The sequence below is a fragment of the Streptomyces sp. SLBN-118 genome (assembly GCF_006715635.1).
Classification (GTDB): domain Bacteria; phylum Actinomycetota; class Actinomycetes; order Streptomycetales; family Streptomycetaceae; genus Streptomyces.
In genome coordinates this window covers 1,717,410-1,948,095 of record NZ_VFNP01000001.1, presented here as the reverse complement: position 1 = coordinate 1,948,095, position 230,686 = coordinate 1,717,410, and the positions used below count along the sequence as shown (strand labels likewise).

The window sequence follows — 230,686 nt, the reverse complement described above, 5'->3', positions numbered from 1 at the left end:
GGCGTCGAGGTGATCAAGGGCCTGCGCGGCTGGACGCGCGTCCCGATCCTGGTCCTCTCGGCCCGTCACACCTCCGACGAGAAGGTCGAGGCGCTGGACGCCGGGGCCGACGACTATGTCACCAAGCCGTTCGGCATGGACGAGCTGCTGGCCCGGCTGCGGGCCGCGGTCCGCAGGGCCGAGCCGGTCGGCGGCGGGGACGACGAGCTGGTGATCGTCGAGACGGACGGCTTCACCGTCGATCTCGCGGCGAAGAAGGTCCACCGGGACGGGCGCGATGTGCGGCTCACGCCGACCGAGTGGCATCTGTTGGAGGTCCTCGTACGCAACACCGGCCGACTGGTCAGCCAGAGGCAGCTGCTCCAGGAGGTCTGGGGCCCCTCCTACGGCACCGAGACGAACTATCTCCGGGTCTACATGGCGCAGCTGCGGCGCAAGCTGGAGAGGGACCCCTCGCACCCCGAACACTTCGTCACCGAGCCGGGCATGGGATACCGCTTCGAGCGCTGATTCGGTGTCGGGGCCGGCCGGTAGGCTTGATGCATGAGCGCCGTACCCCGTTCCGACAAGGCCGAGAAGCCGGCCGGCCGCTTCCGCCGCATGCTCGACCGGCTGTCCAGCTCTCAGCAGGACCTCGAGTCCGAGGAGCTTCAGGAGGATGCCCAGGCATCGGGGTGTACCCGTATCGCTGAGTGCCACGACCGCCAGATAGTCCGGGTGACTGGTACCTTGCGCACCGTCACCCTGCGTCCGCGGGCCGGCGTGCCCGCGCTGGAGGCGGAGCTCTTCGACGGTACGGCCCCGCTGGACGTCGTCTGGCTCGGCCGCAGGTCCATCGTGGGCATCGAACCGGGCCGCAGGCTCATCGCCTCGGGGCGGATCTCCATGAGCCACGGCCGCCGGGTGCTGTTCAATCCCAAATACGAACTCCGACCACTCGGACAGGAGTAGCCGGTGACGTCTCTCGACAAGCCGACCACCAAGACGAACGACCAGCAGCAGGACAGCGACGCCAAAGCAGTCACGGAGGCGGCGCTGTTCGAGGCCTTCGGCGGCGTGCGCGGCATGGTGGAGACGGTCCTGCCCGGACTGCTGTTCGTCACGATCTTCACGGTCAACAAGAACCTGCACGTCTCGGCGATCGCGGCACTCGCCCTCTCGCTGATGCTCGTCGTGGTCCGGCTGATCCGCAGGGACACCGTCAAGCACGCCTTCAGCGGCGTCTTCGGGGTGGCCTTCGGCGTCGTCTTCGCGATGATGACCGGCAATGCCAAGGACTTCTATCTGCCGGGCATGCTCTACACCCTGGGCCTGGCCGTCGCGTACATCGTCACGACCATCGCGGGCGTCCCGCTGATCGGTCTGATCCTGGGACCGGTCTTCAAGGAGAACCTCTCCTGGCGGACGCGTAACCCGGGCCGCAAGACGGCGTACGCCAAGGCGAGCTGGGCGTGGGGCCTGATCCTGCTGGCCAAGTGCGCGATTCTCTTCCCGCTGTACTGGTGGGCGGACACCGCCCAGCTCGGCTGGGTTCTGGTCGCCCTGAAGATTCCGCCGTTCCTGCTGGCCGTGTATCTGACCTGGGTCTTCCTGGCGAAGGCACCGCCGCCCATCGACGTCTTCGCGGAGATGGAGGCGGAGGAGCAGGCCGAGAAGGAGCGCAACCGCGCCGCGGCCTCGCCCGAGCTGTAGTCCGCGGGCCTCGAACGCAAACGCCGGACGGGCTCGGATTCCGAGCCCGTCCGGCGTCGTGACGACCGGGGTCCGGGGCGGTGCCCGCCCCGGAAAGGGTCACGAGGCGCGACGTACCGACAGCAGGTCCTCCAGCTGTTCCTCGCGCGCCTGCGCGGCCACGAACAGCAGCTCGTCGCCCGCCTCCAGCGTTTCCTCTGCACCCGGAGTGAGCACCCGCGAGCCGCGGATGATCGTGACCAGCGAGGTGTCCTCGGGCCAGGCCACATCGCTGACCTGCGTACCGGCCAGCGCCGACTCCGGCGGCAGCGTCAGTTCGACCAGGTTCGCGTCGCCGTGGCTGAAGCGCAGCAGCCGGACGAGGTCGCCGACGCTCACCGCTTCCTCCACCAGTGCCGACATCAGACGCGGCGTGGAGACCGCGACATCGACGCCCCAGGACTCGTTGAAGAGCCACTCGTTCTTGGGGTTGTTGACACGCGCGACCACCCTCGGCACGCCGTACTCCGTCTTCGCGAGCAGCGAGATGACCAGATTCACCTTGTCGTCGCCGGTCGCCGCGATCGCGACGTTGCACCGCTGCAGCGCCGCCTCGTCCAGCGACGTGATCTCGCAGGCGTCGGCCAGCAACCACTCCGCCTGGGGCACCCGCTCCACGGAGATGGCGGTCGGCGCCTTGTCGATCAGGAGCACTTCGTGCCCGTTCTCCAGCAGCTCACCGGCGATGGAACGGCCCACCGCTCCGGCGCCCGCAATAGCGACCCGCATCAGTGACCGCCCTCCTCAGGGCCCTCGGCGAACGCCGCCTCGACCTTCTCGACCTCGTCCGTACGCATCATCACGTGGACGAGATCGCCCTCCTGCAGAACCGTCTGCGCGGTCGGCAGGACCGCCTCGCCCAGCCGAGTGAGGAAGGCGACCCGTACCCCGGTCTCCTCCTGCAGTTTGCTGACCTTGTGGCCCACCCAGGAGGCCGACGTGTGCACCTCGGCGAGCTGCACTCCGCCGCTCGGGTCACGCCACAGCGGCTCCGCGCCCGACGGCAGCAGCCGCCGCAGCATCTGGTCGGCCGTCCAGCGGACCGTGGCGACCGTGGGGATGCCGAGCCGCTGGTAGACCTCGGCGCGCCGGGGGTCGTAGATACGGGCCGCGACGTTCTCGATGCCGAACATCTCGCGGGCGACCCGCGCGGCGATGATGTTGGAGTTGTCGCCGCTGCTGACGGCTGCGAAGGCGCCGGCTTCCTCGATACCCGCTTCACGCAGGGTGTCCTGGTCGAACCCGACTCCGGTGACGCGGCGGCCGCCGAACCCGGAGCCCAAGCGGCGGAAGGCCGTGGGGTCCTGGTCGACGATGGCGACCGTGTGCCCCCGCTGCTCCAGGGTCTGCGCGAGTGCGGCTCCCACTCGCCCGCATCCCATGATGACGATGTGCACGACCGTCCTTCCGGCTGTCAATGGGCCCAGCTGTTCTTGGCTCAGGCTTAACAGGGTCTCAGACCGCGGCTCAACCTACACACGCGCGGTCCGCCCAGGGTCCCTCTGTGAGATGGGAGGGGGAGATTCCGAGCAGAGGGAGACGCTGGGGGGGGTACTGGGTGGGCCTCGTTCATGCGGAAGCCATACGATCCTCTGCGTGTCCAAACTGACCGACCTCCCCAAACGGATCCTGATCGGAAGGGCGCTGCGCAGCGACAGGCTGGGAGAAACGCTCCTGCCCAAGCGCATCGCACTTCCCGTCTTCGCCTCCGACCCGCTGTCCTCGGTGGCGTACGCACCGGGAGAAGTCCTTCTGGTGCTCTCCATCGCGGGCGTGTCGGCGTATCACTTCAGCCCGTGGATCGCCGTGGCCGTCGTGGTCCTGATGTTCACGGTGGTGGCCTCCTACCGCCAGAACGTCCATGCGTATCCGAGTGGCGGCGGTGACTACGAGGTCGCCAACACCAACCTCGGCCCCAGGGCCGGGCTCACCGTCGCCAGCGCCCTGCTCGTCGACTACGTCCTCACCGTGGCCGTGTCGATCGCCTCCGGCGTGGAGAACCTCGGCTCCGCGATCCCCTTCGTGGTCGAGAACAAGGTCCTCTGCGCCATCGCGATCATCATCCTCCTCACGCTGATGAATCTGCGTGGCGTGAAGGAATCGGGCAAGCTCTTCGCCATCCCGACGTATGTCTTCGTCGCAGGCGTCTTCATCATGATCGCGTGGGGTGCCTTCAGGGGCTTCGTCCTCGACGACACCATGGAGGCCCCGACCGCAGGCTTCGAGATCAAGGCCGAGCACCAGGGCCTTGCCGGCTTCGCGCTGGTCTTCCTGCTGCTGCGGGCCTTCTCCTCCGGCTGTGCCGCGCTCACCGGCGTCGAAGCGATCAGCAATGGCGTCCCCGCCTTCCGCAAGCCGAAGAGCAAGAACGCCGCGACCACCCTGGCCCTCATGGGCGGCCTGGCCGTCACCATGTTCTGCGGCATCATCGGCCTGGCCATGGCCACCGACGTGAAGATGGCCGAGTCGCCCGCCGACGACCTGCTGCACAATGGCACGCCGGTCGGCAGCGACTATGTCCAGAACCCTGTGATCTCCCAGGTCGCGGCCGCCGTCTTCGGTGACGGCACCTTCTTCTTCGTGCTGCTCGCCGCAGCCACCGCGCTGGTTCTCTTCCTGGCCGCCAACACCGCGTACAACGGATTCCCGCTCCTCGGCTCGATCCTCGCGCAGGACCGCTATCTGCCACGCCAGCTGCACACGCGAGGCGACCGGCTCGCCTTCTCCAACGGCATCGTGCTGCTGGCAGGTGCGGCCATCCTGCTGGTCTGGATCTACGGGGCGGACTCGACGAAGCTGATCCAGCTCTACATCGTCGGCGTGTTCGTCTCCTTCACGCTCAGCCAGACGGGCATGGTGCGGCACTGGAACCGCCATCTGAGGACCGAGAAGGACCAGGCCAAACGCCGGCACATGATCCGCTCCAGGGCGATCAACACCTTCGGTGCCTTCTTCACGGGCCTGGTGCTGGTCGTCGTCCTCGCCACCAAGTTCACGCACGGCGCGTGGGTGGCGCTGCTCGGCATGGTGATCTTCTACGGGACCATGACCGCGATCCGCAGGCACTACGACGGGGTCTCCGAAGAGATCGCTGCCGAAGAAGAGCGTCCCGACGACTATGTGCGGCCCTCGCGCGTGCACTCCATCGTGCTGGTTTCCAAGATCCACAAGCCGACGCTGCGCGCCCTCGCATACGCCAAGCTGATGCGCTCCGACCGGCTCGAAGCGCTCAGTATCAGCGTCGACGCGGCCGAGACCAAGGCGCTCAAGGACGAGTGGGAGCGCCGTGGCATCAATGTGCCGCTGAAGATCCTCGACTCCCCGTACCGCGAGATCACCCGGCCGGTCATCGAGTACGTCAAGGGGCTGCGCCGCGAAAGCCCGCGGGACGTGGTCAGCGTCATCATCCCCGAGTACGTGGTGGGGCGCTGGTACGAGCATCTGCTGCACAACCAGAGCGCCCTGCGGCTCAAGGGACGGCTGCTGTTCACGCCCGGAGTGATGGTCACGTCGGTGCCCTACCAGCTGCAGTCCTCCGAGGCCGCGAAGCTCCGGGCGAGGAAGCGCCAGGAATGGAACGCGCCCGGCTCGGTGCGGCGCGGCCCCGTGGACGAGCGCCCCAGGGAGTCCTGAGGGGTCCATGCACCCACGTAGACTGGGGGGCTGTCGTCCGCACACGGACGGCGGCCCCCTCATATCCCTGGAGTCACCCCGTCATGCAGAACGCATCCGATTCGTCGCTGGTCGGGGAGGAGTACGAGGTCGAGGTGGGCCCCGTCGCACACGGCGGCCACTGCATCGCCCGCACCGAGGAGGGGCGGGTGCTGTTCGTACGGCACACGCTTCCCGGTGAGAAGGTCGTCGCCCGCATCACCGAAGGCGAAGAGGACTCCCGCTTCCTGCGCGCCGACGCCGTACGGATCATCGAGGCATCCAAGGACCGCGTCGAGGCCCCCTGCCCCTACTCGGGTCCGGGCAACTGCGGTGGCTGCGACTGGCAGCACGCCAAGCCGGGCGCGCAGCGGCGGTTCAAGGGCGAGGTGATCGCCGAGCAACTGCAGCGCCTCGCGGGTCTCACGCCCGAGGAGGTCGGCTGGGACGGCACGGTCATGCCGGCGCCGGGGGACAAGGTGCCCCCGGGCGAAGTGCCCGCGTGGCGCACGCGCGTGCAGTACGCGATCGACACGGAGGGCCGGGCGGGACTGCGCAAGCACCGCTCGCACGACGTCCAGCCGATCGACCACTGCATGATTGCCGCGCCCGGCGTCACCGAGCTCGGTATCGAGAAGCAGGACTGGCCACAGATGGCCACGGTCGAGGCGATCGCGGCGAGTGGGTCGAACGACCGCCAGGTCATCCTCACTCCACGCCCGGGCGGCCGGCTGCCGCTCGTCGAACTGGACAAGCCGGTATCGGTGTTGCGGGTCGACGAGCACGACGGCGGAGTGCACCGGGTGCACGGCCGAGCCTTCGTGAGGGAACGGGCCGACGACCGGACGTACCGAGTCGGCATGGGCGGCTTCTGGCAGGTCCACCCGCAGGCCGCGGACATCCTGGTCAAGGCCGTGATGCAGGGCCTGCTGCCGCGCAAGGGCGACATGGCGCTCGATCTGTACTGCGGCGTGGGCCTGTTCGCGGGCGCGATCGCCGACCGGGTGGGCGAGAAGGGCGCGGTACTGGGCATCGAGTCGACCAAGCGCGCCGTCGAGGACGCCCGCCACAACCTCCAGGACTTCGAGCGCGTACGCATCGAACACGGCAAGGTCGACCAGGTCCTCCCACGCACCAAGATCACCGAGGTGGACCTGATCGTGCTCGACCCGCCTCGCGCGGGGGCGGGCAAGCAGACGGTGCACCACCTGGCGGGCCTGGGCGCGCGGCGAATCGCGTACGTGGCGTGCGACCCGGCGGCACTGGCACGGGACTTGGCGTACTTCCGGGACACGGGCTACAAGCCGCGGACGCTGCGGGCGTTCGACCTGTTTCCGATGACGCACCACGTTGAGTGCGTGGCAATTCTGGAGCCTGCCAAGGAGGGTCGCTGACCTGCAGTTCTTCGAGGTGGCACCTCGTTCCACTTGTTTCCGAGTCATCGTGGGGTCGAGCGAGCTGTGCTCTCCTATGCCTGCTACTTGGAGTTGCTGATCTGTGGCTTTGCCAAGGGGTAACGCAAGCATGCGTCCGTTGTTTTGATTTCGGGCGAGGAGCTGGTCATTCGTGACACTTGTTCGACGCTGCTTCTGTGGGCCGTCAGGTGAGACTGCATCGGCACAGCGGTTGATTCATCACTCCCTGTATCGGTGCCGTGCGCGTTGAGAATCACGAGGCCATTTTGTCCTTGGCGCTGAGGCGATGGCTGCGCTCTGTGAGTTGCCGGGTCTGGTTGCAGCGCTTCGCTTGCCACCGGTCTGGCTAACTCGGCTTCCGCAGCGCTAGGTGTAGCCGGTCTGCCTGGACAGCGCCAGCCGACGGTGACCCATAATCCGATGCCCTCGCCTGCTCAGACCCGTGCCATGCGAGCGCCGTCTGACCTCGGCGCGGGGGTGTGTTCGGCGCGAGCCGCTGCCAACCACCGCAAAGTGACGAAAGTGCCCCCAGAGTGCCATGCGCAGACATATTCTGCGGGAATAACCGCACGCCAGGCTGGGCGGCCTGGAGTTGCGGCGGAGGTGCCATGGGTGGGGACACGTATGCGTCAGGAGCGGTCGGCGAACGACCGGAGGCGTCATCGGCGCGTAGCGACGGGACGGAGGTGCCTGACCCGTACGGAGACTTGGCTCTTCTGACCTCAGCCATGACACGGGGCTACGACGCCGTACCCGGCCAGGAACGGGATCGGCTGCTGCGTTATCTCGAAGCGGTGATCACGGCCCGCCCGGCGCCGGTGCACACCACCGTCGCCTTCAACGCTGTGTACTTCGGTTACGACCTTGGTGGCGACGGCTACGGCGGCAGCCCGCTGAGCCTCGACGACTTCCCCGTGATCACCTTCGGCGAGTGCGCCCCCGTGCTCCCGGTCGGTGCCATGGTATGCGTCGCCACCGGCTCGGACCCTCTCTACGCCGAGATCGTCTACCGCGAGGGTGCCCACCCGGAGGTGGGCGCCCTCGGTGACGTACCTGCATGGGTGTCGGGGGCGCCCGCGGGCGCCGAGGGGCCGGGCAGACCGGGGAACGGCGCCGCTCCACGGCGAAGGGAGCTACTGGTCCCCGACGTCTACGCCTTCGGCCCGGCCCTGTCACCGGCCCAGCTCCACCGCTTACGCACGCGCCGACGCTGGATCAACGAGGACGGCCATGTCGTCGTCGACGTTTGCTACCCGCCCCGGAAGCGGCACGGCGCGACGACCTGACGGCCTATGCGGACTATCTCCTTACGACAGCGCGGGAGCAGCTGCTCAGTCCCTTCGTTCCCGTTTCCCTCGCCGAACTGGTGGGCGGCACACGCGACGACGACCTGCGGGCGGGTCTGCTCGGACTCCTCGACACCGTGCGGGGGACCCTCAACTCTAGCGACACGCTGCGCACATGGGGTCACTACGCGATGACCCGGACCTCCCTCGCGGACGGCCGGCGCGACACCGGACCGCTTGGCGGCGACGACCTCAGGTCCCTCGCGGCAGCGGTGGAACACGCAGCCACCCCAGCGAGGCGGCGCTACGGCCTGACCTCTCCCGGCACCGCGTACACAGCGGTCGGCCCGCGGCTTCGCGGGTTCCCCGGGGCGACGGAACTACTCAAGGGAGTGGGATACGCCGCGGTGGTGTGCCGGGCGAATGTGGCGCTCGCCGACGTCGTCCGACGGGACAGCGACCAGGGCCTGTTCGAGAACGGCTCCCGGATCACGCTTGACGACGCCTTCGAGGGCGGAGGCGTCTGGCGATCCCACCATCCCGGTAACGCGGAAACCATCGGAGATCCTCTGGCCCCGTCCGGATGCGGCTGGACATCCATGATATGCGCACCGTCGGATCCGGGGCCGGAGCCGGAAAGCGAGGTGGAGCCGGTCGACCTGCCCCTCGCCGACGATGCCGCACTCGGCCCCAGCGAGCTTCTGGTGACCGACGCGAACGAGATCGTCTGGCGGGCGCGCCTGCGACTGGGCCCTTATCGGACCCTGCCACCTCGAACGACATGCCCGTGACGATGCCCGAAGACTCCCGGGCGGAGAAAATGACGCATCCGGAGGTGGTCTGCCAGCAGCTGGCGTCGGCCGTCGCGGAGGCCCGGCAAGCCGCAGAGAAGGTGACCGCTGCTGTCGTGGACGGCCGCCCTCCGCAGGACGAGGACCTGGCTCCGCTGACCGCACTGAGCGATGTCTTCGACAGCGCCGAACGTCCTCCTCCGCGAGGACGGGGCCGTACGGGCTCTGGGCGACCGGCCGCCAGAAGATCTCCTTGAGGATGTCGATTTCGCATTCCTGCCCGGTGGCCGGGTCGGTCACGGCGAATCGGGCGGACAGTGGGGCGGTCTCCAGCGCGTGCACCTTCCAGCCGCGGGCTTCCAGGCCGACGTGGAGCGTGGCGGCGATGTCGGCCATGGGCGCCGGGTTCTCGGTGGCGACATCGAGGTCCTGGCTGGGGCGGCTCACGAGGCGGTGTGCCCGCACGGCGTATCCACCGGTGAGAACCAGTGGATACGGGGAACCGAGCGCGATCACATCCGCCAGGAGCCGCGTGTGCAGCTCCGGCATGTATGTCACGCGGCTGCCCGGGTGCGGGAGGCGAGCTGAGGGAAAGCGTCTTCCCATACGGCGCGCACGGTGCGGCCGACGAGGGTGCGCAGCACCGGCCACAGCTGGAGGAGCAGGTCCTGGTTGAGGTAGCGGGGCAGGTCGTCGTGCAGGCCCTCGTGCAGGACGGTGCGGTACAGGCCCATACGCTGGCGCGGCTTGCCCAGGTCGTATGAGGTCATCCCGGACCAGGCCATGTGGAGCAGCAGCTCCACGACACCGTAGGTCGGCCCTTGCAGCTCGTCCAGCGATTCCGGTAGACGGCGGCGGAACTTTTCCCGGTACAGCGCGAAGTCCTCGGCGTAGGCGCCCGAGACGTCCCTCGGGGTGGATGCGGGGTGCTGTGGGCTGGAGGGCATGACTCCATTATGGCCGCCGGAGACGTTGCGAACGTCATGATGTGCGAGCTGGCGTCGGGAGCGAGCAGGGGCGGATCCCCGGGTTTGAAGCTCTGGGCGCCCGCACGCGGGGCAGCGAGCCGAGGAACTGTTCCTGACCTGGACTTTTCCGCGCCTGCTGAGGTCGACGCCCGCGCGCGGCCGACCGCGACGCCACCCCAGGCCGCTCTTCGCGGCCGCTGAACCCGACGTTCCGGGGCGCCCTTCACGCTTCGTGGGCGCCCTGGGCGTCAGTTCGCTTTCGTCGATCCCGCGGCGGCCTTCCGGCGCACGTCGTCCATGTCGACGGCGCGGATCTTCCCGATGAGTTCCTCCAGTGCCTGCGGTGGCAGTGCGCCGGGCTGCGAGTACAGGACAGTCCGGTCGCGGACGGCCATCAGGGTGGGGATGGAGGAGATCTGGAAGGCGCCGGCGAGTTCGGGCTGCGCCTCGGTGTCGACCTTGCCGAAGGCGATGTCCGGGTGACGCTCGGCGGCCTTCTCGTAGACGGGGCCGAACATGCGGCACGGTCCGCACCAGGCGGCCCAGAAGTCGATCAGCAGGATCTCGGAGCCGGTGACGGTCTGCTCGAAGTTGTCTTTGGTCAATTCCACGGTAGGCATGGGTTCCCTCTCCTCTGCTATACCCGGTGGGGTATTTTGCTGTCCGGTTCAACCGGCGCCGGGCCGGGTTTGTTCCAGGCAGACGGGCGGCAGCGGGAACCAGCGCATGCGCTCGAAGTCGGCCGGCAGTCCGGTGGGGCCGTCGTCGAATCGCTCGGGACGAGCGGCCAGTACCTCGCGGGCGCGGTCGAGTTGGCCGGTCAGTGCCTCCTCGCCAAGCCGGCGGTGGCGCACGGCCGGGGCGGTGATCCGTCCGTCGGCGGCAAAACGTACGTCGGTCAGCCGCAGCGGGGGATCGGCCGGGCCGGTGCGGTGGCGCCACAGGCCGGTGTGCGGGTCGAAGCGGTAGTCGGACAGGAGCCGGTGGCCGTACGCGGCGATCAGGCCGACGGCGTCGATGAGGTAGTCGCGGACGGTGTCGCTGATGAAGTAGTTGAAGTTGATGCGGATCCAGCCGGGTTTGATGCCGTCACAGCCGCGGGTGACCTCGTCGAGCAGGGCGTGGGAGGTGGCGGCGTCGATGGCGAGCAGTCGGTGCCCGTAGGGCCCGGCGCAGGAGCAGCCGCCGCGGGCCTGGATGCCGAAGAGGTCGTTGAGCAGGGCGACGACGTAGTTGTGGTGCAGGTAGGCGTGCTCGCCGTGGCGGATGCGGAAGGAGACGATGGACAGCCGCCGGGCGTGGTGGTTGCCGAGGATCTCGATGCCGGAGTCGCGGGCCCACCGGGCGAGCGCACGTTTCCAGTGCCGCTCCTCGGCGGCCTGGATGGTGCCGGTGCCGACGGCCTGCTTGAGGGCGAAGACCAGACCGGCGCGGATGGACTCGACGATCGCCGGGGTGCCGCCCTCCTCCCGGGCGACCGGGTCGTCGAGATAGCGGTGGCCGGTCGGGTCGACGAAGGCTACCGTGCCGCCGCCCGGAGCGGTCGGCACTCGGTTGCGGACCAGGTCGCGCCGTGCGACGAGCACGCCCGGGGTCTGTGGTCCGCCGACGAACTTGTGCGGGGACAGGAACAGCGCGTCCTTGTGGTCCCCGGCGCCCGGAGCGCTCTCGGTCATCCGGATCGGGATGTACGGGGCGGCGGCCGCGTAGTCCCAGAAGGACAGGGCGCCGTGCGCGTGCAGCAGCCGGGCGATGCGGTCGGTGTCGGTGAGGATGCCGGTGACGTTGGAGGCGGCGGAGAAGCTGCCGATCAGCAGCGGACGGTCGGCGTGCCGCCGTAGCCCCGCTTCGAGTGCGGCGAGATCGATGTGGCCGTCGGCGTCCTCGTCGACGACTACGACGTCGGCGATGGACTCGCGCCAGGGCAGCTCGTTGGAGTGGTGCTCGTAGGGGCCCACGAACACCAGGGGCCGTTCGTCCGGAGGCGGCGGGTCCGGGCGGCGCAGCTGAAGGATGCCGACCAGCTTGTTGACAGCGGCCGTGGCCCCGGAGCCGCAGAAGATCACCAGATCGTCCCCGGTGCCGCCGACCGCGTCCCGGATGATTCGGCGGGCGTCCTCGCGCAGTCGGGTCGTCTGCGCCCCGGTGCTGGAGCTCTCGGTGTGGGTGTTGCCGTAATGCGGGAGCACGTGTTCGCGGACGAAGTCCTCGACGAAGTCGAGGGAGCGGCCGGATGCGGTGTAGTCGGCGTAGACGATCCGCTTCGGGCCGTACGGCCCGTCCACTACCTCGTCGTCGCCGATGAGGCCGCTCCGGATGCTGTCCAGCAGTGCCGACACGGTCGGCGCCGTACTCATGGCTCCAGCTCGATGTCGATCTCAGGAGGCTGGTGGAGGGTGTTGTGGACCGGGCAGTGCGAGACCACCGCCAACAGGGCCGCCCGCCGCTCCTCGGGCAGCTCCGGCGGCGGGACGACCACGAGGCGCAGGGCGGTGACACGCGCCGGGCGGTCGGTGGCCATGGTGAACTCCGTGCGGACGCGCAGGCCGGCGCGGGGCAGGCCGTGCCGGTGCAGGTAGCGGCCCGCGTAGAACGCCACGCAGGTGGCCAGCGAGGCCGCGAACAGCTCGGTGGGGGTGGGCGCGGTGTCCGTGCCGCCCGCCTCCAGGGGCTGGTCGACCTGGAGGCGGTGTTCGCGGACGTCCACGTTGTAGGTGTCGCCGTCGACGTGGATGACCTCCAGACGATGCACGTCCACGGACTGGGTGCGGTTCGTGCCGAGGGTCTGCGGTGTGCTGCCGGTCATGGCCGAGCCCTTCTCGCCGTGTCGACTGTTCCGGATTCCAGTCGACAACTGAGTGCGGGGGCGGGGCGAGGGGCCGACGGGGTGCGCCGGGGACCGTTCGGCCCTCGTGCCTGATTTCGCCCCCGGTATACCCTGCTGGGTATTTTATCAGGGCGTTCGTGCCGGACGTGTGGGGTCCTGGGGCCGGTGGGCCCGGCCGAAGACATACCCGGGTGGGTACTCGGGTGGGGACCAGCGGCCCATGCCCCGCTCCCGTTTCCCGCACGACAGTGGGGACATGGGCAAACACATCGTGATTCTTGGCGGCGGCACCGCCGGCACCATGACGGCCAACCGCCTGTGCCGCACGTACGACCAACGTGAGTGCCGGATCACGGTCGTCGACCAGAACGACGACCACCTCTACCAGCCCGGCCTGCTGTTCGTGTCCTTCGGGCTCGCTCCGCCCGACCACCTCGTGCGCCCCCGCCCGCGGCAGCTGAACCCGGCGGTCGACTACAAGCAGGCACTGATCGAGCGGGTCGACCTGGACGCGCGGACCGTGCACCTCGGCGGCGGCATCCGCCTCGGCTACGACGTCCTCGTGGTCGCCACCGGGGCCAGGCTGCTGCCGGAGGAGACCGAGGGACTCACCGGCCCCGGCTGGGGCGAGAAGGTCTTCACCTTCTACGACCTGACCGGAGCCGTGGGTCTGCACGAAGCGCTGGAACGCTTCGACGGCGGCCGCCTGGTGGTCGACGTCGCCGACCTGCCCCTCAAGTGCCCCGTAGCGCCTTTGGAGTTCGCTTTTCTGGCCGACTGGTACTTCCGGAACCGAGGCATCCGCGACCGGGTCGAGCTGACGTACGCCACCCCGCTGGACGCGGCCTTCACCAAGCCGGTCGCGGCCAAGGCGCTCAGCGGGCTGCTGAAGGAGAAGGAGGTCGAGCTGGTCACGGAGTTCACGCTCGGCGAGGTCGACGGCGCGGGTGGCCGGCTGGTGTCGTACGACGAGCGGGAGGTGGCCTTCGACCTGGCGGTCGTGGTGCCCCTGCACGGCGGCGCCGAGTACGTGGAGCGTTCCGAGGGCCTGGGCGACGAACTGGGCTTCGTGCCGGTCGACCCGCACACCCTCCAACACCCGGATCGTACGGAGGTGTTCGCGATCGGGGATGCGGCCGGACTGCCCGCCTCCAGGGCCGGTTCGGTGGCTCACTTCGAAGGCGAGGTGCTGGTGCACAACATCGGCCGCTTCCTTGCCGGACAGCCGCTGGACGCCTCCTTCGACGGGCACGCCAACTGTTTCGTCGAGACCGGCTTCCACAAGGCGCTGCTGATCGACTTCAACTACGACACCGAACCGCTGCCCGGCCACTTCCCGGGTCCGGTCGGCCTGCCGCTGCTGAAGGAGTCGCACGCCGCCCATCTCGGCAAGCTCGCCTTCGAATGGCTGTACTGGCACAGCCTGCTGCCCGGCCGGGAGCTGCCCGGCATCGGCTCGGCGATGCCCGAGCACGGCAAGCACCGCGCATCCGACTGAGAACCGCGTGTCCGTCTGCGGCCACGTGGTCCAAGGGGAGAGGACCCCGTCATGCCCACTGCCACCTATGACAACACCGACATCCCCGTCGACGACGAGGGTTTCTTCACCGACCCCGCCCGCTGGACCGAGCAGATGGCCGAGCAGATCGCCAAGGAAGCCGGCATCGACACGCTGACCGACCGGCACTGGACCGTCATCCGCTTCATGCGCGAGCAGTACGCCGCCAAGGGCACTGGGCCGACCGTGCGCGTGCTCGGCAAGACCTCCGGAGTGAGCGTCAAGGAGCTGTACCAGCTCTTCCCCAAGGGCCCGGCGAAGACCGCGGCGAAGGTCGCCGGCATTCCCGCGCCGCGCGGCTGCATCTGAGAAGGGATCAGTGATGGCCGACACCACCACGATCGAGAAGGTCTCGATCATCGTTTCCAAGGGTTCCCTGGAAGGGATCTACCCAGCCTTGATCATGGCCAACGGCGCTCGCGCCGAAGGCATCGAGGCCGATCTGTTCTTCACCTTCTTCGGCCTGGACGCGATCACGAAGAAGCGCTGGGAGCACATCAAGCTGGCCACGGTCGGCAACCCCGGTCTGCACCTGCCGACCCTGCTGGGCGGTATGCCGGGAGTCCCCGACCTGGTCACCCGCTACATGGAACGCAAGATGGACAAGCTCGACATCCCGCCGATCCCCGAGTTCATCGAGATGATCGTCGACACCGGCGCGGGCATCTACGCCTGCAAGGCGTCGGTGGACCTTTTCGAACTCGACAAGGACGACCTCGTCGAGCAGGTGCAGGGCGTCATCACGGTCGGCGAGTTCTACGAGCACGCGGCCGGCGGTCAGATCATCTACACCTGAGATGACCGGCACAGGTGCCGGGCACGGCCTGCCGGACAGGATAGGGCGAGTGCCGGCGGTGGTCGCCCACCCCGAGACGAGTCGTTCGGTCTGGGCGGCCTGCTCGCCCTGCAGTCCGGCTCCGATGTGCCCACGGGCGTCCTCTGCTTCACCCATGGCGAGTCGTCCACCCTGCACGGCAGGCCCGGCGACCTGCACACCGTGCGGGCGGACGAACTCGCCTGCGCCGCACGGGAACTGGGCGTCGATCGCGTGGAGCTGACCGGACACCCGGACGGAGCTCTCGCCCCTGTCCCCGTGCCGCGGCTCGCCGCGGAGGTGACCCGCTTCATCGGCGAGCAGCGCCCCAGAGGAGCCCGCCTTCGCACCGTCGCGGTAGACGTCGTAGCCGGTCACACCAGTGTCGGCGGTCGAAGCCGTCCAGCTCAGGCTCACAGTCGTAGAGGTCTTCGCCGACACCTTCACATCCGACGGGACGCTCGGAGGCTGAGTGTCGTCCCCCGGACCCCGTCGCCGTAGAGATCGGCCAGGCTGATCCCGGTGGTGCTGGAGAAACCACCGAGCCTGACCTGGTGATCGAGGCTCACGAACTTTCCGCTCTCCTGCCACAGAGCGGGCTTGAGCAGGGTGTACTTGGCCTCGTCCCAGGTCTTCCAGTCGTTGTTGAGGAGGCCACCGGTGTCACCGGAGTTGGGGTTGATGCACCAGAACGTCTGGTGGATCTTGTTCTCCACGATGAGGTCCCGCAGGGCCGTCATCCACTTCTGGTTGGGGCCGTTGTCGAGCAGGCCGCCCCACTCACCGATCAGTAGCGGCGCCGTGTTCGACTTGTGCAGGTAGAGCCAGTTGGGGTCCCAGACGTCCCGCTCCAGCGTCGTGCGATTCCATTCGCCCTTGAACCAGGGCTGCTGGTAGACGAGGGGGCCGTAGTCGTGGGGGGAGTACACGAGCTGGTCCTGCTGGTTACCGAGGCCGACCGGGTGGTCCTTGGCGCCGCGGAGATTCCCGCCCCACCAGTCGAAGTGGTAGTCACCCTCCGTCGTGGAGGTCCAATTGGCCCCGTCCTTGGGGTAGATCTCAATGCCCTCGCACAGGACGAGGACGTTCGGGTTGATGGCGAGGATCCGCCGGCCCGCGGTCTGGCAGGCGTACTTGAAGTTGTCCTGGTCGGTGGAGTCGTCCCACTTCGCCCGTGGGATCTCGCTGTGCTTGCCGTGCGGCTCGTTCTTGATGTCCATCGCCACGATGGTGTCGTTGCTCTTGTAGCGGTCGGTGACCCATTCCCAGGCTGTGTGGAACTGCTCGGTGGTGATGGAGCCCTTCCACCAGACGGGGTAGAGGTGACCCGAGTTGTCCGCGTCGGCGCTGTGGACGTCGAGCATGACCTTGATGCCGTACGTCTCTGCCATGCCGAGGAAGGCGTCGAAGATCTGCAGGCTCGTCTTGTCCTTCAGTTCGGGGTTCTCGTAGTAGTTGACCCCGGGAACGGCGGCCTGGCCGTTCTTCCATTCCAGCAGCAGCTGCGTTGAGATCGGCACGCGCAGGGTGTTGATGCCGCGCTGGGACATCTCCTTGGTGACGGTCTCCATGTTCGCGGACCACAGGCCGTGGAAGACCCGCTCGCCGGTGTTGAAACCGAACCAGTTGGCGCCGGTCATCCAGACCTTGTTGCCGTTCTCGTCGACGATCTGGTTGCCCTGGGTGTGCAGCCAGTCCTTACCGGTGCCGGTAGCGACTTTCCCGGTCCGAGCGGTGATCTGTGAGGAGGCGTCGGAGACATTGCCCGCGGCGTCGAGTGCCTTGACCGTGTAGGCGTACTTTGTCGATGCCTTCAGCCCGCTGTCGGTGTACACCGTGCCGCTGATCGAGGCCGAGTTGACCTTGACGCCGTTACGGAAGACGTCGTATCCGGTCACGCCGACGTTGTCGGTGGCCGCGTTCCACGCGAGGGACACGCTGGTGGCGGTCTTGCCGGTGGATTTCAGATCTGCGGGCGCCGAGGGGGCCTCCCTGTCACCCGCTCCGGCCTCCCGGATTGCCGGGTAGGCGTTCTTCACCAGCATCTCGAACTGGTCATGGAACCAGTGACCCGCGAGAGGGGCGTCCGCGAGCGCGCCCGTCTTGTTGTTGCCGGCGTTCGGAGCCGTATACGCGGGATCGCACATCGGGTCCTGCTTCTTGCCCTCCTCGTTCGGGATGTCCTTGCTCGCTCCGTCGGACTCACCCGGCGGCTTCACCCACAGGTAGGCGTCCAGATGCGAGTCGGGGCTGCCCTCGGGACTCGGCTGGGGAGGCGCGCCGATACCCGCGCCGGCGACGTTGCACCACAGTCCGCGGTGGGCTCTCCTGTCGACCTTGGACTCACTCACCCAGGTGTCGAGCGTGGTGCTGGTGCTAGCGGCCGACGGGCGGCCGGATCCGCCCCATCCGTTGCGAGAGGTGTCGATGACCATGCCCGTCGAGGTGGGCCATCCCTGCGTCACCAGCTCCTTGTGAACGTCCTTCGTGAAGTCCGACTCGTCGAAGTTCGGGTTCCACTCGTAGTACTTGCTTCCCTTGACCTGCTGCCCGCCGACCGTCTTGTCCGGGTCCGTGATGAACGGCTCCGCCAGGGGCGTGTAGTTCGCGACGTTGGTGATCAATCCGTCCACACTGCTCAGACCCGCCGACGTACCCCTGGCGACGTCGGTGTAGAGCTGGACGGACTGCTTGAGGTTGTTGTCCCACCCGAGCCAGCCCGAGTGGGCGAAGTCCATGTAGGTGTAGACGTTCGGGATGGCGTGCAGCTTGTCCAGGGCGTGCTGGACCGCCTTGACCTGGATACCGCTGGACTTCGCCTGCTGGCATTCGGGGTCGCCGGCCACATTGGTCACCAGGTTCGGCAGACCGTCGGGTTCGATCACGGTGGTGATGCGGATGTCCGCGTACTTCGGGTCCTTGAAGACGTCCGAGATCGCGTCGATGTAGTCGCTCTTGTACCGGTCCAGGCCGGCCTGTGTCAGCGGCAGCTCGCCGTTGGAGGCAAGCGCGGCACAGTCACGGCCGGGTAAGTCGTAGACGACGAACGTGGCGGTGAGAGGCCGGCCGTCCTTCTTCTGTGCCAGGGCGAGGTCGAGGTGGTCCCGCAGACTCTTGCGGCCGGCGTTGGCCTCGCCGCCGTTGATCGCGGCGATCCGGTCCAGCCACACCGCGGTGGGATACGTCTTGACGGTCTCCATCTTCGCCTTGACGGATGCGTCGGCCGTCTTGCTGATCGAAGCAGCGACCAGGTCGGCATAGTCCGGGTTCACGTACGCCGAGGCTCCGGCGAACGGATTGTCCACATGGGCCTCGGCCGCGGCGGCTGGCGGTGCCGAGGGCACCGCCACTGAAGTCACCAGCAGCGCACCCGTGGCGGCTACGGCAGCGAGTGCTGCCGCAGGCGTGCTGCTATTTCTGATGAATGTCATGAATCTTCCCCTTCCGAGTCGAATGGGAGCGCTCCCATTGAGTGTTTTGTGCGCCTGACCTTTACTCTTCGAACGTGGGAGCGCTCCCATTTGCGCGCTGACATCGACCGGAAGCGGCGACTCGATGGACTCCGCGACGATGCTCACGGGTGCGGAGTGTTGCTCCGGCCGTCGACGTGCTGCCGTGACCAATGAAGCGCCAACCGGCCGTCGCGTCAATGGCCATGGCGAAGAAGTCTCGAAGACAGTTCGTAGCCGTGCGACGACCCTCAGCTGCTGCGTTGACGGGCCTCACCACGCTGATCCGACCCCCGGTCGGCAGGCGTCTCCTGGGTGCCGAACACGTCGCCGGGCGCAGGCGGGTGATCGTGCGTCAAACGCCGTTGTCAGTGCCTGCACATAGAGTTCAAGCATCACTTGGGGAGCCTCGGAGAAGGAGCAGAAACGTGTCCGCCAACAAGATCCAGCACAAGGTGAATCACGTCGCGCTGGTAGTGGACTGTTCGGGTTCCATGCGTCAGCACCAGAGTCAACTCATCCGCGTCGTGGACGAGTTCGTCGCGGGTCTGAAGGCCGAGTCGGACAGCCTCGGCCATGAGACCCGGATCAGCCTCTACTCCTTCGACCACAAGGTGGAGAACCTGGTCTGGGACATGGACGTGAAGCATCTGCCGTCCATGCGGGGTCTGTACAAGGTCAACAATGGCGCTACGGCCCTTATCGAGGCCTCTCTGAAGTCCCTGGACGACCTCGGTCATATCTGGGAGGAATACGGCGAGCACAGCTTTCTTCAGATCGTGGTGACGGACGGCGAGGAGAACGCCTCCGGTGGCGACAGGCGGCACGACGGCGACATGGCCATCCTCGGCCACTGGCTCGACAAAATCGCGGCGAAGATGGGCGGGCTTCCCGGCCACTGGACGTCTGCGATCCTCGTCCCGAACTCCCTGGCGAAGCGCACCGCCCAGAATTACGGCTTCCCGGCCGGAAACATCGCCATCTGGGACGCGGATTCCCGGGAGGGTGTCGAGGAGGCGATCGGCACCGTGCGCGCTGCCGCCACCAGTTTCCTCCGGGGCCGCGAGCAGGGCGTGCGCGGTACGAAGAACCTGTTCGCCGTCGGCCAGGACATATCGGTCGACGAGGTGCGGGCGAACCTCGAACCGATTGCGGCCGACAAGTATCGACTCCTGAAGGTCGACAAGGAGATCGAGATTCGACCCTTCGTCGATTCGCACCCGGGCGTTACGTACGAACGCGGTTCGTGTTACTACCAGTTGGGCTCCCGGGCTCAAGTTCAGCCCAACAAGGAAGTCATCGTGGTCGAGAAGGACACCGATCGCGCCTATACGGGCGACGCGGCACGCAGCCTTCTGTTCGGTACGGGTATCCGGGGGACCGTCTCCGTGAAGGCGGGGAACAATCCCAAGTTGGAGGTTTACGTGCAGAGTCGTTCGGTGAACAGGAAGCTCAAGCCGCAGACACGTCTTCTCATCATGCTCTGAAATCCAAGAAAAGAGTGAAGGGCGGTGGTCCAGGAACAGCCTCGACCCGTAGGCCAGTTGTGGACCTCACCATTTGTATTCGGCTCCGCGAGCGCGGTTGTGCGCGGCCCGGCCGCCGTCCTGACGGATATCAAGGCGATCGCCACCATCACTACGACCAGCAGGAGCAGCGACTGAATTCACCACAGTGCACAATCTTGGTCCAGGACGGCGTAGTCGGATGATGTCCGGCTCGTGGTCGGGCGAGGCCGCTCAGTCGGGTCCGGGGGGCAGGGGTCTCTACCTGCTGGTCCTCGAAGTCGGGTAGGTGAGCGTAAACCATGTATGGGTGAGTGTCGTTGTCGGAGCGTGAATCTGACGGAATGGGCGAAGACGCAGGGCGTGCATCCGCAGACCGCGTATCGCTGGTTCCGTGAGGGGACGTTGCCGGTACCGGCTCAGCGGGTCGGGCCACGCACGGTCCTGGTGAACATCGACGCGAACACCACGTCCGAGGCCATCGGCGGGCTGGGCCTGTATGCCCGTGTGTCCTCGCACGATCAGAAGACCGATCTGGAACGCCAGGTCGCTCGGCTCTGCGCGTGGGCAGCGAAGGCCGGTCACCGAGTTGTTCGTGTCGAGGCGGAGATCGCTTCCGGGATGAACGGCTGCCGTTCCAAGGCCCGGCGTCTGCTGGCCGACCCGCACGTGACCTGCGTGGTGGTGGAGCACAAGGACAGGCTCGGCCGGATGAACGTCGAGCTTGTCGAGGCCGCTTTGTCCGCGACGGGCCGTCGCCTGCTGGTCCTGGACGACGGCGAGGTCGAAGACGACCTGGTGCGGGACATGGTGGAGGTACTGACCTCGTTCTGCGCCCGCCTGTACGGGCGCAGGTCGGCGAAGAACCGCGCCCGCAAGGCACTGGAGGCCGCCAGGCGTGGCTGACCTCCGCCCGATCGCCGCGCCGTTCGTCGCTCTCGGCCCGTCCGGTGTGGCGGTACGTACCCGGCTGAAGGACCTCACGCCCGAGGATGAGAAGGTTCTGCGCTTGGTGGGGGTGCACCTGGGCTCGCTCGCCTCGAAGGACCTCAAAGCGCGTTGCATGGACGGCCCGGAGCACTCCACCGAGTCATGGGCGGCCCGTAAGAGGGACCTGACGGCCGAGTCGTCGTCCAGGTGGGCCGGGTCGATCACGAAGGCCACGCATGACCAGTGGGCGCTCGCCCTGCGCGGCCAGGCCGCACACGTGCAGTCCCTCGAAGCCGGTATCACGACGATCCGTCACCGGCTGTCGCTGCCGGTCGGACAGAAAGGCACCAAGCGGGCTCCGGGCGGCTACCGCTCCGCGCACGAGTGGTTCCACAAAACACGCCGCCTGCATGTACTGGAGGACCGCCTCGAACAGGTTCGGGCCGACCGGGAAGCGGGCCGGGTGCATGTCGTGCGTGGCGGTAAACGTCTGCTGGGAACCCGCCACAACCTCGACACGGCGCAGCTCACCGAGACCCAGTGGCGCCGGCGGTGGGAAGCCGAGCGCTGGTTCCTCCAGGCGGACGGCGAGTCGGGGAAAAGGTTCGGCAACGAGACGATCCGCATCACGCCCCACGGCGAAGTATCGATCAAGATCCCGGCCCCGCTCGCCGACCTGGCGAACGCCAAGCACGGCCGGTACGTACTCACTGCGCAGGTACGCTTCCCTCACCGGGGGCAGGAGTGGGCCGACCGCGTGGAGGCCAACCGGGCCGTGGCCTACCGCATCCACTACGACACGGGGCGCGGGCGCTGGTACATGGACGCCTCCTGGCAGATCCCACCCGCCAAGACCATCCCACTCCAAGCCGCCCTCGCCGATGGCGTGATCGGCGTGGACACCAACGCCGACCACCTCGCCGCATGGCGCTTGGACACTCACGGCAACCCGATGGGCCGGCCGCGCCGCTTCTCCTACGACCTGTCCGGCAACGCCCAGCACCGCGACGCCCAAGTACGGCACGCCCTCACCCGGCTGCTGAACTGGGCCAAGAGCTGCGGCGTCAAGGCCATCGCGGTCGAAGACCTCGACTTCCAGGCCGAGAAAACCAGAGAGAAGCACGGACGCAAGCGCCGATTCCGGCAGCTCATCTCCGGCATGCCGACCGGCAGGCTCCGCGCCCGGCTGACCTCCATGGCCGACGCCACAGGTATCGCGATCACCACCGTGGACCCCGCCTACACCAGCAAGTGGGGCGCCCAGCACTGGCAAAAGCCGATGGCCGGCCCCACCCGTAAGACCACCCGGCACGATGCGGCGAGCATCGCGATCGGACGACGCGCCCAGGGGCACCCGATCCGGCGACGGACGACACCGCCCCGTGCATACCAGAGCGATGTGCACGGGCATCGGACCGTCCAGGCCGACCGGCGTGCCCCCGGGCGTGAGGGACCCCGCCCCCGCATCCCCGGACCACGGACACGATCCGTGCTGCCGGACGCGGCGAGTACGCGGGCGAGCAGGACATCCAAAACCGTTCGGGATGGCCGCAGTGACCAGTCATGGGTCCAAGACTCACTCCTGCTCACTGATTAGGAACGGTGCGGACATCCCCTCCTCGGCGGAGCGGTGGGGCGCGGACCACTGGAGAGCTGCCCGGCCAGGCCGTCCGGCGGTGTGCAGCTCTGGGGGAGATCGCGGGCTACAACCCGTGCCGGTCGAGCAGCGCCATCAGCTTGCGCTTGCGTTTCTGGTCGGTGCGCAGGGCGGCCATGTAGGCAGCGAACGCGTCCTGTGTGCCCAGGGTGCGGTGGCAGGCGCGGGCACTGAGCAGAAGCTCGGTCAAGTGCTCGTACGCGGCGTCGCCGGTCTGCGTGAGCAGCGGGCCGATCCGGCGCAGGTACACGGCCAGGGCGTCGGCGGGGCGGCCGTCGCGGACGCGGTCGGCGAGGGTGAGCCACTGGTGGCCGTCGGCGTAACCTTCGGCCGCCGCCTCCCATGCCGCGTCGTGGTCGTCATCGTCCAGCAGGGCGTCGACCAAGGCCGAGCCCGAATGGACGAGGCTCTTTCGGCGGGCGTCGGCTCGCAGCGTGTCCAGGGCGCGGACCCGCTCGGTCTCGTCCCAGCAGTTGGCCGCGCGGGCCGCCGTACGCAGATCCTGGTACGCGGCGAGGGAACGGCGCCGCAGGAGTACGTCGCGGCGGACCGCGACCACTTCGGCCGGGCGGCCGGCCCGGGTGTAGCGCTCGCAGACGAAATCCACCAGGCGGCTGTCCGGGCCTTGGTCAAGATCGGCCTCTCGCAAACCGCGCTCCGCCCATTCCAGGGCATCGGCCCGGCGGTCAGCCCGCTCCAGTTCCTGGGCGATCAGCAGGTGCGTGGCGCCGGTCGGGGAGAGGTCGGCCGCGTGGACGGCGATCAGCGCGTCGACGCTGCCTTCTGCCGTCATCAGCTGCTCCATGAGGTACTTCTCCGCCCAGCCCTTCGGGTTGGCGCGCCAGGCTGCGACCACCAGTTCGTGCGCCCGAGTCATGCCCGCCTCGCCCAGTACCTCCTCGTAGTCCGACAGGGCGATGTCGGTGGCGTCGTTCAGGTCGCCCAGGAGGTGGTCCACCAGCCACTCGGCTGTCCGCGCCACGTCGGGGCGGGCCGCCCGGCAGGCGTCCAGGTGCACCTCGGCCAGTCCGGTCGCCACATCGCCGATGACGCCGTCCGAGTCGTCGATCTCGCCGTAGGTCCGGCCCAAGGCCGCGATGGCCTCCCGGGCCACCTCCACGGCCTCCGCCGCCCGGCCCGTCCCCATCCAGGTGCGCAGCGCGGCGACGGCCTCCGCGGCCTGGAGCCCGTACGCACGGGCGTCCGCATATTCGACGTAGCCGTACCGGGCGAAGGGCCGGGTGTCGAGCAGGCCCAGGACGCGCTCGCGTACCGCGCCGGGATCGCCCCCGGCGGTCGCCGCCCGCAGTTCGAGGCGGCGGCGCACGCAGCGGTCGCCTGCGAGGTGCTCCCGTACCAGGGAAAGGAGTTCGTCCCGGGTAAGCGATTCCAGCCAGGCGTCGAGCTGTCGACCGCGGGACGCGGCGGCAGCCCGTTGCCGGGGCACCGACTCCGCTTGTCGCAGGACGGTCAGGCCCACCGCCACGCAGTGCTTGCAGAAGTTGCCCTCCTGCCCGTATGGGCAGGAGCACCATCCGGTGAGGCCGTCCTCGTGCTCCGTCAGTTCGACCTCGTAAGCGTCGGTGCCGTCGACGGTCGCCGTGATTTCCGACTCTCCGATCTCCAGCGTGGACACGGAGGAAAGATAACCAAGACCCCGCTCGAACGACTTCGATCCCGCAAGTCGTCGCAGCTCGTCCTCGGCGAATCCAAGTGTGGTCCCCATGCGTCTCATTCAACTGGATCGGAAGCGCGGGCGGACACGCTTCGGCTGGCCGGTCGGTGCGGCGAGGTCGCTGTGCGCGACACGAGTCGTGGACGTAATGGGCGACGCCCTGACGTAAATTCGGCACACCTGACGCACGCCCTGATGGATCGTCATCTCACTTGACGCTGGCGGCGAGAGACCGTGGCGGCGCCATGGCGTGCAGGCGGGGGATCCTGGCGGACCGCTGTGCAGACGAGTGATCACTTCCGGTCAAGGTCCGTGCCCTTGGTGGTGGTGAGGTCCGCCGTGTCTCGTGAGTCGTAGCACTCGCCGCCAACCCGTACAGTGCGGCCGCACACGGAGTGCTGGGGGACGCGCTGACCCCGCTCGGCCGCTGCAAGGAGTCCTTCCAGGCCATCCTGGACATGGTGGATCTCCAGCCGTCCGCCGGTGAGTACGCCTTGACCTTCCAGCACACACCGGCCCACTGCTGGGCAGGCGGTGATCACGTGCGGGGGTGTGTCTCGTACATACGCACCGCGACGAGGAGGCCGGAGGCTGCGGTGAGAGCGGCGATGGCCCAGATCGCGGTGGTCAGGCCGTAAGCGTCGGCGAGAACTCCGGCGAGGAGGGCTCCGACGGCGAAACCTCCGTCGCGCCACAGGCGGTACACGCCGACGGCACGTGCGCGCCAGGCGGGGTGGGCGACGTCGCCGATGACGGCGAGCAGCGTGGGGTAGACCAGAGCGGTGCCGATGCCGAGGAGGACTTGGGCGGTGGCCCAGACGCCGAACGTTGTCCCGGCGGCCACGAGCCCGATGGCGGCGGCCTGCAGCAGCATCCCGGCGGTGATCAGGTGTTTGCGGCCGATGTGGTCGGACCACCAGCCGGTGAGCATCTGCCCCGCGCCCCACACGGCGGGATAGAGGGCGGCGAGGACACCGATCTGGGCGACGGACAGGCCGTTGGCGGCGAAGAGCAGGGGGAAGATGCCCCAGGCCAGGGCGTCGTTCAGGTTGTTGACCAGGCCGGCCTGGCTGGCGGCGGACAGCGCCTTGTCGCTGAGGCTCGTGAGGCGGGCGATCTGGCCCGTGGTCAGTTCCCCGTCGTGCTCGCTGCCGACAGGGGTGACGTGGCGGGCGGCTTCGAAGCGGGCATGGCCGCGGGTCTCGCGTACCACGAAGGCGGAAAGGCCCACTCCCAGGACGACGTAGGAGGCGCCGAGCAGGAACGGCTCCGGTCGCAGTCCTGCGTGTTCGGCGATGGCGCCGGTGGCCATGGCGGTTGCGGCGACGGCGCCATACCCGGCGGCTTCGTTGAGTCCCATGGCCAGGCCGCGTCGTTCCGGGCCGACGAGGTCGATCTTCATGATGACCGTGGTGGACCAGGTCAGGCCCTGACTGATGCCCAGCAGGATGTTGGCGGCGATGATCCAGCTCCAGGTTGGCCCCCAGGCGAGCATCGCGGGTATCGGCATGGCGATCAGCCACCCGGCGATCAGTACGGGCTTGCGGCCGTAGCGGTCGGACCAGGTGCCGGCGAAGAAGTTGGTGACGGCCTTGGTGGCGCCGAAGGCAAGGATGTAGGTCAGCGCGGAGGTGTAGGCGGACAGGTGGAAGACATCGTCGGCCAGCAGCGGCAGGACCGTGCGCTCCTGGCCGAGCATGCCGCCGACCAGGGCGTTGACCACGACGAGCAGGCTGAACTGGGCCAGATTGGCACGCAGTCCAAGACGTATGCCGTCGGTGGTGGTCCGGCTCGTCACGCGGTCTTCTCCAGCGGGCGTCCGGTGGCCTTGGACCAGTCGGCAGGACCGCCGTCGAGGACGGCGAGATCCTGGTGGCCGGCGCGCTGCAGCAGGCTGGCAGCGGTCATGGCGCGCTCGCCGTGCCCGCATGCCACGACAGCGCTCCGAGGCGCCTGGTCACTGAATTCCATCAGTCGGCCGAGTTCGATGTGGACTGAGCCCGCGATATGACCTGAGGTGTGTTCGGCCGTCTGCCGGACGTCCAGCACCGGCCGGTCCGCGATGCGGTCGGCGGTGACCAGTTCGATGCTTTCCTGCCGGCCGCCCTCGGCCGTCCAGGCAGCCATGCCGCCGTCGAGATGCCCGGCCAGGCGCTCGTATCCGATCTTGAGGGCCTGCCAGGCGATGTCGGCCAGGTTCTGCTCCGGCCCCGCGACGAAGACGAGTGGGGTGTCGTCGGGCAGGAGCCAGCCCAGCCAGGTGGCGAACTGAGCCCTCAGCGGGATGGAGATCGCGCCGGGGATGTGGCCGTCGGCGAAGTCCGCGGCGGGGCGCACGTCGATGAGTTGGGCGCCCTGGCCGAGCAGCGTGCGGACCTCGGCCACGGGGAGCGTCGCGAGCGTGGGGGAGCCGATGACCGTGGGCCCGCGACGGTTGATCTCGCCCAGGCGGTCGAAGTACGCCGGATAGGAGCCGAGACTTCCGAGCAGCTCCCGTACGAAATCGTCCTCGTCCGACGCGACGAGCAACGCGTTGGTTCGCTTCTGGGCGCCGATGGTGGTGGTGCGATCGGCACCGGGCGGGGCGGAGCAGAAGGAACCCGCACCATGAGTCGGCCACACCGCTGTCGCATCCGGCAGCTCGGCCAGGCGCTTGAGGGAGCGGTACTGCGCATGGGCCAGCTCCTCGGCACGGCCGGCGCCGAGCAGATCGGTGCGGGCGACCGAGCCGACGATCAGCGATCCGCCGGTGAACACACCCAACTCACGGGCACCGTCCAGCAGCAGGAAGGACAGATGCTCGTCGGTGTGCCCGGGCGTGGCCAGCGCCCGCAGTGTCAGGCCGCCCAGGTCGGTCTCGTCGCCGTCGGCGAGCGGAGTGTGCGGGAAGGCGCGACGGCCTGATGCGGAGGCCAGCACCCTCGCGCCGTCATCGGCGGCGAGCTGGAGCGCGCCGGTGAGGAAGTCGGCGTGCAGATGGGTGTCGGCGGCGTACGCGATCGTCAGGCCTCGCCGCTCGGCGGCCCGACGCAGGGCGCGCAGGTCCCGGCTCGCATCCACGGCCAGGGCCCGCCCGTCGCCCAGGTCGAGGAGATAGCTGCTGTTGCCCAGGCCTTCATCGACCAGGGGTGTCAGGTGGTCGTCGGCGAAAGCCATGAGGTCCTCCAGGTGTCGCGGCAGTGGCTGAGTGGTCACAGCACTCGCACACAGATACAATATTCCATGGATTTATGGAGGATGCCATGGGAGATGCCACCCGCAAGTCGGCGCTGTACGACGCCTTCGCTCACACCGGTAAGGCTCTGGCCAGCGGAAAGCGTCTGGAACTGCTCGATCTGCTGGCGCAGGGCGAGCGCACCGTCGACGCCCTGGCGAAGGCGGCCGGTCTGAACCTGACCACCGCGTCCGCGCATCTGCAGACCCTCAAGCAGGCCGGACTGGTCGCCACCCGCCGCGAAGGCGTACGCATCCACTACCGACTGGCCGGGGAGGACGTCGCCGCCCTCTGTGCCCTGCTGCGCCAGGTCGCCCACACCCATCAGGCGGGCGTCGAGACTGCCCGCGCCGCCTACCTCGGCACCGGCGAGGCAGAAGGGGTGGGACGCGAGGAACTGCTGGAGCGCGCCCGGGCGGGCGAGATCGTCGTCCTCGACGTCCGCCCGGCCGAGGAGTACGCGGCCGGCCACATTCCCGGCGCCCTCTCCATCCCGGTGGGAGAACTCGCCGACCGGATTGCGGAGTTGCCCACCGACATCGAGGTCGTCGCCTATTGCCGCGGCGAGTACTGCGTCCTTGCCCACGACGCCGTACGGATGCTCAGCGCCCGCGGCCGGCAAGCGGTACGGCTGGCTGACGGGATGCTCGAGTGGCGCCTGGCCCATCTGCCGGTGGCCATCGGCGCCGCCGTTTGAGCCATGCGCCGCCCGCACTCGACGACGGGCCGCCACGGTGGTACGCGGCGCGGCACATGCGGGATTCTGCTCGATCTCACAGTGCTGGCCCTGCGCGTGTGTGACGGGCGTTACCGTCCATGATCGGCCGAGGTCACACCGGCGTAATGGGCGTTTCGTACCGTCGGGGCACGATCCGATCCACAGAGAGGCCACCCGGTGACCACACAGGAGTCGCAGACCGGTTGCGCCCAGGTTCGGACGGTCTGCTCGTACTGCGGTGTGGGCTGCGGGATGGTTCTCGACATTGGGTCGGGCCCGGACGGCCGCCGCAAGGTGCTCAAGGCGTCGGGCGACAAGGCACACCCGGCCGGGTTCGGCCGGCTGTGCACCAAGGGCGCGACAACGGCCGACATGCTCGCTGCCCCCGGCCGGCTGACCACCGCACTCGTGCGCACCGAGCGCGGGGCCGAGCCGATACCCGCCGGTGTGGACGAGGCGATCACCAGCACGGCGCAGAGGCTGCGGACCATCATCGACGAGCACGGGCCCGACGCCTTCGCTCTTTATGTGTCCGGGCAGATGAGCCTGGAGGCCCAGTACCTGGCGAACAAGCTGGCCAAGGGCTTTGTCCGCACCAACCAGATCGAGTCCAACTCCCGACTGTGCATGGCCAGTGCCGGCAGCGGCTACAAGCTCTCCCTCGGCGCCGACGGCCCGCCCGGCTCCTATCAGGACTTCGAGCTTGCGGATGTCTTCTTCGTCATCGGCTCGAACATGGCCGACTGCCACCCGGTCCTCTTCCTGCGGCTGATGGAGCGGGTGAAGGCGGGAGCCAAGCTGATCGTCGTCGACCCCCGGCGCACCGCCACCGCCGACAAGGCGGACCTCTTCCTGCAGATCAAACCGGGAACCGACCTGGCTCTGCTCAACGGCCTCCTGCACCTCCTGCACGAGAACGGGCACACGGACGCCGGCTTCATCGCGGAGCGCACCGAAGGCTGGGAGGCGATGCCGGAATTCCTCGCCGACTACCCGCCCGCGACCGTCGCCGAGATCACCGGCATCCCAGAGGCCGACATCCGCTCGGCGGCGGAGTGGATCGGCACCGCGGGGGAGTGGACGAGCTGCTGGACCATGGGGCTCAACCAGTCCACCCATGGCACCTGGAACACCAACGCCCTGATCAATCTGCACCTGGCGACCGGCGCGATATGCCGCCCGGGCAGCGGCCCGTTCTCGCTCACCGGCCAGCCCAACGCCATGGGCGGTCGCGAGATGGGCTACATGGGCCCCGGGCTGCCCGGACAGCGGTCGGTGCTGGTCGACGAGGACCGTGCCTTCGTCGAGGAGCTGTGGAACATCGAGCCCGGCACGCTGCGCAAGGACGGATCCGGCAAGGGCACCGTCGAAATGTTCCAGCGAATGGCCGACGGCGACATCAGAGCCTGCTGGATCATCTGCACCAATCCCGTCGCCTCGGTCGCCAACCGCAGGACCGTCATCGAAGGGCTGGAGCGGGCCGAACTCGTCATCACTCAGGACGTGTTCGCCGAGACCGAGACCAACGCCTACGCCGACGTCGTGCTGCCCGGGGCTCTGTGGGCCGAGACCGAGGGCGTGCTGATCAACAGCGAACGCAACCTCACCCTTGCACAGCCGGCCCTGGACCCGCCGGGGGAGGCGATGGCGGACTGGCGGATCATCGCGCGTATCGCCTGCGCCATGGGTTACGAACGTGCCTTCTCCTACGACAGTGCCGAGGAGATCTTCGAGGAGATCAAGCGCGCCGCGAACCCGAAGACCGGGTACGACCTGCGGGGAGTGACCTACCAACGGCTGCGCACCACATCGGTGCAGTGGCCCGCCGCGAGTGCCGAAGGCCCCGACCGCAACCCCATCCGCTACCTGGCAAAGGACGGCGGTCCCGTGTTCCCGACGGCGAGCGGCCGCGCGGTCTTCTTCGCCCGCCCGCACATTCCGGCCGCCGAAATGCCCGACGACGACTACCCGTTCGTCCTCAACACCGGGCGGCTCCAGCACCAATGGCACACCCTCACCAAGACCGGAAAGGTCGCCAAGCTCAACAAGCTCAACCCGACGCCGTTCGTCGAGCTCCACCCCGAGGACGCCGGACGGCTGGGGATCGTGGAGGGCGACTCGGTCGAGATCGCGTCCCGGCGCGGCCGGGCCGTGCTGCCGGCCGTGGTGACCGACCGGGTGCGGCCGGGGTGCTGCTTCGCGCCGTTCCACTGGAATGACCTCTTCGGGGAGTACCTGAGTATCAATGCGGTGACCAGCGACGCCTTCGATCCGATCTCCTTCCAGCCCGAGTTCAAGGTGTGCGCGGTGACACTGGCGAAGGTGGCCGCACCGGCAGCCGTGACTCCGTCGACCCCCGACATCCCGGTCGCGGAGCCGGCGGTGATCGTGCCGACCACCGTCCAGCCCGGCGCGGCCTCGGTCTTCGGGCTTGAGAGCACGCCACCGCCTGTGCTCGCCGAGCACGAACGCCAGTACCTGGTCGGCTTCCTGGCCGGACTGGGATCAGGCGCGCCCGGCGTTCCCGTGCTGCCGGCCGGTTCGCCGTTCAGCAAGGAGCACGCGCGGTGGGTGAACGGCGTTCTCGCCGGCATGTACTCGCGTGCCCCGCAGACCGAAGAGCCGACGGGGCAAGCCACTTCCCAGGGCCGTGAGGTGATCGTGCTGTGGGCCTCGCAGACCGGCAATGCCGAGGAGTTCGCGGCGGCCACCGCCGACCGGCTGACCGCAACCGGACACCGTGCCGCGCTCATCGGCATGGACGACACGGACCCCGGGTCCCTCCCTCCCGCCGCCGACCTGCTGTTGATCACCAGCACCTTCGGTGACGGCGACGCACCCGACAACGGATCCGGGTTCTGGGACGCCCTGACAGCTGCCGACACACCGCGCATGGACGGCAGGCGGTACGCGATCCTGGCCTTCGGAGACTCCTCGTACGACGACTTCTGCGGTCACGGACGCCGCCTGGACCAGCGGCTGGACGAGCTGGGGGCCGTACGCCTGCTCCCGCGCACCGACTGCGAACCCGACTACGAGCCCTCGGCCCAGGCATGGCTCGACCGGATCCTCACCAACCTCACCGCACAGCCGGGGACCGGCCCCGCTGCCGCCCCGCCTGCCGCACCCGTCCGCAGCGCCAAGCCGGCCCCCGTCGCTGCCCGGCTGACCGGCAATCGGCTCCTCAGCCTCCCCGGAGCGGGCAAGGAGGTCCGCCGGTTCACCTTCGACATCTCGGAAAGCGGGACTCCGCTCGCCTACGAGGCCGGTGACGCTCTCGGCGTGCACCCCGTCAACTGCCCTGATCTCGTCACCGAATGGCTGGCCGTCACCGGTCTTGACCCTGCCGCCGCCGTCGACATCGCCGGTATCGGCGAAGTCTCCCTGACCGACGCCTTGCGCCGGCACCTGGACATCACCAAGCTCAGCCCCGCCCTGCTGGGCTTCGTCACCGAGCGCACCGGCGACCGTGAGCTGAAGAAGCTGCTGCGCCCCGACAACAGAGGCGAACTCGCCCAGTGGTCCTGGGGCCGCCAAGCCGTCGACGTCATCACCGAACACCCCGTCCGTGCCACCCCGCAGGAGTGGACCGGCGTCCTCACCCGCCTGCTACCCCGCCTGTATTCCATATCGTCCAGCCCGCTCACCGACCCCCACCAGGTGTCGCTGACCGTCTCCGTGGTCCGGTACGAGAGCCTGAACGGCCGCCCCCGCAAGGGCGTGTGCTCGCCGTTCCTCGCCGACGCCGCCGCTGACACCCCGGTGCCGGTCTTCGTCCAGCGCTCCCCGCACTTCCGGCCTCCCGCCGATGCCGACACCCCCACGGTGATGGTCGGCCCCGGGACCGGAGTGGCTCCCTTCATCGGCTTCCTCGAGGAACGCCGGGCCCGTGGCCACCGAGGCCCCAACTGGCTCTTCTTCGGCGAACAGCACCGCGCCACCGACTTCTACTACGAGGACGAGCTGACCGCCTTCCTCGCCGACGGCATACTCACCCGCCTCGACACCGCTTTCTCGCGCGATCAGCGCGCCAAGATCTACGTCCAGGACCGGATGCGCGAACACGGTCCGCAGCTCTGGTCATGGCTCCAGGGCGGCGCACACTTCTACGTCTGCGGCGATGCCGCGAGGATGGCCAAGGACGTCGACCAGGCGCTGCGCGACATCGCCGTCGCCCACGGTGGTCTCGATCCGGACGCGGCGGCTCTGTACGTCAAGCAGCTCGCCGCCGACAAGCGGTATGTCCGCGACGTGTACTGATCCGCGCCGGTCGAGCAGGAGCGGGCGCCGGTTCCCGCCGGGGCATCTGGCCGTCGTCCGCCCGGTTCGCGTGCGGCGTGATCGGCTCAGAGCGCCACGACGGTTGCTTCAGTCGCTTTGACGCTGGTCCAGACGGGCGTGCCCTCGGCGAGGCCGAGTTCGGCGGCGGCCTGCGGGGTGATCTCGGCGACGAGGTCCGGCGCCTGCTGCGACGTGATGAGGACACGTAGCCGGCTCCCGCTGGTGGTGATCTCCCGTACGGTGCCGGGCCACACGTTGCGAGGGCTGCCGCTGGGCTTGTCACGGTGCACCGCGACGGCTTCGGGAGCGATGATCGCGAGGGCGCCGATGCCGGCCGGGAGCGGGTCCGCCACGACGAGCGTGCCGCCGCCGGTGAGTTGGATGCCTTCGGCGGTTGCGGTGCCGGGCCAGGCGTTGCGGCCGAGCATGCGGGCGACCCAGGGGGAGCGGGGGTGGCGAGTGACCTCGGTGGGCGGTGCGTCCTGCAGGGCACGTCCGTCGTCGAGGACGAGGACCCGGTCGGCGAGCGCGACGGCTTCGACGGGGTCGTGGGTGACGATCAGGCAGACGCCGCCGAAACCGTCGAGATGACGGCGCAGGGTGTGCCGGACGTGGGCGCGCGTGGTCTGGTCGAGGGCGGCAAGCGGCTCGTCGAGCAGGAGGAGTCTGGGGCGTGCGGCCAGGGCCCGGGCGAGCGCGACACGCTGGGCCTGACCACCGGAGAGCTGAGCCGGCTTGCGATGGGCGAGATGGCCGACACCGAGCCGGTCGAGCCACTCCTGGGCGCTGCGACGTGCCTCGGCGCACGGGACGTCGTGAGCGCGCAGTCCGTAGGCGGTGTTGGCCAGCGCGCTCATGTGCGGGAACAGGGCACCGTCCTGCGGGACCCAGGCCACGCCCCTGCGGTGCGGGGGGAGTGCGGTGACGTCGGTGCCGCCGAGCCGGAGTTCGGCGTGGGCGCGTGGGGTGAGGCCGAGGAGGGCGCGCAGCAGGGTGGTCTTTCCGGCGCCGTTGGGGCCGACGACGGCGATGGTGGTGCCGGGTTCGGCGTCCAGGGTGAGCCGGTTGAAGCCGGTGACCTCGGTGTGCAGGGGCCAGAGTTCCTGCGGAGCCGCGCGCTGTTCGTCGGCGGGCTCGGGGACCGGGGCCACACCCGGTTCGGCTTCGTCCACCGGGGGTCCGGGTACGTGCCTGCGGGCGGCGGGCGTTCCGGCCCAGCGGCCGCGCAGCGCGACGAGTACGAGCATCGCGATGGCTAGCAGCAGCAGAGAGACCGATGTCGCTGCCTCCGGCTCGTCCTGGAGCAGCAGGTACACCTTCAGAGGCAACGTCTGCGTGGTGCCGGGGAGGTTGCCGGCGAAGGTGATGGTGGCGCCGAACTCGCCCAGCGCCCGAGCCCAGGTGAGGGCGGCTCCCGCGATGAGACCGGGGGCGACCATGGGCATCGTGACCGTGAAGAACACCCGCACCGGCGAGGCCCCGAGGGACGCGGCAGTCTCCTCGTACCTCGGACGCAGCCCGCCCAGTGCCCCTTCGAGGCTGATGACGAGGAACGGCATTGCCACGAACGTAGCGGCGACAACCGCGCCGGATGTGTGGAAGGGCAGGGTGATGCCGAAGGTGCTCTCCAGCCAGGGGCCGAGCAGTCCACGGCGGCCGAAGGCGAGCAGCAGGGCGACACCGCCGACCGTGGGCGGCAGCACCATGGGCAGCAGGACGAGGGACCGGACGAGCGACTTCCCCGGGAACGGCACACGTGCCAGCAGCCACGCCAGCGGCACGCCGAGGACCACGGACAGCCCGAGAGCCCAGAGGGAGACGAGCAGCGACAGCCGCAGCGCCTCGGTGGTGCCCGGAGTGGTGAGATGGTCCGCGAGTTCGCCCCACTGGGTGCGGACGAGGATCCCGATGAGGGGCAGCATCAGAAACGCGATGGCGAGCAGCGCGGGGATCGCCAGGGCGATCGGCGTGCCGGGGCCCGGTGCGCGACTGCGGATTCGTTTCATCGGGGATCCCTGGGCTTCGTGGTGATGGATGAGGGAAGGGGCTGTCCGTCTCCCCCGGAACGGACAGCCCCCTCACGCCAGTCGCCGAGACTACGGCTTCTGGAATCCCGCGTCCTGGAGGATCTTCTGCGCCTCGGGCGTGGACAGCCACGCAACGAACGCGGCGGCGGCCTCGGCGTTCTTGGACTGCTTCAGCGCGGCGGCCGGGTATTCGGCGATGGCGTTCTGCGCGTCGGGGATCTCGACGGCGTCGACCTTGTCGGGGGCCGCTTCGGCGTCCGTCTTGTAGACGAGACCCGCGTCGGCCTCGCCGAGCTCGACCTTGCTCAGTACCGCCCGGACGTTCGGCTCCTGCGAGACGGGCTTTACGGCGATCTTCTGGGCGTCGAGGACCTTCTTGCTGTACTTGCCGGCCGGCACCTCGGGGGCGGCGAGCACAACCTTCAGCTTCGAATCCGCGAGGTCCTTCAGTTCGTCGACCTTGTGCGGGTTGCCCTGGACGGTCGCGATGACGAGGCGGTTCCTGGCGATGACGGTCGAGGTGGCGGCGTCCGCCTTCACGCCGTTCATGCTCTTGGTGTCGGCGGTGACCAGGGCGTCGGCCGGGGCACCCTGCTTGACCTGGGCGACAAGTTCCTGGGAGCCGGCGAAGGCGAACGTGATCTTCGTGCCCGGGTTCTTCTTCTCGTACGCCGCGCCGGCCTTCTTGAACACGTCGGTCAGCGAAACTGCTGCCAGCACCGTCAAGTTGGCCTGGGGAGCACCGGTGGCCGCCCCGCTGGCCTTCGCGCTGCCGGTGTCCTTCTCGGAGTCGTCGTTGCCGCATGCCGAGAGCGGAACGAGGAGCGCAGCAGTCAGGACCGCAGCGGCGGCGCGGCGTCTGGTGAACGTGAGGGACATGGAGGGTGGAACTCCCTGGGGATGCGGTCGGCTGGTGCCGTCCGAGCGGATGGTGGTGAGCCGCGCCGGTGACGGGCGACGCCGCTTGGGTGCCCGAGGGTTCAGGTGCGGTCGATGTGCACGCTGGTCGACTTCACGCGGGCGGTGGCTTGCATGCCGACCTCCAGCCCCAGTTCCTCCACGGCCTCGCGGGTCAGGAGTGAGACGAGCCTGTGCGGGCCTGCCTGGATCTCGACCTGCGCGGCTACGTCGCCGAGCTTTACGGCGGTGACGATGCCGGGGAAGGCGTTGCGGGCGGAGGTGTAGCAGGAGTCCTCCTCGCCGATGCCGCCTTGGGCGACCTCGACGGAGAAGGCGGCCAGATCGCGGCCGTCGATGAGGCGGCGGCCGCCGTCGTCGCGGTGGGTCGCGATCCGGCCGGCATCCGCCCAGCGGCGCGCGGTGTCGGGACTGACGCCGAGCAGACGTGCCGCCTGTCCGATGGTGTAGGACTGCATGTGCAATACGGTATGGCGATTCTCCTCTCATTTGCAATAGATCAGTCGATTCTCCATGGCAGGTGCTGTGCCATTGGAGGAACGGGCAATTGCACCGCGCGGGGCGTCCTGCTGTGTGATCGGGCGGCAATCAGGTCTGCTCTGGTCTGCCGGGCCGGACACGGATGCGCCCCGACGCCTGCGATGTGTGGCTAGAACGGCTGCGACGGGTGTGGGCAGGGCAGAGACGGCCTTTTGCGGCGGCTGAGCGGACCGGTGCCCCACCCGCCTGTTGCGGATGGGGCACCGGGATCGCCTGTGTCAGTACTCGTTGCTGACCGTCACCACTGTTACCGCTTTCTTGGCAGCGTCGCAGTCGCCGGCGGCGCACTTGCTCAGCCAGCTTGCGAAGTCGGCGTCGTAGTTGGTGCCGATGGTGCTGGTGAGCAGGGTGCGGGCGGCGTTCCAGTCGCCGGTGCGGTAGTGGCCGAGCAGGGTGGTCACGTCCTGGGGGTGGGACTGGATCAGGTAGCGGATGGCCAGGTAGCCCCACTGGTAGATCCGGGTGGTGTCGGAGTTGTCGTACGTGGTGTCGACGAGCTGGCTGAGTTTGTAGGTGTTCTTGCCCGCCTCGGTGATCGCCTTGTCGTAGGTGACGTTTCGGTACGAGTAGGAGATGTACTCGGCGAAGCCCTCCACCCACACCACGGTCGGGGTGGTCGTCCCCGCTGCGAAGTCGCCGTACATGTCGAAGCGGCCGTCGAGGTAGTGGGTGTACTCGTGGTTGAGGTTCCAGATCTGGAAGTCGGGGCGCAGCCACTCCGCCTCGTAGGCGATGAAGCGCGGCTGGTTCCCGGCCTTGGCCGGGTCGCCCTCGAGGTACATGCCGCCGTTGTCCGTGGAGATGCCGTAGAGGACCCCGGCGTAGGTCTTGTAGTCGGTGCTGGAGTCGAAGGCGACCACTTCGAGGGTGGTGTTGTTGTCGTCCTTGACCGGCCCGTTGTCCTTGACGATGCCGTGGAAGTAGGCGTCCTGCTTGAGGAGGCTGTCGCAGCTGGCCGACAGCTCGGTGTCGGTCATCTGCTGGGCGAGGATCGTCAGGCTCGGACCGCAGGTGTGCTTGACCTTCAGGACGGCTTCGCGCACCCGGTCCTGCAGGTCGCAGGTGCCGTAGGACGAGCAGTTGGCCTTGTCGTACTCGTCCGTCATCTCGGCCACGCCGATCCAGAGCGGGGCGGTGCGCCCGGTGATCTCGCTGCGGTCGAGCAGTTGCCTGGCCAGCGGGCTGACGGTGGGCTGGAGCGCCGCGTGCTGCAGGAAGCGTCCCAGCTCACGCCCGGCGTTGCTGGTCAGGTAGGCCTTGTCGGTGCCGAGCAGGGCGTCGTGGGCGACGGCGAAGTCGCGCAGCACGGTGAGGATGGTCGGATCGGCCTGCACGGCGGACACGAAGTCCGGAAGCTGGTGGCCGCGGAACAGGATGGTGTAGGTGTTGTTGACCGCCGCGACCATCGACCAGGAGCTGTCGTACGAGGAGTCGTAGCCGGTGAGCAGGCGCTTGACCACGCTGAGGAAGCGGGCGTTCTCCCCGGAGCTGTCGACCAGGGTGACCGTCTCGGACAGGACGGCGCCGTTGCCGTCGTTGACGTCGAAGGCGCGGGGTGAGGCGTAGAAGGCATCCAGGCCGCCCTGGATGGCGCTCTTCAGCGCCGGGCCGTAGTCGCCGACGGTTTCCGGCTGATTCCACTGCACGTAGTACCCGGCACGCAGGTAGAGCACCACCTGGGCGGCCGAAGTGCTGTTGTTGCCAGGGTAGTTGGCCGCTGTATCGCGCAGCGCGTCCGCCACCGTGACCATCTGTTCCTCACGGAAGAGATCTTTGGCGTTCGAACCGGTCACGTTGAAGAACGTGTTGATGCAGGTGGTTTCCGCGTCCTTGATCTGCTCGATCAGGGCGCTGCCGGTCTTCGAGGTGAAGTCGCTGACCCGGCAGTCCGCCGCGGCCTTCGGTGCCTTCTTGGTGCGCCGGACAGCATCCTTGATACTGCGGAGCGGTGGACGGTCGGCCACGGGCATGGTCGGCTTCATCGCTCGCGCGGTGTCGGGGGCGAGCGCGGTGGCATCCGAGGTGGGGGTGGCCGGCTGCGGGGCGGGGGCCGACCTCGGTTTGAGGTCCTTGGCCCCGGCCGGGGTGGCCTGCCCGGTGGGGGTGAGCAGGGTGAGACCCAGGCAGGCGATCAGCGCGCCTATCAGTAGGCGAGCGAACTGTCGTGTTGTGGGGGAACTGCGCATGAGGGTGTGGCCTCCAGGCCGGTCGGCGGTGTGGGGGTCCGCGGACCGTGGTGACAGCGGGAGTTGGGCATTCCCATAGCTGTCATGCCCACGGAAACTGCGAAGGTACAATTTCACAGTTCACATGGCAATGGAAGCCTCGTGGGCGATATTAAAACTGACGTCTCGTCAGGGATGCTGTAGAGCAGGCCACTTGGGCTCGCCTGAGCCCTCTATGCGCTTGGCTTTCAGGGCGCCTTCACCTCGACTGCGCCAGGCGGTGGTGACTTTGCGGGGCTGGTGGTAGCGGGGCGGCCGTCAGGGGACGGCCATGCTCGCCCTGCGGAGCGGCCGGCTCGGCCCCTCCGTGCGCCCTGAACCGCACCGCTGAACACCTCGTCGACGATGTCCCAGGCGTTCATCGTGTACGCCGACGAGGCCAACTGTGTGTGCACGGCATGGGCTCGCCACATGTCGCTGGCCCGGATCCGGATCCGGCGTGGCCCGACCGGCCCCTCCATCCCGCCGGTGGCCGGCGAGGCTCGTGTTCACAGTGTGTGCTGGATTACCCACCCAAAATTACGTGTGATGTGATATTGCACACTCGATTATGTTGCCTCCATGCTGTGCCAACCTCCTGGCCAGCCCTGCCAGGAACTCCCCTCGCAGCGGAGGACCACAATGATCCCCAAGTTCAGACCCAGACGATGGGCCGTCGCTATCGGCGCGGCGGCCGTCCTCATATCCGGTGGGCTCGCGTCGACGGCGGCAGCCGTCCCTCAGGCCACGAGCCCGAAATGTACGCTTACCGTCCCGAGCAGCCCTCGGTCGGAGACCCCGTCCAGTTGTGTCGCGGTCGATGTGAAGCTGGACAAGCTCCCAGTCAAGGGTGAGACGGTGGCCCTCCGGGTCAGCCTCCGTTCCCAGGTCCACGTCGCACACGCCCGACTGACCGTCCGGGTGCCCGACACCCTCCAGCTCATCACCGAGGGTTCCCCTCTGAGCGCGCCCAAGCAGGTAGGCCCGTGGCTGGACGCCAAGGGCGTGGTGGCCCTCGACACCAACAAGCGCACCTTCACCCTGCATGTCCGCGCCACGGCGGAGGGGCCCGCCCAGATCGAGGCCAACCTCACCGACGCCGACTCGCCGTCGCCGGAGCGGGAAGCCCACGGTTCGGTGCTGCTCACCGTCGGCACGAACAAACCGGGCGAGGAGGTGTCCCGCTCAGGGGTGGACATCACCTCGCTCCCGGGGCGTTCGGGCGAGCGGCGCTCGACGGCGGCCTCGGTGAGCAAGAAGTTCGCGAAGGTTCCGCGGACCGGCGGAGGCACCGGCGTGGTTGCCCAGGTCGCCGGCCAGCAGGTCTGCGTGAGCGGCGGCTTCAACTTCACCAACCAGGCGGGGACGTGGCTGGGCGGCCGCAACCTCACCGTGAAGCTGTGGGGGAAGACCACCGCGAATGCCGCGCAGCAGGTCTACGCCAGTGGCCTGACCGACAACTCCGGCGCCTACAACCTCTGCTTCACCCTGCCGGTCGACTCGATGTACCTGCTCTTCGTGGAGTTCCGGTCGGAGAGTGCGCTCTGGCAGGTGACCAACGGCAGCGGGTCGGTGTACTCGACCACCACGCCTGCGGTCTACAACGTCACCACCAACCGGAATCTCGGCTGGACGGCGCCGACGGCAGCCCAGATGCGCGCCTGGCACACCTTCGACACCCTCAACCTGACCTGGTGGTGGCGCGGCTCCAACACCAGTTGCTGGACCTCCCACGAGACCAGCAACTGCAGCAAGATCACAGCCCAATGGTGGGCCGGCAACGCTGACGGCGGCTACTACTTCCCCGGGGCCAACGCAGCCGCCAGTTACATAAGACTGCGGGACAATGACCCCGACTCAGAGCACCTCGTGGTCCACGAATCCGCTCACGCTCTGATGCACCACCTGTACACCTGGTGGTGGCCCAACGCAAATTGCGCCGGTCACCTGATCTGGGGGGCTCTGAACACCTCGTGCGCCTGGACCGAGGGGTTCGCCAACGCTGCCGCCGGCAACGTCAAGGGCGACAACCAGTTCGTCTGGCCCAGCGGCTCCTCGGTCAACATGATGAACTCCACCTGGTTCGACTCCGGCCAGCCGGTCTCCATCACCAACTGGCAGAACGGCGACGCGGTGGAAGGCCGCGTGGCCGGCTCCCTGATCGACCTGTGGAACCAGGTCGACGGTGGAAAGGCGAGCACGATCAACCTGCTACTGAATCACAGGGAGTCGAGCTTCGGCGGGTACTTCAAGAACGACCGCCCCAGCGCCGGGCTGGACACGTCGAACAATACCCGCAACTGGGTCTACTGGCACACCATCGATTACCGGGCCAGCCTACTCAACTCCAGCTTCGAGGCCAACACGTCTGGCGGCCAGACCGGCACGGCCGGTTGGAACTGGACAGCCACGATGGGTGGGTCGTTCGTCGGCAACTGGTCGACGTACCCGGCCAACACCGGTTCCAACTACGCCTGGTTCGGCGGCTATGGAGCGACCGAAACGGAGACGATGTCCCAGCAGGTCACCATCCCGAGCAACGTGAACCAGGCGTGGTTGGGGTACTACAGCCGCATCGGCACCCTCGAGACCGACCAGGTGGCGTATGACACGCTCAAGGTGCAGGTCGTCGACGGCACCACCACCACCACGCTGGGAACCCTGTCCAACGTGAACGCCAACAGCAGCTACGTCTACCGCTCCTACGACCTCTCCGCCTACCGGGGACACACAGTGACGATCAAGCTGCTCTGCAACGAGGACGCCTCCCTGCGAACCGACTTCATCGTCGACGACGTCACGGTCAACACCGCCTGACAGGCAACGCGGGCGGCACCGCGGGGCGAGGTTCCGTCCCGCGGTGCCGACACGTTCCTGCCCAGGCCGTCGGGCCTCAGGCCGTGACCGGTTCCGTGCCGCTGTCGCGCGGACCGGTACCGCTGTCCTGCCGGGCGCGGTAGTCCGGGACGCCGTCTCGGGCGAGGCCGTCGTCGAGGCCGCCCGCGCGCTCGGCATGACGGGACCGCTGACCGCGAAGGACGTCTTCGAGGCGGCACGCCGCGACAACCCCGCGGTGGTCAAGGTGGTCCGTCAGGAGGGCGAACGGCTCGCCCACACCGTCGCCGCGGTGGCCGCGGTCCTCGATCCCGATCTCGTCGTGCTCGGCGGAGGTGTCGGCCACAGCGCGGACCTGCTGCTGCGGACCGTGCAGGACACTCTCAAGTCCCTTACGCCACTGCTCCGAAGGTCGCGCCGAGCACACTCGGGGAGGACGCGGTGCTGCTGGGGGCGGTGGCCACGGCGCTGGGTGCGGCGCGGGACCTGGACTTCGAACGCCGCGCGATTTAGGCAAGCCCCTACGACCTACAACTGCGCGCGGTCCGGCTGCCGTTCGCGCAGAACGGCCGCGATCCGCAGGCACCAGGTGCGGTTGTCCTCCTCGAAGGCCAGACCGCGCAGACAGGTCAGATACGGCCCGATCCGCTCGCCCCCGCGCAGGAATTCGTCCTCGTCCATGTCGCCCCGCATCTTGCGCAGAAGCTTGCCGAAGAGCTCGATCTTGGCGGCTGCGACGGACGCGCGCTCTTCGAGCTGTTCGATCACCGGCCCGGTCCCGATGCGGTCGGAGGCCTGGACCTTGACGAGGAGGTCGTCGCGGACGAAGGAGGGCTTGGACGCGGTCGCGGCGAACTTCTCCAGCTCGGCGAGACCCGCGTCGGTGACCTTGAACAGGCGCTTGTTGGGCCGCGTTTCCTGCACCACCTGCCGACCCGTGACCAGCCCGTCCTTCTCCAGCCGGGCCAGCTCGGCGTAGAGCTGCTGGGGCAGGGCGTGCCAGAAGTTCGCCACGCCGACATCGAACGCCTTGGCCAGCTGGTAGCCGCTGTGTTCGCCGTCCAGCAGCGCCGCCAGTACGGCATGTCGCAAAGCCATCGCGGCAGCCCCTTCCCTCGGTCTCTGTTCCCATGATACCCAAGAAAGTGACTAGTCAGATATTTGAGTAAGCAGGCCCCGCCGGAATCGGGGCAACAGGAGGAATCATGGAGACTGTCGGACGCTTCCGCGCCGCCGTGGAGAAGCGGGATCTCAGCGCATTGGAAGACCTGTTCACCGAGGACATCCGCTTCTACAGCCCGGTGAAATTCACCCCCTTCGAAGGGCGGCCGATGGTGCTCGGTCTCCTCGGTGTCCTGCTGCGTACCTTCGAGGACTTCCGCTACGTCGGGCAGCTCCAGGGCACGGCCCGGACCAGCACCGACGGCGACGAGACCCCCTCGGAGATCCTTGTCTTCCGGGCCGTGGTGAACGGCAAGGAGGTCCACGGCATCGATCTCCTGCAGTTCGACGAGGCGGGCCTGATCAAGGAGTTCACCGTGATGATCCGCCCCTTCTCCGCGGTCGAGGTCATGAGGGACGCGGTCTTCGCGGGCCTGATCGCCGCCGGCCTCGTCCCCGACCCCACCACGGGCTGACCGGACGTCCGCATGGACCGGACGGCGGGCCCCCGCGCATCGACCCATGGCCGACTCGCCCGTGTCGCTGTTGGGCCGAACGGGTGAGGAGCGCGAGGATGGGCGCATGAGTAGGTACGAGAGGTACGACGTCACCGACGAGCAGTGGGAGGGCCTGGCCCAGGTCGTCCCACTGCGCAGCCGTAACGAGTGGCCCTCGCGAGTCGACCACCGCACCGTCCCGCAGGATTATGCGGCGGCCGAGCAGCGGCGTTTCGTCGTGCTGCGGGTGCAGGTCTTCGCCGACGCGCGCGAGGTCGCCGAATACCTCGTCGCCCAGATCCCGGTGCTGCTCGACCTCACCGGCGCCGACACCGAAGTCGCCAAGCGCATCCTGGACTTCAGCAGCGGAGTCGTCTTCGGACTCGGCAGCGGGATGCACCGGGTCGACCGGAACGTCTTTCTGCTGGCCCCGATCGGCACGGAGGTCGAAGGGATCGCGGCGGCCGCGGTCCCCCGTTCGTAGGAAGGTCATCCAGAGGAACGGTTCCGCGCGAGGCGCGCTGCGTAGCGTCCCGATCATGAACGCCACCTCCCCCGCCGGGCCCCCGCTCACGCCCGAACGCACGCAGCCCACCGGCGCGAACAGCGCCCGCCCCACCGTCACCGAACTGCGGCTCTCCGCCTTCAGGGCCCACCGGGGCGCGAACTTCCCCCTCGGCCCGCTGACGCTCTTCGCGGGCGCCAGCGGCAGCGGCAAATCGAGTGCCCTGCAGGCGTACGAGGCACTGGCGCGACTCGGCGCGGGCGAGGAACTCGACAGCGTCTTCCCCGATCCCTCGGCATGCGTGCCGGAGCGGGCCGATGCCGACGGGCAGGGTCGGCGGGGATTCAGGATCGGCTGCACGGTCGACGGTCCGGCCGGTCCCGTACAGCTCGACCTCGCCGTGCAGGCCGAGCCCGAACTGCGCGTCGTCGGCGAACGGTTGGCGGGCGGCGGACGGATCCTGCTGACGAGCGCGCTGCGCGATCCCGCACGGTCCACGGTGCAGGCGGCATGGCATACGGCCGGTGCGGCGACGGTCACGCGCGCACCGCTTCCGGACGACCGGCTCGGCACCGCGCTGCTGCCGCTGCGCGTGGCCGGTAAGACCCAGGGCCAGTTGCAGGTGCTGGCGGCCGCCGAGCAGGTGGTCGTCGCGCTGAGGTCGGTCTTCGCCTGCGATCCGCAGCCGCACCGGATGCGCGAGCCGGTCGAGGTGGGGGAGGGGCGGCTGCGGCGCGACTGCGGCAACCTCGCCGCGGTGCTGCACCGGACGCGGAGCGAGTGCGCCATCCGGCACGCCCGGCTGGTCGCGGCGGCCCGGGTGGGCTGCGGGGGCACGGTGGAGGAGCTGGCCGTCGAGGAGTTGGGCGACGGGACGGTGCGGGCGCTGCTGGGCCGGGGCGGAGCGCGCGCCGGGACCCCCGTGGGGCGGCTCGGCGAGGGCGAGTTGCGATATCTGGCCCTCGCGCTGGTGCTGCTCACCGGGCCGGGAGTGCTGGCCATGGAACAGGCTGACGAGGTCCCGTCGGCATACCAGGCGCTCACGGTGCTCGCCGACGGACTCGACCGCTGCATGGATCCGCGGCAGGTCCGCCAACTGGTGGCGCTGGGTGCTGAGATGGCGACGAGGGGGCATGTCCGGCTGGTCGGAGCCGTGGCCGACGCGTCGTACGCGCGCGGAGTGGACGGTGTGACGGTGGTAGACCTGGTGCCGTGACGAGAGAAGACGACGGACTGGATGTGGCGGGGTTGCAGCGCCGGCTCGCGGAGTTCGCGGCGGCGCGGGGCTGGGAGCCGTACCACACCCCGAAGAATCTCGCGGTGGCGCTGAGCGTCGAGGCGTCCGAACTGGTCGAGATCTTCCAGTGGCTGACGCCCGAGCAGTCGGCCCGGGTGATGGACTCGGACGGCTCGGCGCACCGGGTGCGGGACGAGGTCGCCGATGTGCTCGCGTATCTGCTGCAGTTCTGCGAGGTCCTCGGCATCGACGTGCTGGCAGCGCTCTCCGACAAGATCGACCGGAACGAGATTCGCTTCCCGGCGGAGTGATTCTGCGCGGGTCCGATGCTTCGCCGATCAGGGCTTCGTCACTCTATGGAGTTAGCGAGTTATCCACATCGGCCTTGGTGTCCACAGATTTCCGAATTCCCCTGGCGTTCGGGCTCAATCGCCTTCACTCTGGGTAATGAACTGAGTGGGCAGTAAGTCGTACGAACGGGGGCGGCGTACACATGGACGCGGAGCGGCTCATCGGGCTCAGTCGGCACGCCTTGGCGCGGAGCCGTGAAGTGCCCGACATCGTGGCGGAGGCGTGGCAGGCACAGGCTCTCGCCCAGGCGATCGGAAGCAGACTGGCGGCGTACGGGCCGCCGGAGTTGAGAGGTGAGGCACGGGGACTCACAGAGATCGGTGGACGGGCGTGCGGGGTGCTCGACCATCCGATGGTGCGCAGCGGCGGGGTCAGAGCCGCGCAGCTTTCCGAAGTGGGGGATGCACGGGGGACGTTGATCGCCCTGGGCACCCTGTTGGCGGATGTGGGCATCGCCCTGGTCGCAGTCGCCTGTTCCACCGACGAGGAGGGGCTGTACTGGCAGTGCATCGAGGCGATAGACGCTGCCGACGAGTCGAGCGACCGGGTACGGGGGATGCTGCGGCGGCTCACGGTGCGGGAGGGCGACAGACCTCCCGAAGCGGTCCTGGGCAGAGCGGGTCCGGCGGCTGCGCCGGACGCGCGGGACGCTCCCGCCGTGTCGAAAGCGCCCAGAGCGTCCGGGGCGCGGGAGGCGTCCGGCCCGCCTGCCGTGTCCCGAGCGCCGGGGTCCTCCGGGCGGCGCTCCGGCCCGCCGGGCTCCGACGGAATTGCGGGTTCGTCCGGATCGGCGGACGGCGCGGACGCACCCGTGGATGCGGTGGACTCGACGGCGGGGTCGTCATGACGCCGGACACTGACCGGCTCGGGCCGGCGGCGTCGCCGGGCTGACGGCTCCGACCCGACCGGGCCGGTGCGTGCCTGGCCGGGACCGTGGGGCTGACGGCCATCGAAGGTGCAGGATGGATCCATGGATCTTCGAATCTTCACCGAGCCCCAGCAAGGGGCGAGCTACGACATCCTGCTGACCGTTGCCAAGGCCGCCGAGGACCTCGGATTCGACGCCTTCTTCCGCTCCGACCACTACCTCGCCATGGGGTCCGCCGACGGGCTGCCCGGACCGACCGACGCCTGGATCACCCTGGCCGGGCTGGCTCGGGAGACCAAGCGGATCCGCCTCGGCACGCTGATGACCGCGGGCACGTTCAGGCTGCCGGGCGTGCTGGCCATCCAGGTCGCCCAGGTCGACCAGATGTCGGGCGGCCGGATTGAGCTGGGCCTCGGCGCGGGCTGGTTCGAGGACGAGCACAAGGCGTACGGCATTCCGTTCCCCAAGGAGAAGTCCGCGCGCCTGGAGGAGCAGCTGGCGATTGTCACTGGGCTGTGGGGCACGGAGATCGGCGAGAAGTTCTCGCACGAGGGCAGGTACTACCAGCTCGCCGACTCGCCGGCGCTGCCCAAGCCGTTCCAGCGGAAGGTGCCGGTGCTGATCGGTGGGCACGGGGCGATCCGCACCCCGAGACTGGCCGCGCAGTACGCCGACGAGTTCAACATTCCGTTCGCCTCGATCGAGGCCAGCGAGCAGCAGTTCGGCCGGGTCCGGGCCGCCGCCGAGGCGGCCGGGCGTGGCGCGGACGACCTGGTGTATTCCAACGCCCTGGTCGTCTGCGTGGGCAAGGACGACGCAGAGGTGGCGCGCCGCGCCGCCGCCATCGGACGGGAGGTGGAGGAACTGAAGGCGAACGGCCTGGCCGGCTCGCCCGACGAAGTGGTCGACAAAATCGGGCGGTACGGCGCGATCGGTGCGTCCCGGATCTACCTCCAGCTCCTGGACCTGGACGACCTGGAGCACCTGGAGCTGATCTCGGCCCAGGTTCAGTCCCAGCTGAGCTGATCCCTGTGCGCCCCGCCCGCCCCCTTGCCGCCGCCCTGGCCGAGGGTGTCGTCGTCCTCGACGGTGGCCTCTCCAACCAGCTCGAGGCACAGGGCTGCGATCTGTCCGACGAGCTCTGGTCGGCACGGCTGCTCGCCGACGATCCCCGCGAGATCGAGGCGGCGCACACGGCCTATGTGCGGGCGGGCGCGCAGGTGCTCATCACCTCCAGCTACCAGGCCACCTTCGAGGGCTTCGCGCGGCGTGGAGTCGCAGAGGAGGAGGCGGCGGGGCTGCTCGCCCGCAGTGTTGAACTGGCCCGCGCTGCCAGCGAGTTGGCTGCGGGTGAGGTGTGGGTGGCGGCATCGGTCGGTCCGTATGGGGCGATGCTGGCGGACGGCAGCGAGTACCGGGGGCGGTACGGGCTGTCCGTGCGGGAGCTGGAGCGTTTCCACCGGCCGAGGATCGAGGCCCTCGTCGCGGCCGGACCCGATGTGCTCGCGCTGGAGACGGTGCCGGACATGGACGAGGCGGAGGCCCTGCTGAGGGCGGTGGACGCCTATCGGCTGCCGGTCTGGCTCTCGTACACGATCACCGGCGAGCGCACCCGGGCCGGGCAGGAACTGGCGGCGGCCTTCGCCCTGGCCGCAGGCCGCGACCAGGTGATCGCGGTCGGGGTGAACTGCTGCGAGCCGAGCGACGCGGAGCGCGCGGTGGAGCTGGCGGCCGCGGTCAGCTCCAAGCCGGTCGTCGTCTATCCCAACAGCGGGGAGCGGTGGGATGCCGGGGAACGGGGGTGGCGGGGCGGGGCGACGTACGACCCGGGCAGGGTCGGGGACTGGCTGGCGTCCGGGGCCCGGCTGGTGGGTGGTTGCTGCCGGGTGGGGCCACGGCAGATCGCGGAGCTTGTGAGTGCCGTCAGGCAGGCCGGCCGGTAGGGAAGGTGGGGCGCGGGACGTGTCGGACAGGGCGTCCCGGGGCCCGCACGCGGCGGGAATTCCCTGGTCGGGGACGGGTGAATCCGGCCATACTCGTACGCGTGTTCCTGACGATCAGTACGACCGGCACCCCAGAACGTTCCGCGACCGACCTCGGTTTTCTGTTGCACAAGCATCCCGACAAGGCGCAGACGTTCTCCACCTCGCACGGCGCGGCGCATGTCTTCTATCCCGAGGCATCCGCCGAGCGCTGTACGGCCGCGCTGCTGCTGGAGGTGGATCCGGTGGCACTGGTTCGGCGCGGCAAGGGGAAGGGCCGCGGCGGAGCACCCGATTCGGCGCTCGCGCAGTATGTGAACGACCGGCCCTACGCCGCGTCCTCGCTACTGGCAGTCGCGCTGAGCAGCGTGTTCAAGAGCGCCCTTCGGGGCGTGTGCGCCGCGCTGCCCGGACGGGCCGAGGCACCGCTGCCGCTGCGCGTCGAGGTGCCGGCGCTGCCCGCGCGCGGTGGAGCCGAGCTGGTCCGCAAGCTCTTCGGGCCGCTGGGCTGGACCTCGGTCGAGGTGGAGCCGGTCGCGCTGGACGAGCAGTTCCCGCAGTGGGGCGACTCGCGCTACGTACGGCTGGTGCTGGAGGGGGAGTTGCGGCTCGCCGACGCGCTGCGGCAGCTGTATGTCCTGCTGCCGGTCCTCGACGACGCCAAGCACTACTGGGTCGCGCCCGACGAGGTGGACAAGCTGCTGCGGGCGGGCGAGGGCTGGCTGGCCGAGCACCCCGAGCAGAAGCTGATCACCAGCCGCTACCTCTCCCGGCGCTGGGGGCTGACGCGTCAGGCGATGGAGCGTCTTGAGCTGGTACGGCTCGCCGAGGCCGACGACCTGGAGGTCGAGTCCGTCGACAATGCCGTGGACGAGACGACCGACACGGAAGACAAGCCCGTGCCGCTCGCCGAGCAGCGGCGGGACGCGATCCTCGAGGCGCTGCGCGGTGCCGGGGCGAGCCGGGTGCTCGACCTGGGCTGCGGACAGGGCCAGTTGGTGCAGGCGCTGCTCAAGGACGTTCGCTTCACCGAGATCGTCGGAGTGGACGTCTCGGTGCGGGCGCTCACCATCGCCGGGCGTCGGCTGAAGCTGGACCGGATGGGCGAGCGGCAGGCCGCACGGGTCAAGCTGCTCCAGGGCTCGCTCACCTACACCGACAAGCGGCTCGCGGGCTATGACGCGGCCGTACTGAGTGAGGTCATCGAGCACCTGGATCTGCCGCGGCTGCCCGCGCTGGAGTACGCGGTGTTCGGATCCGCGCGCCCGCAGACGGTGATCGTGACCACGCCGAACGTCGAGTACAACGTCCGCTGGGAGACGCTCCCCGCCGGGCATGTGCGCCATGGCGACCACCGCTTCGAGTGGACGCGTGCGGAGTTTCGCGCGTGGGCCGGTGAGGTGGCCGAACGCGACGGTTACGGCGTCGAGTTCGTAGCCGTGGGGCCGGACGACCCCGAGGTCGGGCCGCCCACTCAGATGGCTGTGTTCAGCAGAAAAGACACCACCGAGATCGAGAAGGAGGCGAAGGCCGCATGACCATGTCCACCACGACCACCGCGCCCGTGAAGCGTCGGCTCCCGGTGACCGACCTGTCCCTCGTCGTCCTTGTCGGCGCCACCGGGTCGGGCAAGTCCACCTTCGCCCGCAAGCACTTCAAGCCCACCGAGGTCATCTCCTCGGACTTCTGCCGCGGCCTCGTCGCCGACGACGAGAACGACCAGAGCGCGAGCGGCGACGCCTTCGACGTACTGCACTACATCGCGGGCAAGCGGCTCGCGGCCGGGCGGCTGACCGTCGTCGACGCCACCAACGTCCAGCCGGAGAGCCGCAAGCAGCTGGTGCGGCTGGCGCGCGAGTACGACGTGCTGCCGATCGCGATCGTCCTCGATCTGCCGGAGGAGGTCTGCGCCGAGCGCAATGCCTCCCGCCCCGACCGGGCCGGGATGCCGCGCCATGTCATCCAGCGCCACCGCCGCGAACTGCGCCGTTCACTGCGCGGCCTCGAACGCGAGGGCTTCCGCAAGGTGCACGTCCTGCGCAGGGTTGAGGAGGTCGAGGCCGCCGAGGTCGTCCTGGAACGCCGCTACAACGACCTCACCCACCTCACCGGCCCCTTCGACATCATCGGCGACATCCACGGCTGCAGCTCCGAGCTGGAGACGCTGCTCGCCAAGCTCGGCTATGTGGACGGAGCACACCCCGAAAGCCGTACGGCGGTGTTCGTGGGTGACCTGGTCGACCGGGGACCCGACAGCCCCGGCGTTCTGCGCCGCGTCATGGCCATGGTCGCCTCCGGCCACGCCCTGTGCGTGCCGGGCAACCACGAGAACAAGCTCGGACGCTGGCTCAAAGGGAGAAACGTCCAGCACACCCATGGACTGGCCGAGACCATCGAGCAGTTGGAGAAGGAGGACGGCGCCTTCCGCGAGCAGGTGCGGGAGTTCATCGACGGACTCGTCAGCCACTACGTCCTCGACGAGGGCAGGCTCGTCGTCTGTCACGCAGGACTGCCCGAGAAGTACCACGGGCGCACCTCGGGCCGGGTCCGCTCGCACGCGCTGTACGGCGACACCACCGGCGAGACGGACGAGTTCGGCCTGCCCGTGCGCTACCCGTGGGCGGAGGACTACCGGGGCCGGGCCGCCGTGGTCTATGGCCACACGCCGGTGCCCAGCACCTCATGGATCAACAACACCATCTGCCTGGACACCGGAGCGGTCTTCGGCGGCCGGATGACGGCGCTGCGCTGGCCCGAGCGCGAACTCGTCGACGTACCGGCCGAGAAGGTCTGGTACGAGCCGGTCAAGCCGCTCGGTACCGAGGCGCCGGGCGGCCGCGACGGCAGGCCGCTCGACCTCGCCGATGTGCAGGGGCGCCGGGTGGTGGAGACCCGGCACATGGCCCGCATCGGCGTGCGCGAGGAGAACGCCGCGGCGGCGCTCGAAGTCATGAGCCGTTTTGCGGTCGACCCGCGGCTGCTCACCTACCTGCCGCCGACGATGTCACCGACGGCGACCTCGAAGGAGGAGGGCTATCTGGAGCACCCGGCCGAGGCATTCGCCCAGTACCGGGCGGACGGCATCGGCACGGTCGTGTGCGAGGAGAAGCACATGGGCTCGCGGGCGGTGGCGCTGGTCTGCCGTGACGCCGCGGCCGCTCGCGAGAGGTTCGGGGTCGGGGGTAGCTCCCATGCCGCAGGCTCTGGGGGAGGCCCGACGGGAGCGCTGCACACGCGTACCGGACGGCCGTTCTTCGACGACCCCTCGGTCACCGAGGAGATTCTCGGCCGGCTGCGCATGGCCGTCACCGAGGCCGGGCTCTGGCAGGAACTGGACACTGACTGGCTGCTGTTGGACGCTGAGCTGATGCCCTGGTCGCTCAAGGCGTCCGGGCTGCTGCGCTCGCAGTACGCGGCGGTGGGAGCCGCCTCCCGCGCCGTCTTCCCGGGCGCCACGGCTGCCCTCGAAGCGGCCGTCGCGCGCGGCCTGGCGGTCGACGCGCTGCTCGCCGAGCAGCGCGACCGGGCCGCCGACGCCGCGGCCTTCACCGAGGCCTACCGGCGCTACTGCTGGACGACCGAGGGACTGGACGGGGTACGTCTCGCGCCGTTCCAGATTCTCGCCGTGCAGGGGCGTTCGCTCGCCTCCGTACCGCACGACGAGCAACTGGCCTGGCTGGACCGGCTGGTGGAGCACGACCCGACGGGTCTGCTCCAGGTCACCCGTCGGCTCCTCGTCGAGACAGCCGACGAGGCCTCGGTGTGCGCCGGTGTCGACTGGTGGCTCGAGATGACCGGCAGGGGCGGCGAAGGCATGGTCGTCAAGCCGCTCCAGGCCCTCGCGCGGAACGGCAAGGGCCGGCTCGTGCAGCCGGGCATCAAGGTCCGCGGCCGTGAGTACCTGCGGATCATCTACGGCCCCGAGTACACCCGCCCGGAGAACCTGGAGCGGCTGCGCAACCGGTTCCTGAACCACAAGCGCTCGCTGGCCCTGCGGGAGTACGCGCTGGGGCTCGAAGCCCTCGACCGGCTTGCGGACGGGGAGCCGCTGTGGCGGGTTCACGAAGCGGTGTTCGCGGTGCTGGCACTGGAGTCGGAGCCGGTCGACCCCCGGCTCTAGGCCGGTCGACCCCCGGCTCTAGGCCGGTCGCCCCCCGGCTCCAGCGGGTGTCCGGCGGATCAGGCCCGATCCGCCGGATCCCCTAATCGGACGCCTGATCGACGCCAAGAGGGGCGCATGGGTGCGGGGGAGGGGCGCACGCCGGTTTCGCGTTGACGCTCAAGTGCCGTGACACCTAGCGTTTTTTCACCCCGCCGTGTGACGTGACATCAACTCTGAGGCCGACGACGCCACTTGACGTGGGAGGAAGCACACACCGAGAGATGCCGTGGTCCCCCGGAAAAGGGCCAGATGGATCGTTGTGGGGGAGCGATGAGTCTGTTCGGCCAGGACCGCTCGTTCCTCGACGCACTCAGCGTCCAGGACCGCCGGGCGCTGCTTGCCGAGGGTGCGTCCCGCAACTACCAACCCGGCGACGTGATGATCCGCGAACGGGACACCACGACCTATGTGCTGGCCCTGCTCTCCGGTTGGGCCGTTGTTTCGGTCGAGACGGAGCGCAGCGCCCGGCTCATTCTCGCGCTGCGCGGCGCGGGCGAGGTCGTGGGTGATCAGGCTGCCGTCGACCAGGGGCCCCGCAGCGCCACCGTCACCGCACTCGGCCGGGTGGAGGCGGTGGCCGTGTCCGGCGTCCGCTTCCGGGGCTTCCTCGCCGCCCGGCCGCACGCCACATCACTGATCATGCGTCAGCTCAGCACCAGGCTGCGCAGCTCCGACATCGAGCGCCGCTCCCTGGCCTCCGGGACCGTCCTGCAGCGGCTGGCCGCCCGCCTCGTCGAACTCGCCGAGCGGGCCGGCCGCCGTGCCGACGAAGGCACCGTGCTCGAACTTCCCTTGCCGCAGCACGACCTGGCGGCAGCCATAGGAGCGACCCGGGAGGCGGTCGCCAAGGCACTACGCCTGCTCAGGGAGCAGGACGTCGTTCGTACAGCCAACCGCAGAGTGATCGTCACCGATCTTCAGGTGCTCCTGCTGCTGGCCCAGGGCCGGGTGCAGCCACCGGGGACACGGCCCTCGGAGAAATCTCCGCCGGCTGTGTAAACGGCTACATCGCCGGTCGCCGAGCGCGGCAAGAGTTGACCTGTCACCAAGCGCCACAGCACACGCAGGGAGTCCCAGTGAGCAGTGCGGGAGCCGTCCACAGACTGGTCGTTTTCGCAGACGCCTGTGGTTCGGGGGAGTTGGGCCTGGAAGCCAAGAAGCGCATGCGCGCCGCGATGTACGAGGCGTTCGCGGAGGCCTACGCATCCGTCGGCATGGAGCCGGGCCGGGTTCACCAGGAGGACAGGGGGGACGGCATACTCGCGGCCCTGCAGCCCGAGGTACCGCCGACCCTCATGGTCGGCCGGTGGGTCGACACCCTCTACGAGAGCCTGCGCGAGCTCAACGACGGCAGCGCCCAGCGCTTACGGTTACGCGTCGGCATGAACGCGGGCCTCGTCCTGAGCGACGGCAAGGGCCTTGTGGGACGCGCGGTGGACCTCGCCTGCCGGCTGTGCGACAGCGCCGCCGCGAAGCGGGTCATGGCCAACGCCCCCGACGCCGACCTTCTGATCGTGGTCTCCGACTGGCTGTACACCAATGTGGTCGCCGAGGGCGGGCGCTATGTCGAGCCGGGCCACTACCGCCAGGCGGCGGTCAGGAACAAGGAGACCGACGAGGCGGCATGGTTCCTCATTCCCCGCCGGCCGGAGCCGCCGCTCGACGGCCCGGCCGGGCATCGGACCGGCGGTGGGCCGAAGGGGGACGGCCCACCGCCTTTCTCCCCACCCGAGGAGCAGCGGACGTACGAGGAGCAGCGGACGTACAACGCCCAGGGGGACTTGCAGATCTTCAAGGGCAATGAGATCCACGGCGGATTCACCGGCATCCGCAAAGACGGCCCGGGCACGGGAGGCGATGCCGCATGAGCGACCAGGACGACGCTCCGCCCCAGGACGACAAGAGCGAGGAGCCGCAGCCGCAGTCCCCCGCCTCCGAGAACAGCGGCGGCGACTCGGGCGAGCAGCAGCAGACCGAGGCCAATCCCTTCGAGAAGGTCGGACGCAACTCCCTCGGCGGCGCGGGCGGCACCGGAGGCGCAGGCACCGCGCACGCGGCCCGGCGCACCTTCGCACCCGGCCGTGCCGAGCGCACGTACGACATCCGCGGCGACGGCCAGGTGTATGAGGGCAATCTCTTCATCGGCCAGTTCGGCCCCGACAGCCGGCCCGTCGTCCAGGGCAGGGTCCCGCAGGAGACGCTGAACCAGCTCGCCGACGTCTACTGCGAGGCCTCCGGCTACCACCGGATGAAGCAACTCCTTCGCACCGACGGCCTTCTGGTGCTGTGCGGCGAGCCCGGCAGCGGCCGCAAGGCCACCGCCCTCGCCCTGCTCTCCGAGCTGACGGGCAACCAGGTCACCCGTCTCGACCCGACGCACGCCGTGCACGAGATCAACGAGCAGATGATCGAGGCGGGAGCCGGACATCTGCTGGAGCTGCCGCAGGACGACGGGCGGCCGGAACCCGAGCGCCGCCGCGGCGAGCGCCGCCCGGAGACCCGCGGGCCCAGTCGGCTCTCCGAGCTCCACCTCGACGGCTTCGCCGAACTGCTGCGCACGTCGGACGCGTACGGAGTGGTGCTGATCGAGAGCGGAGACCTGGCCGACCGGGTGCTCCGCGGCCGCTACGGCATGTACTGCCCGCCCGCCCCCGCCGAGGAGGTGCTCCACCGCCATCTGCGGGTGCTGCTCAAGGGGGAGCCGGAAGGCGCACTGGAAAGCGCGCGGGCGCTGGCCGTTCGTGCCGATGTGACCGAGGCACTCGGCCTCGACGAGCTGCGGCCCCGGGAGGCTGCCCGGCTCGCCGATCATCTTGCCCGCCGTCAGAAGGGCGAGCTGACGGACGAGCAACTGCTCGACGACTGTGCCTCGTTCGTCCGGGCACAGGCACGCGCGTGGTTCGCTGGGGCCGACCGGCCGGGCACCCTTCCCGAGGCGCGGCCGACGCTGAGCGCGGCCGCCTTCCGTATCGCCGTGGCCGTGTTCAACGGCTCTCCCTACAGCCTCGCGGCGGAGGCCGCCGAACTGCTGGCGTGGGAGCTTGCGGTGACCCTCGATCCCGAAGAGCCCATGGGGCGCCGCCTCTTCGGCACCCATGCCGAGATTCGCCCGATGGTCGCCCGCTCCGTGCTGGAGGACGGCGAACTCGACCTCGGAGACGCCAAGGTCCCCATGCGCGCCATCCGCTTCCAGGGCGAGGCGCTGGCGACCGCGGTGCTCCGCGAGGTGTGGCACGGCTACCACAATGTGCGCGGCCCCATGGCCCGGTGGCTGCGGGTCCTGTGCGACGATCCGCGCCCCGAGGTGTGGGTGCGTGCCTCCATCGCGGCCGGTGTCCTGTGCTCCTGGGACTGGATCTACGGATTCGGTGAACTGGTGCGCCCCATGGCCACGCTGGACGGCGTCGTCCCGCAGATGGCCGCGGCCACGGCGCTCGCCGAGGCGGCGCGCGAGCCGAAGGTGCAGCCTGCCGTCAAGGCGCTGGTGAAGGAGTGGGGAAAGAGCGAGGACGACTCGCTGCGTGACACCGCCGTGCTCGCCCATGGCTATGTCCTGCCGGCCGGATCGGTCAGGTCCTCGCTCGATGCCCTGGCCGATGTGGTGCGCAGGCTCGGCGACGAGGACGCCGGCGTGATCGGCACGGCGTCGTTCAGCATCATGCGGCTCCTCGCCTCCGGCGAGCCCGAGACAGTCGTGGAACGGCTCTTCGACTGGCTGGAGGACGGGCGCAGGAAGCTCGCCGATCTCGTGCTGATCTCCATGATCGGGACGCTCACCATGCGGACCACCTACCTCTGGGGCCTTGACGAGGTCCCCGAACTCGAGCCGTACGACACCCAGCCGCTGATCGTCGCGCTGCTGGCGACCCGGCCCGATCTCGCGCCGGACCTCGCGGCCCTGGTGCGGCGCGCCGTCTCCACCGGCCGCGCCGGAGCGACGGCGCTCGACGAGCTGAGCAGCATGCTGCGCCGGGCCGCCCGCAATGAGGAAGCACTCGGGCTGGTCTGTGGCTTCCTGCCGCTGCTCGCAGCCACGCGCAGGGACCGCGACCGGCTGAGGAGCCTGCTGGCGGACCTCGTCAGGGACCGCGACCGGCCGCTGAACAAGGCGGCGGCGGGGCGGATGTGGGATGCCGTGGCTGAAGGAGCTGAGCGGTGACCGCGCGAGGGGCGGACGAGGAGCCGGGCGCCGCAAAGCAGAACCAGGGCTGGGAGTGGAAACAGAACCAGGGCCCGCAGCGCGAGCAGCGCCAGGGGCAGCCCGCGCCGCCGCCGGAACCGAACCGGGCGCAGAACCCTGAGCGGAACCGGGAACCGCGACCGTGGCAGCGCCCGGAGCAGGAAGGGAACAGGGACGGGAGCAGGGACACGGACATGGACCGGGACAAGGACCGGGAGCAGCACCGGGAGCGTCCCAAGGGACCTCTCGTACGCGAGTGCTCGCCGCCGTACCGGCGTCGCAGCGGCCAGATCGCGGCCGTCGTGCTGTACGGAAACGGCGGGCACAGTGTCGTGTGGCCGGGACGCCGCGAGAACCACCAGAGGACGTGGCTCCTCAGCCGCGCGTACACCGTGTTCGAAGTCCTTCTCGGCCGCAACGTCACCGAGTTCGACCTCCGGCTGCCCGCCTGTGGAGACGGGATCTTCTTCGACGCGTCGGCGAAGGTGCACTGGGAGGTCACGGACCCCTATGTGGTCGTCACCCAACGGGTCTGGGACGTCGCCGAGTTGCTGCACGACGAACTCCTCGACGGGCTGCGCGCCGTGTCCCGGCGGTTCGCACTCACCGACGCCCAGCGCGCGGACGAGGCGGTACGGGAGGAACTGCGGGCCGGTCGGCTGGCCCTGGGCCACGACCTCGGCCTGCGCACCTGGGTCCATGTCTTCATCGATCTCAACACGCTGGTCCAGCAGAACGTCCAGAAGCAGTACGAGGACGCGGCCGAACGCCGGCTGGTCGCCGAACGCGCCCGTGAGGTGGAGATCCTGCTGCGCCGCGGCGAGGAGGCCGAGATCGCGCATCACATGGCGCAGAACCCGGACAAGCAGTGGGAGATCCGGCGCGCGATCCGTCAGGAGAAGCGTGATGGGCAGGCCGACTTCCTCGCGGTGTTCAACCGGCTCATCGACAGCGGCGTACTGGAGCGTCACGACATCGGGGAGCCGATGTACGAGGTGCTGCAGTTCCTGCGGGAAAGCACCGGCGGCGTACTGGGCGGAGTCGTCGACCATGTGCTGCCCCGGTCCGGCGTGCAGCGCCCCGCGCTGGAGGAACGGGCGGTGCGGCCCGAGCCGCAGCGGCCCTTCTGGGACGAGGAGGAACCGTCCGGGATCGGTCCGGGCTACGGCTCGCGCGACGGTTTCGGCTCGCGCGACGGTTCGGGCTCCGGTTCGCCGGACGGCTCGCCCGACGGTTCCGGCGTGGGCTCCGGCGATCCGTATGTGTACGAACCGACCCGGGTGGAGTCGGCCGCGGAACGGGACCTCGACGAGCGTCGCCGGTCCCGGCGCAGCCCCAGCAGGCCCAGCGAGGCATTCGACGACTGGGACGACGAATGAGCTCCGGCGCCCCGGGGCCCGGCCGGCCCGGGTCCTCCGCACCCGAGGATGTCCGCTTCATGGCGGAAAGTCTGCTGACCTCGGTCCGCGAGGACATCGGCAGAGCCGACACGAAGGCGGCGATCCTGCTCTCCGGCGCGGTCGCCTTCCTCGCCGTCGTGGCCTCCAAGGGAGAGACCCCGCTGCCTGCCGCGGACCTGGTGCCGCCGCTTCTCGTCGTGGGCGGACTGTTCTGGAGTGCGGGCGTGCTGATGCTCGTCGCGGTGATCCTGCCGCGCACCCGCATCGGAGCCGACCGCACTCTGCTGCGTGACCTGGCGACCCGCGCCACCTCCGAACAACTGCTGGCCCGCCTCGCCGTGTCGGGCGAGGACGTCACCGGCTGGCTGCTCGACCAGGCGAGCGTGCACGGAGCCGTGCTCGCCGCGAAATACCGGTGGCTGCGCCTGGGTGTGTGTTCGCTCGCGCTCGGCGCGCTGCTGGCCCTCTTCAGTGAACTGTGGTGAGAAGACGATGCAGCTGAGAAGCAAGGCGGGCGCGCTGGTGGTGGCCGGTGTGCTGCTGGTGCTGTCCGGGCCGCCGACCGCGACTGCGACGGAGCCCGCCCGCACGCATGCCCCCGGCGCGGCGAAAGCCGCCGCGGCGGCCGAAGGTCCGGATCCCATCGACTTCGCCGTGGTCGTCGACCAGTCGAAGTCGCTCGCCGACAAAGACCTGATACGCGAGGTGGAGGCGGCGGCACTGCTCAGTCAGGGCGAGATATCCGAGCGCTCCCGCGCCGCCGTCATCGGCTTCGGCAGCTCCGAGAAGGCAGGACAGTCGCCGGTGCGCGAGGTGTGCGGGCTGACCGTCGCCGACGCCGCCGGACGCCAGCGCCTGAGCGACTGCGTACAGCAGCTGTCCCGCCGGGACCCCAAGCACACCGGCCCCGGAACCGACTTCCCGGCCGCGGTGCGCCAGGCCGTCGACCGGCTGTCCGAGGGCGCGGACACCGCCGTCCCGAAGGTCGTCTTCCTGCTCACCGACGGCAAGCTCGACGTCAGTGACAGCCCGGAGTACGGCACCGACGCCGCCAGCCGCCAGGCCAACGGAGCCAAGCGGCTGACCGAGGAACTCGCCCGCGCCCGCCGCGAGTCCGTCCAGATCTGGCCGCTCGGCTTCGGCAGCCAGATCGACAAGGCGGCCCTGACCGCGATGGCCGAGGGCGGCTACCGCAACGGCTGCGCCGATCTGCCCGGCGCCACGCCCCGGATGCGCGTGGTGGACAGCTCGGCGGAGATCGACCAGGCGCTCCAGGAGACGTTCGCCGCGGCCCGCTGCGCCCGGATCGCTCAGGGAACGGTCGGAAAGCCCCCGGCCGATCTCACGGTGACGATCCCGCCGATCGCCACCGACGGCTCGATCACGGTCAGCAAGCACGACCCCAAGGTGTCGGTCACGTACTACGACCCGAGCGGCCGGAAGGTGCCCACCCAGGGGGATTTCGACGGCTCGACCTTCGAGGCGAGCGGGCAGGACGGACCGGTCGAGGCCCTGCGGGTGAAGAATCCGCTGCCGGGCCGCTGGCGCGTCCACGTCGAAGCGCCCGAAGGGCACCGGGACCGGGAGGTCGCCGTCCGTGCCATCTGGCAGGGCAAACTGCGTTCTGCGGTGACCCTGGACCCGGCATCCCCGAGGGCCGGGGAGCGTGCCGTCGTCGAGGTACGGATGCAGACCAGGCGCGGTGTCGTGGTCACCGACGCGCGCCAGCTGGCGGGCGTCAAGGTCTCCGCGCGGCTGTCCGGAACCGGATTCACTCCGGTCACCGTGAGGCTGGTGGACGACGGCCGGGAGCCGGACCGCCAGGCCGGGGACGTGCGCTTCACCGGGACGCTCACCGTGCCTGCCGGCGCCTCGGGCGATCTTGAACTCACCACGCAGATGGCCGCTCCCGGGGTCAGTGCCGACCACCGCCCCCTGCACGCCCGCGTCACATCGGGCACCGAAAAGGTCACCGCGGGACTGACGGTCGAGCGCAAGAGCGTCCACCCCGGCGACACCGTCGAGGGCACCCTCGACGTCACCAACAACGACACCGGCCCGCACGTCCTGCGCCTCGCCCTCGCCGACCAGTCGCCGGGCTCCGCGGTGCGTATCAGCCCGGCCACCGTCACAGCGGCCCCCGGCGAGCGCACCCGCGCCAGGTTCGCCCTCTCGCTGGGCCCCGGCACCCCGCTCGGTGAGGTGGGCGGAAGCATCACGGTCGTCGACACGGGAGACGCGGGACGGGTGCTCGACAGCTCGTTCCTCGATGTCCGCGTCGAGGCCCGGCCCACCTGGTGGGACCACTGGAAGGGCTGGGTGACCCTCGGCGCGACGCTGGCGCTGCTGTTCGCGGCCTTCGTGGTCGTACGTCTCGCGGCACGCAGGCGACGCCGTGATCTCGCAGGCGTACAGCTGGAGTTGAGCACGGAGGGCCGGCCCCTCGATGAGCTCACCATCCGGTCCGGGCAGAGCACCGGCGGCGAATTCCATTTCACCGTGGACCGGGCGAGGGGCGCGGCGCCCTCGCTGCAGCGCAGTACCCCCGGAGCGTCCGGGGTCCACCGGCTGCGGCGCACCGGAGGGGGCGAGCTGCTGCTGCGCCCCCACCAGGGGCGCGAAAGCGCCGTGCGCGCGGGTGAGTCCACCGGTATCGCCGACGGCCTGGAGCTCGTCGTACGCGACCGGCGCGCTCCGGCCGGGCGGCCTTCACGTGCCGGGCGCACATGGCCCGGCGGCAGCCGGGGCGGCGGGCGCGGCGCACGTACCGCGGGCGAGGAGGGCGGCGCACAGCGGCGGGGCCGCTGGTCACGGCCCACCCGTGACGGTGATGCGCCGGACCGCCCGCGCCCGGCCGCCGACGACGCCGGAAGTGAGGAACAGCCCGCCGGTACCCGCCGGTTCGACCCCAATTTCTGAGTCACGACGGGCTGTCGCGGACAGCCCCAACGGGAGACGAGATGAAGATCTACCAGCCCATGCTCTTCGTCGGCCTGGGCGGAACCGGCGGTCGGATCGGCGCCGAGCTGGAGCGAGGCCTGCGCCGGGAGCTGTGCGGCCCCGACGGCACCAACCTGGTGGCCGCCGGCCGTCGCGCACCCTTCCAGCTGCCGGACTATCTGCAGTTCGTCTACGCGGACTTCAGTGAGTCGGAGCTCGACCGGCTGCCGCAGTTCAGCGCCAAGGGCGCCGAGGCCGCCGCGTACGCCCGTACCTCACGCGTCGTCCATGACCTGCTGCCCACCGGCTACGACAGCTCCCCGGAGGTGACCCGCATGCTGCGGGTCGCTCTGCACGACGAGACCCACGGCTGGCTGCCGCCCCAGGAGCGGCAGCCGCGCGTGGCGCCCCTGCACAACGGCGCCGGGCAGTTGCCCACGGTGGGCCGGGCGGCCCTCTTCGCCACGCTCCGCAGCGGCCTGGAGCCGGTACTGCGCCAATTGCGCGTGGCCATCAGCACCATCAGCAACTCCGCCGGAGACCTCCGCGACCTGGGCGGGCGGCAGATCCGCGGCTGCGACGTGTTCGTTGCGTTCTCGGTGGCGGGAGGCACCGGAGCCGGGATCTACTACGACTTCATCCACCTCATCGGGCACGAGTTCCGCAAGTCCAAGGTGCCCGGGGTGAAGATCTATCCGCTGGTCGTCATGCCGTCGGCGTTCCCGCCCGAGGCGGGCGGGGGGCGTGAGGCCGAGCTCAACTCCGCCCGCGCGCTGGTGGATCTCTCCCGGCTTGTCGACGACCAGAACGTCCCCGACGCCCACGGCGAGCTCGGGGACGTGGAACAGCGGGGCTCGATCAGCGTGCGCTATCCCGGGGACGGGGTCGTCGCGCTGCGCCCCTCGACCGTGCAGACGGCCTTCCTCTTCAGCAGGCCCGCCGTCATCCGCCCGGAGGACCTGCGCCGCTCCATCACCGCGATGGTGATGTCGCTCATCGGCACGGAGCTTGGGGACGAGAGCAACCAGGGGCGCTCCGAGGACGAATACCAGTCGTTCGCGGCCAGTTTCGTCAACAAGAGCGTGGAGCGCTCGACTCCGGCACGCTCCGGCATCGGCTACCGCGGTATGTCGACCAGTCTGGCCGCCTCCCTGACCGTCCCCGTCGATGATCTCGCCGAAATAGTGGCGGGCCGGATGCTCGCCCAGGCGGTCCGCGGGATGGCCGAGGACGCCCGGCGGCCGCGCGACGACGGCACCGAGCGGGTCCAGGAGCTCTTCGAACGCTCCGGAATCGGCAGGCTGTGGACCCGGGAGGCACCCGAGATCCCGGTCCCCGATCCGCTGCCCAAGGGATCCAGGCAGATCGCCCAGGCCCTCCGCGACCGGATCGGTGACATGGAGGACCGCCTCGGCCGGCTCGGCCGCGACCTCGACCGGGAGGTGCCGCGCCTGGTCGAGGACTTCAAGCCGCAGATCGGCGCGCGTGAACTCCTGGGCCTGATCGGTCCGTTCCACCTGGAACGAACCCTGGCCGGACTGCCCGGCCACCCTCAGCGGCCCGCCGAGGCCGGGTTCGCCGGGATGCTTGAGAACCGCAAGAACGACCCGGAACGGCCCGACGGCATCCAACCCTCCGCTCCCAAGATCCCGCGGATCAAGGGCGCGGTGGGCGGGCTCGTCCCCGCCCGCTGGGGCGACCCGGACGTCCAGGAGGCGATCGACGAGCAGGACGCCTGGTACCGCTGGCGGTCCAACCGGCTGTGGCACCGGGCCTGGAAGGAACAGGAGTCACGGTGGCGGCCCCCGCTCGCCCGCACGAGCAAGGAGCTCGGCGAACTCGCCAGGGCGCTGCGCGCCCACGAGGAGGGTGAGCGCAAGCTGTTCATGGAGCGCCGCAAGGAGCTCTACCGGGACGACCGCACCGGTGTCTCGTATCTGCTGCCGCCGCAGAACAACCTCAGGGCCTTCTACGACGATGTCTTCGACCGTCTCGTCCAGCACGAGGGTCTGCCGGAGAACACCGATCCCGCCGGGCTGCTGGCCAGGCTGATCCAGCCCGAGGACTGGCAGCGCGCGCTGGACGCCGTGCGCCGCTCCCCGCGCGCTGCCGTCAAGGAGCTCAAGCAGGTCGTCGAGCAGCGGGTGAAGGGCCTCTTCGGGGAGGCGAGCGTGCTCAACGATCGCCCCCTGCTGCCCTCGATGGCGGTGCTCCTGCGGGCCGCGGCCGGGGACGAGGACGCCGAGGCCACTGTGGACAGCCGCTGGCTGGAGCAGTTCCGCTCCCAGCTGGCGGGCCTGCTGCCGGTCGGCTTCACCCCCGACGGCAGCGGTCCGCTGAAGGTCCTGGTCGTACACCCGCAGAGCGAGGCCGACGGACGCGCCGCGCAGTACCTGCAGCAGGAGCTGAACCTGCCGCGCGACCCCCAGGCGACCCAGGAGTACCGGGCCGTGGACACCGAGTCCATCACGGTGGTCCTGTTCCGCAGCGGCATGAGCCTGACCGATGTCTCCGAGGTACGTCATGTGCTCAGGCTCTGGGCGGAGGCGCGCGACACCGCCGGGGTGGACGACTTCCTGCACTGGCGGCAGCGGCTCGGCTACCGCGACGACTGGCTGGCCAGCACGGAGGACGACCGGCAGCGCATTCTGCACCGCATTCTCTGCGCGATGTGGAACGGCCGCGTCGACGTCGAAGGACCGCCCACATCGCCCGAGTTGCTCAGGATCCGGCTCCAGGAGGGCGAGTCGGCGACCATGACCCTGCGCCTGGAGGCCTTCGACGGATCCGTCTCCAGCTGGGCCGGGCTGCTGCCTGCGTACGAGCGGTGGGCGCTGCTGGACGAGGGGCAGATCATCGAAGACTTCTGCGACCGGCTGATGCGCACCCAGCCCACCGGGCTCGCCACCACGCCGGTGGCTCCGTCGCCGCTGTTCAAGACGCTGGTGCACGAGGTGGCGCCGCGGCAGATCGCGCTCCTGGACGAGCTCACCGGGCAGTACGGGAAGGAGGACGAGGAGTGGCTCGTACCTCTGCGGCACTTCTGGGAGCAGACCCTCAAGGGAGCCCTGGAGCTGCGCTTCCCGGGGGCGTCGCGGCCCACCCGCCCCTCGCTCCGGGCACTGGACGAGCGGTATGCGCGGGAGGCGGACCAGCAGCCGGACGCGCGGTCCAACGGCGGACGCAGCGCCGGGGCAGCGGCGCACGGGTGGCTGGAGCCCGAGGCCCCGGAGCGTGAACCGGAACGGCGTGAGCCCCCGAGGCCGCGGCAGTCTCCGGAGCACACGGCGCCGGAAGGCGGCACGTCCTCGGCGAGGTACCCCTGGGACCGGGACGGCGGGGAGGAGTGAAGCCGGCCGTGACACCCGAACACCACACTCCGTCCCACGCGGTCTGCCTCGACCTGCGGTCCTTCGACGGCGGCCCGCCGCTGGAGCGAGCGGTGGCCGACGCCCTGGACGAGCCCCAGCAGGGCGACGCACGGCGCTTCGTCGTCCTCGACGACGCGTGCGACCTCATTGCCCATCAACTCCTCTACGAGCAGCTCTACTCCTACGGACCGGCCCAGGTGATCTGCCTTGCGCTGGGCCCGGGGGACGACCGGACCCTGCGACGGCCGCTCACCCTGCGGCCGCCCGCCGCGGGGGTGCTGTGGCTCCTCGATGTGTCCGCTGGGGCGGGCGCCACCGGAAACGTCCTGCGGTCGGGGACACCCGCCGCGGACGAGGCCCTGCGCCCGCTTGTCGAACTCCTCGTCATGCCGGACGTGTTCGACGCCGTACTGAGCGCGCTCGGGGATGTCGTCCACGGGGTCGCGGTGCCTGCCGTGCGCATCCTGGAACACGATCTGACGGACGACGCCAGGGCCAGGTCCTGGTGGCAGGCGCTGGAGAGCCTCGTCGGCCAGGAGGGCCCCGCCCCCGCGCTCGGCGACACACTCCCCGCCGAACTGGCGCTCCTCCTCGGCGACAGTGTCCCCCGCAATCTGGAGAACCGGGCCTGGCTGCTGCCCGGCGGCCCGGCCGAGGCGCGGCACCGGGAGTGCGGCGCAGCGCTGCGCGACAGCGTGGACGGCTACGAGCAAGTGCGCGGCTGGAAAGGGCTGTTCACCATGAGGGCGGGGGAGGCGGATCTGCCCGGCCGCCTCGAACGGCTGTCGTTCGCCCTGGCCGGGTACCAGGAGACGATCGCCGGGGCGCTGTCCGACGGCGGTGGCGTACGGCTCACCTCCGAACAGCGCAGCAGGCTCGTGGAACGCGGCATCGATCTGCCGGAGATCCCCGAAGTCTCCCGCAGCAGTGTCGGACCAGGCCTTCGCGGTTTCACGGAGAGCCTGATCGCCAGGCGCATGCCGCTGCGTTCGGTCGCCGCACGGCTGGCGGCGCTCTCGGACCGCTCGTCCCCGGCAGGCAGTACGGCCAGGCTCGCCCGGCTCGACGAGATCTGCGACCGGAGCTATCTGGCGCATCTCACCTCTCCCGTGCCCTTCGCCGCGGGCGGTTCACGGCGCCTCGCGGCCGTTGTGGCCTTCGTGCTGGCCTTCGCCGCCGGGCTGTGGCCCGGACTCGGCTGGGCGCTGGGACCGGCAACCGCCCTTGCCGGGGCGGCACTCGCCGTCCTCATGCTGCGCCGCCGGCCCAATCGGTCGCCGGACGGCAGACTCGACGGCGGAGGCAGTTCGGGGGCTGCGCCCCGCCTGTTCGGCGGTCTTGGGGGCGGCCTCGCCGGGGCGCTCACCGGTCAGCTGCTCGGGCTGCCCGCCTGGGCCTGCGCGCCCGCCCTGGTGATCTCGCTGGGAATGGTGGTTCTGCTGGCCCTGCGCCACTGGACCGCGGCCGTCGACGGCTGGTGGCGCGCGACGGACGCGGAGTTCGCCGCCCAGATGGTGGGCGAGATCGATCAGCTGCTCATCGAAACGGCCGTCCACGACTGGCTGTTCGCCGATGCGCGCTACCACTGCTCGGACGGCGCGCGAGCCGTCTCCCTGCTCCTTCGTGGCCTCGCGGACACGGCGGAGCAGCACATGGCGGGTGGTTCGCCGCAGCCGGCGGCGGCGCGGCAGGAGGAGCGGGGGCAGCAGCCGACGGCCGGAGCGGAGCCGCAGTCCGCGTCGTGGAGCTGGGACAGCTGGGGCGACAGCGCGGCCGAGGACGGCTGGCTCGATGCCACGCCGGCCGCCGGTCCCTCGGGCGCTCCGGAGCCCGCCGGTTTTCCGGAGCACACCGACCTCTTCGAGCCCGCCCGGGCTCAGGAGGCCGTCCAGGCTCCCGCCGAGAAGGACCAGCCGTCCACCGACCTCTGGAACGCCGAGCCCGTCGCCGATCCCGCGTGGCTGGAGCGGGAACGGGGAGACGGCGGCCCGGCGCTGGTCGACACGCTCGTCTCCGACCTCATGGACGGAGTGGCCCTGATCGTCAAACCCTGTTGGGGAGCAATCGAACGTGACCCGTCGAGCGCGGGCCGGATGCCGCTGGAGCGGCGGATGGGCGAGCTGCTCGACGAAGTGCACACCCGGCTGCGGCGGGACGGAGCGGCCTCGCCGCCGCCGTACGCAGCCCATCCCGAACGGCGCCCGGGCGCACCCCAGTTGCTCGGCGTCTCGGCCGAGCGGGTCGCGTGGCTCCTCGGATCGGGCGGCGTGGCCGAGCAGGCCGTCCCCCTGTGCGGCGCCGAACACCGGCGGATGCTCTCCAAGGACCCGGTGGCCGTTCGCCAGGTGCGGTTCGTCCCGGAGGCGATGCGCCGTGGCGCGGAAGGGGACGAGACCCCGGACAGCTGGCGCGTCGCGGCCGAGGACGTGGTGTGGACGGCCACCGGCCGCCACGCGGGCGTACTGCGGCTGGTGCCGCTGCGCGCCGAGACCGTCCGCACCGTCAGGGGAGAGGAGGGCGGTGCGCCATGAACCGGCCGGAAGGCGGCGCGCACTCCGCGCCGGGACCAGGACCGGACGAGCTGGAATTCTTCACCCACAAGGAGGACCTGGTCCGGTTCGCGGCCCGTTTCGGCGCGGATCGGCGGATGCCCGAGCGGCCCTCGCTGCTCGCCCGCAAGGTGACCCTGGGTGCGGGCTGGCCGGTGCACCAGTACCGGCTTCCGCGCTCGGCCCACGGGGACCCCCAGGCCTACGGGACGCTGGAGCGCGAGGTGGCGGCGGCCGTCGCCCTGGAGCGGCGCTACGGCTCCGAGCGCTACGGCGAAGTCTTCACCCGGATGATCGGCTTCGACCTGGAGGCCCCGGAACCCTTCATCCTCTACCGGATCCACGGCGGTGAGCCGATCAGCGCCCGGCGCGGCGCCCTGAGCGTGGACGAGCAGCACCGTGTGCTCGCCCAACTCGCCCTGTCTGTAAGGCTGCTGGAGGACGTGGGCGTTGTCCACCGCGCCATCGCGCCGGAGACCGTCCGCTGGGACGGCACCCATGTACGGCTCACCGAGCCCTACGGCGCGCTGCGCACCAAAGAGCCCAGGAGCGCGTTCGGCGCGGCTCCCTGGGCGTCGCCGGAGCAGCGCGAGGGCACCGGCGTGGCCGATGCCAGGGACGATCTGTGGGCCGTGGCTCAGCTGATGTACTTCCTGCTCTCCGGGCGGGCGGACAACGGTGCGGGCCCGCCCGCCGACCTCGCCGACTTCCGGCGGCTGGCCGCGCTGGAACAGGGCGGTGTGTTCGCTCCGCTGGCGCAGGCAAGACCCACGCCGGCGGAGCTGATGCGGCTGCTCAACGTTTCCGACCCGCTGGCGGCGTCCGCCGGCGGCAGCGACCCCCTCGGCCGGGCACGTGCGGAATACGACGCGCAACGCGCCCGCAAGAGAAGGGAGCTGGGCCTCGACCGGGACACCGACGAGGCGATCACACCCTCGCCCGCACCTGCCCGCCGCTCCCTGCGCTCGCTGCTGGGTGTGGCACCGCAGGCGAACGGAGCAGGGCCCGCGCAGCCGGCCCCCGAGCCGCCCGCGGCCACCCGCTCCCGGCTCTGCCCCCACTGCCTGCTCCCGGTCACTTTCGACGAGAGCATGCTGATCACCATCTCCGCCAAGGGCGATCGCGTACCGCTCGACCTGAGTACGGAACACCGCCCCGCACACCGTCAGGACGCGCTGCGCCAGGCGTTCCACCGCTGCCCGCATGCCGAGGGGGACAGGTCCCACGAGCTGCCGGTCCCGTATCTGACCCACGGCGAACCGCTGTCCATCGCTCTGGTGGGCAGCTCGGCCGTGGGCAAGACGCATCTGCTGGCCGCCATGCTCGGCGAGATCGAGCAGGGTGGCCTCGAGCCGTACGGACTCAAGTGCCTGCCGCTCAACCCGGCTTCGCACCGCACCTTTCTGCGGGAGCGGGTGCAGGGACTGCACCAGGGCAAGCAGCTGGCCCGCACGGGACAGCAGACCTTTGCGCGCTTCGCCGACGGTCTTCTGGTCACCGGGCGCGGGGCGACCAGGCCGGTCGTCTTCTTCGACCTCGCCGGTGAGGACCTGGCAGAGGAGGGGGAGGTGACCGGATTCCTGATGGGGGTCGGGGCCTTCATCTTCGTACTGGATCCGTTGCGGGCACTGCGGTTGCCGTTCCTCGACCCGGTGCGCGAGCGCAACAGGCTGCGCCGGCGCGATCTGGGCGACGAGGCGTTCACCACCGTCCTCAACCGGATCCCGCGGCGCGGGCCCTATGTCGAAGCACCGGCGGCGGTCGCGGTGAACAAGAGCGACCTGGTGCGCTTCGACCCGTCCGTGGACCGCTGGCTGGGCCGCGCCCTGCCACCGCACTTCGACGCGGAAGCGGTGCGGGCGGAGAGCCGTGACGCCTATGCGTTCGTGTCGCATCACGCCAGCTCCGCCTGGCTCAAGCCGTTCGACGACTGTGCCCGCTGCACGCTGCACTTCGTGGCGGCGACCGGGGGACAGGCGAGGGGCGACGAATTCCCCCATGGTGTCAGGCCACGACGGGTGCTGGCACCGCTGCTGTCGATCTTCGCCATGTGCGGGCTCCTGCCGGGAGCGGAGCCGAGAGAGGTGGGCGCCTGATGGTCCGGCAAGAGGAATCGGTGGACCAGATCGTCTTCCGCTGGGACGCGGACAACGCTTCGGGCACCACCGGGTTCGGTCCGGTGGCCTGGTCCTGCGGTCAGGAGCACGCCGACGTCGTCTTCCGCAGCGTGGCCTCGCTGCTGCGGGCGACCGGCGAGGACACCGCGCCCGCGCTGGTCCGGCTGGAGCGGGACAACAGTGCGCTGCTGCTGCACCGCACTCCCTGGCGCGACGCGAGCGGGCACACCCAGACGATCTGCCATGCCCTGCTCGGCTCGTCCCAGACGCTCGACCCCGAGACCTGTCTCGGGCTGCACACCTGGCGCTGGGAGGGCAGCCAACTGCCCCTGGACGAAGTCCGCGGGCCTCTCGGCAAGGTGCCGGCGGCCACGCTGATCGGCTCGGCGATGGAGGGGCAGCGTCGGCTGGCGGAGAGCGTTGCGGATGTGGAGGAGGAACTGACCGGCCTGGTCGCGGAGTATCTGCGCCATCCGCGGCACCGCTTCACGGTGCTCGACCGGCAGGGCGGCGACAGCGCCTGCCGGGTGCTGTGGGGAATGGCGGGCATCTTCGGTGGGCTCATCGGGAGGGGCTGGACCTTCGCCACCCATGACACCTCCGAGACGACGCTGCTGCGCTTCGTCTTCGTACGCAGCTGGCCGGGCGCGGCGGCCCAGGACACCCAGCGACTGCGTACGGATCCGCTGGAACTCCGCCGGGACCGTGCTCAGCAGCTCGCGTCCGGTCTGGTCCGGCACCATGTGCAGGCTCAGGCCGAGGGGCGGGAGTTCGAGGTCGACAGGGAGCTGCGACAGGCTGCCGCGTCGCGCCGGGCGGGGAGCGGCGGTGGACGCGAGACCCTGCTGGACACGGTGGAACGGGCCCTGTCGGCCCTGGAGAGCGCGGGAAGGGCTCGCGCCCGCCGGGCGGAGGAACACCGTCCGCCGCCGTGGGAGGCGCCGGTGCCGTCGGCGCGTGAGCCGTACAGCGAGCGGGAGCCGGACGCCGGGCGGCCGGACCCGTACTCCGGGCGCGAGCCGCGTACGACGCATCAACGGCCCCCCGTGCTGCAGCCCCGGCCCGTCGCGCAGCCGGTTTCGCACCCGAGCCCGCTCACTGTCCCGCAGCCGCCCGCGCCCGCGGGTCCGGCGGCAGAGCCCGAGGTCCGCATCGTCCGGCCGGAATGGCCAGTCCCACAGGGGAGCCCGCGCCGCCTCGTCCCGCGCCCCCGCCGCCGTGGTCCCACCGTCGACCACCAGGAGCTCCTGACCGTCCTCGCCGCCTTCCCCGATCGCTACAACGGCCCGGCGACCCAGGCCAGAACCGTGGTGCGGGGGGCCACGGACGAGGATCTGCTGCACATGCTGCGGGCGAGCATCCACTACGAGGCCCTGACCCTCGTGATCGCGGAACTCGCCCACAGATGGCCCCACTGGCAGCGGAGCCGTCGCCGTCACCTGTGCGACACCCTCCTCGACCTCGATCTCTTCCTGACCGAGACACATGGACTCGGCATCGGGGGTCCCGGCGACGAGATCCGGGCCGCCAACGCCGCGGCGCTGTACAGCTGGGCGATCCGGCCGCAGTTGAACGATCCGGAGACGATCAGGCGGCTGGCCGAGCTGCTGCCGCGTCTGAGCACCGGACCGCACCGGGCCGGGCGCGGGGCGGCCTGGCAGATCGTCTCGGGCGAGCGGCCCGGACTGCCCGAAACGGTGTGGTTCTCCCTGCTCAGGGCAGCGCACGGACAGCGCGAGCCGGACCGCGGCGTCACCGGAGCTGCACGGGTGGTCCCGCAGGTGCTCCCGGACCGTGCCGCGGGGGACCAGGCCCCACCGCCGTCGGCGGCCCCACGCGATCCCGACCGTTCCGCGGCACAGGACGGCCGCATGATCGTTGTCGCCCTCGCCGGCGTGCTCGTGGTGGCCGTTGCGCTCCTCGTGATGCTGACGAGTGTGATGTGATCCGGCCGCCGACTGTCAAGATTCACCGGATGAGTAGCCATTCGCAGGGTGAATGGCGCTCGGTGCGGGTGAGTATTGGGTCATGGGATTCCATGTCGACTCCGAGGCCGGGCGGCTGCGCCGGGTCATACTGCACCGGCCCGATCTGGAGCTGAAGCGCCTCACGCCCAGCAACAAGGACGCGCTGCTCTTCGACGACGTGCTCTGGGTGCGCCGTGCCCGCCAGGAGCACGACGGCTTCGCCGACGTGCTGCGCGACCGCGGGGTGGAGGTGCATCTCTTCGGCGACCTGCTGCGCGAGTCGCTGGAGATTCCGGAGGCCCGAAAGCTTGTCCTGGACCGGGTCTTCAACGAGAAGGAGTACGGTCCGCTCGCCACGGATCACCTCCGCGCGGTCTTCGACGAACTGCCCTCCGCCGCCCTGGTGGAGGCACTGGTGGGCGGAATGACCAAACGCGAGTTCCTCGCCGGTCATCCCGAGCCGACGTCCGTCCGCTTCCATGTGATGGACCTGGACGACTTCCTCCTCGGCCCGCTGCCCAACCATCTCTTCACCCGCGACACGTCGGCCTGGATATACGACGGCGTCTCCATCAACGCCATGCGCTGGCCCGCGCGGCAGCGCGAGACCGTCCACTTCGAGGCGATCTACAAGCACCACCCTCTCTTCACGAGTGAGGAGGCGGGGGACTTCCACCACTGGTCGGAGGGGCAGGACGACTACCCGTCGACCATCGAGGGCGGTGACGTCCTGGTGATCGGCAACGGCGCGGTGCTGATCGGCATGAGCGAGCGCACCACTCCGCAGGCCGTGGAGATGCTGGCACGCGGGATGTTCGCGGCCGGTTCCGCGCGGACCATCGTGGCGCTGGACATGCCCAAGCGGCGGGCGCTGATGCATCTCGACACCGTGATGACGATGGTCGACCGTGACGTCTTCACCCAGTACGCGGGGCTCGGGATGCTGCGCTCGTACACCATCGAACCGGCCGAGGGCGCACAGGCGCTGAAGGTCACCGACCATCCGCCGGAGCACATGCACAGCGCGATCGCCGCCTCGCTCGGTCTGAAGGAGATCCGGGTGCTCACGGCGACGCAGGACGTGCATGCCGCGGAGCGCGAGCAGTGGGACGACGGCTGCAATGTCCTCGCCGTCGAGCCGGGTGTCGTCGTCGCGTACGAGCGCAATGTCACGACGAACACCCATCTGCGCAAGCAGGGCATCGAGGTGATCGAGATTCCCGGCAGCGAGCTCGGCCGGGGCCGGGGCGGCCCTCGCTGTATGAGCTGTCCGTTCGAGCGTGAAGCCGTCTAGCGGGCCCGGGTCCGGCCGAGCTGGGCCGCCCGTATAGCAATGCAGGAGTACGTATATACTTCCACGGTCCCCGCATCCGCGACCCAGGAGCAGCAGCCACCATGGCGATACATCTCGAAGGCCGCCACTTCCTCAAGGAGCTGGACTTCACCGCCGAGGAGTTCCGCGGTCTGGTCGACCTGGCAGCCGAGCTGAAGGCGGCCAAGCGGGCGGGGGCCGAGGTCCCGCGGCTGCGGGGCAAGAACATCGCCCTGATCTTCGAGAAGACCTCCACTCGCACCCGCTGCGCATTCGAGGTCGCGGCGGCCGACCAGGGCGCCGCGACCACGTACCTCGACCCGGTCGGCTCGCAGATCGCGCACAAGGAGTCCGTGAAGGACACCGCGCGCGTACTCGGCCGGATGTACGACGCCATCGAGTACCGCGGGCACGGCCAGGGTGTGGTGGAGGAACTCGCCGTGCACGCCGGAGTCCCCGTCTACAACGGGCTCACCGACGAATGGCACCCCACCCAGATGCTCGCCGACGTGCTGACGATGACCGAGCACACCGACAAGCCGCTGGATCAGGTCGCGTACGCCTATCTCGGCGACGCCCGCTACAACATGGGCAACTCCTACCTGGTCACCGGCGCGCTGCTGGGCATGGACGTGCGGATCGCCGCCCCCCGGCTGCTGTGGCCGGACGACACGATCGTGGACCTGGCGCGCGGGCTGGCCAAGGCGTCCGGTGGCAGCGTCACGCTGACCGAGGACGTCATCGAGGGTGTGCGGGGCGCCGACTTCATCGCCACGGACGTATGGGTCTCGATGGGGGAGCCGAAGGAGGTGTGGGACGAGCGGATCGCGCTCCTCGGCCCCTATGCCGTGACCATGGACGTGCTGCGCGCCACCGGCAACGCGGACGTGAGGTTCATGCACTGCCTCCCCGCCTTCCACGACCTGGGAACCAAGATCGGCCGCGAGATCTATGAGAGGCACGGTCTGACCGAGCTGGAGGTCACCGACGAGGTCTTCGAGTCCGAGCATTCCGTCGTGTTCGACGAGGCGGAGAACCGGATGCACACGATCAAGGCGATCATGGTGGCCACGCTCGGCTGAGGACCGGTGGGCTCGGTGTGGCGCACGGGTGGCGGGTATACGCGTATCGCGCACTCGTGACGGGAGTCACGTATGAGTGATAACTTCGGAAGGGCAGGCAGCAGACCGCCCGCCAGAAGGAGGCCACACTCCATGAGCCCCTTTTCCGGCTCCGCGCAGCGCACCGAGCGCTGGCGCCATCTGCGGCTCAGCACGCACGACGGCGTCGCGACTGTCACTCTCGCCCGTCCCGAGAAGCTCAACGCCCTCACCTTCGGCGCCTACGCCGACCTGCGTGATCTGCTCGCCGAGCTGTCACGGGAGCGGTCCGTACGGGCGCTGGTTCTGGGCGGCGAAGGGCGCGGGTTCTGCTCCGGCGGGGACGTCGACGAGATCATCGGCGCGACCCTCTCCATGGACACCGCCCAGCTCCTCGACTTCAACCGGATGACCGGTCAGGTCGTACGGGCGCTGCGCGAGTGTCCTTTCCCGGTGATCGCGGCGGTCCACGGCATCGCGGCGGGCGCGGGTGCGGTACTGGCGCTGGCCGCGGACTTCCGCATCGCGGACCCGTCCGCGCGTTTCGCCTTCCTCTTCACCAAGGTGGGCCTTTCGGGCGGGGACATGGGGGCGGCCTATCTGCTGCCGCGGGTCGTCGGCCTGGGCCACGCCACGCGACTGCTGATGCTCGGCGAACCGGTCCGCGCGCCGGAGGCCGAACGCATCGGCCTGATCAGCGAGTTGACGGAAGAGGGGCAGGCGGACGTGAGGTCGGGCGAGCTGGCCCGCCATCTCGCGCAAGGCCCGGCCCTTGCGTACGCCCAGACCAAGGCACTGCTCACCTCCGAGCTCGACATGCCGCTCGCGGCCTCGGTGGAACTGGACGCGGCGACGCAGGCGCTGCTGATGAACGGCGAGGACTACGCGGAGTTCCACGCGGCGTTCACGGAAAAGCGCGCCCCGAAGTGGCGGGGGCGCTGACCATGCAGTCCCCTTCGACCCCGGGCTCCGCCCCAATCCCCGCGCCGCAGTCGAGCCCCGGTTCGCCCCGCCCCCTTCGCGTCGCCGTCATCGGCGGCGGCCCCGGTGGCCTCTACGCCGCCGCCCTGCTCAAGCGCCTCGACCCCGACCGGGAGATCACCGTCTGGGAGCGTGGCGCCCCCGACGACACCTTCGGCTTCGGCGTCGTCCTCTCGGACGAGACCCTCGGCGGGATCGAGCACGCCGACCCCGTCATCTACGGCGCGCTCCAGGACGAGTTCGTCCGCTGGGACGACATCGACATCGTCCACCGCGGCCGCACCCTCACCTCCGGCGGCCACGGCTTCGCCGCGCTCGGCCGACGCCGTCTGCTGCAGATCCTCCACGACCGCTGCGCCGGTCTCGGTGTACGCCTCCACTTCCGTACCCCCGCCCCGCCCGCCGCCGAACTGGCCACCACCCACGACCTGGTCATCGCCGCGGACGGCGTGAACAGCCTCACCCGCGAGGCGCACCCAGACGCCTTCGCGCCGCACATCACCACCCACCGCTGCCGTTACATCTGGCTGGCCGCGGACTTCGCCTTCGACGCCTTCCGTTTCGAGGTCGCCGAGACCGAGTTCGGCGCGATGCAGCTGCACGGTTACCCCTATTCCCGCCCGTCGCCCGGCCACGACCCCGGGGTGGGGCCCTCCGGGCCGCAGGATCAATCCGGCGCAAGCACCGTCATCGTCGAGATGCGCGAGGAAGTCTGGCGGGCGGCCGGTCTCGACGCCTGTGACGAGCAGGAGTCCATCGACCGGTGCGCCAAGATCTTCGCCGACGCGCTCGACGGCCGCCCGCTGCGCGGCAACAAGTCCGCCTGGATCGCGTTCCGTACCGTCGTCAACGACCACTGGTCCCACGGCAATACGGTGCTGCTGGGCGACGCCGCCCACACCGCCCACTTCTCCATCGGCTCCGGTACCAAGCTCGCCGTCGAGGACGCCCTCGCGCTCGCCGCCTGTGTCGAGGAGCAGCCCGACCTCCCCGCCGCCCTCGCCGCGTACGAGAGCGAGCGCCGCCCCGTCGTCGAGTCCACGCAGCGCGCCGCCGCCGCCAGCCTGCGCTGGTTCGAGGAGCTGGGCACGTATCTCGACCAGCCGGCCCGGCAGTTCGCGTTCAATCTGCTCACCCGCAGCCGCCGCGTCACCCATGACAATCTGCGGCTGCGCGACCCGGGCTTCACCGATGCCGTCGAGCGTGATTTCGGCAGCCCGCCCGCCACCCCGCCGATGTTCACGCCGATCACGCTGCGCGGGCTGACCCTCCGCAACCGCGTGATCGTCTCGCCCATGGACATGTACTCCGCCAAGGACGGCGTCCCCGGCGACTTCCACCTCGTCCACCTGGGCGCGCGGAGCCTCGGCGGTGCGGGCCTGGTGATGACCGAGATGGTGTGCGTGAGCGCACAGGGCCGTATCACCCCCGGCTGCACGGGCCTCTACACCCCCGAGCAGGGCGCCTCCTGGCGCCGGGTGACCGACTTCGTGCACCTTCACGCACCGGGCACCGCGATCGGCGTCCAGCTCGGGCACTCCGGCCGCAAGGGTTCCACCAAGCTCATGTGGGAGGGCATGGACGAGCCGCTGGACGAAGGGAACTGGCCCCTCGTCGCCGCCTCACCGCTCTCCTACCGCCCCGGCGTCAACCAGGTCCCGCAGGCGCTGGACCGCGCCGGACTGGCCGAGATCCGCGAGCAGTTCGCCGCCGCCACCCGGCGTGCCGACGAGTGCGGTTTCGACTTGCTCGAACTCCACTGTGCCCACGGCTACCTGCTCTCCGGCTTCCTCTCCCCGCTCACCAATCAGCGCACCGACGCCTACGGCGGCTCCTTGGAGAACCGTCTCCGCTTCCCCCTGGAAGTCTTCGACGCGATGCGCGCCGTGTGGCCCGACGACCGGCCCATGACCGTCCGTGTCTCGGCCACCGACTGGGCCGAGGGCGGCACCACCGCCGAGGACGCGGTCGAGATGGCCCGTGCGTTCGCCGCCCACGGCGCCGACGCGATCGACGTCTCCACCGGCCAGGTCGTGTCCGACGAGCAGCCGGAGTTCGGCCGCTCGTACCAGACGCCGTACGCCGACCGGATCCGCAACGCACTCGGCATTCCCGTCATCGCGGTCGGCGCGATCTCCTCCTGGGACGACGTCAACTCGCTCCTGCTGGCGGGCCGCGCCGACCTCTGCGCCCTGGCGAGGCCGCATCTCTTCGATCCGCACTGGACCCTGCACGCGGCCGCGGAACAGAACTACAAGGGACCGGGGGCGATCTGGCCCGACCAGTACGCGGCCGGCAGCCGCATGCCCCCGACCGGCCGGACGGATGCGCCCAAGCCCCGGCTCACCCTGAGCTGAGCGCGCGGACACTCACGCCTGGACGAACTCCGCCCCCGCATCCCGCAGCAGCGCGTGCAGCCGGGCGAAGACCTCCGCCGACCGTCCTCCTGGCCATCCCTGGGGCAGCAGCTCGGCGGGCAGTCCCGGATCGATGTACGGCAGCCGCCGCCAGGAGTCCAGTGCCGGAAGGTAGTCGCGGTACGCCTCCATCGGGGGCAGCTCGCCGCGTGCCTCCCACGCCCGAAGCCTCGGCCCGTGCAGATCGAGGAACTCCTCGTGCTCCTTGGCGATCGCGCCGAGGTCCCACCAGCGCGCCACCGCCTCCGCCGTCGGTGCGAAGCCGAGATGCTCTCCCCGGAACAGCTCGACGTACGGGTCGAGTTGTAGTCGGCGCAGCGTGTGCCGCGTCTCCTCGTACAGCCGCGCGGGCGCGATCCACACGCCCGGGGCCGCCGAGCCGAAGCCCAGCCGCCCGAGCCTTGAGCGCAGGAGGTGGCGCTTGTGGCGTTCGGCCTCGGGCACCGAGAAGACCGCGAGCACCCAGCCCTCGGACAGCAGCGGCGAGTGGCGGGCGTAGATCCGCCGGTCGCCGTCGTCGAGCAGTTGGCGGGCGTCGTCCGACAGGGCGTACCCGGCCGCGCCGTCCCCGGTGCGTTCGGGGACCAGCAGGCCGCGTCGTTTGAGCCGCGAGACCGATGAGCGCACGGACGGGGCGTCGACGCCGAGAACCGCCAGCAGACGGATGAGTTCGGCCACGGGAAGGGGACCCGGCCGCTCGCGTCCGTACGCGCCGTACAGGGAGACGATCAGGGAACGGGGAGTGTGCTGCTCGGCCACGTGATCACTTTAGGGCCCGCAGGCGGAAGCGCTGCAGCTTGCCGGTGGGAGTGCGCGGCAGCGCGTCCAGGAAGACGATCTGGCGGGGACACTTGTACGGGGTCAGGCGCCGTTTGACCTCGTCCGTGAGTGCCGCCACGGTCTCCTCGCCCTTCGGGACGCCTTCCCGCAGGACGACATACGCCACCACGATCTGTCCGCGCAGTTCGTCCTCGCGGCCGATCACCGCGGCCTCCGCCACGTCCGGTTGCTGGAGCAGCGCGTCCTCCACCTCGGGCCCCGCGATGTTGTACCCGGCCGAGATGATCATGTCGTCGGCGCGGGCGACGTAGCGGAAGTAGCCGTCGGGTTCACGCAGGTAGGTGTCGCCGGTGAGATTCCAGCCGTCGCGCACGTAGTCCAGCTGGCGCGGGTCGTTCAGGTAGCGGCACCCCACCGGGCCGCGCACGGCGAGCAGTCCCGGCTCGCCGTCCGGCACAGGGGCCCCGGAGCGGTCCACGACGCGGGCCTGCCATCCCGGTACCGGTGTCCCCGTGGTGCCGGGCTTGATCGCGTCGTCCGCCGCCGAGATGAAGATGTGCAGCAGCTCGGTCGCGCCGATGCCGTTGATGATGCGCAGCCCGGTCCGCTCCTGCCATGCCTGCCAGGTGGCCGCGGGCAGATTCTCTCCGGCCGACACACACCGCCGCAGCGAGCCGGTGTCGTACTCGTCGATGCGCTCCAGCATCACGCGGTATGCCGTCGGCGCGGTGAACAGCACCGACACCCGGTGCGCGGCGATCGCGGGCAACAGCCGGTCGGGACCCGCCTGTTCGAGCAGCAGCGCCGACGCCCCCGCCCGCAGCGGGAAGATCACCAGGCCGCCGAGCCCGAAGGTGAAGCCGAGCGGCGGGCTGCCCGCGAAGACGTCGTCGGGCTCCGGGCGCAGCACCTGCGCCGAGAAGGTGTCCGCGACGGCCAGCACATCGCGGTGGAAGTGCATACAGCCCTTGGGCCGGCCGGTCGTGCCCGAGGTGAAGGCGATCAGTGCGACATCGTCGGCCGCGGTCTCGACCGCTTCGTAGGGCTCCGGGTGCGCGGCGGCGGACAGCCGCAGCAGATCGTCGGGACCGTCGCCGCCGTACGCCGTGAGGCGCAGCCCCGGCACCTCGGCCTTGGCCAGGTCGTCGAGGGAGCGGATGTCGCACAGGGCGTGGCTGACGGCGGCGATCTCGCACACCGTGGCCAGTTCCTTGGCCCGCTGCTGGGCCAGCACGGTGACGGCCACCGCGCCCGCCTTCAGCACCGCCAGCCAGCTTGCGGCGAGCCAGGGCGTGGTCGGGCCGCGCAGCAGGACGCGGTTTCCGGGGACGACGCCCAGGTCCGAGGTGAGGACATGCGCTATGCGGTCGACCTGGTCGCGCAGCTCGCCGTAGGTCCAGACCTCGCCGCCGCCGGTCCGGAAGGCGGGCCGCTCCGCGCCGAAGCGCTCGATCGTACGGTCCAGCAGTTCGGCCCCGCAGTTGAGCCGCTGCGGATAGTGCAGCGCGGGCAGGTCGAAGAGTAGTTCCGGCCACTGTCCGCCGGGCGGGAGGTGGTCGCGCGCAAAGGTGTCACGGTGGGCCGAGGGTGACAGTTCCATCGTTCGCCCCCTTCTCGTGGTGGGGTCGCGAATCGAGCGTATCGTGAAGGTGACGACAGTCAACAGTCCGCGATACCGTGCTTTCCCGGGGCCCACCCCCGGATCCCCGGGCCGCATGAAATGGGGGCACGAATGCCCGTATTCTCGCTCGATCCGGAACAAACCGCCCGGTGTGCGCAGCTGCGTACCCTGGCCGCCGAGCAGCTGCGCCCGATCGCCGACAAGGGGGAACCGGGCCACGTCAATCGCCCCCTGGTTGCCGCCCTCGGTGAACTGGGGCTCCTGGGGCGGCTGTTCGGGGCTGGGGCGCTGGAACTGTGCCTGCTGCGCGAATCCCTCGCCCACGGCTGTACGGAGGCCGAGACCGCCCTCGCCCTCCAGGGCCTGGGCAGCTACCCCCTCGTTCAGGCGGGCACCGCGGCCCAGCAGGAGCGCTGGCTCCCCGACGTGATCGTCGGGCGCGCCGTGGCCGCCTTCGCGCTCAGCGAGCCGGACGCGGGCTCGGACGCTGCGGCCCTCGCACTCAAGGCCGAGCCGGATGGGGACGGTTGGCGGCTGAGCGGCGAGAAACGCTGGATCTCCAACGCGCCCGAGGCCGACTTCTACACCGTCTTCGCCCGTACGACCGAAGGTGCGGGAGCGCGCGGCGTGACGGCGTTCCTCGTCCCCGCCGACCGGCCGGGGCTGACCGGAACCGCCCTGGAGATGCTCTCACCGCATCCCATCGGCGCGCTGACCTTCGCGGAGGTGCCAGTGACCAGGGACGATGTCCTCGGTGAAGTGAACAGTGGCTTCCGTGTCGCCATGAGCACCCTGAACCTCTTCCGCCCGAGCGTCGGCGCCTTCGCCGTCGGCATGGCCCAGGCGGCCCTGGACGCGGCCATCGACCACACCTCCCGCCGTACGGCCTTCGGCGGCCCGCTCAAGGATCTCCAGTCCGTCGCCCACCAGGTCGCCGAGATGGCCACCCGCACCGAGGCCGCGCGGCTGCTGGTCTACGCGGCGGCCGTGGCGTACGACGAAGGGGCCGCCGATGTGCCCAAGCGGTCCGCGATGGCGAAGCTGCTGGCGACCGAGACCGCCCAGTACGTGGTGGACGCGGCCGTCCAGCTCCACGGCGCCCGCGGGCTCCAGCGTGGTCATCTGCTTGAACATCTGTACAGAGAGGTCCGCGCGCCCCGGATCTACGAGGGCGCGACCGAGGTCCAGCGCACGATCATCGCCAAGGAGCTGTACGCATGAGCGCCGAAGAGCCGCACGCATGAGCCTGAAGGAGCCGCACGCATGAGCCTGCACCGTCACAATCCGGCCGAGCTCTCGCCCCCCACCGGCTTCTCGCACGCCATCACGGCCACCGGCTCGCGGCTGGTGTTCCTGGCCGGGCAGACCGCGCTGGACCCTGGCGGCACGATCGTCGGGGAGACGCTGCCCGAGCAGTTCGAGACGGCGCTGGCGAATCTGCTCACCGCACTCGCGGCCGCCGGCGGCGCCCCGCACGACCTTGCCCGTGTCACGGTCTACGCCACCGATGTCGCCGGCTATCGCACCCACGCTCCTGAACTGGGCCGCATCTGGCGGCGGTTGGCCGGCCGCGACTATCCCGCGATGGCGGTGATCGGAGTGGACCGGCTCTGGGACGAGGAGGCCATGGTGGAGCTGGACGGCACGGCGGTGCTGCCCTGACCCGTCTCCAGTGGGCCGTCACCCTTCCAGATAACATCGTTATCGCTCGAAGGGAGAGGCCATGCCGGAGATCGAGCTCAGCGCAGGGACGATCACCTACGAGGACAGCGGCGGCGACGGCCCGCCCGTGGTCCTGCTGCACGGGCTCGTCCACGACGCCACGGTCTGGCGCAAGGTCGTGGCCGATCTGCGGCGCGACCACCGCTGCATCGCCCCGACCCTCCCGTACGGCGCCCACCGCACCCCCATGCGCCCGGACGTCCCCCTGAGCCCCGACTCGGTCAACGAGCTGATCGCGGAATTCCTGGACCGCCTGGACCTGCGCGAGGTAACACTCGTGGAGAGCGACTGCGGCCGCGCCCAGACCGTCGCCTCCGCTCACCCCGAAAGGCTCGCCCGCCTCGTGCTCATCTCCTGCGAAGCCTTCGACAACTACCCACCGGGAGCGCCCGGAAAGATGATCTCGTTCGTCTGCAAGGTGCCCGGAGGCATCGCGCTGACGGCCCGGATCCTCGGGCTGAAACCGCTGCGCAGGCTGCCCATCGGCTTCGGCGCGCTGACCAAGCGTCCCGTACCGGACGCGATCGTCGACAACTGGCTGCGCCCGCTGCTGACGGACAAGGCGATCAGGGCCGACTTCAAGCGCTACAACGCGGGCATGCGCACGACCGAACTTCTCGAGGCGGCCGAGGGGCTGCGGAAGTTCGACCGGCCCGCGCTGGTGGTCTGGGCCACGGAGGACCGGATGATGCCGCGCGAACACGGCAGGCGGCTCGCCGAACTGCTGCCCCAGGGGCGGCTGCTGGAGATCGAGGACAGCTGCACGCTCATCGCCGAGGACCGGCCCGATGCGCTCATCGCGGCACTGCGCGACTTCGTCGCGGAGCCCTCCGCCGGCGGATCGTGATCGACTGGTGGCGGGCTCGCCCCAGGTTTACCGTTCAATAGTGGACGGAACCGTCTACAGACCCTCGCGTGAGGGCTCGATGCGCCATGACGACCCCGCAGCCGGTACCCACATCGCAGACCACCGCCCCGAAGAAGAAGGGCGGCGACGGTATCGCGCTCCTCGTCATCGCTTCGTGTCAGTTGATGGTGGTCCTCGACATCACCATCGTGAACATCGCGCTCCCGCACATCCAAAGCGCGCTGGACTTCTCCACCACGAGCCTGTCCTGGGTGGTCAACGCCTATACGCTCACCTTCGGCGGCCTGTTGCTCCTCGGCGGCCGTACCGGTGACATCCTCGGCAGGCGCCGGGTGTTCATGTTCGGAGTGATGCTCTTCGCGCTCGCCTCGCTGCTCGGTGGCCTGTCCCAGAACGAAGGCCAGCTCCTGGCCTCGCGGGCGCTGCAGGGCGTCGGCGGCGCCATCGCATCGCCGACCGCGCTGGCGCTGATCACCACCACCTTCACCGAAGGCCCGGCCCGCAACCGGGCGTTCGGCGTGTTCGCGGCCGTCTCGGCCGGCGGCGGTGCGATCGGCCTGGTGGCGGGCGGCATCCTCGTCGAATGGCTCGACTGGCGCTGGGTGTTCTTCGTCAACGTGCCGATCGCCCTGCTCATCGTTCTGGCAACTCCCCGCCACATCAAGGAGTCCGAACGCCATCCCGGCCACTTCGACCTGGCCGGTGCGTTCACATCGACCCTCGGCATGGTGGCGCTGGTCTACGGCTTCATCCGGGCTGCCCAGGAAGGCTGGCGCGACCCGTGGACGCTCGCGTCGTTCGGCGCGGCGGTCGTGCTGCTCACCACGTTCATCCTGGTCGAGCGGCGCTCCAGACAGCCGATCACGCCCCTGCACATGTTCGCCGACCGTAACCGGGCGGGCACGTACGGAATCATGCTGAGCCTCGCCGCCGCAATCTTCGGCATGTTCTTCTTCCTCACGCTCTTCGTGCAGAACGTGCTGGACTTCAGCCCGCTGAGGGCCGGTCTCGCCTTTCTGCCAGTGAGCGCCATCATCGCTGTGGGTGCGGGCATCGCCTCCCAACTCCTGCCGAAATACGGCCCGAAGCCCTTCATGGTGACCGGCTCCATCCTTGCCGCCGGGGGTCTGGCGTGGCTGACCCTCACCGATGTCCACTCCACGTATCCGGGCAGTATCCTGGGACCGATCCTCGTCTTCGGCCTGGGCATGGGCTTCAACTTCGTCTCGCTGACGCTGATGGCAGTCTCCGGAGTGCCCACGCACGAGACAGGCGCGGCGTCCGGCATGCTCAACGCCACCCAGCAGGTGGGCGGTTCACTCGGCCTGTCCATTCTGGTCACGGTGTTCGGCACGGCCAGCAACAACGAGGCCGACGACCAGGTGTCGCGCTTCCTCGCCCAGGCGACCCCGGCGGAGAAACTGCGCTTCCAGCAGACCGGTCAGCTACCACGGCCCTTCAGCGACGAGGTCCTCGCCGCCGGAGTCTCCGCGGCCTTCATCGTGGCCGCCGTCTTCGCGGTGATCGCGGCGGTGATCGCCGTGCTCGCCATCCAGGTCCGCGCCTCCGACCTGGAACGCCTCCAGGGCGGTGTCTCTCCCGGCCAGCCCTGACCCCTCCCGCCATCCGGCCCGCATCCTTGCCCGGGTGCGGGCCCGGACCTGTGATACGCAGGGACGAGGGGCGCACAAGACTGAGCACATCGCCCGTGCGGCAGGAGGTGATCGTGTGCGTGGAGGCCGCCGACCGGATCGGTACGGCGCTCGACGAGAAAATCACCTGTCTGGAGGTGGTGAGCCTTCTCGGTTCGGGACTGGCCGACGCGGCCGCGGTGGACCTGCTGCCGCAGGAGCTGCAGCCAGGCGGCGGGCCAGGTGTGGAACGGGCCGCCGTGACCGGTCACGCCGAGCTGCTGCCCCCGTACCCGTCCGGTGCCGTACTGCGCGGCCGGACGACCCTCGACGAAGGCCGGCTCGCGGTACCACTCAGCGTCCACGACCATGTGCTGGGCGCCGTCCTCATCGCCAGGGCCTCCGGCAGCTTCACCGACCGCGACCTGCTGATCGCCCGGTCGGTGGCTCGTCGTGCCGCCGTGGCCGTCGAACACGCCCGCCTCTTCGGACAGGCGCAGCGCACCGCCGTCGAGCTCCAGCGTGCCCTGCTGACCGACCCCGGGCTGCCGTGCACTTCGGGCGCACCCCTGCTGGTGATGGGCGATGTGATGGGCCACGGGGTGGAGGCTGCGGTCGACATGAACAGCTACCGCTCCGCCCTGCGCGACGTGCCGGCCGCCGACCTCCCGCCGCACCGGGTCGTGCGCCGCCTGGACATGCACATCTCCGACGCCTCCGCACGCCGTCCCGCCACCTGCCTGCTCGTCCGGATGGACCCGGCGCTCATGCTCGCGTCCTTCTCCAGCGCCGGCCACCTGCCGCCCGTCGTCTTCAGCCGCGACGGCGTGGCCCACATGGTCAATCGATCGTGTCCCAGTGCTCGACGATGCGGTCGTTCTCGTCGGTGTCGAACAGGTCGGCCGTCACCCACCGGGCCGATCCGCCGAGCTTCTGGGCAACGTGCAGAACGCGGCCTCCGCGCCGACGCGCGGCGATCTCTTACCCGCTAGGTTGACTTCGATCAATAACGGACATTCCGCCCGATTCGGGAAGCCCGGTGGGATTGGCGATCCCTGGGTGGGCGGATGTCTGTGGCTTCGGTGCTCTCCGACGCTCCGAGGGCCTCCACCTGCTGCGACGGAGGAGTTCGCCATGCATCGTTTATTGCAGTTGAATTTGAGAGGGCGGCGTGTGCCTGCCCTGGCCGCGGCTCTGGCCGCGGCAGTCCTGCTCGTGGCCCCACGGGTGCCCGGAGCGGCGGCCGCACCGGCAGGTCGCCCTGCTCCTCCGGTGGGCACTGTGCACGAGTATCGAATGCCCCCGCCCTGGCTGGGCAGCACACATGAGTTGATCATCGGGCCGGACGGCAACCTCTGGGTCTCCCAGCAACTCGAGGACCGCGTCCTGCGCGTATCCACAACCGGCCGCGTGGTGGGCACTATCGACTTCCCGGACAACAGCGGACCCCACGGCATCGACAAGGACTGGCGCGGGCATGTGTGGCTCACCGAGGAATTCGCCAACGCCCTGGTGGAGCTGGACGCCACCGGCAAGCGCATCGCCAGCTACCCGCTCCCGCTGCCCGGCGCCGGGCCGCACGGCCTGCGCATCGGATGCGACGGGCACACCGTGTGGTGGACGGGGAAGGACAACGGAACCGTCGGAAGTTTCGATCCCCGCACCCACGCCTGGACCGTGCACAGCCTCGCTCCGGACAGTCAGCCGATCTACCTGGCGCGAGGGCCCCGCTGCGCCATGTTCTTCACCGAGCTGACAGGCAACCGCATCGGCCGTGTTGACACGAACGGCTTCCTGCGCGAGTACGCCATCCCCACCCCTGACAGCCGACCCATCGCCGTCGCTGCCGGCCGGAGCGGCCATGTCTGGTTCACCGAGGAGGCCGGCGCTGCCTACGCCGAACTCGACCTCGTTACCGGCCGTATCACCGAGCACCGCACCGACGTCCCGGACGCCAAGCTGGCCGGCCTGGCCTTCGACTGCTTCGGTAACCTGTGGGTCCAGTACAACCAGCCCGGACTGATCGACCGTGTCCGCCCGGACCTGACCGTCAGCCGCTACACACTGCCGACCGCGGCCCCGGTCGGCCATCGCCGGAGCGAACGGTGCCCGTGGCCCTGCCGCGGACTCCCAGGGGGTTCGCCCTGATGGGCGTGCCCCGGTGCCGTGTACGTGAGACGTGGTGCAAACTGCCGGCATGCCCGAGGACGAGGCGCAGCACACCCCTCCAGACTCACTGCTACAGGTGATCGACAACCTCGCGCGGTTCCATCGAGAGCATGAGAAGTACTACTCACAGGCCCCACTGCGGCAGGCCGGAGAGCTCCAGGCGCGATCTCGGGCGCTGAAGTCACTGGCCGACTGGTGGAGCGACGTCCAAGCCGGTGAACAGACGTCGGCGATTGCGTTCGCCGGCACGGAGGACCTGAACGCTCCAGGTCTCGTTGCGGAGTCGGGCATCCTCTTCATGGAAGGGGAGGACGAGCCCGCGGAACTCCGGAGGCTGAAGAGGGAAGTCGGCATGATTGCCGAAGACACCGAGCAGGGCGGTGCCTGGCTGGCCCAGGCGATGGAGCAGGCTTGGGAGATCGCGGGAAGCCTGGCCGCCTACCCGGCGCTTGCCGACCTGCTGGGGGAGCGGCACCGGATCATCGCCAATGACTGGCAGTCGGCGGGCCTGCAGGCTCTGGTCGCGCGGCTGCTGCGCCGTGCCCTCGACCTGCTGGCCCGGGTCGACTTCTCTCCGGCGGCGCTCCGGGCCGACCTGCGAGGCGATCGGAAGGCTCCTGCCTACCTCTTTTCGGCTTCTGAGCTGTTCGACCGGGCAGCCGATCTGATGGCGGAGTCAGCGACGCTTGTGCATGAGAACGAGAGACGCTGGCGCATGTTCCGTGCCCGGGTTCGCGACCTGCAATCCGAATAGGCCGAGCACCACGGAGTGTTCCCACCGCGCGAGATGATCTTCGTATGGCCGGTGTGATCACGGCTTCGGTGCCGTCCTGGATAGTCCCGTTCAGCGGGCTGAGCCCGCGCTGCTTCGGCAAGCTGGTGACCGCGCTACGGCGGGAGGGCGTGGGCACGCCTCGGCGCGGCCGACCCTGGGGCCTGGACCTGGAAGACCGGGTGCTGCTGGTCACGGCTTACTGGCGGACGAACCTGACCCTGCGCCAACTGCCGCCGCTCTTCGGGGTGTCAAAATTCGCGGCCGACCGCATCGTTGACCACCTCGGACCCCCGCTCGCCCACGCTGAGCACTCGGGGCGACGTCAGCTGTCTGCATCGGCTGCGGTGAGGGCGGCGAGGGCGGCGTCGAGGCGGCGGGTGGCCTCCTCGGCGACCGGGCGCAGGGCGTCGAGTTCGGTGAGGGTGACCATCGTGCCCGGGTTGAGAGCGTGTACGGCGGTGCGGTCCCCGTCGCGGCGGACGACGACGTTGCAGGGCAGCAGCAGGCCGATGGTGCGGTCGGTCTCCAGGGCACGGTGGGCGAGCGGCGGGTTGCAGGCACCGAGGATGACGTAGTCCTCCATGTCGTGGTCGAGCTTCGCCTTGAGCGTGGCGGCGACGTCGATCTCGGTGAGGATGCCGAAGCCCTGGGCGGCGAGGGCGTCGCGGACCCGGCTCACGGTGGTGGCGAAGTCGGTGTCGAGGTGCACGGTGCGGTCGTAGCGCATGGTGTGGGCCTTTCTCGTCGGCTTACAGGGGCCGGGCCGGGTGTCCGGCCGTGTGCGAGGCGCTCGTGCAGTGTTTCCCAGAGCTCCCCGGCCGTTGAAAATACCCCCCGGGGTACTAGTGTTACGGTTGTAAGCATACCCCCAGGGGTAATTCTTCGCTGGAAGGGAGTACCTCGTGTTCTTCGTCGACACGATCGAGGTGGCCGGGCTGGGCAACCGCAGCTATCTGGCGGGTGGTGAGCGGACGGCCGTGGCGGTCGACCCGCCCCGTGATGTCGACCAGGTGGTCACGGCGGCGGCGCGGCGGGGCGTGCGGATTTCGCACGTCGTCGAGACCCATGTGCACAACGACTACATCACCGGCGGCCTGGAGCTGGCCCGGATCACGGGTGCGGCCTATCTCGTCCCTGCCGGGGCCCGGGTCTCCTTCGCGCGCGTGCCGGTGCAGGACGGCGATCGCACGGAGATCGACGCCGACGCGGGCCTGACCCTGCGTGCCGTGGCGACACCCGGCCACACCCCGCACCACACCTCCTATGCGCTGGAGGAGGACGGTGCGGCGGTCGCGGTGTTCACCGGCGGCTCGCTGCTGATCGGCACCGTCGGCCGTCCCGATCTCGTGGAGCCGCGGCTGACCGAGCAGCTCGCCCGCGCCCAGCACGCCTCCGCGCACCGTCTCGCCACCGAACTGCCGGACGAGACCGAGGTGCTGCCCACGCACGGATTCGGCAGCTTCTGCTCGTCCTCCCAGGCGGAGGGCAGCGACACGACCATCGGCAAGGAGAAGGCGTCCAACGAGGCCCTCACCCGGGACGTGGACACCTTCGTCGCCGACCTCCTGGCCGGCTTGGACGACATCCCCGCCTACTACACGCACATGGGACCGGCCAACGCCGCCGGACCCGCGCCCGTCGACCTGACCCCGCCCGCCGTCGCCGACGCCGAGGAGATCGCCGCTCGGCTGGCGGCGGGGGAGTGGGTGGTGGACCTGCGCAACCGCGTCGCCTTCGCCGCGGGGCACGTGTCCGGCTCGTTCAACTTCGAGGCCGAGGGGCAGCTCGCCACCTATCTCGCCTGGTTGATCCCGTGGGGTAAGCCGGTGACGCTGCTGGCCGAGTCGCCCGCGCAACTCGCCGCCGCCCAGCGCGAGCTGGTCCGGGTCGGCATCGACCGCCCGGCCGCCGCGGCCATCGGCGCACCGGCCGACTGGGTGTCCGAGGGCAAGACACTGGCCTCCTTCCGGCGCGCGACATTCGCCGATCTCGCGGGCCGGCACCCGGCGGAGGGTGTCGTCGTCCTCGATGTGCGACGCGGCGCGGAGCGGGCGGCCGGGTACATCGAGGGCTCGGTGCACATCCCGGTCCACGCCTTGCACCGCCGCCTCGACGAGATCCCCGCCGGTGAGGTGTGGGTGCACTGCGCGGGCGGCATGCGCGCCGCGATCGCCGCCTCCCTGCTGGATGCCGCCGGCCGTGACGTCGTCGCCGTGGACGACTCCTTCGATGCGGCCGAGGCAGGGCTCACTGAATGGACCCCCTGACGGCATCGGATGCCGCAGAGGTCGCACCGATATTCAACTGCCGACATGGAAGCCGGAGCGAGAAACCGAGATGAGCATCTTCCGACGAGACCGGGGCGGCCCGGGCCGCGTGAGCGTGCAGGAGGCGGCTGTGCGCACGGGCCACGGCAACGCCACCGGCAGCGGCGGTGACGCCGTACTGCTGGACGTGCGCGAGCCGTACGAGTGGCAGGCGGGGCATGCGCCGCAGGCCGTGCACCTGCCGCTGTCCGCGCTCTCCGCGCTGTCCGCCGGGGCGGGGCTGCCCGCTCACCTGCAGGCGCGGCACCTGGTCGTGATCTGCCGTTCGGGCAACCGCTCCCGGCAGGCGGCCGAACTGCTGGCTGCCCGCGGTGCGCAGGCCGTGGATGTGATCGGCGGGATGCGGGACTGGGCTGGGGCGGGGCTGCCGGTGGTGGACGCGCGCGGCGGGAACGGCACCGTCGCGTGAGCGTTCTGATACTCGCCCTGGTCGCCGGTGCGGTCATCGGTATCGCGCTCGGCGCGCTCGGGGGCGGCGGCAGTGTGCTGGCCGTCCCCGCCCTGATCTACCTACTCGGCTTCAGTCCGGTCGGGGCGACGACCGCGAGTCTGGTCATCGTCACGCTCACCTCGGTCACCGCGATGTCCGCGCACGCCCGCGACGGGAACGTCCGCTGGCGGACGGGGCTGCTGTTCGCGGCTGCCGGGATGGGCCCGGCGATGCTGGGCGGTGCGCTGGCCGCCCGTATCCCGGCGTCCGCCCTGACGGCGGCCTTCGCCGTGGTCGCGGGAGCGGCCGCCCTGCGCATGCTGCGGTCCCGGCCGGCTACGGAGGGTGCCGTGCCGGCGCGGCCGGTGCGGGCCGCGGCCGCGGGTGCCGGGCTCGGCGCGGTCACCGGCGTCCTCGGTGTCGGCGGTGGCTTCCTCGCCGTACCGGTGCTGGTGGGCGTGCTGGGTATGAGGATGCGCAACGCGGTGGGTACCAGCCTGCTGGTCATCACCGTCAACTCGCTGGCCGCGCTGGCGACGCGTGCCGGTACGGTCGAGCGGCTGGACTGGGCGGTCGTCGGGCCTTTCGTCGGGGCCGCGATCCTCGGCGCATGGGATGGGAAACGGCTGTCCGCGAAGGTCTCGGGACACGCGCTTCAGCGGATCTTCGCGCTGGTGTTGCTGGCGGTGGCGGCCTTCATGCTGATCGATGCGGTGCTGTGACGGCCGCCGCGGCGAGAGTCCTCACGCCAGCGACAGGAACAGCTTCTCCAGGCGGGCACGCATCGCGTCCGTGTCCTCACCGTTCTTGCGGCCGGACTCGATGTCCGTCACGCACTGCTGCAGGCCCGTCGCGATGATCGCGAAACCGGCCCGGTCCAGCGCACGCGAGGCGGCGGCGAGCTGCGTGACCACGTCCTCGCAGTCGCGTCCCTCCTCGATCATCCGGATCACACCGGAGATCTGACCCTGCGCCCGGCGCAGCCGGTTCAGCACGGCCTTCAGGTCCGCACCCTCAAGCTCCAGTTCCACGATCACTCCTAAAAATACCCCTAGGGGTACTGTACGTCCCGGTTCGGGACCGCGTCGACCATTAAGGATCACACCTGCCATGACCAACACCCCCGCCCCCGCCACCCTCGGCACCGACCAGGCCCGCACCCGGCTGCACGAACTCACCGTCATCGACGTGCGCACGCCCGCCGAGTACGCCTCCGGCCACCTGCCCGGCGCTCTGAACATCCCCCTCGACCACGTCCGCCGCGCCCTGCCGGAGATACGGCACGCCGCCGGACGCGGTGACGTCCTTGTGGTGTGCGCCTCCGGCGCGCGCTCCGAGAACGCCTGCAAGCTGCTGTCCGAGCAGGGCATCACCACGGCCACGCTCGCCGGCGGCACCGGTGCGTGGGCCGCCGAGGGGCACGACCTGCACACACCGGCTGCCTGCGATACCCGGGCGGGTTGGAGCATGGAACGCCAGGTCCGCTTCACCGCCGGCAGCCTGGTCCTGCTCGGCCTCCTCCTCGGCCTGCTCGTGCACCCTGCCCTCCTGCTGGTCGCGGCCGGTGTCGCGGGCGGCCTGGTCCTCTCCGCCCTCACGAACACCTGCGGGATGGCGGTCGTACTCGGCAAGCTGCCGCACAACCGCCCGCGCGCGGCCGATCTCGACGCCGCGCTGGCCACTCTGCGCAGCCGCTGAACCCCACGTTCCAGGGCGCTTGCGGAGACTCCGTGGGCGCCCTGGACGGTGCGGCGGCATCCGCAATTCAGATGTCGCGGAAGATCTCGATCTGGGCCCCCACCGAGTTCAGCCGCTCCGCCAGCTCCTCGTACCCCCGGTTGATCACATACACATTGCGCAGCACCGACGTGCCCTCGGCCGCCATCATCGCCAGCAGCACCACCACCGCGGGCCGCAGTGCCGGCGGGCACATCATCTCCGCCGCGCGCCAGCGGGTCGGGCCCTCCACCAGGACGCGGTGGGGGTCCAGCAACTGCAGCCTCCCGCCAAGGCGGTTGAGGTCCGTGAGGTAGATCGCGCGGTTGTCGTAGACCCAGTCGTGGATCAGCGTCTTGCCCTGGGCGACCGCCGCGATCGCGGCGAAGAACGGGACATTGTCAATGTTCAGGCCCGGGAACGGCATCGGGTGGATCTTGTCGATCGGTGCCTCCAGCTTGGAGGGGCGTACCGTCAGGTCCACCAGCCGGGTACGGCAGTTGTCCGCCGCGTACTCCGCCGAGCGGTCGTGGTCCAGGCCCATCTCCTCCAGGACCGCGAGCTCGATCTCCATGAACTCGATCGGGACCCGGCGGATCGTCAGCTCCGACTCGGTGACAACCGCCGCCGCCAGCAGGCTCATCGCCTCGACCGGGTCCTCGGAGGGGGAGTAGTCGACGTCCACGTCGATGCTCGGGATGCCGTGCACGGTCAGCGTGGTCGTGCCGACGCCCTCGACCTTGACGCCCAGTGCCTCCAGGAAGAAGCACAGGTCCTGGACCATGTAGTTGGAGGACGCGTTGCGGATGACGGTCACGCCGTCGTGGCGGGCCGCGGCCAGCAGCGCGTTCTCGGTCACCGTGTCGCCGCGCTCGGTCAGGACGATCGGGCGGGCCGGTGTGGTCACACGCTCCACCTTCGCGTGGTACAGGCCCTCCGTCGCGGTGATGTCCAGGCCGAAGCGGCGCAGCGCGATCATATGGGGTTCGATGGTCCGCGTGCCGAGGTCGCAGCCGCCGGCGTACGGCAGCTTGAAGCTGTCCGTCCGGTGCAGCAGCGGGCCGAGGAACATGATGATCGACCGGGTCCGGCGTGCGGCTTCCGCGTCGATGGCGTCCATGTCGAACCGTGCGGGCGGCACGATCTCCAGGTCCATGCCGTCGTTGATCCAACGGGTGCGCACCCCGATGGAGTTCAGCACCTCCAGCAGCCGGAAGACCTCCTCGATACGGGCCACCCGCCGCAGCACCGTACGGCCCTTGTTGAGCAGCGAGCCGCACAGCAGCGCGACACAGGCGTTCTTGCTCGTCTTCACGTCGATGGCCCCGGACAGCCGGCGACCGCCGACCACCCGAAGGTGCATGGGCCCGGCGTAGCCGAGCGAAACGATTTCACTGTCGAGCGCCTCGCCGATGCGCGCGATCATCTCAAGGCTGATGTTCTGATTGCCCCGCTCGATGCGGTTCACGGCGCTCTGGCTGGTGCCGAGCGCTTCGGCCAACTGCGTTTGTGTCCAGCCCCGATGCTGACGGGCGTCACGGATGAGCTTGCCGATGCGTACGAGGTAGTCGTCTGCCATGGCGGCAGGCTATCTCAGATATGAGATGTGATCGCCCCGGGTGGGCCATCAGGGTGACAGGTTGTGAGCTACGGGGTGTTTTGGTTCATACAGGGGCAGTTCGGACCCGCTCGGCATCCGCACCGCGGCCAGTACTCCCCATCCCTGGTCGCTCGGCTGTTGTGAGACCTCCACCCCGCGCTCCGTGAGTCTGGCCAGGGTCCGCTTGAGGTCGTCGCACATCAGATAGAACTCGGCCTTCGGCTGATCTCCTGTCGGATGGACGGCGATCTCCGTCGGTGGCAGCTTGAAGATGAGCCAGCCGCGTCCCGCGTCGACGTGCGCGAAGCCGAGCACGTCCTTGACGAAGGCCCGGTCGGCCTCCGAGTCCCGGCTGTAGAGGATCACATGCGCACCACTGAACATGCTCCGATACTGAGCCGGGCGCACGCGCAGGGCAATCTCCGCGCGGCCGTACGGGCGCCCGGGCGCGCCCTCGGGTGAGTGTCCTTCGACAGCGAAGTTAGTCGTGTGCAGCCCGCTGACCTGGGCCGACTAGGTTGGATGTCAACGAGCCTGCTCGTGCTGACAGGCCCCGAGGCGGGAGCAATCCGGCCTCGCGGTTCAACAGCCCTCGGTCAGCCGTTGAAGGGTGAAGGGGCCACTTGGGGTGCGACCGTTGCCGTGGCCAGGGCGGCCGTGTCCGGGTTGATCAGGCCCTTGAGGTCGCGGAGATCGAGCGTGGCGGAGCCGATGCCGCAGCCGTAGGCGAAGAGGTAGTAAGGGGGAAAGTCGACGACGAGTAGGCCGCCGTCCTCCAAGCCCATTTTCATGGTCTTCTGATAGCTGCTGGGCGTGACCGTTCCCTGGGGCGTCTGGCCGCCGGCGAGGAGGGTGTCCGCGTCCGTGGTGCAGGAGCCGCCGTTCATGCTCGTGATCTTCGGGGCGATCAGCCTGGCCAGCTTGGTGGCACCGGCGGTTTGCCGGGCGGCGGGAAGAAGGATCTGGTCCTTGTCCAGGATCGTCCAGGTGTCCGTGTTGATGTTGATCCAGTCGTCGATCACCCCACCGTGGTTGCCGCCGACGTATACCTGGCCGGTGAACTGGATCACAGCCAGTCGGCCGACCTGGTTGATCCTGGGTTGCTCGGAGAGGGTGAAGGCCGCGCCCTGAGCCACGTCGGACGTGGTCTCGTCGACGGCGGCGAGGAAGCCCTTGACTTCGTCGTCGACGCGGCTCCTGAGCTTCGAGTTGAGCGCATCGACGGCCGGGTTCGCCGACCAGAAGACCGGCAGGGTCGCGTCGACCTTGTACTGGGCGCCTCCCTTTCCGGTTCCACTGCGCGTGACCTTGGTGGTGCAGCTGCGCCAAGTGGCGGTGGAGAACAGGAGCTCGACCTTCGGCCGTGGTTCGATGACCTTGTTCGGTGCGGCGGCGCACCAGGCGGACGGCTTGTCGCTGGTCGGGCTGGGGCTCGGTACGGCGGTGGACCTCGCCGGCGTGGGAGTGGTCGCGCCGGTGTGCGGGGTGGCGGAGTCCGGAGCCGTAGCAGCCCACTGTCTCGCCAGGTACCCGGCGAGCCCGGCCAGGATCACGGCGACGACCAGCACCAGCGTCATCCTGCGGTTCGTGCTCATCCTGGCCGGCTTCACCCGCTCCCCACCTACTTCGCCGTGGAGGCGGTGCCCTGGGCCAGCCGGACCGTGCAGGGCGTGCCGCACATCCCTTCCATCGCCTTCGCACGGTCGGTGACGGTGAAGGAGTCCTGATAGTCCGGGGCGAGCGCCTGGTCGTAGGCCGAGGCGAATCCCCTGGTGTGGAACGGCCGGGATCCGTTGGTCAGTGTCTGTGTGGTGTGCTCGCCGTCGATGACCTCGTCGAGCACGAGGTCGTAGGTGACATCCCACTTGACGGTCTGGAAGGTGAAGCCGAAGTTCACGATCTCCCCCTCCTTGACGGAGACCGAGTGGTCGTCGAAGTAGCGTCCGCCGAACGCCTCCCCCTCGCGATCGGCGTTCCGGGCGACGGGGACTGTTTCGTCGAGGTTGAACCCGATCTTGATGTTGGTGTCCTCGCCCTGGGACGGATAGACGAGCAGTGTCCCGCCGGGTGCCGGGGTGGCCTTGCTGCGGACCTTGATGTGGATGCCCGTGATGTCGACGGTGTGGCTGCGGTTGCCCTCGAGAGTCACCAGCGTGGTCGTCTCATAGGTGTCCACTTCGTCGGACCGCTTCGACATGACCGCGGCCACCTGGTCGGTGTGGAGCGTCTGTCCGGCGCTCAGCAGCCTTCCCGGAAAGAACCACGCCCCGTTGTGGTTCACGATGCTGTCCCTGGTCTGGACCGTGACGCGCAGCGGCGGGCCACTGGCCAGCGCGTCTCTGATGTCTGGGGCGAAGTGATAGAACCCGCCGAAGACGACGACCATGGCCGACGCGATCGCACCGGTCCACTTCGCCCTGTAGTAGTTGTTCGTCACGTGTACGTCGCCCACGTCGCCCGCAGCCAGGGTGTTGACACTCCCCTTGCCGGAGCGGACCTGCTGACGTACCCCTCGGCGGTCCCCGTCACCCACCGGCTGCTACTCCCTCTCCTCTGGCGGGAGCGCGACGTTTCCGCCGGCCACGATGTTCCGGCTGCGGCGGCCGGACTTCACGCGCTGATCGAGCGGCGCCGCCGGTCTGTTTCGCCCGGCCGGTCCCGGCGCGCCTGTCCCGGCGACGCCGATGTCCCCGCGGGCCACGATGTTTTCGCTGTCCCGGCCCGCGGTGACCTCCTGCCTGTCGGCCGAGGCGGGGCCGCTCCCGGGCGTGCTGCTGCGGACCCACTCGAAGGCGCTGACCGCCAAGCCGCTGAGGAACACGGCAACGACCATCGCCACGGCCCACCGGTCACTGTCGGCTCGCGGGGTCCAGGAGAACCTGAGCGTCATCACTACCGTTGTACTGCCCGCGAAGACCAGGACCGGGACCGCTACCCGCCACGCCACCGTCCGCCAAGACCTTGCACCAAGGTCACTCATGTGGTCAATGTTCCCACGAGCCAGGCAAGTTGAACACGCGAGTGACTCAACTCGGCGCTTCGCGCGGTGAGCACCTCCCGCTCCGCCGCGAGGCCCTCCACTCATGTTTCACAAGCACACTAAGTCGCACGCCATGCACGTCACCCACGCCGCATACTCGTGTCGCGCCGGACGGCCGACGTGCAGAACTGAGTACCCGTTGCTAGTGTCCTGCGCCTGAAATCCGTCGGCAGAAGTGGGCGAGGGATTCGAGGATCTCTTCGGCGGTCTTGGTCCAGATGAACGGCTTGGGGTCTTCGTTCCAGTTCTTGATCCAGCGGCGGATGTCGGCTTCCAGGTTCTGGACGTTCTTGTGTGCGCCGCGGCGGATCATCTGGTCGGCCAGGAAGCCGAACCACCGCTCGACTTGGTTGATCCAGGAGGAGCCGGTGGGGGTGAAGTGCATGTGAAAACGTGGGTGTTTGGCCAGCCATGTTTTGATCGCGGGGGTCTTGTGGGTGCCGTAGTTGTCGCAGATCAGGTGGATCTGCAGGTCCGCGGGCACTTCCTTGTCGATCCTGATCAGGAACTTCTTGAACTCCGTCGCCCGGTGTCGGCGGTGCAGGGCACTGATGACCTCGCCGGTGGCGACGTCGAACGCGGCGAACAGGGTGGTGAGGCCGTTGCGGACGTAGTCGTGGGTGCGCCGCTCGGGCATGCCGGGCATTATCGGCAGGACCGGCTGGGACCGGTCCAAGGCCTGGATCTGGGACTTCTCGTCCACCGAGAGGACCACCGCGCCTTCGGGCGGGTTGAAGTACAGGCCGACGACGTCGTAGACCTTCTCCACGAACAACGGGTCCGTGGACAGTTTGAAGGTGTCCGTCAGATGCGGCTTGAGCTGGAACTTTCGCCAGATCCGGCCGATGGTGGACCTCGACAGGCCGCTGTGCTCGGCCATCGACTTGCGCGACCAGTGAGTGGCGTTCTTCGGGATTTCCTCCAACGTCGTGACCACGACCGCTTCCACCTGATCAACGCTGATGGTGGGCGGCCGGCCCGGCCGCGGCTCGTCGACCAGGCCGTCCAGCCGCTCCACCAGGAACCGGCGCCGCCACTTGCGGACGGTGTCGGCGGTCACCCGCAACTCGCGGGCGACCGCGACGATCGGTGGTACCTCCGGCCCCGCGCACGCCAGCACGATCCGCGCACGCAGGGCCAGCGCCTGGGACGACGACGCCCGCCGCGTCCACCGCTCCAACACCGCTCGCTCGTCATCAAACAGCAGCAACGGTTCCAGCTTCGGGCCCCGACGAGGAACTGACGCACCAGCAGCAGAAGTCACACAACTTCTAACGATCAACTACCGGCGCAGGACACTAGGTGTTGGGAGGGGCCACCCCGATGGCGTGCCTACTCGACCCAGCCACGCCACGAGCCCTGACCGTGGCGCAGCTCAGCCGTCTCGCGGCCGTAGCACACCCCAGCCCGCTCACCCCGCACGACTAGGTTCGCTGTCAAAGAAGCCGAAACGGCTGGGTTAGCTGTCAAACGACTCGATTGGATGACAAGGGACAGTGAGGTCCGGGCATGACCGGGCAGCGGTCATGTACTAGAGTTATCTCGACATCGAGATATCTGCCGAAGGCGTACCGCAGCCGCCAACCAGTAAGGGTTACCTAACTAAGTCTTACCTTAGCGGATCGGCGAGCAGCCGTGGCGGCAGCATTGAGGTAGTACGCGCATATTGATGAAGGAGACTGTCGTGTCGGCGAACAGCTTCGACGCCCGCAGCACGCTGCGCGTGGGCGACGAGTCGTACGAGATCTTCAAGCTGGACAAGGTCGAGGGCTCCGCACGCCTCCCTTACAGCCTGAAGGTGCTGCTGGAGAACCTGCTCCGCACGGAGGACGGCGCGAACATCACCGCCGACCACATCCGCGCGCTCGGCGGCTGGGACTCGCAGGCTCAGCCGAGCCAGGAGATCCAGTTCACGCCGGCCCGCGTGATCATGCAGGACTTCACCGGCGTTCCCTGTGTCGTCGACCTCGCCACCATGCGTGAGGCCGTGAAGGAGCTCGGCGGTGACCCGGCGAAGATCAACCCGCTGGCCCCCGCCGAGCTGGTCATCGACCACTCCGTCATCGCCGACAAGTTCGGCACCAAGGACGCCTTCGCGCAGAATGTCGAGCTGGAGTACGGCCGCAACAAGGAGCGGTACCAGTTCCTGCGCTGGGGCCAGACCGCCTTCGACGAGTTCAAGGTCGTCCCGCCGGGCACCGGCATCGTCCACCAGGTCAACATCGAGCACCTTGCTCGTACGGTCATGGTCCGGGGCGGCCAGGCCTACCCCGACACCCTCGTCGGCACCGACTCGCACACCACCATGGTCAACGGCCTCGGCGTCCTCGGCTGGGGCGTCGGCGGCATCGAGGCCGAGGCCGCGATGCTCGGCCAGCCGGTCTCCATGCTCATCCCGCGCGTCGTCGGCTTCAAGCTGACCGGTGAGCTGAGGCCCGGCACCACCGCCACCGACCTGGTGCTCACCATCACCGAGATGCTGCGCAAGCACGGCGTCGTCGGCAAGTTCGTCGAGTTCTACGGTGAGGGTGTGGCCGCGACGAGCCTCGCCAACCGCGCCACCATCGGCAACATGTCGCCGGAGTTCGGCTCCACCGCCGCGATCTTCCCGATCGACGACGAGACCCTGAACTACCTGAAGCTGACCGGCCGCAGCGAGCAGCAGGTCGCGCTCGTCGAGGCGTACGCCAAGGAGCAGGGCCTCTGGCTCGACCCGGCCGCCGAGCCCGACTTCTCCGAGAAGCTCGAGCTGGACCTGTCCACGGTCGTCCCGTCGATCGCCGGGCCGAAGCGCCCGCAGGACCGTATCGTCCTGGCAGGCGCCAAGGAGCAGTTCGCGCTCGACGTACGCAACTACGTGGACGTGGACGACGAGGCGGGCAAGGAGTCCTTCCCGGCCTCCGACGCCCCGGCCGAGCACAACGGCGTTCCGACCCGCCCGACACTGGTCACCGCCCCCGACGGCTCGACGTACGAGATCGACCACGGCGCCGTCACCGTCGCCGCGATCACCTCCTGCACCAACACCTCGAACCCGTACGTCATGGTCGCCGCCGCGCTCGTGGCCAAGAAGGCGGTCGAGAAGGGCCTGACCCGCAAGCCGTGGGTCAAGACCACGCTCGCCCCCGGCTCCAAGGTCGTGACCGACTACTTCGACAAGGCGGGTCTCACCCCCTACCTCGACAAGGTCGGCTTCAACCTCGTCGGCTACGGCTGCACCACCTGCATCGGCAACTCCGGCCCGCTGCCGGAGGAGGTCTCCAAGGCGGTCAACGAGCACGACCTGGCTGTTACGTCCGTCCTCTCGGGCAACCGTAACTTCGAGGGGCGCATCAACCCCGACGTCAAGATGAACTACCTGGCATCCCCGCCGCTGGTCGTCGCGTACGCCATCGCGGGCTCCATGAAGGTGGACATCACCAAGGACGCGCTCGGCATCGACCAGGACGGCAAGCCGGTCTACCTAACGGACATCTGGCCGACCGAGGCCGAGGTCAACGATGTGGTGGCCAACGCCATCGGCGAGGACATGTTCAACAAGTCCTACCAGGACGTCTTCGCGGGCGACGCGCAGTGGCAGGCGCTGCCGATCCCGACCGGCAACACCTTCGAGTGGGACCCGCAGTCCACCTACGTCCGCAAGCCCCCGTACTTCGAGGGCATGACGATGGAGACCACCCCGGTCTCGGACATCTCCGGCGCGCGCGTGCTGGCCAAGCTGGGCGACTCGGTCACCACCGACCACATCTCCCCGGCCGGTGCCATCAAGGCCGACACCCCGGCCGGAAAGTACCTCACGGAGCACGGCGTCGAGCGCCGTGACTTCAACTCCTACGGCTCGCGCCGAGGCAACCACGAGGTCATGATCCGCGGCACCTTCGCCAACATCCGCCTGCGCAACCAGATCGCGCCGGGCACCGAGGGCGGATACACCCGCGACTTCACGCAGGAGGGCGGGCCGGTCTCCTTCATCTACGACGCCTCGCAGAACTACCAGTCCGCCGGCGTCCCGCTGGTCATCCTGGCGGGCAAGGAGTACGGCTCCGGCTCGTCCCGCGACTGGGCCGCCAAGGGCACCGCGCTGCTCGGCGTCAAGGCCGTCATCGCCGAGTCGTACGAGCGCATCCACCGCTCGAACCTCATCGGCATGGGCGTCCTGCCGCTGCAGTTCCCGGAGGGCGCTTCCGCCGCGTCCTTCGGCCTGACCGGCGAGGAGACCTTCTCCTTCAGCGGCGTGAGCGAGCTGAACAACGGCATCACGCCGCGCACGGTCAAGGTCACCACCGACACGGGTGTGGAGTTCGACGCGGTCGTCCGCATCGACACCCCCGGTGAGGCGGACTACTACCGCAACGGCGGCATCATGCAGTACGTGCTGCGGAACCTGATCCGCAACTAAGCGCGGCAGTAAGGCAGTACGGCGAATGGGCCGCATCCCCGGCGACGGGGATGCGGCCCATTCGCCTGTTTCAGGAAAGCAGTTCGATCTCTGCCAGCGTCGCCGGGCCGGTCGCCACGAGCCGGTACTTCGCATAGCTGCCCGGGGCGCCGACCGTGAAGGCGCGGGTCTGCCTGTCCCAGGCGAAGCTCTGGCCTGAGCGCTTGTCCAGGTCCTTCCAGGTCGTCCCGTCCTGCGAGCCCTGCAGCACCCACCCGGCCGGGGCCTTGGCCCGTGCCGACGAGGTGAGTGTGTACTGCACCGCCCGGGTCCCCGGCGCCACCGGCAGCTCAGCCCTCTCGAACGCGGCCTCGGTCGCCGAGGCGTTGTCGAAGAGCGGACCGCTCCCGGTGATCGCATCGCGGCGGGGGGAGGGCGCCTTGTCGTCCTGCGTGATGGAGACCGGGGCCGCCTTCTTGCCGGTGCCCCACGAGGACGGCTTGGAACCCATCGAGAACTCCAGCGTGCCGCCCCGCGCGATCAGTTCGTGCGGAAGGGCGGTGGAGTTCCATGCCGTGCTGTTCACCCGCAGGCTCTGCACGTAGATGTTCCGCCCGTTGTTCCTCGGGGCCTTGACCACGAGATCGTGGCCGTTCTCCAGATGGACGGTCGCCTTGGTGAACAACGGCGACCCGATCGCGTACTCGCCACTGCCCATCACCAGCGGGTAGAAGCCGAGCGCGGAGAAGAGATACCAGGCCGACTGCTCGCCGTTGTCCTCGTCGCCGTGGTAGCCCTGCCCGATCTCGCTGCCGGTGTAGAGGCGGGAGAGCACCTCACGCACCTTTTCCTGGGTCTTCCAGGGCTGGGAGGCGGCGTTGTACATGTAGGTGACGTGGTGGGCGACCTGGTTGGAGTGGCCGTACATGCCCATCCGGACGTCACGGGCCTCCGTCATCTCATGGATGACGCTGCCGTACGAGCCCACGAACTCCGGCGAGGCCGTCTCGGGGGTGGAGAAGTAGGCGTCGAGCTTCTCGCCGAGTGCCGCGCGGCCGCCGTAGAGATTGGCGAGGCCGCGGCTGTCCTGGGGCGCGGTGAAGGCGTAGCCCCAGCCGTTGGTCTCGGTGTAGTCGTAGCCCCACACCCGCGGGTCGAACTGTTCGGAGGGGACCCGCCAGTCGCCCTTGAGGTCGCGGCCCTGGAAGAAGCCGGCCCTGGAGTCGAAGAGGGTGACGTAGTTCCGGGCCCGGTTGAGGAAGTACGCGGACTCCTCCTGGTAGCGGGCCTTCTTGGTCTTCTTGTGGAGAGCCTGGCCCATCTTCGCCAGGCCGTAGTCGTTGAGATAGCCCTCCAGCGACCAGGACAGGCCCTCATGGGTCTGCGTGGAGGCGTAGCCGAGGAACGGCGAGGTCTCCATGCCCTTGCGGCCCACACCCGACCAGGGCGGTACCACGGTCGCGTTCTTGAGCGCCGCCTCGTACGCCGCCTCGGCGTCGAAGTCCACGCCCTTGACGTACGCGTCGGCGAAGGCCACGTCCGAGCTGGTGCCGGTCATCAGGTCCGCGTAGCCGGGTGAGGACCAGCGCGAGATCCAGCCGCCTTCCTTGTACTGCTGGACGAAGCCGTCGACCAGCTCGCCCGCCTTCGCCGGGGTGAGGAGGGAGTACGCGGGCCACGTCGTGCGATAGGTGTCCCAGAAGCCGTTGTTGACGTACACCTTCCCGTCGACGATCTTCGCGCCGGTACGGGTCGGGGTGTCGGGTCCGGTCATCGGCGAGAACGGGCTCGCGTACTGGTGCCTGGGCCGGGACGTGGTGCCGGTGTTCTCGAAGCCGGAGTTCGGATAGAGGTACAGGCGGTAGAGGCTGGAGTAGAGAGTCGTGAGCTGGTCGCGGTTCGCGCCCTCGACCTCGACCTTGCCCAGCAGGTCGTCCCAGGCCGCCCGCGCGCGGTCCTTGACCCGCTCGAAGCGGGTGCCCTGGGGGATCTCGTCGGCGAGGTTCTTCTTCGCCTGGTCGACGCTGATGAGCGACGTGGCGATACGGAGACCGACGGTGCGGTCCTCGCCCGCACTGAAGCGGAGATGACCGCTGACGCCCTCGGAGCCCGAGGAGGTGACCGGCGCGTCGAAGACGCCGTAGACGAAGAGCCGCGTCGCACCGGTGGACAGTCCGCTCTTGACGTCCGAGAAGCCGGTGAAGGAGCTGGTGGCCGGATCGAGGGTCAGGCCGCCTTCCTTGGTGACGTTGTCGAAGATGACGCTCGCGTCGTCACCGGGATAGGTGAACCGCATCATCGCCGCGTGGTCGGACGGGGCGATCTCGGCCTTGAGGCCGTTCTCGAAGGTGACGCCGTAGTAGTGCGGACGCGCGGTCTCCTTCTCGTGCCGGAAGGGCAGGGCCCGCTTGGCCCGGTCGGTGTCCGGGGTGCCTGCCGCGGCCGATGGCATCAGCTGGAACGTCTGCCGGTCGCCCATCCAGGGGCTCGGCTCATGGCTGGCGCTGAAGGCCTGGACGGTCGGCAGATTGTCCGCGTTGTTGCCGCGCGCGTACTCGTACAGCCAGCTCTTGGACGCGGAGTTGGTCGCCGGGGTCCAGAAGTTGAAGCCGTGCGGGACGGCGGTCGCGGGGAAGGTGTTGCCGCGGGAGAAGGACCCGCTGGAGTTGGTGCCGCGGACGGTCGACGCGTAGTCCGAAAGATGGGCGAGCCGCCGCTCGGGAGCCTTCGGCTTCAGCGAGATGTCGTCGATCCATCCCTGGAACTTCGCCGGGCCCTTGGGGGAGTCGTACGCCACCAGGATCCGGTCGACCGTCCGGCCGGAAGCGACCGCACCGATCCTGGACGAGACCTGGTTCCACTGGTTGACGTAGAGCCGCTTGGCCGCGCCCTGGCCCTGCGGGGTGAGCAGACCGCCGTGCGAGTCCGTGGCCCGGAGTTCACTCAGATAGGTGCCGTCGGTGAACGCGAGGTCCACCGACACATTCGTGGCCGGGTAGCTGAGATCCGTGTCCGGCAGGGAGGGGAAGATCCGGTACGAGAGTTCGGTGTCGCGGCCCACGGCCGTGTTGACGTCGAAGACCTTGTTGTACGAGTAGGCCCGGCCGTCCGCCTTGTGAGTGCCGGCGTACTTCAGCGCCCGCTTGCCGGTGAACCCTGCACTGGACTTGGCGGTGGGTGAGCCACTGGGCCCGCGGTCGACCTGGCTGCGCATGTCGTCGGGCGTGGGCGTGCTGGTGTCGCCGTTGGAGAACTGCACATCGGCGAGCTGGGTCAGGCCCGCGCCGTTGTTCTTGGTGATCTCCAGCCGGTAGTGCGCATAGGCGGTGGCGTTCGCGCCGTCCGCGATGTCGTACGTTCTGGTCTCGAAGCGCTTCTCGAAGTTCTGGCCCTCACGGGAGTCCAGGACCTTCCACTCCTTGCCGTCGGCCGAGCCCTTGAGGGTCCAGTCCCTGGGGTCACGCTCGGCTGCGTCATTGGCCGAGGTCATCGCATAGGTGACGACCTTGACCGGCGCGTCCGTGTCGAACTCGATCCAGGCGGTGGGCTCGAAGGCCAGCCATTTGGTCCCCGGCTGCAGATCGACCAGGTTCTCCTTGGTCTCCCCGGCCCCGGTGTTCTCGGCGCCGGCGCGCACGTCTGTCACCCTGTCGGTGACATTGCCCGGGATTCCGGCGGAGAACCCACCGTCGACGCCGGATGACCGCTTGTTTCCGGCTGGGTCGATTTCTACCGTATTGCGCCATTCCGGCTGAGGCTCGTCCGCTTCGAAGGACGAGGCGAACTCCCGTTCCGCCGCGAGGGATTGGGCGGACTGCGCGGGCAGGGCGACGGCCACCGACTGGGCCGTCATCGCGAACATGGAAGCGGCAGCCACCAGGGCTGCCGCACGGAATTGTCTCTGCCGAGGTCGGGTTCTGGGCTGCATCCCGGGGCCTTTCCTGCACTGGAACCGCGTTGGACAACGTTGTCAGGAGCGAAGCGCAGGCTCCAGTAGGGAGGCAAGTGCCATACGGTGTCAAGGGTGTTGGCGGTGCGTGGCGGCTGGATTCCGCCGGTCCGGGCAGAGCGCTGTGGTCGGATGAGTGCGCACGGGACTCAGGTGTCCGCGAGGTCTCAACTCGGGAAAGACTGCCGTCCAACCTTGCTCTCGATCTTGCTCCCCCGGCCGGAAGTGGACTATACCTGTCGGCGTCCGCATAGCTGTTCCACATGGCAGCGGGCCAGGGGGTCGGGTCGGTGACAGGCGTCTGCGCATCGGCCGGCGCCGCATGGCCCATTTCCCGCTGCCAACCGTGCACGACTCAAGCTTCACTGGGTTTCCCCCCGGGAAAACTCAGCAACTGACCGCGGTGGCGGGGCCCTTCGCCTGAGGAGAGACGGACGGGCGACCGGTACACCGCCTGAGTCCTGGAGAAGGCGAGGACTTGAGCATGGGATCCACCTCCGCCCACAAGAATGACGGCCTCGGCCGTCGTGATCTGATCAAGCGGTCTGCCGCACTCGGTTTGATCACCGTTCCGACGATGAGCTTCCTCGCCGCGTGTGCCTCCGGTGGTGGCGGCGACGACGGCAGCAACACCAAGGGGAAGGTCAGCAAGGACAACCCGTTCGGTGTGGCCAAGGGCAGCAAGGTCGACGTCGTCGTCTTCAAGGGCGGCTACGGCGACGACTACGCCAAGGCATGGGAAGCCGCCTTCGACAAGAAGTGGGGGACCAAGTCCTCCCACCTCGGCACCCAGGAGATCACCGGGAAGCTGCAGCCGCGCTTCAACGGAGGCAACCCGCCGGACGTCATCGACGACTCCGGCGCCCAGCAGATCAAGCTGGACGTGCTCTTCAAGAGCGGCCAGCTCGCCGATCTGGGGCCGATCCTGGACTCGCCCTCCCTCGACGACCCGAGCAAGAAGGTCCGGGACACCCTGATCCCGGGCACCGTCGAACAGGGACTCCAGGGCGGCAAGATCGTCTCGCTCAACTACGTCTACACCGTCTGGGGGCTGTGGTACTCGGGCAAGCTCTTCAAGGAGAAGGGCTGGACGTCTCCCAAGACCTGGGACGAATTCCTCGCCGTCTGCAAGTCGGCCAAGGAAGCGGGCATCGGCGGTCTCGCCCACCAGGGCAAATTCCCGTACTACATCAACGTCGCCATCATGGACCTGATTGCCAAACTCGGTGGTCTGGACGCCATGAAGGCGATCGACAATCTCGACCCCAAGGCATTCGTCGGCAGCAATGTCGCCAAGCAGGCCGTCGAAGCGGTCTACGAAGTGGTCGAGAAGGGCTATCTCATGCCCGGCACCAACGGCCTGACGCACACCGAGTCGCAGACCCGCTGGAACCAGTACAAGGCCGCGTTCATCACCTCGGGTTCCTGGCTGGAGAACGAGCAGCTCAAGCAGACTCCGGACGACTTCGACATGAAGTTCCTGCCGATGCCGCTGCTGCCCGGCAGCAAGCTGCCCTTCGAGGCGATCCGGGCCGGAGCCGGCGAGCCCTTCATCGTCCCGGAAAAAGCGAAGAACAAGGCCGCGGGCCAGGAATTCCTGCGCGCCATGCTCTCCAAGGAATGGTCGACGATCTTCGCCCAGAAGGCGAACTCGCTGACCATCCTCAAGGACGGCGTCGACCCGAACGTCCAGCTCCGCCCCGGCACCAAGTCGGCGGTGGACGCTGTGAAGGCTGCGGGCGACAACACCTTCAACTACCTGTACCCCAACTGGTACAGCCAGATGGACACCGACATCCAGAACGCGTCCAACGAGCTCATGGCCAAGCGAATCCAGCCGGCGGAATGGCTGAAGCGGGCTCAGGCAGCGGTCGACAAGGCGGCAAAGGACCCGAACAGCAAGAACAACCACCGCGACTGAGCAGGCTCACCCCCGCTCACCCGGAACACCAGGGACAGGATGCCATGCGAAAAGGGCAGTACCGGTTCGTCACAGGGTTTCTTCTGGCACCCTTGGCGCTGTATCTGATCTTTGTGATCTGGCCGTATCTGCAGACGATCGGGTACTCGTTCACCGACTGGAAGGGTCAGTCGCAGACCTTCGGATTCGTCGGCCTTGACAACTACACCGCACTGCTCGAGGACGATGTCTTCCTGAAGGCAATTTGGCACAACATCCTGTTCCTGGTGTTCATTCCGGTGATCACCATCCTGCTCGCTCTCTTCTTCGCCTTCATGGTGAATGCCGGCGGGCGGAGTGGCGCCGGAGGCGTCAAAGGCGTTCACGGGTCCGGCCTCTACAAGATCGTCTACTTCTTTCCCCAGGTGCTGTCCCTCGCGATCCTCGCGGTGCTCTTCGGCGCCGTGTACCGCAGTGACGAAGGCGGCCTGCTCAACGGTCTCCTGGTCAAGGCGGGTCTTGTGGACGCCGCCAGCCCGATCGAGTGGCTCAATGAGCCGAACTTCGTGCTCTGGGCCCTGATGGCCGTGGTCGTCTGGCACGGAGTGGGTTTCTATCTCGTCCTCTTCTCGGCAGCCATGCAGTCCATTCCCAGGGACATTTACGAGGCGGCGCTGCTGGACGGGGCAGGCCGGGCCCAGACCTTCTTCCGGGTCACCCTCCCGCTGCTGTGGGATTCGGTGCAGACGTCCTGGGTCTATCTCGGCATCACGGTCATGGACCTGTTCGTGCTCGTCTCGACGATGACGCAGGGGCAGTTCGGAGGCGGTCCCGACCACCACAGCGAGGTCATGGCCACCGTCCTGATGCGCAACTTCCTCTACTTCGGCAAGAGCGGCTACGCCTGCGCCATGGGCGTCGTGATGCTTGCGCTGACCTTGATCCTGTCCGTCGTCACGCTGCGCGCCACCCGCCGCGAGCGCATCGAGTTCTGAGCAGGGGAAGAGCGATGACCACACCCACCAAAGAGCCCGCCGCCACGTCGTCGGGCAAGGTACCCGGGCAGCGCGCGGGAGGACGGTCCGTCCGGCACGGCGCCGCCTCCACCGAGGGCTTCACCCTCAAGGTCTTCTCCCACGGCTTCCTTGCCCTGTGGGCCGTGATGATCGTGCTGCCGCTGCTCTGGCTCGTACTGAGCTCGTTCAAGACGGACGCACAGATCGGCGGATCCGCCCTGAGCTGGCCGAGCGAATGGTCCCTGGACGTCTTCGGGCGTGCCTGGGACAAGGGCATCGGCGACTACTTCACCAACACGGTGATCGTGCTGGTCTTCTCGGTGCCCCTGACGATGCTCCTCGGCTCCATGGCCGCGTACGTCCTGGCGCGGTACGAGTTCCCGGGCAACCGGCTCATCTACTACTTCTTCGTCGGCGGGGCCATGTTCCCCGTGTTCCTCGCGCTCGTACCGCTCTACTTCATGGTGCAGCGGTTCGGCATGCTGAACACCTATCAGGGCTTGATCCTCGTCTACGTCGCGTACTCGATGCCGTTCACGGTGTTCTTCATGCACTCCTTCTTCCGTACGCTTCCGACGGCCGTGCACGAGGCGGCGGTGATCGACGGGGCCTCGCACACCCGGGTGTTCTTCCAGGTGATGCTTCCGATGGCGAAGCCGGGGCTGCTCAGCGTGGGGATTTTCAACACCCTCGGCCAGTGGAATCAGTACATCCTGCCCGCGGTGCTGATGCAGCCCAAGGACAACGCCGATCCGGAGCGCTATCTGCTCACGCAGGGCCTGATCCAGCTTCAGCAGCAGCAGGGATACGCGACGGATCTTCCCGTGCTGTTCGCCGGAGTCACGATCGCCATGGTCCCGATGCTCGTGGTCTACCTCTCCTTCCAGCGGCAGGTTCAGGCGGGTCTGACGTCGGCGACGCTCAAGTAGCTGCCTGGTGTGACGGTGCAGGCGCCGCGGTGGTGTACCGCGGCGCCTTGCCATCTCCTAAATAGTAGCCATGAATATAGTAGCCATGTACTGTATATGCCATGAGCGCAGCATCCGAGGGTTCGACGCCCGGCTTCCTGGTCTGGCGACTGTCGATGAAGTGGCGGGTCGCCGTCGACCGGGCGGTGGCGCCGCTCGGGCTGACCCATGCGCAGTACTCACTGGTCGCCTCGCTGTACGGAATGCAGCGGTCCGGGCTGCGGCCCAGCCAGCGTCAGCTCGCCGACCACACCGGCCTCGAACCGCTCTATGTCTCGAAGCTGGCCCGCACCCTGGAGGCCGCCGGTCTGGTCGAGCGCCTCCCGGACCCCTCCGACACCCGGGCGGTCCAGCTGTCTCTCTCCGATCAGGGGCGCGATGTCACCCGCCGTGCGATCGACGTCGTCCAGCAGCTCCTCGACCGGCTCCTGGAGCCGTTGGGGGGCCTGGAGGGGCGGCGTACCGAAGTGTTCTCGCGCGAACTGGCGCTCTTGCTCAACACACCGCTCGACACACCCCAGGACGTACCGATCAAGGAGGAGTAGCCATGTCCACTGCACCCAGTCTCAACGGCCAGGTCATAGGCCGGGCCCACTACGCGACCCGCGCCGTTCTGGACAGCCTGCTGGCCCGCGAAGGCATCACCTTCCACCAGGTCGTGGCGCTCAACGCGTCCGCCGACGCCGGGGGCGCCGTCGAGCGGGACCGGCTCGTCGGACGGATGACCAGCACGCTGAAGATCGACGAGTCGGCGGTGCTGACGGTGATCGCCGAGCTGACCCGATCGAGCCTGGTGGAGACTCTGCCCGGCGACATCGCGCGTGTCGCTCTCACGGAGAGGGGCCGAGCGCTGCAGAGCCGGGTCAAGGCCGGTACCGCGAAGATCACCGAGCGGCTCTACGGCGACCTGCCGGCCGAGGACCTCTCGACCACGGGCCGCGTACTGACGCTGGTCACCGCCCGTGCGAACGCCGAGGCGGCAGACACCCCCTGAGGGCTGTCCGGTCGGTCGTGGGTGAGGTCACCGGATCCGTCACGGACGGCGGAGAACCGTGGTCTGATGGCGCCGTGAGCCGCGCCGCAGAAGAGTCCAACCGCCTCATGCTCCGGGCACGGGACGCGATGGACCGCGCCTACGCGCAGCCGCTGGACGTCACGGCCCTGGCCCGGATCACCCATGTGTCCGAGGCGCACTTCACGCGCACCTTCCGGGCCACGTTCGCCGAGACGCCGCACCGCTATCTGCAGCGCCGCCGCGTCGAGCGTGCGATGTTCCTGCTGCGGGAGACCGACCGCAGTGTGACGGACATCTGCTTCCAGGTCGGCTTCGGCAGCCGGGAAGCTTCAGCCGTACCTTCCGCGACATTGTCGGCCGGTCACCGAGGACGTACCGGAAGGAAGCGGCCGCCAGCGATGTACCGACCCGCTTCACCATGGCGTGGACACGGCCGAGCGCCTGACCTGCTGCGGCCGTGCCGCATCTCCTCGAAGCGCGCGGGCCGACCGTCCGGGGCTCCCACGCCCCTGCGGTCGGCCCGCTTGTCTGTGCGCACGGGAGTCGTACGCACTGCTGGACCGGCTGCCGGACCGCTCCGGGAGCCGGCGCCCCCGCGATCGCTCGTCCGTGGTTCTCTCCGCTCAAGGCCTTGACGCGATAACGCACGAGAGTTGTGCTTAGAGTTCACAAGTTGGAGAAACGTCCGGGGTTGCCTCACGGTGACACCGGCCGGGGGCGGTCGTCGCGCCGCCTACCGGGGGCAGGAGTGGATGAGTCAATGGAGACTCCGGGATCGCAGACATCTCTGCACCGGGCCAACCTCGAGCGGGTCGTGCGTGCCGTGCGCATGGCGGGCTCGCTCACGCAGGCGGAGATCGCGAGGAGTACCGGCCTCTCCGCGGCCACCGTCTCCAATATCGTTCGCGAACTGAAGGACGGCGGGACCGTTGAGGTGACGCCCACGTCCGCGGGCGGCCGCCGGGCCCGCAGCGTCTCGCTCAGCGGCGACGCGGGCATCGTCATCGGCGTCGACTTCGGCCACACCCACCTGCGGGTCGCCATCGGCAATCTGGCTCACCAGGTGCTCGCGGAGGAGTCCGAGCCGCTCGATGTGGACGCCTCGTCCGCGGAAGGCTTCGATCGCGCGGAACAGCTGGTCAACCGCCTGATCGAGGCTTCGGGCATCGGCCCGGACAAGGTGGTCGGCGTGGGTCTCGGTGTACCCGGCCCGATCGATGTCGAGTCGGGCACCCTCGGCTCCACGTCGATCCTGCCGGGCTGGACCGGTATCAACCCCAGCGAGGAGCTCTCCGGGCGGCTCGGCGTGCCCGTGTACGTCGACAACGACGCCAACCTCGGTGCCCTGGGCGAGCTCGTCTGGGGCAGCGGTCGAGGGGTGCGGGACCTCGCGTACATCAAGGTCGCCAGCGGTGTCGGCGCCGGTCTGGTCATAGACGGCCAGATCTACCGGGGTCCGGGCGGCACGGCCGGCGAGATCGGCCACATCACGCTCGACGAGTCGGGTCCCGTCTGCCGCTGTGGCAACCGCGGCTGCCTGGAGACCTTCGCAGCGGCCCGTTACGTACTGCCGCTTCTCCAGTCCAGTCATGGCCCGGATCTGACCATGGAGCGCGTGGTCCAGCTGGCCCGCGAGGGAGACCCCGGCTGTCGCCGGGTCATCGCCGACGTGGGGCGGCACATCGGCAGCGGTGTGGCCAACCTGTGCAATCTGCTCAACCCCAGTCGCGTCGTGCTGGGCGGAAATCTCGCGGAAGCGGGAGAATTGGTTCTTGGACCGATCAGAGAGTCGGTCTCCCGGTATGCGATCCCCAGCGCGGCACGCCAGCTGTCCGTCCTTCCCGGGGCGCTCGGCGCGCGTGCCGAAGTGCTTGGGTCGCTGGCCCTCGTCCTCAGCGAAATGGGCGATTCAACCCTTTTGGACAGCTCGACGCCCGTCGGGGCGCCTGCCTTCACTTAGATAACGAATGGCACCGTTGTCATCTCGTTAAGGATTTACTCCTTGACGACGACACCGGGGCCGAGTTGACTTCCAGCCACCTCGGCCGCAGCGACGCGGCCTCGTCAGGGAGGTTTTCGAAGATGAATACGCGAATGCGTCGTGCAGCCGTAGCCGTAGCCGCCACCACGATGGCCGTTTCCCTCGCCGCCTGTGGCAGCGCCAAGGAGTCGGGCGACAAGACCAAGGAGAGCGGCGCCGGCAAGGGCGACGACATCACCATCGGTCTGCTGCTGCCGGAGAACCAGACCGCGCGCTACGAAAAGTTTGACAAGCCGCTCATCGAGAAGAAGATCAGCGAGCTGACCAACGGCAAGGCGAAGGTCATCTACGCCAACGCCAAGCAGGACGCGACGGTGCAGAACCAGCAGGTCGACACGATGATCACCAACAAGGTGGACGCCCTCATCGTCGACTCGGTGGACTCCAAGGCCATCGCCGGCTCGGTCAAGAAGGCCAAGGACCAGGGCATCCCGGTCGTCGCCTTCGACCGACTGGCCGAGGGCCCGATCGACGCCTACACCTCTTTCGACAACGAAGAGGTCGGCCACGTCCAGGGCAAGGCGCTGCTCACCGCACTCGGCGCCAAGGCCAAGGACGGGCAGATCGTCATGATGAACGGTGCCGTCACCGACCCGAACGCCGCCCTCTTCAAGAAGGGCGCGCACGCCGAGCTCGACGGCAAGGTGAACGTCGGCAAGGAGTACGACACCAAGGAGTGGAAGCCGGAGAACGCCAACGCCAACATGGAGGCCGCGATCTCGGCCCTCGGCAAGGACAAGATCATCGGCGTCTACTCCGCCAACGACGGCATGGCGGGCGGCATCATCACCGCCCTGAAGGCCGGCGGCTTCGCCAAGCTCCCGCCGGTCACCGGCCAGGACGCCGAGCTCGCCGGTGTGCAGCGCATCGTCGCGGGTGAGCAGTTCATGAGCGTCTACAAGCCGTACGCGCCGGAGGCCGCCGCCGCCGCCGAGATGGCCGTGGCGCTCGCCAAGGGCGAGAAGCTCGACTCCATCGCCAAGGAGAAGGTCTCCAGCCCGACCACCAAGGACGTCCCGTCGGTGCTCGTCCCGGTCGTCTCGCTGACCAAGGACAACATCAACGCCACGGTCGTCAAGGACGGCGTCTACACCGTCGCCGAGATCTGCACCCCGAAGTACAAGGCCGCCTGCGACGCGCTCGGTCTGAAGTAAGCCCACAGAGCCTCACGGGACTTACGCACCCATGAAGCCTGTTCGGTGCCCCGCCCCCTTTTCAGCCCCCGCTACCGGGGCGGGGCGCCGGACAGAAACGCTTCTTCCAACTGTTCGCTTCTGCTCAACCTCCGCGCCCGTTCCCCCGGCGCGGCATCCCCGCCGGTCAGGCGGCGAAGGAGATGGTTCACGTGTCCGCTACGCCCGTGCTGGCGTTGCGCGGGGTCTCCAAGCGATTCGGTGCCGTTCAGGCGCTCACCGATGTAGAGCTTGAGGTCCATGCCGGTGAAGTGGTCGCCCTGGTGGGCGACAACGGAGCCGGAAAGTCCACGCTGGTCAAGACGATCGCCGGCGTACATCCCATCGATGAAGGCGTCATCGAGTGGGACGGCAGCAAGGTCCAGATCAACCGGCCGCACGACGCCCAGAATCTGGGCATCGCGACCGTCTACCAGGACCTCGCGCTGTGCGACAACATCGACGTCGTCGGCAACCTCTACCTGGGCCGGGAGATCCGCAAGCGCGGCGTCCTCAACGAGGTCGAGATGGAGCGCCGCGCCCGGGAACTGCTCGACACCCTGTCGATCCGCATCCCCAGCGTGCGTATCCCGATCGCCTCGCTCTCCGGCGGTCAGCGCCAGACCGTGGCCATCGCCCGCTCCATGCTCGGCGAGCCCAAGCTCGTCATCCTCGACGAGCCGACGGCAGCGCTCGGCGTCGAGCAGACCGCCCAGGTCCTCGACCTCGTCGAGCGGCTGCGCGAGCGCGGTCACGCGGTCATCCTCATCAGCCACAACATGGCCGATGTGAAGGCCGTCGCCGACAAGGTCGCCGTGCTCCGCCTCGGCAGGAACAACGGCGTCTTCGAGGTCAGGACCACCTCGCAGGAAGAGATCATTTCCGCCATCACCGGTGCCACGGACAACGCCGTGACCCGTCGTGCGGCGCGCACCACGGAGGTTCAGAAGTGAACATCGACAAGACCTCCACCCCCACCGACGTCAGTGTGAACCCGGAGGCCGAGAAGCACGGGGCCGTCACCGCGGTCGACCCCCGGCTGCTGGTGCGTGAGCAGGGCTTCGCCGGTTACATCACGGAGTTCAAGCGCAAGCTGCACTCCGGCGACCTGGGCTCGATCCCGGTGGTGATCGGCCTGATCATCATCGCCATCGTCTTCCAGAGCCTGAACTCGAACTTCCTCTCGGCACAGAACCTCAGCAACATCGCCGTCGCGATGGTCGCCACCGGCATGATGGCCGTCGGCATCATCTTCGTGCTGCTGCTGGGCGAGATCGACCTGTCGGTCGGCTCGGTCAGCGGTGTCTCCGGCGCGATCGTCGCGGTACTGACCGTCACCCACGGCATGAACGAGTGGCTCGCGGTCATCATCGCGCTCGCGAGCGGCGCGGCCATCGGCGCACTCCACGGCTTCTTCTTCGCCCGGATCGGCGCACCCGCGTTCGCCGTCACGCTGGCCGGCCTGCTCTTCTGGCTGGGCTTCATGCTCCAGCTCCTCGGCGACCAGGGCACGATCAACCTGGACAGCGACGGTGTGGTCGGCAAGCTGACCACGTACTACTTCTCCGACGTGGCGGCCGCCTACGGCCTCGCCGCGGTCGCGGTGGCCGGGTTCTTCTTCTCGGCCTTCTTCGACGCCCGCCGCCGTGAGGCCGCCGGCGTTCCGTCGCGGCCGCTCGTCGACATCGCCGTGCGTACGGGTCTGCTCGCGGTGGTGGCCTTCGCCGCCGCCGTCATGTTCAACGAGTACAAGGGCCTGCCGCTGGCGCTGGTCCTGTTCCTGGTGGTGCTGGTCGTGACGGACTTCGTGCTCCGGCGCACCACGTACGGCCGCAAGATCTTCGCGCTCGGCGGCAGCGTCGAGGCCTCCCGCCGAGCCGGTATCAACGTCACGGCGGTCCGGATCTCGGTCTTCTCGATCGCGGGCACCTTCGCCGCCGTCGGCGGACTGTTCTGGGCGTCCAAGATCGCGGCGGCCAACCAGAGCGCCGGCGCCGGTGACCTGCTGATGAACGTCATCGCGGCGGCCGTCATCGGCGGCACCAGCCTCTTCGGCGGTCGCGGCCGGACATGGAACGCGCTGCTCGGTGTCATGGTGATCGTCTCGATCCAGTACGGGCTGGCGCTGGAAGGCATCGCCACTCCGATTCAGTACATGATCACCGGTGGCGTTCTGCTGGCTACCGTGGTGATCGACTCCGTCACCCGGAAGACCCAGAAGACAGCGGGCCGCGCCTGACCGCGGCCTTACAGGAGTGCCCGGCACCGCTTGCGGTGCCGGGCGCCTCTGTGTTCGCACTCCTCGCCTGCCACCACCCTGCCGCGGAGCCACCGTGCCCCACCTCACCCATTTGCGTGATGTAGATCGCACAGCCCGATGACGTCCGCGGCAGGCGGAACATTAGACTCGACAAACCGGCACGCTAGACCGCTCAACTGCAAGGAGGCACGGGTGGCCCTGCTGACCCGCATCACGGGACCGCGCGACCTGGACCGGCTCAGTCCGGAGCAGCTCGACCAGCTGGCCGCCGAGATCAGGACCTTCCTCGTGGAAGCGGTCTCCAAGACCGGTGGCCACCTCGGTCCCAACCTCGGCGTGGTGGAGCTGACGATCGCCCTGCATCGTGTCTTCGACTCGCCGAAGGACAAGGTCCTCTTCGACACGGGCCACCAGAGCTACGTACACAAGCTTCTGACCGGGCGCCAGGACTTCTCCCGGCTCAAGATGAAGGGCGGCCTTTCGGGGTACCCGGCGCGTGCCGAGTCCGAGCACGACATCATCGAGAACTCCCACGCCTCGACCGTCCTCGGCTGGGCCGACGGTCTCGCCAAGGCCAACGAGGTGTTGAAGAAGGACGACCACGTCGTCGCCGTCATCGGTGACGGGGCGCTCACCGGCGGCATGGCCTGGGAGGCGCTGAACAACATCGCGGCCGCCAAGGACCGCCCCCTGGTGATCGTCGTCAACGACAACGAGCGCTCGTACGCGCCCACGATCGGCGGCCTCGCCAACCACCTCGCCACGCTGCGTACGACCGACGGCTACGAGCGCTTCCTGGCCCGCGGCAAGGACATCCTGGAGCGCACCCCGGTCGTCGGGAAGCCCCTCTACGAGACCCTGCACGGCGCCAAGAAGGGCCTGAAGGACTTCATCGCCCCTCAGGGCATGTTCGAAGACCTCGGCCTGAAGTACGTCGGCCCCATCGACGGCCACGACATCGAGGCCCTGGAGTCCGCGCTCGCCCGCGCCAAGCGCTTCGGCGGCCCGGTCATCGTCCACTGCCTCACCGAGAAGGGCCGCGGCTACCAGCCCGCCCTCCAGGACGAGGCCGACCGCTTCCACGCCGTAGGCAAGATCCACCCGGACACCGGCCTGCCGATCTCCACTTCGGGCCTCGACTGGACCTCCGTCTTCGGCGAGGAGATGGTCGAGCTCGGCAAGGAGCGCAAGGACCTCGTCGCGATCACCGCGGCGATGCTGCAGCCCGTCGGCCTCGACAAGTTCGCCAAGGCATTTCCCGACCGGGTCTACGACGTCGGTATCGCCGAGCAGCACGGCGCGGTGTCCGCGGCCGGCCTCGCGACCGGCGGACTGCACCCCGTGTTCGCCGTGTACGCCACCTTCCTCAACCGTGCCTTCGACCAGGTGCTGATGGACGTGGCCCTGCACAAGTGCGGAGTGACCTTCGTGCTCGACCGCGCCGGTGTCACCGGCACGGACGGTGCCTCGCACAACGGCATGTGGGACATGTCGATCCTCCAGGTCGTCCCCGGTCTGCGGATCGCGGCCCCGCGCGATGCCGACCAGGTCCGCGCCCAGCTGCGCGAGGCCGTCGAGGTGGACGACGCGCCCACCGTGGTGCGCTTCTCCAAGGGAGCGGTCGGCCCCGCCGTGAAGGCCGTCGGCAGGGTCGGCGGCATGGACGTACTGCGCACCGCGGGCACCGACCGGCCGGACGTCCTGCTGGTCTCCGTCGGCGCGCTCGCCCCGATGTGCCTGGAGATCGCCGGACTGCTCGACGCCCAGGGCATCTCCACCACCGTGGTCGACCCGCGCTGGGTCAAGCCCGTCGACGAGGCGCTGGCGCCGCTCGCCGAGCAGCACCGCGTGGTCGTCACCGTCGAGGACAACATCCGTGCCGGAGGCGTCGGTTCGGCCGTCTCCCAGGCGCTGCGCGACGCCGGTGTCGACGTACCGCTGCGCGACTTCGGTATCCCGCCGCGCTTCCTCGACCACGCCTCCCGCAAGGAGGTCCTGGCGGAGATCGGTCTGACCGCACCGGACATCGCCCGTCAGGTGACCGGTCTCGTGGCCAAACTGGACGGCCGTTTCGAGAGCGAGTCGGTGGAGCCGGCCCGCGACTGAGCGGGAGTCAACTCGCCCGGTTTCCTTTTCTCCGATGGGCCGGTCGGTCACCCTGTATGGGTGGTCCGCCCGGCCCATTCGCGTGAAATCCACCCGTACGGAGCCCTGTCGGGCCCCGATGTCCGAATCATGGCGTTCACGACGAGTGCGCGGAGGTACGCCGGTGAGTACGCAGCAGGACACGGGCCCACGCGGGAACGGGCTGTTCAGGACCAAGACGGTCGAGCAGTCGATCCGCGACACCGAAGAGCCGGAGCATGCCCTCAAGAAATCTCTCTCGGCATGGGATCTGACCGTCTTCGGCGTCGGTGTCATCATCGGCACCGGCATCTTCGTCCTGACCGGGAAGGTGGCCAAGGAGAACGCGGGACCCGCGACCGCCCTCGCCTTCGTCGCCGCCGGCATCGTCTGTGCGCTCGCGGCTCTGTGCTACGCCGAGTTCGCCTCGACCGTCCCGGTGGCCGGGTCGGCGTACACCTTTGCATACGCCTCCATCGGTGAGCTGCCCGCCTGGATCATCGGCTGGGACCTCGTCCTCGAATTCGCGCTGGGCACCGCCGTCGTCGCGGTCGGCTGGTCCGGCTATGTGCGTTCCCTGATGGACAACGTGGACTGGCATCTCGCGAATGCACTCGAAGGGCCCGACGTGCCGGGCGGCACCTTCGACATCCTGGCCTTCCTGCTGGTCCTGGTGCTGACCGCAATCCTGGTGGTGGGCATGAAGCTGTCCGCCAACATCACCGCGGTCGTCGTGGCCATCAAGGTGACGGTGGTCATGATCGTGATCATCGCCGGGCTGTTCTTCATCGTGGGCGACAACTACTCGCCGTTCATCCCTGACGCGGTGACCCCGGAGGGCGGGCTGGGCTGGGAGGACGCCCCCATGGTCCAGCTGATTTTCGGCTACGAAGCCACCAACTTCGGCGTCATGGGCATCTTCACCGCCGCCTCCGTTGTCTTCTTCGCCTTCATCGGCTTCGACGTGGTGGCCACCGCCGCCGAGGAGACCAAGCTCCCGCAGCGCGACATGCCGCGCGGCATCCTGGGCTCGCTCCTGATCTGCACCGTGCTCTACGTCGCCGTCGCGCTCGTCGTGACCGGTATGGAGCATTACACCAAGCTGTCCGTCAGCGCCCCCCTCGCGGATGCCTTCAAGGCCGTCGGGCACCCCTGGTACGCCGGTGTGATCAGCTTTGGCGCCGCCGTCGGTCTCACCACCGTGTGTCTGATCCTGCTGCTCGGGCAGACGCGCGTGTTCTTCGCGATGAGCCGCGACGGCCTGCTGCCGCGCTTCTTCTCCGTCACGCACCCGCGCTTCAGGACCCCGTACCGCCCGACCATCCTGCTCGGCTGCATCATCGCCGTCATCGCCGGTTTCACCAGCATCAACGAGCTCGCGACCCTGGTGAACATCGGCACGCTCTTCGCGTTCGTGGTGGTGGCCGTCGGCGTGATGGTCCTGCGCCGCAGCCGCCCCGATCTGCACCGCTCGTTCCGCACGCCGTGGGTGCCGGTCATCCCGATCCTGTCGATCGCCGCATCCCTCTGGCTGATGCTGAACCTGCCGGGCGAGACGTGGCTCCGCTTCGCCGTCTGGATGCTCATCGGCTTCGTCGTGTACTTCCTCTACGGGCGCAGAAACAGCCGGCTCGGCAAGGTGGGCAAGGACGCCGTGTTCTAGGTCGCCAGATCCTCCGGAGCCGGGGCTATGTACGGCCGCCGGGCGGCTGAACGGCCCGTGGCCCCAGGCACTGTGCCCCATGCGCCTCCACGCGCCGTCTCAACTCCCGGTCCGCGGTGACGACCACACACGTCCGGCCCGTCTCACGGGCGGACGCCAGCGCCACGATCAGGTCGTCACCGCTGCCGGGTGCCGACTCGACTCGTACGTCCGGCGCGCTCTCCACCCCGCGGGCCGCGCCCTCCACGACAAGGACCAGCTCGACGGGACCGGGATGCCCCGGAAGCCCGGCGGGTGCGAAGGCCGCCAGCCGGTCGCGCAGCCGCTCGGCCGCCCCGCGCCTGTCACGCCACCAGCCGTCCGGGACCGAGCCGACCACATTCGCCGCGTCGACGATCACCAGAGCACGCATGCGCACAGCCTCGCACGGCACGGTCCGTCGCGGTGAACGCCGAACGGGCCGTACGGGAAACCCCGTACGGCCCGTTCGTGCCACAGCGGCCGGTGCTACGCCGGGACGCTCGCGACGCCCTGCGCCAGGAACGGCTTGCCGTTCACGCGCTGGGAGACACCCTCACGGTCCAGGTACGGCGTGATGCCGCCCAGGTGGAAGGGCCAGCCGGCGCCCGTGATCAGGCAGAGGTCGATGTCCTGGGCCTCGGCCACGACACCCTCCTCCAGCATCAGACCGATCTCCTGCGCCACCGCGTCGAGCACACGGTCGCGGGTCTGCTCCTCGGTCAGGGCGACATCGCCCTGCTTGAGGAGGGCGGCGACCTCCGGGTCCAGCTCCGGCTTGCCGGAGTCGTAGAGGTAGAAGCCGCGCTTGCCCGCCTTGACGACCGCGGCCAGGTTCTCGGAGACCGTGAAGCGGTCCGGGAAGGCCCGGTTGAGGGTCTCGGAGACATGCAGACCGATGGCCGGGCCCACGAGCTCCAGGAGGACCAGCGGCGACATCGGCAGACCCAGCGGCTCGACGGCCTTCTCGGCCACCTCGACCGGGGTGCCCTCGTCGATGACGTTCTGGATCTCGCCCATGAAGCGGGTCAGGATGCGGTTGACCACGAAGGCCGGGGCGTCCTTGACCAGGACGGCGGTCTTCTTCAGCTTCTTGGCCACGCCGAAGGCGGTGGCGAGAGCGGCGTCGTCCGTCTTCTCCCCGCGGACGATCTCCAGCAGCGGGAGGATCGCGACGGGGTTGAAGAAGTGGAAGCCGACCACGCGCTCCGGGTGCTGGAGCTTGGACGCCATCTCGGTGACCGACAGCGAGGAGGTGTTGGTGGCGAGGATCGCGTGCGCCGGGGCGACCGCCTCGACCTCCGCGAACACCTGCTGCTTGACGCCGATCTCCTCGAACACGGCCTCGATGATGAAGTCGGCGTCGGAAAAGCCCTCGGCCTTGTCCAGCACACCGGTGACCAGGCCCTTGAGGCGGTTGGCCTTGTCCTGGTTGATACGGCCCTTGCCGAGCAGCTTCTCGATCTCGGCGTGGACGTAGCCCACACCCTTGTCGACGCGCTCCTGGTCGATGTCGGTCAGCACGACCGGCACCTCCAGGCGGCGCAGGAAGAGCAGCGCCAGCTGGGAGGCCATCAGACCGGCGCCGACCACGCCGACCTTGGTGACCGGGCGGGCCAGGTTCTTGTCCGGGGCGCCCGCCGGGCGCTTGCCGCGCTTCTGGACCAGGTTGAAGGCGTAGATGCCGCTGCGCAGTTCGCCGCCCATGATGAGGTCCGCGAGGGCGGTGTCCTCGGCGTCGAAGCCGGCCTGCAGGTCGCCGCTCTTGGCGGCGGCGATGATGTCCAGCGCGCGGTAGGCGGCCGGGGCCGCGCCGTGCACCTTGGAGTCGGCGACGAAGCGGCCGCGCTCGACGGCCTGGTCCCAGGCCTCGCCGCGGTCGACCTCGGGACGCTCGACGGTGAGGTCGCCCTTGAGGACGGATGCCGTCCAGATCAGCGACTGCTCCAGGAAGTCCGCGCCCTCGAAGATCGCGTCGGCGATGCCGAGCTCGAAGACCTGCTTGCCTCGCAGCTGCTTGTTCTGGTTGAGCGAGTTCTCGATGATCACCGAGACGGCCTTGTCTGCGCCGATCAGGTTCGGCAGGATCGCGCAGCCGCCCCAGCCCGGGACGAGACCGAGGAAGACCTCGGGCAGCGAGAAGGCCGGGATCGCCTGGGAGACGGTGCGGTACGAGCAGTGCAGACCGACCTCGACGCCGCCGCCCATCGCCGCGCCGTTGTAGTACGCGAACGTCGGGACCGCGAGGCCGGACAGACGCTTGAAGACGTCGTGGCCGCCCTTGCCGATGGCGAGCGCGTCCTCGTGCCGCTTCAGCAGCTCGACGCCCTTGAGGTCGGCGCCGACCGCGAAGATGAACGGCTTGCCGGTGATGCCGACGCCGACGATGTCGCCGTTCGCGGCCTCGGCCTCGACCTGGTCGATGGCGGCGTTCAGGTTCGCCAGCGACTGGGGGCCGAAGGTGGTCGGCTTGGTGTGGTCCAGGCCGTTGTCCAGCGTGATGAGCGCGAAGGTGCCCGCGCCGGCCGGGAGGTCGAGGTGGCGCACATGCGCCTGGGTGACGACCTCGTCCGGGAACAGCTCGGCCGCGCCCTTCAGGAGTTCAGCGGTGCTCATGCCTGGCCCTCGCTTCGCTCGGTCCTGCATTCGCACGTGCTGCACCTTTCCATTGTTCGCTCGCTGCGCTCGCTCACGCGTTGCCTCCGTCAAAGTGCGGGTTCTCCCAGATGACCGTCGCGCCCATGCCGAAGCCGACGCACATGGTGGTCAGGCCGTAGCGGACGTGCGGCTGCTCCTCGAACTGCCGCGCCAGCTGCGTCATCAGACGCACGCCGGAGGAGGCCAGCGGGTGGCCGTAGGCGATGGCGCCGCCGTACTGGTTGACGCGCGCGTCGTCGTCAGCGATGCCGTAGTGCTCCAGGAAGGCCAGCACCTGGACGGCGAAGGCCTCGTTGATCTCGAACAGGCCGATGTCCTCGATCGACAGACCCGCCTTGTCGAGGGCCTTCTCGGTCGACGGGATCGGGCCGTAGCCCATGACCTCGGGCTCGACACCGGCGTACGCGTAGGAAACGAGCCGCATCTTCACCGGCAGGCCCAGCTCACGGGCGACGTCCTCGGAGGCGAGGAGCGAGGCGGTGGCGCCGTCGTTCAGACCGGCGGCGTTGCCCGCCGTGACGCGGCCGTGCGCACGGAACGGCGTCTTCAGGCCCGCGAGCGACTCCAGGGTGGTGCCCGGACGCATCGGCTCGTCGGCGGTGGCCAGGCCCCAACCGGTCTCGCCCGCCTCGGCGTTGGTACGACGCACGGAGACCGGGACCAGGTCCTGCTGGATCTTGCCGTTGGCGTACGCCTTCGCGGCCTTCTCCTGCGAGCGCACGGCGTACTCGTCGGCGCGCTGCTTGGTGATGGTCGGGTAGCGGTCGTGCAGGTTCTCGGCGGTCATGCCCATGAAGAGGGCGGACTCGTCGACGAGCTTCTCGCTCACGAACCGCGGGTTCGGGTCGACGCCCTCGCCCATGGGGTGACGGCCCATGTGCTCGACGCCACCGGCGATCACGACGTCGTACGCGCCGAAGGCGATCGAACCGGCGGTCGTCGTCACGGCGGTCATCGCGCCCGCGCACATGCGGTCGATGGAGTAGCCGGGAACGGACTGCGGCAGACCCGCGAGGATGCCGGCGGTGCGGCCGAGGGTGAGGCCCTGGTCGCCGATCTGCGTGGTCGCGGCGATGGCGACCTCGTCGATCTTCTTGGGGTCCAGGTCCGGGTTGCGGCGCAGCAGCTCCCGGATCGCCTTCACAACGAGATCGTCGGCACGGGTCTCGTGGTAGATGCCCTTCGGGCCCGCCTTGCCGAACGGGGTGCGGACGCCGTCGACGAAGACGACGTCCCTGACGGTACGAGGCACGATGGCTCTCCTCCAGGGTGCGGGATGGCACTGCTGCGGGCACGCGGCTAAGCGCGCGCTTCCTTCCCTCATGCTACTTGCGGGTAACCATCGTGCACAGTCCCAGAGGCGGGAGCGGTGAACGTCACACGGGGGCTTTGGCCCTCACCCGTGCCTCACAGGCCGACGGGGCTGGTTTTCTGCCCGCCCGGCTTTTGAGGACATACGGCCGAAGACCGCATACGGGGGTCGCAGGCGTCAGGGCGAGGCCGTCAGTGCCCGGGTCAGGAGGGGGGCCACCTGCTCGATCTGCCAGCGGCGCGCGCCGTACGAGGCCAGGACCTCGGCCACGGCGACCTCGCCGGTCTCCGTCGGCGGCTCCCAGCACACCCGCCGCACCGTGTCCGGCGTGATCAGGTTCTCCTGCGGCATGGCCAGCTCCTCCGCCAGTGCGGACACGGCCGCGCGGGCCGCGGAGAGCCGGGCCGCCGCCGCCGGGTCCTTGTCCGCCCAGGAACGCGGCGGCGGCGGACCGTTCAGCGGCTGGCCGGGCTGCGGCAGATCGGCGTCGGGCAGCACCTTCGCGCGGTCGACGGCCGCCTGCCAATGTTCCAGCTGGCGCCGCCCCATCCGGTGGCCGAACCCCGGCAGTGCGGTGAGCGCCTGCACATTCGCGGGCACGGCGAGCGAGGCCTCGACGATCGCGGCATCGCTGAGCACCTTGCCCGGCGACACGTCGCGCCGCTGCGCCGCCGCGTCGCGGGCGTTCCACAGCTCCCGTACGACGGCCATCTGGCGACGGCGGCGCACCTTGTGCATGCCGGACGTACGGCGCCAGGGATCCTTGCGCGGGGGAGCGGGCGGGGCCGAGGCGATCGCGTCGAACTCCTGGTGCGCCCACTCCAGCTTGCCCTGCCGGTCCAGCTCCTTCTCCAGCGCGTCGCGCAGATCGACGAGCAGCTCCACGTCGAGCGCGGCGTAGCGCAGCCACGGCTCGGGGAGCGGCCGGGTCGACCAGTCGACCGCCGAGTGGCCTTTTTCCAGGGCGTAGCCGAGGACGGACTCGACCATCGCGCCGAGCCCCACCCGTGGAAAGCCCGCGAGTCGCCCGGCCAGCTCGGTGTCGAAGAGCCGGGTGGGAATCATGCCTATTTCGCGCAGGCAGGGAAGGTCCTGGGTGGCCGCGTGCAGAATCCACTCCGTGCCGGCGAGCACCTCTCCGAGTCCGGAGAGGTCGGGGCAGCCGACGGGATCGATCAGCGCACTGCCCGCGCCCTCGCGGCGCAGCTGTACGAGATAGGCGCGCTGGCCGTAGCGGTAGCCGGAGGCGCGCTCGGCGTCGACGGCGACGGGGCCGCTGCCGGCGGCGAACGCGGCGATCACCCCGGCGAGCGCGGCGTCGTCGGCGACCACCGGAGGAATGCCTTCACGGGGCTCCAGCAAGGGAATCGGCGCCGGTTCGACGTCGTCCAGGGGAGCGCCCCCGGTGGTACGCAGTGCGGTCTCTGCTGCGGTCTCTTGGGCGTCGGTCACGTGTCAAGGGTATCCGTGAACGGAAGGCGCCCGTCGACGGAACGTTCCGTCGACGGGCGCGAAAGAAATGTAAAGCGGTCAGTGGATGATGCCGGTGCGCAGCGCGACGGCCACCATTCCGGCACGGTCTCCCGTGCCGAGCTTGCGTGCGATACGGGCGAGGTGGCTCTTGACGGTCAGCGCGGACAGGCCCATCGAGACGCCGATGGCCTTGTTGGACTGGCCCTCCGCGACCAGGCGGAGCACCTCGACCTCACGGCCGGAGAGCTCGCGGTAGCCGCCCGGGTGGCTCGGGGCACCCGGGGGGCGGCGGTGCATCCGGCCGGCCGCGGCGCCGATGGGGGCGGCGCCGGGTCGGGTCGGGTGCCCGATGTTCGTACGCGTACCGGTGACGACATATCCCTTGACGCCGCCCGCGAGTGCGTTGCGTACGGCGCCGATGTCGTCGGCTGCGGAGAGGGCGAGGCCGTTGGGCCAGCCTGCGGCTCGGGTCTCGGACAGGAGGGTCAGCCCGGAACCGTCGGGCAGGTGGACGTCGGCAACGCAGATGTCGCGCGGGTTGCCGACGCGGGGACGGGCCTCCGCGATGGACGACGCCTCGATGACGTCACGCACTCCGAGGGCCCACAGGTGGCGGGTGACGGTGGAACGGACGCGCGGGTCGGCCACGACGACCATGGCCGTCGGCTTGTTCGGGCGGTAGGCGACCAGGCTTGCGGGCTGCTCGAGAAGAACGGACACCAGGCCTCCTGGGGGGGAAGGTGCGGGACGGAGCCGGCTCGGGGGGAGGAAGCCGGGGCGAACCGTGCAGTTAGGGTCACAGACCTCTTCGGCAGCGAACCCTTCCGGCTTTAGAGAATGATCACGATTTGGTGAGTAACAATTGGGGCAATTCGGACGAGTGATCGATCATCCTACGAACGAACTGTCGTGCGCGGGCGCAGAAGGACGTGCGCGGGCGCGGTGCGCCAAGAGGCGGGTCCGCATGCGAGTTCGGCTTCGGGTTCCGCTCCGCCTCGGGGGTGCCCGGATCCGGGGTTGCTCCTCACGTCCGCGGCCCAGTGTCCGGGGCGCGGCCCAAGGCCGTTGTCAGCGCTGCTGCGGGCCCCGCCGCTGCGGAAGCGAGACGATGCCCGTCGCCGTGTCCGCCTGACCCGCCTGTGAGGGCGGCAGCCCGGCGATCTGGCAGAGCAGATCGCACCAGGCCGCGAGGTGTGCCGCCGAGTCCGGCACCCCGCCCGTGCCCTCCCGTGGAGTCCACGACGCCCGGATCTCGATCTGCGTCGCCGGACGCCGCTCGGAGAGTCCACCGAAATAGTGAGAACCCGCGCGGGTGACGGTGCCGCTCGGCTCCCCGTACGAGAGACCGCGGGCATCCAGCGCACCCGTGAGCCACGACCAGCACACCTCGGGAAGCAGCGGGTCGGCCGCCATCTCCGGCTCCAACTCGGCGCGCACCAGCGTCACCAGCCGGAACGTGCCCTGCCAGGCCTCATGACCGGCCGGATCGTGCAGCAGCACGAGGCGCCCGTCGGCGAGATCCTCCTCACCCTCGACGACCGCCGCCTCAAGTGCGTACGCGTGCGGGGCGAGCCGCTGGGGCGGGCGCGTCGGGTCCAGCTCGATCTCCGGCCGCAGCCGCGCCGCGCGCAGCCCCTCGACCGCCTGCCGGAACGCATGCGGGACGGCATTCCCCGCCGCACTGTCCGTGTCGTCAGTGCCGTTGGAATGATCGGAAAAATGTCCCTGAGCCGCAGCCATGCGGGGAAGAGTAGGCGGAACGGGAGCTTCGCGCAGGGAGGGACACCCTGCCCGGGGCGGCCACTTCCGCACCACGTGCGAAGATTCTGGGCGTGAGTGCCAACGACCGCCCCTCGGGCCAGCCGACCACGACGTACGACTCCGCGTTCCTGAAGGCATGCAGGCGAGAGCCGGTGCCGCACACGCCGGTCTGGTTCATGCGTCAGGCGGGGCGCTCACTGCCCGAATATCTGAAGGTCCGCGAGGGCATCCCGATGCTCGAATCGTGCATGATGCCCGAGCTCGTCACCGAGATCACCCTGCAGCCGGTGCGCCGTCACAAGGTCGACGCCGCGATCTACTTCAGCGACATCGTCGTGCCCCTCAAGGCCATCGGCGTGGACCTCGACATCAAGCCGGGCGTCGGCCCGGTCGTCGCCGAGCCGATCCGCTCCCGCGGCGACCTGGACCGCCTGCGTGACCTGACGCCCGAGGACGTCTCGTACGTCACCGAGGCCATCGGGATGCTCACCGGCGAGCTCGGATCCACCCCGCTCATCGGTTTCGCCGGAGCGCCGTTCACCCTCGCGAGCTATCTCGTCGAGGGCGGCCCTTCGCGCAACCACGAGCACACCAAGGCGCTGATGTACGGCGACCCGCAGCTGTGGGCCGATCTGCTCGACCGCCTCGCCGAGATCACCGCCGCCTTCCTCAAGGTGCAGATCGAGGCGGGCGCGAGCGCCGTGCAGCTCTTCGACTCATGGGTGGGCGCACTCGCCCCCGCGGACTACCGGCGCTCGGTGATGCCCGCATCGGCCAAGGTCTTCGACGCGGTCGCCCCTTACGGAGTGCCGCGTATCCACTTCGGCGTCGGCACCGGCGAACTCCTCGGCCTGATGGGCGAGGCGGGCGCGGACGTCGTCGGCGTCGACTGGCGCGTCCCCCTGGAGGAGGCGGCTCGCCGCGTCGGTCCGGGCAAGGCCCTGCAGGGCAACCTCGACCCGGCCGTCCTGTTCTCCACCCAGGAGGCCGTCGAGACCAAAACCCGCGAGGTGCTGGACGCGGCGGCGGGCCTGGAGGGCCATGTCTTCAACCTGGGCCACGGCGTCCTGCCGTCGACGGACCCGGACGCGCTGACGCGTCTGGTGGAGTACGTCCACACGCGCACCGCGCGCTAGATCCGGGGGGAACGGCTCCACGTGACACAGGACTCCCCGACGCTGGCCCTGCCCCGTATGGACCGCGGCCGGCGCCGGAGCACATAACCGTGATCAGGCCTCGGCTCTAGCGCACCCCCTCTAAAGCACCTCCCGGCGGACCGCCGTCACCGCCTTGCGGGCCGCCACCAGGACCGGGTCCCAGACCGGGGAGAAGGGCGGGGCGTAGCCGAGGTCCAGCACCGTCATCTGTTCCACCGTCATGCCCGCCGTGAGCGCAACCGCCGCGATGTCGACGCGCTTCGCCGCGCCCTCGGTGCCGACGATCTGGACGCCGAGCAGCCTGCCCGTACGGCGTTCCGCGAGCATCTTCACCGTCATCGGCGCGGCGCCGGGGTAGTAACCGGCGCTGTTCGTCGACTCGATCGTGGCCGTGACGTACTGAAGGCCCACGGCGCGCGCGTCCTTCTCGCGCAGTCCGGTGCGGGCGATCTCCAGGTCGCAGACCTTGCTGACGGCCGTGCCCACGACGCCCGGGAAGACGGCGTAGCCGCCGCCCACGTTCGAGCCGATGATCTGGCCGTGCTTGTTGGCGTGCGTGCCCAGCGCGATATGGCGTTCGCGGCCCGAGACCAGATCGAGGACCTCCACGCAGTCGCCGCCCGCCCAGATGTTGTCGTGGCCGCGGACCCGCATCGCCAGGTCGGTGAGCAGCCCGCCGTACTCCCCGAGCGGCAGGCCCGCAGCCCGGGCCAGGGTGGTCTCGGGCTCGACGCCGATGCCGAGGACCACGACGTCCGCCGGGTACTCCCCGTCCTCGGTGGCCACGGCGCGGACCCGGCCGCTGTCGCCGGTGAGGATCTTGGTGACCTCGGCTCCGGCCACGGTCGTGATCCCCATGCGGTCCATCGACCGGTGGACCAGGCGGCCCATGTCCGGGTCGAGTGTCGACATCGGCTGCTCGCCGCGGTGGAGGACCGTCACCTCGAAGCCGTGCTTCAGCAGCGCTTCCGCCATCTCGACGCCGATGTAACCGGCGCCCACGACAACCGCGCGGCGGTCCTCGACGCTGTCCAGGGTGGTCAGCAGGTCCTGGCCGTCGTCGAGGGTCTGCACGCCGTGCACTCCGGGCGCGTCGATGCCGGGCAGCGCGGGGCGGACGGGGCGCGCTCCGGTCGCGATGACCAGCTTGTCGTAGCCGGTCCACGTCTCGGTGCCGGTCCCCAGGTCACGGGAGCGCACCCGCCTGCCCGGGACGTCGATCTCCGTCACTTCCGTACGCATCCGCAGGTCGATCGCGCGCTCGCGGTGCTCGGCCGGCGTACGGGCGATCAGGCTGTCGCGCGCGGCCACATCACCGCCGACCCAGTACGGAATGCCGCACGCCGAGTACGAGCTGAAGTGGCCGCGCTCGAACGCGACGATCTCCAGCTCGTCCGGGCCCCTGAGCCTGCGTGCCTGCGATGCGGCGGACATGCCTGCCGCATCGCCCCCGATGACCACCAGCCGCTCCATTGCCATGGGAACACGCTACGGCGGTACGGCGGTTCAGTCCTGGTCGGGGCCGGAGCCGGGGCCGGGACAGGGCGTGTGCGCGGGCGCAGTCGCCGTTGCCTCGGCGGCCGGACGCCTGGGCAGCCGCGGGCGCAGCACCCAGCGCCACAACGCGTACAGCGCCGCGAGGACCGCCGCGAACGGGGCCACCGCGCCGAACGCCACCGCGATCCACCGGCCCGTCGCCACCAGGGCGTCCCAGCCACCGCCGAGCGCGTCCAGGAAGCCGGGGTCGTCGTCCTGCCTGTGCTCCTCCTTCTCGGGCTCGGAGAGCGAGAGGGTGATGGTCGCCAGCGCCGTACGGTCTTTGAGCGCGGCCTGCTGGGCGAGCAGTGACTCCAACTCCGCCTGACGGCTGCTCAGTTGACCCTCCAGTGTGACCACGTCGCTGAGCTTGGCCGCCCGGTCCATCAGCGCCCGTACGCGGTTCACGCTCGCCCGCTGGGTCGCTATCCGGCTCTCCACGTCCACGACTTGGTCGGTGACATCCTTTGCATCGGCCTTGCGGGACAGGAGCTTTCCGGCACCGGCCAGTTCGGCGAGTACCTCGTCGTACTTCTCCTGCGGAACACGCAGGACGACGCGCGAGGTCACATGGGTGTCGTCGATCCGCTCGGTGGACTCGTTGGCGACATGGCCGCCGGCGTTCTCGGCCGCGCTGCGGGCGGCTGCGAGTGCCTTGGGGGCGTCCTTGACCTCCACCTCGAGCACGGTCGTGCGGATGATGTGGGTCACAGGGCGCGGCAGGGGCAGCGGCTGGCCCGCCCGCCCGGCGCCGGAGTCCTTGCCGGCGGCGTACCCCGAGCCCGCCGCCCCCTCCGCCGCGGGCTTCGGGGCCGCCTTGTCGTCCGCCATGGACTGGTCGTCCGCTCCACCGCTGCACCCCGCGAGGGCGAGTGAAGCGGTCAGAAACAGTGCTGCGACCGTACGACGTGCACGCATGCCGGCCCCCCGGGGACAGATGGTGAGTGATGCCGGTTCGACGTACGGGGCACCTGTGCGGGTTGCCCTCTTTCGATCCCGATGCGGTCACGGTCAGGACTCGCTACGGCGTTTGAGAGAGTTGGCGTATGCAGCGCTCTATCCACCGCGTGGACACAGCTACGGGTCATGTCGTTGTCATCGGAGGCGGCATCGCCGGCCTCGCGGCCGCCCACCGGCTGCTCGACTCCGGTGTCCGCGTCACGCTCCTCGAAGCCACCCGCGATCTCGGCGGCAAGCTCCTGGCGGGCGAGATCGCGGGCGCCCCCGTCGATCTCGGCGCCGAGTCGATGCTCGCCCGGCGTCCCGAAGCCGTCGAACTGGCCCGTGCCGTCGGACTCGGCGACCGGCTCCAGCCGCCCGCGACGGCCACCGCCTCGGTGTGGACGCGCGACGCGCTGCGGCCGATGCCCAAGGGCCATGTGATGGGCGTGCCGGGCGACCCTGCGGCCCTCGCCGGGTTGCTCTCGCCCGAGGGCGTCGCCCGTATCGCGCGGGAGCGCGACCTTCCGCCCGCCGAACTCGGGGACGACGTCGCGGTCGGCGCGTTTGTGGCCGAGCGGCTCGGCCCGGAGGTCGTCGACCGGCTGGTCGAGCCCCTGCTCGGCGGGGTCTACGCGGGCGACGCCTACCGCATCTCCATGCGCGCCGCCGTCCCCCAGCTCTTCGAGGCCGCGAAGACCCATGACTCGCTGCTCGACGGCGTACGGGACATCCAGGCGAAGGCCGCCGGGCAGCAGGCCGCGGGGCCCGTTTTCATGGGCATAGAAGGCGGCATCGGCAGGCTGCCGGGCGCCGTGGCCGACGCCGTGCGAGCTCAGGGCGGCGAGATCCTCACCGACACGCCCGTCCTCGGCATGACCCGCAGCGCCGGCGGCTGGGAGATCCGCACGGATCAGCGCGTGATCGCGGCCGACGCGGTCGTGCTCGCGACGCCCGCCTGGTCCGCCTCCGCGCTGCTCGCCTCCGAATGCCCAGCAGCGGCGGCCGAACTCGGCCAGGTCGAGTACGCCTCGATGGCCCTGGTCACCATGGCCTTCCGGCGCACCGACCTGGCCGGCATGCCGGACGCGAGCGGCTTCCTTGTGCCGCCCGTCGACGGCCACACGATCAAGGCGTCCACCTTCTCGACCCGTAAGTGGGGCTGGGTGGACCAGGCGTCCCCCGACCTCTTCGTCCTGCGCACCTCGATCGGGCGCTACGGAGAGGAGGAGCATCTGCACCGCGAGGACGCCGAGCTCGTCGGGGTGTCCCTCCGCGATCTTCGCGAGGCGGTCGGACTGGCCGCCCGGCCCGTGGCCACCGAGGTGACCCGGTGGATCGGCGGCCTCCCCCAGTACCCCGTGGGGCATCTGACGCGTGTCGCCCGCATCCGCGAGGAGATCGCCAAACTGCCCGGCCTCAGGGTCTGCGGCGCGGCCTACGACGGTGTCGGCATCCCCGCCTGCATCGCCAGTGCCCGGCGCGCGGCCGACGAGATCATCGCCACGCCCACCCTGGCGCGAGGCACGGACCACGACGCGGGAGAATAGCCCCATGAGTGCGCCCGAAAAGATCCAGAACGCAGGCAAGAAGGCCAAGGACCTCAATGAGGTCATCCGGTACACGCTGTGGTCCGTCTTCAAGCTGCGCGATGTACTTCCCGAGGACCGGTCCGGCTACGCCGACGAGGTCCAGGAGCTGTTCGACCAGCTCGCCGCCAAGGACGTCACCGTCCGCGGCACGTACGACCTGTCCGGGCTGCGCGCCGATGCCGACGTCATGATCTGGTGGCACTCCGAGACCGCGGACGAGCTGCAGGAGGCGTACAACCTCTTCCGCCGTACGAGGCTCGGCCGCGCTCTGGACCCGGTCTGGTCGAACATGGCACTGCACCGGCCCGCCGAGTTCAACAAGTCGCACATTCCGGCCTTCCTGGCCGACGAGACGCCCCGCAACTACGTCTCGGTCTACCCCTTCGTGCGCTCCTACGACTGGTACCTGCTGCCCGACGAGGACCGCCGCCGGATGCTCGCCGACCACGGCAAGATGGCCCGCGGCTACCCGGACGTGCGCGCGAACACGGTCGCGTCGTTCTCGCTCGGCGACTACGAGTGGATCCTGGCCTTCGAGGCGGACGAACTGCACCGGATCGTCGACCTGATGCGTCATCTGCGGGCCTCCGAGGCGCGGATGCACGTCCGCGAAGAGGTGCCGTTCTACACGGGGCGGCGGAAGTCGCTCGCGGAGCTGGTGTCGGGCCTCGCCTGACAACCACCGACCGCGGGTGACCCCGGCCGCGGGTGACCCGGAAGATCAGAGGGCGTGCGGCACCTTCGGTGTGTCCGCGCGCTGCTCCAGCGACACCGGGTCCGGCTCCGGGTGCGGCGCGCACGAAGCGCGCCGCACCGGCGTCTCACCCCTGAGCAGATAGTCCTCCAGGTAGGCGTTGACGCACGTATTGCTCCCGCCACCGAGGCCGTGGTTACCGGCGTCCCGCTCCGTGATCAGCACGGCACCCTTCAGCCGCCGCGCCAGCTCGACCGCCCCCTCGTACGGTGTCGCCGCGTCCCGCTCGGCTGCCAGGATCAGCGTCGGCGGCAGCGCGCCCGTCTTCGTGCGCACATCCAGCGGCTGCTGCCTGGGCGCCGGCCAGAACGCGCACGGCAGATTCATGAAGGCGTTGTCCCAGGTCTCGAACGGCGCAACCTGCGCGAGGACGGTGTTGTCGCGGTCCCAGACCTTCCACTCGGTCGGCCAGGGCGCGTCGTTGCACTCGACTGCGGTGTAGACGGCGTTGGCGTTCTCCGCGTCCCGCGCCTCCTCCGGCCGAGGAGCGGCCTGGCTGATCAGCGGTTTCTCATTGCCCTTCAGATACTCGGAGAGCGCCGTGGCGCGCGGGATCCAGTACTCGTCGGTGTACGTGGCTCCCAGGAACGCCGCGTGCAGCTGACCGGGGCCCACGACGCCGCCCGCCGCCTCCAGGGCGAGGCGGGCGCTTGCCTTCTCGTAGCTTGTCGCCACCCCGTCGGGCGTGGCGCCGAGATGGAAGGTGCGGTCGTGCTTGGCAACCCAGGCGCGGAAGTCCGCCCAGCGGCTCTCGAAGGCGAGCGACTGTTCGAGGTTGCTGCGGTACCAGATCTGCCCGGGATGCGGATTGACCGCCGAGTCGAAGACCATCCGGCGCACGTGCGAGGGGAAGAGGGTCGCGTACAGCGCGCCGAAGTAGGTGCCGTACGAAGCGCCCATGAAGGTCAGCCGCCGCTGCCCGAGCGCCGCCCGCAGCACATCGAGGTCGCGGGCGTTGTTGAGCGAGGTGTAGTGGCGCAGCGCCTCACCCGCCGTACGGGCACAGCCCTGCGCGTACGCCTGCGCCCGGGCGATCCGCTCCATCTTGTACGACGGCGAGGGATGCACCGGGGCCAGGGTCGGCGCCTTGCCGAAGTCGGCCGGGTCCTGGCAGGACAGCGGGGCCGAGCGGCCCACCCCGCGCGGAGAGTAGCCCACGATGTCGTACGCCTCGGCGATCCGCTTCCACTCGGGCAGCTGGGCGACCAGCGGGAAGGACATGCTGGAGGCACCGGGCCCACCGGGGTTGTAGACGAACGCTCCCTGGTGTCCGTCCGCCGGTCCGCTCGCCTTCACACGGCTCACCGTCAGGGAGATCTGACGGCCCGACGGCTCGGCGTAGTCGAGCGGCACCTTCACCGTGCCGCACTGGACGGGGGCGGGGAGCATCTCGGCCTTGGGGCAGGGGCCGAAGGAGATGCCCGCGGCCTCGGCGCGCCCGGCCGCGACGGCCGTGCCGTACGACTCCGCGTCCTTGGTGCTCGTGCCGCCGGCGGGGGCGACTGTCAGTGCGGTGATGACCAAGGAACTGAGGCCTGTCGCTGCCCCGTACATCGCCAGTGCTCTCATCGCGTTCCCTTCGCGCGGACGTCGGCCGTGCGGAAAAGGAACCCCAGAGCGATTCGACTGTAAAGGACCGATGTGCGGTGTCGGGTTCAATGACTCCGATGCGCCGTTCGGCCACCGCTGAACGCAGCCCGCAGCTTTGGATCGTCGAGCGCGCGGACGCCGCCCACGGCGAGAGCGGCGAGCGTGTCCTCGGTGGACAGCGCGCCGAGCAGGCGCTGGCCGCTGGGCGATGCCCAGCGGGTGTACGGATGCACCTCGATGCGCGCGATGGCCAGACAGCCCAGGCTGAGCAGCAGGGGCAGTGCGAACCAGCCGAGCACCTGCGTGGTCGCGCCCTGCCCCTCAGGGAGCGTCAGCACGGCCGCGGCCGCCATCGCGACCGTGAGCACGCTCGCGCCCCACACCCCGCGCACGGCCGCCGCGAGGCCCGACCTGGCTCCGTCCGGGACGGCGAGCCCGGCGCTGACGAGCCGGTCGGCGAGGGCCCGTACGGCGTCGGCCGCAGAAGCGGCCGCCCGGACCGGGGCTATGCGTGCCTGGCCCGCGGGCCCTATCGCGCCGATGACCGAACGCTCCAGGTCGTCCTCTCCCTCCGGGTCGACGACCGTGGCCCAGCCGGTGTGCGCGAGCATCAGCATGCGGCGGCGGTGCATCGAGACCAGGGTGAGCTCGGCGACCCGGTGCGGGCCGCCCGACAGGAACGCCGCCTCGTACAGGCTCAACTGCCGCTTCTCTGCCCCGCCTTCGGGGGACGGCGGGCGGGCGGCTTCCACCGCGGCGATGCAGAGCCGCGCGCAGCTGACGGCTGACGTGGCCCAGGCCACCAGCACGAACAGGACCCAGAGCATGGCTGCTTTCTACGCGAGATGTCCGCGTCGGCGCCATGGGTTGTTCACTATGCGGATCCCGGCGTTATCCGTTCGTGATGTCGGAGCGCGGGCGGGAGGCCGCAGGCGGCAGCGAGAAGGAGGGGGTCGGGGTGGGTGTGAGGGCCTGGGCCGGTGGCGGTGCGGCCCCCGGGACGGGCGGCGGCGGCCCGGTCGGGCTCGCGGTCCCGGTGCCCGCCGCCTGGCTCGCGATCGCGTCGAAGTCGACGAGGCCGGTCGCTTCCAGGATCTTGATGTGGTCGAGGACGGTGGTGTTGGCGTCGTCGGCGAGTGCGCGCACCAGGGTGTTGCGGGTGCTGTTGCGGATGTCCGCGACGAGCGAGAAGACCTTGCCGTGTGCCCGGCGCAGGATATTGGCGAACTTCGTCTCGTACTCCCGGCCGCGCGCCCGCGTGAACTCCTTGAGCCAGCCCTGCTGCTGGGCGGTCGGCTGGTTCGGCAGTTCCAGGTTCAGCCGGGCCGCGACCTCGCGGACGCGAGCGTCGAGATACGTGTGGCCCTGAACGAGATGCTCGCCCGCCGTCCTGACCGCGATGCTGGGGGCGCGGCCCACGGCCTGCCGGCCCGCGGGCAGCTCCCACAGGCCGGCGAGTCTGACCCGGACGACGAAGTCACGGTCGGCGGCGGACAGCGGGCCCCAGGGGGTGGCGACGGAACCGGCCCGGAGGTTGGCCTCGGCGGTTCCTGAACGGTCGTCGTACGACCAGAGGGGGAAGAGCATCGCGGCGACGGTCGCCGTCAGGGCGACGACGATCAGGCCGGTGCCGGTGAGGAAACGCATAGTGCCTCCTGCGTGCGGTCCGCACGCTAGTCGGCTGCGTGGTGATCCTGTGGGTGCTTGGCGGAAGTGCGAGGTGGGGCACCGGCGAGCGGGGGTCAGGTGCTGCTGCCGCAGCTGGAACCGCTGGACGATCCACAGCTGGAACCGGACGAACTGCCGCAGCTGGAGCCACCGGACGATCCACAGCTGGAACCGGACGATCCGCCGCAGCTCGAACCGCTGCTGCAGGCTGAGCCGGAGTCGCCCGAGGATCCCCCGCTGCCTGCCCCGCAGCCGGAGCTCCCACAGCCCGACCCCGGGCTCGACCCGGCACACCACACGGCCACGAAGTCCGTGGACGACGGCGAATGGCTGCCGGTCCGGGCCGCCGGGTTCCGGGCCGCGGCGACCAGCTGCGCCTGGAGCGCGGGGTCCGGCACCGCGCGCAAACCGTGCAGCGCGACGAGATGGGCCGCCGAGAACGCCTGCGCGTACTGGATTCCGTACGACCGCAGGGCATGCTGTCCGGCAGTGGTGATCCTGCGCCGGGCACGTCCCGCCACGACCAACCCGATCACGCAGCCGGCGATCAGGGCCGGGAAAGCCATGACGACGAACGGCACGCCGGGGTTCTCGTCCCTCACGAAGCTGATGATGGTGAGGACGAAGGCGACCGGCAGGGCGAGCAGGCTCAGAACGCCCTGGGAGATGCCCCACACCCTCAGTCCGCGGTTCTGCCCCGGCGTGGTCATCAGACCGCGGGCGGCAAGACCGTCACCGATCTCCTGCACGGCGGGGTGTCGCATCACCGCGAGGCGCAGTGTGTGCAGCGCCCCGGTCGGCGCGGCGGCCAGCTGCTCGAACACCGCGCGCTCGACGGGGTCGTGGGCGAGCGGGTGGCGTACGGAGACGATGCCCGGGCCGCCGATCTCCACCCGACCGTCCGCGTGCAGCGCGGCGATCGCCGCGTCGACGACCCTGGCCGGGCCGCCGCTGAGGAAGGCGGCTTCATAGACGTCCTGGACGGGTCCGGCGGTGGCGTGGCCCGGCCGGGCGGAGGACGACCGGACGATCAGCGCGGCGGAGGACGCGCCGACGGCGAGATAGACGAGAACGGCGAGCAGGACCATCGGGGTTCACCTCCGGGAGAGGGCGGCACGGGCGGCGCGTACGAACCGGGTGGCCCGCCGCGGCGGATGCGGGGCGGCGCGCTCCTCCCACCAGCCGGTCAGCAGACGGCGGGCGGACTCGTCCTCGGGGCGCCCCGCGATGAGCAGCGCCTCGGCGAAGTCGAGGGCGTCCCGCCGGTAACCGGCCTGCATGGGCCGGGACTTGGCGTACGCGAGGAACGCGTCGCGGTAGCCGCGGCCGAGGATTTCGGGCAGCTCGGGAGCGACCTTGGCGACGACATCGGCGCGCTTGGCGGCGAGAGCACGGCTCTGGACACGCAGGCGCCGGGAGTCGAAGCCTTCGGGTGTGGGGGTGCCTGCGACGAGGGCGGACAGGAGGGCAGCCTGACCGAGCGCGAGACGCTCGCGCGCACCGGGGTTCTCCTCCGCCCCGGTCTCTTCCCGCTCCTGGGGGCGGGTCTCCGGCCCTCCGTGCGCGCGAGCTCCGCCCGGCGCCTCGGGCGTCCCGGCCGCAGGTGCGGTGGTGCCGCCCCGCGCCGCGGCGCGGACTTCGCCGCGCGCGTCCGGCGTCCGGCCCGCGGGTGCCGCCCCCACCGTCGTGCGGATCGATGTGAGTTCCGCCGCCAGTTCCTCCGCGGGGGGAAAGTCGTCGTCCCTCTCCAGCAGCACTCCCGGCGGCGTCACCCGGTCCCGCAGCGCCGACAGGATGTCCAGGACCGGCTGGGTGACCGGGTGGGCGTGGGTGTCGTGCCAGACGCCGTCGCGTTCGATGCCGCCCGCGACGTGGACGTACGCGATCGCCTCCACCGGGAGTTCGTCCAGCGCCTTCACCGGGTGCTCGCCGCGGTTGATGTGGTTCGTGTGGAGGTTGGCCACGTCTATCAGCAGGCCGACGCCGGTCCGCTCCACCAGTTCCGCCAGGAACTGGCCCTCCGTGAGTTCCTCGTCGGGCCAGGAGATCAGGGCCGCGATGTTCTCCAGCGCCAGCGGCACCGGGAGCGAGTCCTGCGCGATCCGGACGTTCTCGCAGAGCACCTTCAGCGCGTCCCAGGTGCGTGGCACCGGCAGCAGGTGGCCCGCCTCCAGCTGCGGGGACGCGGTGAGCACGCCTCCGGCCCGTACGAACGCGATGTGTTCGGTGACCAGCGGCGCCCCCAGCGCCGTCGCGCGCTCCGCCAAGTCCGCGAGCCGCTGCTGCGACGGGCGGTCCGCGCCGCCGAGGCCCAGGGAGACGCCGTGCGGGATGATCCGGGTTCCGCGCGAGCGCAGCCGGGTCAGGGCGGCGGGCAGATGGCCCGGGCAGATGTTCTCCGCGACGACCTCGACCCAGTCGACGCCTGGCAGTTCCTCCACCGCGTCCGCGATCTCCGGGCGCCAGCCGATACCTGTACCGAGTTCCATGGGTCCCCTCCTCTGCGCCGTTTGACGGTGCGTGCAGGGCCTATGGCCCCGCCGGACGGCGGTGAATCCAGAGGAGGGGACGTTCAGAGGTTGATTTGAGGTTCCGCCCTCGGCTGCCGGATGCGGGGAACCCCGGGCCGGCTACGGACGGTTCGTGTTGATCGCCGTCGGTGCCCCCGGCCCTGTCGACGGCCGCGACGTGTACGACTGGTCCCCGGTCGGCGAAGCCGGAGCGGGCTGCGGCGGCAGGTTGCCGTCCGGCGGCGGCGGGCCGGTCGGGCTGGCGGTCGCCCCGCCGGCTGCCTCGTTCGCGATGCCGTCGAAGTCGACGAAGCCGGTCGCCTCCAGCATCGTGATGTGGTCGAGCACCGTCTGGTTCGCGTCCGTCGCCAGCTGGCGTATCAGCGTGTTCCGGGTCGTGTGCCGGACCTGGGCGATCAGCGCGAAGACCTTGCCGTGCGCGTTGCGCAGCAGATTGGCGAACTTGCGCTCGTAGTCCTGGCCGCTCGCCGCGGACATCTCCCGCAGCCATGCCTGCTGCTGCTCGCTCGGCTGGTTCGGCAGCTCGACGCCGAGCTTCGCCGCAACGTCGCGCGCCCGCTTGTCGAGGTCGGTGTGGCCGACGACGAGGTGGTCACCCGCGTCTTTGATCGCCTTGGAGGGGGCGCGTTCGATCGCCTGCTGGCCCGCGGGCAGCTCCCAGAGTCCGGCCAGCCGGACCTTGACGAGGAAGTCGCGGTCCGTGGCCGTCAGGGGCCCCCACTGGGTCCCCACAGTGGAGGCATTGAGGTTGTCCTGACCGGTGCCGGAACGGTCCGCGTAGGACCACACGGGGAACGCGAGCGCTCCTACCGTGGCGACCAGAGCCGCGATGATGAGTGCTGTCCCGTTGATGCGCCGCAACAATGTGCCTCCAGAGCCGATGCCTTACACGGCAACCAACCGCCCGTTGAACCGCGGTTCAAAATAATCGGCGGTACTGAGAGGTACGTAACGGGGGTCCCGAGTGTTCAGCCGCGCAGCAACGGATGATCCGCGACCACCTTGCAGGACCCCGGCGCGATCTCGGTAATGCCCGGGCCGGCGCACTCATGCCCCGGTTTCGACGCATTTGAAGAAAGCTACGACACGTCATCAGCGGTTCGCTCACGCTCTCAGCGACCAACAGATCGCCGAACTCCGGCGCCTGACGCCGGAGACGAAACCGAAGAACGCCACCCACTGGTCGACCCGATATCGCGGCAGCCAGGCAAGGCAGCACTCCTGTACGAGACCGACGTACCGTGGCTTGGTCCGGGAACGGGCCCAAGGGCGCTCTGAGACGCCCGGGTGGCATGCTGGGCGCATGCGCAGAGCCATCATTCCGGCCGTGATATTCGACCTCGACGGCACTCTCGTGGACAGCGAGCCCAATTACTACGAGTCGGCGCGCCGCCTGTTCGCCGACCACGGCGTCGAGGGGTACAGCTGGGCACGCCACTGCGAGTTCATTGGCATCGGAACCAGGGAGACCCTTCAGATTCTGCGTGAGCAGTACAGCGTCGAGGCGACTGTGGACGAACTCTTGTCCGTCCAGAACGGCTATTACCTGGAGCTCGCCAGCCATTCGACGGCAGTCTTCCCCCAGATGCGGAGGTTGGTCGGCCTGCTGCACGCGGCCGGGCATCCGATGGCCGTCGCCTCGGGGTCTTCCCCCGCTGCCATCGACGCAGTGCGCGGCGGAACCGGGCTGTCCGAGCTGATACCTCTCACCGTTTCCGCCGAGGAAGTTGTCCACGGTAAGCCTGCCCCCGACATCTTCCTGGAGGCCGCGAGACGGCTGGGTGTCGATCCGGCCGACTGCGTGGTGATCGAGGATGCCGCACCCGGCGCCGAGGCGGCGAACCGGGCGGGGATCCGATGCATCGCCGTTCCCACGGCTGCCGTACCCAGTGGCACGTTCCCCACCGCGGGCTTGGTCATCCGCGGTGGCCAGGCAGCGTTCAGCGCCGAGACGGCCTATGACTGGATCACCAGCAACTCGACCACCGGCTGACGCGCCGCCGGGGCAAGGCTCGCCCCTGGCGGGTCGAGATCACTGCCAGGATTCTCCCCCGAAGGGCTTGACATAGAACCGATGCGCGGATTTAGATTGGTCTAAATTCATTTAGATCGGTCTAAATGAGTGAGCCGAGGTGACCGGCTCCGGGCGGCACCTCACATGTCAACGGGGCGACCGAGTCTGGCAGGCTCCGGCGCCCCGGCCGTTGAGGGCGGCCCAGGGCGCTGCCTGCAGGTCGCGCGCCAACACCGCCGCAGTCCCCACGGTGCGGGCCGCAGTCGGCCCGCATTGTCCGCCGCGCCGCCCTCGTTGCCCGAGGGTGGCGGCGAAGGCGCGGAGAAGGAAACGGAACTCCCATGAGTAGTGCCGAGCACATCCCGGAGCCGCAGCGGCCTGCGGAGCCGTACGGGATACTGACCGGTCAGGACCACACGCTGCGGGTCTGGCGTTTGGACGGCGATAGCCGGGATCTTTCTACGTTGCGGCATCAGGTCAGGGCCGTCGCCCAGGAGTGGGCCGCCGATCCAGATGCGGTCATGGAGATCGAACTGGTGGTCTCCGAGCTCGCCGGCAATGCAGTGCGCCACGCAGGGGGCGCCTACACCGTCACGATCGCCCGGCAGGCAGCCGACGGGAGCCTGGTGCTGGAGGTGGCTGATGGTTCGGTCCAGATGCCCAGGACATACGACGCCGGTGGCGACAGCCTGGTGTCCGACTCGGGCCGCGGACTGCAGATTGTGTCGGCCTGCGCGAGCGCATGGGGGTGCCGGGTCGTCGGTAGCGGGAAAGCCGTATGGGCCCACTTTTCAGCGCCGGCGCGCCCCGCCGAAGGCTCCACCCCTCTTCATGAGGGTGACCGCGGCGCCGGGCTGCGGCACGATGAGACGGCTTGGTCGGCGACCCCCGTTCCCGGCTGGATCGGCACCCCTCAGGCTCGCCGGCCCCGGTCGTTGCGGCGGCGCACTGTCGCCGTCCTGCTGGCGCTGTACCGTGTCGCGACTCCGAGAGTAGGCCGCCCGGTCGGGTCGGGCTCTCAGATTGTCGCGTCGGATCCCTTGACGTTCGACACGCGAGCCATTTAGATCGGTCCAATGCAAATTTAGAACGTTCTAATGGAGGCCCTGTCATGGTCGCTGACCACTTCACCTACGTCGTCGTGGGCGCTGGTGCTGCAGGGTGTGTGGTGGCGAACCGGCTCAGTGCGAATCCGGACCACCGGGTGCTCTTGCTTGAGGCCGGTCCGCCGGACAGGTCGCCGCTGATCCACATGCCGGTCGGGTTCACCAAGCTCACGAGCCCCAAGGTCAACTGGAGATTCGAGACTGTTCCGCAACGTCAACTCGGCGGTCGTCGGATGTACTTCCCTCAGGGACGCACTCTGGGCGGCAGCACATCGATCAACGCCATGATCTATATCCGCGGCCACCGGCTGGACTACGACGAGTGGCGGGACGTCGGCAACAAGGGATGGGGCTACGAGGATGTTCTGCCGTACTTCATGAAGTCCGAGCAGAACGAGCGGCTGGCGGACGCCTACCACGGCACGACAGGCCCGATGAGCGTGGTCGAGCAACTCATGCATAACCCGCTGACCAAAGCTTTTGTGCGAGCCGGCCAAGAGATCGGTCTGCCCTACAGTCACGACTTCAACGGTGCGGAGCAGGACGGCGTCGGCTACTACGACGTCACCCAGCGCAACGCCCGTCGGGAGAGCGCTGCCACCGCCTATCTGCGCCCGGTGCGGCAGCGCCCCAACCTGACCGTCGTGACCGAGGCGACCGCCACCGGGGTAGTCGTCGGGGGCGGCAGAGCGGTCGGCGTACGGTACCTGCATGGTAGGCAGGAGAAGATCGCCTATGCCGAAGGCGAGGTGATCCTCAGCGGAGGTGCGATCAACTCCCCCAAACTGCTGCTGCTTTCGGGGATCGGTCCGGGTAACGAGCTGCGCGAACTCGGTGTTCCTGTGGTCCATGACCTGCCGGGTGTCGGGAAGAACCTTCAGGACCACATGGATGTGTACGTCACCGCGGAAACGGCTCCGGTGAGCTACAACCAGGAGGACCGCTGGGACCGGGCGCTTCGCCACGGCCTGCAGTACGCGTTGTTCCGCACCGGCCCGGTGACGGCCTGTGTGGCGGAGGCGGGGGCATTCATCCGCAGCGGTGACGAGGTGCGCTCGCCCGACATCCAGATTCACTGCCTGCCGGCGTATGTCATCGACCATGGCCGCCAACGCGTGAAGGGACACGGCGTCACTATCAACACCTGCAATCTGCGCCCGAGAAGCATCGGAGAGGTGACGCTGCGTTCAGCCGATCCGCTCGACGCACCGGCGGTGGACCCGAACTTCCTTGACGACCCGTATGACTGGAAGATTTCGATGACGGCCTTTGAAAAGGGCCGCGAGCTGCTCGCCACGTCCGCATTCGCGCCGCTGATCAAGCGGGAGCACATGCCCGGTGCGGAGGCGCGGACGGCCAAGGAGATCCGCGACTACATCAGGCAGTGGGCGAAGACCGACTACCACCCGGTCGGTACGTGCAAGATGGGGCACGACGATCTTGCGGTGGTCGACACGGATCTGCGTGTGCGCGGTCTGGCCGGGCTCCGCGTGGTGGACGCATCCATCATGCCGAAGCTGATCAGCGGCAACACCCAGGCGCCGTCGATCATGATCGGCGAGAAGGGTGCCGCCCAGATTCTGGGTGAGGCATGACCAACGCGGCGGGGCGGAACGAGGGAGTGGGCAAGGGTATGGGTAAAGAAAGGGTCACGCTGGCCGACGTCGCCGTCGACGCGGAGGTCTCGCGCGCCACGGTGTCGCTGGTCCTGCGCGAGAGCCCGCTGGTGGCTGCGTCGACCCGGGCTCGTGTGCGTGCGTCGATGGAGAAGCTCGGATATGTCTACCACCGTGGCGCGGCCAGCCTGCGCAGCCGCCGGTCGCACACCGTTGGGCTCGTCGTCACAGAAGTGTCCAACCCGTTCTTCGCCGAACTCACCGTCGGTGTGGAGGCCGCACTCGCCGACGCGGGGATCGTGGTCCTGCTGGGTCACAACTATGAGTCGACGGCCAAACAGGCCGACCTGCTCAGGGTGATCCCCGAATACGGCGCGGACGGCCTGCTCATCACCCCGGCCCAGAACACGACGGCCGAACAGCTGGCGCCGCTGGTCGCCGCCCGCGTGCCGCATTTGCTCCTCGTCCGGTACGTCCCGGGGCATCCGGCGTCCTACGTGGGAATCGACAATGTGCTGGGCGCCCGAGCGGCGACCGAGCACCTGCTGTGGCACGGCGCCCGCAAGGTCGCCTTCCTCGGTGGTCCGGAGAGTTCCTCGGCACGGCGTGACCGTCGCCAGGGTGTGGAGGAGGCGTTGGCCGCGCACCGCCGCAGGCTTGTCGCCTCCAGATCGGTCCCCACCCCGGCCACCCGCCAGGGCGGTTATGACGCCGCTCTGGCGTTGCTGGGGCGAAAGGACCGGCCCGACGCCATTGTCTGTTACAGCGACATCGTCGCCTTCGGTGTCCTGCTCGCCTGCGACGAACTCGGCATCCGGGTCGGCGAGGACGTCCTGGTCACAGGATTCGACGACATCGCGGAGTCCGCCCTGCAGCACCCGGCCCTGACGACGATCGCGATGCGGCCGCGTGAGCTCGGCGAGCGGGCCGCGCGGCTGCTCATCCAGCAGATAGAAGAGCCGGACGCGCCCTTGGTGAACGACGTGAGTGTCCCGGAACTGATAGTGCGGCGCTCCTGCGGCTGCCGCCCTGACAGAACGAAGGAGAAGGCCGTATGAGCAGGCCGTTGCGATGGGTGCTGGTCGGGGCGAGCGATATCGCCGCCACGCGCATGATCCCCGCTATGCGGGCGCTCGGGCAGGAGCCCGTCGCCGTACTGAGCAGCAGCGTGGACCGCGGCAAAACCTTCGCCGAGAAACACGATGTGCCGGCGGTGGTGGCGACCCTCGATGACGCGCTGTCCGTGCCGGCGGACGCCGTCTACGTCAGCACCACCAACGAGCTGCACCGGGACCAGGCGGTCGCAGCCGCAGCCGCGGGGCGGCACGTGCTGTGCGAGAAGCCGCTGGCGATGACGCTGGAGGATGCAGCGGACGTGGTACGCGCTGCCCGCACGGCGGATGTCGTCCTCGGCACCAACCACCACCTGCGCGGTTCGCCGGTTATTAGAACGATCCAACGCCTGGTCGCCGCGGGAGCCGTGGGCCGGCCACTGGCCGTGCGCATCCACCATGCCGTGGAGCTGCCGCAGCGGCTGCGAGGCTGGCGATTGGATCGTCCCGACGCCGGCGGCGGGGTGGTGCTGGACATCACCGTGCATGACGCGGACGTGCTGCGGTTCGTGCTCGGACGGGAGGTACGCGATGCCACGGCTACGGCCGTGAACCAGGGACTTGCTGCCCCGGGCCTGTACGACGCGGCAATGGCCGTGCTGCGCATGGACGACGACGTGCTCGCCTATGCCCATGACGCGTTCACGGTCCCCCACGCGGGCACAGCCCTGGAGGTCCACGGCACCGAAGCCTCACTCGTCGCCACGGAAGCGATGACGCAGGAACCCGACGGCGACGTCGTCCTGCGCCGTCGCGGAACCGTCTCGCCGGTGCAGGCGGGGCCGCGTGAGGACCTGTATGTCACCGGGCTGCGTGCCTTCGCAGACGCGACTGAGGGCCGGGGCCGGCCGTTGGCGACCGGCGTCGACGGCTTCGCGTCACTCGCCATCGCCCTCGCCGTCCGCGACGCCCTGCACACCGGCACCCGGATCCCTGTGACCCCGACCATAGCCGTGGAGAACGCAGCATGACGCGGACCAAAGTGATCAGTGCGGCCGAGGCTGCTGACCTTGTGCCGGAAGGCGCTACGGTGAGCATTAGCTCTTCGAGTGGACTTGGCTGCCCCGACGCCGTACTTCGGGCCATCGGCGTGCGATTCGCCTCGACCGGGGCGCCGAGCGGTCTGACGACCGTGCACCCCATTGCGGCCGGTGACATGTACGGCATCAAGGGCATCGACCATCTCGCGCAGCCTGGTCTGCTGCATCGGATCTTCGCAGGGTCCTATCCCAGTGGTCCCTCGTCGGCTGACCCGCCCTTGGTCCGCAAGCTCATCGAGGCAAGTGAGATCCAGGCGTACAACCTGCCCTCCGGTGTGCTGTTCCAGATGCACCGGTCCGCCGCCACCGGACAGCCGGGCGTCCTGACCACCGTCGGGCTCGACACCTTCATCGACCCGCGACGCGAGGGCGGACGGATGAACGGCGTGACGCCGGAGTTCGTCCGTGTCGAACACTTCGACGGGCGCGAGTGGCTGTACTTTCCGACGGTGCCGGTCGATGTTGCGGTCATCCGCGGTACCACCGCGGATGAGCACGGCAACATCACCATGGAGGACGAGGGGGCGCCGCTGGGCGCCCTGGACCAGGCGCTGGCCGCGCGCAGCAACGGCGGCATCGTGATCGCACAGGTCAAACGGGTCGCCGAGGGCCGCTCGTTGCCCGCCCAACAGGTCAGGGTGCCGGGGATCCTCGTCGACCGCGTCGTCGTGGACCCCGACCAGTTGCAGACTACGCAGATTGCCTACGACCCGGCGCTCGCGGGGACGCTGCGCCGCCCGCTGGCGGAGGTGGAACCCGCGCAGTTCGGGCTCGAAAAGATCATCGCGCGGCGGGCGGCGATGGAACTTTCCCGGGGGGCGGTGGTCAACCTGGGGTTCGGTATTTCCGCACTGGTTCCGCGGGTTCTGCTCGAAGAGGGCTGTCATGAGGAGGTCACCTGGGTCATCGAACAGGGCCCGATCGGCGGCTTTCCGCTCACCGGGTTCGCCTTCGGCTGTGCGCTCAACCCTCAGGCGATCCTGCCTTCCTCCGACCAGTTCACCCTGCTGCAAAGTGGAGGCTTCGACACCGCGATGCTGTCGTTCCTCGAAATCGACACCGAGGGCAATATCAACGTGTCCGCCCTGCCCGGCCGCTCCCATGTCACCGCCGGAGTCGGCGGCTTCGCCGACATCACGGCCAACGCCCGGCACCTGGTCTTCAGCGGCTATTTCACCGCCGGCCGCCGCGAAATTGACGTCGATGCAGGCGAGTTGCGGCTGATCAGCGACGGGAATGTGCCCAAACTCGTCGAGAAAGTCCGACAAGTCACCTTCAGTGGACGGCGCGCCGTGGCCAACGGACAGCGCGTCACGGTTGTCACGGAACGGTGTGTCATGCAGCTCTGCCCCGAGGGCCTGACTGTCACTGAGGTCGCTCCCGGCATCGACCTCGAGCGCGACGTGCTCGACCGCGCCGCCTATCCGCTCCAGGTCAGTTCCCAGCTGACGGTCATGGACCCCCGCCTGTTCCGGCCCGAACCCCTTCGTCTCCAGCTGCCCGACGCGGGAGAACTTCGATGAATGACATCCCAGAGCCCAACGAGGGCATCGTACGACTCGAACGTCGCGGCGACGTCGCGGTCATCACGCTGGCACGACCGGACAAGCTCAACGCGCTGACCCCTGCCATGCTGCGGCAACTGGCGAGCCACACGCAGGCCATCGACAGTGACGACAGCATTCTGGTGGTCCTGGTCACCGCGGAAGGCGATCGGGCCTTCTGTGCCGGAGCCGACCTCAACGCCTTCGCCGACCACGATCCACTGGCCGTTTGGCGGCACTGGGTGCACGTCGGCCACGACGCCCTGCGGCAGCTCGCCTCGCTCCGGCAGCCGAGTATCGCCGTCCTCCACGCCGGAGCGTACGGCGGCGGCCTGGAACTGGCGATGGCATGCGACCTGCGGGTCGCCGCGGGCACTGCCCGTCTCGGGCTTCCGGAAGTCGGCATCGGCACTCTCCCGGGATGGGGCGGCACGGCACGACTGGCTTCCTTGATCGGACCCGCAAGGGCCAAACGGCTGGTGCTCACCGGTGAACTCCTCGACGCGGAGACGGCCCAGCAATGGGGACTGGTCGACGAGGTCGCGCCGCCCGGCGAGACGGCTGCGGCGGCGGAGCGGCTCGCCGCCCTCATTGCCAGCCGCGGTCCGGTGGCCGTGCAGTTGGCCAAGCAGGTCCTCACCCACGCCACACCGTCCAACGCCGAGGCGCTGGAGGCTCTCGCAGGAGCGCTGTCCGCCGTCACCGACGACCGTGCGGAGGGCTTGGCGGCCTTCCATGAACGTCGCACGCCCAGATTCCACGGCCAGTGAATCCCCCTTGGAGCCCCTTGCCATGACCACTGTTGAATCGATCCAACCACGGCGCTACTCGATGCTCATCGACGGCGAACGCATCGACGCGGAGGACGCCCGGCGGTTCACCCGGACCAGTCCGGCCCACGATGTCGTTGTCGGCGCATTCATCGAAGCCACCACCGATGAAGTTGACCGGGCGGTCCAGGCCGCGCGGACAGCATTCGACGACGGACGCTGGAGCGGCCTACCGGGCACGACCCGAGCCCGCCACCTGCGCCGGGTCGCCGCGCTGGTGGAGGAACGAGCCGAAGAACTCGCCCGCGTGGAGGCATTGGAGAGCGGCAAGCCGATCAGCCAGGCCCGCGGCGAGGTCGCGGCCACCGCGGAGCTGTGGTACTACGCTGCGACCCTCGCTCAACATGCCTACGGAGATTCCCACAACGCCCTGGGGAGCGAGTACCTCGGTCTGGCCCTGCGGGAGCCGGCAGGCGTCGTCGGCATCATCACCCCTTGGAACTTCCCACTGCTCATCGTCAGCCAGAAACTCCCCTTCGCTCTCGCCGTCGGCTGCACCGCGGTGGTCAAACCCAGTCAGCTCACTCCCGGCACCACGCTGCTGCTCGGCGAGCTAGTGACCGCGGCGGGCCTCCCGGACGGAGTGGTCAACATCATCACCGGCAAGGGCGGCGTCGGATCGCAGCTCAGCGAGCACCCGCTCGTCGACGTGATGTCCTTTACCGGGTCCACGGAGGTGGGCAAGAAGGTGATGGCCGCCGCGGCACAGACCCTCAAGCGAGTCGAGCTTGAGCTGGGCGGCAAGAACCCCCAGGTCGTCTTCCCTGGCGCCGACCTCGACGCCGCCGTTGACGCCGTGGTCTTCGGAGTCCTGTTCAATCAGGGCGAATGCTGCAACTCCGGCAGCCGGCTGCTCGTCCACCGGGACATCGCCGATGACTTCGTGGCCCGAGTCGTCGAGAAGGCGCGCCGGGTCGTGGTCGGCGATCCCCTCGACGATCGCACCAAGGTCGGTGCGATCGCCAGCCAAGAGCAGCTGGACACCATCGAGCGGCTCGTCGGCGAAGGCGTCACGGCCGGCGCCGAGCTGCTCCTGGGAGGCCACCGCCTGCCCACCTCCGCCGGTCGCTTCTACGCCCCCACAGTCCTCGACGGTGTCACGCCCGATATGTCCGTCGCGGATACCGAGATCTTCGGACCGGTGCTGTCCGTCCTACGGTTCGACTCGCTCGACGAAGCAGTCTCGATCACCAACAGCACTCCCTACGGTCTGTCGGCGGGAGTGTGGACGCGGGACGTAGACACCGCGGTGGAATACGCCCGCCGCACCCGTGCGGGGACGGTGTGGGTGAACTGCTTCATGGACGGCTTCCCCGAACTCAGCTTCGGCGGCTACGGCGAGAGCGGCCTGGGCCGTGAGCTCGGCCGCCACGCGATCGAGGCATTCACCGAGCTCAAGAGCGTGGTGGTGCACACGGGGCCACGACGGAACCCCTGGATCCCTGCGGACGGAGCAAACTGACGATGACCACAAGAACTCCCACCGCCCTGGGCGCGGGCTCCTTCGAGCCACCCGCATCGCTGTGCGCCGCGGCCGAACGGGCCATGGACGCCGCTCAGGCGAAGGTCGACCGACTCGTGACCGCCCATCCCGACTACTTCCCGCTCTATACAGAGCAAGGGAAGTGGCACCACCCCAAGGAGGCATGGACCAACTGGTGCGAGGGGTTTCTCGGCGGCCAGATGTGGATCTTCGCCGAAACCACCGGCGACCCGTTGTGGCGCGGCCGAGCCGAGCACTACTCCCTGCTGGTGGAGGAGCGCAAGCACGACCGGTCCGTCCATGACCTGGGTTTCGTCTTCTGGCCGACCTGGAAGCGGTGGTACGACCTGACCGGTGACAGTTCACGCAACGACGTGGTCGTCACCGCGGGAAAGACGATGGGCCTGCGCTACAACCCGACGGGTCGTTACCTTCGATCCTTTCTCGCCCCTGACAGCCTGTTCATCGACATCATGATGAACGTCGGCATCGTCCTCTACGCCGCACAGCACAGCGGCGATGAGGCCCTGTTGGCACTGGCGCACGAGCACTGCCGGACCACCCGTCGACATCTGGTCCGCGGTGACGGGAGTACTGCGCACGAAGGCATCTTCGATGTTCACACCGGAGAGTTCCTGCGCCAGAGCACACAGCAGGGCTGGCGGGCGGACTCCTCGTGGGCACGCGGCCAGACCTGGGCGTTGTACGGCTTCGGTACCTGCTATGCACTCACCGGCGAGGCACAGTACCTGGACACGTCCATTGCCTGCGCCGACTACTACATCGACTGCACCACCGACCAGCTGGTCCCGCCCAACGACTGGAGCGAGCCGCGCCCCCGGCTGCCGTATGAGAGCTCAGCAGCGGCCATCGCTGCCAGCGGACTGCTGCAACTGGCGGACCTGGTGGATGAGCAACGGGCCGTGCGCTACCGGCACCATGCCTTCTCCACGCTTGAGCGCCTGTGCCACGAGTCTTTCCTGGCGGGGCCGGACGATCCCTGGGAGGGGCTGCTGAAGCACGCCTCCTATCACGAAGCCAAGGGCCTCGGCGTCGACGAAAGCGTCATGTGGGGCGATTACTTCCTCGTCGAAGCCCTGCACAAGGTACTCGGCGGCACCCGCACCGCCGCAGCCATCAGAACCCCATCGGCCTGACCCCCGCTCAAGGTACGGGCGCTGCCCGCTACCAGCGTGAAGGAAGAGAAGGAGCAGCTGCATGAGAAGAACCATCCCGTGGGCGACGGCGCTCGTCATAGCGTCCGCGCTGACCGCAACCGCCTGTGGAGGCCCCCTCGGCAGTGGTGGCACAGAGGGAAACAAGCTTGAGGTCTTCTCCTGGTGGACCTCGGGTTCGGAAGCCACCGCCCTCGATGCCCTCGTCACCCAGTTCAAGAAGGACAATCCCGGCACACAGGTGAAGAACGGAGCCGTCTCCGGCGGCGGCGGTTCCAACGCCCAGCAGGTGCTGCAAACCCGGCTGGCGGGCGGTAACCCGCCCGACACGTGGCAGGCTCATCCCGGCAAGGCGATAAGCGAACTCATCGACAACCGCCTGGCCCTCGATGTGACGGACGTTTACGAGGCGAACAAGTGGAAGTCCGTCATGCCGAAGGCGATGGTCGACGCCATGAGCAAGAACGGCCGAGTCTACGGAGTTCTCACCGGCGTCCACCGCGGGAACGTTCTGTGGTTCAACAAGGCCGTGCTGGCAAAAGCAGGCGTCAAGGTCGGCAAGAGCATGAACTGGCAGGGCTTCAACCAGGCGATCCAGAAGCTGCAGGACAAAGACATAAGGCCGTTGTGCCTCGGCGACAAGGACATCTTCGCCTCCGCCGAGGTTCTGGAGAACCTGCTCGTAGGCCGCCTGGGTGCGGACGGCTGGAACAAGCTGGTCGACGGCAAGACCCCATGGTCCGACCCGAAGGTCCGCGCCGGCGTCAAGGACTACATGCAGTTGCTCGGCAAGGCCAACGATGACCACTCCGCAATGACCTGGGACCAGGCGGTCAAGCTGATGGCCGACGGCGGCTGCGGCTTCAACACGATGGGCGACTGGGCGTACGGGGAACTCCTCAAGTACGGCAAGGCCGACGGCAAGGACTTCGGTTACGTAGCCTTCCCCGGCGCGGACAACACCTTCGTCGCGGTCGGCGACGCCTTCGTCGCCTCGGCCGCCACGAAGAACCCGACTTTGGTGAACAAGTGGCTGGCCTCCGTCGGCAGCAAGGAAAGCCAGCTGGCGTTCAACAAGGCCAAGGGCTCGACCCCGGTGCGCACCGATGTCGATGTCTCGTCGCTCGGCGCATATCAGCAGGCCGCGGCGAAGACCTTCCGTACGGGAACCCTGGTGAACACGCTCGTCCACGGCCAGGCCACCTCGCCGCAGTTCCAGCAGGCGTTCTTCGACGCGATCAACCAGCTCAACACGGACAACGACATCGGCGCCTTCGCCAAGACGCTGGACGCCGCCGCGAAGGAATGACGCTCAGCGTCGCAAGTCTTTCACCGGACATGCCCTCGGCCCGACCAACCGAGGGCCATCCGACCGCCAACCAGCACCCGACCAAAGAGCCCACGATGCCCCAGAAGAGTCCGCCGTCGGCACGACGGCGTGTCACAAGAACAGGCCACCGCCGAAACGCCCCCGGGCGATGGGCCAGGCTGCGCCGCAACTGGCTCGGCCCGGCGCTCGTAGCACCGAGTTTCATCGGTGTCGGCATCTTCGTCTACGGCTTCATCGCCTTCACTGTGTTCATCTCCACCACCGAGCGATGGAATCCCTTCAACCACGACACCACCGTCCGCGACGGTGTTCTGGGCAATTACTCGGACCTTTTCGCCACCCCCCGATTCCAGGCCGACCTTCGCAACACCGTCGTCTTCACCTTGCTCTTTCTCTTCGTGTCCGTCGCTGTGGGTATGGCGCTGGCGCTCCTCGTGCACCACGTGGTCGTCGGCCGGGCCTTCTTCCGCAGTGTCTTCCTCTTCCCCTACGCACTGTCATTCATCGTGACCGGCGTCGTATGGCGATGGATCTTCACGCCGCAGACCGGCGTCAACCTGTTGCTCCGGGCGACCGGCGTATCGAGCGCGTATCAGTCCCTCACCGGCAAGCCTCTCCAGCCCGACTGGATCACCGACCCGGACGTGGTGGGCCAACTCAATGGCGTAATGGAGGCGTTGATCCCCGGCGGCACCTATCTGCACGCCAAGATGGGTATCCCGCTGGCGCTCATTCCCGTCGTGATCGCCGCGGCATGGCAGCTCGGCGGGTTCGCGATGGCGATGTACCTGGCCGGTCTGGCCGCGATTCCCGACGAGGTGCGGGAGGCGGCCATGATGGACGGGGCCGGGCCGTTGCAGACCTACCGCAAGGTCATCCTTCCGATGCTGCGGCCGGTCACTGTGACCACGGTGGTCATCCTGGGACACGTCAGTCTGAAGATCTTCGACTTGGTGTACGCGATGGCAGGCAGCGGAGTCGGTTTCAGTACGGATGTCCCCGGCATCTTCGTGTACGAACAGATGTTCCGCGCGCTGCGCTACAACCTCGGTGGCGCAGCCAGCATCGTCATGCTGCTACTGGTCTGCGCAGTCGTCGTGCCCTACCTCGCCCGTACCTACACCCGAGAGGACCACTGACATGGCCGCCGTCACCGAACTTCCGGTCTCGGCGGCAGCCGAGACACGTGCTCAGCGCACCGGGCGCCGATTCTGGCGCGTGCCGCAGACCCCAGGGCAATGGGCCGTCCTCGCCGCCCTCATCGTCCTCAGCCTGATGTTCCTCGTGCCGGTCTACCTCATGGTGGCGGCCGGCCTGAAGTCACCCGCGCAGGCAGATGTGTCGAGGATGTGGCAGCTGCCGTCTCCACTGAGCCTGGACGGCTATCGGGAGGCGTGGTCACGGCTGTCCGGCAACTTCCTCAACAGTCTGCTCATGGTGGTACCCGCGACAGTCCTCTCTTCGCTGGTCGGTGCGCTCAACGGCTTCGTCCTGTCGAAGGTGCGGTTCCGCCGGGCAAATCTGGTCTTCACTCTCATGCTGCTCGGCATGTTCATCCCTTACCAGGCGATCCTCATCCCCATGGTCACCTTCCTGCAGTGGATCGGCCTGTACGGCACCATCGGAGGGCTGGTGCTCGTTCACGTCATCTACGGCATCCCCATCGCCACACTCATCTTCCGCAACTACTACGCAGCGGTGCCCCAAGCCATCGTCGAAGCCGCGGCGATCGACGGGGCAGGAGTGCTACAGACCTTCTGGAGGGTCATGCTGCCGCTGTCGGCGCCGGGCTTCGTCGTCGCAGGTATCTTCCAATTCACCAACATCTGGAACGACTTCCTCTTCGGCATCGTCGTCGTCCCGGATTCCAGTAACCAGCCCGTCACCGTCGCGCTCAACAACCTCTCCGGCACCCAGTCGGTCAACTGGAACGTTGTCATGGCCGGCGCGGTCATCGCGGCCATTCCCACGGCACTGATCTACCTCGCGCTCGGCAAGTACTTCATCCGCGGACTCACCGCAGGGTCGGTGAAATGAACCCCACCGATCTGTGGTCGTCATCCGCTCAGGTGCAGTCGTCGGCCGCGGACATCGGCCAAGTCGTGCACTGCGACATCCTCGTCATCGGCACCGGTATGGGTGGTGCCACCATCGCCCGCGCTCTGGCAGGTTCCCAGGCCCGCGTACTCCTCGTCGAACAAGGCGACTTCCTTCCCCGGGAGCGGGAGAACTGGTCGCCGGCCGACGTCTTCGAGCGCGGGCGGTACAAGAACGCGGCTCCCTGGACCGACTCGGCAGGCCGTCCCTTCCAACCAGGCGTCTACCACTACGTTGGCGGCAGCACCAAAATGTTCGGTGCGTGCCTGCCCCGCTTCCGTGAAGAGGACTTCACCGCCGTCGAACACTGGGAGGGAAGCTCTCCCGCCTGGCCCTTCTCCTACGCCGACCTCGAACCGCACTACACGGTCGCCGAACAGTGGTACCAGGTGCACGGCTCACCCGGAGAGGATCCCACCGAGCCGCAGCGCTCACAGCCCTACCCCTTCCCAGCCCTCCCACACGAGCCGTATGTCGCTCACCTTCGCGAACGACTGCTCCAGCAGAACCTGCACCCCTACGCCCTGGCCATGGGCGTCGACCGGCGCCCCGGAGGCACCTGCATCCGTTGCCGGACATGCGACGGGTTCCCCTGCATGGTCGGCGCCAAGAGCGACGCCGAGATGTGCGCAGTGCGCCCCGCGCTGGCGCAGGACAATGTGCGGCTGCTCACCGGCACCCGCGTCGTACGCCTGGATACCGACCACGCCGGCGGACGGGTCGTCAGGGCCCAGGCCGAGCGCAACGGTGCCACCCTCGAACTGCGTGCCGGAACGTTCGTTGTCAGCTGCGGCGCCGTTGCCTCCGCGGCACTTCTGCTCAGCTCCGAGTCGTCTGCGCACCCGCAGGGGCTCGCCAACTCCTCCGGCCTGGTCGGCCGCGGCTATATGCAGCACAACAACACCGCCCTGCTCGCCGTCGATCTCCACCGCTCCAACCCCACCTGGTTCCAAAAGACGCTGGGAGTCAACGACTACTACCGGCCTGGCCCGACCACGAGCTACCCCCTGGGCAATTTGCAGCTCCTTGGCAAGCTCCAGGCGAGCATGCTCAAAGCTGCCCGGCCCCGAGTCCCCCGCCCCCTTCTGGACGCCGTCTCTTCCCGCAGCGTGGAGTGGTGGGTCATGTCCGAAGACCTTCCCGACGATCGCAACCGCATCGTCCTGGGCCCAACGGGCCGCCCGCAGGTGCACTGGCAGCCGACCAACACCCGTGCGCACCGCGAACTCATCACCCGCGCCCGCCAGATGATGAGGCGTGCCGGATACCAACTGGTGGCCACCGAGACACTCGGCGTCGAGACCGACTCCCACCAGTGCGGCACCTTGCGCGCCGGAGAAGACCCGGCCCGATCGGTACTTGATCCGTATTGCAGAACCCACGACGTGCGCAACCTGTTCGTGGTCGACGCGTCGTTCTTCCCGTCCTCCGCGGCGATGAACCCGGCACTGACCGTCGCCGCGCAGGCCATTCGTGTGGCGCGTGAAGGAGAGGTGCTCCCGTGACCGATACGCTGGACGGCCTTGCCGGCAACCGCATTGTCGCGGTACTGCGCGCCGCGGACGCGAGCGGATTCGCGGCCACGGCCCGCGCTCTTGCCGCCGGCGGCATTGCCTGCGTCGAGGTGACGATGACCTCGCACGGCGCACTGGACTCGGTGGCTGCACTGCAGGCCGAAGGCCTCACCGTGGGCGTCGGCAGCGTCACCACACCCGGCCAGGCGGCGGACGCCTGCGCGGCAGGCGCCTCCTTTGTCGTCACGCCGACGCTCATCGAGGGGGTCGTCGATCGATGCGCCTCCAAAGATGTCCCCGTCATCATGGGAAGCCTCACTCCCTTCGAAATGCTCGCGGCCATGGAAGCCGGCGCGTCAGCAGTCAAGGTATTCCCAGCAGGCGCCGTCGGCGCCGGGTACCTGCGACAGGTCCTGGGACCACTGCCGCACCTGCGCATCATGGCGACAGGCGGAATCACCGTCGGCACGGCCGTGGAGTTCCTGCGTGCCGGCGCGCTCGCCGTCGGGCTCGGTGTCCCGCTGGTGGGAATCGGAGACCTGCCTCCTGAGGAGATCACCGCGAGGGCTCGCGAAATCGTCCGGTCATGCGCAAAGGCATAGCCCAACGAGGAGTTCATGCCACGAGCGAATGCCGGCCGGGTCGCATGGGCTTGCCCAGAGGGAGGCCGGCACGGACCAGGGACACCTGGATGGATGCGGTGTCACGCCGCCACCTGTGGTTCAAAAGGGTCTGCGGTGGTGAAGCCAAGCGGGCGGCGGAGGCCCTCAGAGCCACTCAACGAATCCGGACGAAAGTAGACAGACATGAGTATCCGCCCACTCGTCACGATGGGTGAGACGATGGCGCTCCTGACGGCGACCGGTGAAGGGCCCCTGCGCCACCAGCGCACGCTTGAGTTGGGGACCGGCGGGGCCGAGTCCAACGTCGCCATCGGGGTATCACGGCTGGGAGTGCCGGCGGCCTGGATAGGCCGCGTGGGCGACGACGAATTCGGCAGGCTCGTGCTGGCGACCCTGCGGGCAGAGAACATCGATACCGGGGCTGTCTGCACTGACCCGACGGCGCCCACCGGCCTGATGCTCAAGGAGCGCAGGACCCTCATCGATCGACGCGTCAGCTACTACCGTCGCGGCAGCGCCGGATCGTACCTGGCGCCCGAGGACGTGTCCGAGCATGTCGTCGCCGGCGCCGCACTGCTGCACGTCACGGGAATCACACCGGCGCTGTCCCCCACCGCTCACGAGGCCGTTCTGCGCGCGATCCGGATCGCGCGCCGGCACGACGTTCCGGTGTCCTTCGACGTCAACTACCGCTCGGCTCTGTGGTCACCGCAGGAGGCGCACTCCTGCCTCCTCGCGCTCGCCCGTGACGCTGACGTGCTCTTCGCCGGTGAGGACGAAGCCGCTCTGCTGGGTGCAACAGGCGACCATGCTGCCATGGCCGCACACTTGGGAGCCTTCGGGCCTACTGAAGTCGTCATCAAACGCGGCGCCCACGGCGCGTACGCGATCGCCGATGGCACGGTCCACGAAGTGGCGGCGGTGCCGACCACCGTCGTAGATCCAGTCGGCGCGGGCGACGCCTTCGTCGCCGGATACCTCGCCGAACGACTGGCCGGAGCGCCCGTGCCACAGCGCCTCCAGACCGCAGCGATCTGCGGAGCAGCCGCATGCGCCGTCCGCGGCGACTGGGAAGGATCGCCCCGGCGTGCCGAGCTCAACCGTCTTGCCCAACTCGAAATGGAGGTACAGCGGTGAACACAGCCGCGACGCCCTACGCCCTGCTGGTCCGGTTCACCCTCCGGCAAGGCGCGGAGACTGACTTCGATGCGCTCGTCTCCCACACCGTCAGCCTCATCCAGGAACACGAGCCAAAGACACTCGCCTACGTCGTCCACCACACCGATGTCCCCGCGGAGCGGGTGTTCTACGAGCTGTACCACTGCCGCGACGCATTCGATGTCCACGAGCAGCAGCCGTACATCAGAGAGTTCCTGGCCGAACGCGGCCCTCTCCTCGCCTGTGCCCCGGAGGTGACCGAGCTCATCCCAGCAGCGGCAGCGTGGCAGCACGACACGCCGTACTGTGGCGTGCCCGTCTCTGACCAGCGAGCAGATGGGGCCGTCAGGCCATGAGCCGGAGGACGTCTGCCAGGCCGCGGTCGCCGGTGCGGTGCTCGGCCGGAAGGATGTACGTCCGCAGGCCGCAGGCGGTCGCGCCGCCATCGCGGACCGCGTTGTCGCCGACCATGAGCGCGGCGCGTGGGTCGGTGCCGAGGTCGGCGCAGGCTTTGAGGAACAGCTGCGGGTCGGGCTTTTCGCGGCCCTGCTCGTAGGAGATGACGCAGCTGTCTATCAAGTCGTCCAGGCCGTGGTGGGCGAGGTGGGTGCGCAGGTCCCAGGCGAAGTCGCTGACGATACCGATGCGCAGTCCGTGGTCGTGCAAGGCGCGCAGGACCGGTTCGGTGTCGGGGTAGGGGGTCCAGGCGTCGGGGGCGGTGAGTTCCCGGTAGGCCGCTTCCTCCGCGCCGCGCAGGAAGTCCACCTGCTCCCACCAACCGTGCATGGCCAGGCGGTGCCGTTCGAAGGAGAGGTCCCGGCCCTCCTGGAGGGCGACGACGTAGGGCCGCCGGAATGCGGTGCGCAGTTGGTCGGAGATGTCGGCCACCGCGCCGGGGGCGTCCAGCAGGGTGAGGCGGCCGGAGGCGGTGCCGACCCGGCGCAGCCATGTCTCCAGGTCGATCATGTGGAAGATCGTGTTGCTGAAGTCGAAGAGCACAGCCTCGACCTGTGGCGGGGGCACGGCCATTTCGGCGTCGGTGAGGCGGTAGGTGCTGGGCGTTTCGAACAGGGTGTGGGTCACGGGGAGGGCGCTTCGGGTTCGACCGTCTCGACGGGGACTCCGAGGCCGCGGATGGCCGCGAGTTCCGGGTCGGGGGTGGCGGTGTCGGTGATGACCGCGTGGTAGTCGGCCACGGTGCCGTACGTGTACGTGGAGGTCTTGCCGAACTTCGAGTGGTCCACGAGGAGCAGTGCCTGCTCGGTGGCGGCGAGCATGGCCAGCTTCACCTCGACGTAGTCGTTCAACGGATGGAAGAGCCGGCCTTCCAGGACGGCGGTGGCGGACATCAGGGCGAGGTCGGCGTGGAGCTGGGACAGGGCGCGGGTGACGGCGGGACCGGTGCAGGAGTTGAAGTCGCCGTGGTAGCGGCCGCCCAGCAGGGTGATGCTCAGCCCGGGCGCGGATCCGAGGCGCTGTGCCAGGCCGACGGAGTTGGTCACGACGGTCAGCTGGTTCAGCCGGGCCAGCGCGGGGACCAGGGGGAACAGGGTGGTTGAGTCGTCCATGAGTACCGTGCTGCCGGGCTTGATCCGGTCGGCGACGGCCGCGCACAGCGCGTGCTTGGCCGCGAGTGCGCTGTTTTCCCGGAAGCGGGTGGCGGTCTCCATGGTGAGGGTGGGAAAGGGGACGGCACGTCCGCGTTCCTTGCGGAGCAGGTGGCGCCCGGCGAGGTCGTCCAGGTCCCGGTGCATCGTCATCAGGCTGACGTCGAAGTGCCGGGCGAGGTCGTCGATGCGGATCTCGCCCTGTTCGGCGACGTAGCGCAGCACTGCCTGCCGTCGCTCCTCGACGGCGGCCTGCGACGGTCGCGTACGGGCGGCCACAGTGCCACTCCTTCCCCTTCGGGTCCTGATCGCGGGTCGAACCGAGTCTCGCACATGCGCCGGTGGAGATCCGGTGCCCGTCTGGCCATTGGCCTTCGGCCTCCTGAGTACCGAGGACGTACGCACCGACCTTCGTGCCGGCTCATGAATCAAGGGGACCGTCGAAGGTGACCAGCACCTTGACCTGCTCTGGGTCGACCGAGGCGGCGAAGGCTTTGGCGGCGTCCTCCAGCGGGTAGGTCGCGGTGACGATCTCGGCGGCGTCGACGGCGTCCGACGCGATGAGAGCCATGGCGGCGCGGTAGTCATCGGCGGTGTACATCAGGGTGCCCTCGATACGGATCTCCCGGTCCTGCACCAGGTCCAGGCGGATCGGGGTGGTCCCGGCGGCCCCCACGCCCACGATGACGATGTGGCCGCCCTTGGCCACCAGGTCGGTGGCCTGAGCCATGGACTGCTCGCGGGCCACGCAGTCGAACACGGCGTCGGCCGCACGACCGAGCGCCGCCCGGGCCTGGTCGACCAGGCCGGGGGCATCGGCGGGCAGGGCCGCGTCGGCGCCGAGGCGCAGCGCCCTGTTCCGCTTGCCGTCCAGCAGGTCGGTGACGACGATCCGGGCGGCGCCGGCGTGCCGGGCGGCGATCAGGGTGAGCAGGCCGATGGGGCCGGCGCCGAGGACGGCAACGGTGCGGCCGGTGAGGTCGCCAGCCTTGGCGACGGCGTGCACCGGAGTGGCCAGCGGCTCGACGAGGGCAGCCTGGAGGTCGGTCATGCCGTCGGGGACGCGGTGGACGCGGTCGGCGGGGATGGTGAACAGGTCGGTCATGGCGCCAGGGGTCTGGCAGCCGAAGACCTTCAGTTCCTGGCAGATGTTGTAGGAGCCGGAGCGGCACTGGGCGCACCGGCCGCAGTACAGGTTCGGTTCCACGATCACCCGGTCGCCGGTGGCGAAGTCCTCGGCCCCCTTGCCCACCCCGGCCACGACACCGACCGCCTCGTGGCCGGGGCTGTAGGGCAGGTCGATGAAGGGGTGGTGGCCGGCGGCGGCATGGGTGTCGGAGCCGCACACGCCGACGACGGTGGTGCGCACCAGGAGTTCGTCGTCCCTGGGGACGGGGACTGGCACGCGCTCGAGGGTGATGTCGTCGAAAGAGCGGACGAGTACGCGGCGGATCTGCGGGGTCATAGTGACGGAGTTCCGTTCGGGTCGGGCTTTCGCGTGGTGGCGAGGCCGGGCTGGATCTGGATCGGGATGCCTGCCCGGAAGCGGGCGATCGTGTCCAGGAACGCTGCCGGCGGGAGGCAGCCGCTGATGAAGACGCCCGGGTCGACGACGCTGATGGCGAAGGGCGTCTTCGGGCGTTCGAAGCTGTGCAGGACGGCCATGAAGCCGGTGATGGTGATCTCGTAGTGGTGGATCTTGTACGGCTCGATGTCGTCCGGGCCGTGGAGGAGGCGACACCGAACTGCAGCTAGGTGCCGCCCTGCCCACTCGGCTCATGGCGTACTGGATGGCCCGGGCGTAGCCGGTGGCGTCGATGACCACGTCCCTGCCGTGGCGCGGCCGGTCGAGTTCGTCGGCGGACACGGGAGACGCGGAGCGTCCCAACTGCGCCGCGGTGGTGAGCTGTTCGGCGCTGACGTCGACGACGTCGAACGTACGCCGTCGCGCAGGACGACGCAGTTGGCGACGGAGGCGGCCACGTACTCGGCGGCGGCGCCGGGTGGGGTGACCCCGATGGCCGGGTGCCGCTCGCACAGGTTGTCCCGGCCGAGGCGGCGGTAGCCGCTCGCGGAGCAGTACAGGTTCGGGTCCACCGCGACCCGGGCGCCCACGGCCACCTCGGACCGGTCGCGACGACCTCGCCGGCGAACTCATGGCCGGGGGTGATCGGTAGCGTCGGTGCGTGCTCTCCCTGCAGGATGTGCAGGTCCGTGCCGCACTGTCCGCCCACGGCCACCAGGACGACGACCTCGTGGGGGCCGGAGGCCGGGTCGTGCACGGTGGCGAGTTCCGTCTTGCCCGGTGCGGCGATGACGGCCGCCCTCATTTGACGGCTCCCAGGGACAGGCCGCGCACGAGCTTGTCCTGGGCGGCGAATCCGGCGATGAGGACGGGTAGGGACACGAGCGTGGCCGCGGCGCACAAACGGGCCAGGAACAGGCCCTCGTTGGTGATGAATCCGACCAGGAACACGGGCGCGGTGGACGCCTGCGTCGCGGTGAGGTTCACGGCGAACATGAACTCGTTCCAGCTGAAGATGAAGCAGATCAGGGAGGTGGCGGCGAGTCCGGGCATGGCGACCGGTGCCACGATTCGCAGCAGTACGGTGGGCAGTCCGGCGCCGTCGACCTCGGCGGCTTCCAGGATCTCCTTGGGCACCTCGGCGAGGAACGAGCGCATCATCCACACGGCGATCGGCAGGTTCATCGCGGTGTAGAGGAGGACGAGCGTCCAGATGTTGTCCAGCATTCCGATGTCCTTGACGATCATGTAGATCGGCAGCAGCGCGGCGATGAGCGGCAGGAACTTGGTGGACAGGAAGAAGAACATCACGTCGGTCCATTTCTCGACCGGCTTGATGGACAGCGCGTAGGCCGCCGGCACTGCCAGGACGAGGACCAGCAGGGTCGAGAAGACGCTGGCAATGGCCGAGTTGAGCAGGTATGGGGAGATGTCCCGTTCCAGCAGGAGTGAGAACTGGTCCAGGGTGAGCGGTGCCAGGAGGCTGGGCGGGTTGGTTGCCGCGTCGGCCTCCTGGTGGAAGGCCGTCAGCACCATCCAGGCCACCGGGGCGAAGAAGGCCAGGGTGGCAAGCCACGCGACGAAGGTCCACAGCGGCGACAGGCGCGGGGCTTGCCATTGGTCGGCGTGCTTACGGCGGCGGAGTCTGTGGCGAACAGTGGTCGTCGCGCGGGTGGTCATCGGGAGGCCTCTTCACGGAACAGGGAGGCGACGACCCGCAGGGCGAACGTCGCGATGACGATCGAGCCGATCACCACGACGACGCCGGCGGCCGCGGCCTGGCCGTACTCGAACTTGCGGAACATGGTCAGGTAGATCTCGTAGGGCAGGTTGGTGGTCTGGGAGCCGGGCCCGCCCTGGGTGATGGTGAAGACCGCGTCGAAGGTCTGCACCACGAAGATGGAGCCGAGCACGGTGCCCAGTTCGATGTACTGGCGCAGGTGCGGCAGCGTGATGTGGCGGAAGGTCTGCAGCGCGGAGGCCCCGTCGACCTTCGCGGCCTCCAGTACGTCACCGGGCTGGGCCTGCAGGCCGGCCAGCAGGATGAGCATCATGAACGGTGTCCACTGCCACACCAGCGCGATCACCAGGGCCGGCATGGGGAAGGTGGAGACCCAGTCGACGGTGGGGCCGTGCTCGGCACCGAAGAGCTGCCAGACAGCGTTCAGGGTGCCGTTGAGGAGCCCGTAGTCGGGGTTGTAGAGGGCGTGCTTCCACAGCAGTGCGGCGGCGACGGGCATCACCAGGAACGGGGCGATGAGCATGGTGCGTGCCAGGCCTCGGCCGGGGAAGCGGCGGTCGAGCAGCAGGGCCAGGCCCAGTCCGAGCAGCACGCTGAGGATGACCACGGACGCAGTGAGGATGACGGTGTTGAGCACTGCGTCGCGCAGCCGCTCGTCGGTGAAGACGAACGCGTAGTTGGACAGGCCGGTGAAGTGGCGGGCGCCCGGCGTGAGGATGTTCCACTGGAACGTGGAGATCACGAGCGTGGCGAGGAACGGCAGCTGCGTGACGATGATCGTGAAGATCAGCGCGGGCAGCAGCGGAAAGCGCCGCCTCCACGTGCGGTCGCCTGCTGGCTTGAGTGGGCGGCGCACTGGTGGTCGCACTGTCTTCCTCGGGGCTTGGGTGAGCGTGGTCATGTACTTTCCTACGCCGTCGGCGGCCGGGGGTGGGATGCGGGGCGATGCCTTATCGGGTGTCGCGTGTCGGCGCCCCGGCCGGGCACGAGCGCCGGCCGGGGCGGAGAGAATCACCGGTAGTTGTTGGCGACGTCGTCGGCGAGCTTCTGGCCGTCGTTCAGCGCCTTGTCCACGCTGGTTTTGCCGGCGATGGCGGCGGAGATCTCCTGCGTCACCTTGGTGCCGAGGTCCTGGAATTCGGGGATGGCGACGAACTGGATGCCCACGGTGGGCCGTGGCTGGACGCCGGGGTTGGCCGGGTCGGCCTGCTGGATGGATCTCAGGGTGATGTCGCCGAAGGCGGCGGCGGCCTTCTTGTACTCGGGGATCTCGTAGGTGCTGGCCCGCTTGCCGGCGGGCACCCGCGACCAGCCGAGCTTCTCGCCGACGAGCTTCTCGTACTCCTTGCTGGACGCCCAGAGCATGAACTTCGAGGCGGCGTCGGCCTTCTTGGTGGTCTTCGGCATCGCCCAGGCCCAGGCCCACAGCCAGCCGCTGCTGTTGGTCTTGACCGTGGGCGCGTACGCGTAGCCGATCTTGCCGGCGGCCTTGCTGCTGCTGGGGTCCTCCAGCGAACCGGCCGCGCTGGTGGCGTCGTACCACATGGCGACCTTGCCCTGGCTCATCGCGTTCAAGCACTCGGTGAACCCGGCCTGCGCTGCGCCCGCCTCACCGTGCTTGCGGACCAAGTCGACGTAGAACTTCGTCGCGTCCTTGAAGCCGCCGGTGTTGACCTGCGCCTTCCAGTCCTTGGTGAACCAGGTACCGCCGAAGGTGTTGACCACGCTCGTCAGCGGCGCACCGAGCTCGCCCCAGCCGGGCAGGCCGCGCAGGCAGATACCCTTCATCCCCGGCTTGGCGCCGTCGGCCTTCGCTGCGAGGTCGGCCACCTGCTGCCAGGTCGGGTGCTCGGGCATCTTCAGGCCCTTCTCGGCGAAGACATCCTTGCGGTACATGAGGAAGGAGGACTCGCCGTAGAAGGGCAGGGCGTAGAGCTTGCCGTTCGCGCCGGACAGCGACTGCACCATCGGCTTGAGCAGGTCGGCCTTGTCGAAGCTCTTGTCCTTGTCGGTATAGGAGCCGAGCTCGTGCAGCCAGCCGTTCTTCTCCCAGATGGGTACCTCGTAGGCGCCGATGGTGGCGATGTCGTACTGGCCCGCCTGGGTGGCGATGTCCTGGGTGACCTTGTCTCGCAGCTCGTTCTCGGGCAGCACCGTGAAGTTGACCTTGATGCCGGTGTCCTTGGTGAAGGTGTCCTTCGTGAGCTTCGCGATGTCTTCCATCTGCGGGTTGCCGACCATCAGCACGTTGATGCTCTGGCCGCCGCCGGAGGACCCGCCGGCTCCTGCTCCGGAACAGGCGGTGGTGAGGAGGGCGGTGGCGGCTGCGCCGGCGACGAGGGTGTATCTGGTCGATCGCATGTGTCGGGGGACCTCTCGTGCGGGTGGGGCGGGGAAGCGGTGTCTGTCGGGGAGAACGGCATCTGCGGCTCCGGCGGCGGTGCCGTGCGTCGGAAGCAGCCGCTCAGCGGGGCGAGATCTCCTCGGGAGGCCGAGGGCCGTCGGAGGAGGGGATGTGATGCGTCCCTGGGGTGTCGGATGCGGTATCGATGACCGAATTATTAGCAGGAGACCGCGCCATTGTTAACACATCTTGCGAGAAATTCTATTCAGATCTATCGTCAAGCCGTCTCGTGGGGTGTGAGACCTCTCCGCCCCCACCCCGGGTCGTGTTCGGCCCGACTGAGCCGACACGCCGGTGTAGTGCCGAGCAGCCCCGACCATGTCGCCGTCACCGAGGAATCCGCATGAGTGCCAGACTGACGGGTGAAGACCGGCCCGCCGTCGTCGTCGCCGGAGACGCGCGGGTGGACCTCACCCCCGCCCGCACGGCCGACGGTGCCGCGGCCTACCAGCCCGCCCGGGCGGCTCCTGCCTCAACGTCGCCGCCGGTCTCGGCCGCCTCGGTGTGCCTACTGCGCTGCTCGCGCGCATCTCCGACGACCACTTCGGCGATCTGCTGCGCGCGCACCTCGCGGAATCCGGCACCCGGCTCACGCACGTGTTGCCGAGGTCCGACCCCACCACCGTCGCCGCGGTGCATCCGCGCGAAGACGGGTCGGCCGCCTACTCCTTCCATGCGAACGGTGCCGCCGACTCCGGCCTGCGGTCGGAGCACCTCGCCGCCCTTCCGGACGGCGGGCGGCTGCCTGCGGGAGTTGCCCTGCACCTCGGTTCGCTCGGGCTGCAGCTGGAGCCCTTGGCCTCGACCCTCGACGGGCTGCTGCGCCGCGAGGCGGGCCGACGGCTGGTGTCCCTTGACCCGAACGTACGGCCGGACATGGTGACCGACCGCACCGCCTACCTTCGGCGGCTCGCCGAGTGGGTGGGGCTCGCCGACATGGTGAAGGCGAGCGACGAGGACCTGGCCTGGCTCCACCCGGGCGAGTCCTACGAGGCGGTGACGGAACGCTGGCTCCGGTCGGGGGCGGGGCTCGTCCTGGTCACCTTCGGGCCGCGGGGTGCCTGGGCCGAGACCCGTACCGCCCGCGTGCATGTGCCCGCCCCGGCGGTCGAGGTCGTCGACACGGTCGGAGCGGGCGATGCCTTCACCGCCGGAGCACTTGCCCATCTGCACCGGACCGGCCGGCTCCGCCGCAAAGGCGTCGCCAGTCTGGGCGCCACCGAACTCGCCCGGCTACTGTCGTATGCCGTGGAGATCGCGGGCAACACCTGCACACGCGCGGGCGCCCAGCCGCCGTACCGTCGCGATGTCGCGTCGTAGGCGGCCTGCCCGCCCCCGGCTCGCTCCGTGACGCCGAGTCAGTAGGCCCGCGGTCGGTGGATCGTGACGGGCAGGCAGGCCAGAACCCGGGTCCCGTGGTCGTCATGGAGCAGGTCGACCCGGGTGGCGAGAGCATGGACGATGCCGACGCCGCGGCCGTGCTCGTCCGGATCGTCGTTTGCGGAAGACCCGCGCGACGCGGCAGGGCGCCCGTGATCGCTCACGACGATGTACAGCATGCCCGGATCCAGGGTCAGGCACAGCGACATCTCGCTCCGCCCGTGCGTAGCCGCGTTGGCAGCCAGTTCCCCGACGATCAGGACGGCCGCATCCCGCTCGTCGTCCGCCAGGTGCCAGCGGGTGAGCAGGTCGGAGGCTGTCGTGCGGACGCAACCGACCAACGCTTCCTGCGCCGGAAGGGTGAACCGGACCGTCGGGGAGCGGTGTGGGGCCAGGGTGCCCGGTCCGGGGAATCCGACGCCGGTCCACGGCGCCGCGTACTTGGGCCCGGGGTGGGGTGCGGTGTAGGGGGGCATGGGCCGAGGACCTTCGGGGCTCGCGGGCGGGGTGTGATGCCACTGTCGCGTGGCGGGTGACCGGGCCGCAGACTGCGGGAGGGCCGCTAGAGGTGGCGTGTGCTCTTGTCTACGTGCCCGCATGCCAATATGCAATAGATTCAACAGAGAAATCTCAGAAAATGCGGTAATAAATCTTGGTCACCTCTTGCGGGTTGCAAGCGGATGCCGCCGCATGCCACTCACTTAGCGGCCAAGCGGGCCCAGACCGGACCGAGAGCCTCCAGCGCCTCCCGGTACACCTGGTACGCCTCCTCGAGCACGGCGGCCCGGTCGGCGTCCGGTTCGTGGCGCCTGAGGACCGTGGCACCGGCGCGCTGGTCCGCCACGTCGTCGAGCAGTCCGACGGCCGTGGCGGCGAGCAGCGCCGCCCCGCGGGCGGCACTCTCTTCTACGTCGGTCACCACGACGGGCTGCCGCAGAGCGTCGGCGAACATCTGGCTCCAGACCTCGCTGTGCGCGGCGCCACCGGTCAGCCGGGCCGGCCCACTGATCCGAAGCTTCGAGCGGAGTGCGTCGACGTGCCAGCGGTGGTTGAGGACGACGCCTTCCATCAGGGCCCGCAGCAGATGGCCGCGTTTGTGCCAGCCGCGCAGGCCGAGGAACGTCCCGGACGTGGGCTGCGCGTGCGGGGAGCCGTAGACGAACGGGTGGAATAGCACCTCCGAAGGGCCGGCCAGGTGTGCCTCGACCTCTCGGCTGATCGCCTCGTGGACGCCGTCCCGGTGCTCGGCCGGTGCACCTGTGACCCGCAGGAACCACTCCAGGTTCGCCACCGACGCGGGTGAGGTTGACATGGTCATCCATTGCCCCGGGCGGACGAAATGGCGGACCTGCCAGCGAGGGTCGACGACGGGGTGCTCGCTGACCACCTGGTTGATGCTGAACGACCCGGCGATCAGGCAGAGTTCGCCCGGTGCCGCGCCGCCGGTCCCGAGTGCAGCCGCGTCGACGTCGTGTGCGCCGGTGACGACGGGGGTGCCGGCGGTGAGCCCGGTGAGCGCTGCGGCCTCGCCGGTGACGGTGCCGCTCACCGCGTCGCAGGCCAGGACGGGCGGCAGCTTGGGAGCGAGCTCGCCGAGGCCGTACAGGTGCAACAGCTCCGGTGAGTAGCCGCCCCGCATGTCGGTGAACGAGGCGCTGGCGTCCGTGGGATCGGTGGCCACCGCGCCCGTCAGCCTCAGGCGCAGCCAGTCCTTGCAGAACAGCAGCCAGCGGGCCCGTTGTAGGGCATCCGGCTCGTGGCAGGTGAGCCATGCCAGCAGGGCGGCCGGGGAACCCGCGAAGGGAACCGTCCCCGACAGCGCCAGGGCGCGGGACCAGATCTCAGTGCCCCGCCACTCCTCCAGTACCTGCTCGGCGCGCGTGTCCATCGCGACGATGGCAGTCCGTACCGGCCGGCCCCGCGCGTCGACGGGGTAGAGGCCGTCGCCGTGTCCGGTCAGCCCTACGGCGGCGACGGCCCGCCCGGCCCCCGGCCCCGCCTCGGCGAGACAGTCCCTGATGGCCCGGTGCGCCGTCCGCCACACCTCCTCCATGTCCCGCTCGACCCAGCGAGGGTGAGGAGTGTCCAGCGGGAGCGTGCCGCTGCCCCGAGCCACCTGCCGTCCGACGGCATTGAACAGCACAGCCTTGGTCACGGTGTGTCCCGCGTCAACACCGAGCACCAGTTCACGCGCCAACACTCACACCCACCCCAGTTCCCTGGCGTTGACCGCCGTGGTGCACCGGCCGGTCGCGGCGAGTTCGGCAATGGCCTCAGCGACGAGCCGTGCCGAACGGAGTGTCGTGGTCGTCGTGTCCCCTGCGTAGTGGGTGGTGAGCGTGACGTTGTCCAGCCCGCGCCACGCACTGTCCGCGGGGAGCGGCTCCTGGTCGTGTACGTCGAGCCCGGCCCCGGCGATACGGCGGGTGGCGAGGGCCTCGTACAGGGCGCCGGTGTCGACCAGACGGCTGCGCGCGGTGTTGACGAAGAAGGCAGTCGGCTTCATCAACGCGAAGTGGCGTGCACCGATGAACCGATCGGTTTCGACCGTCAGCCGGGCGAAGAGCTGGACAATGTCGGACTCCTGGAAGACCGTGTCCAGGTCGCCGGCCCGCACGACTCCGTTTCGGGCCAGGATCTCGTCGGCCACGTAAGGGTCGTACGCGAGCATGCGCGCGCCGAACCCGCGCAACCGATTGGTGAACGCGCGCCCCACCTGACCCAGACCGATCATGCCCACGGTGCTGTCGCCGATCTCCCGTCCGGGACCGCCGAACTCCTTCCGCCACCCGCCGGCCTTGACGGAGGCGTCCGCCCGGGCGATGTCCCGCATCTCCGCCAGCATCAGGCCGACAGCGAGTTCGGCGACGGCCGTGGCGTTGCGGCCGGACACCGGTACGACGGCCACGCCGCGTGTGGTCGCGGCGGCCACGTCGACGTTCTCCAGTCCCGCGCGGGCCACGCAGACGGCCCGCAGCTTGGGGGCGGCCCGGAGCACGGCCGAGGGAACCGGGGCGAAGTGCACCGCGAGCACCTCGGCCTCACCCATCGCGTCCACGATCTCGTCGGGCACCGCCACCGCATCTGGCCCCTGCCGCTCCATGGCCTGCTGCGCCGCGTGCTGCTCCGCCTTGATCCCTGGCCAGTCGACACCGCGGACCGGCCCGAAGCCCGCACCGCACACCTCTGCCAGGGCGTCGGCGTAGTACCCGGCAGGGATGAAACGATCCCCGACGATCAGAATGCGCACTGTGGTCCCCTCGCGTGGTGAACCCGGTCAGGCGCGGGTGACCCGGCTGGTCGCCCTGACAGCAGCGTGCGGGGTCGGCTGGGAGACTTCCAGCCGAGGAAGACTTCGAACGAGGAAAACCCCGGTCTCCGGGCAGAGGGTGACGGGAAGGTTGCTGACAGTCAGGAAGTGGTACTCGCGAGCCGTGAGCGGCTGCTTTTGGTCGGCAGCTGGCCGAGTGTGCTGGGCCGGCACCAGTGCGGTGGAGCGGAACTGCGGTAGTCAGCGCCGACGCGGGTGGCGGTGGCGACGGTGGTGCCTTCGAGGTTGCGTACGGTCGCGTCGGCCGCGACGTGTCCTCAACCCGACCAGTTCCGCGTCCTATTGGGAGCGGCCCTGACCTTCGAGGTTGCCACTTGTCCGACCGGCACCGTGTACGTCACGGTGCGTCTGTGGGGGACGACCACGACGCCAGCTCTTGTTCAACGGTCGGTAGCGTCCTGGGCCGGTGGAGGAGCGGGTCACGTCCGTGGGGGGCGTGGCAGAGACCTGACACGGTGGTGTCCCTCGACTGCAAGAGTCAGCCCGGGGGCGATCTCCGTGAAGCCGGCGTCACGGACCACCGGCAGCCCGCCGGCGGTGAGTTGTTGCCAGTGCGCGGTCTCGGCCGTACGAACGGTCAGCGGGAAACCGGCCTCGCGCCACGCCTTGCGGTCCGCCTCCGACAGTTCCCACCAGGCGAGTTGCGCACCGTGCCCGGCCTGTGCCATCGCCTTGCCCGCCGACATGTCCAGATCGGGGCTGAGCCACAGGACCGGACCCGCCAGGTCGGGCGCGGCGGGCGGTTCGGGATCGTCCAGCTCGGTGCCCGACACCTGGAGCTTGGCCAGCTCCTTGGGCCATCCGTCCAGCGGGACGGGCGGGAAGACCCGCACTTCGGCCGTGCCCTGCGTCACCGCGATGCCCGGCAGCGCCGCAGCCTTGCGCCACTCCGCGCCGCGCGCCCTGCGCACCACTTTGCGGATACGGGCGTCCTGCCAGTCCCGCATCGCCTGCGCCCACTCTCCGTCGCCCAGCGAACGCTCGTCGGCGAGGATGTCGAGCACGGCGCGGGCCGCGGCCTCCAGCGCATCGGTACGGGCCGGGGGTTCGGCCTTCTCGATCCGCACGACCAGCGGCAGCACGAACTGCGGGGCATCGTCACGGGCGGTGCTCTCGTGCCGGAAGGGACTGTCGCCGGGGCGTTCTTCACTGCTCACACCGGCCAGTCTGCCAGCCGCCCTCGCCCAGGCCCGAAGGGATTGTCGGCGGACCTGAAGGGGCTGTTGGCGGAAGGGAACCCTCCGGGCGACGATGCTCCCCATGAAAAGTGATCTCTTCGCCTCCGAGAACATGGCACAGCAGGCGACCGTGCCCGGGATGAGCCTGCAGAACGCCAAGTCGATCAAGTACGCCGTCAACGGCGAGATGCACGCGCGACAGGGATCGATGATCGCCTTCCGCGGCAACCTCCAGTTCGAGCGCAAGAGCCAGGGCATAGGCGGCATGCTCAAGCGCGCCGTCACCGGGGAGGGCCTGCCACTGATGGCGGTCCGCGGCCAGGGCGAGGCATGGTTCGCGCACGAGGCGCAGAACTGCTTCGTCGTCGACATCGAGCAGGGCGACGCGCTCACCATCAACGGCCGTAACGTCCTGTGTTTCGACGCCACCCTCGCGTACGAGATCAAGACCGTGAAGGGCGCCGGCATGACCGGCGGCGGCCTCTTCAACAGTGTCTTCACCGGTTACGGGAAGCTTGCCGTCATCTGCGAGGGCAACCCCATCGTGATACCGGTGACCGGCCAGCAGCCCGTGTACGTCGACACCGACGCGGTGGTCGGCTGGAGCGCTCAGCTCAACACGTCGCTGCACCGCTCGCAGTCGGTCGGCTCGATGATCCGCGGCGGTTCGGGCGAAGCCGTCCAGCTGATGCTCCAGGGTGAGGGTTTCGTGATCGTCCGGCCCAGCGAGCTCACCCCGCAGAAGGCGTCCGCCAACTGACGCTCCGCGTGAGCTGCGTGGCGGCCGGGGCGCCCGGCCGCCACGCCGACGCCACCCGCCCCCGGGCGATCACCGCATCAGGTCCGAGACCTTCACCAGGCGGTAGCCCCTCCTGCGCAGCTCGGGCACGATCCTCCTGACCGCCGGCTCCGTGACCGGCGCGGCGCTGCGCGTGCAGTGCATGACCACCAGCGACCCCGGCCGGACACCCGCCAGCACCTGCTCGGCGACCGCGTCGGCGTCCGTCGCGAAGGCGTCGCCGCTGACGACGTCCCACTGGACCGCGGTCACCTTGGTGGGGGCGATGGCGCGCAGGGCCTCGTCGTCGTAGCAGCCGCCGGGGAAGCGGAAGTAGGGCACCACATGGCGCACCCCGGCCTTCCTGAATGCGGCGAAGGCCCGGTCCACATCGGCCCGCATGGCGCTCCTGTCCACCACCGGCAGGCCGTAGCAGGAGGACGTGAAGGCGTAGTGGCTGTAGGAGTGGTTGGCGATCTCGAAGAGCGGATCGCCGCCGAGCGCCTTGGCCTGGTCCGGATACTGATCGGCCCAGCGGCCCGTCATGAAGATGGTCGAGGGGACGCGCAGCCTCCGCAGCGAGGCGATGAGTGCGGGGTTGTCGAAGTGCTCGTCCCGCGCGGCCCGCGGTCCCTGGCCCGCGGTCATGTCGGCGTCGAAGGTCAGCGCGACCGTCTTCTCGGCCCGCTTGGCTGCGCGCTCGAATACAGGGGTGAGGCCGCCCGGTCCAGGGGCCACGGTCGGCGCCTTGCGCACCTTCTCCGCCGGCGGCTTCCCGGGCTTGGGTGCGGCGGGGGCGGGCGGCGCGGAACCGCTGCCGCTGCCGGCCGAGCAGCCGACGAGCACCGCGCCCATGACGACGGCGGTCGCGATTCTTCGTGCAAAGGTGATCACTGACGGAAAATATCTGATCAATATGGCAATCCGACGACGTGGTGTACGTGCGTCAGGGTTACGTTCCATCAGGGCGCGGGCCCGGGCTGCGGCTCAGGCTCCCGTCCGGCCCAGCGGGTGCGGTACGCCAGGGTGGTCGGGGGGGCTCCGGCTCGTCGCCCGCCTCGGTGAACGCGGTCAGCGCCGCGATCAGGGCGGCGCGCTGCTCGGGTGCCAGCCGCTCGACGATCGACGCGATCTCCTGGTGGCGCCGCGCCATGACGTCCTGGACGATCCGTACGCCTTCCGGTGTCAGCCGCAGTACGGTCTCGCGCCGGTCGTCGTGATTGGTCTGCCGGTCCACCAGGCCGACGGCGATCAGCCGGTCCACCATGCGCATCGCCGTCGACGGGCTGACCGCGAGCCGCTCTGCGAGCACGACGAGCTTGGCGGCGCCGTGTGTGGACAGCACGACCAGCAGCCGGAACTGGGGAAGCGTCACCCGGTCCTCGACGGAGGCCAGGGAGCGCGCGGACACCGCGACCAGCAGCCGGGACGCGGTCAGCACGGCGCGGGTCACCGCTTCCACGTCGTCCATCGTGCCAAGGGCGCGGGTCTGCTCGGCCATGGCTCCTATCTATCCTGAGTCGGTGCCGGACCCGGCACCGAGTTCAACCGCCCGAGCCCTTTGCATTGTGCAATGATGCCCGGGCCCGGAGGGACGCCGCGCTCAGGAGGAATGACATGTCTGTGCCCCCAGCGGTGGGCGTGCTCGCCCAGGTCGCGGAGCTGCTGCTCGAGGAACCCGCCGACCGCGGCGGTGCCTTGTGGCGGCTCTCGGCCGAAGGGCGGCAGCTGGACGCGAATGTCATTCGCATGCTGCCCGGCTCTCGGGTCAGCGGACATGTCGACCCGGATCTCGATGTGTTCCTCTGTGTGCTGGGCGGCACCGGCCGGCTGGAGGTCGACGGCGGCGGTCAGCCGCTGGAGACCGGGTGTGTGGTGTGGCTTCCGCGTGGCACCCGCCGCGCGCTCCTGGCCGACCAGGACGGACTGGTCTATGTCACAGTGCACCGCCGCCGTCCGGGTCTGGCCATCCGCAGCGCCGCGGAGGCGGAGGGGGGCGAGGCGGCCTGTCTGCTCGACCGGGTCTGCCCCGGGTGCGACCGCCCCGCACAGGAGGCCGGTGCCCGCTACTGCAGCCGTTGCGGCACCCAACTCCCCTCGTAGAGCTTGGGCCTTACGGTCCGTCAGAAGACCTTTTTCGCACTGTGGGTGAGTACAACTCGCGTCACGTCCGTATCAATGGGCGGACGCGTCCCCCCGGTTTCCGTCGGCAACCGGAATCCGTACCCCCCTCAGGAGGCGACGAGTTGAGTCACAGGCGAATACCCAAACGGAAGGCCGTTCTCGCGGGAGCCGGGGCGGTGGGCATCGCCGCAGCGGCCATCCTGCTGCCCCACGCAAACGCTTCCCAGTCCGGTTCCGACACGCAGTCGCAGGCTGGTCAGGCCCCCAGAAAGATGAGCGCCGCATCGGCGGCCGAACTCGTGTCGCAGCTGGGCAAGAAGCTCGGTGAGGCCTACGGCGGGGCTTACTACGATGCCGAGAAGCAGCAGCTCGTCGTCAATGTCGTGGGCGACAGCAACAACGTTGCCGTCGAGGTCAACAAGGCCGGCGCCGTGGCGCGGAGTGTCGAGAACAGCGCGGGCGAACTGAAGTCAGCCGCGAGCACGCTGGCCGCGAAGGCCACCATCCCGGGAACCGCGTGGGCCGTCGACCCGAAGACCAACCAGATTCTCGTCACGGCGGACCGTACGGTCTCCGGCGGGCGCTGGGACAGACTCGAGGCGGCAGTGAAGTCCCTGGGCGACGGTGTGGCCCGGATCCAGAAGTCCACGGGTGAGTTCAAACCGTTCCTGGAGGGCGGCGACGCCATCTTCGGCGGCGGCGCCCGCTGTTCGCTCGGCTTCAATGTGACCACGCAGGACGGCAGCCCCGGCTTCCTGACCGCGGGCCACTGCGGTGTCGCGGCCGAGAAGTGGTCGGAGGACGCGAACGGCCAGCCCATCGGCACGGTCCAGGAGGCGACGTTCCCCGGCAACGGCGACTTCGCGCTGGTGAAGTACGACGACCCGGCGACCCAGGCCGCGAGCTCGGTGGACCTGGGCAATGGGCAGACCGTGGCGATCACACAGGCGGCCGAGGCGGCGGTCGGCCAGCAGGTGTTCCGTATGGGCAGCACCACGGGCCTCAAGGACGGCTCGGTCACCGGGCTGAACGCCACCGTCAACTATCCGGAGGGCACCGTCAGCGGGCTCATCCAGACCGACGTGTGTGCGGAGCCGGGTGACAGCGGCGGTTCGCTCTTCACCCGGGACGGGAGCGCGATCGGTCTCACCTCGGGCGGCAGCGGAGACTGCACCGCGGGCGGCGAGACATTCTTCCAGCCGGTGACCACGGCGCTGGCCGCGGTGGGCGCACAGATCGGCGACGGAGGCGGCGCAGGCAACGGCGCAGGCGGCGGTCAGGACGACGGCCAGGTTGGCGGCGCCGATCAGAACGGCGGCGGCGCGGCCGACGACGGCGCGGGCCAGAAGGGCTGATCCGGTACGGACGGGCACACGGGCCCTGGGCATCCACGATGCCCAGGGCCTTACCTGCTTCCCGGCCCTCAGCCGTCGGAACTCGCGCAGTCGGAAGCGTCCGGCCCGCCGCCGTCCAGTGTCGCGGTCAGAGCTTCGAGATCGGCGCGCAGCTGCCGGATCCGCTCCAGGGGCAGGCCCGTGGCCGTGGCGATCCTGCGTGGCACGCCCAGAGCCTTCTCGCGGAGCTCGGCGCCCGCGGCGGTAGGACGCGCGGTGACGGACCGCTCGTCCTCGGGGCTGCGCCGCCGCTCCACGTAGCCGGCCGCCTCCAGGCGCTTGAGCAGGGGCGACAGGGTGCCCGAGTCGAGGCGCAGATACTCACCGATCCGCTTCACCGGCAGCTCGCCGTGTTCCCAGAGCACCAGCATCACCAGGTACTGCGGATAGGTGAGGTTCAGATCTTTCAGTGCCTCCCGGTAGACGCCGTTGAAGGCGCGGGACGCGGCGTGCAGCGAGAAGCAGATCTGGTGGTCCAGGCGCAGGAAGTCCTCGTCCGCGACAGTCGTCAGCGTCGTCTTCTCCATGGAAACAGCATACCAGCACATCACTGAGTTGTGCACAACTGAATTGTGTGCTGTAGTTATGGCATCGGTTCCCCACGGACGAAGAGAGATGCAACTCATGGACGCGCTCTACACCGCTGTCGCCACCGCCAATGGCCGTGAAGGCCGCGCTGTCAGCTCCGACGGCCACATCGACCTTCCCCTGGCCTTCCCCCAGGCCCTGGGCGGCAACGGGCAGGGCACCAACCCCGAGCAGCTCTTCGCCGCCGGGTACGCCGCCTGCTTCGCCAGCGCCATGGGGGCCATAGGCCGCCAGGAGAAGATCGACGTCAAGGACGCCTCGGTGACCGCCGAGGTCAGCATCGGCAAGGACACCGACGGCGGCTTCGGGCTCTCCGTGATCATGCGCGTCGAGCTGCCCGACCACCTCCAGGGCGAGGCGGGCCGCGACCTGCTGGAGAAGACCCACGCCTACTGCCCGTACTCCAAGGCGACCCGCGGCAACCTGCCGATCGAGCTCGTCATCGAGTAGTCACCCGGCTCGCCCGCAGTGCCCTGAGCCCCGTCGCCGCGATTCGGCGACGGGGCTCAGGTGCGTACACCCGACAGCGCCTCAAGGCATCTCCACCAGCCTTTTGCGGCACTCGTCTACATCGAATTCGGCTTCGGGGTACTGCGGATCCAGCGCCTCCAGATGTTCGAGGAGGAGCTTGCCGACCGCCCAGTTCCGGTACCACTTGCGGTCGGACGGTACGAGATACCAGGGCGCCGCCTCCGTTGAGCAGCGCTCCAGTGCGATCCCGTACGCCCTTTGGTAATCGGGCCACACCGCCCGCTCCTCGATGTCCTGCGGGTCGAACTTCCAGTGCTTGGAAGGGTCGTCGAGGCGCGCCAGCAGGCGTCGGCGCTGCTGCTCGTAGCTGATGTGCAAGAACACCTTCACCATCGTGACCCCGTCCTTGACCAGGCCTTCCTCGAAGCGGTTGATCTCGGCGTAGCGGGGGCCGAGCTGTTTGCGCGGCACCAGTTCACGGACCCGGGCGATGGTTACGTCCTCGTAGTGCGAGCGGTCGAAGATCCCGATCTCGCCCCGTTGCGGCAGCGCGTTGGTGATCCGCCAGAGGAAGGGGTGGTTCTTCTCCTCCGGCGTCGGCGCGTTGAAGGCCTTGATCCGGCAGCCGGACGGGTTGACGAGGCCGACGACGTGCTTGACCGCGCCGCTCTTGCCGCTGGTGTTCACGCCCTGCAGTACGAGCAGGACGCGACGGCGGTCACCCGCCGTACTCGACGCGTACAGCCGATCCTGGAGATCGGCGAGACGTTCCGCCATCCGGGCGGTCGCGGCCAGAGCGGCGGCCTTGTCCTCGGGGCCGGCCGGGGTGGCGTCGGTTTTGTAGGCGGAGAGGTCGACGTGCTCGCCGCCGGGGACGCGCAGCAGCTCACGGAGCAGTGCCGATGGCTTCTGCTGCGCCCCGTCCTGCCTCCTCGCGGGATCCTCCGGCACCCCGGCCGGCTCCCGCGCGTCCTTCGCGGCCACGGCGCACCCCTTCCCGGCTCCGGTCCGTTCCCTCGATCGTGCGACGGAACACCGGCTCCCGCGAGCGTGGTGTGGTGGAAGAGCAGCTCGGCGCGCAGGTGGCCCTTCTCGGCCCACAGGCCGCACGTCTGCCGATCGGACGTGACGGTGTTGCGAAGGTGAGGCAACTCCCTGCCGGCAGGGAGCAGATGTGACCCGCACGTGTGCGTCACGCAGATGCGTGACACGCAGCCGTGCGGGCCACTGCGCCGCGTTCGTGGCTGAGCCGGGTGAGGGCCGGGCGTCAGGCGAGTTCGGCGGTCAGGGTGATCGTCGTACCGGCGAGCGCCTGGCTCACCGGGCAGTTCTTCTTGGCGTCCTCGGCCAGCTCGAGAAAGCGGTCCTTGTCCAGGCCCGGGACCTCGCCGCGCACGGTGATGTGGCTGCCGGTGATGCCCTCGCCGGGCACGAACGTGACATCGGCCTTGGTGTCCAGGCGGGTCGGCGCGTGGCCGGCCTTGGCCAGGATGTTGGAGAACGCCATCGAGTAGCAGCTGGAGTGGGCGGCCGCGATCAGTTCCTCCGGGCTGGTCTTGCCGCCGGGCTGCTCGGTGCGGGCGGGCCACGAGACGGCGAAGGTGCCGTTGCCGGAGGAGTCGAGGGTGACCTCGCCCGAGCCCTTGAGGAGGTCGCCCTCCCAGATGGTGTGGGCGGTACGCGTAGCGGCCATGATGGTTCCCTTCGGTCGGGGTGACGGCCCCAAACCTACTGCGCCACAAGCCTCTTCGCGTCGCGCGCCAGGGCAGTCAGCCGGGAGATCGCCCGGAAGTACTTCTTGCGGTAGCCCCCGTTCAGCATTTCTTCGCTGAACAGCCGGTCGAAGGACATCCCGGACGCGAGCACCGGCACCTCGCGGTCGTACAGCCGGTCGGCGAGCACCACCAGACGCAGCGCCGTCGACTGGTCCGCAATGGGCTGGACATCGGTGAGACAGACGGCGCGCAGACCGTCCGTGAGGCCCCCGTACCGGCTGGGGTGGACCTTCGCGAGATGGTCCAGCAGCTGGGGGAAGTCGTCGAGGGACGCGCCATCGGTGGCGTACGCGGCCTTCGCGACCTGCTCCTCGGAGTACGGGGGAGGGGCCTCGGGCAGACCGCGGTGTCGGTAGTCCTCGCCGTCGATCCGCAAGGGGCGGAAGTGGGCGGACAGACCCTGGATCTCACGCAGGAAGTCGGCGGCGGCGAACCGGCCTTCGCCGAGCTTGCCGGGCAGCGTGTTGGAGGTGGCGGCCAGGGCCACGCCCGCGTCGACCAGCTTTCCGAGAAGCGTCGACACGAGGACCGTGTCGCCCGGGTCGTCGAGCTCGAACTCGTCGATGCAGAGCAGCCGGTGTCCGCTGAGGGTGTGCACGGTCTGCTGGAAACCGAGGGCGCCGACCAGGTTCGTCAGCTCCACGAAGGTGCCGAAGGCCTTGAGGGAGGCTTCCGCGGGGGTGGCGTGCCACAGGGAGGCCAGCAGGTGCGTCTTGCCGACGCCGTAACCGCCGTCGAGGTAGACACCGCGCGGCGCGCTGGGGGCCTCGGGCTTCCTGGCGAACCACCTGCGCCGGCCGGAGCCGCTCGCGTGCGCGCCGCCCAGGCCCGCCGCGAAGGAGCTGAGGACCGTGACGGCCTCGCGCTGGCTGGGCTGGTTCGGGTCCGGGACGTACGTGTCGAAGCGCACCGAGTCGAAGCGCGGCGGCGGCACCATCTCGGCGACCAGCCGGTCGGCGGGGACATGCGGCTCGCGGGCGCAGAGGGACAGCGGGGCCGCTTCGGTTATGGCACTGGTCGACACAGTTCTTAACTGTAAGGGCCGTGGAAGACTGCACGGTATGCGACGCCTGCTCCCTGTGACCGACCCGACAGCCACCGCGGACCGCGAATGGTCCCTGGACGAGCTGGCCGACGCCTATGCGTATCCGGACGGTGCGCAGGGCCCCTGGCTGCGGGCGAACATGGTCAGCTCGCTGGACGGGGCCGCCCAGCACGAAGGCCGCTCGCAGGCGATCTCCTCCGACACGGACATGCGGATCTTCGGCACGCTGCGGGGGCTCGCCGACGTGGTCGTGGTCGGCGCCGAAACGGTCCGCATCGAGGGCTATCGCCCGGCTCGCGCCCGGGAGGCGTTCGCGGACCGGCGGGCAGCGGCCGGCCAGGGTCCCGCACCCGCGATCGCCGTGGTCAGCGCCTCGCTCGGCCTCGACTTCTCGCTCCCGCTGTTCGCCGGGCCGCTCGTGCCGACGCTGGTGCTGACGGGGGCCGCGGCGCCCCCGGACCGTATCCGCGAGGCGGAGAAGGGGGGCGCGGAGGTGGTGATCGCCGGGGACGGGCTCGGTGTGGAGCCGGCCAGGGCGGTACGGGCTCTGGCGGAGCGCGGCCTGACACGGCTGCTGACCGAGGGCGGCCCGCGGCTGCTCGGTCAGTTCGTGGCGGCCGGAGTACTGGACGAGCTGTGTCTGACCCTGTCGCCGACGCTGACGGCGGGGGACGCGCAGCGCATCGCGGGCGGACCGGCGGTGGCCGTTCCTGAGCGGTTCGCACTGGCCTCGGTGCTGGAGGAGGCGGGGTTCCTTTTCACCCGCTACCGTCGCATCTGAACAAAAGGGGCGGAATGTGTCGTTCCGGTTCGCGTCCGCAGGGGCGCACTACTCTCGCAGACCCCCCGTGCGGTCACGGGGAAGGATGGTTTCCGCAGAAGGGCTCCTGACGTGTTCACAAGCGTACTGATGATCGAGAAGCCCCTGACGTCGGAGGACGTGGAATTCGTCACGAGCCTGCACGGGGGCGAGCGTGTGTCCTTCGTCGTGCTGATGCAGCCCCGCGGTGACCAGGCCGATGTCCTGCTCAGAGCCATCGACGATGTCGCGCTCGGCGAACTGAAGGAAGCCGTCCGCGAGGGTGACAAGCCCGAGGGCAAGGACGCCGTGGCCCCCGCCCGGCTGGCCCTGGAGCACTCGCTGGCCGCCCTGCGCGCGGCGGGCAGCGAGGCCGTGGGCGAGGTCGTCGAGAAGCACCCGCTGGACAAACTGACGTCCGTGGTCGACGAGTCGGGCGCCGACGAGGTGATCGTGCTGACCGAACCGCACTACGTGGAGGAGTTCTTCCACCGGGACTGGGCCTCCAGGGCCCGCCACAAGGTCGGTGTACCGGTGCTCAAGCTCTTCGCGCACAGCGAATAGGCTGGACCCTCGCACGTACTCGTACATCTTGGGGAGACACACGCATGGCACCCGCCGTCCCTAGCACCATGGAACGCCCGCACTTCATCGGCATCGGTGGCGCCGGGATGTCGGGCATCGCCAAGATCCTCGCCCAGCGCGGCGCGAAGGTCGCGGGCAGCGACGCGAAGGAGACGGCGACGGCCCAGTCCCTGCGCGAGCTCGGCGCCACCGTCCACATCGGGCACGCCGCCGAGCACCTTGCGTCGGACGCCAGCTGTGTCGTCGTCTCCAGCGCCATCCGCGCGGACAACCCGGAGCTGGCGCGCGCCGCCGAGCTGTCCGTCCCGGTCGTGCACCGGTCCGACGCGCTCGCCTCGCTGATGACCGGCCTGCGCTCGATCGCCGTCGCGGGCACGCACGGCAAGACGACCACCACCTCCATGCTGGCCGTGGCCCTGACCGAGCTGGGTCTCGACCCCTCGTACGCGATCGGCGGCGACCTCGCCGGGCCGGGGACGAACGCACGTCACGGCGAGGGCGACATCTTCGTCGCCGAGGCCGACGAGAGCGACCGCAGCTTCCACAAGTACGACCCCGAGGTCGCGGTCGTCCTCAACGTGGAGCTCGACCACCACGCCAACTACGCCTCGATGGACGAGATCTACGACTCCTTCGAGACCTTCGTCGGCAAGGTCGTCCCGGGCGGCACCCTGGTGATCGCCGCGGACCAGCCCGGGGCCGTCGAGCTCACCTCCCGGGTCCGTGACCTGTCCACGCTCAAGGTCGTCACCTACGGCGAGTCCCCGTCCGCCGACGTGCGCGTCCACAAGGTCACCCCGCGCGGCCTCACCAGCGAGGTCACCGTCCTGCTCGACGGCCGCTTCCTGACCTTCACGGTCTCGGTCCCCGGCCGCCACTACGCGCACAACGCCGTGGCCGCGCTCGCCGCCGGAGTCGCGCTCGGGATCCCGGCGCACAACCTGGCGTCGGCGATCGGCAAGTACACCGGAGTCAAGCGCCGCCTCCAGCTCAAGGGCGAGGCCGCCGGCGTCCAGGTCATCGACTCCTACGCCCACCACCCGACCGAGATGACAGCCGACCTCGAAGCGATGCGCGGCGCCGCCGCCAACTCGCGGCTGCTGGTCGTGTTCCAGCCCCATCTCTTCTCCCGTACCCAGGAACTGGGCACCGAGATGGGCCAGGCCCTCGCCCTGGCCGACGCGTCCGTGGTCCTGGACATCTACCCGGCCCGTGAGGACCCGATCCCGGGCATCACCAGCGCCCTGATCGTCGACGCGGCCCGGGCCGCGGGCGCGGAGGTCACCGCGGTGCACGACAAGGCGAGCGTCCCCGACGTCGTCGCGGGAATGGCGAAGCCCGGTGATCTGGTTCTCACGATGGGCGCGGGCGACGTCACGGACCTCGGTCCCGACATCATGGCCCGCCTGGCCGGTCCGTAGATGCTGAGGGAGCCGAGTTCATGTCGTACGACGTCGAAAAGCCGGACGAGCAGTGGCGCGCGGAGCTGACTCCCGCCGAGTACAAGGTCCTGCGCGAGGCCGGCACCGAGCCCGCCTTCGTCGGTGAGTACACGGACACCAAGACGGAGGGCGTGTACTCCTGCCGGGCGTGCGGCGCCGAGCTCTTCCGCTCCGACACCAAGTTCGAGTCGCACTGCGGCTGGCCGTCCTTCTACGACCCGAAGGACACCGACGCCGTCGAGCTGATCGAGGACCGCTCTCACGGGATGCGCCGTACGGAGGTGCGGTGTGCGCGGTGCGGCTCGCACCTCGGCCATGTGTTTGAGGGGGAGGGGTACCCGACCCCGACCGATCAGCGCTACTGCATCAACAGCATCTCGCTGCGGCTGACGCCGGGCGAGGGCTGACGGTACGGGGCCGTGGACGTCCGGTCCACGGCCCCGCCCGGCGTGCGACACCGACGGCCCAGCCCGGCGTGCGCCTGCCAAGTTCCTGTGCTTACACTGAGTAACAGAGAGTGGTTGTCACAGACCGGAAGTTCTCATACCGGAAGCACAGACCGGACGTACCGTGCGCCATCAGCGTGTGTTGATACCCGCACTCACCCTGCTCCTTGTGTTGCTGCCCGCGGCCACCGCGGCGGCGCAGGGTGACGAGGAGGTACCGCACGGCCCGGGCTTCGGCGCCCGTGCCCTGCAAGCCCTCATCGACGGCATTCAGTTCGGCGTCATCATCGCGATCTGCGCGGTGGGCCTCTCCCTGATCTTCGGGACCATCCACCTGATCAACTTCGCGCACGGCGAGCTCGTGACGATCGGCGCCACGTTCGCGTTCTTCCTGAATGTCTCGGCGGCCGGTCCCGGCTGGCATCTGATCCCCGCCGCGATCGTCTCCGTGGCAGGCGGAGCCCTGCTGGGCGCCCTCATCGACCGTGGCCTCTGGCGGCCGTTGCGCGCCCGCGGCACAGGTCTGATCAACATGTTCATCGTCACGATCGGACTGTCGCTGCTGCTGCGGCACATCGTGCTCGTGCTGTATGGAACCCGGCCCGGCTCATTTGCCCAGTACGACATCCAGAAGGCGTACGACCTTGGCCCGGTGGGCATCACCCCACGGGACCTCACCGTCACCCTGCTCTCGGTGGCGACCCTGCTCGGTGTCGCCCTGCTGCTCCAGAAGACCCGGATCGGCACGGCCATCCGGGCCGTCTCCGAAAACCGCGATCTCGCCGAGGCTTCGGGCATCGATGTGCAGCGGGTCGTATCGGTGGTCTGGATGCTCGGCGGTGCGCTCGCCGCCCTCGGCGGGGTGTTCTTCGGACTGGTCGAGATCGTCACCTGGGACATGGGCTTCAAGCTGCTGCTGCTCATGTTCGCCGGGGTCATCCTCGGCGGTCTGGGCTCCGCTTACGGCGCGATGGTGGGCAGCCTCGTCATCGGCATCGTCGCCCAGATGTCCACGCTGTGGTTCCCCGTCGACCTGCAGTACGCGTGGGCGCTGCTCACGCTCATCATCGTTCTCCTCGTCCGGCCGCAGGGCATCCTCGGCCACCGCGAACGCATCGGTTGAGGGGTGGTGTGCCATGGAATTCGACACGATCCTCTCGGACGCCATACGGTCCGGCATCGGTCCCATCGCCGCCATCTACGTGATCGCCGCCATGGGACTGAACCTGCATTTCGGCTACACCGGGCTGCTGAACTTCGGCCAGGTCGGGTTCATGCTCGTCGGCGGTTACGGGCTCGCGATCACCGTCGCGACCTGGGGCGGCTCGATGTGGCTCGGCGTCCTCGTCGGACTTGCCTCCGCGATCGTGCTGGCTCTGCTGCTCGGCCTGCCGACCCTGCGGCTGCGCGCCGACTATCTCGCGATCACCACCATCGCCGCGGGGGAGACGCTACGGCTGTTCTACCGGTCCAGCTGGGCCGAGCCGACCACCGGCGGAGTGTTCGGGCTGCAGCGGTTCGCCAATGACTTCTACGACCTGAACCCCATCCCACGGGGCACGTACGGCTTCTGGACGGTCAAGTTCAACGCCCGGGACCTTTGGGTGATGATCATCGCCTGGGGCCTGGTGGTGATCGTCGGGTTGCTGCTCGCCCTGCTGATACACAGCCCGTGGGGCCGTGTCATCCGGTCCATCCGCGACGACGAGAATGCCGGGCGCAGCCTCGGCAAGAACGTGTACGCGTACAAGATGACGAGCCTCGTGCTGGGCGGAGTGCTCGGCGGGGTCGCCGGAATGCTTCAGGCCATACAAGTGCAGTCGGTGAGCGCGGACAGCTTCGATCCGGCCGTCACCTTCTTCCTCTACACCCTGCTCGTGCTGGGCGGCGCCGGGACGATGCTGGGCCCCGTCGTCGGCTCGATCCTCTTCTGGTTCGTGCTCTCCTTCATCGACAGCGCACTGCGTCAGGCCATCGAAGCCGACTACATCTCGCCCTCCGTGATCAGCACCTCGGAGATCGGCGCCGTCCGCTTCGCCCTGGTCGGGCTCGCCCTGATCCTGCTCATGGCGTTCAGACCTCAGGGGATCCTCGGCAGCCGGAAGGAGATGCTGCTCAGTGGCCGCTGATACGCAACCCTCGTCCGCGCCCGAGCCCGAGCCCGGCCCCGGGTCCCGCTCCGGGCCGGCGCTCGAGCCCGTGCCCGGTGTGCGCAAGCCCGACCCGCTGCTCGTCCTGGACGGTGTGACCCGTACCTTCGGCGGCCTTACCGCCGTCCAGGTCGATCATCTGGAGGTGCAGCGCGGGACCATCACGGCCCTGATCGGGCCCAACGGAGCCGGCAAGACGACGCTGTTCAACCTTGTGAGCGGGTTCGACCGGCCCGACGGTGGTCAGTGGTCGTTCGACGGGCATCCACTCAGCGGGCGCCCGCCTCACCGGATTGCCCAGCGGGGACTGGTCCGTACGTTCCAGCTCACCCGGACGCCCGCCCGGCTCACCGTGCTGGAGAACATGCTGCTCGCGGCGACCGAGCAGCGCGGCGAGCGGCTGCTGCCCGCCCTGCTGAGGCCGCTGTGGCGCAAGCAGGAGCGGGAGAACGTGGACCGGGCCGACGAGCTGCTCAACCGCTTCCGGCTCATCAAGCTGCGGGACGAATACGCGGGCACCCTCTCCGGCGGCCAGCGCAAACTGCTCGAAATGGCCCGCGCGCTGATGGTCCGCCCCGCGATGATCCTGCTGGACGAGCCGATGGCCGGGGTGAACCCCGCGCTGACCCAGTCCCTGCTCGGTCACATCACCGCGCTGCGCGACGAGGGGATGACCGTGTGCTTCGTCGAGCACGACATGGATGTGGTGATGGGCATCAGCGACTGGGTGGCCGTCATGGCGGGCGGAAAGCTCGTGGCCGAGGGACCGCCGCACACGATCGGCCGGAACCGCGCCGTCGTGGACGCCTACCTCGGCAAGCGGCACGACGAACCCGGAGCGACCGGCGAGGAGGCGTGAGCCATGCCCGAGAACGGAAACGGGCCCGTGGACGGTCCGGTGCTGGTGGCCGACGCGATCGTCGCCGGATATGTGCCGGGCGTCGATGTGCTGCGCGGCTGCAGTGTCGATGTGCGGCAGGGTGAGTTGGTCGGAGTGATCGGCCCCAACGGTGCCGGAAAGTCGACCCTGATCAAGGCGGTCTTCGGTCTCTTGCGCGTGCGCGGCGGCACCGTGCAACTCCACGGCGAGAAGGTCACCAACCGCCCCGCACACGAACTGGTCCGCCGGGGCGTGGGGTATGTGCCGCAGCTGCAGAACGTCTTCCCCGCGCTGACCGTCGAGGAGAACCTGCGGATGGGCATCTATCTGCAGCCCAAGAAATTCATACGCCGGCAGGCGGCGGTGGAGGAGATCTTCCCCCTGCTGGGCACCCGCCGGAAGCAGAAGGCCGGATCGATGTCCGGCGGTGAGCGGCAGATGCTCGCCATGGCCCGGGCACTGATGATGGAGCCGCAGGTTCTGCTGCTCGACGAGCCGTCGGCAGGACTGTCACCGATCTTCCAGGACCAGGTGTTCGAAAGGGTGAAGGAGATCAACGACGCGGGCGTCGCCGTGCTGATGGTCGAGCAGAACGCCCGCAGGTGCCTGCAGATCTGCGACCGTGGCTACGTCCTCGACCAGGGCCGCAACGCCCACACCGGTACCGGAATGGGTCTGCTGCACGACGAGAAGGTGATCGAGTTGTACCTCGGCACCCTCGCCCGCGTCCGCTGAATCCGCGTCCGTTGAACGCCGTTCTCCTCCCTCACTGCTGAGCCTTGCTCACCTGTGTGCTCACGGTCTGCAGCTGGCCCTTCTGGTTGTACGTGTACACCTCGATCGTCGCCTGGCCGGGCTCACCGGCGTCGGTGAAGTCGAGCGGACCGCTCACGCCGTCGTAGTCGATGTCCTTGCCGGCTGCGATCAGCTTCTTGCAGGTGGCGAACGAATTGCACTTCTCGCCGTCCTTGGTGACTCCGACCATCTCCTTCGCAAACTTCCCGGGGTCGTCGGACTTGGCCTGCTCGGCGGCGAGCGCGATGGTCGTCACGCAGTCGAAGACCTGCGGCGCGAACTGCAGCTCCTTCAGGCTCGGGGCGAACTTCTTCAGCTGAGCAACGAACTGCGGGTTGGACGCCGACGCCGGAGCCGTCCCCTTCATCCCGGCAAGCACGGCGGGATTGGCCGGAGAGACGAGCTTGGGCAGTTCCGCGCTCCGCAGCCCGTCGGCTCCGTACACACCGACCTGCTGGGGCCCGATTCCTGCCTCGATCATGGCCTGGAGGATCTGCGTGCCCTCCTCGAAGCCGATCACCACTACGGCATCCGGCTTCGAGTCCTTGGCCTTCTGGACGATCTGGTCGTAGTTGGTGGCCTTCGTGTCGTACGTCTCGGCGAGCGTCACGGTGGCGCCGCCGTCCTCCAGCCCCTTCTTGGTGGCCTCCATCAGCCCCTTTCCGTAGTCGTCGGCACGCGCCATCAGGGCCACCCGCTTGTGGCCGTCGCCCTGGATTGTCTTGGCCAGGATCGGCCCCTGGAGCGCGTCGCTCGGCGCGGTACGGAAGTAGAAGCCGCCGTCGTCGTAGTCGGTGAAGGTAGGCGCTGTGTTGGAACCCGAGCACTGGACGACACCGTCACCGGTCACCCGGTCGATGAACGCCAGGGACATTCCGGAAGCCGCGGCACCGATGATCGCATCGACACCCGTGTTCAGCACGCGGTCCGCCGACTGTGCCGCCACGGCCTCCTGGCCTGCCTCGTCGCCACCGACCACGGCCGGTATCGGCTTGCCAAGCACTCCGCCGCCGGCGTTGATACCAGTGACAGCGAACTTCAGCGCCTCGATCTGCGGCGGGCCCAGAAAGGCCAGCTGCCCGGTCTCCGGGAGAACATATCCGAGCTTGAGCTGACCATCCTCGTCCGACGATGAAGCACTGCCACTCGAGCCGCAGGCCGCCAGCAGCAGCACGGCCGCGCTGGTGAAGATCGTGGACCGCCGTATCGACGTTCTCATGTCCGCCTCCTCTCAGTGGAGGCCGGCGGCAGGTCGACAGGTTGCCTTCCGCCTGCCTTCTGTAAAAAGAGTAGAACGATCAGACGCTGTTGGCGCAGTCGAGCCGGGACGTGAAGTACGGAAGGATGAACCGTCAACGTCCGCGCCCGTTCGACTTCACGTCGGCGTGACGGCGCAGCCCGGGCTCCGGCGCCGTCGGCCGCTCACCGGGGGCGGCTCAACTGCGGCTGCGCTCCTACGAGTTGCCCCGCCGTACGCGCCGGAGCATGTGCGGTCGGTCGTGGGGCCAGACGGTTACCTGGGCTGCAGCAGGTCCCAGCGGTTGCCGTACAGGTCTTCGAAGACCGCGACCGATCCGTACGGCTCGTGGCGCGGCTCCTCCAGGAAGCGGACGCCCGCCGCGGTCATCCTGGCGTGGTCGGCCGCGAAGTCCGCGGTGTGCAGGAAGAAGCCGACCCGGCCGCCAGTCTGGGTGCCCACGCTCGCGCGCTGGGCATCGTCCCCCGCGCGGGCCAGCAGCAGCGCGGCCCCGTGGCCCGAGCCGCGAGGGCGGACCACGACCCAGCGACTGCCGTCCCCGCGGTCGGTGTCCTCGACCAGGTCGAAGCCGAGTGCGTCGGTATAGAAGGCGATGGCTTCGTCGTAGTCACGGACGACGAGGGTGACCAGGGCGATGTACGACATGAGCCGAGGTTATACGTATGATGGGGCGGGATCAACGCAGTGGAAGAATGCCTGCCATGCACGTGCCGCCGCCCCCGCAGTACCCCCCGCACGTCCTGTACCGCGCCCGCGCACTCGCCGTCTCCGGCCGCCGCGTCGTCCTGGGCATCGCCGGACCCCCGGGTGCGGGCAAGTCGACCCTTGCCGCCCACATCGTCGACGTACTCGGGAGCCTCGCCGTCCTGGTCCCCATGGACGGCTTCCACCTCGCTCAGACCGAGCTCGAACGCCTCGGGCGGGCCCGCCGCAAGGGTGCGCCCGAGACCTTCGACGCCGCCGGGTATGCCGCCCTGCTGGCGCGGCTCCGCTCCCCCGTCCCGGGCGGCACGGTCTACGCCCCCGCCTTCGACCGCTCCCTGGAAGAGCCGGTGGCCGGAAGCATCGCGGTCGAGCCCGAGGTCCCCCTCGTTGTCACCGAGGGCAACTACCTGCTCCACGACGAGGGCCCCTGGGCCCAGGTCCGCCCCCTCCTCGACGAGGTCTGGTACCTGGAGCTTGACGACGCCGTCCGTGTCAGCCGCCTGGTCGACCGGCATGTGCGGTTCGGCAAGCAGCGGGCGTTCGCCGAGCGCTGGGTCCACGACTCCGACGAGCCCAACGCCCGGCTGGTCGCCCGCGGCCGCGGCCGCGCCGACTTCGTGATCACACAGTCCGCTCAGGCCGTGTCCGGGTGATCAGGCCTGACAGGGCCTCGCCCGGCCGCCGCGGCGGCGTGCGCCACGGCGGCCGCCGCCAGTGCCCGCACAATCGGGTGCGGGCGCGTCCCGTCCCCGTACAGCTCCGGCTGGAACAGCGTCGCCAGGAAGAACGGATGCCCGGGCAGCTCCGCGATCCGGACCTGCCCTTCCTCGTCCTCGCCCGTGAAGCGCAGCCCGTGCGCCCGCAGCGTGTCGAGATGCCGGGAATCGGGGCCGTACGAGCAGTGGTAGCGCTCCTGAGTCCTCTCCGCCCCGAGTACCGACTCGGCGAGCGAACCGGGCGTGAGCCGCACCGCGCCCTCATGTCCCACCAGAGAGCAGGCCAGCGGCGCGATGAGCAGGTCGTCGGCATCGGGGTCGTTCTCCGCGTGGGCGATATCGACGAGGCCGCAGACGTCGCGCGCGTACTCCAGCAGCGCGTGCTGGAAGCCGCCGCACGTGCCGAGGAAGGGGATGCCCCGCTCGCGCGCCGAGCGGATCGCGGCGAGGGCGCCCGCCTCGCTGCGGTACGGGCTCCCCGGCAGCACCCACACCGCGTCGAATCCGTCGACCGCGCCGGGCGCCTGCGCGTCACCGGTCGGGATCCAGTACGCGTCAAGGACGAGCCCGTCGCGTTCGGCGAGGGCGTCGAGGAGGCCGGGGACACGGGTGTGGGACTTCACATGGGGCGAACGATCGCCGACGAGGGCGATCCGGGCGACGGTCTGCGTGTCCGTCTTCGTCGTGCCGGTCTTCATCATGACGAACATGCTGGTCGCCGCGGTCGGTTCACGTCCAACGATGATCTGTACTCCCGTGATCGCGGATGCTTATGACATGGACCCGCACCTCCTTCATACGTACGTCACCGTCGCCCGGCTGTCGTCGTTCTCAGCCGCCGCTCGCGAGCTGGGCTACACCCAGTCCGCCGTCTCCCAGCACATCGCCGCCCTCGAACACGACCTCGGGATGTCCCTGCTGAACCGCCGTCCGGTCACGCCGACCCGGGCGGGCGAGCGGCTGCTGGAGCACGCGGGCTCGCTGCTGCTTCGCCTCGACGCCGCCCGCGCCGACCTCACGCGCCTGGCGGGCGAACCGGCCACAGCACTGACCGTCGTCGCATCCCCGCTCGCCGTCCGGCCGGAGACCCTCGCCGCGCTGCCCGTCTCGCGCGCGACTCTGCGGGTGCAGCCCCGGGAGGACATACCGGCCGCCGTCGCGACAGGGGCCGCGGACCTGGGCCTCGTCGACGGCCTCGCCGCACCCAGCGACCCGTTGCGGCTTCCCGACGTCGCCCCGCTCACCGCCACGGGCGTGGCCGAGGAGCCCGTCGCCGTCGTGCTCCCCGACGGCCATCCGCTCGCCCGCCGACGCGGGCTGCGGCTCGCCGATCTCGTCGACGCCCGCTGGCTGGACGCGCCGGACGCCGGACTGCCGCTGGAGCAGCTGCGCGCGGCGACGGGCGCGGCGCGGGGCTTCAGGCCGGCTCTGCGGTACGAGGGCACGGACATCCGTACCCTCCTCGCCCTCGCGGCCGCCGGACTCGGTCTGACGCTGCTGCCGCACGCACTGGCCCCGGCGGACGGGGCCCTCGCCGTGCCGCTCACCGAACCCCGGCTCGTCCACCGGACCGAGCTGCTGCACACGGGCGTGCTGCGGGGCTCCGCCGAGGGCTTGGCCGAGCGCATGCGGAGCAGGATCTGATTGTTCAGGACACGGTCTGTACGCTCGGGGTTCTGGGATGCCGACGGAAGGCGGGTTGACGTGGGGTTGTTCCGGCGAGGGCCGAAGCGCGACGGACGCGATGCACCCCGGGACCCCGAGTTCTCCTTCTTCTCGGCCGAGGAGGGCACCCGCTTCCGTGCCCAAGTGCGCGAAGCCTTCGCCGAACAGGGCCTGGAGGTGACCGTCTACGCGGACGTGGTGTCCGACAGCGCGGGCCGCCAGTTCGGGCTGGCCAACCTCGCCGCCGTGTGCCACAACGACGAGCGCGGGCCCCGCGCCTGGCCCGAACTGGTCCGGCAGCACGTCGGGATGGTCCTGCGCACCATGGACGCACCCTCCGCGCTCGACACCCTGCCCGCCGAGCAGATCCGCGCGCAGCTCTACCCCCGCGTCGTCGGCCGGGACGGCTTCAACCCGGAGAACTTCGGCTACGCCCGCCCCCTCGCCCCCGGCCTGTACGAGATCATCGCGCTCGACCTCCCCGAGAGCGTCATGATGCTCACCGACGAGGCCCTGGAACCCCTCGGTGACCTCCAGTACCTGCGTGACCAGGCGCTGTACAACCTCCGGGGCCTGCCCGTCGAGGGCCACGAGACCGTCAAGGACGCCGATGGCATGCGCTTCGAGGTGGTCCTCGGCGACTCCTTCTACACGGCCAGCCGGGTCCTGGCGCTGGACAGCGTCGTACGGCAGGTCACCGGGGAACAGCTGTCCGCCGACGGGGCACTGGTCGCGATGCCCTTCCGGCACCAGCTGGCCTTCCACGCCATCCACGACACCGGCATGATCCCCGCGCTCAACGCCATGGCCTCCTTCGCGGCCTCCGGCTACGCCGACACCCCCGGCGCCATCAGCCCGTACGTCTACTGGTGGCGCGACGGCACGCTCACCCAGCTCAGCGACCGTGACGAGGACGGCGAGGGGCTGCGGATCGTGGTCGGCAAGGAATTCCAGGAGCTGTTGGAACGGCTGGTGGCCAAAGGCGAGGAATGAACTCGCGGGCTCCGTGCCCGACCGGCACGATGGCCCCATGCCGACCACACCCGCGCCTTTCACCGCCGGCGACTACCGGGCCAGAATGGCCCGCGCCGCCGAGTCCGCCGCCGACGCGGGGCTTGCGGGGCTCCTCGTCGCTCCCGGCCCCGACCTGGTCCACCTCACCGGCTACCGGCCCGCGGAAACCGAACGGCTCACCCTCCTCGTCCTCGCGGCCGGCCACGAGCCGGTCCTTGTCGTCCCGACGCTGGAGGCCCCGGACGCCGCGGAGGCCCCGGGTGCGTCCGCGCTCACCCTGCGGGACTGGACCGACGGCAAGGACCCGTACGCCGTCACCGCGACGCTCCTCGACAAGGCTGGGCGGTTCGGCGTCAGCGACAACGCCTGGGCGATGCATCTGCTCGGCCTGCAGCACACGCTGCCGGAGACCTCGTACGTATCGCTGACCGAGGTGCTGCCCATGCTGCGGGCGGTGAAGGACGCGCATGAGCTGGAACGGCTGGCAGCCGCCGGCGCGGCGGCGGACGCGACGTACGAGGAGATCCTCAAGGTCCGCTTCTCCGGGCGCAGGGAACTGGACGTAGCGGCCGACCTCGCCGCGCTGCTCAAGCACTTCGGCCACTCCCAGGTGGACTTCACGGTCGTCGGCTCGGGCCCGAACGGTGCGAATCCCCACCACGAGGCGGGGGCACGGACCATCGAGCAGGGCGACATGGTCGTCCTCGACTTCGGCGGCCTCAAGCACGGCTACGGCTCCGACACCTCCCGTACGGTCCACGTCGGCGAGCCGTCCCCCGCCGAGCAGCACGTCCACGACGTGGTGCAGGAGGCCCAGCGGGCCGGGGTCGAGGCGGTGAAGCCGGGCGTGGCCTGCCAGGAGGTCGACCGGGCGGCCCGCGAAATCATCGAGGAGGCGGGGTACGGGGACCTGTTCATCCACCGCACGGGCCACGGGATCGGCGTCACGACGCACGAGCCGCCGTACATGATCGAGGGGGAGGAGCGGGAGCTGGTGCCGGGGATGTGCTTCTCGGTGGAGCCGGGGATCTATCTGCCGGGGCGGTTCGGGGTGCGGATCGAGGACATCGTGACGGTGACCGAGGAGGGTGGGCGCAGGTTCAATGTGACGTCGCGTGAGATGGCGATCGTCGAGTAGGCGCCTGCGGCGGAGTTGTTCCCCACCCGGCCCCTTCCCTCAATCGGGGGCGCTGCCCCCGGACCTCCGCTCCTCAATCGCCGGAGGGCTCAATTCTCAGCCCGTCGGGCGTTTGAGGACATGCGGCCGAAGGTCGCATACGGGGTCTGGAGCGGAGCCCAGTTCGGGATGGGGGAGCTCCCACGGCCTGGTCCGTGGAGGGAGGGCCCGGCAGATGGCAGCTCAGCCGTCCGACAGGACCACGCACGACTCCGGCGGGAGGTGCAGCACCCCGTCCGCCCCCGGTGGCTCGACCCGGTCCCAGGACGCCAGCACCCGCCCCCCACCCCCCAGCGCAATCCCCACCGGCTCCTTCGCGAGGTTGATCGCCACCAGCGTGTCGCCCCGGCGGTAGGCCAGCCAGCGGGCCGATTCGTCGTACGCCACCTTCACCGCCTCCAGGTCCGGATCGGTCAGGTCGGGCTGGGCGCCGCGGAGGGCGATCAGCTCGCGGTGCCAGGACAGGAGGCGTGCGTGCGGCTCGCGGGAGCGTTCGGTGCGGTCCAGGCAGGAGCGGGCCCGGGTCGCAGGGTCCTGAGGGTCGGGGATCTGGTCCGCCGACCAGCCGTGTGCCGTGAACTCCCGCCGCCGCCCGTTGCGTACCGCCTCGGCGAGCTCCGGGTCGGTGTGGTCGGTGAAGAACTGCCAGGGCGTACGGGCGCCCCACTCCTCGCCCATGAACAGCATCGGGACGAAGGGCCCGGTCAGCACCAGCGCGCCCGCGCAGGCCAGCAGCCCGGGGGAGAGGGTGGCGGAGAGCCGGTCGCCCAGTGCCCGGTTGCCGATCTGGTCGTGGGTCTGGGCGTAGCCGAGGAAGCGGTGCGCCGGGGTGGTCGTCACATCGAGCGGGCGGCCGTGCGTACGCCCGCGGAAGCTCGAATACGTTCCGTCGTGGAAGAATGCGTGCGTGAGGGTCTTGGCGAGGGCCGCCAGGGGCGATGCCGCGAAGTCGGCGTAATAGCCCTGGGATTCGCCGGTCAGCGCGGTGTGCAGGGCGTGGTGGTGGTCGTCGTTCCACTGCGCGTGCAGGCCGAGGCCGCCCGCCTCGCGCGGCGTCGTCGTCCGTGGGTCGCCCAGGTCGGACTCGGCGATCAGGAACAAGGGCCGTCCGAGGTCGTCGGCCAGTGCGTCGGCGGCGGCGGACAGCTCCTCCAGGAACGTGAGCGCACGAGTGTCGGCGAGGGCGTGCACCGCGTCCAGGCGCAGCCCGTCGAGGCGGTAGTCGCGCAGCCAGGCCAGTGCGCTCCCCAGCAGATACGCGCGTACCTCGTCGGAGCCGGAAGCGTCGAGGTTGACGGCGGCGCCCCACGGCGTGTGATGGGCATCGGTGAAGTACGGGCCGAAGGCGGGCAGGTGGTTCCCGGACGGACCGAGGTGGTTGTGGACCACGTCCAGGACGACCCCGAGGCCATGACCGTGCGCCGTGTCGACAAAGCGCTTGAGCGCCAGGGGCCCGCCGTACGGCTCGTGGACCGCCCACAGCGACACACCCTCGTACCCCCAGCCGTGCACTCCGGGGAACGGGCACAGCGGCATCAGTTCGACATGGGTGATCCCCAACTCGGCCAGCTCGCCGAGCTGTTCGGCCGCCGCGTCGAGCGTGCCCTCGCGGGTGTACGTGCCGATATGGAGCTCGTACAGCACCGCACCGCCGAGCCCCCGCCCCGCCCAATCGTGCCGCCACTCGTACGCGTCCTGGTCGACGATCGCGCTCGTCCCGTCGGGTCCTTCCGGCTGGCGGCGCGAGCGCGGATCGGGCAGCACAGACCCGCCGTCCAGCGCAAAGCCGTACCGCGCGCCGTCGCCGGCGTCCGCCTCCGTGCTCCACCAGCCCGGTCGACCTTCGGCACGCTCCATGGGGCGCTCGGCGCCCTCCAGCCACAGCGTGACCCGATCCTCGGCCTGCGGCGCCCACACCTCGAACAGCACTGGCGGTCCCCTCGTCGTCGATGCCCGTCGTAGATGCCGTTTCCCATCCTGGCAAGATCGGGGTCTGGAAGCGGGGTCCTTGCCGCCATTAAGGTCACGGCCATGTCGACGCCGCTGCCGCCGCTGCCCGCCTTCCCGCCCGGTTTCCTCTGGGGCGCGTCCGCCTCCGCCTTCCAGACCGAGGGAGCCGTCGACACCGAGGGCAAGGGTCCGTCCGGATGGGACGCCTTCGCCGCCCAGGGCCGTATCAAGGACGGAGCCGACGCCTCGCGCGCCACCGGCTTCCACGCCCGCTACCGCGAGGACGTCGCCCTGCTCGCCGGGCTCGGCGCGGACGCCTTCCGCTTCTCCGTCAGCTGGCCGCGTGTCGTCCCCGGCGGCAGCGGCCCGGTCAACATGGCCGGGCTCGACTTCTACGACCGGCTCGTCGACGAGCTGTGCGCCCACGGCATACGGCCCGCACCCACCCTCTACCACTGGGACACCCCGCTTCAGCTGGACGAGGCGGGCGGCTGGCTGAACCGGGACACGGCCGCGCGCTTCGCCGAGTACGCCTCGGCCGTCGCCGAACGGCTCGCCGACCGCGTACCGATGTGGATCACCATCAACGAACCGGCCGAGGTCACCCTTCTGGGCTACGCGCTCGGCGAGCACGCGCCCGGAAAGCAGCTGCTCTTCGACGCGCTGCCCGCCGCCCACCATCAGCTGCTCGCCCACGGTCTCGCCGTCCAGGCCCTGCGCGCGGCGGGGGCCACCAACATCGGGACAGCGGTCTCCCACTCGCCCGTGCGAACCGCGGGGACGAGCGAGGAGGACCGGTTCGGCGCCGAGCTGTACGACACGATCACCAACTGGATGTTCGCGGACCCGATTCTCACCGGCCGCTACCCGGACGAGAACTTCGCCGCCCTGATGCCGGGACCGGTCGCCGACGACCTGGACGTCATCTCCGCCCCGCTCGACTGGTACGGCGTGAACTACTACCAGCCGATGCTCGTCGGCGCGCCGTCGAACGAAGCTCTCGGTGACTTCGCCGGTGTGGGCCTGCCCGCCGAACTGCCCTTCGGGGTGCGCGAGATCGAGAGCGAGCAGCGCACCGACTTCGGCTGGTCGGTCGAGCCCGACGGGCTGCGCGAGTTGCTCGTCCTGCTGAAGGACCGGTTCGGCGACCGGCTGCCGCCGGTGTACATCACGGAGAACGGCTGCTCGTACGACGGGCTCGACGACCGCCGCCGTATCGACTTCCTCGACGGCCATCTGCGCTCGCTGCACCAGGCGATCGACGCCGGGGTCGACGTACGCGGCTACTTCACCTGGTCGCTCACCGACAACATCGAGTGGGTCGAGGGCGCGGCGCAGCGCTTCGGTCTCGTCCACATCGATTACGAGACGCTGGAGCGCACGCCGAAGGCTTCCTACGCGTGGTACCGGGATGCCATAGCCGCCCAGAAGTCGGGACACTGAACCGCAGGGCACCGGACGTCACGGCACCGGACGTCACGGCACCGAGCGGATCTTCCACACCAGGACACCGCCGAGGAGCGTCACCACGGAGGAGGTCAGATACAGTCCCGCGTACCCGCCCGCGTACGCCACGACCGGAGCGGCCAGCGCCGGGCCGAGTACCTGCGGGGCGGAGTTGGCGACATTGATGACGCCCAGATCCTTGGCCCGGTCGCCGGCCTGCGGCAGCACCTGGGTGATCAGCGCCTGGTCGACCGCGATGTACATCCCGAAGCCGAGCCCCAGCAGCGCTGCCGCGCCCATCGCCATCGGCCACGTGTGCCACAGACTCAGCAGCAGCGAGGCGGCCGCCATCACCGCCGAACCGACCGCCACCAGCGCCCTGCGCCGCCCCAGCCGGTCCGAGACCGCCCCACCGGCCACGGCCGTCACCGCCACGCCCGCCGTGTACAGCAGCGTCAGGATCAGTACGCCCTCGTCCGGATTCGCGTAGTGCACCGCGTCCTTGAGGAAGTACAGGAGATAGAGCGTGCCCATGGCATTGCCGAGCATCACCAGGAAGCGGGTGAGCCAGGCCCAGCCGAAGTCCGGATACGCCCGCGGACTCACCCAGAAGTCCTTCAGCCGCACCGGCTCCCGAGCGGACGCCGGCACGTGGGGGTCCGGCATGAGAAAGACGAACGGCAGCGCGCAGAGCACCGTCAGCACGGCCAGCAGCAGATAGCCCGTGGCGATGCCCGTCACCACCATCGTCACCAGAACGGCGCCGACCACCAGACCCAGCGTCATCGGTATCCCGAGGAATCCGGAGACCGCGGCCCGCTGACGGACCGGCACCTGGTCGGGCACCACGGCATTGGTCCCGGCGAGCATGGCGTTCAGGCCGAGCTGGGCCAGACACCAGCCGAGCGCGACCCCGACGACGGTCGTCTGCGCGGCGGTGACGGCCAGTCCCACGGCGCCCAGCACCGCCCCGCCGAGGATCCACGGCCGGCGGCGGCCGAAGCGCCCGCGCGTACGGTCCGAGAGCGCGCCCGCGAGCGGATTGGCGACGACGGCGACCAGCGCCCCGACACCCGTGGCCCAGCCCAGCGCGACCTCTTTGCCCGACGGGGACAGCGCGTCGATCTGCTCGGCGAGCAGCACCTGGATCGGCGTCAGAAAAGCCATGAAAAGGCCCAGGTTGGCCAGCACGAGAGCTGATATCCAGCCGCGACCGACGCGGAACTGTGGCTCGAAGTGCAGCTCTTGCGTCGTCATAGGGGGCTCGCCATCAGCTCGGGGGTGCCCGGAGCTTACGGACACCCCCGAGCCCGATCAATCACTAGGCCCTGTCCGGCCGATCTTGCCGGGCTCGCGTGCCCTGGCACGCACATCTGCTGCGTTGTCGTCAGTCGCCGACGCTCCGCGTGGGCTCTCCCCCTGCCTTCGGCGGGGGGACCCCCATCCTCCGCCTTGCAGCTGCACGCACCAGACCCCGCTCACTGATCCGGCCTGATCGACCGCACAGGACCTAACCGGGCAGGAAGTGGATCCGCTCCTGCACGACGGGATGTCCGGCCTTCGCGAAGTTCGCCGCCATGGGAAAGTTGCCCTGATCGGTGGCGCCCGCGATGAACTCCGCGCCCCGCTCGGCCAGGAAGTGCGTGCACTCCACCAGCAGGTCGTAGGCGTAGCCCTGGCCGCGCTGCTCCGGCACGACCCCAATGAAGCCGATGCACGGTCCCGACGGATTGTTTGCCGGGATCTGCAGACCGACGAGCTCGCCTTCCCGCGTGAAGGCCAGCTGCCACCACTCGCGGGGTGAGGGGCACCAGTGGAAGAAGTCCAGTTCTTCCTGTGCCGCCCGGTCGACGCCCGATTCTGCGATGGCGCGCCGTGCGTGCGCGTCGAGCGTTACGGAGTGGACGCGGCGCAGCACGTCGAGAAAGACGGCGTCGTCGGGTTCCGTCCGGAACTCCAGCCGTCCCGGCCGCTGGGGCAGCCCGCATTCGGCAGTCCAGCGGTACTGGTAGCGCTCCACGAGGACCTTCATCCCGGCCGCCCCCGCGGCCCGGATCCTGGCCTCGCCGGCCGCCAGGGCGGCGGGGTCCTCGCGCCAGCCCGCGGGCAGGATCAGTTCGAACTCGGCCTGGAACGGGGAGGTGCGCAGTAGCTCGGCGCCTGCTTCCTCCTCGCCCTCGGCGAAGTCGAACCAGTTGACGTTGACGGGGGTTTGGTCATCGGGTCCGCCCCACCAGGCGGCCCGCGCGACGACCTTGCCGTCGCGCAGCGCGACCCGCTTCCAGTCGGGCCGGTGAGTGGCATTCGCCAGTGCGCGGCCCACACCGAGGGGGTCGGGCAGGGTGTCGAAGAGATGCGCGTCGCTCTCGCTGAGCGCGCGTATGACCAGATCGGTCATGAGAGATGTCCTCCGGGAAGGGATGTGCGGTGTGCGCTCCCGGTCAGACTGCGAACGCGCGGTGGACGGTGCGGGAGCGCGGGAATCGTGTGGTCTGCACTGCTCTCGCCTCCTTCCGTCGGTCCGTGGCGTCGCGATCACGTTAGAGGGCCCCGCGGGGCCCGTCCAGGCCTTTGTTCGACGGCCTTGTTTCAACTGCGCTCCAGAATCAGGGCCGTAGCGGCGAGGGGAAGTGCTTCCGTGCAGGTCACAGCCGCTCTGCGGACGGACGGGAACTCCGGTTCTTCTGGACACTTGTAGCCCTTCGGCCCGACAATCTCGTATGTGACGTCGTCCTTCGAGTTCCACACGTATCCCGCTCGGCTCTCCGATGCCGAGCGCGACCGTGTCCTCGGTGTGCTCAGAGAGGGCGCGGCCCAGGGCAAGCTGTCGCACGACACCTTCGTCCGGCGCATGGAACTCGCCCTGGCCGCCCGTCGCCCCGACGAACTGCTGGCGCTCACCGCCGACCTCACCACCGAGAGCCGCTGGTCACGACGGCTCTACAGCGCGGTCGGCCGCGTCTCGGCCTTCTCGGTGCGGCTGCGCAGGGCTTGGCAGGCCGAGAAGCTGCCGCCGCTTCTGCTGCCCGAACCGGGCCCCCACCCCCTGCGCATCGGCCGTGACCCGGGCAACGGCCTACGGCTGAGCCATGACACGGTCTCGCGCCTGCACGCCGAGTTGAGTCGGCAGGGCAGCCTGTGGATCCTTCGCGACCTCGGTTCGACCAACGGCACCACTGTGAACGGACGGCGAGTGACCGGCTCGGTCGTGGTGCACGACGGGGACATGGTGGGCTTCGGCCGCATGAGTTTCCGCCTCACCGCGCGCTGACGTTCTCGTCACCCGTTCGGGCGCACGCGGACTGCGCGAAGGCCGGCCCGGTGGTCGCCTGGTACAGACGCGCGCGAGCGGGCGCGGCTGCGACAGGGGATCGAGGCGAGATGAACAAGGCGGTTGCGCGCGGCACGGCGCGAAACCCTGCGCCTGCGGGATCCGGTCCGGCGACGGCCGCGGCGGGGCGCCGGAGCGACCACGTACCCCTCCTTCTCGTCCACGCGAGCGAGCAGGACCCGTACCACCACTACCGGCTCCTGCGCGACGCGTATCCCCTCGTCCACGACCCCTCCATCGGTGCCTGGCTGCTGAGCCGCCACGCCGATGTCTCCCTCGCGCTCACCGACCCCCGCTTCACGCAAGGCCACCGGCCCGGCGATCCGCCGTGCGACGCCCACCGCGGGAGCCTGCCGCAGGCCGTGCGAGAGGTCGTCGAGCGGACCGCGTACGTCCTGGCCCGGCGCATCGCGCGGCGGCAACAGGCCGACCTCGTCGAGGAGTTCTGCCGCTGGCTGCCGACCGGCGCCGTCGGCGTGCGGGGCCGCGGCGCGCGCGGGATCCTCGTCGCGGGGTCCTGCGTGACTCAGCTGTCCCTGCGAGAGAGGGCCCTCGCCTCTTTCCTCGCCAACGTCCTGGACCACCCCGGCCAGCTCGCCACCCTCCGCGAGCATCCCGAGCTCATCGGGCGCGCCTGGGCCGAGTCGCTGCGGCGCGATCCGCCCGTTCTGATCGTGCTGCGCCGGGCCGTGGCCGAGGTCGCGGTGAGCGGCGGCACGATTCCAGCAGGTGCAGACGTCGCCTGTCTCATCGGTGCCGCCGGGCGCGACCCCGAGCGGTTCCGCGAGCCGGACCGGTTCGATCCGCTGCGGGACGACCGCGGTCAGCTGACCTTCGGGCCCGGCGACTGCCCCGCCGTACAGCTCGCGGCCATGGAAGCGGAGTACGGACTGCGCGCGGTGCTCGACGCGATGCCGGGCCTGCGCCGCGCGGAGGGACCGCGGCCGCCCGCGACCGGGCTGCTCACCCGCGCCCCGAGGACTCTTCTCGTACGGCCCTGCGGCTGAGCAGCGCCACCGGACGCTCGGCGAACAGCTTCGCCAGCGGCACGGCCCCGCCCGTGAACTCCCGTCCCGGAGCGAGCAGATCGTCCCAGCGACCCTCCGGAAGACTGAGCTCCGTATCCGCCCAGCCACCTGCGTCCGCCAGGCGCAGCGACAACCGCGTGACGGCCGTGACCACCTGGCCCGTCCGGCAGAAAGCCACACAGTGCTCCGCCATGGGACCGCTCGCGCTCAGCGGTGCGTACGTCCCCGAGGCGCCGAAGACCTCTGGCCGCTCCCGCCGCAGCCGCAGCGCCGCCTTCGTCACCGCCGTCTTCTCGTCCGCCGGGCCCTCGCGGAACGGCCGCCGGTTGTCCGGGTCCACCAGCGCCAGAAACTCGCGCTCCGTGCCCTGATACAGGTCAGGCACCCCCGGCATCGTCAGCTGGAGCAGCGCCGCGCCGAGGACGTTGGCCCGGACATGGGGATCCAGGCCCCTGGCGAAGAGCGCGACCGAGTACATCGGCGGCCCGGCGGGACCTGCCTCCACGAAGTCGGCGACAGCCGCTTCGTACGCCGGGTCCTGCTCCGTCCAGCTCGTGTGCAGCGCCGCCTCCCGTACGGCTTTCAGCAGCGCGGTCTGCAGCCTCCCCTCGTAGGGGAACCCAAAACCGACCGCCGTCTGCCAGGCCACCCACGCCAGATGGGGATCGGGCGCCCGCCCGCCCTCCAGCACGCCCGCCTGCTCGGTGATCCGCGCGAGGAAGTCCGCCCAGGCGGCGGGGCACTCGGACAGCACGGCGATCCTGGCCCGCACATCGGCGCTGCGCTTGGTGTCGTGCGTGGTCAGCACGGTCCCGGCGGCCGGCCAGTCGCGCGCGAGCCGTTCGCAGTACGCGTGGAACCGCTGCGGACTCACCGCCGGGCTCCCCGGGTCCCCGCCCACCTCGTTCGCCGAGATCAGCGGCACATAGCGGTAGAAGGCCGTGTCCTCGACGGATTTGGCGCGCAGCGCGGACGACGTCTGCGCGAAGCGGGCACGGAACGCGTCATGGTCGGGCCCTTCGCCGAGTCTGCCGAGCGCGAGGTCACGCACGACATCGACGGCCCCGGCCTCCTCGGCCACCGCGAAGACCGCCTTCGCCTCCTCCGCCGCCTCCTCGGTCAGCACGCCCTCGCCGCCGGTGCGATACGGGCGGTAGACGGGCATGCGCACCAGCAGCTCGCGCACTGCCGCCCGCAGCGCCCAGGGGGCGTGGTCGCGCAGCGCGGGATCCGCCGTGCACACGCGCCCGGCCAGGCGGGTCAGCGCCGCGGTCTCGGCGGCCAGTTCGTGCGTGACCACTCTGTACGCGGCGCGGCGCGCGGTGGCCTCCCAGTAACCGCCCCGGTCACCGGCTGCCTCGGTGAACTCCCGGTACTGACGGACCAGTTCGGCCTCTCCGGCCGGATCGGTGAACAGGCCGTCGATCTGCCGCAGCGCGTCGTACCCCGTCGTCCCCGCCACCGGCCAGCCGGCCGGCAGCCACTCGTCCCCGGTGAGGATCTTCTCGACGACCGTCCAGCACGCCCCGCCCGCCGCCTCGTCCAGCCGCCTCAGATAGGCCTCGGGATCGGCGAGTCCGTCCGGGTGGTCGATGCGCAGACCCTCGACGACCCCGTCCCGTACCAGCTCAAGGATCTTGGCGTGGGTTGCGTCGAAGACAGCCGGGTCCTCCACCCGGACCCCGATCAGCTCCGAAATGGTGAAAAAACGCCGGTAGTTCAGCTCGGTACGGGCGAGCCGCCACCAGCCGAGCCGGTACCACTGCGCGTCGAGGAGCTCGGGCAGCGGCAGCCTCGCGGTGGAATCGCGCAGCGGGAAGCGCTGCGCCCCGTAGTGCAGGACGTCCCCCGCGACGCGCATCGCACCCAGCTCGTCCCCGATCCGGCCCGCGAGCACCGGCAGCAGGACCTTCCCGCCACCCGCCTCCCAGTCGATGTCGAACCAGGGGGCGTACGGCGAGAGGGGGCCCTCGCGCAGCACCTCCCACAGGGCGCGGTTGTGTCCCGGCACGGCGGCCATATGGTTCGGCACGATGTCCAGGACGATCCCGAGCCCGTGCGCCCGCGCCGTACGCGACAGCTCGCGCAGCCCCGCCTCGCCGCCGAGTTCCTCGCGCACCCGTGTGGGGTCGACGACGTCATATCCGTGCGTGGACCCGGGCACCGCCTCAAGCACCGGCGACAGATGCAGATGCGAGACGCCGAGCCCGGCGAGATACGGCACGGCTCGGGCGGCCGCCGAGAACGGGAAGCCCGGCTGGAGCTGGAGCCGGTAGGTGGCGATGGGCGTCATGCGAACATACGTACCCACCTTGAGGGCTTCTCTGTCACCGGCCCCTGTGTCCGTGTCCGCCGTTCGGGCTACGTTCGCCGGGAAGCGCCCTGTTTCACGCCGGGCGCCGCAGCACCACGAGGCTGCGCCCCACCAGCCGAACCCGCTCGCCCGCCGCCACCTTCGGGCCCTGGCCCGGCGGGACACCCTCCTTGCGGGCCGTGTTTACGACGACCTGCCACTGGCGTCCGTGGTTCACCGGAACCGCGAAATCCAGGTCCTCGGCGCTCGCGTTGAACATCAGGAGGAAGGAGTCGTCGCCGATGCGCTCGCCGCGCGGGCCCGGCTCCGAGATCGCGTGGCCGTTCAGGAACACCGACAGCGCCTTCGCGTGCGCCGCCTGCCAGTCCCGCTGGACCATCTCCTGGCCCTCCGGGGTGAACCACGCGATGTCGGACAGCTCGTCGTGCGTCCCCTCCACCGGGCGTCCGTGGAAGAAGCGCCGCCGCCGGAAGACGGGATGGTCGCGCCGCAGCCACACCATGGCCCGGGTGAAGGCGAGCAGCGTGTCCTCCTTGTCCTCGCCCGGCTCCGGCCACCGCACCCAGGACACCTCGTTGTCCTGGCAGTACGCGTTGTTGTTTCCGCCCTGCGTACGGGCGAACTCGTCACCGTGGCTGAGCATCGGCACACCCTGCGACAGCATCAGCGTCGCGATGAAGTTGCGCATCTGCCGCTCGCGCAGCTCAAGCACCTCGGGATCGTCGCTCTCTCCCTCCGTCCCGCAGTTCCAGGACCGGTTGTGGCTCTCGCCGTCGCGGTTGCCCTCGCCGTTGGCCTCGTTGTGCTTCTCGTTGTACGAGACGAGGTCGTGCAGCGTAAAACCGTCGTGGCAGGTCGTGAAATTGATGGAGGCCAGAGGCCGCCTGCCGTCGTCCTGGTAGAGATCGGACGAGCCGGTCAGCCGCGAGGCGAACTCCGCGAGCGTCCGTGGCTCGCCCCGCCACAGGTCCCGGACGGTGTCGCGGTACTTGCCGTTCCACTCGGTCCACAGCGGCGGGAAGTTCCCCACCTGGTAGCCGCCCTCGCCGACGTCCCACGGCTCGGCGATCAGTTTCACCTGGCTGACCACCGGGTCCTGCTGCACCAGGTCGAAGAACGACGACAGCCGGTCGACCTCGTGGAACTGCCGCGCCAGGGTGGCCGCGAGGTCGAAGCGGAAGCCGTCGACATGCATCTCGGTCACCCAGTACCGCAGCGAGTCCATGATCAGCTGCAGCACATGGGGGCTGCGCATCAGCAGGGAGTTCCCGGTGCCCGTCGTGTCCGTGTGGTAGCGCCGGTCCTCGGACAGCCGGTAGTAGGAGGCGTTGTCGATGCCCCGGAAGGAGAGCGTGGGGCCCAGATGGTTGCCCTCCGCGGTGTGGTTGTAGACCACGTCGAGGATGACCTCGATGCCCGCCTGGTGCAGTGCCCGGACGGCTTGCTTGAACTCCAGCACCTGCTCGCCGCGGTCGCCCCAGGAGGCGTAGGCGTTGTGCGGGGCGAAGAACCCGATGGTGTTGTAGCCCCAGTAGTTGCTCAGGTTCGCGTCCACCAGCCGGTGGTCGTTGACGAACTGGTGCACCGGCATCAACTCGAGCGTTGTGACGCCCAGTTCCGTCAGATGCGAGATGACCGCGGGATGCGCCAGTCCGGCGTAGGTGCCGCGCAGCTCCGGCGGCAGCTCCGGGTGCAGCATCGTCAGGCCCTTCACATGGGCCTCGTAGATCACCGTGCGGTGGTAGTCGATACGCGGTGGCCGGTCGTCGCCCCAGTCGAAGTAGGGGTTGACCACCACCGAGGTCATCGTGTGCGGCGCCGAGTCCAGGTCGTTGCGCGAGTCCGGCCTGCCGAAGTGGTAGCCGTACACCGCCTCGCCCCAGTCGATGGCGCCGCTGATCGCACGCGCGTACGGGTCGAGGAGCAGTTTCGCGGAATTGCACCGCTGCCCGCGCTCCGGCGCGTACGGGCCGTGCACACGGAACCCGTACCGCTGACCCGGCATCACGCCCGGCAGATAGGCGTGCCGTACGAAAGCGTCGGTCTCGCGCAGTTCCACCGCGGTCTCCGAGCCGTCGTCGTGCAGCAGGCACAGCTCGATGCGTCGTGCGGCTTCGGAGTACACCGCGAAGTTGGTGCCGGCGCCGTCGTACGTGGCGCCGAGGGGGTACGCCTGTCCCGGCCAGACCTGCATAGATAGACTCTTCCACTTCTGATCCGGGTGCTGGGGGGCACTTGGCCCAGATCCTCACCGAAAGTATTGCCCGGAATGGGCCCCCGCAGCGGTGGACGACGCGGTCAACATCGGGTTCCTTGTTTCGCCCCCGGAAGCAATCACTATGAAACCGCTCACTCCGGCAGATCTCGCCTGACAGAACGGCCCGACTTGACAGGGGAGTTGGGAAAGTACAGTGCCGATCCGGCTGCACCGTGTACTGCTGGCGGAGTAGTCTTCCTTGATCGTTGAAGGGCCAGAGAAGGCGGTGCGTGGGTGAGCTCGGGAGGGCTTGAGCTTCCCCCCGGTGACGCAGGTCACGAGGGGGAACAGGCCGACGTCCCGCCAGGAGCGGTCTCCCTCGCCAGACCTGTGGAGATCGGGGCGGAGCTGGACTGGGGAGCGGACGCCTGGAGCGAGGTCCGGACGCGCGCCCAGCGCGCCGGCCGCGCCTACATCTGGCTGAACCTGGTGGAACAGCGGCTGCGCGCGGTCGTCGCAGCGGTACTGCGGCCGATCTACGAGCCGGTGCACGGCGACGAATGGGTGGTGGCCGCGGCGGGCCCCGCCGGGCAGGAGTGGGTCCAGCGCGCTGTCGCGGTCCGGGAGGTCTCGCGACGCAAGGGCTATCTGCTGGACCCCGCGGACGACAATGTTTTGTCCTTTCTCACGCTCCCTCAGCTGCGGGAACTGATGGTCCAGCACTGGCCGTGCTTCGAGCCGTACTTCGACGACCGGCGCGATGTGGAGCTGGCCCTCGACGAGCTGGAGGTGGCGCGCAACGTCGTCTCCCGCAACCGGGCACTGAACGAGGCGGTCCTCGCCCAGGCGGAGCGCGCTGCCTCCCGCCTCCTGGAGATACTGGGCAGCGGCGCGGGCGTCCCCTCCGCCGACCGGCTCCCCGTCGACGCGGTCGAGGACCTCGTCGGCGACCGCTACGCGGACGTGGTCTCCGTTCACCCGGACCGGGTGCGGCTGCAGCGCCAGATCCCGGCCGAGAACCTCTTCGGCGGGGCGCGCCGCCTCGACGCGATCGGCATAGGCCTGAACCTCCTCGTCCAGAACTTCTCCGGCCGCCGGCTCGTCCGGCTGGCCGAGTCGGGTTGCCGGGTGAGGCTGCTGTTCCTGAACCCGGCAAGCAGTGCGGTCAAACGGCGAGAGCGCGAACTCGGCCTCAAAAAGGGTGAGTTGAGCCGTACGGTCGAGATGAACATCCTCCATATGCGCCGGGTGCGCGCCCGGCTGCGCGACCCGGGCGCCTTCGAGATCCAGGTCTTCGACGAGACCCCCCGCTTCACGGCCTACCTCGTCGACGGCGACGGGCCGGACGGCCTGGCGGTCGTTCAGTCATATCTGCGCAAGGCGCGGGGCATGGAGGCACCGGTCCTGGTGCTGCGGGGCGGGGGGAGGGCGGTCGTCCGGGCCGGCCAGGACAGCGAGAACGGTCTGTTCCAGACATATCGCGAGGAGTTCGAGTCCGTATGGGCGGACTCGCGGCCGGTTTCCTGAGTTGTCAGTGCCGCGTGGGAGGGTGAACACCCGATGGGGGATGCCCGACGGGATGCCCACGGGGAAGCACCACCGCACCACTGAGGAGGGGGCCACGATGGCTTGGCACGGGGAACCGCTGGTCGGCTTCGACCTGGAGACGACAGGGACTGAGCCGCATGAGGCGCGGATCGTGACGGCGGCGGTCGTCGAGGTCCGGGCGGGGGAGCCGGTGAGGCAGCGGGGCTGGCTTGCGGACCCGGGGATCCGCATCCCGGCACAGGCGTCGGCGATCCACGGCATCACCAGCGAGCACGCGACGGCACAGGGCCGCCCGGCGCGGGACGTGGCGGAGGAGATCGCCCAGACGCTGGCCGGGTACTGGGCACAGGGGGTGCCGGTCGTCGCGTACAACGCGGCATTCGATCTGACACTGCTGACGGCCGAGTTGCGGCGCCACGGCCTGCCGTCACTGAGCGCCAGGCTGGACGGCCGCCCGATCGGCCCCGTGATCGACCCGTACACCATCGACCGGGCGGTCGACCGCTACCGCAAGGGCAAGCGGACACTGGAGGCGGTCTGCAAGGAGTACGGCGTGGTGCTGGAGTCGGCCCACGACGCGACCTCGGACGCGGTGGCCGCGGTCCGCGTGGCCTGCGCGATAGCCGAACGCCACGCAGAGGTGGCCGCGCTGACGCCTGCGGAGCTGCATGAGCGTCAGATCGAGTGGTACGCACAGTGGGCGACGGACTTCCAGCGCTTCCTGCGGGGGAAAGGCGAGCCGGACGCGGTGGTGGACGGCACGTGGCCCCTGCGGGAGCCGGCGCGGGTGAGGGGCTGAGCAGTTCAGCGTCCGGGCGGCGAGGCCCCTTGCTCACGGGATGGTGCGGGGCGGGACAAGGTCAAAACACGTACCAGCGGATGCCTTCCGCTCCATCCCGCAGTGACGCCACCCGCCTCGCGAACTCCTCCCGCGCCCTGGGGTTCGTCGGAGCGTGCTGCGCCACCCACGCGCAGCTCGCCGTTTCCCGCGCGCCCCGCAGCACCGCGCACCCCTCCCATTCGCGCACATCCCACCCGTACGCGCCCGTGAACGACTCGTACGCCTCCGGCGTCAGCCCGTACCGGTCGCGCGCCAGCGCCATGACCACCAGATCGTGTTCGCGCAGGTCGTCCGAGAAGGTCTCGAGGTCCACCACGACCGGCCCGTCCGGGCCCACGTGGACATTGCGGGGGAGCGCGTCGCCGTGGATCGGACCGGCCTGCAGATGGGGGGTCAGCATGGAGGCGGCCTCCGCGAAACCGTCGCGGCGTTCGCGCAGATACGCCGCGTCCGCCGGGTGGATCGCGTCCCCCGCCAGCCGAAGCCACCGCTCGACGCCGCCCAGCACATCCCGCCGCGGAAGTGAGAAGTCGGGCGACGGCAGGGCGTGAATCAGCCGCAGCAGCTCTGCCAGATCCGCCGGCTCCGCCGCCCGCACAGCCTCCGGCAGGCGGTGCCAGACCGTCACCGGATGGCCTTCCACCAGGCGCGCCTTCGGTTCAGCCGGGCGGACGGCGGGAACGCCGGACTCCTCCAGCCAGGCGCCGACGGCCAGTTCACGTTCCGCGCGGGCCATCAACTCCGCGTGCCGGCCGATCTTGACGACCACCTCGCCCGCCCCGAAGACCGCGTTCTCGCCGAGCGCCAGCAGCGTCGCGTCGGCGGGCAGTCCCGCGGCCACCAGTACGGCGCGTGCCCGTGTCTCGTCCATGGCGACATAGTTTCGCATCCCGGCAGGTTGGGTTGACGAACCGACGGACCGTCAGCACGATGACGGGGCCGTCGAGGCTGGGGGTGTCGAATCCGTGACATTGGCGAACGCTGCGCCGCGGTCCGAGAGGCAGTCCGGAAGGCGATCACCCGGACAGCCGCGGCCGGGAAAACAACTCGACCACGGGGCCTGGTTTCTCGTACTGCCCGCCCTGATCCCGATCCTCGTCCTGAGTGTCGGCCCGCTGCTCTATGGCATCTCTCTCGCCTTCACCGACTCCCAGGCGGGCCGCACCGAACCAACGGAGTGGATCGGCACCCTCAACTTCCAGGACCTGGTCCACGACACCCTCTTCTGGGACTCGTTCCGGATCGGCCTGCTCTGGGCGGTCGGCGTCACCGTTCCCCAGTTCGCGCTCGCGCTCGGTCTCGCCCTCCTGCTCAACCAGAATCTCCGATTACGCTGGCTCGCCCGCGCGCTCGCGATCATCCCCTGGGCCATGCCCGAAGTCGTCGTCGGCATCATGTGGCGTCTCGTCTACAACCCCGACGCGGGCATCCTCAACGAGACCATCCGTGACCTCGGCCTCGGCGACGGGCGGGACTGGCTCAGCGGTCTGGCCACCGCCCTGCCCGCAGTGATCGTCGTCGGGATCTGGGCGGGCATGCCACAGACGACCGTCGCGCTCCTCGCGGGCCTGCAGAACACCCCGTACGAACTGCACGAGGCCGCCGCCCTCGACGGCGCGGGCGCCTGGCGCCGGTTCCGTACGGTCACCTGGCCCGCCCTCAGGCCCGTCGCCCTGGCCGTCACCGCGCTCAACTTCATCTGGAACTTCAACTCGTTCGCCCTGGTCTATGTGCTCACCAACGGCGGACCCGGTGGGCGAACCCGCCTCCCCATGCTCTTCGCTTATGAAGAGGCTTTCCGCTACGGCCAGTTCGGCTACGCCGCCGCCATGGGCTGCGTCATGGTCGCGGTGATCTCGGTGATGCTCGCCCTCCACCTCGCAGGACGGCTCAAGGGAGGCGATGAGCGGTGACGGCACTCCGCACGAGCAGATCGGGCCGCACCGGCCAGTACCTCGCGCTGCTGTGCTACCTCGTCTTCCTCGCGTTCCCCTTCCTCTGGCTGATCTCCACCGCCTTCAAACCGGCGCGGGAACTCGGCTCCCTGCACCCCACGTGGATCCCCGAGGACCCCACGCTCGACAACTTCCGCCAGGCCTTCGACGAACAGCCCCTCCTGCGGGCCGCGGGCAACAGCCTTGTCGCGGCCCTCGCCGCCGCGGTCGTCGCCGTCGTGATCGCGACCCCCATGGCGTATGTGATGGCCCGCAACCGCTCCAAGCTCTCAGCCGCCGCCACCGGCTGGGTCGTGGTCAGCCAGGCGTTCCCGTTCGTCCTGGTGATCATTCCGCTGTTCCTGATCCTCAAGAACCTGCATCTGATCAACAGCCTGTTCGGTCTGATCATGGTGTACGTGGTGTGGTCGCTGCCGTTCGCGCTCTGGATGCTGGTCGGCTACGTACGGGCCGTGCCGCGCGAGCTGGAGGAGGCCGCGGCCGTCGACGGCGCGGGCCGGGCACGCACGCTCCTCTCGGTCACCGCACCGCTGCTCGCGCCCGGCATCGTCGCGACCGCGCTGTTCGCGTTCATCACCGCATGGAACGAGTTCTTCTTCGCCCTCGTCATGCTCAAGACGCCCGAGAAACAGACCCTGCCGGTCGTCCTCACCCACTTCCTCGGCGCGGAGGGCGTCGCCGACCTCGGGCCGCTCGCCGCGGCCGCGTTCCTGGCGACGATCCCCTCGCTCGCCATCTTCGCGATCATCCAGAAGCGGATCACGGGCGGGATGCTGGCAGGGGCGGTGAAGTCCTGATGCGTGTACGGATGCTGACGGCGGTGGCCTCCGCGCTCACCCTTGTGCTGAGCGGATGCTCGGGCGGCGGAACCGGGAGCACGGATGGAAAGGTCACGCTGCGCTTCCAGTCGCTGGCCTGGCAGAAGGAGTCCGTCGACGCCAACAAGGAGCTGGTGAAGGAGTGGAACGCGAGCCATCCCGGCATCCAGGTCCAGTACGTCCAGGGCAGCTGGGACAGCGTCCATGACCAGCTGCTGACCTCCTTCGAGGGCGGTGAGGCGCCGGACATCATCCATGACGCGTCCGACGACCTCGCCGACTTCGCGTACGGCGGGTATCTCGCCGACCTGAGCGAGCTGCTGCCCCAGCGCCTCATGTCCGACATCCCGCAGCGGAGTTGGGAGACGACGACCTTCGGCAAGGGGATCTACGGTGTCCCCTTCCTCCAGGAGCCACGCGTCCTGATCGCCAACAAGAAGGTCCTCGACGCGTCCGGGGTCCGTCTCCCGACGGATCGGCGGCCCTGGAGCTGGGAGGAGTTCCGGGAGGTGACCAGGACGCTGACGGCCCGGATGGGGAAGGGGAAGTACGGGATCGCCTGGCCGCTCAAGGAACCGGTGTCAGCCACCCTGAACCTGGGCGTTTCGGCCGGCGGGCAGCTGTTCCACCGTGGGGACGACGGCCGGGTCACCGTCGAATTCACGGACGGCGACGCGGTGGTGCCCGGTACCATCCACGCCCAGGTCAACACCGACAAGAGCGCCTCCCGTACCACCTTGGGCTCAGGCGGCTCGGACACCCTGCCCGGATTCTTCGGCGGCAAGTACGCCATGGTCCCGCTGGGATTCTCCTACCGGCAGCAGATCGTGCAGCAGGCACCCGAGGGCTTCGAGTGGACGGTGCTGCCCGCGCCCGCAGGTCCCGAGGGTCCGGCCCAGGGGGTGAGCCCCCAGACGCTCTCGGTCGCCGAGGACAGTCCGTACAAGAAGGAGGCGGCGCAGTTCATCGACTTCATGCTGCGGCCGGAGAACACGGTGCGTCTGGCGAAGGGCGACTGGATGCTGCCGACCGGCACCCGGGCGCTCGCCGACCCGGCGCTGCACACCGAGAAGGACGGCTGGGCGACGGGCGCGGCGCTCGCGCGTGATCTGCGCTCCGCGCCCGCGCAGTCGGTGCGCGGCTATCCGGAGTGGAAGGACAAGGTGGCGACGCCGGCGCTGCAGGAGTACTACAGCGGCGCGATCGACACCGGCGAGCTGAAGAAACGCCTCGTCAGGGACGGCAATCTGGTGCTGGCCCGCTACCAGCGCTGAAAGCCCCGGATACGACCTTCGGCCGCAAGTCCTCAAACGCCGGACGGGCTGAAATTCAGCCCCTCCGGCGTTTGAGGAGTGGGGTCCGGGCGGACCCCCGGGGAGGAACCCTCAGACCCGCACCGGGTCCGGGCGGTCGTCGTCGTGGTGCGTCCCCATGACCTGGGCGGGAGCCACCGCGGACTCGTCGTGGGTCAGGTCCGGAAGCCACCGCAGCCACTTCGGGAAGTACCAGTTGCTCTCGCCGAGCAGCGCCATGATCGCCGGAAGCAGCACCCCGCGGATGATCGTCGCGTCGATCAGCACCGCTGCGGCGAGGCCGACACCCATCTGCTTCATGGACTGCATCGACAGCGTGCCGAAGATCGCGAACACCGCCACCATGATGACCGCCGCGCTCGTGACCACGCCCGCCGTCGTCACCACGCCGTGCGTGATCGCGTCCCGCGTCCCGCGCCCCGCCAGCTTCGCCTCGCGGATCCGGGACACCACGAACACGTGGTAGTCCATCGAGAGTCCGAACAGGATTACGAAGAGGAACAGCGGCAGCCATGTGACGATGGCGCCCACGCCCTCCGCGCCGACCAGCGACGCTCCCCAGCCGTGCTGGAAGACCGCGGTGAGAATTCCGTACGCCGCGCCGACCGACAGCAGGTTGAGCACGATGGAGGTGATCGCGATCGTCAGCGACCGGAACGACAGCAGCATCAGGATGAAGGCGAACACCACCACAAAGGCGAAGACAGGTGTCACGGCCCCGGTGAGCTGGTCGTTGAAGTCCTTCGAGCCCGCGACCTGACCGGTGATCGGCGCCTGGAGCCCGTCGATCCTGCCGAGTGTCGCCGGACGAACCTCCTTGCGCAGGATGTCCAGGCTCTTCTCCGCCTTGCCCTGGTCGGAGCCGCCCACCAGCGGAACGTATACAAACGCGATGCCCTGCGCGTCGTGGCGCACCACTTCGACGGGCCCCCGGGACGCGCCCGAACTCACCGCCTGCTTACGGAAGTCGTCGATCCCCTGCTTCACCGGCCCCGCGTTGATGTCGTCCGCCTTGACGACGACCACCGCCGGGTCCGCACCGCCCGGGAACGCCTCGTTGACCCGTCCGTAGGTCGCCACGATCGGCACGGAGTCGCCGAACTCCTGGTCGAGCGTGAGGTTCTGCGTCTTCATGCCGAGAGCGGGCAGTGCGATGGCGACCAGCGCTCCAGCGGCCACCACCAACGACACCACGGGACGCTTCAGTACGGTGCCGAGGACCCGGGTCCACACGCGGCTGCCGCTGTTGGTGCCGTTCCCGCCGCGCTTCTTGCGGTTCAGGAAGGGGATGCGCCCCTTCTCCACCCGCTCGCCGAGCAGCGAAAGCAGCGCCGGCAGCACCGTCACCGAGCCCACCATCGCCACGGCCACCACGATCAGCGAGGCCAGGCCCATCGACTCGAACGTGCCGATGCCGGTGAAGAGCATGCCCGCCATCGCCACACACACCGTCACACCGGAGACGATGACGGCCCGGCCACTGGTCGCCGCGGCGATCTGCATCGCTGTGTGCGCGTCGTGTCCCGCGGCCCGCTCCTCGCGCTCGCGCCGCAGATAGAACAGGCAGTAGTCGACGCCGACCGCCAGACCCACCAGCAGCATCACTGAGCTCGCGCTGTCGCTCATCGGCTGGAAGTGGCTGACGACGCCCATCAGCCCCGTCGTCGCCATGATCGCGGTGATGGCAAGGCCCACCGGCAGCAGTGCGGCCACCAGGGCGCCGAAGGCGATCAGCAGAATGCCGAGCGCGACCGGTACCGCGGAGAGCTCCGCCTGCTTGAAGTCGTCGCCGAACGCGTCGTCGAAGGTCTTTCGCATACTGGCGCCGCCGATCTCCTCGATCCGCAGCTCCTTGTGCTTGTCCTGGACCGTGGCAACGGCCTTGAGTACCGGCTCGATCCGGTCACCAGCCGTATCGGCGTCTCCGCGCACATCGAACTGGACGAGCGCGCTGCGTCCGTCCTTCGAGATGCTCTTGGTGTCGTACGGCGACGTCACCGCGGTGACGGCACCCGTGTCGCCGACTGCCGTGACCACGTCGTCGACGGCCTTGCGGAATCCCGGGTCGGTGGCTTTCACCGAGCCGTTGCGGGCCTGGACGAGCACGGTCTCGCCGGCCGGTTCCTCGACGCCGGCCTTCGCTGTGATCTTCGCGGCCTGCGTGGTCTCACCCTTCAGCTGTTCGTCGTCCTTGAGTTTGACGTTGCCCGCAGCCGAACCGGCCGCCATGGCGAGCAGGACGAAAAGCACCCAGATCCCCACGGCGGCCCAGCGGTGCTGAGCACTCCAGCCGCCGGCCCGCGCGGCGACTCCGCGCGGACCCCCTCCTGCGTTCCCCATGACAGCCCTGCCCCCTCACGCGTGACGTCGGCGCGGCGCCGTCGTCTCCGCTTCGAACCTAAGGGCGGAATCAAGCCTTCTCCTCCTGCTTGCCGGTGACCCCGCACGGTGGTTCTCTCCTCCTTTCGGAGTGGTCGAGTCCCCGACAAGGAGGATGGACGCCCCCTACATGTAAAAGAGTTGGGGGCAAAGTCCGACTTGTACGGCACTGGCCGATTCCTTATTACGAAACTTTGTTGACTAAGTCACAGCTGCATGAAGGTCTTGATCTGGGCGCGTCAATCGGTCAGGGTTTCGAGTCGGCCCCCGGAATTTTTTCGTCCGCGGGCCGATCCCCCCACAAAAACTGAATGACGAGGAGTCCCCTCTTCATGGCAACTCATAAGCGTGCGAGCAGGATCAAGCTCACCGCGGCCATAACTGCCGTGGCTGCCGCAGCCGGAGTGACCGTATTCGGCACGTCCTTCGCGGGAGCCGCGACTCCCGCCGAGGGCACCGTCTACGGTGCGAACGCCGAAGGCGCCGTCGCCGGCAGCTACATCGTGATGCTGGACCAGAAGGCCGACAAGCAGGACCTGGCCAAGGAGTACGGCGGCAAGCTGCAGCGCAACTTCAGCTCCGCCATCAACGGCTTCTCCGCCAGCGGCCTTTCGGAGACCGAGGCCAAGCGCCTCGCCGCCGACCCGGCCGTCGCCAAGGTCGTCCAGAACAAGAAGTTCTCGATCAACGCGACCCAGGACAACCCGCCGTCCTGGGGCCTGGACCGCATCGACCAGGCCGACACCGCCGGCGACAAGAAGTACACCTACCCGGACAGCGCCGGTGAAGGCGTGACGGCGTACGTCATCGACACCGGAGTCCGCATCTCCCACAAGGACTTCGGTGGCCGCGCCGCGCACGGCTTCGACGCCGTCGACAACGACGACTCCGCCGACGACGGCAATGGCCACGGCACCCATGTCGCGGGCACCATCGCCGGTACGGCCCACGGCGTAGCCAAGAAGGCGAAGATCGTCGCGGTGCGGGTGCTGGACAACAACGGCTCCGGCACCACCGAGCAGGTCGTCGCGGGCATCGACTGGGTCACCAAGAACCACAAGGGCCCGTCCGTCGCCAACATGAGCCTCGGCGGCGGCGCCGACGAGGCGCTCGACGAGGCCGTCCGCAAGGCGATCGCCTCCGGCGTCACCTTCGCGGTCGCGGCGGGCAACGAGTCCGCCGACGCGAGCCAGGGCTCCCCGGCGCGCGTGAAGGAGGCCATCACGGTCGCCTCGTCCACCAAGGAGGACGCGCAGTCGGCCTTCTCCAACTTCGGCGAGATCGTGGACATCTACGCCCCCGGCTCGGACATCACCTCGGCGTGGAACGACAGCGACGAGGGCACCAAGACCATCTCCGGCACCTCCATGGCGACCCCCCACGTCGTCGGCGCCGCAGCGGTCTACCTCGGCGCCCACCAGGACGCGACCCCGGAGCAGGTGGCGAAGGCGCTGACCGACGGTGCCACGGCCGACAAGATCACCAACCCCAGCGCGGGCACGCCCAACAAGCTGCTGAAGGTCGTCGAGTAACCGACGGACCGCGACGCTGAGCCGGCGGTCGCCGTGCCCTCCCCCACGGGGCGCGGCGGCCGCCTTATGGTGTGCCCATGACCACGAGGTATGCGGCACTCCTGCGCGGGATCAATGTGGGCGGACACAGAAAGGTCCCGATGCCCGAACTCCGTGAACTGCTCACGGAACTGGGCCACGGAGACGTCGCCACGTATCTGCAGAGCGGCAACGCCGTCTTCAATAGCGCCTCGGACGACGAGAAGGCACTCACGACGGCGCTGGAGCGAGCCATCCACAGGCGCTTCGGCTTCGCCGTCGACTGCGTGGTGCGCAGCGGCCCGTATCTGCGGGCCGTGGCCGACGACTGCCCCTTTCCGGCGGATCGGCTGGAGGCCAGACAACTGCACGTCACTTATTTCTCGGAGCCGGTGGGACCCGAGCGGCTCGCGTCGATCCACGCGGAGGCGTATCTGCCGGAGGAGTTCCGGCTCGGCGACCGGGTGCTGTATCTGTACGCGCCGAACGGTCTCGGCCGCTCCAAACTGGCCGAAGCGCTCGGAAGGCCCAGCCTGTTCAAGGACATTGTTGCCACCACCCGTAACTGGAACACCGTCGTCAAGCTGGTGGAGCTGACCCGTGACTGACCTCACCCAGGCGGTGAATGCTGCCATGGAGGCGGAGTTCCGTCTGCTCGACCCGGCCGTGTATCTCTCCCCGGTGCGGATGGCCGAGCTGCTTCACCCGGACTACCGGAAGTTCGGCACCTCGGGCCGTATCCGGGACCGGAACGCGACCATCGCCGCGCTTGCATCGCGGGACGCGTCCGTGCCACGGCCGATCACCACCTCGCGGATACACGGCATTCAGCTCGCGCCCGACGTCGTGCATCTGACCTTTGACACCGAGACGGGGGCGCGTCGCGCCCACCGCAGCTCGCTGTGGCGGCTGACCGACGAGGGCTGGCTGCTCTACTTCCACCAGGGCACGGGGTTCAGCGGCGACGAGCGGGGACACGGGCGGTAGGCGGCAGCATCGGCGGGAGACTGGCCGAGGCGGGGCACGCGGGGCTCGATGACGGTGGCCGAGTGACGGCTCCGGTCAACGAAATGGCCCAGCGAACGAGGCGCTGAGTGGCCCGGAGGCCGGGGCCATTTCCGGCCTACGCTGAAACCATGAACGCCACGAGCACCCAGCAGACCAGGACCGTCGTCGACTTCTGGTTCGACCCGGCCTGCCCCTTCGCCTGGATCACCTCCCGGTGGATCCTGGAGGTCGAGAAGGAACGCGACATCGAGCTGAGCTTCCGGCCGATGAGTCTGTATCTCCACAACAAGGGAAATGAACTGCCTGATTGGTACCGCGAGTTGGTCGACAAGTCGATCGGCCCGGTACGCGTCGCGGTAGCGGCGGCCGAGCAGCACGGCGACGCGATACTGCGCCCTCTCTACACCGCTTACGGCACCCGTATCCACGAGCAGGACAACAAGGACTTCGACAAGGTCGTCGCCGAGTCGCTGGCGGAGCTAGGCCTGCCCGCGGCACTCGCCGACGCCGCGCACGACCAGACATACGACGACGCCGTGCGCCACAGCCATGACGCCGGCAAGGACCCGGCCGTCGAGGCCTATGTCGGCACGCCCACCCTCCATGTCGACGGCACGGTCTGGTTCGGGCCCGTCCTCAACTCCATCCCGCGCGGCGAGGAGGCTGCCCGGCTCTTCGACAGCTTCCGCGTGATCGCCGGCCACCCGGACTTCTTCGAACTGAAGCGCACCCGCACAGGAAGCCTGGACTTCGGCTGACGGCGCTGTCGCGTTCCTTCAAGACCGGCCGCAGGCCGGGCGCATAGCTTCGCGGGCATGAACAGCATCCATGCGCACCTCAGCATCTGTGCCGCCGAAGCCGCCCGCGTCGCCCGCGGCGTGAGCGCCGAGCAGCTCGCCACCAAGTCGGTCTGCGACGCGTGGACGGTGCGGGAACTCGTCAACCATCTCGTCCTCTACTCCTCGCACGGCCTGGAGTACCGAGCACTGCGCAAGCGGCTCCCCGAGGAACTGGCCGCCCGCGACTTCACCGCCGACGCCGACTGGGCGGAGCGGTACGCGACTCAGCTTGACCGCGCGCTGCGGGCCTGGTCGGAGCCGGCGGCCTGGGAGGGTGAGGTGGACCTGGGCTTCACCGCTCTGCCGGCCCCCGAGATCGCCTCGCTCATCGTCAAAGAGCTTGCGGTGCACGGCTGGGACCTGGCCCGTTCCACGGGTCAGGAGTTCAGGGTCCCCGACGACACGGGTGCGTTCGTATCCGCGGTCGTCGACGAGCATGCCGAGGTCTACCGCCAGTACGACGGTTTCGCCGACCCGGTCGCCACCCCTGAGAGCGCCACGGCCTTCGAGCGGGCCCTTGCGGCGAGCGGGCGCGACCCGTGGGCCTGAGTGTGGGGTCCCTCACATGGAACGGGTCACCTGCTCGCTTTTGCCCGGTTTGGGCGCGTGATGACTTCAGTGGGTCGACGGTCCGTTTCATGCGGTGACGACCGCTTTGAACTGACGCTTCCTCGGGTCGAATGCCCTTGATAGACACGCAGGGACCGGCCATCGACCCGGCGGGAGAAGCACCGCATGATCCACGACCAGACCCCGGATCACCACGAGTTCGAGATCGATCTGACCCGCGACGAGGTCAGGCGGCGCGCGGCGGTGATCGAGGCCGTCGGAGACGACTGGGACCCGGTGGCCGTACTGGAGGGCGAGCAGGAGGCGTACCGCCTGCTGTACTCGAACCTTGACTCCGGGCAGCAGGAGACCTACGACCGGCTCGTCGCGGCCGGCGTCCTGACCGGACGGGAGGGCGGGGGCCATGCTGCCGCTTGATCCGACCGCCGACGCCGGGCGCCGGGCCTGGGTGCAGTGCCCGAGTTGCGCCGACCACAAGGACTGCGCCGTCTGTCTGGCGGGGCGCACCTGCGGCGACCACTGGCGCTATCTGCTGTCCAACGTGGGCAGCCTGCTGCATCTGCAGTGCTCCAACTGCGCGCACCTGTGGGCTCATGAGACCGGTTTCGGCGCCGGATCGCGCGGGGCGTGCCCGGCGTAGGGCGTGGGGCACACGGCGTTCGGCGGCAAGCGGTCGGTATGTGACCCCGGGCCGCTGATCTGGCGTCAGGCAGTGGCCGCGACCGGGCGGCCGACCCGTGCCTCCTCGTAGCGTTCCAGCAGCAACCGGGCCAGCTCCGGGGCAGGACCAAGAACATCGGCCAGTACGTCCGCCTCCCGCGCGCCCGCGGTGATGCGGTCCGGGAGGCGGCCCGGGGCGATGACGTACGGCGCCACCGCCACGCGCGCCCAGCCCTCCTCGCGCAGCGCCCGCACCACGTCCTCGGTGCGGGGAAGAGATGCGGAGGCGAACGCAGGCCGCACGGCGCACCAACCGGTGTGCCGCAGCTCCCGCGCTACATTTGCGATCACTGCGATCGCCTCCGGGTCCGTGGAGCCCGCCGAGGCCAGTACCAGGCCCGTCGAGCGCTTGTGGGGCGCGTCGAGCCCGGCCTCGTGCAGTCGCCGTTCGAGCGCGGACAGCAGCAGGGGGGACGGGCCGAGGACGTCGGCCTGGTGGATGCGCAGCACCGGTGGGGCCGTGCGCAGTACGGCGGGGATGTCGGCCTTCGCATGGAAGGCACGCGTCAGCAGCAGCGGCAGTGCCACCACGTCCCGTACGCCCTCGGCCGCAAGGCGCTCCAGCACCCTCGGCACCGACGGCGCGTTGAAGTCCAGGAAACCCGTCTCGACACGCAGCCCCGGCCGCAGCGACCTGACCCGCTCCACCAGGGCATGCACGGTTGCGGCGTGCCGCGGGTCGCGGCTGCCGTGTGCGACGACAAGAAGGACGGGGCTGGGCATGTGATGGCTCAGTTCTTGACGAGGAGACCGCGGCTGCGCAGCACCCACCGCTCCAGCGGGCTGAAGATCAGCAGGTCGATGGCGATACCGACGATCAGGATGAGCAGGATGGCGAGGAAGACGCCCGGCATGTCGGAGTTGTTGCGGCCGTTCTCGAGCAACTGCCCGAGCCCCAGGCCGAGATCCGGCGACGAGGCGATGATCTCCGCCGCCATCAGCGAGCGCCAGGAGAAGGCCCAGCCCTGCTTCAGGCCCGCGAGATAGCCGGGCAGTGCCGCCGGCATCACGATGTGCCAGGTGCCCTTGAGCCCGGTCGCCCCCAGGGTGCGGCCGGCGCGCAGATAGAGCGGCGGTACCTGGTCGACGCCCGACACCAGGCCGTTGGCGATGGAGGGCACGGCGCCCAGCAGGATCACCGCGTACATCATCGAGTTGTTGAGACCGAGCCAGATCACGGCCGGCGGCACCCAGGCGACGGACGGCAGGGACTGCAGGCCCGACAGGATCGGGCCGATCGCGGCCCGGACGAACTTCACCCTCGCGACCAGCAGTCCCAGAGGTGTTCCGATGGCGAGCGCCAGCAGGAAGCCGAGCAGGCCGCGCGAGACGCTGGTCCAGACGACGTCGAGCAATGTGCCCTGGAGCCACATGTCGGACACGCTGTCCCATACCGCGGACGGTGCGGGCAGGCTTCCCTCCTCGGTGACCTTCGCCGTGACCAGGGCCTGCCAGACGACGAGGACCAGGGCGACGGCGGTCAGCGGCGGCAGGACCTTCTTGAGGAGCACTTCGCGCGCGGGCGTACGGCGGACCTGCACCGCGTCGAGCGCGTCGAGCCCGGCTTCCAGTCCGGCCAGATCGTCGGCCCTGCCGGCGGCCTTGGTCTCAGTGCTGGCCATGACGGCGGATCTCCCCACGCAGTTGTTCGGTGATCTCGACGGACAGCTCCGCCACGGCGGCGTCCTCGATACGGCGCGGCTGCTCGATGTCCACGGTCCATTCGCGGGCGATCCGGCCCGGACGCGAGGACAGCAGCACCACGCGCTCGGCCAGCCGCACCGCCTCACGGACGTTGTGCGTGACGAAGAGGACCGAGACGTTCGTCTCGCGCCAGATCCGGGTCAGTTCGTCGTGCAGGACATCCCGGGTGATGGCGTCCAGTGCCGCGAACGGCTCGTCCATCAGCAGCAGCTGACTGTCCTGGGCGAGGGCCCGGGCCATGGCCACGCGCTGCCGCATACCGCCGGAGAGCTCGTGCACCCGCTTGCCGTACGCGCCCTTCAGCCGCACGAGCTCAAGCAGCCGCTCCGCCTCCACGCGCCGCTCGGTCTTGGGAACACCGCGCAGCCGCAGCGCCAGTTCGATGTTCTTGCCCGCGGTCAGCCACGGGAACAGGGCGTGCTCCTGGAACATCAGGGCGGGCCGCCCGCCGGGAGTCGCGATGGACCCCGCGGTCGGACGGTCAAGCCCTGCCACCAGATTGAGCAGCGTCGACTTTCCGCACCCGGAGGCTCCCAGGAGGGTGACGAACTCGCCCGGGGCGACATCGAGGGTGATGTCGTCCAGGACGAGTTGCTGCCCGGACGGTCCGGCGAAGGACTTCGAGACATGCTCGAGACGGGCGGCGTGCTCGACCGTCACGCGGTCTTCGGCCTTGGCGATCGCTGTGGCCATGGTCGTCACCTCCTGGGAACTCGGTCGGATGCGGGATTGTCTGCGGGCTTACTTGACGCCGAGCGAGGCGTCTTCGACCTCGGGCTTGCCCTCGGCCCTGAGGACCTTGTTGAGCAGCGTCAGGTCGTAGATGCCGGTCAGGTCGGGCTTCTCCAGCAGGCCCGCCTTCACCGCGTGGTCGGCCTCGGTCCGGAGCGTGGTGGCCAGCGGGTCGTCGGTGAACCGGATCGACTTCCACGCCGGGTCGATCACCTCGGGCGCCAGCGCCTTGCCGGTGAGCTCCTCGAGCTTGGCGTTCGCGGACGCCTTCGCCTTGTCCGGGTTGGCGTTGATCCACGCGTTGGTCTTCACCGAACCGCGCAGCACGGCCTCGACGACGTCTGGGTGATCCTTGAGGAACTTCTGCGACACGATGACGTTCGTGATCACGAACTTCTTCTCGGGCCACAGCGACGACTCGTCGAGCAGCACCTTCGCGCCCTCGCTGACCAGTTTGGACGCCGTCGGCTCCGGCACCCAGGCGCCGTCGATGGAACCGGACTTGTAGGCGTCGGGCGCCACCTTGTTCTCCGTACGGACGACGGAGACATCACCCTTGCCGCTCTGGGCGTCGACCTTCCAGCCCTTCTCGGCGATCCAGTTCAGGAACGCGACGTCCTGGGTGTTGCCGAGCTGGGGCGTGGCGATCTTCTTGCCCGTGAGGTCGTCCAGGGTCTTGATCTTGTCCGGGTTGACGACCAGCTTCACGCCGCCGGAGGCCGAACCGCCGATGATGCGCAGGTTCTTGCCCTTGGACTTGATGTAGCCGTTGATGGACGGCGAGGGGCCGATGAAGCCGATGTCGATGGAGCCCGCGTTCAGCGCCTCGATCTCGGAGGGTCCTGCGTTGAAGGTGGTCGAGGCGAACTTGGTGCCGCCCAGCTCCTTCTGGATCAGACCCTCCTGGTCGCCGACCAGCGCCGTGGCGTGCGTCAGGTTCTGGAAGTAGCCGACCTTGACGGTGTCGACGGAGAGCTTCTCGCCCTTGGCGGCGGGAGCGACCTTGTCGTCCTTCGCCTCCGAACCGTAGCCGCAGGCGGTGAGCGCCACAGCGAGCACGGGAAGGGCGGCGGCAGCGGCGAGGCTGCGGCGCACGGTGGTTCGGCTGGCAGGCACGGGAGGTTTTCCTCTCGGAGGCCCGGTTCTTACGTCACGTGGGACGCGGCCGGGGTGTCGGCGGTCTTCGTCGGTGCAGGCTGTGGGGGGTGCGGGCGCGCAGGCAGTGCGCGTACGTCATCGCGCACATCGCGCCACCCCGCCCGTGCCCGCGCCGAGGGTGCCGCTGCCGACGCGGCCGCCCTCCTTCGCGAACGTGCCGAAGAAGTCGGCTGTCATCAGAAGTCCCAGCCCTCGTCGTCGGCCACGTGCACGGTCGCGGCGTCGGTGGCGAAGGAGTCGCCCGCCATGCCGGCCGCCAGCGTGGTCCCGTCGGCGGGGTCGATCAGCAGGAAGGACCCGGTTCGGCGGGAGTCGGCGTACGAGTCGAGCGCGAGCGGCTCGGCCGTACGGACCTTGACGAGGCCGATGTCGTTGGCGACCAGCTGCCCCGGGTTCGGGTGCTGGGACAGGTCGTCGAGGGTCAGCCGGGAGGGGATCTCCTTGACGATCGCCTTGACCGTGCGGGTGGTGTGCTTGAGCAGCACCCGCTGGCCGACGGTCAGCGGCTGGTCGGCGACATGGCAGACCGTCGCCTCGACGTCCTGGGTGGTCGCGGGCGTATCGCCGCTCGGCACGATCAGGTCGCCTCGCGAGATGTCGATGTCGTCCTCCAGCAGGAGGGTGACGGACTGCGGGGTCCAGGCGATGTCCACCGATTCGCCGAGCAGATCGATCCCGGCGATCTTCGACGTACGGCCTGCGGGCAGCACGGTGACCTGCTCGCCGACGCGGAACGTACCGGCCGCGATCTGTCCCGCGTAGCCCCGGTAGTCGGGGTGCTCGGCGGTCTGCGGACGGATCACGTACTGCACGGGAAGCCGGGCGTGGCAGCCGGTCAGATCGTGGCTGACCGGGACCGTCTCCAGGTGCTCCAGGACGGTCGGTCCGCCGTACCAGTCCATGTTGGCGCTGGGCTCCACGACGTTGTCGCCCGCCAGTGCCGAGATCGGAATCGCCGTGATCTCGGGAACGCCCAGGGACGCGGCGTACGCGGTGAACTCCTCGGCGATCGCGGCGAAGACGGGCTCGGCGTAGTCGACGAGGTCCATCTTGTTGACGGCGAGGACGACATGCGGGACGCGCAGCAGGGCGGCGACTGCGGCATGGCGGCGGGTCTGCTCGACAACGCCGTTGCGGGCGTCGACCAGCACCACTGCCAGCTCGGCCGTGGACGCGCCGGTGACCATGTTCCGGGTGTACTGCACATGCCCCGGAGTGTCGGCGAGGATGAACCGCCTGCGCGCGGTGGCGAAGTAGCGGTAGGCGACATCGATGGTGATGCCCTGCTCACGCTCGGCCCGCAGACCGTCCGTGAGCAGCGCCAGGTCCGGTGTCTCCTGGCCGCGTGAGCGGGAGGCGTGCTCGACGGCCTCCAGCTGGTCGGTCAGCACCGACTTGGAGTCGTGCAGCAGCCGCCCGACGAGGGTGGACTTGCCGTCGTCGACGGACCCGGCGGTGGCGAAACGCAGCAGGGTGGTGGCCGAGATCCCGGCGAGCTGATCGGTCGTGGTGCTCATGGCTAGAAGTACCCTTCGCGCTTGCGGTCTTCCATCGCGGCCTCGGACATCTTGTCGTCGGCGCGGGTGGCGCCCCGCTCGGTGAGCCGGGATGCGGCGATCTCGGCGATCACGGCGTCGAGCGTGGTGGCGTCGGAGTCGACGGCGCCGGTGCAGGACATGTCGCCGACGGTGCGGTAGCGGATCAGCCGCGTCTCGACGCTCTCCGACTCCTTGGGGCCGCCCCACTCGCCGGCGGTCAGCCACATGCCGTTACGGGCGAAGACCTCACGCTCGTGCGCGAAGTAGATCTCGGGCAGCTCGATCTTCTCGCGCTCGATGTACTGCCAGACGTCCAGCTCGGTCCAGTTGCTCAGGGGGAACACCCGGACGTGCTCGCCGGGCGCGTGGCGGCCGTTGTAGAGCTGCCACAGCTCGGGCCGCTGGCGGCGCGGGTCCCACTGCGAGAACTCGTCGCGCAGCGAGAACACCCGCTCCTTGGCGCGCGCCTTCTCCTCGTCACGGCGGCCGCCCCCGAACACCGCGTCGAAACGGTGCTGCTGAATCGCCTCGGTCAGCGGCACCGTCTGCAGCGGGTTGCGCGTCCCGTCGGGACGCTCGCGCAGCTTCCCGGCGTCGATGTACTCCTGTACGGACGCCACGTGCAGCCGGAGACTGTGCTGCGCCACCGCGCGGTCGCGGTACTCCAGCACCTCGGGGAAGTTGTGTCCGGTGTCCACGTGCAGCAGCGAGAAGGGGATCGCGGCCGGGGCGAAGGCCTTCAGCGCCAGATGCAGCATGACGATGGAGTCCTTGCCGCCGGAGAAGAGAATCACCGGCCGCTCGAACTCGCCCGCCACCTCGCGGAAGATGTGCACCGCCTCGGACTCCAGCGCATCCAGGTGCGACAGTGCGTACGGGCTGTCCGTGCCCTCGTTCAGCGCAGCGACGGCTCTCATGCCAGACCCCTCTCGGTGAGCAGCGCGTGAAGCGCCGCCGCGGACTCCTGCACGGTCTGCTGGTGCGACTCGATCCGCAGATCCGGGCTCTGCGGCTCCTCGTACGGGTCGTCGACACCGGTCAGACCGCTGATCTCGCCGGCGGCCGCTTTGGCGTAGAGGCCCTTCACATCGCGTACGGAGCAGACCTCCACCGGAGTCGCGACATGCACCTCGAGGTACGGGGTGCCTTCGGTGGCGTGGCGCTTGCGGACGGCCTCCCGGCTGTCCTCGTACGGAGCGATCACCGGTACCAGCGCCTTGACGCCGTTGGACGCCAGCAGTTCGGCGACGAAGCCGATCCGCTGGACATTGGTGTGCCGGTCCTCCCGGCTGAAGCCGAGGCCCGCGGAGAGGAACTCGCGGATCTCGTCGCCGTCGAGCACCTCGGTCCGGTGTCCCTCGGCGCGCAGCCGCTCCGCCAGCTCGTAGGCGATGGTGGTCTTGCCCGCGCTCGGCAGCCCGGTGAGCCAGACGGTGGCCCCAGTCACGTGTTTGTCTCCCAGAATCGTCATCCGTGCAGCCCGCATTCGGTCTTGCCCCGCCCGGCCCAACGGCCGGCCCGGGCGTCCTCGCCCTCCAGCACCCGGCGGGTGCAGGGTGCGCAGCCGACCGAGGCGTAGCCGTCCATCAGCAGCGGGTTGGTGAGGACGCCGTGCTCGGCGACGTAGGCGTCAACGTCGTCCTGCGTCCAGCGGGCGATCGGCGAGATCTTGACCTTCTGCCGCTTCTCGTCCCAGCCGACGACGGGGGTGTTCGCCCGGGTCGGAGACTCGTCACGGCGCAGGCCCGTCGCCCATGCCTCGTACGCGGTCAGTCCCTCTTCGAGGGGCTTGACCTTCCGCAGGGCGCAGCACAGGTCGGGGTCGCGGTCGTGCAGCTTCGGGCCGTACTCGGCGTCCTGCTCGGCCACCGACTGACGGGGTGTGAGCGTGATGAGGTTGACGTCCATCACGGCCTCGACCGCGTCGCGGGTGCCGATGGTCTCGGGAAAGTGGTAGCCGGTGTCGAGGAAGACGACGTCGACGCCGGGAAGGGCACGGGAGGCGAGATGGGCGACCACCGCGTCCTCCATGGAGGAGGTGACGCAGAAGCGTGGCCCGAAGGTGTCCGCCGCCCAGTTGAGGATCTCCAGGGCGGAGGCGTCTTCGAGTTCCCGCCCGGCCCGCTCGGCGAGTTCCTTCAGGTCTGTGGCCTGAGTGGTCGTCATATCCTGTCCCCTCCGTCGTCGGTGCGCTGAAGTCCTCGGGTCAGCAGCCCGAGGAACTTCAGCTGGAAGGCTCGATTGCAGGCTCCGCATTCCCAGGCGCCGTGGCCCTGCTCGCTGGGACGCAGGTCCTCGTCACCGCAGTAGGGGCAGTAGAAGGGCGCGGCACGCTCGCTCACGACAGTGCCTCCTCGGAGGCGCGCGCCGCCCAGGTGGCGAAGCGCTCGCCGTCCTCGCGCTCCTTCTGGAAGCGCCTGAGCACCCGCTCGACGTAGTCGGGCAGCTCGGCCGATGTGACCTTCAGGCCACGGACCTTGCGACCGAACCCCGCCTCCAGGCCGAGCGCGCCGCCCAGGTGCACCTGGAAGCCCTCGACCTGGTTGCCCTCGTCGTCCAGGACCAGCTGGCCCTTGAGACCGATGTCCGCGACCTGGATACGGGCGCAGGCGTTGGGGCAGCCGTTGAGGTTGATGGTGATCGGCTGGTCGAACTCGGGGATGCGGCGCTCGAGTTCGTCGATCAGCGAGGCTCCGCGCGCCTTCGTCTCGACGATCGCCAGCTTGCAGAACTCGATACCGGTGCAGGCCATCGTGCCGCGCCGGAACGGCGAGGGGTTGACCCGCAGGTCCAGCGCCTCGAGGCCGGACACGAGCGTCTCGACCTGCGCCTCCTCGACATCGAGCACGATCATCTTCTGCTCGGCGGTGGTACGCAGCCGGCCCGAGCCGTGCGCGGCGGCCAGTTCGGCGATCTTGGTGAGCGTGGCGCCGTCCACCCGTCCGACGCGCGGCGCGAACCCGACGTAGAAACGTCCGTCCTGCTGCCGGTGTACGCCGACGTGGTCGCGCCACTGCTGTACGGGCTGTTCGGGGGCGGGCCCGTCCACCAGCTCGCGCTTCAGGTACTCGTCCTGAAGGACCTGGCGGAACTTCTCGGCGCCCCAGTCGGCGACCAGGAACTTCAGCCGGGCGCGGGTGCGCAGCCGGCGGTAGCCGTAGTCGCGGAAGATCGAGATGACGCCCTCGTAGACGTCGGGCACCTCGTCGAGGGGGACCCAGGCGCCCAGCCGGACACCGATCTTGGGGTTGGTGGAAAGACCGCCGCCGACCCACAGGTCGAAGCCGGGGCCGTGCTGCGGATGGTTCACGCCGACGAAGGCGATGTCGTTGATCTCGTGCGCGACGTCCAGCAGCGGCGATCCGGAGATCGCCGACTTGAACTTGCGCGGCAGGTTGGAGAAGGCGGGGTTGCCCACGATCCGGCGGTGGATCTCGTCGACGGCGGGGGTGCCGTCGATGATCTCGTCCTCGGCGATCCCGGCGACGGGCGAGCCGAGAATGACGCGGGGTGTGTCACCGCAGGCCTCGGTGGTCGACAGGCCGACCTCTTCGAGACGGCGCCAGATCTCCGGGACGTCCTCGATCCGGATCCAGTGGTACTGGACGTTCTGCCGGTCGGTGATGTCGGCGGTGCCGCGCGCGAACTCCTGCGAGAGCTCGCCGATGACGCGCAGCTGATCGGTGGTCAGCCGCCCGCCGTCGATGCGCACACGCAGCATGAAGTACTTGTCGTCCAGCTCCTCCGGCTCCAGGATCGCGGTCTTGCCGCCGTCGATCCCGGGCTTGCGCTGGGTGTAGAGCCCCCACCAGCGCATCCGTCCGCGCAGGTCGGCGCCGTCGATCGAGTCGAAGCCTCGGTGGGCGTAGATCGTCTCAATGCGTGTCCGCACATTGAGACCGTCGTCGTCCCTCTTGGTCTGCTCATTGGCGTTCAGCGGCGTCATGTGTCCAACAGCCCACTGGCCCTCGCCGCGGTGGCGTCCGGCCTTGCGGCGGGGCGTGGCGGTAGCAGGCTGTTCGGGGGTGGCGGCCATGGCGATATGTCCTTCGAGACTGCAGGAGGGCGGCTCTGAGCTGCACACTCGCGCGAGGCGCGACGGTGCGCAGGGGGATGAGATGAATGCGGGAGGCTCGGCTGTGCTGTTCTGTCAGCAGGCCGGACAGATGGCGCTGGACATGCGGCCGAGGTCGACGTGCCGCCGACTCACCAAGGCAATTCCAGTTCCAGACATGACGGAAGCGTGTCATGGCGGTCCAAGGGCAGTCCACCATTATCCAGAATGTGGACAAGTCCGTCCCGCATCGCGAGACAGTGTGGCCCTCGTCACTCAGCCGTGCGCACCGGGCCAGGGGCCGGGGGTGGCCGCCTCGGTCTCCTGCTCGACCTTCGTGTCGAACAGAGTGAAGCCCCGCCGCAGATAGTTGTCCATCGCATGGGGGCCGTCCTTGGAGCAGGTGTGCAGCCAGACCCGCTTCGTCGGCGCGAGAGCCGGCCAGCGCTCCGCCAGGTCCCAGGCCCGCGCGACCCCGTACGACAGCAGATGGCCGCCGATCCGGCGTCCGCGGAAGGCCGGGATCAGACCGAAGTAGACGATCTCGACGGAGCCCCCGTCCTGCGCCTCCAGCTCCACATAACCGGCCGGGGTGCCCTTCTCGTACGCCACCCAGGTCTCGGTGCCCGGCCGCGCGAGCAGTTCCTCCCACTGTGCGTACGTCAGGGCGAGCCGGTCGCTCCAGTGGATGTCACCGCCGACCGCCGAATAGAGGAAGCGGCTGAACTCCGGCGAGGGCTCCTCGGCGCGGACGATCCGCAGATCCTCTCCCGGCGCGGGGGACGGGCGAAGATCCGCGGGGGATGTCTGCTCCAGGGACCACGTGGTCACGGTGATGCTCATGTGCGCCAGGGAACCATGCCTCCCTGACCAGGCCAAAGCCGTTGCGGAGCGTGCAGGGACGGTCACCGCTCCCCGCGGCGCGCCCGGCGCACCCCGGGGGCCGTGGAGTGCGGCAGCAACTCGGCCGGTTCGGCAGGCCCGACCAGTTCCACCTCGACGTCCTCGGCGAAGCGGTAGGGACGGTGCGCCAGCACCTGCGCCAGATGCCGCCGCAGTCGCGACATCTCGGCCCGAATCGTCACCGTTCGCGTCGGGTCCTCGAAGATGTCCTGTGCCAGCTGCGCCGCGCTGCGCCCGTCGGGATACAGCGCCAGGACATACAGCAGCTCGGCATGGCGCGGGCTGAGCTCCTTGGCCCAGCTGCCCGCCTCGCCCGAGACGGTCACAAAAGGCCGCCGGGGCAGGCTGAGATCCAGGACCAGCCGGGTCGGCGCCGCCGTGGACCGCTCCTCCACCCGCACCAGCCAGCCGCCGGGCAACGGTTCGACCGAGCACATGCCAAGCGAGGGCAGCCAGAGGCGGCTGCCGACCGATTTCGGCAGCGGGAGCCGGCCGGGCGCCTGCATCCCGGTGACCGCGGCGGGCCAGCCGTTCAGATCCACGGCCAGCGCACGGCCCGTCATCCGTCCGAGCAGCGGCGAGGCCACCGTACGCAGCCGGTCCAGCGTCGCGAAGTGCGCGTTGCGCAGCTCCGCCTCCGCGAGCCTGGTCACCATGGTGACCAGTTTGAGGGTCGCCGGGTGCATCGTGGACAGCGGTCCGCTGACGTCGACCACACCGATGAGCCTGCCGTCGCGCGGATCGGTGACCGGAGCGCCCGCACAGGTCCAGGTGTCGTGCGTCGAGACGAAGTGCTCGGCGGAGTGCACCTGGACGGGCCGCCGGGAAACCAGGGAGGTGCCGACACCGTTGGTTCCCACGAGGCTCTCGCTCCAGTCGGCGCCGACGACGAAGCCGTGCGCGTCGCCCTTGCGCAGCACCGACGACCTGCCCTCGCGCCACAGCACCCGCCCCTCGGGGTCCGCGACGACCATGATGTGCTGCGCCGCCTCCGCGATGGAGACGAGACCGTCCCGCAGGACGGGCAGCACCTCCCGCAGCGGGGATTCCTGCCGGCGGCGTTCGATCTCTTCCAGCGGCAGCAGCCCGGCTCTGCGGTCCCGGTCGGGATCCACGCCGCGGCGCAGCATCCGCTGCCACGACTCCTCGATGTCGGCCCGCGGGGCGAGGCGGGAACGGCGCCCGCTGAGCGCGGCGTCCCGTACCCCCTTCAGCAGCCGCGTGGCTTGCGCGGTGTCCATGGCAGAGAGCCTGGCCAGGTCGAGCGTGGTGTTCTGCACTGGGTCCTCCCGGGCGACGCCGTCGTCCGAGCGCGGGGGCGGTCAGGGGGTGTCTGCCGGATCAGACCTGATCCGGCAGACACCCGCCGGCTCAATCCTCCCCCTCACGGGCACCACCCCGCGGCGATACGGCGCACAAGGCTGCAACCCTTTGCAACCCTCGCGAACGGGCGTGCCCTTGCACGAAGGTGACGGTGCACCGGTTCGCCGGTGGTCGTGCGCCGCACCGCGGGCGCACGACGCAGCGCGGGGTGGTGCCGTGTCGGCGCAGCACCACCCCGACAGCCGCCCCGACGGGGTGTCACACCACGGCTCGTGCCCGCTTCACGACCGACGCCAGACCGAGGGTGTGCGGCAGCGTGCCGAAGGCAGCGCCCCAGTCCCCGCCGAGGCGTGACGCGCAGAACGAGTCCGCCACCTCCGGCGGCGCCCAGCGCACCAGCAGCGACCCCTGAAGCACCAGCGCCATCCGCTCCACCAGCCTGCGCGCCCGTGCCTCGATGCCGTCCAGATCGGCCAGTTCACTGAGCAGAGCCTTGATCGCCGCATCGAGCCGGTGATCGGCGCCCCGCGCCTGTCCGACCTCCGTAAGGAAGGCGTTCAGCGCCTGCGGTTCCCGCTGGATCGCGCGCAGCACGTCCAGCGCCTGTACGTTGCCCGAGCCTTCCCAGATCGAGTTGAGCGGCGACTCGCGCAGCAGCCTCGGCAGCCCCGACTCCTCCACATAGCCGTTGCCGCCCAGACACTCCAGGGCCTCGGCCACGGTCGGCGTACAGCGTTTGGTCACCCAGTACTTGGCGGCGGGTACGGCGAGCCGCAGGAAGGCCCGCTCCTCCTCCCTGTCGGCGTCGTACGCGGCGGCGAGCCGCAGCGCCAGCGTCGTGGCCGCCTCCGACTCCAGCGCCAGATCGGCCAGTACGTTGCGCATCAGCGGCTTGTCGATCAACAGCCCCCCGAACGCGCTGCGATGGGCGCTGTGGTGGATCGCCTGCGCCACCGACTGCCGCATCAGCGCGGCCGATCCGACGACACAGTCCAGGCGCGTCGCCGCCACCATCTCGATGATGGTGCGCACCCCGCGGCCCTCCTCGCCGACCCGGCGCGCCCAGGTCCCCTCGAACTCGACCTCGCTCGATGCATTGGACCTGTTGCCCAGTTTCTCCTTGAGCCGCTGGATCCGGAACACGTTCCGGGTCCCGTCCGGAAGCACCCGCGGCACCAGGAAGCAGGTCAAACCACCGGCCGCCTGGGCGAGTACCAGGAAGCCGTCACACATCGGAGCGGAGCAGAACCACTTGTGACCGGTGAGCAGGTACTCCCCGTCGCCGGCGATCGGCTCGGCCCGGGTCGTATTGGCCCTGACGTCGCTGCCGCCCTGCTTCTCGGTCATCCCCATTCCGAAGAGGGACCCCGCTTTCTCCGAGGCGGGCCGCAGCCCCTCCTCGTACACCTCGGAGGTCAGCCGCGGCTCCCACTCGGCCGCCAGCACCGGGTCCGTGCGCAGCGCGGGCACGGAGGCGTGGGTCATCGACACCGGACAGCCGTGCCCGGCCTCGGCCTGCGACCACACCAGGAACCCGGCCGCCCGGCGCACATGCCCGGCCGGCCGGCCCCAGGCGTTGGTCAGCCCGGACGAGACGGCCTTGCCGAGCAGCCGGTGCCAGGCCGGATGGAACTCGACCTCGTCGGTCCGGTTCCCGTACCGGTCGTGCGTCCGCAGTTTTGGCGGATTCTCATTGGCCTGCACCCCCCATCCCTGGGCCTGGGCGGAGCCCGCGGTGCTGCCGAGGAGCGAAAGGTCCTCCCGCACACCGTCGAGGAACTCGGGAGCGACATGCCGCTCCACGGCCTCCGTGAGGGCCCGGTCGGACGCGTAGACGTCGTACCCCACCAGGGGCGGAGCCTGGTTGGTCACTGTGTGGGTGCTGGGTGCCATGCCGCTACGGTAAGGAGGTGCAGGCAGCAAACGAAACACCCGAGCGGCCAAGGGGCCGACTCCACCGGGCCCGAGTCCTCTACCGCAATGTCTCGAAGCGGAAGATGGCATGGCTGCTGCTGAAAGACACGGTCAATTCGTGCATCGAGTACCGCATCCTCGGTCTCGCCGCCGAGGCGGCCTTCTTCACACTGCTGTCGCTGCCGCCCCTGATGCTCAGCATCATCGGTCTCCTCGGCTATATCGACGAATGGACCAACACCACCACGGTCGCCTCGATCGAGGCGAACATCCTTGACGCGGTAGGCACGGTCCTCTCCGACCGTGGCGTCAACGAGATCGCCAAGCCCCTGCTGGACGACGTCACCCACGGCGGCCGGCCGGACATCATCTCCATCGGCTTCGCGATCGCCCTGTGGTCGGGATCGCGGGCGGTGAACGTCTTCATCGACACGATCACAGTGATGTACGGCCTCGACGGCCAGCGCGGCATCGTCGCCACCCGGCTGCTCGCGTTCCTGCTCTACATCGTGGCGCTGCTGATCGGCGCGGTGGTCCTGCCGCTGGCGGTCGTCGGCCCCGACAGGGTGGTCGAGCTCGTCCCGTGGGGCACGGAAGTGGTCAGCATCCTGTACTGGCCGGTGGTCACCCTGCTCTCGGTCGCCTTCCTGACAACGCTCTACCACGTGTCCGTCCCCGTCCGTTCCCCCTGGATCGAGGACGTCCCCGGCGCGCTGGTGGCGCTCGGCATGTGGGTGCTCGGCAGCTTCCTGCTCCGCATCTACCTCACCAGCACGGTCGAGGGCCCCACGATCTACGGCTCGCTCGCCGCCCCCATCGCCGTACTGCTCTGGATCGGCCTCACCGCCTTCGCGGTCCTGGTGGGCGCCGCGGTCAATGCCGCGATCGACCGCGTCTGGCCGTCGGTGGCCACCGCGGCGGCCCGCGCGGCCAATGAGCGCCTGCGCGCGGCCAACGCGGTGGAGCTCGTGGCACGGGCGAAGGCGGCGCATGTCCTCGACGACAACGGCGAGACCAACGAGGACGACCACGACGACGAGGACGAGGACGGGGACCAGGGCGGCGGGGACATGCCCTCGGAGTTCCCCGAACGGTGGTCGCGTTTCCTGCCGCCCGACGACGTGAGGTCCCGGCTGCACACGGGACGGGACAACGGGCGGGGCAGCGACAAGGAGAACAAGGACTGAAGGACCGGCGGACGGGGCCAGCCTCGACGGTGTGTACGAGGAATGGCCGTCGAAGCTCGCCGGCGCCGTCGTCTGGACGCTCCCTGAGCCTGCGGCCGGATCATATGAAGCTCGCCGCGCCTGTCCCACGACGCCAGGCACGCGTGCGGCTCCAGTGAGGTGTGCACCTGTGGCTCGGCCGGGAACGTGGCCTCGACCAGACGCCCGTCCTCGCCCTGCTCGCGGGCCCGGTCGATGCGAGAGAGACGGCCATGTCGGAGACGACGAGGCCGATCGCATCGAGTCGTGGAGTCATGACGCCACCGTAGGCAGGGCCCATCTTGAGGTCTTGAACGAATCGGACGTCGTTGGGCGCGCGGCGGGGCCGCTTGGGGCGTCACAGATTCGTAAGGCGGACCGGTGTCTGGAGGGCCCTGCGTGCAGAGCACACTGGCCCTATGCACAACATTCTGGTCGTCGACGACGATCCGACCGTCGCCGAAGTCGTCACCGGCTATCTGGAACGC

The 230,686-nt window shown here is 69.4% G+C and carries 194 protein-coding genes and 8 pseudogenes (2 of these 202 only partly in view); 119 read left to right on the top strand and 83 right to left on the bottom strand.

Annotated features, from left to right (window positions below; genetic code table 11):
• The 3 genes in view from FBY35_RS08765 to FBY35_RS08755 are tightly spaced (at most 33 nt apart) and all read left to right on the top strand, a layout consistent with a single transcriptional unit that may run on beyond the window.
• On the top strand, positions 1-510 hold the 3' portion of the coding sequence (locus FBY35_RS08765; RefSeq protein ID WP_142213233.1) for a response regulator. 177 nt of this gene lie to the left of the window's left edge; 510 of the gene's 687 nt are visible here — the last part of the coding sequence; its start codon lies beyond the left edge, outside the window; its stop codon occupies positions 508-510.
• A gap of 33 nt (positions 511-543) precedes the next feature.
• Complete coding sequence (locus FBY35_RS08760; protein ID WP_142213232.1) at positions 544-951, top strand: OB-fold nucleic acid binding domain-containing protein; 408 nt, start codon at positions 544-546, stop codon at positions 949-951.
• A 3-nt stretch (positions 952-954) separates the two neighbouring features.
• Positions 955-1,692: a DUF3159 domain-containing protein gene (locus FBY35_RS08755; RefSeq protein WP_142213231.1), complete on the top strand. Its 738-nt coding sequence runs from the start codon at positions 955-957 to the stop codon at positions 1,690-1,692.
• Positions 1,693-1,791: 99 nt separating this feature from the next.
• On the opposite strand, the gene FBY35_RS08750 is transcribed toward FBY35_RS08755, so the two are convergent.
• Positions 1,792-2,460: a TrkA family potassium uptake protein gene (locus tag FBY35_RS08750; RefSeq protein WP_142213230.1), complete on the bottom strand. Its 669-nt coding sequence runs from the start codon at positions 2,458-2,460 to the stop codon at positions 1,792-1,794.
• Complete coding sequence (locus FBY35_RS08745) at positions 2,460-3,128, bottom strand: TrkA family potassium uptake protein (RefSeq protein ID WP_142213229.1); 669 nt, start codon at positions 3,126-3,128, stop codon at positions 2,460-2,462. The genes FBY35_RS08750 and FBY35_RS08745 overlap by 1 nt, the downstream gene beginning before the upstream one ends.
• Positions 3,129-3,327: 199 nt before the next feature.
• On the opposite strand from FBY35_RS08745, the gene FBY35_RS08740 reads away from it, so the two are divergent.
• From FBY35_RS08740 to FBY35_RS37035, 4 genes are all read left to right on the top strand, one after another.
• Positions 3,328-5,364 (top strand): APC family permease, encoded by a 2,037-nt coding sequence (locus FBY35_RS08740; RefSeq protein WP_142213228.1) that lies wholly within the window; start codon positions 3,328-3,330, stop codon positions 5,362-5,364.
• Positions 5,365-5,447: 83 nt separating this feature from the next.
• Positions 5,448-6,776, top strand: a complete 1,329-nt coding sequence (locus FBY35_RS08735) for a class I SAM-dependent RNA methyltransferase (RefSeq protein ID WP_142213227.1) — start codon at positions 5,448-5,450, stop codon at positions 6,774-6,776.
• A gap of 749 nt (positions 6,777-7,525) precedes the next feature.
• Positions 7,526-8,083 (top strand): hypothetical protein, encoded by a 558-nt coding sequence (locus FBY35_RS37040; protein WP_260848566.1) that lies wholly within the window; start codon positions 7,526-7,528, stop codon positions 8,081-8,083.
• Complete coding sequence (locus FBY35_RS37035; protein WP_260848708.1) at positions 8,044-8,874, top strand: hypothetical protein; 831 nt, start codon at positions 8,044-8,046, stop codon at positions 8,872-8,874. The genes FBY35_RS37040 and FBY35_RS37035 overlap by 40 nt, the downstream gene beginning before the upstream one ends.
• A 189-nt stretch (positions 8,875-9,063) precedes the next feature.
• Here the strand turns inward: FBY35_RS37035 and FBY35_RS37030 are convergent.
• From FBY35_RS37030 to FBY35_RS08705, 5 genes and pseudogenes are all read right to left on the bottom strand, one after another.
• A pseudogene (locus FBY35_RS37030) lies at positions 9,064-9,423 on the bottom strand (nucleotidyl transferase AbiEii/AbiGii toxin family protein); the annotation flags it as partial.
• Between the two features lie 5 nt (positions 9,424-9,428).
• Complete coding sequence (locus FBY35_RS08720; RefSeq protein WP_142213226.1) at positions 9,429-9,821, bottom strand: hypothetical protein; 393 nt, start codon at positions 9,819-9,821, stop codon at positions 9,429-9,431.
• 269 nt (positions 9,822-10,090) lie between these two features.
• The gene (gene trxA / locus FBY35_RS08715; protein WP_142213225.1) at positions 10,091-10,462 is read right to left on the bottom strand and encodes a thioredoxin; all 372 of its coding nucleotides are present in this window, start codon (positions 10,460-10,462) and stop codon (positions 10,091-10,093) included.
• Positions 10,463-10,510: 48 nt separating this feature from the next.
• A complete protein-coding gene (locus FBY35_RS08710) occupies positions 10,511-12,199 on the bottom strand; it encodes an aminotransferase class V-fold PLP-dependent enzyme (RefSeq protein WP_142213224.1) in 1,689 nt (562 codons plus the stop codon).
• Positions 12,196-12,648, bottom strand: a complete 453-nt coding sequence (locus FBY35_RS08705) for an OsmC family protein (protein WP_142213223.1) — start codon at positions 12,646-12,648, stop codon at positions 12,196-12,198. Before FBY35_RS08705 ends, FBY35_RS08710 begins: the two co-directional genes overlap by 4 nt.
• Positions 12,649-12,925: 277 nt before the next feature.
• Between FBY35_RS08705 and FBY35_RS08700 the strand changes: the two genes are divergently transcribed.
• From FBY35_RS08700 to FBY35_RS37990, 4 genes and pseudogenes are all read left to right on the top strand, one after another.
• On the top strand, positions 12,926-14,167 hold the full coding sequence (locus FBY35_RS08700) for an NAD(P)/FAD-dependent oxidoreductase (RefSeq protein ID WP_142213222.1): 1,242 nt from the start codon (positions 12,926-12,928) through the stop codon (positions 14,165-14,167).
• A gap of 51 nt (positions 14,168-14,218) precedes the next feature.
• Positions 14,219-14,536: a TusE/DsrC/DsvC family sulfur relay protein gene (locus tag FBY35_RS08695; RefSeq protein WP_142213221.1), complete on the top strand. Its 318-nt coding sequence runs from the start codon at positions 14,219-14,221 to the stop codon at positions 14,534-14,536.
• Between the two features lie 13 nt (positions 14,537-14,549).
• Positions 14,550-15,023, top strand: coding sequence for a DsrE/DsrF/DrsH-like family protein (locus tag FBY35_RS08690; RefSeq protein ID WP_142213220.1), 474 nt, complete (start codon positions 14,550-14,552; stop codon positions 15,021-15,023).
• An 81-nt stretch (positions 15,024-15,104) separates the two neighbouring features.
• Positions 15,105-15,542, top strand: a pseudogene (locus FBY35_RS37990) (PIG-L family deacetylase); the annotation flags it as partial.
• On the opposite strand, the gene FBY35_RS37020 reads toward FBY35_RS37990, so the two are convergent.
• The gene (locus FBY35_RS37020; RefSeq protein WP_260848565.1) at positions 15,485-18,472 is read right to left on the bottom strand and encodes a glycoside hydrolase family 6 protein; all 2,988 of its coding nucleotides are present in this window, start codon (positions 18,470-18,472) and stop codon (positions 15,485-15,487) included. The pseudogene FBY35_RS37990 and the gene FBY35_RS37020 sit on opposite strands and share 58 nt — an antisense overlap.
• 446 nt (positions 18,473-18,918) lie before the next feature.
• Here FBY35_RS37020 and FBY35_RS08675 point away from each other — a divergent pair, with 446 nt between their 5' ends.
• The 3 genes from FBY35_RS08675 (at position 18,919) to FBY35_RS08665 (ending at position 22,522) form a co-directional block, all read left to right on the top strand.
• Positions 18,919-19,977: a vWA domain-containing protein gene (locus FBY35_RS08675; protein ID WP_142213219.1), complete on the top strand. Its 1,059-nt coding sequence runs from the start codon at positions 18,919-18,921 to the stop codon at positions 19,975-19,977.
• 348 nt (positions 19,978-20,325) lie between these two features.
• Complete coding sequence (locus tag FBY35_RS08670) at positions 20,326-20,901, top strand: IS607 family transposase (protein ID WP_142213218.1); 576 nt, start codon at positions 20,326-20,328, stop codon at positions 20,899-20,901.
• The gene (locus FBY35_RS08665; protein WP_142213217.1) at positions 20,894-22,522 is read left to right on the top strand and encodes an IS200/IS605 family element transposase accessory protein TnpB; all 1,629 of its coding nucleotides are present in this window, start codon (positions 20,894-20,896) and stop codon (positions 22,520-22,522) included. Before FBY35_RS08670 ends, FBY35_RS08665 begins: the two co-directional genes overlap by 8 nt.
• A gap of 106 nt (positions 22,523-22,628) precedes the next feature.
• Here the strand turns inward: FBY35_RS08665 and FBY35_RS08660 are convergent, their stop codons facing one another.
• The 4 genes from FBY35_RS08660 to FBY35_RS08645 all read right to left on the bottom strand — a co-directional run bounded on the left by FBY35_RS08660 (position 22,629) and on the right by FBY35_RS08645 (position 27,413).
• Positions 22,629-24,308: an SWIM zinc finger domain-containing protein gene (locus tag FBY35_RS08660; protein WP_142213216.1), complete on the bottom strand. Its 1,680-nt coding sequence runs from the start codon at positions 24,306-24,308 to the stop codon at positions 22,629-22,631.
• Between the two features lie 242 nt (positions 24,309-24,550).
• Positions 24,551-24,766 (bottom strand): hypothetical protein, encoded by a 216-nt coding sequence (locus FBY35_RS08655; RefSeq protein WP_142213215.1) that lies wholly within the window; start codon positions 24,764-24,766, stop codon positions 24,551-24,553.
• A 29-nt stretch (positions 24,767-24,795) separates the two neighbouring features.
• The gene (locus tag FBY35_RS08650) at positions 24,796-26,055 is read right to left on the bottom strand and encodes an MFS transporter (RefSeq protein WP_222123122.1); all 1,260 of its coding nucleotides are present in this window, start codon (positions 26,053-26,055) and stop codon (positions 24,796-24,798) included.
• Positions 26,052-27,413 (bottom strand): rhodanese-like domain-containing protein, encoded by a 1,362-nt coding sequence (locus FBY35_RS08645; RefSeq protein WP_222123121.1) that lies wholly within the window; start codon positions 27,411-27,413, stop codon positions 26,052-26,054. Before FBY35_RS08645 ends, FBY35_RS08650 begins: the two co-directional genes overlap by 4 nt.
• A gap of 86 nt (positions 27,414-27,499) precedes the next feature.
• Between FBY35_RS08645 and FBY35_RS08640 the strand changes: the two genes are divergently transcribed.
• Positions 27,500-28,168, top strand: a complete 669-nt coding sequence (locus tag FBY35_RS08640) for a metalloregulator ArsR/SmtB family transcription factor (RefSeq protein ID WP_142213213.1) — start codon at positions 27,500-27,502, stop codon at positions 28,166-28,168.
• Positions 28,169-28,441: 273 nt separating this feature from the next.
• Positions 28,442-32,449 carry a molybdopterin-dependent oxidoreductase gene (locus FBY35_RS08635; protein ID WP_399208359.1) on the top strand — a complete coding sequence of 1,336 codons (4,008 nt, stop codon included), beginning with the start codon at positions 28,442-28,444 and terminating at the stop codon, positions 32,447-32,449.
• Between the two features lie 86 nt (positions 32,450-32,535).
• Here the strand turns inward: FBY35_RS08635 and FBY35_RS08630 are convergent, their stop codons facing one another.
• The 4 genes from FBY35_RS08630 to FBY35_RS08615 form a co-directional block, all read right to left on the bottom strand.
• A complete protein-coding gene (locus FBY35_RS08630; RefSeq protein WP_142213211.1) occupies positions 32,536-34,476 on the bottom strand; it encodes an ABC transporter permease in 1,941 nt (646 codons plus the stop codon).
• A 90-nt stretch (positions 34,477-34,566) separates the two neighbouring features.
• Positions 34,567-35,376 carry a molybdate ABC transporter substrate-binding protein gene (gene modA / locus FBY35_RS08625; RefSeq protein WP_142213210.1) on the bottom strand — a complete coding sequence of 270 codons (810 nt, stop codon included), beginning with the start codon at positions 35,374-35,376 and terminating at the stop codon, positions 34,567-34,569.
• Between the two features lie 101 nt (positions 35,377-35,477).
• Positions 35,478-35,873, bottom strand: coding sequence for a molybdopterin-binding protein (locus tag FBY35_RS08620; RefSeq protein ID WP_142213209.1), 396 nt, complete (start codon positions 35,871-35,873; stop codon positions 35,478-35,480).
• Between the two features lie 300 nt (positions 35,874-36,173).
• Positions 36,174-38,141 carry a collagenase gene (locus tag FBY35_RS08615; protein ID WP_142213208.1) on the bottom strand — a complete coding sequence of 656 codons (1,968 nt, stop codon included), beginning with the start codon at positions 38,139-38,141 and terminating at the stop codon, positions 36,174-36,176.
• Between the two features lie 876 nt (positions 38,142-39,017).
• Here FBY35_RS08615 and FBY35_RS08610 point away from each other — a divergent pair.
• Complete coding sequence (locus FBY35_RS08610; protein WP_222123119.1) at positions 39,018-40,976, top strand: hypothetical protein; 1,959 nt, start codon at positions 39,018-39,020, stop codon at positions 40,974-40,976.
• Between the two features lie 142 nt (positions 40,977-41,118).
• Positions 41,119-41,507 (top strand): annotated as a pseudogene (locus FBY35_RS08605) (ROK family protein); the annotation flags it as partial.
• 15 nt (positions 41,508-41,522) lie between these two features.
• Here FBY35_RS08605 and FBY35_RS08600 read toward each other — a convergent pair.
• Positions 41,523-42,092: a PadR family transcriptional regulator gene (locus FBY35_RS08600; protein ID WP_142213206.1), complete on the bottom strand. Its 570-nt coding sequence runs from the start codon at positions 42,090-42,092 to the stop codon at positions 41,523-41,525.
• A 107-nt stretch (positions 42,093-42,199) separates the two neighbouring features.
• On the opposite strand from FBY35_RS08600, the gene FBY35_RS08595 reads away from it, so the two are divergent.
• The 23 genes and pseudogenes from FBY35_RS08595 (at position 42,200) to FBY35_RS08485 (ending at position 76,031) form a co-directional block, all read left to right on the top strand.
• Positions 42,200-42,631 carry a nuclear transport factor 2 family protein gene (locus tag FBY35_RS08595; protein ID WP_142213205.1) on the top strand — a complete coding sequence of 144 codons (432 nt, stop codon included), beginning with the start codon at positions 42,200-42,202 and terminating at the stop codon, positions 42,629-42,631.
• A gap of 106 nt (positions 42,632-42,737) precedes the next feature.
• Positions 42,738-43,136 (top strand): cell division protein SepF, encoded by a 399-nt coding sequence (locus tag FBY35_RS08590; protein ID WP_142213204.1) that lies wholly within the window; start codon positions 42,738-42,740, stop codon positions 43,134-43,136.
• A gap of 55 nt (positions 43,137-43,191) precedes the next feature.
• Positions 43,192-44,373, top strand: coding sequence for an AAA family ATPase (locus FBY35_RS08585; RefSeq protein WP_260848564.1), 1,182 nt, complete (start codon positions 43,192-43,194; stop codon positions 44,371-44,373).
• A complete protein-coding gene (locus tag FBY35_RS08580; protein ID WP_142213203.1) occupies positions 44,370-44,705 on the top strand; it encodes a nucleotide pyrophosphohydrolase in 336 nt (111 codons plus the stop codon). The genes FBY35_RS08585 and FBY35_RS08580 overlap by 4 nt, the downstream gene beginning before the upstream one ends.
• Before the next feature lie 182 nt (positions 44,706-44,887).
• Positions 44,888-45,370 (top strand): annotated as a pseudogene (locus FBY35_RS37015) (DUF6099 family protein); the annotation flags it as partial.
• A 345-nt stretch (positions 45,371-45,715) separates the two neighbouring features.
• On the top strand, positions 45,716-46,639 hold the full coding sequence (locus tag FBY35_RS08570) for an LLM class F420-dependent oxidoreductase (protein ID WP_142213202.1): 924 nt from the start codon (positions 45,716-45,718) through the stop codon (positions 46,637-46,639).
• A gap of 5 nt (positions 46,640-46,644) precedes the next feature.
• On the top strand, positions 46,645-47,556 hold the full coding sequence (gene mmuM / locus FBY35_RS08565; RefSeq protein WP_142213201.1) for a homocysteine S-methyltransferase: 912 nt from the start codon (positions 46,645-46,647) through the stop codon (positions 47,554-47,556).
• Positions 47,557-47,657: 101 nt separating this feature from the next.
• On the top strand, positions 47,658-49,133 hold the full coding sequence (locus FBY35_RS08560) for a 3' terminal RNA ribose 2'-O-methyltransferase Hen1 (RefSeq protein ID WP_142213200.1): 1,476 nt from the start codon (positions 47,658-47,660) through the stop codon (positions 49,131-49,133).
• Entirely contained in the window at positions 49,130-51,715 is a 2,586-nt protein-coding gene (locus tag FBY35_RS08555) for a polynucleotide kinase-phosphatase (protein ID WP_260848563.1), read from the top strand. Before FBY35_RS08560 ends, FBY35_RS08555 begins: the two co-directional genes overlap by 4 nt.
• A 312-nt stretch (positions 51,716-52,027) precedes the next feature.
• Positions 52,028-52,756 (top strand): Crp/Fnr family transcriptional regulator, encoded by a 729-nt coding sequence (locus tag FBY35_RS08550; protein WP_142213199.1) that lies wholly within the window; start codon positions 52,028-52,030, stop codon positions 52,754-52,756.
• A gap of 77 nt (positions 52,757-52,833) precedes the next feature.
• On the top strand, positions 52,834-53,625 hold the full coding sequence (locus FBY35_RS08545) for a hypothetical protein (RefSeq protein ID WP_142213198.1): 792 nt from the start codon (positions 52,834-52,836) through the stop codon (positions 53,623-53,625).
• A complete protein-coding gene (locus FBY35_RS08540) occupies positions 53,622-55,916 on the top strand; it encodes a hypothetical protein (protein ID WP_142213197.1) in 2,295 nt (764 codons plus the stop codon). Before FBY35_RS08545 ends, FBY35_RS08540 begins: the two co-directional genes overlap by 4 nt.
• On the top strand, positions 55,913-57,316 hold the full coding sequence (locus FBY35_RS08535; protein WP_142213196.1) for a hypothetical protein: 1,404 nt from the start codon (positions 55,913-55,915) through the stop codon (positions 57,314-57,316). Before FBY35_RS08540 ends, FBY35_RS08535 begins: the two co-directional genes overlap by 4 nt.
• Positions 57,317-57,375: 59 nt before the next feature.
• A complete protein-coding gene (locus tag FBY35_RS08530) occupies positions 57,376-57,822 on the top strand; it encodes a Pycsar system effector family protein (RefSeq protein WP_142213195.1) in 447 nt (148 codons plus the stop codon).
• A gap of 7 nt (positions 57,823-57,829) precedes the next feature.
• On the top strand, positions 57,830-60,256 hold the full coding sequence (locus tag FBY35_RS08525) for a vWA domain-containing protein (protein WP_142213194.1): 2,427 nt from the start codon (positions 57,830-57,832) through the stop codon (positions 60,254-60,256).
• A gap of 41 nt (positions 60,257-60,297) precedes the next feature.
• Positions 60,298-63,627 (top strand): tubulin-like doman-containing protein, encoded by a 3,330-nt coding sequence (locus FBY35_RS08520; RefSeq protein ID WP_142213193.1) that lies wholly within the window; start codon positions 60,298-60,300, stop codon positions 63,625-63,627.
• A gap of 8 nt (positions 63,628-63,635) precedes the next feature.
• Positions 63,636-66,179: a hypothetical protein gene (locus FBY35_RS08515; RefSeq protein WP_142213192.1), complete on the top strand. Its 2,544-nt coding sequence runs from the start codon at positions 63,636-63,638 to the stop codon at positions 66,177-66,179.
• Positions 66,176-68,293, top strand: coding sequence for a hypothetical protein (locus FBY35_RS08510; RefSeq protein WP_260848562.1), 2,118 nt, complete (start codon positions 66,176-66,178; stop codon positions 68,291-68,293). Before FBY35_RS08515 ends, FBY35_RS08510 begins: the two co-directional genes overlap by 4 nt.
• Positions 68,293-70,260, top strand: coding sequence for a hypothetical protein (locus FBY35_RS08505; RefSeq protein ID WP_142213191.1), 1,968 nt, complete (start codon positions 68,293-68,295; stop codon positions 70,258-70,260). Before FBY35_RS08510 ends, FBY35_RS08505 begins: the two co-directional genes overlap by 1 nt.
• Positions 70,261-70,342: 82 nt before the next feature.
• Positions 70,343-71,575, top strand: coding sequence for an arginine deiminase (locus FBY35_RS08500; protein WP_142213190.1), 1,233 nt, complete (start codon positions 70,343-70,345; stop codon positions 71,573-71,575).
• A gap of 101 nt (positions 71,576-71,676) precedes the next feature.
• The gene (argF, locus tag FBY35_RS08495) at positions 71,677-72,675 is read left to right on the top strand and encodes an ornithine carbamoyltransferase (protein ID WP_142213189.1); all 999 of its coding nucleotides are present in this window, start codon (positions 71,677-71,679) and stop codon (positions 72,673-72,675) included.
• 132 nt (positions 72,676-72,807) lie between these two features.
• Positions 72,808-73,635: an enoyl-CoA hydratase family protein gene (locus FBY35_RS08490; protein WP_142213188.1), complete on the top strand. Its 828-nt coding sequence runs from the start codon at positions 72,808-72,810 to the stop codon at positions 73,633-73,635.
• Between the two features lie 2 nt (positions 73,636-73,637).
• Complete coding sequence (locus tag FBY35_RS08485; RefSeq protein WP_142213187.1) at positions 73,638-76,031, top strand: bifunctional salicylyl-CoA 5-hydroxylase/oxidoreductase; 2,394 nt, start codon at positions 73,638-73,640, stop codon at positions 76,029-76,031.
• A gap of 12 nt (positions 76,032-76,043) precedes the next feature.
• Here the strand turns inward: FBY35_RS08485 and FBY35_RS08480 are convergent, their stop codons facing one another.
• Together FBY35_RS08480 and FBY35_RS08475 are read right to left on the bottom strand one after the other, a co-directional pair.
• Positions 76,044-76,850, bottom strand: coding sequence for a PaaX family transcriptional regulator C-terminal domain-containing protein (locus tag FBY35_RS08480; RefSeq protein WP_142213186.1), 807 nt, complete (start codon positions 76,848-76,850; stop codon positions 76,044-76,046).
• 4 nt (positions 76,851-76,854) lie between these two features.
• Positions 76,855-78,471, bottom strand: a complete 1,617-nt coding sequence (locus FBY35_RS08475) for an AMP-binding protein (RefSeq protein WP_142213185.1) — start codon at positions 78,469-78,471, stop codon at positions 76,855-76,857.
• Between the two features lie 132 nt (positions 78,472-78,603).
• Between FBY35_RS08475 and FBY35_RS08470 the strand changes: the two genes are divergently transcribed.
• From FBY35_RS08470 to FBY35_RS08435, 8 genes and pseudogenes are all read left to right on the top strand, one after another.
• Positions 78,604-79,713, top strand: a complete 1,110-nt coding sequence (locus FBY35_RS08470; protein WP_142213184.1) for an acyl-CoA dehydrogenase family protein — start codon at positions 78,604-78,606, stop codon at positions 79,711-79,713.
• Positions 79,714-79,755: 42 nt separating this feature from the next.
• Positions 79,756-80,154, top strand: a complete 399-nt coding sequence (locus tag FBY35_RS08465; RefSeq protein WP_142213183.1) for a RidA family protein — start codon at positions 79,756-79,758, stop codon at positions 80,152-80,154.
• A 61-nt stretch (positions 80,155-80,215) separates the two neighbouring features.
• Complete coding sequence (locus FBY35_RS08460) at positions 80,216-81,061, top strand: alpha/beta fold hydrolase (RefSeq protein ID WP_142213182.1); 846 nt, start codon at positions 80,216-80,218, stop codon at positions 81,059-81,061.
• A gap of 86 nt (positions 81,062-81,147) precedes the next feature.
• Positions 81,148-82,695, top strand: coding sequence for an MFS transporter (locus FBY35_RS08455; RefSeq protein WP_186356885.1), 1,548 nt, complete (start codon positions 81,148-81,150; stop codon positions 82,693-82,695).
• Between the two features lie 95 nt (positions 82,696-82,790).
• The gene (locus tag FBY35_RS08450) at positions 82,791-83,705 is read left to right on the top strand and encodes a PP2C family protein-serine/threonine phosphatase (protein ID WP_260848561.1); all 915 of its coding nucleotides are present in this window, start codon (positions 82,791-82,793) and stop codon (positions 83,703-83,705) included.
• A 289-nt stretch (positions 83,706-83,994) separates the two neighbouring features.
• Positions 83,995-84,861 (top strand): hypothetical protein, encoded by an 867-nt coding sequence (locus FBY35_RS08445; RefSeq protein ID WP_142213181.1) that lies wholly within the window; start codon positions 83,995-83,997, stop codon positions 84,859-84,861.
• A gap of 49 nt (positions 84,862-84,910) precedes the next feature.
• Entirely contained in the window at positions 84,911-85,636 is a 726-nt protein-coding gene (locus FBY35_RS08440) for a hypothetical protein (protein WP_142213180.1), read from the top strand.
• Between the two features lie 44 nt (positions 85,637-85,680).
• A pseudogene (locus tag FBY35_RS08435) lies at positions 85,681-85,956 on the top strand (transposase family protein); the annotation flags it as partial.
• Positions 85,957-85,979: 23 nt separating this feature from the next.
• On the opposite strand, the gene FBY35_RS08430 reads toward FBY35_RS08435, so the two are convergent.
• The gene (locus FBY35_RS08430; protein ID WP_142213179.1) at positions 85,980-86,384 is read right to left on the bottom strand and encodes a DUF302 domain-containing protein; all 405 of its coding nucleotides are present in this window, start codon (positions 86,382-86,384) and stop codon (positions 85,980-85,982) included.
• A gap of 175 nt (positions 86,385-86,559) precedes the next feature.
• On the opposite strand from FBY35_RS08430, the gene FBY35_RS08425 reads away from it, so the two are divergent.
• From FBY35_RS08425 to FBY35_RS08415, 3 genes are all read left to right on the top strand, one after another.
• Positions 86,560-87,924 (top strand): rhodanese-like domain-containing protein, encoded by a 1,365-nt coding sequence (locus FBY35_RS08425; RefSeq protein WP_142213178.1) that lies wholly within the window; start codon positions 86,560-86,562, stop codon positions 87,922-87,924.
• 70 nt (positions 87,925-87,994) lie between these two features.
• Positions 87,995-88,393, top strand: coding sequence for a rhodanese-like domain-containing protein (locus FBY35_RS08420; RefSeq protein ID WP_142213177.1), 399 nt, complete (start codon positions 87,995-87,997; stop codon positions 88,391-88,393).
• Entirely contained in the window at positions 88,390-89,136 is a 747-nt protein-coding gene (locus FBY35_RS08415) for a sulfite exporter TauE/SafE family protein (protein ID WP_142213176.1), read from the top strand. The genes FBY35_RS08420 and FBY35_RS08415 overlap by 4 nt, the downstream gene beginning before the upstream one ends.
• Positions 89,137-89,157: 21 nt before the next feature.
• Here FBY35_RS08415 and FBY35_RS08410 read toward each other — a convergent pair whose 3' ends face one another.
• A complete protein-coding gene (locus FBY35_RS08410) occupies positions 89,158-89,445 on the bottom strand; it encodes a metal-sensitive transcriptional regulator (RefSeq protein ID WP_142213175.1) in 288 nt (95 codons plus the stop codon).
• A gap of 79 nt (positions 89,446-89,524) precedes the next feature.
• Here FBY35_RS08410 and FBY35_RS08405 point away from each other — a divergent pair, with 79 nt between their 5' ends.
• On the top strand, positions 89,525-90,112 hold the full coding sequence (locus FBY35_RS08405; protein ID WP_142213174.1) for a rhodanese-like domain-containing protein: 588 nt from the start codon (positions 89,525-89,527) through the stop codon (positions 90,110-90,112).
• Positions 90,113-90,179: 67 nt separating this feature from the next.
• Here FBY35_RS08405 and FBY35_RS08400 read toward each other — a convergent pair whose 3' ends face one another.
• The 6 genes from FBY35_RS08400 to FBY35_RS08375 form a co-directional block, all read right to left on the bottom strand.
• Positions 90,180-91,709, bottom strand: coding sequence for a UDP-N-acetylglucosamine 1-carboxyvinyltransferase (locus FBY35_RS08400; RefSeq protein WP_142213173.1), 1,530 nt, complete (start codon positions 91,707-91,709; stop codon positions 90,180-90,182).
• A 48-nt stretch (positions 91,710-91,757) separates the two neighbouring features.
• A complete protein-coding gene (locus FBY35_RS08395) occupies positions 91,758-92,114 on the bottom strand; it encodes a VOC family protein (protein ID WP_142213172.1) in 357 nt (118 codons plus the stop codon).
• 212 nt (positions 92,115-92,326) lie between these two features.
• On the bottom strand, positions 92,327-93,325 hold the full coding sequence (locus FBY35_RS08390) for a hypothetical protein (RefSeq protein ID WP_142213171.1): 999 nt from the start codon (positions 93,323-93,325) through the stop codon (positions 92,327-92,329).
• 26 nt (positions 93,326-93,351) lie between these two features.
• The gene (locus FBY35_RS08385; protein ID WP_142213170.1) at positions 93,352-94,263 is read right to left on the bottom strand and encodes a hypothetical protein; all 912 of its coding nucleotides are present in this window, start codon (positions 94,261-94,263) and stop codon (positions 93,352-93,354) included.
• 6 nt (positions 94,264-94,269) lie between these two features.
• Positions 94,270-94,620: a hypothetical protein gene (locus FBY35_RS08380; protein ID WP_142213169.1), complete on the bottom strand. Its 351-nt coding sequence runs from the start codon at positions 94,618-94,620 to the stop codon at positions 94,270-94,272.
• Between the two features lie 292 nt (positions 94,621-94,912).
• Positions 94,913-96,034, bottom strand: a complete 1,122-nt coding sequence (locus tag FBY35_RS08375) for an IS630 family transposase (RefSeq protein WP_399208244.1) — start codon at positions 96,032-96,034, stop codon at positions 94,913-94,915.
• Positions 96,035-96,454: 420 nt separating this feature from the next.
• Between FBY35_RS08375 and acnA the strand changes: the two genes are divergently transcribed.
• Positions 96,455-99,169: an aconitate hydratase AcnA gene (gene acnA / locus FBY35_RS08370; protein WP_142213168.1), complete on the top strand. Its 2,715-nt coding sequence runs from the start codon at positions 96,455-96,457 to the stop codon at positions 99,167-99,169.
• Between the two features lie 70 nt (positions 99,170-99,239).
• Here the strand turns inward: acnA and FBY35_RS08365 are convergent, their stop codons facing one another.
• Positions 99,240-103,076 carry a GH92 family glycosyl hydrolase gene (locus FBY35_RS08365; protein ID WP_142213167.1) on the bottom strand — a complete coding sequence of 1,279 codons (3,837 nt, stop codon included), beginning with the start codon at positions 103,074-103,076 and terminating at the stop codon, positions 99,240-99,242.
• A 505-nt stretch (positions 103,077-103,581) separates the two neighbouring features.
• Between FBY35_RS08365 and ngcE the strand changes: the two genes are divergently transcribed.
• From ngcE to FBY35_RS08300, 12 genes and pseudogenes are all read left to right on the top strand, one after another.
• Positions 103,582-105,018 carry an N-acetylglucosamine/diacetylchitobiose ABC transporter substrate-binding protein gene (gene ngcE / locus FBY35_RS08355; RefSeq protein ID WP_142213166.1) on the top strand — a complete coding sequence of 479 codons (1,437 nt, stop codon included), beginning with the start codon at positions 103,582-103,584 and terminating at the stop codon, positions 105,016-105,018.
• A gap of 44 nt (positions 105,019-105,062) precedes the next feature.
• Positions 105,063-105,992, top strand: coding sequence for a carbohydrate ABC transporter permease (locus tag FBY35_RS08350; RefSeq protein ID WP_142213165.1), 930 nt, complete (start codon positions 105,063-105,065; stop codon positions 105,990-105,992).
• Between the two features lie 14 nt (positions 105,993-106,006).
• Positions 106,007-106,942: a carbohydrate ABC transporter permease gene (locus FBY35_RS08345; protein WP_142213164.1), complete on the top strand. Its 936-nt coding sequence runs from the start codon at positions 106,007-106,009 to the stop codon at positions 106,940-106,942.
• Between the two features lie 101 nt (positions 106,943-107,043).
• Positions 107,044-107,526 carry a MarR family winged helix-turn-helix transcriptional regulator gene (locus FBY35_RS08340; protein WP_142213163.1) on the top strand — a complete coding sequence of 161 codons (483 nt, stop codon included), beginning with the start codon at positions 107,044-107,046 and terminating at the stop codon, positions 107,524-107,526.
• A 2-nt stretch (positions 107,527-107,528) separates the two neighbouring features.
• Entirely contained in the window at positions 107,529-107,975 is a 447-nt protein-coding gene (locus FBY35_RS08335; RefSeq protein WP_142213162.1) for a hypothetical protein, read from the top strand.
• A gap of 107 nt (positions 107,976-108,082) precedes the next feature.
• Positions 108,083-108,441: pseudogene (locus FBY35_RS08330) on the top strand (helix-turn-helix domain-containing protein).
• Positions 108,442-108,756: 315 nt separating this feature from the next.
• On the top strand, positions 108,757-109,956 hold the full coding sequence (locus FBY35_RS08325; protein ID WP_142213161.1) for an ROK family transcriptional regulator: 1,200 nt from the start codon (positions 108,757-108,759) through the stop codon (positions 109,954-109,956).
• Between the two features lie 122 nt (positions 109,957-110,078).
• On the top strand, positions 110,079-111,191 hold the full coding sequence (locus FBY35_RS08320) for a substrate-binding domain-containing protein (protein WP_186356883.1): 1,113 nt from the start codon (positions 110,079-110,081) through the stop codon (positions 111,189-111,191).
• 182 nt (positions 111,192-111,373) lie between these two features.
• Positions 111,374-112,162 carry an ATP-binding cassette domain-containing protein gene (locus tag FBY35_RS08315; protein WP_142213160.1) on the top strand — a complete coding sequence of 263 codons (789 nt, stop codon included), beginning with the start codon at positions 111,374-111,376 and terminating at the stop codon, positions 112,160-112,162.
• Entirely contained in the window at positions 112,159-113,448 is a 1,290-nt protein-coding gene (locus FBY35_RS08310) for a sugar ABC transporter permease (protein WP_142213159.1), read from the top strand. Before FBY35_RS08315 ends, FBY35_RS08310 begins: the two co-directional genes overlap by 4 nt.
• Positions 113,449-113,661: 213 nt before the next feature.
• Complete coding sequence (dxs, locus tag FBY35_RS08305; protein WP_142213158.1) at positions 113,662-115,575, top strand: 1-deoxy-D-xylulose-5-phosphate synthase; 1,914 nt, start codon at positions 113,662-113,664, stop codon at positions 115,573-115,575.
• Positions 115,576-115,738: 163 nt separating this feature from the next.
• Complete coding sequence (locus FBY35_RS08300) at positions 115,739-117,256, top strand: amino acid permease (RefSeq protein WP_142213157.1); 1,518 nt, start codon at positions 115,739-115,741, stop codon at positions 117,254-117,256.
• A 25-nt stretch (positions 117,257-117,281) separates the two neighbouring features.
• On the opposite strand, the gene FBY35_RS08295 is transcribed toward FBY35_RS08300, so the two are convergent.
• From FBY35_RS08295 to FBY35_RS08270, 6 genes are all read right to left on the bottom strand, one after another.
• Positions 117,282-117,668: an NTP pyrophosphohydrolase gene (locus tag FBY35_RS08295; protein WP_142213156.1), complete on the bottom strand. Its 387-nt coding sequence runs from the start codon at positions 117,666-117,668 to the stop codon at positions 117,282-117,284.
• 95 nt (positions 117,669-117,763) lie between these two features.
• Positions 117,764-119,890, bottom strand: coding sequence for a 3-hydroxyacyl-CoA dehydrogenase NAD-binding domain-containing protein (locus FBY35_RS08290; protein ID WP_142213155.1), 2,127 nt, complete (start codon positions 119,888-119,890; stop codon positions 117,764-117,766).
• 73 nt (positions 119,891-119,963) lie between these two features.
• A complete protein-coding gene (locus FBY35_RS08285) occupies positions 119,964-121,184 on the bottom strand; it encodes an acetyl-CoA C-acyltransferase (RefSeq protein ID WP_142213154.1) in 1,221 nt (406 codons plus the stop codon).
• 237 nt (positions 121,185-121,421) lie between these two features.
• The gene (locus tag FBY35_RS08280; RefSeq protein WP_142213153.1) at positions 121,422-122,696 is read right to left on the bottom strand and encodes a ribonuclease D; all 1,275 of its coding nucleotides are present in this window, start codon (positions 122,694-122,696) and stop codon (positions 121,422-121,424) included.
• Positions 122,697-122,774: 78 nt separating this feature from the next.
• Entirely contained in the window at positions 122,775-123,437 is a 663-nt protein-coding gene (locus tag FBY35_RS08275) for a response regulator transcription factor (RefSeq protein ID WP_108153209.1), read from the bottom strand.
• A gap of 348 nt (positions 123,438-123,785) precedes the next feature.
• Positions 123,786-124,457, bottom strand: a complete 672-nt coding sequence (locus FBY35_RS08270) for a DUF3000 domain-containing protein (protein WP_142213152.1) — start codon at positions 124,455-124,457, stop codon at positions 123,786-123,788.
• A gap of 92 nt (positions 124,458-124,549) precedes the next feature.
• Here FBY35_RS08270 and hemE point away from each other — a divergent pair, with 92 nt between their 5' ends.
• Entirely contained in the window at positions 124,550-125,614 is a 1,065-nt protein-coding gene (gene hemE, locus FBY35_RS08265; protein WP_142213151.1) for a uroporphyrinogen decarboxylase, read from the top strand.
• A gap of 120 nt (positions 125,615-125,734) precedes the next feature.
• On the opposite strand, the gene FBY35_RS08260 is transcribed toward hemE, so the two are convergent.
• Both FBY35_RS08260 and FBY35_RS08255 read right to left on the bottom strand, forming a co-directional pair.
• Positions 125,735-127,108, bottom strand: coding sequence for an FAD-dependent oxidoreductase (locus tag FBY35_RS08260; protein ID WP_142214971.1), 1,374 nt, complete (start codon positions 127,106-127,108; stop codon positions 125,735-125,737).
• Positions 127,109-127,141: 33 nt separating this feature from the next.
• Positions 127,142-128,089, bottom strand: a complete 948-nt coding sequence (locus tag FBY35_RS08255; protein ID WP_142213150.1) for a DUF4349 domain-containing protein — start codon at positions 128,087-128,089, stop codon at positions 127,142-127,144.
• 128 nt (positions 128,090-128,217) lie between these two features.
• On the opposite strand from FBY35_RS08255, the gene hemG reads away from it, so the two are divergent.
• Complete coding sequence (gene hemG / locus FBY35_RS08250) at positions 128,218-129,660, top strand: protoporphyrinogen oxidase (RefSeq protein WP_142213149.1); 1,443 nt, start codon at positions 128,218-128,220, stop codon at positions 129,658-129,660.
• Positions 129,661-129,664: 4 nt separating this feature from the next.
• Entirely contained in the window at positions 129,665-130,378 is a 714-nt protein-coding gene (gene hemQ / locus FBY35_RS08245) for a hydrogen peroxide-dependent heme synthase (protein WP_142213148.1), read from the top strand.
• A gap of 45 nt (positions 130,379-130,423) precedes the next feature.
• Here hemQ and FBY35_RS08240 read toward each other — a convergent pair whose 3' ends face one another.
• From FBY35_RS08240 to FBY35_RS08215, 6 genes are all read right to left on the bottom strand, one after another.
• Entirely contained in the window at positions 130,424-132,025 is a 1,602-nt protein-coding gene (locus tag FBY35_RS08240; protein WP_142213147.1) for an alpha/beta hydrolase, read from the bottom strand.
• A gap of 86 nt (positions 132,026-132,111) precedes the next feature.
• Entirely contained in the window at positions 132,112-132,873 is a 762-nt protein-coding gene (locus tag FBY35_RS08235) for a TIGR04222 domain-containing membrane protein (protein WP_142213146.1), read from the bottom strand.
• 64 nt (positions 132,874-132,937) lie between these two features.
• A complete protein-coding gene (locus FBY35_RS08230) occupies positions 132,938-133,693 on the bottom strand; it encodes a DUF4142 domain-containing protein (RefSeq protein ID WP_142213145.1) in 756 nt (251 codons plus the stop codon).
• Positions 133,694-133,788: 95 nt separating this feature from the next.
• Positions 133,789-134,802: a TIGR04222 domain-containing membrane protein gene (locus FBY35_RS08225; RefSeq protein ID WP_142213144.1), complete on the bottom strand. Its 1,014-nt coding sequence runs from the start codon at positions 134,800-134,802 to the stop codon at positions 133,789-133,791.
• A 6-nt stretch (positions 134,803-134,808) separates the two neighbouring features.
• Entirely contained in the window at positions 134,809-136,203 is a 1,395-nt protein-coding gene (locus tag FBY35_RS08220; protein ID WP_142213143.1) for a DUF692 domain-containing protein, read from the bottom strand.
• A 141-nt stretch (positions 136,204-136,344) separates the two neighbouring features.
• Positions 136,345-137,106, bottom strand: a complete 762-nt coding sequence (locus FBY35_RS08215) for a DUF4142 domain-containing protein (RefSeq protein WP_186356882.1) — start codon at positions 137,104-137,106, stop codon at positions 136,345-136,347.
• A gap of 442 nt (positions 137,107-137,548) precedes the next feature.
• On the opposite strand from FBY35_RS08215, the gene FBY35_RS08210 reads away from it, so the two are divergent.
• The 16 genes from FBY35_RS08210 (at position 137,549) to FBY35_RS08135 (ending at position 155,243) form a co-directional block, all read left to right on the top strand.
• Positions 137,549-138,238, top strand: a complete 690-nt coding sequence (locus tag FBY35_RS08210; protein ID WP_142213141.1) for an HAD family phosphatase — start codon at positions 137,549-137,551, stop codon at positions 138,236-138,238.
• 362 nt (positions 138,239-138,600) lie between these two features.
• On the top strand, positions 138,601-139,326 hold the full coding sequence (locus FBY35_RS08205) for an anti-sigma regulatory factor (protein WP_142213140.1): 726 nt from the start codon (positions 138,601-138,603) through the stop codon (positions 139,324-139,326).
• Between the two features lie 44 nt (positions 139,327-139,370).
• The gene (locus FBY35_RS08200; RefSeq protein WP_142213139.1) at positions 139,371-140,960 is read left to right on the top strand and encodes a GMC family oxidoreductase; all 1,590 of its coding nucleotides are present in this window, start codon (positions 139,371-139,373) and stop codon (positions 140,958-140,960) included.
• A 38-nt stretch (positions 140,961-140,998) separates the two neighbouring features.
• Positions 140,999-142,039: a LacI family DNA-binding transcriptional regulator gene (locus FBY35_RS08195; RefSeq protein ID WP_160159247.1), complete on the top strand. Its 1,041-nt coding sequence runs from the start codon at positions 140,999-141,001 to the stop codon at positions 142,037-142,039.
• Entirely contained in the window at positions 142,036-143,064 is a 1,029-nt protein-coding gene (locus FBY35_RS08190) for a Gfo/Idh/MocA family protein (RefSeq protein ID WP_142213137.1), read from the top strand. Before FBY35_RS08195 ends, FBY35_RS08190 begins: the two co-directional genes overlap by 4 nt.
• Positions 143,061-144,656: an acyl CoA:acetate/3-ketoacid CoA transferase gene (locus tag FBY35_RS08185; protein WP_142213136.1), complete on the top strand. Its 1,596-nt coding sequence runs from the start codon at positions 143,061-143,063 to the stop codon at positions 144,654-144,656. Before FBY35_RS08190 ends, FBY35_RS08185 begins: the two co-directional genes overlap by 4 nt.
• The gene (locus FBY35_RS08180; RefSeq protein ID WP_142213135.1) at positions 144,653-145,447 is read left to right on the top strand and encodes an enoyl-CoA hydratase/isomerase family protein; all 795 of its coding nucleotides are present in this window, start codon (positions 144,653-144,655) and stop codon (positions 145,445-145,447) included. The genes FBY35_RS08185 and FBY35_RS08180 overlap by 4 nt, the downstream gene beginning before the upstream one ends.
• Before the next feature lie 22 nt (positions 145,448-145,469).
• The gene (locus FBY35_RS08175) at positions 145,470-146,969 is read left to right on the top strand and encodes an aldehyde dehydrogenase family protein (RefSeq protein WP_142213134.1); all 1,500 of its coding nucleotides are present in this window, start codon (positions 145,470-145,472) and stop codon (positions 146,967-146,969) included.
• Positions 146,970-146,971: 2 nt separating this feature from the next.
• Positions 146,972-148,147 (top strand): glycoside hydrolase family 88 protein, encoded by a 1,176-nt coding sequence (locus FBY35_RS08170; RefSeq protein WP_186356881.1) that lies wholly within the window; start codon positions 146,972-146,974, stop codon positions 148,145-148,147.
• Positions 148,148-148,208: 61 nt separating this feature from the next.
• Positions 148,209-149,474 carry an ABC transporter substrate-binding protein gene (locus FBY35_RS08165; protein ID WP_142213133.1) on the top strand — a complete coding sequence of 422 codons (1,266 nt, stop codon included), beginning with the start codon at positions 148,209-148,211 and terminating at the stop codon, positions 149,472-149,474.
• 95 nt (positions 149,475-149,569) lie between these two features.
• On the top strand, positions 149,570-150,634 hold the full coding sequence (locus FBY35_RS08160; RefSeq protein ID WP_142213132.1) for a carbohydrate ABC transporter permease: 1,065 nt from the start codon (positions 149,570-149,572) through the stop codon (positions 150,632-150,634).
• Between the two features lies 1 nt (position 150,635).
• On the top strand, positions 150,636-151,532 hold the full coding sequence (locus FBY35_RS08155; protein ID WP_142213131.1) for a carbohydrate ABC transporter permease: 897 nt from the start codon (positions 150,636-150,638) through the stop codon (positions 151,530-151,532).
• Positions 151,529-153,097 (top strand): GMC oxidoreductase, encoded by a 1,569-nt coding sequence (locus FBY35_RS08150; protein WP_142213130.1) that lies wholly within the window; start codon positions 151,529-151,531, stop codon positions 153,095-153,097. The genes FBY35_RS08155 and FBY35_RS08150 overlap by 4 nt, the downstream gene beginning before the upstream one ends.
• The gene (locus tag FBY35_RS08145) at positions 153,094-153,708 is read left to right on the top strand and encodes a bifunctional 4-hydroxy-2-oxoglutarate aldolase/2-dehydro-3-deoxy-phosphogluconate aldolase (protein WP_142213129.1); all 615 of its coding nucleotides are present in this window, start codon (positions 153,094-153,096) and stop codon (positions 153,706-153,708) included. The genes FBY35_RS08150 and FBY35_RS08145 overlap by 4 nt, the downstream gene beginning before the upstream one ends.
• A 204-nt stretch (positions 153,709-153,912) precedes the next feature.
• Positions 153,913-154,866 carry a sugar kinase gene (locus tag FBY35_RS08140; protein WP_142213128.1) on the top strand — a complete coding sequence of 318 codons (954 nt, stop codon included), beginning with the start codon at positions 153,913-153,915 and terminating at the stop codon, positions 154,864-154,866.
• Entirely contained in the window at positions 154,863-155,243 is a 381-nt protein-coding gene (locus FBY35_RS08135) for a putative quinol monooxygenase (RefSeq protein WP_222123117.1), read from the top strand. Before FBY35_RS08140 ends, FBY35_RS08135 begins: the two co-directional genes overlap by 4 nt.
• Here the strand turns inward: FBY35_RS08135 and FBY35_RS08130 are convergent.
• The 7 genes and pseudogenes from FBY35_RS08130 to FBY35_RS08100 all read right to left on the bottom strand — a co-directional run bounded on the left by FBY35_RS08130 (position 155,233) and on the right by FBY35_RS08100 (position 162,121).
• Entirely contained in the window at positions 155,233-155,970 is a 738-nt protein-coding gene (locus FBY35_RS08130) for an HAD family hydrolase (RefSeq protein ID WP_142213126.1), read from the bottom strand. The two genes, FBY35_RS08135 and FBY35_RS08130, sit on opposite strands and share 11 nt — an antisense overlap.
• Positions 155,967-156,773, bottom strand: coding sequence for a DeoR/GlpR family DNA-binding transcription regulator (locus tag FBY35_RS08125; protein ID WP_142213125.1), 807 nt, complete (start codon positions 156,771-156,773; stop codon positions 155,967-155,969). Before FBY35_RS08125 ends, FBY35_RS08130 begins: the two co-directional genes overlap by 4 nt.
• Positions 156,774-156,915: 142 nt before the next feature.
• The gene (locus FBY35_RS08120) at positions 156,916-157,959 is read right to left on the bottom strand and encodes a zinc-binding dehydrogenase (RefSeq protein ID WP_142213124.1); all 1,044 of its coding nucleotides are present in this window, start codon (positions 157,957-157,959) and stop codon (positions 156,916-156,918) included.
• Positions 157,956-158,824: pseudogene (locus FBY35_RS08115) on the bottom strand (alcohol dehydrogenase catalytic domain-containing protein). The gene FBY35_RS08120 and the pseudogene FBY35_RS08115 overlap by 4 nt, the downstream one beginning before the upstream one ends.
• Positions 158,821-159,699, bottom strand: coding sequence for a carbohydrate ABC transporter permease (locus FBY35_RS08110; RefSeq protein WP_142213123.1), 879 nt, complete (start codon positions 159,697-159,699; stop codon positions 158,821-158,823). Before FBY35_RS08110 ends, FBY35_RS08115 begins: the two are co-directional and overlap by 4 nt.
• Entirely contained in the window at positions 159,696-160,661 is a 966-nt protein-coding gene (locus FBY35_RS08105) for a carbohydrate ABC transporter permease (RefSeq protein ID WP_142213122.1), read from the bottom strand. Before FBY35_RS08105 ends, FBY35_RS08110 begins: the two co-directional genes overlap by 4 nt.
• A gap of 110 nt (positions 160,662-160,771) precedes the next feature.
• A complete protein-coding gene (locus FBY35_RS08100) occupies positions 160,772-162,121 on the bottom strand; it encodes a sugar ABC transporter substrate-binding protein (protein ID WP_142213121.1) in 1,350 nt (449 codons plus the stop codon).
• A gap of 505 nt (positions 162,122-162,626) precedes the next feature.
• Here FBY35_RS08100 and FBY35_RS08095 point away from each other — a divergent pair.
• Positions 162,627-163,484, top strand: a pseudogene (locus tag FBY35_RS08095) (carbohydrate kinase); the annotation flags it as partial.
• A 38-nt stretch (positions 163,485-163,522) separates the two neighbouring features.
• Here FBY35_RS08095 and FBY35_RS08090 read toward each other — a convergent pair.
• The 4 genes from FBY35_RS08090 to FBY35_RS08075 all read right to left on the bottom strand — a co-directional run bounded on the left by FBY35_RS08090 (position 163,523) and on the right by FBY35_RS08075 (position 168,032).
• Positions 163,523-164,020, bottom strand: a complete 498-nt coding sequence (locus tag FBY35_RS08090) for an ATP-binding protein (protein WP_160159246.1) — start codon at positions 164,018-164,020, stop codon at positions 163,523-163,525.
• A gap of 221 nt (positions 164,021-164,241) precedes the next feature.
• Positions 164,242-165,744: an FGGY-family carbohydrate kinase gene (locus tag FBY35_RS08085; protein ID WP_260848559.1), complete on the bottom strand. Its 1,503-nt coding sequence runs from the start codon at positions 165,742-165,744 to the stop codon at positions 164,242-164,244.
• Entirely contained in the window at positions 165,745-166,794 is a 1,050-nt protein-coding gene (locus tag FBY35_RS08080; protein WP_142213119.1) for a 2-hydroxyacid dehydrogenase, read from the bottom strand.
• A gap of 500 nt (positions 166,795-167,294) precedes the next feature.
• Positions 167,295-168,032, bottom strand: a complete 738-nt coding sequence (locus tag FBY35_RS08075; protein WP_260848558.1) for a peptidyl-tRNA hydrolase — start codon at positions 168,030-168,032, stop codon at positions 167,295-167,297.
• Between the two features lie 103 nt (positions 168,033-168,135).
• On the opposite strand from FBY35_RS08075, the gene FBY35_RS08070 reads away from it, so the two are divergent.
• The gene (locus FBY35_RS08070) at positions 168,136-168,813 is read left to right on the top strand and encodes an AIM24 family protein (protein ID WP_142213117.1); all 678 of its coding nucleotides are present in this window, start codon (positions 168,136-168,138) and stop codon (positions 168,811-168,813) included.
• Positions 168,814-168,882: 69 nt separating this feature from the next.
• Here the strand turns inward: FBY35_RS08070 and FBY35_RS08065 are convergent, their stop codons facing one another.
• Together FBY35_RS08065 and FBY35_RS08060 are read right to left on the bottom strand one after the other, a co-directional pair.
• The gene (locus tag FBY35_RS08065; protein WP_142214968.1) at positions 168,883-169,686 is read right to left on the bottom strand and encodes a polysaccharide deacetylase family protein; all 804 of its coding nucleotides are present in this window, start codon (positions 169,684-169,686) and stop codon (positions 168,883-168,885) included.
• A gap of 97 nt (positions 169,687-169,783) precedes the next feature.
• Positions 169,784-170,332: a MarR family winged helix-turn-helix transcriptional regulator gene (locus FBY35_RS08060; protein ID WP_260848557.1), complete on the bottom strand. Its 549-nt coding sequence runs from the start codon at positions 170,330-170,332 to the stop codon at positions 169,784-169,786.
• Between the two features lie 116 nt (positions 170,333-170,448).
• Here FBY35_RS08060 and FBY35_RS08055 point away from each other — a divergent pair, with 116 nt between their 5' ends.
• Together FBY35_RS08055 and FBY35_RS08050 are read left to right on the top strand one after the other, a co-directional pair.
• A complete protein-coding gene (locus FBY35_RS08055) occupies positions 170,449-170,934 on the top strand; it encodes a cupin domain-containing protein (RefSeq protein ID WP_142213116.1) in 486 nt (161 codons plus the stop codon).
• Between the two features lie 143 nt (positions 170,935-171,077).
• A complete protein-coding gene (locus FBY35_RS08050; protein WP_186356879.1) occupies positions 171,078-172,310 on the top strand; it encodes a S1 family peptidase in 1,233 nt (410 codons plus the stop codon).
• 68 nt (positions 172,311-172,378) lie between these two features.
• On the opposite strand, the gene FBY35_RS08045 is transcribed toward FBY35_RS08050, so the two are convergent.
• The gene (locus tag FBY35_RS08045) at positions 172,379-172,876 is read right to left on the bottom strand and encodes a MarR family winged helix-turn-helix transcriptional regulator (RefSeq protein ID WP_142213115.1); all 498 of its coding nucleotides are present in this window, start codon (positions 172,874-172,876) and stop codon (positions 172,379-172,381) included.
• 97 nt (positions 172,877-172,973) lie between these two features.
• On the opposite strand from FBY35_RS08045, the gene FBY35_RS08040 reads away from it, so the two are divergent.
• Positions 172,974-173,387, top strand: a complete 414-nt coding sequence (locus FBY35_RS08040) for an organic hydroperoxide resistance protein (RefSeq protein ID WP_142214965.1) — start codon at positions 172,974-172,976, stop codon at positions 173,385-173,387.
• 81 nt (positions 173,388-173,468) lie between these two features.
• On the opposite strand, the gene FBY35_RS08035 is transcribed toward FBY35_RS08040, so the two are convergent.
• The 3 genes from FBY35_RS08035 to zapE all read right to left on the bottom strand — a co-directional run bounded on the left by FBY35_RS08035 (position 173,469) and on the right by zapE (position 176,207).
• Positions 173,469-174,359 (bottom strand): PPK2 family polyphosphate kinase, encoded by an 891-nt coding sequence (locus FBY35_RS08035; protein ID WP_142214964.1) that lies wholly within the window; start codon positions 174,357-174,359, stop codon positions 173,469-173,471.
• A 316-nt stretch (positions 174,360-174,675) separates the two neighbouring features.
• Positions 174,676-175,101 (bottom strand): OsmC family protein, encoded by a 426-nt coding sequence (locus FBY35_RS08030; RefSeq protein WP_142213114.1) that lies wholly within the window; start codon positions 175,099-175,101, stop codon positions 174,676-174,678.
• Between the two features lie 35 nt (positions 175,102-175,136).
• Positions 175,137-176,207: a cell division protein ZapE gene (gene zapE / locus FBY35_RS08025; protein ID WP_399208243.1), complete on the bottom strand. Its 1,071-nt coding sequence runs from the start codon at positions 176,205-176,207 to the stop codon at positions 175,137-175,139.
• Positions 176,208-176,244: 37 nt separating this feature from the next.
• Here zapE and FBY35_RS08020 point away from each other — a divergent pair, with 37 nt between their 5' ends.
• From FBY35_RS08020 to FBY35_RS07985, 8 genes are all read left to right on the top strand, one after another.
• Positions 176,245-177,009 carry a pyrimidine reductase family protein gene (locus FBY35_RS08020; protein ID WP_142213113.1) on the top strand — a complete coding sequence of 255 codons (765 nt, stop codon included), beginning with the start codon at positions 176,245-176,247 and terminating at the stop codon, positions 177,007-177,009.
• Between the two features lie 129 nt (positions 177,010-177,138).
• The gene (locus tag FBY35_RS08015) at positions 177,139-177,591 is read left to right on the top strand and encodes an indole-3-glycerol phosphate synthase (RefSeq protein ID WP_186356976.1); all 453 of its coding nucleotides are present in this window, start codon (positions 177,139-177,141) and stop codon (positions 177,589-177,591) included.
• Between the two features lie 44 nt (positions 177,592-177,635).
• The gene (gene murC, locus FBY35_RS08010; RefSeq protein ID WP_142213111.1) at positions 177,636-179,033 is read left to right on the top strand and encodes a UDP-N-acetylmuramate--L-alanine ligase; all 1,398 of its coding nucleotides are present in this window, start codon (positions 177,636-177,638) and stop codon (positions 179,031-179,033) included.
• 20 nt (positions 179,034-179,053) lie between these two features.
• On the top strand, positions 179,054-179,461 hold the full coding sequence (msrB, locus tag FBY35_RS08005) for a peptide-methionine (R)-S-oxide reductase MsrB (protein ID WP_142213110.1): 408 nt from the start codon (positions 179,054-179,056) through the stop codon (positions 179,459-179,461).
• 178 nt (positions 179,462-179,639) lie between these two features.
• A complete protein-coding gene (locus tag FBY35_RS08000) occupies positions 179,640-180,623 on the top strand; it encodes a branched-chain amino acid ABC transporter permease (protein WP_222123116.1) in 984 nt (327 codons plus the stop codon).
• Between the two features lie 13 nt (positions 180,624-180,636).
• Positions 180,637-181,629, top strand: a complete 993-nt coding sequence (locus tag FBY35_RS07995; RefSeq protein ID WP_142213108.1) for a branched-chain amino acid ABC transporter permease — start codon at positions 180,637-180,639, stop codon at positions 181,627-181,629.
• The gene (locus tag FBY35_RS07990; protein WP_142213107.1) at positions 181,619-182,509 is read left to right on the top strand and encodes an ABC transporter ATP-binding protein; all 891 of its coding nucleotides are present in this window, start codon (positions 181,619-181,621) and stop codon (positions 182,507-182,509) included. The genes FBY35_RS07995 and FBY35_RS07990 overlap by 11 nt, the downstream gene beginning before the upstream one ends.
• 3 nt (positions 182,510-182,512) lie before the next feature.
• On the top strand, positions 182,513-183,265 hold the full coding sequence (locus FBY35_RS07985; RefSeq protein WP_142213106.1) for an ABC transporter ATP-binding protein: 753 nt from the start codon (positions 182,513-182,515) through the stop codon (positions 183,263-183,265).
• Positions 183,266-183,296: 31 nt separating this feature from the next.
• On the opposite strand, the gene FBY35_RS07980 is transcribed toward FBY35_RS07985, so the two are convergent.
• A complete protein-coding gene (locus FBY35_RS07980) occupies positions 183,297-184,544 on the bottom strand; it encodes an ABC transporter substrate-binding protein (protein ID WP_142213105.1) in 1,248 nt (415 codons plus the stop codon).
• A 294-nt stretch (positions 184,545-184,838) separates the two neighbouring features.
• Positions 184,839-185,228: a VOC family protein gene (locus FBY35_RS07975; protein ID WP_142213104.1), complete on the bottom strand. Its 390-nt coding sequence runs from the start codon at positions 185,226-185,228 to the stop codon at positions 184,839-184,841.
• Positions 185,229-185,284: 56 nt separating this feature from the next.
• Between FBY35_RS07975 and FBY35_RS07970 the strand changes: the two genes are divergently transcribed.
• Entirely contained in the window at positions 185,285-185,941 is a 657-nt protein-coding gene (locus tag FBY35_RS07970) for a nucleoside/nucleotide kinase family protein (RefSeq protein WP_142213103.1), read from the top strand.
• Here FBY35_RS07970 and FBY35_RS07965 read toward each other — a convergent pair.
• Positions 185,923-186,705, bottom strand: coding sequence for a glutamine amidotransferase-related protein (locus FBY35_RS07965; protein ID WP_260848556.1), 783 nt, complete (start codon positions 186,703-186,705; stop codon positions 185,923-185,925). The two genes, FBY35_RS07970 and FBY35_RS07965, sit on opposite strands and share 19 nt — an antisense overlap.
• Before the next feature lie 76 nt (positions 186,706-186,781).
• Between FBY35_RS07965 and FBY35_RS07960 the strand changes: the two genes are divergently transcribed.
• Genes FBY35_RS07960 through FBY35_RS07950 form a run of 3 tightly spaced genes read left to right on the top strand, consistent with a single transcriptional unit; the run spans position 186,782 to position 189,821 of the window.
• Complete coding sequence (locus FBY35_RS07960) at positions 186,782-187,648, top strand: LysR family transcriptional regulator (protein WP_142214961.1); 867 nt, start codon at positions 186,782-186,784, stop codon at positions 187,646-187,648.
• 60 nt (positions 187,649-187,708) lie between these two features.
• Entirely contained in the window at positions 187,709-188,662 is a 954-nt protein-coding gene (locus FBY35_RS07955) for a hypothetical protein (protein ID WP_142213102.1), read from the top strand.
• 37 nt (positions 188,663-188,699) lie between these two features.
• Positions 188,700-189,821 carry an aminopeptidase P family protein gene (locus FBY35_RS07950; RefSeq protein WP_142213101.1) on the top strand — a complete coding sequence of 374 codons (1,122 nt, stop codon included), beginning with the start codon at positions 188,700-188,702 and terminating at the stop codon, positions 189,819-189,821.
• Positions 189,822-190,043: 222 nt separating this feature from the next.
• Here the strand turns inward: FBY35_RS07950 and treZ are convergent, their stop codons facing one another.
• The gene (gene treZ / locus FBY35_RS07945) at positions 190,044-191,789 is read right to left on the bottom strand and encodes a malto-oligosyltrehalose trehalohydrolase (RefSeq protein ID WP_142213100.1); all 1,746 of its coding nucleotides are present in this window, start codon (positions 191,787-191,789) and stop codon (positions 190,044-190,046) included.
• Positions 191,790-191,891: 102 nt separating this feature from the next.
• Between treZ and FBY35_RS07940 the strand changes: the two genes are divergently transcribed.
• Entirely contained in the window at positions 191,892-193,253 is a 1,362-nt protein-coding gene (locus FBY35_RS07940; protein ID WP_260848555.1) for a GH1 family beta-glucosidase, read from the top strand.
• Between the two features lie 33 nt (positions 193,254-193,286).
• On the opposite strand, the gene FBY35_RS07935 is transcribed toward FBY35_RS07940, so the two are convergent.
• Both FBY35_RS07935 and FBY35_RS07930 read right to left on the bottom strand, forming a co-directional pair.
• Positions 193,287-194,513: an MFS transporter gene (locus FBY35_RS07935; protein WP_142213098.1), complete on the bottom strand. Its 1,227-nt coding sequence runs from the start codon at positions 194,511-194,513 to the stop codon at positions 193,287-193,289.
• Positions 194,514-194,766: 253 nt separating this feature from the next.
• A complete protein-coding gene (locus tag FBY35_RS07930) occupies positions 194,767-195,654 on the bottom strand; it encodes a GNAT family N-acetyltransferase (protein WP_142213097.1) in 888 nt (295 codons plus the stop codon).
• A gap of 324 nt (positions 195,655-195,978) precedes the next feature.
• Between FBY35_RS07930 and FBY35_RS07925 the strand changes: the two genes are divergently transcribed.
• Positions 195,979-196,527, top strand: a complete 549-nt coding sequence (locus tag FBY35_RS07925; protein WP_142213096.1) for a DUF1707 and FHA domain-containing protein — start codon at positions 195,979-195,981, stop codon at positions 196,525-196,527.
• Between the two features lie 110 nt (positions 196,528-196,637).
• On the top strand, positions 196,638-197,594 hold the full coding sequence (locus FBY35_RS07920) for a cytochrome P450 (protein ID WP_142213095.1): 957 nt from the start codon (positions 196,638-196,640) through the stop codon (positions 197,592-197,594).
• Here the strand turns inward: FBY35_RS07920 and treY are convergent.
• The gene (treY, locus tag FBY35_RS07915; protein WP_142213094.1) at positions 197,551-199,908 is read right to left on the bottom strand and encodes a malto-oligosyltrehalose synthase; all 2,358 of its coding nucleotides are present in this window, start codon (positions 199,906-199,908) and stop codon (positions 197,551-197,553) included. The genes FBY35_RS07920 and treY overlap by 44 nt on opposite strands.
• A 94-nt stretch (positions 199,909-200,002) precedes the next feature.
• Complete coding sequence (gene glgX / locus FBY35_RS07910; protein ID WP_142213093.1) at positions 200,003-202,123, bottom strand: glycogen debranching protein GlgX; 2,121 nt, start codon at positions 202,121-202,123, stop codon at positions 200,003-200,005.
• Between the two features lie 297 nt (positions 202,124-202,420).
• Between glgX and FBY35_RS07905 the strand changes: the two genes are divergently transcribed.
• Entirely contained in the window at positions 202,421-203,653 is a 1,233-nt protein-coding gene (locus tag FBY35_RS07905) for an SAV2148 family HEPN domain-containing protein (RefSeq protein WP_142213092.1), read from the top strand.
• 97 nt (positions 203,654-203,750) lie between these two features.
• Entirely contained in the window at positions 203,751-204,473 is a 723-nt protein-coding gene (locus FBY35_RS07900) for a 3'-5' exonuclease (protein WP_142213091.1), read from the top strand.
• 61 nt (positions 204,474-204,534) lie between these two features.
• Here FBY35_RS07900 and FBY35_RS07895 read toward each other — a convergent pair whose 3' ends face one another.
• Positions 204,535-205,386, bottom strand: a complete 852-nt coding sequence (locus FBY35_RS07895) for a phosphotransferase enzyme family protein (RefSeq protein ID WP_142214960.1) — start codon at positions 205,384-205,386, stop codon at positions 204,535-204,537.
• 94 nt (positions 205,387-205,480) lie between these two features.
• On the opposite strand from FBY35_RS07895, the gene FBY35_RS07890 reads away from it, so the two are divergent.
• Genes FBY35_RS07890 through FBY35_RS07880 form a run of 3 tightly spaced genes read left to right on the top strand, consistent with a single transcriptional unit; the run spans position 205,481 to position 208,562 of the window.
• Complete coding sequence (locus FBY35_RS07890; RefSeq protein WP_142213090.1) at positions 205,481-206,428, top strand: carbohydrate ABC transporter permease; 948 nt, start codon at positions 205,481-205,483, stop codon at positions 206,426-206,428.
• Positions 206,425-207,267 (top strand): carbohydrate ABC transporter permease, encoded by an 843-nt coding sequence (locus FBY35_RS07885; RefSeq protein ID WP_142213089.1) that lies wholly within the window; start codon positions 206,425-206,427, stop codon positions 207,265-207,267. Before FBY35_RS07890 ends, FBY35_RS07885 begins: the two co-directional genes overlap by 4 nt.
• Entirely contained in the window at positions 207,267-208,562 is a 1,296-nt protein-coding gene (locus FBY35_RS07880; RefSeq protein ID WP_142213088.1) for an ABC transporter substrate-binding protein, read from the top strand. The genes FBY35_RS07885 and FBY35_RS07880 overlap by 1 nt, the downstream gene beginning before the upstream one ends.
• Positions 208,563-208,673: 111 nt before the next feature.
• Here the strand turns inward: FBY35_RS07880 and FBY35_RS07875 are convergent, their stop codons facing one another.
• Positions 208,674-210,941, bottom strand: a complete 2,268-nt coding sequence (locus tag FBY35_RS07875) for an MMPL family transporter (RefSeq protein WP_142213087.1) — start codon at positions 210,939-210,941, stop codon at positions 208,674-208,676.
• A gap of 371 nt (positions 210,942-211,312) precedes the next feature.
• Here FBY35_RS07875 and FBY35_RS07870 point away from each other — a divergent pair, with 371 nt between their 5' ends.
• The 7 genes from FBY35_RS07870 (at position 211,313) to FBY35_RS07840 (ending at position 215,587) form a co-directional block, all read left to right on the top strand.
• Entirely contained in the window at positions 211,313-212,512 is a 1,200-nt protein-coding gene (locus tag FBY35_RS07870) for a S8 family peptidase (RefSeq protein ID WP_142213086.1), read from the top strand.
• A gap of 77 nt (positions 212,513-212,589) precedes the next feature.
• Positions 212,590-213,138: a DUF1697 domain-containing protein gene (locus FBY35_RS07865; RefSeq protein WP_142213085.1), complete on the top strand. Its 549-nt coding sequence runs from the start codon at positions 212,590-212,592 to the stop codon at positions 213,136-213,138.
• Positions 213,131-213,517 (top strand): DUF4440 domain-containing protein, encoded by a 387-nt coding sequence (locus tag FBY35_RS07860; protein WP_142213084.1) that lies wholly within the window; start codon positions 213,131-213,133, stop codon positions 213,515-213,517. The genes FBY35_RS07865 and FBY35_RS07860 overlap by 8 nt, the downstream gene beginning before the upstream one ends.
• Before the next feature lie 149 nt (positions 213,518-213,666).
• A complete protein-coding gene (locus FBY35_RS07855) occupies positions 213,667-214,296 on the top strand; it encodes a DsbA family protein (RefSeq protein ID WP_142213083.1) in 630 nt (209 codons plus the stop codon).
• A 57-nt stretch (positions 214,297-214,353) separates the two neighbouring features.
• On the top strand, positions 214,354-214,926 hold the full coding sequence (locus FBY35_RS07850) for a TIGR03086 family metal-binding protein (RefSeq protein ID WP_142213082.1): 573 nt from the start codon (positions 214,354-214,356) through the stop codon (positions 214,924-214,926).
• Positions 214,927-215,112: 186 nt separating this feature from the next.
• Positions 215,113-215,364, top strand: a complete 252-nt coding sequence (locus tag FBY35_RS07845) for a DUF6400 family protein (RefSeq protein ID WP_142213081.1) — start codon at positions 215,113-215,115, stop codon at positions 215,362-215,364.
• Positions 215,351-215,587, top strand: a complete 237-nt coding sequence (locus FBY35_RS07840) for a hypothetical protein (protein ID WP_142213080.1) — start codon at positions 215,351-215,353, stop codon at positions 215,585-215,587. The genes FBY35_RS07845 and FBY35_RS07840 overlap by 14 nt, the downstream gene beginning before the upstream one ends.
• 65 nt (positions 215,588-215,652) lie before the next feature.
• On the opposite strand, the gene FBY35_RS07835 is transcribed toward FBY35_RS07840, so the two are convergent.
• From FBY35_RS07835 to FBY35_RS07775, 14 genes are all read right to left on the bottom strand, one after another.
• Entirely contained in the window at positions 215,653-216,390 is a 738-nt protein-coding gene (locus FBY35_RS07835; protein ID WP_142213079.1) for a sirohydrochlorin chelatase, read from the bottom strand.
• An 8-nt stretch (positions 216,391-216,398) separates the two neighbouring features.
• The gene (locus FBY35_RS07830; protein ID WP_142213078.1) at positions 216,399-217,289 is read right to left on the bottom strand and encodes an ABC transporter permease; all 891 of its coding nucleotides are present in this window, start codon (positions 217,287-217,289) and stop codon (positions 216,399-216,401) included.
• Entirely contained in the window at positions 217,276-218,064 is a 789-nt protein-coding gene (locus tag FBY35_RS07825; RefSeq protein WP_142213077.1) for an ABC transporter ATP-binding protein, read from the bottom strand. Before FBY35_RS07825 ends, FBY35_RS07830 begins: the two co-directional genes overlap by 14 nt.
• 48 nt (positions 218,065-218,112) lie before the next feature.
• Positions 218,113-219,219: an aliphatic sulfonate ABC transporter substrate-binding protein gene (locus tag FBY35_RS07820; RefSeq protein ID WP_142213076.1), complete on the bottom strand. Its 1,107-nt coding sequence runs from the start codon at positions 219,217-219,219 to the stop codon at positions 218,113-218,115.
• A gap of 218 nt (positions 219,220-219,437) precedes the next feature.
• Positions 219,438-220,778, bottom strand: coding sequence for a sulfate adenylyltransferase subunit 1 (locus FBY35_RS07815; RefSeq protein ID WP_142213075.1), 1,341 nt, complete (start codon positions 220,776-220,778; stop codon positions 219,438-219,440).
• 2 nt (positions 220,779-220,780) lie between these two features.
• Entirely contained in the window at positions 220,781-221,716 is a 936-nt protein-coding gene (cysD, locus tag FBY35_RS07810; RefSeq protein ID WP_142213074.1) for a sulfate adenylyltransferase subunit CysD, read from the bottom strand.
• The gene (cysC, locus tag FBY35_RS07805) at positions 221,713-222,285 is read right to left on the bottom strand and encodes an adenylyl-sulfate kinase (RefSeq protein WP_186356878.1); all 573 of its coding nucleotides are present in this window, start codon (positions 222,283-222,285) and stop codon (positions 221,713-221,715) included. The genes cysD and cysC overlap by 4 nt, the downstream gene beginning before the upstream one ends.
• Positions 222,267-222,965: a phosphoadenylyl-sulfate reductase gene (locus tag FBY35_RS07800; protein WP_142213072.1), complete on the bottom strand. Its 699-nt coding sequence runs from the start codon at positions 222,963-222,965 to the stop codon at positions 222,267-222,269. Before FBY35_RS07800 ends, cysC begins: the two co-directional genes overlap by 19 nt.
• Positions 222,962-223,141 carry a hypothetical protein gene (locus FBY35_RS07795; protein WP_142213071.1) on the bottom strand — a complete coding sequence of 60 codons (180 nt, stop codon included), beginning with the start codon at positions 223,139-223,141 and terminating at the stop codon, positions 222,962-222,964. The genes FBY35_RS07800 and FBY35_RS07795 overlap by 4 nt, the downstream gene beginning before the upstream one ends.
• Positions 223,138-224,835: a nitrite/sulfite reductase gene (locus tag FBY35_RS07790; RefSeq protein ID WP_142213070.1), complete on the bottom strand. Its 1,698-nt coding sequence runs from the start codon at positions 224,833-224,835 to the stop codon at positions 223,138-223,140. Before FBY35_RS07790 ends, FBY35_RS07795 begins: the two co-directional genes overlap by 4 nt.
• A 114-nt stretch (positions 224,836-224,949) precedes the next feature.
• Complete coding sequence (locus tag FBY35_RS37705) at positions 224,950-225,033, bottom strand: putative leader peptide (protein ID WP_313904670.1); 84 nt, start codon at positions 225,031-225,033, stop codon at positions 224,950-224,952.
• Positions 225,034-225,129: 96 nt separating this feature from the next.
• Positions 225,130-225,696 carry a GNAT family N-acetyltransferase gene (locus FBY35_RS07785; protein ID WP_142213069.1) on the bottom strand — a complete coding sequence of 189 codons (567 nt, stop codon included), beginning with the start codon at positions 225,694-225,696 and terminating at the stop codon, positions 225,130-225,132.
• Positions 225,697-225,758: 62 nt separating this feature from the next.
• Positions 225,759-227,036 (bottom strand): GAF domain-containing protein, encoded by a 1,278-nt coding sequence (locus FBY35_RS07780; protein ID WP_142213068.1) that lies wholly within the window; start codon positions 227,034-227,036, stop codon positions 225,759-225,761.
• Between the two features lie 301 nt (positions 227,037-227,337).
• Positions 227,338-228,972, bottom strand: a complete 1,635-nt coding sequence (locus FBY35_RS07775; RefSeq protein WP_142213067.1) for an acyl-CoA dehydrogenase family protein — start codon at positions 228,970-228,972, stop codon at positions 227,338-227,340.
• Positions 228,973-228,989: 17 nt separating this feature from the next.
• Between FBY35_RS07775 and FBY35_RS07770 the strand changes: the two genes are divergently transcribed.
• Positions 228,990-230,180, top strand: coding sequence for a YihY/virulence factor BrkB family protein (locus FBY35_RS07770; RefSeq protein WP_142213066.1), 1,191 nt, complete (start codon positions 228,990-228,992; stop codon positions 230,178-230,180).
• 437 nt (positions 230,181-230,617) lie between these two features.
• Positions 230,618-230,686 carry the 5' end (the start) of a response regulator transcription factor gene (locus FBY35_RS07760; RefSeq protein WP_142213065.1) on the top strand. It continues 633 nt past the right edge of the window, so the window shows 69 of its 702 coding nt (coding positions 1-69); it begins with the start codon at positions 230,618-230,620; its stop codon lies beyond the right edge, outside the window.

Coding starts and splice junctions, on each gene's coding strand:
- FBY35_RS37020 (WP_260848565.1), bottom strand. CDS start 18,472: ATGACATTCATCAGAAATAGCAGCACGCCTGCGGCAGCACTCGCTGCC.
- FBY35_RS07825 (WP_142213077.1), bottom strand. CDS start 218,064: ATGGCCACAGCGATCGCCAAGGCCGAAGACCGCGTGACGGTCGAGCAC.
- FBY35_RS07870 (WP_142213086.1), top strand. CDS start 211,313: ATGGCAACTCATAAGCGTGCGAGCAGGATCAAGCTCACCGCGGCCATA.
- FBY35_RS08290 (WP_142213155.1), bottom strand. CDS start 119,890: ATGAGCACCGCTGAACTCCTGAAGGGCGCGGCCGAGCTGTTCCCGGAC.
- FBY35_RS07930 (WP_142213097.1), bottom strand. CDS start 195,654: ATGACCGATCTGGTCATACGCGCGCTCAGCGAGAGCGACGCGCATCTC.
- FBY35_RS08200 (WP_142213139.1), top strand. CDS start 139,371: ATGGTCGCTGACCACTTCACCTACGTCGTCGTGGGCGCTGGTGCTGCA.
- FBY35_RS08630 (WP_142213211.1), bottom strand. CDS start 34,476: ATGAAACGAATCCGCAGTCGCGCACCGGGCCCCGGCACGCCGATCGCC.
- FBY35_RS07880 (WP_142213088.1), top strand. CDS start 207,267: ATGCGTGTACGGATGCTGACGGCGGTGGCCTCCGCGCTCACCCTTGTG.
- FBY35_RS08325 (WP_142213161.1), top strand. CDS start 108,757: ATGGAGACTCCGGGATCGCAGACATCTCTGCACCGGGCCAACCTCGAG.
- FBY35_RS08705 (WP_142213223.1), bottom strand. CDS start 12,648: ATGACCGGCAGCACACCGCAGACCCTCGGCACGAACCGCACCCAGTCC.
- FBY35_RS07850 (WP_142213082.1), top strand. CDS start 214,354: ATGAACAGCATCCATGCGCACCTCAGCATCTGTGCCGCCGAAGCCGCC.
- FBY35_RS07815 (WP_142213075.1), bottom strand. CDS start 220,778: ATGAGCACCACGACCGATCAGCTCGCCGGGATCTCGGCCACCACCCTG.
- FBY35_RS07845 (WP_142213081.1), top strand. CDS start 215,113: ATGATCCACGACCAGACCCCGGATCACCACGAGTTCGAGATCGATCTG.
- FBY35_RS08335 (WP_142213162.1), top strand. CDS start 107,529: ATGTCCACTGCACCCAGTCTCAACGGCCAGGTCATAGGCCGGGCCCAC.
- FBY35_RS08220 (WP_142213143.1), bottom strand. CDS start 136,203: ATGGAACTCGGTACAGGTATCGGCTGGCGCCCGGAGATCGCGGACGCG.
- FBY35_RS07900 (WP_142213091.1), top strand. CDS start 203,751: ATGGCTTGGCACGGGGAACCGCTGGTCGGCTTCGACCTGGAGACGACA.
- FBY35_RS08710 (WP_142213224.1), bottom strand. CDS start 12,199: ATGAGTACGGCGCCGACCGTGTCGGCACTGCTGGACAGCATCCGGAGC.
- FBY35_RS08105 (WP_142213122.1), bottom strand. CDS start 160,661: ATGACCACGCTCACCCAAGCCCCGAGGAAGACAGTGCGACCACCAGTG.
- modA (WP_142213210.1), bottom strand. CDS start 35,376: ATGTCCCTCACGTTCACCAGACGCCGCGCCGCCGCTGCGGTCCTGACT.
- FBY35_RS08500 (WP_142213190.1), top strand. CDS start 70,343: ATGGGATTCCATGTCGACTCCGAGGCCGGGCGGCTGCGCCGGGTCATA.
- FBY35_RS08735 (WP_142213227.1), top strand. CDS start 5,448: ATGCAGAACGCATCCGATTCGTCGCTGGTCGGGGAGGAGTACGAGGTC.
- FBY35_RS08160 (WP_142213132.1), top strand. CDS start 149,570: ATGCCCCAGAAGAGTCCGCCGTCGGCACGACGGCGTGTCACAAGAACA.
- FBY35_RS37705 (WP_313904670.1), bottom strand. CDS start 225,033: ATGTCTGGAACTGGAATTGCCTTGGTGAGTCGGCGGCACGTCGACCTC.
- treY (WP_142213094.1), bottom strand. CDS start 199,908: ATGACGCCCATCGCCACCTACCGGCTCCAGCTCCAGCCGGGCTTCCCG.
- FBY35_RS08380 (WP_142213169.1), bottom strand. CDS start 94,620: ATGACGCTCAGGTTCTCCTGGACCCCGCGAGCCGACAGTGACCGGTGG.
- argF (WP_142213189.1), top strand. CDS start 71,677: ATGGCGATACATCTCGAAGGCCGCCACTTCCTCAAGGAGCTGGACTTC.
- FBY35_RS08255 (WP_142213150.1), bottom strand. CDS start 128,089: ATGCGTGCACGTCGTACGGTCGCAGCACTGTTTCTGACCGCTTCACTC.
- FBY35_RS07875 (WP_142213087.1), bottom strand. CDS start 210,941: ATGGGGAACGCAGGAGGGGGTCCGCGCGGAGTCGCCGCGCGGGCCGGC.
- FBY35_RS07970 (WP_142213103.1), top strand. CDS start 185,285: ATGCACGTGCCGCCGCCCCCGCAGTACCCCCCGCACGTCCTGTACCGC.
- FBY35_RS08015 (WP_186356976.1), top strand. CDS start 177,139: ATGATCGAGAAGCCCCTGACGTCGGAGGACGTGGAATTCGTCACGAGC.
- FBY35_RS07985 (WP_142213106.1), top strand. CDS start 182,513: ATGCCCGAGAACGGAAACGGGCCCGTGGACGGTCCGGTGCTGGTGGCC.
- FBY35_RS08590 (WP_142213204.1), top strand. CDS start 42,738: ATGAGTAGGTACGAGAGGTACGACGTCACCGACGAGCAGTGGGAGGGC.
- FBY35_RS08315 (WP_142213160.1), top strand. CDS start 111,374: ATGGTTCACGTGTCCGCTACGCCCGTGCTGGCGTTGCGCGGGGTCTCC.
- FBY35_RS08175 (WP_142213134.1), top strand. CDS start 145,470: ATGACCACTGTTGAATCGATCCAACCACGGCGCTACTCGATGCTCATC.
- FBY35_RS08585 (WP_260848564.1), top strand. CDS start 43,192: ATGAACGCCACCTCCCCCGCCGGGCCCCCGCTCACGCCCGAACGCACG.
- FBY35_RS08760 (WP_142213232.1), top strand. CDS start 544: ATGAGCGCCGTACCCCGTTCCGACAAGGCCGAGAAGCCGGCCGGCCGC.
- FBY35_RS08320 (WP_186356883.1), top strand. CDS start 110,079: ATGAATACGCGAATGCGTCGTGCAGCCGTAGCCGTAGCCGCCACCACG.
- FBY35_RS37040 (WP_260848566.1), top strand. CDS start 7,526: ATGACACGGGGCTACGACGCCGTACCCGGCCAGGAACGGGATCGGCTG.
- FBY35_RS08165 (WP_142213133.1), top strand. CDS start 148,209: ATGAGAAGAACCATCCCGTGGGCGACGGCGCTCGTCATAGCGTCCGCG.
- FBY35_RS08475 (WP_142213185.1), bottom strand. CDS start 78,471: ATGGAACTGTCACCCTCGGCCCACCGTGACACCTTTGCGCGCGACCAC.
- FBY35_RS08750 (WP_142213230.1), bottom strand. CDS start 2,460: ATGCGGGTCGCTATTGCGGGCGCCGGAGCGGTGGGCCGTTCCATCGCC.
- FBY35_RS07855 (WP_142213083.1), top strand. CDS start 213,667: ATGAACGCCACGAGCACCCAGCAGACCAGGACCGTCGTCGACTTCTGG.
- FBY35_RS08460 (WP_142213182.1), top strand. CDS start 80,216: ATGCCGGAGATCGAGCTCAGCGCAGGGACGATCACCTACGAGGACAGC.
- msrB (WP_142213110.1), top strand. CDS start 179,054: ATGTCGTACGACGTCGAAAAGCCGGACGAGCAGTGGCGCGCGGAGCTG.
- FBY35_RS07865 (WP_142213085.1), top strand. CDS start 212,590: ATGACCACGAGGTATGCGGCACTCCTGCGCGGGATCAATGTGGGCGGA.
- FBY35_RS08090 (WP_160159246.1), bottom strand. CDS start 164,020: ATGCCCCCCTACACCGCACCCCACCCCGGGCCCAAGTACGCGGCGCCG.
- FBY35_RS07895 (WP_142214960.1), bottom strand. CDS start 205,386: ATGGACGAGACACGGGCACGCGCCGTACTGGTGGCCGCGGGACTGCCC.
- FBY35_RS08190 (WP_142213137.1), top strand. CDS start 142,036: ATGAGCAGGCCGTTGCGATGGGTGCTGGTCGGGGCGAGCGATATCGCC.
- FBY35_RS08110 (WP_142213123.1), bottom strand. CDS start 159,699: ATGACCACCCGCGCGACGACCACTGTTCGCCACAGACTCCGCCGCCGT.
- trxA (WP_142213225.1), bottom strand. CDS start 10,462: ATGCCTACCGTGGAATTGACCAAAGACAACTTCGAGCAGACCGTCACC.
- FBY35_RS07800 (WP_142213072.1), bottom strand. CDS start 222,965: ATGACGACCACTCAGGCCACAGACCTGAAGGAACTCGCCGAGCGGGCC.
- cysD (WP_142213074.1), bottom strand. CDS start 221,716: ATGAGAGCCGTCGCTGCGCTGAACGAGGGCACGGACAGCCCGTACGCA.
- hemG (WP_142213149.1), top strand. CDS start 128,218: ATGCAGCGCTCTATCCACCGCGTGGACACAGCTACGGGTCATGTCGTT.
- FBY35_RS08465 (WP_142213183.1), top strand. CDS start 79,756: ATGAGCCTGCACCGTCACAATCCGGCCGAGCTCTCGCCCCCCACCGGC.
- FBY35_RS08155 (WP_142213131.1), top strand. CDS start 150,636: ATGGCCGCCGTCACCGAACTTCCGGTCTCGGCGGCAGCCGAGACACGT.
- FBY35_RS08120 (WP_142213124.1), bottom strand. CDS start 157,959: ATGACCCCGCAGATCCGCCGCGTACTCGTCCGCTCTTTCGACGACATC.
- FBY35_RS08440 (WP_142213180.1), top strand. CDS start 84,911: ATGCCCGAGGACGAGGCGCAGCACACCCCTCCAGACTCACTGCTACAG.
- FBY35_RS08600 (WP_142213206.1), bottom strand. CDS start 42,092: ATGGCTTTGCGACATGCCGTACTGGCGGCGCTGCTGGACGGCGAACAC.
- FBY35_RS08420 (WP_142213177.1), top strand. CDS start 87,995: ATGAGCATCTTCCGACGAGACCGGGGCGGCCCGGGCCGCGTGAGCGTG.
- FBY35_RS08270 (WP_142213152.1), bottom strand. CDS start 124,457: ATGGCTGCGGCTCAGGGACATTTTTCCGATCATTCCAACGGCACTGAC.
- FBY35_RS07920 (WP_142213095.1), top strand. CDS start 196,638: ATGAACAAGGCGGTTGCGCGCGGCACGGCGCGAAACCCTGCGCCTGCG.
- FBY35_RS07975 (WP_142213104.1), bottom strand. CDS start 185,228: ATGTCGTACATCGCCCTGGTCACCCTCGTCGTCCGTGACTACGACGAA.
- FBY35_RS08490 (WP_142213188.1), top strand. CDS start 72,808: ATGAGCCCCTTTTCCGGCTCCGCGCAGCGCACCGAGCGCTGGCGCCAT.
- FBY35_RS08020 (WP_142213113.1), top strand. CDS start 176,245: ATGCGACGCCTGCTCCCTGTGACCGACCCGACAGCCACCGCGGACCGC.
- FBY35_RS07935 (WP_142213098.1), bottom strand. CDS start 194,513: ATGACGACGCAAGAGCTGCACTTCGAGCCACAGTTCCGCGTCGGTCGC.
- cysC (WP_186356878.1), bottom strand. CDS start 222,285: ATGCGGGCTGCACGGATGACGATTCTGGGAGACAAACACGTGACTGGG.
- FBY35_RS08620 (WP_142213209.1), bottom strand. CDS start 35,873: ATGCAGTCCTACACCATCGGACAGGCGGCACGTCTGCTCGGCGTCAGT.
- FBY35_RS08390 (WP_142213171.1), bottom strand. CDS start 93,325: ATGAGCACGAACCGCAGGATGACGCTGGTGCTGGTCGTCGCCGTGATC.
- FBY35_RS08400 (WP_142213173.1), bottom strand. CDS start 91,709: ATGGCAGACGACTACCTCGTACGCATCGGCAAGCTCATCCGTGACGCC.
- FBY35_RS07980 (WP_142213105.1), bottom strand. CDS start 184,544: ATGAGAACGTCGATACGGCGGTCCACGATCTTCACCAGCGCGGCCGTG.
- FBY35_RS08520 (WP_142213193.1), top strand. CDS start 60,298: ATGAAGATCTACCAGCCCATGCTCTTCGTCGGCCTGGGCGGAACCGGC.
- FBY35_RS08720 (WP_142213226.1), bottom strand. CDS start 9,821: ATGCCCTCCAGCCCACAGCACCCCGCATCCACCCCGAGGGACGTCTCG.
- FBY35_RS08030 (WP_142213114.1), bottom strand. CDS start 175,101: ATGGCCGCTACGCGTACCGCCCACACCATCTGGGAGGGCGACCTCCTC.
- FBY35_RS08185 (WP_142213136.1), top strand. CDS start 143,061: ATGACGCGGACCAAAGTGATCAGTGCGGCCGAGGCTGCTGACCTTGTG.
- FBY35_RS07995 (WP_142213108.1), top strand. CDS start 180,637: ATGGAATTCGACACGATCCTCTCGGACGCCATACGGTCCGGCATCGGT.
- FBY35_RS08040 (WP_142214965.1), top strand. CDS start 172,974: ATGGACGCGCTCTACACCGCTGTCGCCACCGCCAATGGCCGTGAAGGC.
- FBY35_RS07830 (WP_142213078.1), bottom strand. CDS start 217,289: ATGGCCAGCACTGAGACCAAGGCCGCCGGCAGGGCCGACGATCTGGCC.
- ngcE (WP_142213166.1), top strand. CDS start 103,582: ATGGGATCCACCTCCGCCCACAAGAATGACGGCCTCGGCCGTCGTGAT.
- FBY35_RS07960 (WP_142214961.1), top strand. CDS start 186,782: ATGGACCCGCACCTCCTTCATACGTACGTCACCGTCGCCCGGCTGTCG.
- FBY35_RS08230 (WP_142213145.1), bottom strand. CDS start 133,693: ATGCGTTTCCTCACCGGCACCGGCCTGATCGTCGTCGCCCTGACGGCG.
- FBY35_RS08530 (WP_142213195.1), top strand. CDS start 57,376: ATGGCGGAAAGTCTGCTGACCTCGGTCCGCGAGGACATCGGCAGAGCC.
- FBY35_RS07790 (WP_142213070.1), bottom strand. CDS start 224,835: ATGGCCGCCACCCCCGAACAGCCTGCTACCGCCACGCCCCGCCGCAAG.
- FBY35_RS08235 (WP_142213146.1), bottom strand. CDS start 132,873: ATGCTCTGGGTCCTGTTCGTGCTGGTGGCCTGGGCCACGTCAGCCGTC.
- FBY35_RS08150 (WP_142213130.1), top strand. CDS start 151,529: ATGAACCCCACCGATCTGTGGTCGTCATCCGCTCAGGTGCAGTCGTCG.
- glgX (WP_142213093.1), bottom strand. CDS start 202,123: ATGCAGGTCTGGCCGGGACAGGCGTACCCCCTCGGCGCCACGTACGAC.
- FBY35_RS08210 (WP_142213141.1), top strand. CDS start 137,549: ATGCGCAGAGCCATCATTCCGGCCGTGATATTCGACCTCGACGGCACT.
- FBY35_RS08430 (WP_142213179.1), bottom strand. CDS start 86,384: ATGCGCTACGACCGCACCGTGCACCTCGACACCGACTTCGCCACCACC.
- FBY35_RS07835 (WP_142213079.1), bottom strand. CDS start 216,390: ATGCCCAGCCCCGTCCTTCTTGTCGTCGCACACGGCAGCCGCGACCCG.
- FBY35_RS08405 (WP_142213174.1), top strand. CDS start 89,525: ATGACCAACACCCCCGCCCCCGCCACCCTCGGCACCGACCAGGCCCGC.
- FBY35_RS07785 (WP_142213069.1), bottom strand. CDS start 225,696: ATGAGCATCACCGTGACCACGTGGTCCCTGGAGCAGACATCCCCCGCG.
- FBY35_RS07775 (WP_142213067.1), bottom strand. CDS start 228,972: ATGGCACCCAGCACCCACACAGTGACCAACCAGGCTCCGCCCCTGGTG.
- FBY35_RS08195 (WP_160159247.1), top strand. CDS start 140,999: ATGGGTAAAGAAAGGGTCACGCTGGCCGACGTCGCCGTCGACGCGGAG.
- FBY35_RS08260 (WP_142214971.1), bottom strand. CDS start 127,108: ATGGAGCGGCTGGTGGTCATCGGGGGCGATGCGGCAGGCATGTCCGCC.
- FBY35_RS08635 (WP_399208359.1), top strand. CDS start 28,442: ATGGTTCTCGACATTGGGTCGGGCCCGGACGGCCGCCGCAAGGTGCTC.
- FBY35_RS08240 (WP_142213147.1), bottom strand. CDS start 132,025: ATGAGAGCACTGGCGATGTACGGGGCAGCGACAGGCCTCAGTTCCTTG.
- FBY35_RS08485 (WP_142213187.1), top strand. CDS start 73,638: ATGCAGTCCCCTTCGACCCCGGGCTCCGCCCCAATCCCCGCGCCGCAG.
- FBY35_RS07965 (WP_260848556.1), bottom strand. CDS start 186,705: ATGATGAAGACCGGCACGACGAAGACGGACACGCAGACCGTCGCCCGG.
- FBY35_RS08505 (WP_142213191.1), top strand. CDS start 68,293: ATGGTCCGGCAAGAGGAATCGGTGGACCAGATCGTCTTCCGCTGGGAC.
- FBY35_RS08345 (WP_142213164.1), top strand. CDS start 106,007: ATGACCACACCCACCAAAGAGCCCGCCGCCACGTCGTCGGGCAAGGTA.
- FBY35_RS08470 (WP_142213184.1), top strand. CDS start 78,604: ATGCCCGTATTCTCGCTCGATCCGGAACAAACCGCCCGGTGTGCGCAG.
- FBY35_RS08695 (WP_142213221.1), top strand. CDS start 14,219: ATGCCCACTGCCACCTATGACAACACCGACATCCCCGTCGACGACGAG.
- FBY35_RS08640 (WP_142213213.1), top strand. CDS start 27,500: ATGGGAGATGCCACCCGCAAGTCGGCGCTGTACGACGCCTTCGCTCAC.
- FBY35_RS08365 (WP_142213167.1), bottom strand. CDS start 103,076: ATGCAGCCCAGAACCCGACCTCGGCAGAGACAATTCCGTGCGGCAGCC.
- FBY35_RS08615 (WP_142213208.1), bottom strand. CDS start 38,141: ATGCGCAGTTCCCCCACAACACGACAGTTCGCTCGCCTACTGATAGGC.
- FBY35_RS08690 (WP_142213220.1), top strand. CDS start 14,550: ATGGCCGACACCACCACGATCGAGAAGGTCTCGATCATCGTTTCCAAG.
- FBY35_RS08645 (WP_222123121.1), bottom strand. CDS start 27,413: ATGGCTTTCGCCGACGACCACCTGACACCCCTGGTCGATGAAGGCCTG.
- FBY35_RS08555 (WP_260848563.1), top strand. CDS start 49,130: ATGACCATGTCCACCACGACCACCGCGCCCGTGAAGCGTCGGCTCCCG.
- FBY35_RS08595 (WP_142213205.1), top strand. CDS start 42,200: ATGGAGACTGTCGGACGCTTCCGCGCCGCCGTGGAGAAGCGGGATCTC.
- FBY35_RS08340 (WP_142213163.1), top strand. CDS start 107,044: ATGAGCGCAGCATCCGAGGGTTCGACGCCCGGCTTCCTGGTCTGGCGA.
- FBY35_RS08570 (WP_142213202.1), top strand. CDS start 45,716: ATGGATCTTCGAATCTTCACCGAGCCCCAGCAAGGGGCGAGCTACGAC.
- FBY35_RS08060 (WP_260848557.1), bottom strand. CDS start 170,332: ATGGCCGAGCAGACCCGCGCCCTTGGCACGATGGACGACGTGGAAGCG.
- FBY35_RS08055 (WP_142213116.1), top strand. CDS start 170,449: ATGTCTGTGCCCCCAGCGGTGGGCGTGCTCGCCCAGGTCGCGGAGCTG.
- murC (WP_142213111.1), top strand. CDS start 177,636: ATGGCACCCGCCGTCCCTAGCACCATGGAACGCCCGCACTTCATCGGC.
- FBY35_RS08350 (WP_142213165.1), top strand. CDS start 105,063: ATGCGAAAAGGGCAGTACCGGTTCGTCACAGGGTTTCTTCTGGCACCC.
- FBY35_RS08455 (WP_186356885.1), top strand. CDS start 81,148: ATGACGACCCCGCAGCCGGTACCCACATCGCAGACCACCGCCCCGAAG.
- FBY35_RS08225 (WP_142213144.1), bottom strand. CDS start 134,802: ATGGTCCTGCTCGCCGTTCTCGTCTATCTCGCCGTCGGCGCGTCCTCC.
- FBY35_RS08540 (WP_142213197.1), top strand. CDS start 53,622: ATGAGCGACCAGGACGACGCTCCGCCCCAGGACGACAAGAGCGAGGAG.
- FBY35_RS08140 (WP_142213128.1), top strand. CDS start 153,913: ATGAGTATCCGCCCACTCGTCACGATGGGTGAGACGATGGCGCTCCTG.
- FBY35_RS08205 (WP_142213140.1), top strand. CDS start 138,601: ATGAGTAGTGCCGAGCACATCCCGGAGCCGCAGCGGCCTGCGGAGCCG.
- hemQ (WP_142213148.1), top strand. CDS start 129,665: ATGAGTGCGCCCGAAAAGATCCAGAACGCAGGCAAGAAGGCCAAGGAC.
- FBY35_RS07940 (WP_260848555.1), top strand. CDS start 191,892: ATGTCGACGCCGCTGCCGCCGCTGCCCGCCTTCCCGCCCGGTTTCCTC.
- FBY35_RS08295 (WP_142213156.1), bottom strand. CDS start 117,668: ATGCGTGCTCTGGTGATCGTCGACGCGGCGAATGTGGTCGGCTCGGTC.
- FBY35_RS08100 (WP_142213121.1), bottom strand. CDS start 162,121: ATGCGATCGACCAGATACACCCTCGTCGCCGGCGCAGCCGCCACCGCC.
- FBY35_RS08660 (WP_142213216.1), bottom strand. CDS start 24,308: ATGGGGACCACACTTGGATTCGCCGAGGACGAGCTGCGACGACTTGCG.
- FBY35_RS08070 (WP_142213117.1), top strand. CDS start 168,136: ATGAAAAGTGATCTCTTCGCCTCCGAGAACATGGCACAGCAGGCGACC.
- FBY35_RS08550 (WP_142213199.1), top strand. CDS start 52,028: ATGAGTCTGTTCGGCCAGGACCGCTCGTTCCTCGACGCACTCAGCGTC.
- FBY35_RS07840 (WP_142213080.1), top strand. CDS start 215,351: ATGCTGCCGCTTGATCCGACCGCCGACGCCGGGCGCCGGGCCTGGGTG.
- FBY35_RS08065 (WP_142214968.1), bottom strand. CDS start 169,686: ATGGGCGCGGTGCTCGTCGGCTGCTCGGCCGGCAGCGGCAGCGGTTCC.
- FBY35_RS08525 (WP_142213194.1), top strand. CDS start 57,830: ATGCAGCTGAGAAGCAAGGCGGGCGCGCTGGTGGTGGCCGGTGTGCTG.
- FBY35_RS08045 (WP_142213115.1), bottom strand. CDS start 172,876: ATGGAGAAGACGACGCTGACGACTGTCGCGGACGAGGACTTCCTGCGC.
- FBY35_RS08700 (WP_142213222.1), top strand. CDS start 12,926: ATGGGCAAACACATCGTGATTCTTGGCGGCGGCACCGCCGGCACCATG.
- FBY35_RS07950 (WP_142213101.1), top strand. CDS start 188,700: ATGCCGACCACACCCGCGCCTTTCACCGCCGGCGACTACCGGGCCAGA.
- FBY35_RS08170 (WP_186356881.1), top strand. CDS start 146,972: ATGACCACAAGAACTCCCACCGCCCTGGGCGCGGGCTCCTTCGAGCCA.
- FBY35_RS08510 (WP_260848562.1), top strand. CDS start 66,176: ATGAACCGGCCGGAAGGCGGCGCGCACTCCGCGCCGGGACCAGGACCG.
- FBY35_RS08180 (WP_142213135.1), top strand. CDS start 144,653: ATGAATGACATCCCAGAGCCCAACGAGGGCATCGTACGACTCGAACGT.
- FBY35_RS08395 (WP_142213172.1), bottom strand. CDS start 92,114: ATGTTCAGTGGTGCGCATGTGATCCTCTACAGCCGGGACTCGGAGGCC.